We start from the raw sequence: 227083 nt of genomic DNA, 5'->3' as shown, positions 1-227083 counted from the left end.
ACCTGATCAGTCTTGTTTCTCGCCTTTCGGCTGTTGTGCCAGCCAATTTACGGACAGGTCCTACGATTGGCGACCTCAAACAGCCCGCAGCTGATCCGCCCCGACGGCCACGCGTGTCTGCGCACCCATGACCTCCATCAGGACCCAAACGCGCCGGTTGGGTGCAATATTTTCGACCTCGGCCACAAAATTGGCAAAGGGCCCCTTGGTCAGGGTCACCTGATCACCGGGTTTAAGAAGCTTCGGCGGCAGAAATTTGCCCTTCGCGTCACACCTCAGCATCAACTGTGAGACAAGATCCCGTGGAACCGCCGTAGGCTCCTTGCCAAGGCTCACCAGCCGCGTGATGCCATAGGTCGAATTTACGGCGCGCCAAAACCCGCAGGCAGCGTCAAAAGCCACGAAAATGTAGCCGGGAAACAGTGGCCGCATGGCAGTAACAAACTTGCCGTTCCGCTGGCGCGTTTCTTCCTCCAGCGGCATGAAGGTTTTGAAGCCCTGGCGCTTGAGGTTCTTATCTGCGATTTTAGCGCAGTTCGGCTTCAACTGCGCCAGAAACCAGCTTGTTCCACGTTCATGAAATGTCATATGGCAACCTCATTAAAACCATACCTCCCACATATCGCTCAAACTTGAACGGATGCAAGCAGGCTTTTGCAGCTACGAAGTGGAGTTTTGATGAAGGTGACACGCCGAAATCCCCTCAACGTTTTGTAACAGTTTTGAAAATCCTGATCTGTCAGCTAGGGGCTGTGGTCAAATCAGGCTCGCGCAAACCCTCGGCGTGAGTGGGTCTCTCTGCCTGAGACTCCACCAATGGTTATTGGCCGCTTCATTCGCCGATATGGCGAAAACTGGCGTAGTTTCGTATATATCCCTTGTTCGCGTGCGCAGCCTTTGCTATCGCTCGAAGTTGAACGATGTGGAAACCAACCTCATCATCAACTTTGCATCCAGCAAGGCACCCAGCGGGCAACCCTTGTGCGGTAGCCTGAGAAATTCCAGAACATGACGAGCAAGCGCACCAGGCTGCAGGAAGACACGCATTTTCGCGTGATTCGCCTTCTGCAAGAGAACCCTGAAATGTCACAGCGTGACCTGGCCGCAGCGGTTGGGGTTAGTGTTGGGGGTATCCTCCTCAACTACCCTCGCGCGGCAGAAGGTGAGGAAGCGGCGCTCGAACGCGTCGTCATGCTCGATGCAGCACGCCCCAAGGCCAGCAAAGGCAGCGTCGCCTTCCTCGGGGCGGGCAACTACGCCAGCCGTATGCTGATCCCGGCGTTCAGGGCGGCGGGTGCCGACCTCGACACCGTCATCAGTTCCGGTGGTATCAGCGCGGTGCATTCCGGCAAGAAGTTCGGCTTCCGCGAAGCCGCGACCGAGGCTACGGACGCGCTTACCAACACGGATATCGACACGATGGTCATTGCCACCCGCCACGACGCCCACGCAAAACAGGTGCTGGAGGCGCTGCGCGCGGGCAAGCACGTCTTCTGCGAGAAGCCGCTCTGCCTGACGCTGGATGAGTTGGCGGAGATCGAAGCAGAGAAGGCCACCCGCCCCGAGCAGCATTTGATGATCGGCTTCAACCGCCGTTTTGCCCCGCACATCATCCAGATGAAAGGCCTGCTGAACAAGATCGACCAGCCCAAGACATTTATTATGACGATCAACGCGGGCGACATCCCCGCCGATCACTGGGCGCAGAACCCGGCGGTGGGCGGCGGCCGCATCGTCGGCGAGTGCTGCCACTTCATCGATCTACTGCGCCACCTCGCTGGTGCGCCAATCGTAGCTCATCACGCGGTCTCACTGGGCGAACACACGGCCATCGCCATCCGCGAGGACAAGGCGGTGATCACGCTGCAATTCGCCGATGGCTCGGTCGGCGCAGTGAATTACCTTGCCAACGGCCATCCTAGCGTCGCCAAGGAGCGGCTGGAAGTCTTTGTCGCCGGGCGCGTGCTGCAGCTAGACAACTTTCGGCGCCTTACCGCGCGTGGCTGGTCCAAAGTAAGGCCAGTCAGACTGTGGAAGCAGGATAAGGGCCAGGTCGCCTGTGCCACCGCCTTCATCGAGGCGGTGCGTAGCGGCAAACCCGCACCGGTCTCCGCAGCCGAGCTGTTCGAGGTTAGCCGTGTCTCGATCGAAGTGGCCGAGAGTCTGCGCTGAAGGAGCCCAATATGCCGTCGCTGAAGGCGTTGCCGCGCTACTTTCACACGCTACGCCATCTGCGCCCGGTGCAGATTTATGGAAGAGCCATTTTCCGGCTGGCACGCCCCATCCCGGACCTTGCGCCCGCCCCAGCCATGCGCGCGGTGCCTGGGCGTTTCGTGGCCCCCGCCGCCCGCGCGGCCTCGGTTACCGGGCCGGAGGACTTCGTCTTCCTCGGCGAGGCGGGCAGTCTGGCCCGCAACGGCTGGGACGACCCGGCCAAGGCCAAGCTCTGGCGCTACAACCAGCATTATTTCGACGACCTGAACGCCGAAGACGCCAAGGCACGCCGCATCTGGCACGCCGGCCTGATCGCCCGCTGGATTGCCGAGAATCCGCCCGGAACAGGATCGGGCTGGGAGCCTTACCCGGTTTCGCTGCGGATCGTGAATTGGGTGAAATACGCCCTGACCGGGGGCGCGCTCGATGAGGCGGCGCGCCACAGCCTCGCCGTTCAGGCGCGCTGGTTGACAAAGCGTCTGGAATGGCACCTGCTGGGCAACCACCTCTTTGCCAATGCCAAGGCGTTGCTCTTTGCCGGGTTTTGCTTCGACGGGCCGGAGGCCGCGGGCTGGCGGGCGCGGGCGCTGTCGATCCTGGGTCGTGAAATGCCCGAGCAGATCCTGCCCGACGGTGGACAGTTCGAGCTGACGCCGATGTATCACGCCCTCGCCGTCGAGGATGTGGCAGATATGCTCAACCTGCTGACCGCCTGCGCTTCCGTCCTGAATGCAGCCGAACGCGCGCTGGCGCAAGATTGCGCAGTGCGGTTGCCGAGAATGCTGCGATGGCTTGATGCCATGTCGCATCCCGACGGAAGGATTTCCTTCTTCAATGACGCGGCGTTCGGCGTTGCACCGGAGAACGGCAATCTGCACGGCTACGCCGAAAGATTGGGGATCCTCACAGAGCCGCTATCGCCTGGGCTCACACATCTGGCTGACAGCGGTTTTACCCGCATGGCGCGCGCAGAAGCCGTGCTGCTGGTCGACATCGGCCGCGTTGGGCCGGACTATTTGCCCGGTCACGCCCATGCAGACACGCTTTCCTTCGAGCTGTCCCTAGGCGCTGAACGGGTCATCGTCAATTCCGGCACGTCGGAATACGGGACAACAGACGAACGTCTGCGCCAGCGCGGCACACCGGCGCATTCAACCGTCACCCTGGACGGCGCAGACAGTTCCGAGGTCTGGAGCGGCTTTCGCGTGGCGCGCCGCGCCCGGGTTGATAGGGTGGAAACTGGCGATACGGCTGCGGCGCTCACCGTTTCGGCCCGCCACGATGGCTACACCCGCCTGCCCGGCGGCCCGCGCCACAGCCGCCGCTGGACCCTCACGGACACGGGGCTCACCATTGCCGACCGGCTTGACCCGACAGCCCGGGGCACCGCCCGCTTCCACCTGCCCCCCGGCGTCATTGCCACATCCGAAGGCAATCACGGCACACTTGCCCTGCCCTCGGGCCGGGTGCTGCACTGGCGCGCCGAGGGGGCCGCCGCGCGCGTCGCGCCATCCACCTGGCACCCGCGCTTCGGCCAGAACCTGCCCTGCCAGTGCCTGTCGCTGGACTTCACCGGCGCCATGAGCTTCGCGGTGGACTTCAACTGATGCACATCCTGTTCATGACCGACAATTTCCCGCCCGAGACCAACGCCCCCGCCGCGCGCACCTTCGAACACGCGCGCGAATGGGTAAAGGCGGGGCACCGTGTCACCGTTATCACCTGCGCGCCGAACTTCCCGTCGGGAAAGGTCTTCGACGGTTACCGCAACAAGCTTTGGCAAAGCGAGGAGATGGAAGGTATCCGCGTCATCCGCGTCTGGACCTACATGACAGGCAACGAGGGCTTTGCCCTGCGCATCCTCGATTTCGTCAGCTTCATGGTCTCGGGCTTCCTCGCGGCGCTCTTCGTGCGCAAGCCCGACGTAATCATCGGCACCTCGCCACAGTTTTTCACTGCAGTCGCCGCCTGGGGCGCGGCTGCAATAAAACGCAAACCCTTCGTATTTGAACTGCGTGACATCTGGCCAGAGTCGATCCGCGCCGTTGGGGCGATGAAAGAGTCCCGTTTGCTCAATATGCTCGAAAAGTTAGAGCTATTCCTCTACCGCCGCGCCAAAGCTGTGATTTCCGTTACTCATTCCTTCAAGCGCAACCTGATTGGGCGCGGCATCGACGGAAACAAAATTCACGTAGTGACCAATGGTGTTGACGCAAACCGCTTTCACCCCATCGAGAAGAACGCTGCGCTGCAGGCGGAACTGCGCATCGAAGGCTGTTTTGTTGCGGGCTACATCGGCACACACGGTATGGCCCATGCGCTGGACACGCTTCTGGATGCAGCCGCTATTCTGCAAGATGACCCGCAGACGCAACATATCCGCATCCTTTTCTTGGGCCACGGCGCCGCGCGTGACGGGCTTGTAGCGCGGGCAAAGGCCTTGGGACTAAAGAACGTGATTTTCCGCGCCTCCGTGCCACGCGATGCGGTGCCGGCCTACTGGTCGGTTCTCGACGTTGCGCTGATCCACCTGCGCCGCACCAAACTCTTCACCACTGTGATCCCGTCGAAGATGTTCGAATGTATGGGAATGGGAATCCCAATTGTTTTAGGGGTCGAAGGCGAGGCCGCCGAGATCGTGCGCCAGTCCGCAGCCGGGGTCACGTTCGAACCAGAAAATTCCAGGCAACTCGCCGATAAACTAAAGACTTTGAGCAACGAACAGAACCTGTTGAGGCAAATGTCCCTGGCGGGCGTTGCCGCAGCGCAAAAATACGATCGAGCTACACTCGCCCACGCGATGTTGGCCATCCTCCAGAAAATTTCCAGATAGTCATTTGATTTCAGCGTGCTGGAACCCTGACGTAACTCCGATCTTCTGCCTCTTTCGCAAGGCAAATCACGTGAAGTCCAACCTTGATCGCCACCACCAATAATTCTTGCAGCCCGCAACCAGCGTTCAGCTTTCCCGCATAACCCTCGAAAACAACGGAAAAATCCGGCCGCAGCCGGATCGGGAGAACGCTTTCGCGGGGGCAAGTGGCGGAGGGGGTGGGCCTGAAAGACAACCTTCTTTTGTGGATGCCGCTCGGTTTGCAAGGATTTTCTGATCTTCTGGACATGTGATCGAGTGCGTACTTTTGTCAGGCCTGTTCGTGCGGCTGACATTGCGCCGCTGGCCGGGATGGTGATGCGCGGACCCGGTCCAAATCACCAACAGCGAGCTCGAGGCTCGGAGAAGGTTTCTGGTTTTCCCGACCCGGATCATGCCGATCATTTGCCCATTCGGATCTTGCCTTCCTCACAACTCGGTGGCCCGGGTGATTGCGCGACGCCGGATCAGGCGCCGATCACCACACGGCCGCGATAGTTCTCGTCTCGCGAAAGCATCGCCCAGATGCCGCGCGTCATCTTGTTCGCCAGCGCGACCGCCACAACCGGTATGGGCTTTCGCTCCAACATCCGGGCCATCCAGGACCCCTTCGGCGCCCCACGGCGTGAGGCCCAGCGGATTAAGGCGGTCGCCCCGATCACCAGCAATCGCCGAATATCGCGTTGCCCCATCTTCGAGGTCTTCCCCAGCTTCTGTTTGCCGCCGGTGGAATGCTGTCGTGGCACCAGGCCGAGCCAGGCGGCAAAATCGCGCCCACGGCGGAACAGCTCCATCGGCGGCGCGAAGGTCTCGACCGCAAGCGCTGTGATCGGGCCGACGCCCAGCATGGTCTGCAACCGCCGGGGCATCTCGGCCTCGTTTGATATGGTGGCAATCTTGGCTTTCAGCGCATTGATCCGGTCGGTCAGTTGCGCGATCTGCTCGAGGAGCATCCGGCAGATTTCGCAAGCCAGATCCGGAATGCCCGCATCCGGATCTTCGACGACCCGTTCCAAGCGTGGGACATAGCCGATTCCTACGGGCGCGACATAGCCGAACTCGTAGAGATGGGACCGGAGCGCATTAACGGCTTCCGTGCGTTGTTTCACGAACTGCTCGCGCGTCCGGAACGCGACGGCACGGGCCTGCTGTTCTGCGGTCTTGGGTTCCACGAACCACATCGTCGGTCGCAGCGCGGCTTCGACAATAGCCTCCGCATCGGCCGCGTCATTCTTCTGCCTTTTGAGGAACGGCTTGGCGTAATGTGGCGCGATCAGCCGGACCCGGTGCCCGTGCTCGGTGAATTCCCGCGCCCAGTGATGGGCGCTGGGGCACGCCTCCATCGCCACTTCGCACGACGGATTTTCGCCATGAACCGCGCAAATTGCGGTCGTGACAATTTCTTGCGGAACACGACCGATCCGTCCGCAGCCGCCGCGTGCAGCTGAACACGTTCTTTGCCAGATCGACGCCGATGATGCTAACTTCTTCCACGGATGCCCTCTCTTTCACTTGTGTTTTCAACACCGCAAGTGTGGCACATTGCGATGCCGCCTGGGGGAGAGCGGCATCCACCCCTTCTCCAACTCGGAAACAATTTAAGTGGCTGCGAATTTATTCACAATCAGGAAAACCTAAGGGAAAGAGCAAGATCGCTGAGTTCGACAAGCCGCGCTAACAACAAACCAATCGAGGCTCATAAGGCTTCAATAATTTACACATCGAACGCAAAAGGAGATCAACTAATTTCATGGAACTCTAGCAGTCAAATAAGTGGGTATGGGCAGCTGGCCAATTGATGCCGCTATTGCTAACTTTATCACAGCCTCATGATCTGGTCTCGGTGAATTGGTCCAAGCTTAGCCGCAAATCGTTCCACTGCGGCAATGCCGAATGCACTGGGCGCCATAGCTGGAGATCTGTCATGAATTTCAATGCCACTGCGCAATCCGTACAGTCGCTTCCCGTAGCAAATCAAATGCTCTATCGACTGCATGACAAACACGATTGTTGGCAAGACCTCTGCATAGGCGTTCCGCGCCGCGTCCAAATCACCTTTGCACCACAAATCGACAACGCGTTTTGATTTATCAATGACATCGGGCGCCAGAATGAACCCATTTGCGCCTGCAAAGAGGCAGTCAATCATCTCAAGCCCGCCTCGGCCATTCAATACGGACATAGTGCTATCGAGCGCCTCGACGAGTGACGCCAATCCAACAGCCGAGCTTTCGGATTTCACAACAGAGAAGCCCGGATTTCTGGCGCGCAATTGGCCTATTTGGCTATCGCTTAGTGATTGGCCAAGATATTGCGGCGCGTTCTGTATTGCGAATGTCGCATCAAAGCCGTCTGCAACGTCAGAAAAAAAGTCGATACAGGTTTCAGAGGAATAATCTCCAGCGGCGGGCGGCTGCAAAATCAGGCTTGATGCGCCATGCGCAAGTGCAAAGCGCACCATGTGGCGCTGTTGTGCGACTGAATTTCCGGTAACCGTAACGGCTAATGGCACCCTTGCCGCAATGTCCTCTGCGGCCCAGTTTACCAGCGCCTCCTGTTCGGATTGGTCAAGCTTATGCACTTCGGTTGCGAGCCCCAGCACGACAATACCATCTACATTCAGCGAAAGCATCTGCGCGACCTGGAAGCGCATCGCTTCGCGGTCCAATGCACCGCTTGGCGTAAATAGCGCATACAGCACGCAATGAATGCCCTGCATGGTGCTGCTCATTGGTTTGGCGATCCGATCTGCGGCATCATTCACAGCTCATTTCGAATGGCGCCACGATCTCGCATCCGGTGCCGGTCACCCTCAACATGAACTCACATCGCACGCCCCCAATGTCTGGCGCATAACTACCAGGTTCGACCATGATGAACATGTTTTCCTCAAACAAAGCGGTTTCATCTGGCACGAGTCTCGGAAATTCATGAACAGATGCGCCAATGCCATGACCGGAATGGTGCGGATACGCATAGCCCAGACCTTTCATATGGGTGCGTAGTGTTGCATCAAAATCACAAACTCGAAGGCCAGGGCGTAGTTCGGAAATGGCCAGATCCAGTGTTTCACGCGCGGCTGAATACATTGCCCGATAAGCATCAGATGGTGCGCCACCTGCAATGAATGCCGTGCAGCTATCGCCCCAATATCCATTCACCCTTGGTGCCAGATCACAAATGACCGGATCACCCGTTTCAATCCGCCGCGGGGCAATTGCCTCGCCCAACTGCGCCGAACGCCCAATGCCGGTTATATACTCGCCGGCAAATGCGATGCGTTGTCCGGCGGCCTGTTCCATTTTACTTCGCACAGCACCGAAAACCGCCATCTCGTCAGATCCGGGTTGCGATAATTTACGGGCCTCCATTTGCCCAATCGCGGCGACTTGCGCCGAAACGGTCATCCGCGCGCACTCGGCTGCTGATTTTACCGCTCGCAGCCGTGCCATCGACAAGTCTATCGGGGTTGGGACACCCGGCAACAAATCGCGTAAAATATAGGGGAAACTTGTTGCTTCGAAACCAAACTGACCCGTAAATCCGAGTTGACGGATCATCTGCTGCACTGCGGATCGATAGTTTGCGACTTGATCGGTTACAGCGTTGGCAAATCCTGCGTAACTGATCTCTTCGAATCCAACTCCCTGTGCGGCATCAGTATTTGGGCAAACCAAACCCGCGCAACCATCTCGACCAATGAATGCCACGCTTGGCCCGCCTGAAAAGGGGGACTGGCCAATCTCAATCGGGACAATGTGGCCAAGTGCGAAACAAATACTATCTGCCCCCGTCAACACCGCCCAATCCGCACCGGTTTCAACAAGTAAGTCAGCAATCCTGCCAATATTTGTCATAGCAAGCCCCTATCCGCCCGTTTGCCGAAACGCCGGTAGCTGGGCAGCAAGGGCAATGTCATGCAAGCCACGCTGGCAACACAGTTCCGCATCGTATTCGATAACACCAATATCCAGATGCTCCAGTGCCATGCGGTAGCGTTCACCGATTGCACCTGACGTTATGAGGCTTACTGATGCGGTTCCGTTGTCGGGTTTTATCGACAACAACTCGGCGCCGATCATAAGGCCAGAAAGTCGCGCGACCAGATCAGAGGCAGCGGGGTGCCCTGTCAGAACCCGCGCGCGCAGCGAGAAGAGCTGATGCAATAAGCCGGTGCTATCTCGCGCCATTTCAACGCCTTCGACAAAAGCGTTTTGCTGCGGACGGTCCCACACAATGGCATTTTCTTCCATTAGGGGCGACAAAATTGAACGATCACGCATGAGCGCAAAAACCTCGCCTGTCAGATAGGTGGAAAAACCAGCAATTCGCCCGGATACAAGATTGACCCATTTGGAATGCGTGCCGGGCAAGCAAATTAATCCATCACGCGGCGCGCCCAATGCAAGCGCTCCGACAAGAAGCGTTTCCTCGCCGCGCATCACATCCGGACCACCGGAAAAATCTTGCCCCGAGATGCCGGGAACAATGCGAATATTGGTATTTTCTATTTCTTTGAGTTGAGCAGCTAGCTCGCTCGCCCCTGTCAGACCAGAAAGATAGTCCGCTTCAATCCAACCGTTACGACTGCCGATCATGCCACACATGAGTGTTGGCACGTTCGGCCACTGGCCGCAATTTCTGTCCAGAATAGCGGCGAAATTGCGATCAGGGACATTCAGAATACCGGAAGGTGAACTGACTCGATCCAGTAACTCGCCATTATCATTCAATAAATAGGCGCGGAACGACGAGGTGCCCCAATCGACTCCGATAAGTCGTGCATCGGTCAGATTACCACTCTGCAATTGAACCATCCTTATGTCGCCAAACCGGTGCGCGCCAGCGATGACCGATTTTGGCCTGTTCGATTACAAATTCTTCATCGACCTCAATGCCCAGCCCCGCGCCTGTTGGAATTGGGAGATAGCCGCCGGCGCAGGCAAACCTGCTTTCAGGGCGCAGGTAGTCATTCAGGTCGCCGCCCTGATTATAGTGAATGCCCAGGCTTTGTTCCTGAATGAAGGCGTTGTGACACAACGCATCGACTTGTAAGCTCGCGGCAAGCGCGATTGGCCCCAGCGGGCAATGCGGTGCGAGCGCAATGTCATAAGCCTCAGCCCAATGGCCGATACGCAGCATTTCTGAAATGCCCCCAACATGGGCCGTATCCGGATTGATGACGCTGGCCGCAGCTTTCTCGAACACCTGTTTGAAATCGTAGCGGCTATGCAACCTCTCGCCAATACACAGTGGAATCGTTGTGCTGCGCGCCAGATCGGCCATTGCATCCACCTGCTGTGACGTGACTGCATCTTCAACGAAAATCGGGCGCAGTGGCTCTAGCTCCTTCAGCAATATCTTTGCCATTGGCACATGAACGCGTCCATGAAAGTCAAACGCCAGATCAAGTGACGGGCCGACAGCTGCGCGCAATTCAAACATCTGAGCAACAATCGCATCTACTGCGCTGTGTCGATCAATGATTTGGAGTTCATGGCAGACATTCATCTTGCAGGCGTCATATCCCTTGGCGACCAGCAGTTTTGCGTCTTCCACAAGGTTTTCGGGGCGATCACCCCCGATCCAGCAATATGTGCGCACTTTTTCGCGTACTGGCCCGCCTAGAAGGTCATAGATCGGGGCATTGAAAAACTTGCCCTTGATATCCCATAAAGCCATGTCGATGCCCGAAAGCGCGCTCATCAGCACGGGGCCGCCGCGATAGCAACCGTTGCGATAGATCATTTGCCAAATGTCTTCGATATGAAGCGGGTTTCGCCCGATCAGCAGATCAGCAAGCTCGTCAATCGCGCTGGCAAGTGTTCTGGCGTGGCCCTCAAGAACAGGCTCGCCCCAACCGACCAAGCCTTCGTCTGTTTCAATTTTCAAGAACAACCAACGGGGTGGCACAATAAAGGTCTTCAAGGCGGTAATTTTCACCGGACTACACTTTCGATTACCGCACCCGAAGCGACCAGCGCGTCGATCCGGGCGGCATCAAAGCCGTGGGCAGACAAGATCGTGCGGCTGTCAGCACCATATCGCGGAGCGGCAAACAGCTCGGGCTTTGGCGCGTCGGAAAAAGAAATTGCGGGTGCAACAGCCGAATACTCGCCACCTTGTGGATGCTTCATTTTGGTAAGATTGCCCTGTGATTGCGGGTGCTTCAGGAAGGACTCGTAGTCATTCACGACGATGCACCAGATGCCGAGTTCCGACAGCAGCGCATCCCAGTGCCGTGCAGTCTGGGTGAGCAGTTTTGCAGATAGAATTTCATAGATCCGGTCACGCCAGGCAGCAACGGCTTCACCATCGGCCTGAGGGGGACGTGCGGCCTTGATCTCGGCGAGTATCGGCAAATCCAGCGCCTTTGCCAGAACAGCCAGATCAGCCTGTGCAATAGAGAAAAATGTGTTCGCGGCACAAATATAGATGCCATATGGCGGCTCCTGGTAGGTCGAGACCTGTGGCGTTTCCCCGCGCCTTGGCGGCGAGTCGGCTTCCAGATATGATGTGATTTCCTGGCATTGCATTTCCATGATCGCGCCCATCATGGTGACATTCACCTGCTGCCCGCGCCCTGTGGAAATACGCGCAACTAGCGCTGCAAGAACCCCTTCACACATCATATGCGACGCGGTGACATCGACCATGTAAAGCGGCGATGCCTGCGGCAGGCCGCGCGCCGTGCCGCCATTCATCGTAAGGCCGGTAAAGGATTGCAGCAACAAATCCTGGCCCGGACGATCTTTCATCGGACCGTCATTTCCATAGCCACTGATTGAACCATAAACGAGTTTCGGATTGATCTTTGACAAGGTGTCATAGTCGATCGCAAGCTTATCGGCTACGCGTGGTCGGAAGTTCTGAATTAAGACATCGGCTTGGCGCACAAGGTCATACAGCACCGCGCGACCCTCAGCCGACTTCAGATCAAGCACAAGCGATTTCTTGTTGCGATTCAGCGTGACAAAACATGTGGAGTCACCAAATTTTGTGACTCCTGCCATTGGTGCGTGGCGTGCAAAATCGCCACCACCCGGCGCCTCGATCTTGATCACCTCTGCCCCCATCTCGCCCATGCGCTGTGTGCAGAGCGGACCGGCCATAGCGATGGTCAGATCAAGCACCTTGATGCCTTTAAGGGGGCTGCGATTTTGAGCCGATTGTTCGAATGCAGTTTGCATAGTCTAACTTTCTTGATTAACGACCGCGGAAAACCGGATCGCGTTTTTCAGCAAAGGCGCGCATACCTTCCTTGGCATCTTCGGTCATCATGCACAGCGTGTAGCCGTCATTCTCCCAGGACAGCCCCTGAGCAATTGACGAGCCCTGGCTTTGGCGGATGATATTTTTCGCGGACTGGACGGCGATTGGCGGGTTTTTTGCAAGTCGGCTTGCAATGCGAAGCACCGAAGCCTGCAGGTTTTCGGGCTCGGCAAGAACTTGCACAAACCCAACCCTATATGCTTCTTCGGCCGGAAAAATTTCACCGGTCAGAATCCAATGCGCGGCATTCCCGTAGCCTATGAGGCGCGGCAGAATAGATGTGTTACCCGAACCCGCGTGCCAGCCGCGCTGCACTTCTGGTGCGCCAAAGCGCGAACGCGGTGTTGCGACCCGAATGTCACAACACATTGCCACTTCCAGCCCGCCGCCAAGGCAATAGCCATCAATCATCGCAATAGCGGGTTTGCGCAGGCCCAAAAGCGGCGCAATATAGTCGCGATTGTATTGCGCACGATTGCGACCGTCCCAGGGCGTGCCCAGGTCATCGAGCGCATTCACATCCGAACCCGCAGAAAAGGCCCGCTCGCCCGCGCCTTCGATCACTAGGACCTTGATATCGTCATCTGTGTCTACGCGGCTCGCCAATTGAGTAATGGTGCCACCCATCGCCGCCGTAATTGCATTCATTTTCGTTGGGCGATTCAAGGTAAGAAAGGCAACGCCATCTCTAATGCTGAATTGAATGTGATCGTCTTCATTCATGAGGGAACCTTTGAGTTGTTGGTTTGCGAAAGTGTGATGGAAACCGACCAAAAATGCGTTTCACCTGGCAAAATTCGCGGGGCAAGACCACGTGACACTGCGGCTGCAAGGTCGTCGGCGGGGGCGTTGGTGGGCTCTATGGCAACCTGGTGAACAGGTTCATTGGCCGGCCATCCACCATAGTCGAGCCATAGTCCAAGGAACGGAATATCCTTGCGCAACCAGGAAAAGGTTATTGCACCGCCATCGGCACCCATTACGCTGGCATCAACTACCGAAGCGATTGGCGCATAGGTTTTTGCCGCCCAACAAGCTGTTTGTGGTTCAATATGGGTCAGGTCCGGGTGGTTGGAATCGAATTTTGGCCAATTGAAATTTCGAGCGCTGACTTCGGCAGTCTCAGAGTTATATGACACTTCCATCTCGCCGATTCCGACAAGGCTTAGCCGGTCGTCTTCATTGCAATTCAGCAGGCAATGCTGGCTCCATAGGTAGGGACGTGCCGATGAGCCGGTATTTTCGAGCCAATAGTCGGCAACCACGGTTTCGTCATGCAATGACAGTCGTCGCGTGAAACGATAACCCGAACCAAAGAAGGTTGACTGAATACCCGCTTCATTCTGCTCACATTCAACACGACGCCCCCAAATATCGCCATGATCGCGCAGCCGCCTGCCCCAATCGGGGCTTTGGCACGGCGCGACAGTGGGAAAACACTCATCCCAGCCGCGCGCGCTCTGGGCAGTGTAATCTGCGTTTTCGTCTGGCTGGTGTGCCGATCTACCGCCAACCAACCAATCACGCCCATTTCGCAGATCGATCAATTTGGTGACACGGGCACCGATATCCGGCGCCACCGTCAACTGGATTGCGGCATTTTCAAGCGTAAGCACCAATGTCAACCTTCCGCACTGGCTGCAGTTTGGCGTGCCTGGGCGCGCTCGGCATAGGCCATACGCCATTGACCGATGGCCACGGCCAGCACAAGAAGCAAACCCTTTGCAACAAGCTGATAAAATGTCGGAATACCCAACAAGTTCATGCCGTTAGAAAGTGTGGCAAGCAGCAAAACAGCCAGCATCGTGCCCACAATTGTGCCCTTCCCTCCGGCAAGTAGCGCCCCGCCCAAAAAAACCGCGGTTATAGCCTCAAGCTCAAGCCCCTGCGTGCCTGAGGCGGGCTGCCCAGAGCTTGTTCGTGCCGTAACAATCGCACCTGCAAGGCCCGAAAGCGCGCCCGAGATTGCATAGATCGCAAAGCGCATTTTTGTCAGATTGATCCCCGCCAATCGCGCCGCGACTGGATTTCCGCCCATGGAATAGATCGAACGGCCAAACACGGTGGTACGCATCACAAAATGCGCTCCGATAGCGACAATCAGCAAAATTCCGAAGGCGACAGGGATGCCGGGAAAGGGCCCGATTTCAAATATTTTGCCGGAGCCGAGTTCCGCAAAGGCAGGATCTAAAACGCCAACCGGGCGACCGCCCGGGGCGATAAGGAACGCCACGCCGCGAAATGCCGAGAACGTGGCCAATGTTGCTACAACAGGGTTAACACGTAAAATACTGATAATGCCCGCATTGACCAATCCCAATACAAGACCGACAGCAATACTGACCCCGACCCCGCCCAAAACCGAACCTGTCGAGACAACAACCAGAGCGCTCATCACCGAACCGCATCCCGCGATAGAACCAACAGAAATATCTAATCCTGCCGAAACGATCACGAGTGTCATGCCAACTGCGATCAATCCGACAACAGCCATATTTTGGGCGATGTTGAAAATATTGCGTGACGAAAAGAAGTATTCGGTCTGGGTCGAGATCAGTGCAATCATCAAGAATAGCGCGATGATCAGAGACAGGTTTTCAGCGCCAATTGCATTCATTGCGCGCTTTATTATGCCATCAGCTTTGTGGCCTTGCGCCTCTTGAGCGGATACACTCATTTAATCTTCCTCCTCAGGATAATTCAGGCTGCCTGTGTTCCCAGCGCCATATTCACGATCAATTCTTCAGTGGCGTCCCGCTTCTCGATCGGCTGTGAAATTCTACGGTTGTTCATAACGATGATCCTGTCTGACATAGACATCAGTTCGGGGAGCTCTGAAGAGATCATCATGATGGCCATGCCTTCACTGGCCAGCATGTCCATCAAACGGTAGATTTCAGCCTTGGCCCCAACGTCGACGGCGCGTGTTGGTTCATCTAGGATCAATAGGCGGGGATTTGCCGCCAGCCAACGCGCCAACACCACTTTTTGCTGGTTCCCGCCCGAAAGCTTTCCAACATCCTGGAGCAAAGACGGGGTTTTGATGTCCAGACGCTTGATGAATGGTTCGACTGCGGTAATCATCTGCCTGTTGCGCAATATACCGTATTTCGCGAGTCGCGAGTAGACAGCCATCGACGCATTCTCGATAACCGAGCGCACAAGGATCAGCCCTTCGGCTTTGCGGTTTTCAGGCGCAAATCCGATGCTTGCGGCGATTGCGTCGGCAGGGCTTTTGATGCGGACGTCCTGTCCGCATATCTTGACCGAGCCGCCTTGCTTCTCAAATTCACCGAACAAGACTTTGGCAAGCTCCGTGCGCCCTGCCCCGACGAGCCCTGCGAACCCGACGATCTCTCCCGCATGGATTTTGAAACTTATATTGTCGTGCCAACGGCTTGTCAGGTTGTTGACTTCCAATACCACATCGTCACGCGTTGTCTCGCTGCGCTTGTATCCATGCGCCAGCTCACGCCCGACCATCAGCCTGACAATTTCTTGTTCGGACGTTTGCGATGTCACCAGATCACCCGTTGGCACGCCATCTTTCAATACGGCCACGCGGTCAGAAATTTCCATCACCTCGTGCAAGCGATGCGAAACGTAAATAATCCCCAACCCGTCGGCCTTTAGTGTTCGGATGAGTTCATATAGCCGTTCGGTTTCATCCTGTGTAAGCGAGGACGTGGGCTCGTCAAAGGCGACGATTTTCACACCCGTTTTCAAGGCGCGAAGTATTTCCACGATATGCATTTGAGCGGGCGAAAGACTTCTGCCAAGCGCGTCTATATCTATCAGCCCGGCAAAACCGTATCGATGCAGCATATCCGTGACCGTCGCACGCATCGCGGCAAAATCTACGCGCCCGCCTGAGCGGCGCGGATACTCACCAATGAAAATATTCTCAGCGACGGAAATGTCGGGGACTATTTCTGGTTCTTGCCGAACCAAACGAAACCCTGCGCGCCGCGCTTCAAGCGGGCTGACATGCGAGGCTTCAATGCCGTCGATCAACACCGTGCCTTCATCAAGCCTATAGTCACCGCTAAGGATTTTGAGCAATGTTGACTTGCCCGCACCGTTTTCGCCGACAAAGGCAACAATTTCGCCTGAATGCACATCCATCGACAGGCCAGACAATGCTTTCACGCCCGGAAAGGACTTGCCCACATTTCTGATTTGAAGAATTGGTGTCGTCATCGTTGTCTTCCCCCCGATGGAATGTGGGGCGCACAGACCAGCGCCCCACATATTTCTGTCAGTTGCAGGGCATGATGTCTGCATATGTGGAGGGGTCCACAATTGTGGTGTTGGCAACCGTCATCGGGGGCAACGGCTCGCCGGTTTCGATTGCATTGATCAACGCACGCGCGGCAGCATCACCAACATCAACGCCGCTGATGTAAAGCGCGGCCTTGAAACCGGTATCGATACCAGCTGCCCAGGGACGACACGCCTCATAGGCGCCAAGGCCAACCGCGATGACGTTGGCAGCATCAAAGCCAGCGTTTCGCAGCGCGTTGGTTGCGCCAAGAACGCCTTCGTCATTACAACCAACGACAACCCAGTTATCAACGCCCGGATTTGCCGTAATGACAGGGCCAGCTGCCGACAGCGCCAGATCGGCTGTGCCATCATACGCAACCGGAACGACATTATCCGCCGAACCGCCGGCTGCAACGATTTGATCGATCGCAGCGTTGGTGCGATCGTTGCAAACTGAAAGCGTTTGAACCTCCACACTCATGATGGCGTAGCTCTCGCCCTCAAGCCAGCCCGATTCCGCCAGCAATGCACCCGCGCGCTCTCCGACACGCGTTCCCATAGCAACGCCGTCAAAACCGGCAAACGGCAGTGCATTGCCCGACGCATCTTCAAGCGGGTCGTCAGTTGCAATCATCAAGACACCAGCTTCAGCAGCCGCGGTTGATACTGCCGGCCCCAGTGCCTGGTCTGGGGCAGTGATCGCGATACCACGCGCGCCGGCCGCAATCGCATCGGAGACTGCGCTGATTGCGAGGTTGGAGTCTGTTTCAACGTTGATGACTCGCGCCTCATAGCCAAGCTCTTCAGCTGCGCTCATGAAACCTTCAGCCTGGTCGATGAAGTATTGTTGCGTTCCGCTTTTATAGATTGCGATGATCAGATTTTCCTGAGCACTCGCACCGCCAGCCAACATGCTAGCCGAAAGCCCTACTGCCAAAGCAAATTTAATTGGATTTGTATGCCGCATTCTTGTCTCCTCCACTGGACATAGATGTAGTGTTGGACGTATTAACAGTTAATATGATAAAGTCAACATCAAATGGGAGAACCGAAGATGATGCGGCTAGAGGGAAAGACGGCGATTGTAACAGGAGGCGGCCAAGGAATCGGTGCTGCCATAGCTGAACGATTTGCAGTCGAAGGGGCGAGTGTCGTTATTGCTGAGCTAAATCAAGACGTTGGAGCGCATACGGCGGCTGAGATTGCTTCTAAGACTGGCGCTGATGTTGCCTTCATCGAAACAGACGTAGCCAGTCAGGAAAGCATCGCTGCAATGCATATTGAGGCGAAGAAATTATTCGGCACTGTCGACGTTTTGGTGAATAATGCAGGAATTGCGGTCTTCCACGAGCCGCTCGAAAGCACGATGGCGCATTGGCATAGATGCATGTCGGTCGACCTGGAAGGTGTTTGGCATTGTTGCCGCCAGGTTCTGCCCGACATGCTGGCCCAAAATGATGGCGCGATAATCAACATCGTGTCAAATCATGCGTTCTCGATCATTAAATCGACCTTTCCCTACCCGGTTGCAAAACATGGCCTGCTAGGTCTGACGCGTGCTTTGGCTTTGGAGTATGCCGACCGCGGCGTGGCGATAAATGCCATTTCGCCGGGCTACACCGACACGCCTATCGTTGCCAATCACTTTGCAAAAGAAGCCGACCCGGCTGCCGCGCGCGCCGCCGTCGAGGCAAAGCAGCCTGTCGGGCGGCTGTGCAGACCTTCTGAGATCGCCGCCGTCGCCGCATTGCTCGCATCCAGCGAGGCGCGGTTCATTATCGGAGAAAACATTGTTGTCGACGGCGGCGTGTCGATTCGTATGTACGAGTAGCGCGGCGTGTTAGCCACGCGGCCATAGCGCGCAGTTAAGTCTGCGCACTGGCTTGTGCTGCTATTGCAGTCAGCACCGGTCCTTGGCCCCAGGGAACAATTCGATTCAGCGGAACATGCCAATAATGCTCTTCTACCAGAGCGGACATGACCGCTGCGGATACTCCGAGAAGATTGCCCTTCGAATCTAAATTGGCCACCATTGCCTCATAGGCGCGCGCAGCGGGTTCAACGAACTCAGCCTCCGGCAAAAGACCCATTTTGATTCCACGAAAAAACGCGGTAGCCATGAAAGCAGCGGTTGAACTTTCCGGACCAGAACGGGGTTCATGCACCATACAATGCCAATTTCCATCGTTTAGCTGATAATCAAGCATACGCCTTGCCAAAGCTAGCGCTTCCGCCTTCACTGCCTCGACACCCGCAAAAGTAGCGGGCACATAATGGGCAACATCAAGCAAACCAAGCAAGGCCCAACCCTGCCCACGTCCCCAACCATCAATGTAGGACTTGTTTACATCTTCGAGCCAATAATGCCGGTACAATCCCGTTTCGGCACTAAAAAGTAAGGGCTTGTAGCCAAGAATTTCATCAATCGCAGCCCTTGCCCAGCCACCTTCAGGGTCAATCCGCGATAGATGGGCAAAAAATGGTGCATCAAAATGCATACAGTCCAACCAGATACCCGCCCCGGGGTTTTCCATTTGCTTTTGTTCAAAGTCTGAAAGACCCGCGCCGCCGTAAGGCTGCCGGAGCGAGCGAAGTGTATCCTCGAATGTTATCGACACTTGCCCGTGCTTGCGGCGTGATCGCAGATGCCTGCCAAGTTCAAGAACGGCATCACGCAAGATCACATCACCCGTTTGTTCGACAATGTCGCACATGACATGGCCGGGCGCAGTGTTATCGTCAGGCTGGAATGGTGTCATCCGTGTCGCCCATGCACGAAAGAACCCATGTGAAAAGTTTACCCATTTCGGATCGTCCAGAATCTTCGCGGCTGCGATCAGCCCTTCAAAGCCAATAGAGTCTCCATAAAACCACCCCTTGAAAGGGTGCGCGCCTAGCCGTTCAGCCACGTCGGCGACAAGCCCGACGTCAATCTTCAACTTGCTCATATTATTTTCCAGTTAGTTTTTTAGCAGGACAAAGCCCGCATGCGCATCTTCAATTGCACGTTGGATGAGAATCCGCATTGCAGCCTGTGCCGCTTCGGCATCTCCTTTTGAAAACGCCACATATACGGCTTCATGCATCGCATGACTTTCATCCATGCCGATCATCTTCGTTGTATAACCCTTTGCTTTCATTTGCAGATCAAGCAGCAAACCAAGTGCCGCCTCGATAACCGAGAAGAGCTGGTCGAGCAGTTCGGAATTTGCGCAAGATAAAAGTGCGCGATGAAATTCCAGATCAGTCGAGATAAACTGTGCCCGGCGCTCTTCATGAGTGAGGCCCGGCTTGTCCAGAATGCTGACCTTGTTGGCCCAGGCAGCATCAACGGCTGCGCGCTGAATGGAAGTTGCAAATGATGTCGCATGGCCAGCAACGCCAGGTTCAAGGATCAATCGCACTTGCAGCAGGTCGCGCAACAGGCTTTCCGTATCGCCTGCCTTGATGCGCCAATCCATAACGTCCGGGTCCAACAGGCGCCATTCGGCGCGCGGCTGCACACGCGTTCCGTCCGATGTGCGGCTTCGGATCATGCCCTTTGCACCCAGAATTCGAAAGGCTTCGCGGATGACCGAGCGACTTACGGCGAGTTCGTCAACCAAATCGGCCTCTTTGGTTACAACCTCACCAACGCGCCAATCTCCACGGACAATGCGAATACCCAGGGTCTTTACTGCGGCGCCAAGAACGCCGCGCACCTCGATAACGCCTTCAAAAGACGTTGAACCATCATGTAAATTCATCTTACGCATGGCCACTCCGATCACCCTCTTTTATCTTATTAACAGATTTAATAAATATCGCAAGCAGCCGATACTTGCGTTTTTTCCAGTTCCTTCCCCAATCTACAGGCAACGCAGCATCCTTCGTTCGAAATTGGATCAACCTCGTTACGCGACAGAATCCAACTTTTTCAGCCATTTGCCTTGAGCCTGATTTGACACCGCTAAAGTTAGTAAGTGCATGGCTTTCATGGATAGCGTTATGGATTGTTGAGCCACACCCAACAAGAACATGATTAGGCAAAAACAAAGCGCCGGAGGGCGATATCAAGACTTTCTTGGTAGTTTCCTGAGTGTCAGCCACGTAACCTGATAGCATTTTAACTGGCGGCGACGAGTAGTAAAAAACTCAGAATGGAAGGCGATGGCCGATCAATATTGCTCATCCCAAGCGAAACCTTTCAAGTAAATTCCGCACATTGCTCACCCCCCAAACTCCACCACGCCGCGTGCGCATCTGGCGGGAATTGAGTTCCACCGCAATCGCCCGCAACGAAGTTGCCCCAGCGGCTCGGAAATCCGCGACAACCGTTGCCAGGTCCTGCGCATGTCGCTCTGCATTGGCGCTGACCGAGCTGCGCAAACTTGCCCCGTTATCCGTGCTGTCCGCAAACGCTGCCACCCCGTTGGGATTGCCCAGATTCGCCCCACGCGCCTTTGCCACCGCCAGCGCTTCCTTGGTGCGTCGCGAGATGGCATCACGCTCCTGTTGGGCGACGAGCGCCATGATGCCGACGGTCAGGTCATTGGCCTCGGGCATGTCCACGGCCAGAAACCACACGCCAGAGTCCCGCAGTGTCAACAGGAAGGCGGCATTGCGCGACAGACGGTCCAGTTTCGCAATGATGAGGGTTGCGCCTGTGACCTTGGCCAGATGTAGCGCCTTGGCCAGTTCCGGGCGGTCGGGGTTGCGCCCGCTCTCGACCTCGGCAAACCGTGCCAGCAGCTGTGCGCTACGGCTGAGGGCGAAGGTTTCGATGCTGCCGCGCTGCGCATCCAGCCCCAAGCCAGATGCCCCCTGCCGCGCCGTCGAGACGCGCTCGTAGGCGATAAAGCGGGGTTGGTGGGGTTGATGGCGTTCAGATGCCCTATCCTGCGTTGCCATGCCCATCTGCGCCTCCTGTTCACATCTGCCAAACCCTCGTATGGCAGGTGTGAACACTCACGCTCTGTGCGCTTGCGATAGCAAGTCAGATCTAAACGCTGGCGCTGTTTGCACTCAAAGCTGCATATCATCCTTATCGATGACGATGGTGTTCGGCACCTTGCGCCCTGTGCTTTTGGGCAGCGCTGTTCCCGCCCTCGGCATTGGCTCCTCAACCTTGTTGCCGTTGGCGTCCTCATAGACAATCATGAACTTCACCTCGGTGACCGGATCTTGCAGCGGTGCATCAAAGCTGCGGATGCGCGAGCGCGCGGCAGGTGTCAGCCCGAGCTCTGCCATGAACCGGCCCATCAGTTCCAACTGCTTGTTGGCCACCGAGAGCCAGGGCGATAGCTGCACATAGCCCGATGGCGCCTTGATCAGCGTCGGTGTTTCCGCTAGTCGTTCCTCGGCTTCAACCCAGCGTCCGTACGCTTGGCAATAGGCGGCCAGTGCCGCGCGATCGGTCAAGGCCAGCACATCCATGTCAAACAACACCTGTGCCAGTCGCGCCCATTCCACTTGCGCCGGTACTGACAGATGCGGCGGGCAATCGGGCATCTCGTTTGGCGGCTGGGGTTCGGCAGGATTATAACCGCGCTTACCAGGATTGCCGTTGCGCCGCCGCAAGGCCGTGGGCTGGGGTTTGGTGCCGCGCATCATCGGGCGATCCCCAGTGTTGGGGCTGGCAGGGTGATGCGATGGTGTGCGCTATGGGCTTGCCCCTCCATCACGCAAACCACTCGTCATGTTCCGGATAGGGATTGGCACCGCCATCGCCCATGCCAGACACACGGCTGCGCGCCGACGGGGTGAGGCCGAACTCGGTCGCATAGCGCACCATATCCGCCATGGCTTTGTTGGTCGCCCCCACCAGCGGGTTCTGGATGAGGTTGCCGCTCTTGTTCTTCACGATCAGCCCCTCGGTTACCGTGTCACGCTCGGCCATGCGCGCCAATGCCGTCTCTGCAGCACTCCAGCGCCCATAGGCCTGGCAATAGGCACCGAGCGCCCCGCGATCGAGATTGCTCATCAGCTGTAGCGCCATCAGTTCGACCACAATGCGATCCCACTCCGCGCGGGCCGCCTTGGTCAGATGCCCGGGTGCCTGCGGGCAGATGACTTCGGGCTGTGGCTCGCGCGGATTGAGCCGGTGGTCACGTGCCGTGCCGGTGAGCAGCTTGAGCTGCGTTGGCTTGGTCTTCGGGCCGCGTTGCACCATGCTGTGTCTCCTATGTCTCCTGTTTTATCCGTTCCGCCGTTTTGACCCCCGGTTGGAATTGTGGCTGTGTGGAAGTTTTGCCCCCCAAGCCGGTCCCGATGCGCATCCCCCAGAGTTTAACCCCCCCCTACCCCTCGGGATCACCCGGTGCTTCGGCACCGTCGAGTGGTGACGCCCGCCACGGCCACAGGGCCAGCGCAGCAAAGACCACACCGCTCAGCGTCAGGTTCTGCCAGAGCATGATCTGCACCCAGATCGCCGGATAACCCAGCACCAGCAGGATAAAGGCAAAGACACATCCCAGAAGCGTATGGATCGCGGCAAGGAGTATGGAGATGACGTAGCGCGTGCTCATGGCTGCCCCCGCTCTTGTGCAACATCTGCAAAGCTCTGATCCGTTCCGGCAAGACGTGCCGTCTCACCCGTAAAACTCTGCCAGCGCAGGATGGCGACATCGACGTAAGACGGGTCCAGCTCCACCGCATGGCAGATGCGCCCGCAGCTCTCGGCGGCAATGATGGTGGTGCCCGACCCGCTGAAGGGCTCGTATATTGCCTGTCCGGGGCTGGAGTTGTTCAACATGGGGCGGCGCATGCATTCCACCGGCTTTTGTGTGCCATGCACGGTAGTGGCGTCCTGATCGCGGCTGGGGATACTCCAGAGCGTGGTTTGCTTGCGATCCCCGCTCCATTGCCCCTTGGCTTTCGTGCGCACCGCATACCAGCAGGGCTCGTGTTGCCAGTGGTAATCCCCGCGGCTCAGCACAAGGCGTTCCTTCGCCCAGATGATTTGCGAGCGAATATCAAAACCAGCAGCATTGAGGCTCTCGGCGACGGTGCCCGCGTGCAGCGCCCCATGCCAGACATAGGCAATATCGCCTTCAAACAGTGCCCAGGCCCCGCGCCAATCCGCGCGATCATCATTCATCACCTTGCCGGTGCGTTTGGTCTGTGCCGCCCCAGCACGATTGCGCCATGCCGGATCGTAAGCCACGCCGTAAGGCGGATCGGTGACCATCAAATGCGGGCGCACGCCCCCCAGCACCTGCGCAACAGTATCCTTGTCCGTGGCATCCCCGCAGATTAGCCGATGATTGCCGAGGCACCACAGATCACTCAAACGCGCCACGGGTGTGACAGGTGGTTCTGGCACCTCGTCCTCGCGCGGGTCAGCGCCAGTGCCCAACAGCGCCGCCAGATCGCGGGCATCAAAGCCGATGCTGCCCAGATCAACCCCGAGATCGGCGAGATCGCCGAGTTCCAGTGCCAGCAGTTGATTGTCCCAGCCTGCCTGCTCTGCAAGTTTGTTATCGGCCAAAATTTAGGCGCGCTTTTGCACCTCATCCAGATGGGCAAGCTCGATGATGGGCACCGAAGTCAGACCCAGTTCTTGCGCGGCAAGCACCCGTCCATGTCCCGCGATGATGCCGTTGGCCCCATCCACAAGCACCGGGTTGTTGAACCCGAAGTCGCGGATCGAGGCGGCAATTAGCGCCACCTGCTGTGTTGAATGGGTGCGGGCGTTGGCGGCGTAGGGCAGCAAATCCACCACGCGCCGAAGGGCAATGCCGGGTGGGGTTTGGATACCCGCAGCGCCTGCACTGACCGATGCCATGCCAGCATCAACCGTCGCCGCATTGGTGCTTACTCTTGTCTTAGTTGAGCCTTTGGTCATCACCACCCCGTCCTGCAACTCGCGGCACTTTGCGCGTGGGAGTAGTATAGCATGCAAGCTAAGCCATTGTAATTATGGCATATTATGACATCTTGCGACAGGGGAGGACAAACCGCGCCACTATCGACGACTCATAGCTGCCAAACACAGTCAGCCCGCAAAGCATCGGTCTAAGGTGGGACAGATGAGACACTAATTATCAATTGTGCTCTCACGCGCGCACGTGAAGAAGAAACGGATTCTACTGTCCAATCTGTCCCAGTTCGACTTTGGCGACTGATTTCAATATTTGACAGGTCTACCATTTCAGGTTGTAGTCTCATGCAAGCGCGGTAGTTTTGCGGGCAGACATGGGTCACATTCATCTTGGGGTTTTGCCACAGAGTCGAAAGTGGCGCGAAGTCGTCGACCTGCTGGATGCAGGAGCGATCGCTGAGGATGTGATCGCGGCAAGTGCCAGAGCAGCTGAGAGGGAGATGCTTGACGCTGCAAGATCACCCGTGGTCGTTGAAGCCGTCAGACTTCTCCTAATGGTGCCCCACGCTGCACGGCAAGACGACTTCGGCCTCGCACTCCGCAATCTTAATCTCGCGGTTGGCTCAGCGCCTTCTCTGCTGGAGATTTTAAGTGCTTCTTCAGAAGTGCTTGACGCAACAGGACGAGACACACGTGATAATTCTGACCTGGGTGAATTGGCTGGACGCGCACTCGTGGCCACGTTCTCCGACCAGATCGGTGATGCGCTGCCAGGCTTGTTCGCGGCAACACCAGCAGATGTTCAGGCTGTCGCGCAGCGCCTCTCGTGGCGTAACGGGATCGCTGTTTTGTCACGCGCATTTTTCGCGCGGCTCATGGCGGATACGCTTTCATCTTGGCTAGATCGCACACTCTCGGCCCAAGTCGGCGAGGGGCGGCGGTTTGCCGATGCACAAAGCCGCAATAAGTTCGACCAGGCGCTCGCACAATACGCCCAAGAAGCAAGCGCTATTATCCAGGAGTTCTCACCCGGCTGGTACGGCAAACGCCTTTACGAGGACGGCAGAATATCCACAACACAAGCCGCAGCGTTCACCGCGGTCTCGTTCAAGAAAATCGTCGAGGAACTCAAGCGTAAGCGGGTTGTCCATGACTGATATCATCGTTGGTTTAGGCCCGAAAAGCCGCCCCTAGCAATAACCCTGAATGGTTCACATCCATCGTTCAAGATTGAGACGGATCGGATTGAAGCCAAAATGCTAGCCCCGCTGACCTGCGCCCCAAGTTCCCTCCAGCTTTGCGCGGAGTCCGTGGTGTTAAATTGATGGCGTTAAGCTGCCAGTTTGTCCATGCTCATTTTCTCAGCAAATTCCATTGGCGTCAGGTTGCCTAAGGCTGAATGGGGCCTCTGCCAGTTGTAATCCTCCTGCCATGTTGCCAGCGTTTCTCGGGCCTCGCGCAAGGTGCCAAACAGCGTTTCATTGAGGCATTCATCGCGCAACTTACCGTTGAAGCTTTCGATGAAACCGTTCTGCTGAGGCTTGCCGGGCGCGATGTAATGCCAGTCGATCCCGGTCTTCTGAACCCATTTGAGGATAGCCATGCTGGTGAACTCGGTCCCGTTATCTGACACGATTGTCGTAGGCATGCCGCGTTCGGCGATGATCTGATCCAACTCACGGGCAACGCGGTGACCTGACAGCGATGTATCAGCCACCAGCTCCAAGTTCTCACGACTGAAGTCATCAACGACCGCCAAGATGCGGAAGCGACGACCGTCTGTCAGCGCATCAGACACGAAATCCAGGCTCCAGCGTTGGTTTGGGCCATCCGGCAGCACCATTGGCTTTCTTGTGCCCAAGGCCCGTTTCCGACCACCCCTACGGCGCACTTGCAACTTCTCCTCGACATAAATGCGCCTCAACTTCTTATGATTCACGATGTGGCCCTCGCGCGCGATCATGACGTGGATGCGCCGATATCCAAACCGGCGCCGTTCACGAGAAACCCGTTTTATGACCTCACGCAGATCGCCATCATCGTCACGGATCGACTGATATCGAACCGTCGATCGATCAATCTGCAGCACATCACACGCCCGCCGCTGGCTCACGCCGTGCGCTTCGCACAGGTGAACCACCGCTTGTCGCTTCGCTTCGGGCGTCACCACTTTTTTGAATTGATGTCTCGCAGCATGGCATTGTCGAGCATCTGTTCCGCCAGCAACTTCTTCAGCTTCACGTTCTCATCTTCCAGCGCCCGCAGTCGCTTGGCATCCGAGGGTTCCATGCCGCCATACTTCGATTTGTATTTGTAGAACGTCGCCGAGCTGATCCCATGCCGCCGACATACATCGGCAGTCTTCTCACCAGCTTCCTGCTCCTTGATCATCGCAATGATCTGCTCGTCCGTGAACCGTGCTTTCATTTGTCCGTCCTTTGGTTGGGCGGACTCTACATCAAACCGGAGGAGTTTCAGGGGGTCAGGTCACGGGTCATGCGGCTGACGCTGCTGGCGCCGGACGTCGTCGAGGCCATCCTGGACTGCACGCGCGGGCCGGAGGTGACGTTGGTTCGCGTTCTGGAGCCGTTCCCTGTCGATTGGGCAGAACAGCGTGCACACATAGGCGCCAACCTCTTGGCGGGGTTTCAATAGCCGTGTCTCTTGGAACTAGGCCGTGACCCGACCACTCGATCCATGTGCTTGGCCCCCTCCCGAATCCTCTAACGCGTGCCTTTGGCTACCGCCCCGGTCAGATCTGCGGCACAGGTCGCCGTCATATCCAACATCAGCAGAATATTTTCAGAATGTTGCAACATATGCGCCATGTTGCTATATAAGCCAAATGAAGGACAAGCGAGAGAGCTTTGTGAGGTTGGCGGAGGCCCGGGTTAACCGGGCCCTCAAGGACATCCGACTGATCGGTAACCTGTCGAACAAATCGGCCTACAGCTATACCGAGGAGGACGTGAAGAAGATGTTTCGCGTCTTGCAGCGGGAGATCGAGTTTGCTCGGTCGCGGTTTGGCGACGGAGACAGCGGCGGGTCCGGGGATTTCAAGCTCTAGGCGCCGGTTGCACAGGGTAGCACAATGGAGATTTGGCGGCGATGGTTGAACCAGTTCTTAAATTCTTGATCAATGAGGCTGGCGAGAAGGAGGGGCTCGGCGATGCCGGGATCGAAACCTTTCGAGACGCGCCCTATGCCAGCTGCGCCAGGGAGGCCGGGCAAAACAGCCGTGATGCCGCAACCGGATTGCCTGAGCATCCCGTTAGAATTTCCTTCAATGTTTTCGGTCTCGACCACGCAAGTTTTCCATCCCATGACCTCCTGAGGAGCACTGTTGCTGCTTGCAGCGCCGAGGCTAAACAGGACCGGGAAAAGGAGTTTTTTGCGAACGCGACCAAAGTGATCGGCGCGGATAGCATCGCCGTGCTGGAGATCGCCGATCGCAGCACGACCGGCCTCGTTGGTCCACCTGACGACGAAGAAACGCCTTTTCACTCACTCGTGAAGGCCTCGGGCGTCACGGCCAAGGATACTGTCGACTCCGGCGGCTCCTTCGGCATCGGCAAGAATGCGTCCTTCGCCGTATCTGACCTCCAGACTGTGTTCTACGCTACGACTTACAAGAACGGAGAGAGCGAAGCCTTTGCTGCTCAAGGCAAAGTGAAGCTGGTTTCGCATACAGGCCCGGACGGCAAGAAGCAGAGGGCGACGGGCTACTGGGGTGATCCCGAGGGGTTCCGGGCTGTGACAGACCGTGCGCTAGTGCCGGAATGGATGGCGCGTACTGAAATCGGCACTTCGATATTCTGCATGGGCTTCCGGGCGGCTGACGACTGGGCCGAGCGCATGACCTATTCGCTCGTCTCGAACTTCTTCTGCGCCGTTCACCGCGAACAGATGGTATTCGAGGTAGACGACGGGAGGATCAACATCAATCGCAACACACTCGAGGGACTGTTCGCGAGGCAGGACATTATTGATGCCGCAGAGCGCACGGGGCATCAGGCCGATCTGACCTTTGCAGGACAGCTCTATCGTTGCCTCGTGTTGGACAATACGGAAGAGCAGGTCCTCACGATTCCAAAGCTTGGTAAGATGCGGGTCCGATTGCTGATCGAAGAGGGAATGCCCTGCCGCGTTGGCTTCATTCGAAACGGGATGCTGATCACGGACAATCTCCGGCACTTCGGACATCCTTTGGCACAGTTCCGCGGATCGCGCGACTTCGTGGTGGTCGTGGAACCGGATGACACTGAAGCTGGCGTTCTGCTGAAGAAGCTTGAGAACCCAGCACATGACGGCTTCTCCGCCGAAAGGCTGCCTGATGCCGGCAAGCGAGCAGACGCTTCATCGGCCATGAAGCGCCTCGGCAAAGAACTTAGGGACATCATCAAGATAACGACGGGCGTCAAGCACGAAGGCTCCGTCGTCCTCGACGAACTGGGTCGTTTCTTCGCCGAGACCGGCAAAACCGACACACCCGACGATCCGAACGCCGAGCATGATCCCGAACGGTACACCTACGAGTCAAAAAGGCGGAAATCGAAGTCGCGAAAGGCGCCGAGCCCTTCTGGAGGCGAGCGAGGCGGTCGCAGCCAGACCGGGACGGGGACTGGCGTTAATGGAGGTGGCAGCGGCTCCGGAACCGGTCGCGGAACGGGCGGCCGTGGCAAAGCTGGAGACCGGGAGCCGGTCGTTCTCCGCGAGGTGCGTAACCTTATCCGTTCAGACAGCTCCGGAGCTGCCAAATCCCGTGAGCTTCACTTCACGCCGGAAGCCTCAGGAACGATCGAATTGATGGTCCAAGCCACGGGTGTCAACGCACCCGAAGGCCTTAACGTGACGGCTGCAGACGCAGGCACTCCGGGTTCTGGCGTGCTTACTGTTGCGGTGAATGACGGCAAACGGTGCAAGGTGACCGTTTCGTTCGATGAACCTTACGATGGCCCGATCGAATTGATCGCCGTAAGTTGCTCGGAAGTCGAGGAAATGTCGGCATGAGATTTTCAGAAGAGACGCGCTATCCGCATCCGGTCCTCGCGCACGACACAGGGGATTTCACTGTTGGTGAATTCGACATAACCTTCTCCCTGAGCGAAGACATGGCAACGGGGGCGCTTTCCGTTCAGCACGAAGCCACCCTGACGGAAGACGGGATCCGGCAACTCGTCGAGACCGACAAGGCATCGGTAGGTTGCTTCGTCCGCTGCGCGGATACGTATCATACTGAACTGCGCGCTTTGGCGTGGCCCACCGGTCGTACCGACTTCGCCGCCGGAGTTCTGTTGAACAGGGTATCCTTGCGGCCGATCGTCTGGTTGAACGACAAGCTGGGTGGCTGGGATCCAGGGACCATTCACCCGGAGTTTTCACCGCCGGTTGATCTCGGCCGCGGGGATATCATCGCGATCGGGGAGGAGCACATCATCTCGGTCGGACAGGCCAAGCTTGCTCCCATTGAAAGCATCTTCGAACTGGACCGCTCGCCGGACATCCCTGAAGGTACGTTGCAGGTTGATCTCGAGCGGGACCGAATCACCATCCTCGCCGGAGAGAAGACGCATGAGACCATCATGCTCTTGCGCGAGCAAAAGGCCGGAAAACCTGTAGTCATGAACTCTGTCTACCTTCCGGCAGTGATGGAAGTCCTTGATGCGTTGCAAAGTGGAGCAGACCAATACGAGTCATATCGCTGGCATGCTCCGTTCACGGCCCGCTGCGACGCCCGAGGCGTTGATCCCAAGACGGATACATCAATCCTCGAGAGCGCCCAGAAACTTCTCGATGGCCCTGCAAGCGGACTTCAACAGCTGGTAGCGGAGGCAGATAGATGACGGTATCGGCGCTCAAGTATCTTTCCGAAAAGAAGCTTTCCGAGCTGAAGGAGAGCATCGTGGCCAACCGTGACCGTTATGAGGCCGGTGATTTCCTTGATCTCGAACATGACAACGGCTGGGCAGTTGAGACCAGCACGGTTCAGGTTGATCATGACCTGCTGGCGACTCTCGATGGTACAGCGAGGACGGCGGCCACCGACATCGAAAACTCCCTGATCCTGTTTCAGGCCCTTCACGGTATGACGCCTGCGCTCGCGCGGGAGGAGCGTGTCTGGGCCAGACTGACGCACATCGAGTGCCTTGGCTACGCGCGGGACAGGTGGCTGTCGGGAAACAGCGGTGAGCAGCTCGACTCCCAGGTCAGGATCCACATGTTCGCTCGAGGACTTACCGCAATCCGCGACGACAATGCACTGTCCCGCCTCTGGTGGAACATGCACATCGCGAGCATTGCAGACCCGGATGATCCCGAGGGCGCGTTGCGACTCATCCTGAAGACCGCGGACATCCGTAGCAACTTTGTCGAACGCACGAACACTGCCGCTCGAAAACCCCTTGCAAGAGCCGTTGTCCGCGCCATGCGAAAAAACACTTGGGTTACCTCCAGCGAGCGATCGTTCAGAGAGTTCATGATTGCTTTGAACCGAGACGGTGGCGGAATTCTGTTCGAGGCGTTGTCTGACGACGAGGCTGATGATCTCATTGACGTCTGTGCGACCCGGGCGAAGGCGCACTTGGCACAGAAGGCAGCTTGACGCGACTAACTTCCAAGAGCTCTGCCCCGCGCACGAGGAAACTTGGAGGCATGCGAGACCGCAGGGCTCCTTTAGCCTGGGCTTTCGCGTGCCAGAAGCTTATGGAGCAAGGCCGCGATCTGCCTTGCAAGGAACGGCGGAACTGCGTTTCCCACCTGGACATATTGCTGGGTCCTATTGCCCAGGAACAGGTAGTCGTCGGGGAAGGTCTGCAGCCGAGTAGCCTCGCGCACGGTCAGGCTCCGGCACTGCATCGGATCGGGATGGATGAAGTAATGTCCATCCTTGGAGATATGGCTCGTAACGGTAGTCGCGGCCGCGTCGGCCAGTTGGACTCGAAAACGGTCATTGAAGACACCGCTGTGCCAGTTCCGGTGATCCGGGCTGAGCGCGAGGGGAAAATCGGCAGCTTTCGGGCTGTAGCCGCGCACAGCCCCGAACACAGCGGCGAACAGATACCGTCCCAGATCCGAGGGCATGTGCCCGCGCGTTTCGTGCTGGGCAATGGCACGCAGGTCCGGCCGCTCGAGCCACCGCAGAAGTTCATCGTTCGAGGTGCCATAGCCATCCGGCAGGCATGACGCCGTTCGACGGCTCGGTGCGTCCAACTTAATTCGATTGGCAACAGATGAGAAAGCTTCCCGAAGTGGGCTGTGCTCCTTCCCCTTATGGATTTTGGCCATGAGTTTAGCCGCTTCAATGACCTCTTTTCGCCACGCCGATGAATCGTCCCGACCACGACTGATGCCGCTGCGCAGTTCGGGCATCGTCCCGATCACGTCACTGACCGTCCGCGTCAGACCCGAGACGGAAACCTCCGCGCGGGCAGCCGCGCCCGCAAGGTCGGACCGAATTCCGACGATGATCACCCTATGGCGTCGCTGCGGAACCCCGAATTCTTCTGCGCGCACGATGAAATCTGACGGTCGCGCGGCTTCTTGCAGGCTGGCTTTTCCATCTTCCACCCGAACAGCCAGTAGCTCGTAGTGATGACCGTGGCCCGTGCCGAGCGAGGACAGATCCTCCATCAGCAACTCGAAGACAAGTCGGCTTTCGACAGTCGAGGACAGCATGCCCTTGACGTTTTCCATCACGAAAGCGGCCGGACGAAGCCTATCGAGCACGCGGATATACTCTCGGAACAGGTAGTGCCGCTCATCTTCTTCAGGCACATAGCCGATCTTGCCCTTGGCCCGGGCGCGCCCCACCAGGGAATAAGCCTGACAGGGCGGTCCGCCGATTAGAACCGTATCGTCATGGTTTTTGCGTAGCTTCGCGATGGCACCGTCAATCGCCGTCGCAGCTGCCTCAGTGCCGAGTTCGAGTGCACGAGCCTCATCAATGGCAAGCTGCCACGCTTCGGCGTCGACTGCTGACCAATCCGGCTCGGGGACAAGCCCCGAATGGAAATCGATGAACTGGTCGGGCAAGGCGCCGTGCAGCGCTTGGTATTCACGCAGGAACGCGCGCAGCGTCAGGGTGCGATGGGCCGATGCCTCCTTCTCGACCGAGATGCCGATCCGGAACGGCGCATGTCCATCCTCGACGAGGGAGGCAAATCCCTCGCCAAGTCCGCCTGGACCGGCAAACAGATCGACAATGCCGAAAGTGGCTGACAAATCAGGCTCCTGACGAAATTCATTCAGTCGGTGTATACTAGGTTCCAGACCGAAGACTAGGGTGCACGTGACCGATATCGTAGACAAACAGACCCGTTCCCGGATGATGGCCGGGATCAAGGGGAAGAACACGAAGCCCGAACTGGTGCTTCGGCGGGCACTTCATGCGCGCGGCTTCCGTTACCGGCTCCATTCGAAAAATGTCCCCGGGCGACCGGACCTCGTGTTTCCGAAGCATCACGCAATCGTCTTCGTGCATGGCTGCTTCTGGCACCGCCATGAGGGCTGTCGTCACACAACCACTCCATCGACGCGGCCCGAGTTCTGGCAGGCGAAGTTCGACGCGAATGTCGCGCGGGATAGGTCGGTGCACGATCAGCTGCTTGATGCTGGGGGGTAATCCCCCCCGAAAGTAAGGGGCTGCATAAGTAGAATTTTCTCGGCAAGATGCATGAGGAGATTCTGAATGAAGACAAGTAGATACACAGAGGAACAGATCATCGCGATCCTGCGCCAGGGCGAAGGCGGAGTGCCGGTGGCAGAGCTTTGCCGTGAGCATGGCATGAGCAACGCGTCGTTCTACAAATGGCGGGCGAAGTATGGCGGGATGGATGCGTCCATGATCAGCCAGATGAAGGCCATGGAAGATGAGAACCGCAGGCTGAAGAAGATGTTCGCCGAACTCAGCATGCAGAACGAGTTGTTGAAGGAAGCCCTTGGAAAAAAGTGACGGGGCCATCTCAACGCCGTGAGATGGCCGAAACGGTGGTGGAACGGCGAAAAGTCAGCATTGCGCTGGCCTGCCGCACCTTCGGGGTCAGCGAGACCTGCTATCGCTACAGCCCGAAGCTGAAGGATGAGAACGAGCAGATAGCCGATCTGCTGACCGGGCTGACGGATGCCCGCAAGACCTGGGGGTTCGGGCTGTGTTTCCTGCATTTGCGCAACGTGAAGAGGCATCCTTGGAACCATAAGCGCGTCTATCGGATCTACTGCGAACTTGAGCTGAACTTGCGGATCAAACCCCGGAAACGGTTGAAACGGGACAAACCCGATGCGCTGGCGGTGCCAGAGGCACCGAACGTGACTTGGTCGATGGACTTCATGGCCGATCGTCTTGGGGACGGTCGTGCATTCCGGCTCTTGAACGTGCTGGACGACTTCAACCGCGAGGGATTGGGTATCGAGGTTGATTTTTCCTTGCCCGCCGAAAGGGTCATCCGGAGCCTCAACCGCATCATCGAATGGCGCGGCAAGCCCGGCACCATAAGAGTCGACAACGGCCCGGAATACATCAGCGGAAAGGTGATGGAATGGGCCGAGGAAAAAGGGGGTACCATCCAGCACATCCGACCTGGCCAGCCGCAACAGAACGCCTACATCGAGCGCTACAACCGCACGGTCCGGCACGAATGGCTCGACCAATACATCATCGAAAGCATAGAGGAGGCGCAAGATCACGCCACGCAATGGCTATGGACATACAACAATGACCGCCCGAACATGGGCATAGGCGGCATCACACCCGCCCAGAAACTGAAAATGGCCGCGTAAGTTCTACGGACGCACCCCGTTAAAAACGGGGAGATTACCGTTGTGGCGTGGCTTGTGTTCGGAGAGACCTTGACGCTTGCAGGCATCATCGGCCTGGTCATCGCCGCGGCAGCCGTTGCCCTGACCCTGACGGTGCATCGGCCTGAGGCCGTCGGGAACGGAGAGCGTGCGGAATGCGGGACGTGTCCGAACCGCAATCGTTGCTTAGATCCCGCTCCGGTGCACTGAACTGGTCGGGGTACGTACGCAAGCGTTCCCCGGCCCGTGTTGTTACGGCCGCATCAAGTTATGCCCCTGGGATCGGGCCTTCGTACAAGGTGCAGCGAAGGTCAGCTTCGTATCGCGACCCTGTCGTGGGTGCAGGAGCGGCGAACGACGGCAATGGCGAACGTTCGATCTCTGCACCATCTCGGCGAGTGCCACCAGCGTCGAAATATTCAAGTTGCCGATCCTGAAACTGAATAGATTTCTAAAGCTTACGAGTTCTGAACCAAATCGGCGCAGTCATGAGGTCCGGAGAATATCGGCCTTGAGAGACCGCTACCGGGCCTCCTGGCGACGGAGCCAATTCTCAGCCCCTCCCGTATAACCCCCGAAAACAACGGAAATATCCGGCCACAGCCGGATCGGGCGAACACTTTCGAAAGGGCAAGTGGCGGAGAGGAAGTCCGCCACACTATTCTATCAATCATTTGTAATATAGAGATATTGATAATTAGATGAACAATGATATCACTAAATTACCACGCATCAATTTGTGCTACTCGCATTCGGTGCTAAATAGGATAGTGGATATCCTTGATCTGGGGGGGCCAAGGTATTTTCATCTAACTAGTAGGCACAACTCGTTGCAAACGCATTGCCAATGATTATTGGTGCGCATATTGGTCAGGAAATTGCTCGCTTACCATCGGTAAAGGAGGCGACCTCAATTAGACAGATGTACACGGCGGCATCCGAGATTTCCGACTTTGCAATCGCCAATCTGTCAATAAAATTTGGTTAACTCTACGAATACTCATTTTTTATACTGACGCTGGAGGTGTGCTGTTAACGATATATTTTGGTATATTTTCGTCACGATGGGATTGTGAGTGATTACACCTATATATATTATACCAAACAGTAATTTAATTATTGCGTGGGGCGGCTAGCAATGCCATTCGATCGAGTAGTGGATCTTCCACAGTTTCTAGAAAGTATTTCTGAAGCGGCCCCATGAACTGGTTGAAGTTATGCAGCACAATATGTTGAATTTTTTTCGTCAGCAGGGCCCAGTCATCATCTGTAAGGGCGCAGAGTCTTCGGAATTCGGCAAGAACTAATGCTATACGCAACTTATCATCTTCAATTGAATCATACGTTTCATCTATAAATGGTGCAAAAGTTTGAAATCCATACTCCCTCATCAGTTTTAATGTTCTCGGAAGCCCGATGATCAGGAATGGATGTAAACCAAGGATCGCTTTGAATGGTTTCTCAGTAAAACGCTCGTGGCCTCGACCATTCACGCCGGACTCGGTGACTAGGCTAAACCAACTTTCGGCATAATACCACCACTCACCCACGTCGATGACCGGGCTTACGCGTACAAAGGGGTCAGTATCCAACTGCAAGGCTGGTTGAGCTTCTAGGGTAGGCAACAGTTGTTGCAATAACTCGATATCTGGGAATGGTTGGCGCTTAAGCAAATGTTCTGTGCGCCCAGCAACACTCATTTTCCGATTGGCCAAGCCCGGAAATGAAATATGACCCATAGATTCTAGCCCGTGTTGCATAATATGCAGCATTGTCGCGAGGCGATGACCACGAGGCGTAAAGTTTAGGCAAAGATACCGCTTGGGCCGTGATGCGCCCGAATCTATAGAGGCATTATAGTCAACCACTCGTCGCGAAAGCTCGCCTGCCGGGCCGAGATCTTTTTCCGCATAAGTTGCCAGTTGACGAAGAAAACAATGATATATCGCAACTTGAAATTGCTTCGGCGCACTGTCACCCTGTCGATGAATCCATTCATTGTATCCATCTTCAAACCGCATATTTTGCGTAAGAAGCAGAACTCTTTCTGTTGGAATGCCCAGTGCCGAGAACCTGTCATGCAACAGTTTTAACGTGTGGTTCTTTGGCTCCATGCCTTCATTGCTGTGATCTATCACAAACAGGCCGCGACCGTTTCTCAGCGCCTCAAGAACCGAGGGGGGGGCATCTCCAAAGTATTCGAATGTCCGGTCGTCACGATCCTTGCCTGCTAATGGGCTAAATGAGACAGGATAGATAAACGGAGTACCATCATCTTCTTTCACAACACGGAATCGTTTTGCTGATTGATCTGCAAGAATAGAATTTACGAAAAACCGAGAATCGTACCTACCGCCAGGGCGCAGTAGGGTTATGACATTTTGCTTGAGTTTAGTCACATCGATGCCCTTGAAATAATACCATTTGCGCCTTGTTTACAGCGAAGACCCCACGGGTCAACACCGATAATGTCAGCATTTGCCAGATACACGCCAACAATTCAGCGTAAACACATTGTTAGCACGAAGTCATACCATCGATCCGGCCATTCAACATCAAACGTCCATTTTTGAATAACACGAAAAAATATTCTGCGCCAAGCCGACAGACAGGCACAGAATTCCTGCAAAAAATGAGTGAGGTCGCAAACGCCAATGCGCCATTGATCTGTGCAAATTTGACGGAAACACCTCCAATGATGGCCGTAGGCCAGATGAAGATGTAGGCCAGCCCTTAATCAGACGACTAGCAAATTCACCGAATGGAGCACCTGCCGAATTGGCTGCTAGGATATCAATATTTCTATCTCAACACAAAAAGTGCTGACACAAACCAAAAAACGCCCCAAACAGATAGCCACATTTTTGACCACAATTTTTGAAACACTGCGCGCATTTTGGACTGGGCATCGGGCTGGTGAAAATGTGACAATATGTTCATTATCACCATTGAAGCGATCAAAGACTGGGTGTTATCAGAGACCATGACAAAACGCGCATTAATTACCGGTATTACCGGGCAAGACGGTTCTTATTTGGCCGAGTTTCTTCTAGAAAAGGGATACGAAGTGCATGGCATAAAGCGCCGTGCCTCGTTACTCAATACGCAGCGAATTGATCACATTTATCAAGACCCACACAGCAACCACCAGCGGTTGAAGTTGCATTATGGTGATTTGACCGATAGTTCGAATTTGACTCGAATCCTCTCAGAGGTGCAGCCGCACGAGGTTTATAATCTCGGGGCTCAGTCCCATGTGGCAGTCAGCTTTGAAGCCCCAGAATATACGGCCGATGTGGATGCGCTTGGCACATTGCGGCTACTTGAGGCAATTCGGTTTCTTGGACTCGAAAACAAAACGCGTTTCTATCAGGCATCTACTTCAGAGTTATTCGGTCTCGTGAAAGAAACACCACAAAGCGAAACCACGCCGTTCCACCCACGTAGCCCTTATGCCGTTGCCAAACTATATGCTTATTGGACGTGTGTAAATTACCGCGAAGCTTACGGAATGTTCGCGTGCAACGGCATTTTGTTTAACCATGAAAGCCCACGCCGGGGTGAAACCTTTGTCACACGCAAAATTACGCGCGGATTGGCGAATATCGCACAAGGGCTTGAGCCATGTTTATACATGGGCAACATAAATGCGCTACGCGATTGGGGGCACGCCAAAGACTATGTGCGAATGCAGTGGATGATGCTTCAACAAGACAAGCCGAAGGATTATGTTATTGCAACGGGTGTCCAATATTCTGTGCGCGAATTTGTAATTTGGTGTGCAGCCGAGCTTGGCATTTCGCTGCGATTTGAAAACGAGGGTTTGGACGAAGTCGCGATTGTGGATGAAGTCACCGGTGACGACGCACCTGCGGTTAAACAAGGAGATATTATTCTGCGTATTGATGTACGGTACTTTAGGCCTGCCGAGGTTGAAACGCTTTTGGGTGACCCGACAAGGGCACGCGAAGACTTGGGGTGGCAGCCGGAAATCACCGTACAAGAGATGGCCGCTGAGATGGTTGCTGAAGATCTTAAACTGGCGCGTCGTCACGCTGTGTTGCGCGCCCATGGCCTTGATCTACCGGTCGCCCTAGAGGGAGGTGGGCATTAATGTTCAAGGTATTTCTTGCTGGGCATCGAGGTATGGTTGGCGGTGCAATAATGCGTCGACTACAGGCTCGCCAAAGTGCCGGCCAGAGTCTGGAATTGGTAACGAGATCCCATGAGGAACTGGATCTAACAAGTCAAGCGGACGTGCGCGATTTCATGCAATCCATACGCCCTGATATTGTGGTTCTGGCGGCGGCAAAAGTTGGCGGGATTCATGCCAATAATACCTACCCAGCGGACTTTATTTATGAAAATTTGATGATACAGAGCAACGTGATTCATGAAGCTTTTGGCGCAGGCGTTAGGCGACTGCTGCAGCTTGGTTCAAGTTGCATCTATCCGCGTTCAGTGCCCCAGCCAATGGCCGAAAACGCGTTGTTGACTGGCATTTTAGAGCCAACGAACGAACCATATGCCATTGCAAAAATTGCAGGAATAAAGCTTTGCGAAAGTTACAATCGGCAACACGGCACAGATTACCGATCTGTAATGCCAACTAATCTTTATGGTCCTGGCGACAATTTTCACTCAGAAAACAGCCACGTGATGCCAGCTTTGATCCGCAGGTTCCACGAAGCGGCTACCGAGAATAAGACTGAGGTGTCGATTTGGGGTTCTGGCCGGCCACGTCGAGAGTTCCTGCATGTAGATGATATGGCTGAAGCCAGTCTATTTGTGCTGGATTTGCCTAAAAATGTGTATGACAGAAACGTTCAGCCAATGATGAGCCATATAAATGTTGGCTCTGGCGAAGACATTTCGATATTTCAGCTTGCCGAGCTAGTTGCAGATGTGACCGGTTATACAGGTAAGATTGTCACTGACCCCACTAAACCCGACGGTACTATGCGGAAGCTCATGGATGTCGGCCGAATCCAATCTATGGGTTGGAGTGCGCGAATTACGTTGCGGGAAGGTATTGCAGATGCGTATCGCTGGTTCCTCAAAAACCGAGAAACTGCGCGGCTCTGATGATCAAACGGAATGCGATGATTGGATAATTTATGACACAAGAGATTCATCCTGTTCTGCTTTGTGGTGGTGCAGGCACAAGGTTGTGGCCTCTTTCTCGCAAAAGTTACCCCAAACAGTTCACGCGGCTTTTAGGTGAACACAGCTTGTTCCAAGTTTCAGCCAACAGGTTGGCAGCCCAGGATTTCGCACCGCCGATCATTGTTACAGGTTCGGACTTCCGATTTATTGTTACAGAGCAATTGGCTGCTATGGAAATTGGCCCAAGTGAGATATTAATTGAGCCAGACCCAAAAAATACAGCGCCAGCTATATGTGCAGCGGCATTGGTTTTGGATGCAAAGCATCCTGGGGCACTAATGCTCGTCGCTCCATCTGATCATGTGATACCCGACGCAGAACGCTTCCGTGACGCTGTCAGAGCAGCGGTGCCTTCCGCGCAGTCTGGTAAGATTGTGACCTTTGGTATTCGTCCCCATAGCGCAGAAACAGGCTATGGTTGGCTAGAGTTATCTCAGCCTATTGATGCCGAATGCTCGCCCGCGCCCCAACCACTAAGGACTTTTGTCGAAAAGCCGAATGTCGCTCGAGCACAAGAAATGATGGCTCGAGGTCAACATCTTTGGAACGCCGGGATTTTTCTGTTTTCAACGCGATCCATTCTTGCAGAGTTTGAAGCTCATACCCCTGAACTGCTAGATGTGGCCCGGAAATCTGTGGAAGGCGGCGAACGAGATCTTGCATTTATGCGTCTTTCGCCGAAGCCGTGGACCAAGATGCCTGACGTGTCGATCGACTATGCCATTATGGAAAAGGCTGACAATTTAACCGTCGTACCCTATGGTGGAAATTGGTCCGATCTTGGGAGTTGGGCAGCCGTCTGGCGAGAATCTGTCTCGGGCCCAGACGGTATGTCATTGAAGGGCCCTGTGACTGCGATAGGTTGTACCAATAGTCTTCTGCGGTCGGAGTCACCAAATCAGCAGTTGGTAGGCATTGGGTTAGATAACATTGTCGCAATCGCGATGGATGACGCGGTATTGATTGCACATAAAGAGCGTACGCAAGAAGTTAAACTGGCAGTACAAGCACTCAAATCGGCTCATGTAGCTCAGGCGGAGACCTTGTCACGAGATTATCGTCCCTGGGGTTGGTATGAATCGCTTGCAGTAGGCGGCCGATTTCAGGTTAAGCGGATCGTTGTCAACGCCGGTGGGATATTGTCCCTTCAGGCTCATCATCATAGGTCTGAACATTGGATCGTTGTCGAAGGTACTGCCCGTGTGACGGTAGACTCAACAGTAAAACTGCTTACAGAAAACGAGTCGGTTTACATTCCGCTAGGGGCTGTGCATCGAATGGAGAACCCAGGGAAGCTGCCTTTGACTCTCATCGAGGTGCAAACTGGCGGCTATCTTGGTGAGGATGACATTATACGTTTCGAGGATGCATACGCACGTGGGCAAGGTGCGAAAGGGTAGCGAAAGTCTAGTTCCCTAAGTTAATATTACAAATAGTGAACAAGGTGCCAATGTAACATAGCACTAACGCTTTAGATGCAATATCATATGCAAAAATTTGGATATGAGCAATCGAGTGGATACATCAAAACTCTCTGCTGTCAAATACCGCTATTTGGAACCATATGCGCTGACGGCTGACAGCGCATGAATGAGTAATTTCCTGTGACCGAAATTGCAGCCAAATCTGTAGCGTTCAAAATAGACCAGCGAACCTAATCCTGACCCATATTCCGCAGAATCTCCATCTGCCGTTCGGTTGTCACGGGTAAGTAGGAATTGATCGTGGTCGCCACGTTTTCATGCCCCATATTCATCGACCATGCTTTGAACGCCTCGCGGTTTGGGCAAATCTTGTCGCTATAATGGGTGAGGGTTTTGCGGAAGGCATGTGGGGTGTATTGCGGCATCTGCACCGCTGCAAACGCACCGCGAATGATCGTGTTCAACTTTGACCCATTGGTATAGCCGGTGCGCGCCAAGCTCGTATTCGCAAAGCCCTTGCCCTTCACCACCGCCACCCGCGCCTTGGGAAATAGCGCATCCTCTGGCCCGAACAATTTGACCTCGCGCAAATAGGTAAAATAGGCGGTGAAGCAGTCGCGATAGGTGGGATCAATCGGCAAGAACTGGCTATGGATGGTTTTCGCACCTTTGGTTTTTACTGACCTGCGCCCCAAGTTCCCTCCAGCTTTGCGCGGAGTCCGTGGTGTTAAATTGATGGCGTTAAGCTGCCAGTTTGTCCATGCTCATTTTCTCAGCAAATTCCATTGGCGTCAGGTTGCCTAAGGCTGAATGGGGCCTCTGCCAGTTGTAATCCTCCTGCCATGTTGCCAGCGTTTCTCGGGCTTCGCGCAAGGTACCAAACAGCGTTTCGTTCAGGCATTCATCGCGCAACTTACCGTTGAAGCTTTCGATGAAACCGTTCTGCTGAGGCTTGCCGGGCGCGATGTAATGCCAATCAATACCAGTCTCCTGAACCCATTTGAGGATCGCCATGCTGGTGAACTCAGTGCCGTTGTCTGAAACTATGGTCCTAGGGGCGCCACGTTCACCGATAACCCGATCCAGCTCGCGTGTGACGCGCAATCCTGACAGCGAGGTGTCAGCCACCAAGGCCAGGTTCTCGCGCGTGAAATCGTCCACCACGGCCAGAATCCGAAACCGACGACCGTCAGTAAAAGCATCCGACACGAAATCCAGGCTCCAACGTTGGTTCGGGCCATCAGGCAGCACCATTGGCTTTCTTGTGCCCAAGGCCCGTTTCCGACCACCCCTACGGCGCACTTGCAACTTCTCCTCGACATAAATGCGCCTCAACTTCTTATGATTCACGATGTGGCCCTCGCGCGCGATCATGACGTGGATGCGCCGATATCCAAACCGGCGCCGTTCACGAGAAACCCGTTTTATGACCTCACGCAGATCGCCATCATCGTCACGGATCGACTGATATCGAACCGTCGATCGATCAATCTGCAGCACATCACACGCCCGCCGCTGGCTCACGCCGTGCGCTTCGCACAGGTGAACCACCGCTTGTCGCTTCGCTTCGGGCGTCACCACTTTTTTGAATTGATGTCTCGCAGCATGGCATTGTCGAGCATCTGTTCCGCCAGCAACTTCTTCAGCTTCACGTTCTCATCTTCCAGCGCCCGCAGTCGCTTGGCATCCGAGGGTTCCATGCCGCCATACTTCGATTTGTATTTGTAGAACGTCGCCGAGCTGATCCCATGCCGCCGACATACATCGGCGGTCTTCTCACCAGCTTCCTACTCCTTGATCATCGCAATGATCTGCTCGTCCGTGAACCGTGCTTTCATTTGTCCGTCCTTTGGTTGGGCGGACTCTACATCAAACCGGAGGAGTTTCAGGGGGTCAGGTCATTACCTCGCGCGCATCCTGGAACACATGCCCAAGCTCGATGTTCACATGCTTGAGCTTTAATGTTGCCACGGCACCATCGCGCGCACCTGTCAGCATGAAGAAGGCAAACAGCGCCTTGTCGCGTTTCTGGAACTCGGTTTCAAACGGCATCGCCTGAAACGCATGTGCGGCCTGCTCCATTGTCGAATAGGGAATATCGCGTTCAGTATGTGCCACCCGCGCCGCTTTGCGATTATTGTTGAAGTAGTCCAAATCAGGCATGTAAACATAAGGGCTTTGGCTGCCATCGCGTCACGGGCCTGCAAATCAGCATAGAAGGCTGGCACCGCCTGCCAGTGCATTGCTTTGTGGTGCTTAGGCTTGGCTTTCACCTTTGGCAAAACTTGTGCATCGTGAATGGCGGTCACAGGGTTTTCACCCGAACGAAAGCCCTTGGACTTTGCCACGTCCAAAACAATCTTTATGCGCTGGGCCAAGCGCCGCGCAGTTTCGTGCTTTTCTGTCCAGATAGGGGAAAGGCACATCAGCACTTCTGGCTGTTCAATGCTATCAACTGGCATGCGTCCAATCTTGTGAAAGGCATAATCGCGCAAGGTGTTGATCCATTGCTGCCCGTGCTTGGCGTTTTTCCAGGTAGGCATGCGGTCGATATGCACCTGCTGGGCAATTTCCGCGAAAGTTGGTATCTCGCGCGCTGCATTGAACCGTGGGTTCAAACCTTGCTTGGCCATGCGCCGATACTCAAGCGCGCGTTCGCGGGCTTGGTTCAAGGTCACCACATCGGCACCACCCAAGCCAAAATCGGTGCGTAATGGCGCGCCTAACCGATTCTTCTGGCCTTTGACCGTGACGCGCACAATCCAGCGCCGCGCGCCGGATGGATCGACAACCAGATACAGCCCGCCGCCATCGCCATGCCGCCCAGCACTTAAATTCTCGACCAGTTTCTTGGTTAGCTTACCTGTCAGTGCCACGTTTCATACCACCAAAGGATAGAATATGGGCGCAATCGAAAGAAATCCAGCACAATGGCAAAATCCATCTAGGGCAATATAAAACAAAGAAAAAGGCCGCTTAAAGCGACTTGATCAAATCAAACAAAATGGCAAGTGGCGGACGGGAAGGGTCTGGCCGCAAACCCTCTCTACCCCTTAAGCCATTGTAATCATTGATGCGGGAATAAGCTCGTCAGTCATTCGGTGCGATCGGGCCTTACAGCGAACCAGTCAAACAATGGGGTGTGCAGGTTGACCGCGCCTGCAGATCTCAAGCGCGAACCTTATCTCCTTGCCCTCGCCCCAAGAATGTCGCGAGAACGATCTTCAAGTCGAGCAGCAGTCCGCGTTGTGCAATATACTTCGCATCCATTCGAGCAAGCCGCTCCGGATCACTCATGTCTACTCCGTTGATTTGAGCGAGCCCAGTAATCCCTGGCAGGACGCTGAATACACCATGCGCTTGGCGCTCATCTGTCAATTTGGTCTGCACAGGCAAGCCTGGCCTCGGCCCAACAAGGCTTAGCTCTCCACGAAGTATGTTCCAAACTTGCGGCAACTCATCAATCTTGGTCTTTCGTAAAAAAGCCCCAATGCCTGTTATCGCGTCAGCGGTCATTTCATGAGTACCGGCTTGCTTGGTTCCAGTCTTCATGGTCCGAAATTTATAACAAGTGAAAGTCTTTCCGTTCTGCCCAACCCGCTCCTGCGCAAATATTCCAGGCCCTGACGATCCCAACCGGACCAGAACCCAAACAATAGCTAGAATCCATCCCGCAAGTGTGATGACCGCAACGCTAAACAACACATCAATCAGACGCTTACCAATTCTGTAGACTATGTTTTGATCTTGGGAGTATGCTAGCATGATTGACTGCGGCTTGGCGCCAATATCAGTAGCCAAGACTCGTGCAAGCTCATCCACATGCACTGTCGGTAAAAGCGCGGTCAAGAAAGTAAGGGCAGCAGGGCGCAGGAGCGCAGGCACCTTCTTCACGATCGAGAGTTTGCCAACAAATTCATCGCCATAAACAGCTGGTAGAAAGACATTTGTAATAGCAATGTTTTCTTCGGCTTTCAGGATATCGAGCGCTGCGCGTTTGCTACGGGCGTATTCTGAACCGTGTTCGTCCAGAGCATGAAAAGTCGTAATGTTTACAAATCTCGAAACGCCGGCTCGTTTGGCCGTAGCTAGTGTTTGCTCTAGAAGATTAACGTTCACCTTCTGGTACTCATCCGCGTTAGATAGAGCGTTGTTGTTCAGGACGGCGAGATGCAAAAGCAATTCAAAGCCTTGCCCAGCTTCAGCAAGCGAGGAGTAACTGCAGTTTTTGACGCCAGGAAAGAGCTCGCTCAACTTATCCGGATTTCGGCCAACTAGGAGAAGCTCGAACCCAGCCGAAACCAGCCGCGGAACAATCTGCATGCCAATAAAGCCGCTGGCTCCGGTAATGATTACTCTCTTAGGCACGTGCATTTCCTCTGTATTTGGACATCACTATCGCAAAAAGTATGCTGGTTGCAGGAGCACCGCCATACTCAAACAGCCCGCAGCTGATCCGCTCCGACGGCCACGCGGGTCAGACCGCCCATGAGTTCCATCAGGACCCAAACCCGGCGGTCCGGCGCAATCTTTTCCACCTCTGCCACAAAATTGGCAAATGGTCCCTTGGTCAGCGTGACCTGATCACCGGGTTTCAAGAGCCTGGGTGGCAGCAACTTGCCCTTCGCATCACAGCGCAGCATCAGTTGCGAGACCAGATCCAGCGGCACAGCCGTCGGCTCCTCGCCGAAGCTCACCAGCCGCGTGATGCCATAGGTCGAGTTGACCGTCCGCCAGAACCCGCGGGCCACATCGAAGGAGACGAAGATGTAGCCCGGAAACAGTGGCCGCATGGCAGTGGCGAACTTGCCGTTCCGCTGCCTTGTCTCCTCTTCCATCGGCAGAAAGGTCTGGAAGCCCTGGCGCTTGAGGTTCTTGTCCGCGATATAGGCGCAGTTTGGCTTCAACTGCGCCAGAAACCAGCTTGTGCCGCGATCGTGGAATGTCATCTTGCAACCTCATTAAAACTCTACCGCCCACATATCGCTCGAACTTGAACAGATGCAAGTCAGCATTTCCGGAAGGTGTGTGAAATTTTGATGAAGGTGATGGCCCGCATCGCCCACAAAGTGTTGATATAATGAGATAATCCAGCACTATCAGCTTGATACACTCTGTGACCCGAGCAAACGTCCGACCGACAGACACACGGATCGGAGGCTGAGTTGGACGGGAGTGGCGAGATTACCGAGTTTCGGGCGGCGCAATATGTGCGCATGTCGACGGAGCACCAGCAGTATTCAACCCACAACCAATCCGACAAGATTCGCGAATATGCCGAGAAGCGCGGCATCGAGATCATCAAGACCTATGCCGACGACGGCAAGAGCGGCCTTTCCATCGGCGGGCGCGCCGCCTTACAGCAGCTGATCGCAGATGTGGAATCCGGCGCAGCTGATTTTAACGTGATCCTGGTCTACGACGTCAGTCGCTGGGGTCGTTTCCAGGACGCAGATGAAAGTGCCTATTACGAATACATCTGCAAGCGCGCTGGCATCAATGTCGCCTATTGCGCCGAACAATTTGAAAACGATGGCTCCCCGGTCTCGACCATCGTCAAAGGCGTCAAACGCGCCATGGCCGGCGAATACAGCCGCGAGCTGTCGGTCAAAGTGTTTGCTGGCCAGTGCCGCCTGATTGAGCTGGGATTTCGCCAAGGCGGCGCGGCCGGGTTTGGCTTGCGCCGTGTGCTTGTGAACGAGCGCGGCGAGATCAAGGGCAAGCTGAAGCGCGGCGAGCACAAGTCGTTGCAGACCGACCGCGTCATCCTGATGCCCGGGCCTGACGAGGAAGTGGCCTGGGTCAACAAGATGTATCGCTGGCTGATCGAGGAGGATTTGTCCTTCCGCGAGATCTCCGACCGCCTGAACGAGGAAGGTGTCACAACCGATCTGGACCGGCCATGGAATTCCAGCACGGTGCGCACCGTTCTGACCAATGAGAAATACATCGGCAACAACGTCTACAACCGCTCCTCTTTCAAGCTGAAGAAGCTGCATGTGGACAACCCACCCGATATGTGGGTGCGCAAGGAAGGCGCCTTCGAGGGGATCGTGCCGCTCGAGTTTTTCCTGACCGCGCAGGAAATCATCACGGCGCGGTCTGCCCGTCTGTCGGACGAGGAGCTGCTAGATCATCTGAAACGGCTTTATGCGGACGCCGGCCAGCTTTCAGGGGTTCTGATCGACCAGACGCCGGACATGCCGTCGTCCTCGGACTATCGCAACAGGTTTGGGTCTCTCGCGCGCGCCTATGAGATGATTGGCTATCGCTCGGATCGGGATCAGGAGCGCATAGCGCTGAACAAGCGCCTGCGCGGGATGCACCCGGAGATCATCGCGCGCACGGAGGCGGCAATTGCCGAGGTGGGTGGCACGGTTGCTCGTGATCCCAAGACCGACCTGCTGACCATCAACGGCGAGATGGTTGTCAGCTTGGTTCTCGCACGCTGTCAGCCACAAGGCGACGGCCAGCTGCGGTGGCGGATCCGGTTTGACCCGATGCGCTATCAGGCCGATGTGACACTGGCCGTGCGGCTTGATCCCGACAATCGCGAGGAGCTCGATTACTACCTTCTGCCTTGGCTCGATCTTCCCCGACAGGAAATCCGGCTCTGCAATCGCACCAGCATCGCCTTCGAGGCCTTCCGCTTCGAGGACCTCGGCTTTTTCTACGGCATGGCCGAGCGGGTCGGCATTCGCCGGAAATGGGGATGAGGAGAGGGCTTATGAAAATCAACGCGAGTACAAAACATGAACAGTCACATCAAAGAAGGAAACCATACCCATGATGACTGACACACCCGAGAGCGTCACGCTCGTCCCCATCGACCGGATCGATGTCCTGAATTCGCGGGACCGCAACATGAAGGTCTTCGAGGAGATCGTCGAAAACATCCGCTCCATTGGTCTGAAAAAGCCGATCACGGTGACAGAGCGCGAGGGTGCTGATGGGGCGCCCGCCTATTTGCTCGTCTGCGGAGAGGGCCGATTGAACGCCTTCCGCCTGCTGGGCGAAAGCCACATCCCGGCGCTGGTGGTGAATGTGACCGACGAGGACGCCTTCATCATGTCGCTGGCCGAAAACATCGCCCGGCGGGGCCATCGGCCGCTGGAGATTTTGGCCGACATCGAGCTTTTGCTGGCCCGAGATTACACCATCGACGACATCATCACCCGCACGGGTTTGTCGGAAAAATATGTGCGCGACATCGTCTTCCTTTTGGAAAAAGGCGAGGAGCGCCTGATCGAGGCGGTGCAAAACGGCACCATCCCACTCACAACCGCCCTCGAGATCGCCCGCGCCAAGCATGACGATGAAAACTTGGGCGACATGCTGGAAGAGGCCTACAAGACCGGCCAGCTCAAGGGGCACCAGATCACGGATGCCAAGCGGCTGATCGAAAAGCGCCGCGAAAAGGGCCCGAAAACCGGCGGCGATCGCCCGAAGCTGCCGAGTTCGGCGCATTCACTGGTCAAGACCTATCAACGCGAGGTCGCCCGCCAGCACAAGCTGATGCTGAAAGCCGATCACGCGCACCAGCAACTGCTCTTGGTGGTCCAGGGTCTGAAACGCCTTTTTGCCGATGAGCACTTCGTGACGCTTTTGCGCGCCGAAGGCCTCGACAGCCTGCCGAAATACCTCGCCGACCGCATTGAAACCGCCTGACCCATCGAAAGGATGAACCCATGAATGACCTCAGCACTGTGAAGCCTCTTTACCCCGGAGCCTTTCCCCAGCCTGACGCCGATGACAGCGACGCGCCCTATCCCAAGGCCCCGTTGAATCTGACGCTCGGGTTTGATCTCGAGACCTTCCAGATCCCGCTCGAAGAGCTGATGCCCTCCAAAAAAGTGCCGGACGGTGTGATGACCACGCGCAAGTTCAAGCAGATCGTGTCCTCGATCCGGGAGATCGGATTGATCGAGCCGCTGTCGGTCATCAAACCAGATCCGGAGGCGGCGGGTTTTCTGCTGCTCGATGGTAATTTGCGGGTGCTGGCGCTGAAGGAACTGGGACAGGACACCGCACCCTGCCTGATCGCCAAAGATTTCGAGACCTACACCTACAATCACCGGATCAATCGGCTCTCGACGGTGCAGGAGCACTACATGCTGCGCCGTGCCATCGACAAAGGTGTCAGCAAGGAAAGGCTGGCGCGGGCCTTCAACGTCAACCTCTCAACCATCAACAGCCGCATCAACCTGCTGCACGGGATCTGTCCCAAGGCGGTGGAGTTGCTGCAGGACCACCAGTTCACGCCCGATGTGACCCGGCATCTGCGCAAAATGAAAGCTGCTCGGCAGATTGAGGCGGTAGAGTTGATGATCGCCGCAAACACGATCACAGCGGCGCATGCGGACGCCCTGCTGAAAGCAACGCCGCCGGAACAACGCACCGACTACAAGCCGCCGCAGCCAGAACAGCCCAAGGGTGATCCTCTGGAACAGATCGTGAAGCTCGAACGCGAAATGAGCCAAGTGCAGGAAAAGTACAAGCATGCTGAGGAAAACTACGGGTCCGAGTTGCTGAACCTGGTCGTTGCTAAGGGCTACTTGAAAAAGCTGATGGAGAACGAGGCCGTCCGGTCCTACGTGGCGCGACATGCGTCAGAGATCCTCGAGCAGTTCGAACTGGTGCTGAATACAGTCAGCATGGAAGAGGCTGTGGAACAGGCTGAGCGGGAGGATGGACCAACCGCCGCCGAAGTGACAGCACAAGCCCAACTGGCGAAAGACGACAGTAACGCGGCATCTCTCCCGGGACAGAATGGCCAACTCGGGTGATGGGCTCGGCTCAGGATCAGCTTGCAGTATATCTTTCAAATTGACTGTTTTCCAAGCGACATAGGGCCGAGTCTCGTGGGTCAGCTGCCACACCTCGCTCGGTGCCGACGAACAACGGCAGCCATGAATCAGCCTTGTGCTGACGAAGTCGTTCAGTTATGAACTGGTCACATATCCAGGCCATCTGTTGGTGGCGCTTTTGAAGGCCCGCCGATGTCCTCGGAGTAAGTGAGGTCCCCCTCTGGTTGGGCCAGCCCCTGAGGGTTGGTGGCTACTTCAGCGTCCGAAGTGACGAAAACCTCTGAAATTCTGAAATTCCCTCTTGTTTGCGCGCGCAGCATTTGCTAACGCTCGAAACTGAGCGATGTGGAATCTATTCTCATCATCACCTTTGCATCCAACAAGGCGCCCCGCGGGCAGGCCTTGTGCGGTAGCTTGAGAAAATCCTGAAATGACCAGCAAGCGCACCAAGCTGCAGGAGGACACGCATTTTCGCGTGCTTCGCCTTCTGCAAGATAATCCGGAAATGTCCCAACGTGAGCTGGCTGAGGCAGTTGGCGTCAGTGTAGGCGGGATCCACTACGTACTGAACGCCTTGATCGACAAAGGGCTTGTGAAGCTGGGGAATTTCACGGCGGCAGAAGACAAGCGACGATATGCCTACGTTTTAACGCCGAAGGGGATTGCGCGAAAGGCAGCGCTGACGCGAGCGTTTTGGGTTAGGAAGATGGAAGAGTATGAGGCGCTCAAAGAAGAGATTGAGGCGCTTCAAATCGATCTGGATGCCAACGCAAGCCAAAAGCCGCCTTGAGCGCATTCACAACCCGCTTGGTGAACCATTATTCACGAAAAACTGCGAAATGCCGCTTGGGTAGAGCTGCTTTAATGCCGGCGGCGTCCAAGAGATGTTAAAGGAAATTGCAATTGATTGTTCCAATTGGACACTTTTCGACCAGTTCTAAAGACTCTTTTGGTCAAAGGCGGACACTTGTCACCGATACCGCACGTTTTTTTTGTCGCCCGATCGACGCGACGGAGGAACATCAAGAACTGCTTGGAGCGGCGGTGTGGCATGCGTTCGCAATACTTGCGCGCAACATCCTTATGCATCGTTTTCCCTGCAGACATGCCGGTCCCAGTGAGGGGGCTGAGCCCGCATACTGGTCATGACAGACGGTCCAGTCATAGTTCTTTGTGTTGTCGATTATTTCCTGCCTGGTTTTCAAGGGGGCGGACCTATTCGCACGATCGCAAACATGCGCAAGCAGTTGACTGAATCCGCCGACATCGCAGTCTTTACACGCGACCGAGATCTCGGGTCCAATGTGCGATATGATGCTATTCAGGCAGATACTTGGACCGAAACAGAATACGGGCCCATATACTATGCCAGCCCTGAAGAGTTTGGCGTGAAAGGCTTGAAGAAGGCCATGGCCTCGCTCGATTGCGACCTGCTCTATTTGAACAGTTTCTTCGGCTTCCGGTCGACGATCCAGATATATCTTTGGTCCCGCTGGCAGAACCGGCACCTTCCAATCCTACTGGCGCCGCGGGGAGAATTCTCTTCCGGCGCTCTGGCCCTGAAACGAATCAAGAAAAAGATGTTCCTCTCTCTGGTTCGCACGCTTGGGCTCTATCGCGACATTCATTGGCACGCCTCAACTGAGGCGGAAAAAGACGACATCCTGCGCTGCTTTCCCGGCGCCAACGTCGGCGTGGCCGAGGACCCCGTCGAAGTGAACTTCGATCCTTCACCGGTCGGACGAGTGTCGCCCAGGCCGAGCGGGCAGCTCCGCGTATCATTCATTTCGCGCATTTCGCCCATGAAGAACCTCGATCAGTTGCTGCGGATCCTTGCCGGGACATCCGCACGAATCGACTTGGACATTTTTGGGCCGATTGAAGATACAGAATATTGGGATCGTTGCCAGGCCCTCGTTTCGGACATGCCTAAGAATGTCAGTGTAAGCTATAAGGGCGCGCTCCATCCGGAAAAGGTTTCCTCTGCTTTCGCCGACTACGATCTTTTTGCCTTTCCGACGCATGGAGAGAATTTCGGGCACGTCGTTTTCGAATCCCTTCGGGCGGGAACGCCCGTCATCATCAGCAATAGAACACCCTGGCAAACACAAGAATCCGGAGCAATTTTGGCGATTCCTCTAGATGAAACAGAAACCTGGCGACAAGAGCTGGATAAATTTGCGGCCATGACGGTCGAGCAGAAAAGTCAACGTCGCGACGGTGCCCGGGAGTTTTCTCACCATTATGCCCGGACCTCGGGAACGGCGGCCAGGACCGTAGATTTGTTTGTCAAAGCCGTCGGAAAACCTGGCAAGAGCTGAGATCGGGCCACATCGTTGACGACCGATACCATGCCTCACCAAGCTAATTGAAGAACGACGCTCGTGACCAGACACAAAAGTACCAGCTTTGTCCGAAACGCCATCTTTGTCTTTGGCTCACAAATGATCGTCCTGGCAACCGGGTTCGTCAAGGCATTTGCTATTCCTGCGACCCTTAGCATTTCGGATTACGGGTACTGGCAGATCTATCTCTTTTATACGCTTTATGTCGGCGTCACGACATTGGGCTACACCGACGGGCTTTATCTGAAATACGGCGGTTTCGACCTTCAGGATTTGCCGTTCGCGAAGCTCCGGATGGCAAATTTGTTCTATCTGCTCCTGATCACAGCCGGGTGCACCGGTTTTCTCGTATTTGCTGGGCTGAACGAAGATTTTCCGAGACAAGTCATTTTTGCAGCTATCGCACTCAATGTTATCGTTCTGGGCGTAATCGCAAACATCGGCCTTACCCTTCAGGCCGTCAACGAATTGCGTGCCTATTCCTATCTGGTCTCAGCGGATAAAATATTTTTCACTCTGTGTCTGTTTGGACTTGTTTTTGATGACCTGAGAAACTTTTACTATCTCATCATCATGGACCTCATTTCAAAATACCTTCTTCTTATTTTTCTATTGTACCAATACCGTCAACTTTTTTTCGGCGGGGTGGCCGCGGTGTCCGAGGGTTTCAGAGAATTCCGAAGCAGTTTGGGGGCCGGATCGCAGTTATTGATTGCGAATCTCAGCGGGATGCTCATCTTCGGTGCCGGGCGGATCATCGTCGAATATAGCGGAAGCATCGAAAGTTATGCGCACTACGCTTTTGCCGTCTCGATCGCGAGCATTGTTTTCGTAAGCGTTTCAGCCTTGAGCGTGGTCGTGTATCCCGCGCTCAAACGATTGCCGAGAGCCAATTATAGCAGCTATTTCGAAAAGACGAATAATGCATTCCTGGTGATGCTGTTTTTTATGCTCAGCGGTTTTTTTCCGGCGGTGTTGGCCATAGATCACGTATTCGTAAAATACCAGCAGGTTATCGAATTTTTGGCGCCGATGTTCGTCGTTATCGTGCTTCAGGGCAAGATGACTCTCGTGAACAACACATTTTTCAAGGCGCTGCGTCTGGAGACTCCGATGCTTTTCGCGAACCTGTCGGCTCTGGTCGTCGTTTGCGTGCTTTCGACAACCATGTTCTTGTCGACTGGTGCACTCGCCAGTATTGTCTTTGCAACCCTTTTCACCGTTTTCGTCTGTGTCTATGCCTGCGAGTTCTATCTTCGCCAGAAAATGGGTGGTCGGTTCTCGGCAAATACGTTTTGGGAGATAGGGGCTCTCGCGGTCTTCCTCGTGATCACGACAGTATTTTCCACATCCGTTTCGCTTCTGGTTTGGATACTGTTTTCGCTTTACGTCGCGATACTCAAGCGGGATCAAGTCGTCTGTTTTGTCGAAAAACTGCGGACGGGCGAGTTCGCAAAATAGCCATTCGTGAGCTATTTCGGCGCATAAACACTCCACAGACGGTTTCCGACCACATCCGTCGCCTGAACTATTCCGGGACCAAGCCATGACCAAACCGCCGATACTGTCAATCGTGATGCCAACACATAACCGCGCGCAATATGCCGGTCCGGCAATCGCGGGTATTCTGGATTATCCGTCAAGGGATTTCGAACTGGTGGTTTCGGACACGAGCTCCGACGGTCGCCTCACTGCATTTCTGGCCGAGCGGCCCGAATTGCGGAATGATCCGCGTTTGGTGCTAATCCGGCCTGAGGGTCCGTCGAACCTGACGGAAAACCACAATTCCGCAGTGGCCGCGGCCCGAGGCACTTATGTCTGCATCATCGGCGATGACGATGGCGTGTCGAAAAGCCTTTTTGACGCCGTTAATTGGGCCGCAAAAAAGGACGTTGGCGCGATTTCACACCGCATTCTCGCGAACTACGCGTGGCCGGATTTCCGCTCCAAGCTGGTCGGGGCCGGGCATGCGAGCAGACTCTACCTGCCCCGCCGCCTGGAGCCTCCCAAATGGCGGATTGCCGCCGCCGATCTCGAAGCGCTGCTCGATCGCGGTCTGCAGGGAACACATGAAACACCCCGCTGCTACCACGGGCTGATCAAGCGGCAGAAACTCGAACAGGTCAAGGAACGCACCGGCGCCTATTTTCATGGCAGCAGTCCGGACATGTCCGGTGCAGTCTCCTTGGCGTGTATTCTTGAAAGGTATATCGAGATCGATATCCCGCTGACGATTCCCGGTGCTTCGGCCAAGAGCAATTCCGGCCGCAGCGCGATGAACACCCACAAGGGAGCGCTGTTATCCGAGAGCCAGACCAGCAGCTTCGAACACTCAGGTTGGGCACGCGGTGTGCCCAAATTCTTCTCGGTGGAAACCGTCTGGGCGCATGCAGGGCTGACAAGCCTCATCGCGCTGGCTCCGGATCAATTGCAAAAGTTCAATTTCGTTCATTTTCTGGCGCTCTGTCGCGCGCGCCATCCTGAGTTTGACGCAGAAATCGAAAGCGCAACCTGGGAAGCCGCCGACCTTTTGTCCCAGGCCCTATTGACATTCCAGTCAGCGGTGGACCACGAAAAGCGTAAGGTTCGTCGGGACCGATATGTATACTTGGCAAAACGACTTCTCCGGCCCACCGCCGCAGGCGGGAGAAGATATGAGGGAGGCCTCGACGATATCTTCGCCGCGCAGCGGCGCCTCAATATCGAGATGGAAAAAATGAGTGGTAGCTTTGAAGACTACATGCGGAATTTTGATTTAGCCCGTACCCCTTGATGCTTTTCGAAGAAGCGTAGGAGTTTCCATGCAAAGGCGAGATGTGACAGTTTACCAAACCAATAGGCAATCTCCTGCGCTTGGTATTAAGATGAGGAGATTGCTCGTCGTCAGGAAAAGCAACTTTTTGTGGTATGCCCTGATCCTGTCGGTCTCGATCCTGGTATATATCTCGTCCCAATCCCTCCTAGCCCATTACATCAATGGCGACCAAATCTTCTATATAAACTTCTACCACTCCTTGAAGCAGGCTCCATTTTCTGCCGTGACGGAGTTGCAACTTATCAATACCGGAAGCGCAGAGCCCCTTTATGGCTACATTTCCTGGATATTTGTGAATTTAGGTTTCGAAAAGAATACGTATATCGCGCTATCCAACGTTCTCCTGACCATGGCAGTCGGTCTGGCCATGAAGAATTCCGGAGCAAACCCGATCATATTTTTATTTGTCGTGACCAACTTCTACTTTGTTGTATTGCTCACGTCGGCCGAACGCCTCAAGTTCGGGTACCTCTTCTTTGCTCTGCTGTTCGCGTTTCCTGGGAAAATCAGCATTGTCTCAGGACTTCTTACTCCGCTTTTTCACTTTCAGATGTTCATCAACTATGCGTCGTTGTTTCTCGGTAGATTTGCCGAAATGCGCGTCAAAGATTTCAAGAAGCTATCGACCCTCGTACCTTTCGTCGCTCTGACGATTGTTGCCGCTTTTGGCGTATACTACATCATGGAACACTACGGCGCGTCGATCACATTTAAAGTGGAACACTACTCGGCTGTAAATACCTTTAAAATTAGCGATTTCGTTCGACTTCTCGGCCTGATTGCATTGGCTCTTGTGCTCTCTATTCGCTTCGGAACTCTTCTGGCATATATGGCCCCGATCGCCATTTCCGTGGCCTTGCTGGGGCCGGAAAGGGTCAATATGATCGGATTCGTTACGCTTCTGTTTATTGCCGCCAAGAACAAACAGTTGATGAATCCATTTTTTATTCTTCTATTGTCCTATTTTTCATTCAAGACCATTGACTACATCAAAAACATATACGCCTACGGAAACGGTTTCGTCATATGAAATCGGATACGGGACGAAGGAAAGACAAAGCTCGAGTCGCTGCAATGCCCGCAGGGGCAGGCATATGTGTTGTCGGCACAATCGGAGTGCCTGCACCGCTGTGCGTGCCTGTCCTGGCGAGTTCCGGTATGCAAATGCGTATCGTCACCCAAAAGTTTCAAACCATCTAACACTCAAGAGGCTACTAGCGTGTTTACCGACAAATCCCTCCTCATCACTGGCGGCACCGGCTCGTTCGGCAACGCCGTTCTGCGCCGTTTCCTTGACTCCGATTTACGCGAAATCCGCATTTTCAGTCGAGACGAGAAGAAACAAGATGACATGCGCAAGAAGTACAAGAGCGACAAGCTCAAGTTCTACATCGGAGATGTGCGCGATTTCCAATCGGTATTGAACGCCGTGCGCGGCGTTGATTTCATTTACCACGCTGCGGCGCTCAAGCAGGTGCCATCCTGCGAGTTCTACCCGCTTGAAGCCGTCAAGACCAACGTGCTCGGCACAGAGAACGTGTTGGAGGCTGCAGTTCAGGCCGGTGTGGAGCGGGTCGTTTGCCTGAGCACCGACAAGGCGGTCTATCCAATCAATGCAATGGGCATCAGCAAGGCGATGATGGAAAAGGTGATCGTCGCTAAATCCCGGTCGAGCAACGATACGGTGATCTCCGCCACCCGCTACGGCAACGTGATGGCATCGCGCGGCTCGGTTATTCCGCTGTTTGTCAATCAGATCCGGGCGGGCAAGCCGATCACAATCACAGACCCGTCGATGACCCGTTTCATGATGACCCTCGACGACGCCGTCGATCTCGTGATTTTTGCCTTCGAGAACGGCCGCGCGGGTGAGATTTTCGTGCAGAAGGCTCCGGCCGCCACAATCAAGACCTTGGCGAAAGCCCTCACCGACCTCCTCGGCGCCCCCGAACACCGGATCGATATCATCGGCACCCGTCATGGCGAGAAACTGTTCGAGGCGCTGCTGAGCCGAGAAGAAATGGTCGCTGCGCAAGACCTGGGAGACTATTATCGGGTGCCCCCGGACCTGCGTGATCTCAACTATGGCAAATTTTTTGAACAGGGCGAAATCGAGATCTCTGAAGCAACCGAGTATACCTCTCACAACACTACGCGGCTTGATGTAAAAGAAATGCAAACCTTGCTCATGAAGCTCCGGTTTATGCAAGACACGGTGCGCGGGGAACATGTCGATCCAGAGGAATGATCTGGTCAATTTCTCGGGCAACGACAGTCTAATAGGAAACAAATAGATGACAGAACTACGAAAGGTGCGGATCCTCATAGTCGGCGCGACCGGAATGCTCGGCTCAACCTTATTCCGGGCCTTCAGCGCGGATCAGAGCTTCGAAACATTCGGGACCATTCGCGGCGCCGGCGGGGCAAAGCATTTTGCACCGGAACTTCGCGATGCCCTGATTCCCAATATCCATCTAGAGGGTGAGACCGGTCTGCTAACCGCATTTTCGACCGTCCGGCCGGATCTTGTCGTCAATTGTGTCGGGATCATAAAACAACTGCCGAACGCCAACGACCATCTCGAAAGCCTGGCGATCAACTCGGGCCTGCCGCATCGTTTGGCGAAATACAGCAGCATGGTCGGCGCCCGGCTCGTGCATTTCAGCACTGACTGTGTGTTCTCTGGCAAGGGTGGCCAATACAAGGAAGATGACTTCCCCGACGCCTATGACCTGTATGGTCGCACGAAATACCTTGGCGAGGTCGACTATGAAAACGCCGTCACACTGCGGACGTCGATCATTGGGCACGAGTTGACCAGTGCCAAGAGTCTTGTGGATTGGTTCCTGAGCCAGTCGGGCGAGGTCAAAGGGTTCAGGAATGCGATCTTTTCCGGCCTGCCGACGATCGAGGTTGCGCGTGTCGTCCGCGAATTCGTGATCCCCAACCCGGAGCTACGTGGCCTCTACCATCTGTCGGTCGACCCGATCAACAAGTATGACCTGTTGCGTCTCGTCGCCGAAACCTACGAGAAAAACATCTCAATCATCCCGGATGATCAGCTCATCATCGACCGCTCACTCAATTCGGACCGGTTCCAGACGGCAACGGGGTTCGCGCCGAAACCGTGGCCTGAGCTGGTCAAGGCCATGCACGACGAATACCACGCCAACGCGGTGATCGACGCCTGACCGGGCTGTCCGGTGTGTCAATCCAAGGCCATTCGCGGTCGTGGCTTGCCCACCGGGCCAGCTGCGTCGGGCATCAAAATTTTTCGAGGAAGCCATGAAAAAAATGCGCGTAATGACAATCGTGGGAACCCGACCCGAGATCATCCGGCTTTCCAGAGTGATAGAGCAGCTTGATCGCTACTGTGACCACCTGCTGGTCCACACCGGCCAAAGCTATGACTATGAATTGAACCAGGTGTTTTTCGATGATCTCGGAATCCGAAAACCCGACCATTTCCTGAACAGCGCCGAGGGCAGCACCAGCGCGGCCAATACAATCGGCAACGTCATTTCCAGCGTCGACCGGGTCTTGTCCGCCGAACAGCCTGAGGCAGTTCTGATCCTTGGCGACACCAACAGCAGCCTTGCTGCGATACCGGCGAAGCGCCGAAAGATCCCGGTCTTTCACATGGAAGCGGGCAATCGCAGCTTCGATCTTCGCGTGCCGGAAGAAATCAACCGCCGCATTGTCGACCACACCGCTGATATTAACCTTACCTACAGCACGATTGCGCGCGACTACCTGCTGCGCGAGGGGTTACATCCTGACCTGGTCATCAAGACCGGCAGCCCGATGTTCGAAGTCCTGCACCATTACCTGCCACAGATCGAGGCCTCGACAATTCTGGAACGGCTAGGGCTCGAACGGGAAAACTATTTCGTTGTCAGCGCCCACCGCGAGGAAAACATCGACAGCGACAAAAACTTCGCCAAGCTGGTCGCGGTTATGAACGCCATCGCGGAAGACCACAACATTCCAGTGATCGTATCTACTCATCCGAGAACGCAAAAGCGCATCGACGCCTTTGGGCTTCCATTCCACCCGCAGGTCCGACTGCTCAAACCGCTCGGATTCCATGACTACGTCCATTTGCAGAAAAACGCCAAAGCAACGCTTTCCGATAGCGGCACCATAACCGAAGAGAGTTCTATCTTGAACTTTCCGGCGCTCAATTTACGCGAAGCGCACGAACGTCCGGAAGGCGTCGAAGAAGCGAGTGTGATGATGGTGGGTGTTGAAGTTGACCGTGTTCGCCAAGCGCTTGCTGTGCTGGCTGATCAGGATCGTGGCCCTGCACGTAGTCTTCGCCTGGTAGAGGATTACTCTATGCCAAACGTCAGTGACAAGGTACTACGGATCATCCTCAGTTACACCGACTACGTGAACCGCGTCGTCTGGAAAAAATACTGAGCCCAGCTGTGAAACTCGTCCTGATCTCCGATTCATTTCCACCGGTGCGCAACTCCGGCGCAGTTCAATTGCGTGATCTGGCGCGTGAACTTGTTCGACAGGGGCATGACCTCACGGTGCTCGCTCCTAGCGTGGATCTCGAGCAACCTTGGGAGCTTGAGAACTACGAGGGTGGGCAGGTCCTGCGCCTGAGAGCACCGAGGATTAGGGGCATCAGCCAAATCAGGCGTGGCGTCAACGAATTTCTTATGCCCAGAAAAATGTATCGAAACCTTCGGCGCAGCCCGCTCGTGGGGCAGCGCTGGGAGGGGATCGTTTGGTATTCACCGTCGATTTTCCACGGTCATCTTGTGCGCAAATTGAAGAAACAGAGTGGCTGCAAGGGGTATTTGATCATCCGTGACATTTTCCCTGAGTGGGCCGTCGATGTCGGTATTTTGCGACGTGGGTTGGCTTATCGTTTCTTCAAATTGATCGCCCGTCAACAATACGCCGTGGCCGATGTCATCGGCGTGCAAAGCCCGGGGAATTTGGGGTATTTCGAACCATGGCATAAGGCTCGTGAGGGCCGTTCGCTTGAAGTATTGCAAAATTGGCTCGACAATCCATCCAGCGATCGGTGTCCGATAAAGATCAAGGAAACGCCCCTCGCCGGTCGAAAAATTCTAATATACGCTGGCAATATGGGGATCGCGCAAGGCATGGACATTTTGCTAGATCTCGCTGAAAGGATGAGGTTTCGCCGCGACATCGGTTTTCTGTTTGTTGGTCGAGGTGACCGCCGTAAAGAGCTAGAGGAGCTAGCCGTCATGCGGGATCTCGACAACGTACTTTTTTTTGATGAGATTGAACCAGACCAAATACAGGATCTATACAACCAGTGTGATGCTGGGATGGTCGCGTTGGATCCCCGTCACAAGTCGCACAACATTCCAGGTAAGTTGCTGTCCTATTTACAAAATGGCCTTCCAGTTCTCGCCAGTATTAACGCCGGGAACGACCTTGCAGATTTGATCAGGAGCGAAGACGTGGGCGAGGTTTGCGAGACCAACAAACTTTTCGACCTTGAACAACACTGCATCGCATTAATCGATCGGCTTGATGAAGACCAGTTGTTGCCAGATCGCTGTGTGCGCTTGTTTAAACGTCAGTTTTCAGTTGCACAAGCTGCTCAGCAGGTTGTTCTGGCCCTGCGCAAGAGATAGTAGAAGTCTTCGCAAGGTCGTGTTCGCTAGTGGAGAGGATTTTGGGCGAAGTCGAAAGAGGGTTCACAGAGGCTGATTTTGGCGTGTCTCAAGGCAAATTATAACATACGCGCGGTTGCATGCGTGATTGACGTGGAACCATCCCGCGTGGTGAAGTAGTTACAACCTTTGCGCGAGACTGGTGGCTTCGTATCTGCCAGAGCAGGCGGCCAGGTGAAGTTCCATGCTGATGTGATCCGAGACGCTGCAATACGGGACCAGTTGATAAATGCTGGATAGCGGACCGCAGTGGTTTGGGAGTGTCTACGGCGCAAGCCGACCTATTCGCGGCAACGGTTCAGCTTCTGGCAGCATGGCTTCCTTTGAACAGCAGGCAACTTGAAGTTGTCGAAAAGGAAAGAGTACACTCCGAGTGACCGGTGCACTGCAGATCGATCTGAAAACCGGAAAGCAGCTCTGCTTCTATTCGCAGCTGCGGACTTGCTCCCGCATTACTGCGTAGTCACCCATCATTTCGACGACTGCCGATCCGTCCGGCAGCATCGCCATCTCCTCGGCCGCCCGCGCCTGAAACTCCCTGCTGTACTCCACGACCGGCGGACATGCCGCCAAGCCGTTCGCTTCAAAACCCGCCGTTGCGCAGCCGGTCAACCAGTTCGTCGCGATCACGAGGACGACGAGCCGTGGCCTCCAGCATCCGGCGTTGGATTGCATTGGTCTTCTCCGAGATTTCGAGACGTTCAGCAATCCGCCCGACGTGCTCGCCGGAACGGCGGATCGAAAGCAGAAACAGGACGATGGCGACAGCCATAGCTCCATAGCGCAAAGCGGCCCGCGCCGATGGGCTGGCGGCGATCCCGCCGAAAATGGTCGCGATCATCTCTTCCCCCGCTTCCAATCATCAAGCCGGGCATAGATCGTGACCGCGATGCCAATGAGCGCGACGGCGATGAACACCCAACGCAGCGTGTCTAGATAAGGGACGAGCGGCAGAATGGCGTCCTGCGTGTCAGCCAGGACATTCTGCGCCACCTCAACTCCCGCCGCACCCAGCGTCGCCACTCCGGCCGCTCCGCCACCTTTCATGGTGCGGCTATCGGCCAAGACCTCGCGCGCTGGCTGAGTTTCCGCAGCAAAGGCTGTCGCGCGGACCGGGAAGCGCTCACCCCACTGCCGCGCCGGGCCAAGATCGACATGCATGAACCCCGAGCGCGGATAGAACCCGAACCCAAGAAAGCCGACTGCCCGCGCCGCCGCCTCGAACGCCACCGGGTCATGGTTCGACATGGCGATGTCGAAGGCCGCGCCGTCCATGTGCTTCGAGCGGGTTGCGCCGCCAACGGCGCGGTTATGCTCGGGGCTCCGATAGGCCGAACGGACGATCAGCGGCTTGCCGAGCCGGTCCCGCAGCGCCTGCAGCTTGTCGAGCGCGGGCTCGTTGATCAGCAGCTTGCCGGTACCCCGGCAGGCAATTTCGGCGGGCGAGAAGTTGGTCCAGCGCCAGGCACTTTTTGGCAGGTCGCGCCAATGGTCGTAAAAGGTCGTGGTCATGGTTTCCTCCAAAAACGAAAAAACCCGCCACATGGGCGGGTTCAGGGTGGTGCGTGAGTTGTCGCGATGGGCGGCTAAGGACCGCCGCCGAATATCTTGAGCTTGATCGCGATGCCCGCGAGCAGCGCCAGCATCACGCCGGTGGTGATCATGCGGACGGCGGTCTGCATGGCGGTGCGGCGCACCAGCCGGATGCAATCGAGCAGCGACCGCAGATCACGGATGTCCAGCGCGGCCTCTTCACCATCGAGGCCAACATCGGCAAGCGCGCGCTTGGCGCCTTTCTCAGCGGCGCGTGCCAGCATGGCCTCGAACTCGGCGTCTGGCATGCGTACGAAACCCTGGTCGGATCGGGGTGGTGTCATGGGTCAATCCTCCCGCCGCTCAGCCAACCTTGCAGCCCCAGAAGGACGTGTGATCGGCGGCGAAGTAGCCGTCCGCGACCCGAAAATACCCCTGAAGCTCGACGGTATTGCCTGCGCTCAGCGGCACCATGGTCTGAAGCCAGATGGATGTGGCCAACGAAACATGGGTGGCCGAACTCTCTCCGAAGGAGCCCCGGATTTCTGTCGCACCGTTCAGCACCAGCCGCCCGCGCATGCGGGCCGTGGCGCTGGCGTTGATCTTGTAGAGAAGTGTGGCGCCGAAGAGGTAGGTGCCGTCGACGGGTGCGGTGAAGAGGCTGGTCCCAGAATCGAATGCGCCTTGGTCGTTGTAGTCGGTGTTATTCAGGCCGATCTTTGTCCAGGCTCCAACGCCCACGTAGTTGTCATAGTTCGTGTAAGCCTTGAAGCGCGGCAGTTGCGGCTGCTCGACGATGCCGGTGGCGTTGTCCACGATCAGACCGTCGAAGAAGGTGCTGCCGTCGGCCGAAACCGCGAGGCGGAAACTGTCGGAGCCGAAGAGACCGACGAGCGCCTTTGTCACGAAACCGCTCTGCAGGGTCAGGCCGAGATCGTCGCCCGCCGCTTCCTTGTTCATGGTGTAGAACAGATCGCCGGTCCCGCCTTCGGCCACGGTCTTGGCGGTCCAGAGCGCCGCGTTCAACTTGGCGGAGAACGGGTTGGCGGCATCGGCTGTCGTGCCGAGTCCAAGCAGCCCAAGGTTCTGCAGATCTGCCGGCGTGGTGCCAATCCAACCCGCGCCATCGTAGACCAGCAGCAGCCCCTCGTTCTCAACCCATGCACGCCAGCCCGCCCGGGGCGGCAGGCGCAGCCAGGTCCCATCCGTGAACAGCGCCACGTTCAGGTCCCACCCCGTCCAGTCACCGGTCCCGCCGCTCGCCACGATATGGCGGTCGCCATCGGCAGGGCTGCCGGGCGGCGCGGTCAGGTCGCGGTCGAGGACGGAAAGCTGGACGAGCCCGTCGAGCAGCCGAAGCGCCTCGTTATGGGTGACATGCTTCTGGGCCTGCGCCGCGAGGATGTAGGGCAGTAGCAGATTGGTCGTGGTGTCGGACATGGGTTGGCCTTCAGAAGGTTAGCGTGACGGTTTTGGCCGCACCCCGCCCGATCAGGGCGGAGAGCTGGAAGATGCGGATGTCGAGCGTGTCGCCGGGTCCCAGCAGCGCACCCCAGTCGGCCGTTTGCTGGGCGGCTGTGTAGATTGCGCTTGTTGTGGTCACGCTCAGCACCCGCTTCACCGTGCTGCCATCGAGGATCTCGACGTCGTAGGCTTCGACCTCCTCGATCAGCGGCACCTCCACCGCGCCCCAGCTGTCGGCTGCGAGGGCCCGGGACCGCCGCGTCCAGCGGATCGTCAGATCGCCGGGCGTGCGCGGCCCCCGCCATGGCTGCTCCACATGGGCCACAGAGAATGGCCGCAGACCGGCACCAACTGGCGTAAAACTCTTGGCGACATAGGTCTCGTCGTTGACAGAGCGGCTTGCCGGGCCGATGCGCCAGTTCCACGGAAGCCCGAGATCGGCCTCGGCGATCGGCAATGACGCCAGAGCGTCGCCCAACACCGCGACCCGCGCGCCGATCGGAGCCGGATTGCCCATCGCGCCCTCGGTGCCGCGCTGGCAGCGCAGCAGGCGCGTCAGCCTATAACGGCCCGGCGCGATCAACTCAGCAGCGCTCGCCTGCACGATTTCCCAAGTGCCGGGCGCACTCTCGATGGCCAGCGCATTGGCCCCACCGAACAGCGTCAAGTCCGTGACACTTTCCAGCGTACCAGAGAGCAGATCAACAACGAGCGCATTGCCGAGATCGAACCGTGATGTGGGACCAGCATAAAAATCCGAGACCAGCGCGCCGATACGTGCCCGGCCGCCAAAAGTGGTCAGTAGCTCAAACCCGTCTGTCGACGGGCTGCGAAACACTGCCATCTCCCCCGGCCAGGGAACAGCATGGGCCGCGACAAACGGCCGATGCGCGGGCTGATCCTCAGTCAACTGAGGCAGGTCCAGCTGCACGACCTCGGGTGCGCCGAACACTACGGCCTTCGAGAGTGAGGACGGTCTTGGTGATCCGGGCGGCAGGTAATGGGCCTCCCGATCCTGACGGACCGCTTCGATCCCGCGTGCCTCGGCATCCGCGATGGAGACGAGCCGCAACGGGATGTGCCGCTCTTCATGGGCGAGCGTGACGACATCGGCCGGATCAAGCGCCAATCGCGACGGCGGCAAACGAAACGCTGCTGTTTCTCGCCCGGTCCAGGCTTCCATCAGAGCACGGCGGCAGCGGCGCTCGGCCTCTTCGGGCGGGACCGCCATGGGGAAGCTTTCCGAGGCGATGCGGGTCGTATCCACCGTGATCCGGCGCGCCTCGACGAGGGCGGCATCATAATCCTCATCTGCACGCGCCACCTGCCATTTGAGCGCCTGTGGCAGTTCCGTCTCCTGCGCGCGGGTGAGTTCCATAACGTCGCCCTCGCGGGCCGCGACCAGATCATCGTGTGTCACGCTGGCCACGGCGGCACGTCCGCGCATGACGAAGCGGATGACGCCTTCGGTCTCGACCGCGTCGAAGCCGAAATGCCGCGACAGCGTAGTGATTGAGGCGCGCGGGCTTTCGAGCGCACCGATGGCGTAGCCTTCGACTGCGCCCCAGAGACCGGTGATGTCGATCCGGGCTTCCGGCATTCCCGCACGCACACAGAGATGCCGGACCAGCGCGGCCAGCGACACCGCACCGAGCCGTCCGGTCAGCCAGTGACCGAGCCGCCAGTTCGCGCCGTCTGTCCAGACATCGGTCAGCGCCGGAAAGAACGGATAGGGCCGCGCGTCCCAGGTCCAGGCGGCGCATTCCGGAACGTGGACCATGCGCCCGCCATAGACGGACGACACCGGGTTGTTCGCGGCCTCACCCCACCAGAGATATGTCGCCTCGAGATAGGCCCGCTGGATCGCGTCATCGCGCCAGCCCCGCGAGAAATGCGGCGTGAAGCTCTCGGACGATTTCGGGTCGAAGAACACGTTCGGCTGGTTCGTACCCCGGTCGATGGCGGGACAGCCCAACTCGGTGAACCAGATCGGCTTGGACTCGGGCGCCCATGCCGTCGGCGTCCCGCTCTCTACCCCGCCCGGGCGGTCATAATGCGCATTTGACCACCAGGCGCGCAGATCCTTGTAGCGGAAGACCCATGGCTTGCTGGCAGTACCATCCGTGATCGGTGTGCGGACCTGCGTGGAGCGGTCGGCGGCGCTGGCATAGAACCAGTCGTAGCCTTCGCCGCCCGCGATGTTCCCCTGCAGGTAGGCGCGGTCGTAGATCGCGGGCCAGCTATCCTGTGCATCAAGATGTTCGAACCCGTCCCGCCAGTCCGAGAGCGGCATGTAGTTGTCGATGCCGATGAAATCGATTTCCGGATCTGCCCAGAGCGGATCGAGGTGGAAGAACACGTCGCCCGAGCCGTCGCCTGGCTGGTGCCCGAAGTATTCCGACCAGTCCGCCGCATAGCCGATCTTTGTGCCCGACCCGAGGATCGAGCGGACATCCGCGAGAAGGTCACGACAGGCCTGTACCGCCGGATAGGTGGACGCGCCGGAGCGGATCGTCGTCAGCCCCGGCATCTCGGTGCCGATCAGGAAGGCATCGACCCCGCCCGCCGCCGCGCAGAGATGGGCGTAATGCAGAACCATTCGCCGCAGGCCCCAATCGCTCGGTGATCCGGTCCAGCTGACGTTCTCACCCGAGACGCTGAAACTGCCCGGAGTCGCCGCGCCGAACAGCGCGGCGACCTGCGTGGCGGCGGTGGCGCTCTTGTCCACGGTCCCGGCATAGCCAGCAGCCGGGGAACAGGTGATCCGGCCGCGCCAGGGGAAGACGGGCTGCCCCGTCTCGGCGGCGTTGTCGGAATACGGGTTCGGCAGCGTATTGCCGAGCGGCACATCCATCAGGATGAACGGATAGAAGGTGACGCGCAGCCCACGCGCCTTCATCTCCTGGATCGCCTGCACCACCGCGAAATCGGCGGGCGTGCCGCCATAGACCGGGCGATCCTGATCGTCGCGGCTGACCAGAAAGGCGTTGGCGCGGCTAACGCCATTCACCGACCAGGCCGACGGCGTGGTCGATTTGGCTGTGACCTCGACCCCGGGCCGCACCTTGCAATTGTCTGCCCGCAGATCGTCGCCAAACCAGGCCACCACCAGTGATACGCTCTCGACGTTCGGTGCCATCGCCTGCAGCCGGTCCAGCGCCACCACCATGTCGGCGGTATCGGTCAGCGCGTTGAGGTTCTCGGGCTCGGAAGACCCGCCGCTGCCCTTCCGGATGCCCTGCGTGGCATAGGCGAACTCACCGGACGCCGGGATCATGGTGACGGCCCTCACGTTGCCCTCCGCCGTGTCGGGATCGGCAAGCGGGCGGAACACCTCGAAACTCAGCTGCGGGATACGGTTGCCGTAGTTGCCGAGCGGCAGGTCCTCGAAGACGACATAGGCGGTGCCGCGATAGGCTGGCGTGTTTGCCGCGCCCATCTCGGCTGTGATGAACGGATCGGCCGCCTGGCTCTCATCGCCAGGATACCAGCGCCATGTGATCCCGGCGGTGTCCAGCGGTTTTCCGTCGGCCCAGATGCGTCCGATGCCGGTGATCGGCCCCTCGCAAAGCGCGACGGCGAAGCTCGCGTAATAGAAATACTCGGTGGTCTTGACCTTGCCGCCACCGCCGCCGCCTTTGCCGCCACCCTGCGTGGTAGTCTTCGTCTCCTCGCGGAAATCCGTCGCCCAGACGATGTTGCCACCGATCCGCATGCGGCCGTAGAGGCGCGGAATCACCGCCCCTTCGGTGGCCGAGGTGATGCGCAGGTTGTCCATCCGCGCGCCTTCGATCCGCTGAGTTGGTGCCAGTGACGAAATGATCCAGCTGTCGACGACCGAGCCGATGGTGGAGCCGATGAAGCCACCGATGGTGGCGGCGCTGACGCCGAGGATCGCGCCGCCAATGCTACCGCCAATGGCAGCGCCAGCGGCACCGAGAACGAGGGTGGCCATGGGGGGATCTCAGCGTTGTGGAAAGAGGAAGGCAAAGGCGATGCGCCGCCGCCACGATGGGGCGAGCAGTTCTTCGATCACGCCAAGGCGCTCATAGGCGTGGAGGAAACTGTCGGGCCCGGTGAGGATCCCAACATGCTTGGCAACGGCGCGGGGCTGCATGCGAAAGAGGACCAGCGCGCCGGGACCAGCCTCAGAAGGTGCGATTTCCGGCATTATGCGCCGAGCACCATCCGCAAGAACCTCGCGGGGCCCGGTCTCGCCCCAATCCCGGCTGTAGGGCGGGATCGGGAACGGCTCGGGGCCGACGACCTCGCGCCAGACACCCCTCGCGAGCCCGAGGCAGTCGCAGCCAACGCCCCGAAGGCTGGCCTGGTCGTGATACGGTGTGCCCAGCCAGGACCGCGCTACCTTGATAACCCGCTGTGGTTTGACCGCATTCAAAGCACCGCCCCCTCGTGCCCACCATCCTTGGTGGCATAGCGGAGAACCGCGTCTTGGCCGGGGATGTGCGGGAAGCCACGAAAGTTGACGGTATTTGCGAACTTCGCGCCGCAGGTCTCCAGGCGCTTGTCGCAGCCTGCGCGGACAATGAAGACGTCGCCTCCGGCAATGGGCCGAACGGGCGCTTCGAGCAGTGTCAGCACCGCGATGCCGTCTGTCACGTCATGTGCGATGATCTCGGCGCGCCGACCGGCATTCGTGCCGTTTGTCCATTCGACGGTGCCGAAGGTAAACCAGCCGGAAGTGAACCCACCGAGCCCCGATGCGGTGAAAGCCCGATCCCGCAGCACATCGAGTACCGTGCCGTTGCCTTTGAAAGCAGGATCCTCCTGATCAACGCCACAGCGCGCATCTCCAAGGGCTGCGTCGCAGGTCGCCTGAAAGGTCCGACCGACCGTTTGGCCAAGCACATGAGCCAGCGAGCGCACCTCCGCGACGAATGCCAGCCGCCCGCGCCGGATCTGGCCGATGGCGCCGCGTCGCATCAACACGCATTGGTCCGTGTCGGACCAGTTCACCCGCCAGACCTCGACTTCGGCATTGTCCCAGCGACCGTCGAGGATGTCGGTCTCGGTGATCCGGTCGGAGGTGAGCACACCTTCGGCGTCCTGCGCATCGACGGAGAGGTCGGAGCCCGACCGGACCTCGGAGGCTGTCAGCCCGCTCTCGGGCTCGAAGTCCGTGCCGTCAAAGCTCAGCGTCCGGTCGTGATCGGTGAAGCCGAAACTCGCGCCGTCGGCGCGGAGGATGCGCCAGCACCAGGCCAGCGTTGTTGTCCCGTCGTCCAGATGCGCTTGCAGATCGGGGGTGATGCTTTTCATCGGCGGAGTTCCAGAAGTGGGATGGTTGTGATCGAGCCCAGCCGCTCGAGATCAAGCGTCACGTTGAGGGCGTCAGTGTCGAAGCGGACGGGCACGTCGAATTCGAAGCCCGCGGTGATCGATACGCCGGAGCCTGGCGCGGTACCGAAGGTGACGAGGCCGGTCGTGGTGACGACCGACCAGCCGGACGGCTGCTCAACGCCGTCGAGGGATATCCTGACACTGCCCGCCACTGGCTTGGCGATTGTCCGTGTCCAGGATTGCGTCCCGGATGCGTAGCGCTTCACCAGCTGGAAGGCGGTTGTCGTGCCGTCGCCGGTGCCGATGGCCTGATCGGTTGGCGATGGCGTTCCCGAGGGCAGACAGGACTTATGGTCGCCCCAGTCCTTGAAGCGGAAGCCATGAAGGCGACCGTTCCGCGCCTCGAAGAAGGCGACCACTGCCGACAGATCGTCCGCGCGGCGGATGCCGTAGGCCACATCGTAGCGACGGCGCGAATTGGCCCAGCTGGCGTTGCGTTCCTCGTCACCCGAAGCGAGCTCGACGATCTGCGTTCGCCGCTCCGGCCCGCCGCGGGCGCCCCGGCTGATGTTGTCGGGAAACCGCACCTCGTGAAACGCCATCACATGCCCCTCCGCCCGAGCGAGACCGCGCGGGCGATGTCGGCAGCGACCTGCGTCCGCGACTGCCGGAAGCTCTCGGCGTCACGGGCCATGATGGTGACGTTCACACCGCCGCCTCCGCCATACGATTGCGCCTCACGCCGCGACAGCACGCGTTCGCCACGCTGCAGGATCGCAGGAACCTCATCGTGGCGCAGCCCTGCAACGCCGCCGGAGTGCATCCGAGGCGCAGCCGCGAACGCCATCGCCGGGACCATCCGGCCTGGCGCGGAGGCACCTACCATGCCGCCTGCATGCAAGATGTTTGCGAAAATCCCGCCCGCACCGCCGAGCGCGCCAGATAGCGCGTTAGCGATCGGCCCCAAGATGAACCGGCGCGCCGCCAGTTTGGCGAGATCGGCCAGCAGTGAGGTGACCAGACCGCGAAAGTCCAGCTTGCCGGTCTTCACGAAGTCTCCAACCGCGTTCTCTGCCGACTGGAATGCGCCGACCAGCGCTTGGCCGATGTCCCCGCCAATCTCGCGTGCCTTGCTGGCATAGTCGCTGAGCGCTGCGGTGACTGCCTGCCAGCCGGTGACGGCGGCTTCGGTGTTTGGTTCGGCGGCAGCGGCAGCGGCCCCGGCCGCAGCACCGGCACCGGCAGCGGCGCGTCCGGCATCACCAAGGGCTGTCTCAAAGCGGTCAGCTGCGTTGGTCGCCTCGGTCAGCGCGTCCGCGCCACCTTCATCGCTGCCCCGCACCGCATCGCGCAACGCCTGCCAACTGGCGAGCGGCGCGCGTGCCCCCTCGGCCAGATCGCGCGCGGCACCGCGATAGGTATTTGCGGTGGCAAGCGCAGTATTGGCCGCTTGGGTGAGCCCGAGCTCGGGTGCGGCGAGCGGGTTGTCCTCGAAAGCCCGGTCAAAGGCAGTCTGAGCAGCGGTCGTCGCGGCCGTCGCGGCACCCTCGAAGCGGTTCTCGATCTGACCCAACTCAAGATCGGGGATGATCGAGATGCGCCGCTCGGACCCGAGCGCTTCCAGCCCCTGGTTGATCCCGCCAATGAACGTGTTGATGCGCGAGACCACGCCGTTCAGCATCGCCTCAACACCGTCGATCAGGCTGTTCGCCGCCTGAAACACCAGATCGCCAATGGCTGCGGGGAGCATTCCCCAGATCGCCTTGTTCGCCTCGTAGGCTCCCTCAAACGTGTTCGCGGCCGTATTGCCGAAGGCCACGACGCTTTCGATGGCGCTCTGCATCCCGGAGGCAGCATCGGCCTTGAGGTCGAAAAACATCACCGTGGCCGCAGCGCCCGCCGCAGCAGCCCCCATCTTGATCCGATCCCAGACTTCGACCGCGAGATCCTTCAGGAGCGACATCGCCTCACCAAATCCGCCAGCTCCCGACACAAGGCGGGTGAACTGGTAGACAAGCTCGCCCGCGCCAACGATCAGCGCCCCGATGCCGGTCCGGATCAGGGCGCCACGCAGCAGGACCAGCGCCGTGGCGAGCCCACGGACCGACAGCGCTGCGGCTGCCATACCGGCGACCCAACGCCCTGCAAGAAAAGCCACAAACGTGGCGGCATAGGTGGTCAGACGGCCGATGTTGTCGAAAAGGCCTCGGATCGCGATGCCGAGTGGCCCGGTGCGGCTGGCCACGGCCGCCATGGCATTCGCGACCGCTTCCAGCGCGGGTGCCGCAGCGACCGCCAGCTGGTTCGACAGCCCGCGCCAGACGAGGCCAAGACGCGAGATCGCGTCGTTGGTCCGCTCGATCTGGTCGGCATCCTGCTCCGACACGACGACGCCGAAGGCCAGAACATCCTCTGTCGCCTGGCGCAATGTTGCGGTGTCGATCCGCGACATCGCGATGGAGCCTTCCTCGCCGAACAGCTGGCCCGCCACGGCGGCGCGTTCTGCGGCGGGCACGAAGCTTTCGATGGCGGCGTTGATCGCCCCCACCCGTTGATCCAGCGGCAGCGCGATCAGGTCTGTTGCAGACAGCCCAAGCCGGTCCAGCGCGTCGGCAGCAGGTCCCGTCCCGGCGGCCGCCTGGCTGAGCCGTCGAGTCAGATCCTTTGTCGCCTGCTCGATGCCCGACATGGAAACACCGGCCAGCTCACCCGCGCGCTCAAGGGTCTGGATCGAGGCAACTGTCGTGCCAAGCGACTGCGCAAGCTTCGCCTGCGCATCGACGGTCTGCAGTCCCGAGCGGACCATGGCCACGCCTGCAGCAGCGGCTGCGGCGACCGCAGCTGCAGCGGCAATCCGGACCCGTCGGGAGAACGCCGCAAGCCGAGCGTTGGCCGCTTCCATCTCGCGGCTGAGCCGTCCGAACCCGCGCGCCCCAGCCTCGCCGACACCTTCCAGCTCGGCGCGCACCTGTCGGCCGCCCACCGCAGCAAGGCGGACAGAAACGCGCTTCTCAGCCATTGGAATGATCCACCTGTTCGTTAAATTTTGCGACCATCACCGCCTCAACGGCGGGCAGCAGTTCGGCCATGGCCAAGGGCGGAATGCCAAGTGCGTCACCGAGGGCGAGCACCGCCGACATGTCCCAGCCGATCACCGCGCCCGGCAGCACGCGCAACTGGCCGCCGAGGCGAGCCACCAGATCCCAGACCTGCCAGCCTTCAAAGGTTGAAGGTCGGTTCATCCGCGCCGGGCAGGTTTCGCACGTCGCTTCACAGGCTTTGCAGTAGCCTTCGCCCCCGCCGAAGGACCATTCGGCAAGGACGCGGAGACGTTTTTTTCCTGTTCCAGCAGCAGGCCCTTCGAGACGTAGGTCAGCTGGAAGGCCTCAAAGATTGGCCAGACGTCGAGCAGCGCGTCGATGGCCTCCGGGCTTGGGTCGATTGGACTGCCATCCGCATCGCCGATGCCCTCCCAAGTGAGAACTGCCCGGCGCGCCAGCGCCTTGGCAAAGGCAACGGCGCGTTCCTCGTCGGACGCCTCCTCGGGGACCGCCTCCACAGCGGTGTCGCTGCGCGTTGCAACCATCAGCGCCGTAGTCAGCGGGCGCAGCTGCAGCCGGACGCCCGGCGCGAGGTCGTGCCAGCGGGGTGCATTCGTCAGATCGAGCGTCAGCATCAGTAAATCTCCACATCATTCACGAGGGTGGCGGTGCACATCCGGCCGACCGTGCTGTCACGCGCGGCCTGCCAATCGAAGGTCGCCTGCACGCCCTGCGGCCCGGAAATCTCGATGCGGGGGCGCGGCAGGTAGACGGCGTGCACGGTGAAGGTGAAGCTTTCGCCGGAGGGCAGCACATAGGCGAACTCCAACTCGCAGGGATCGCCATTGATCGCCTGCGTCACCAGCGTCTGGTCGGCGAAACGCACCTCGATTGAGCCGGTCAGAGCGGCAATAGACGGGTCTGCCCCATCGATGCGACCGTCCGAGCGGATGGTTTCGATACGGTCGAGATTGTTCGCGTAGGTGATGTCGGCTGAAACGACATTACCGAGCGCGGTGCCATTGCGGCTGATCGCGCCGTTGAAATGGCCGAAGCGCTGCAAGTCGAGCGCGGCGGGTGTCCCGGCGCTGGTCGTCGTGCCCACGGTCTCGCCCTGCGCCACCAGTCGGGCCGTTGCGGTCAGCAGGCCAGATCGCTGCATCTGCCAGTTGATCTGGTCGAGTACGCAGCCGGAATACATCGCAAAACGCGGGATCTCGGGCATGCCCGTCTCGATCGACATGCTGGGCAGCGTCCAGGACCCGGACTGGAATTCATGCGTCCATGGGCCGGTACCGGTAGTGATCGGATCGCCAAAACTCGCCTTCAGCCAGAACCCGAAGGCCTCGGCGTCCAGCGGCACGACGACATCCCCGTCCGCCGTCACCGCATCCTTGATTGGCGCCAGCGGATCCCGGCCATAGCCGAGAAGTTCCGAGTTCAGCAGCGGCTGCTCTGCGCCGAGCGAAGTGCTGGCGAAGGGCATCTTCGTGAAACCGCCCACGGGGGGCGTTCCATAGGTCGTCTCGAACGCAAGCGCCATCTGCGCCCGCGCCCCTTGGGCTCGTGCCATTGTGTTCTCCTCGGGTTGTCGGGATCAGCCGAACGGATCGGCCGTTGAATAATGCAGCACCACCGGGATCACGGCCGCTTTCAGGCTGGCCGTGCCCTCAACGGGCAGATCGACCGGTCGCGGGGCTTCCGCCTCGCCCCAGTCGCAGAGGCCGCCCAACGTGCGGTCGCCAGCAATTGCCGCGCCGATGCTGGCAGTCAGTCTGTCGAAAGTGGCGTCACGGTCTGCGCCTTGCACGACCGCTTCGATCTCAGCGCGGTGCTGGTAGTGGTAGCGCAGGGGCGACAGCGTCACCTCGGGCTCGCCGGGTTCACCGTCGCGCAGGATCAGCAGCCCATCGGCCGGGACGCGCTCGGGCAGCACCTCGCCGCGCAGGGCCATGGCGGGCAGCGCCGAGAGTCTCGCGTGCAGCGCGGCTAGGATAGTTTCGCGGGAGGTAGGCACTCTGAATTCCTTCTCTGCGCCACCTTTGGCTTGCCGTTTGATGCAATTGAACGGAAAGTACCGTTCACTTCATACACTGGATTCCTGATGGCCAAAAACCTCCATATAGATGAACGGGTTTTTGTGCCCGTATCGAAGATAAAAGCGAATGTGCAGTCGCCATCGTCCTTCGTCGAGAAGCGAGTATTGGCAGTAGAAGGCAGGAGTGTTCGCGTCGATGTCGGCAATGCAGAAACCGAGTTGGTTGCAAGCAGCCTGTGTCATCGCAATATTGGCGTTTTGATGCTGAATATTGGAGACTTGGAGACAGAAACCACACTTCTCGATCCGCTGGGTAAATCGATACTCCAGTTTTGCAGACTGCTCGTCTCCGATGACTTCATTCATGCTTACAAGGTGAGGTCCTTGCAAGAAATTGAAGTCTTGTGGGGCCGATCCCATGCAGCCTATTCACATGTGATCCTGATTGGCCATGGTAGTGATGCAAGCATCAAATTCGCGAATGGTGATTGGATTGATACAGATGCCTTCATGAACGTATTTGATGTTGCAGGAGTTTCAGCAAAGACCTTTATCAGTCTGTGCTGCGAGACCGGTTACAAGGCATTTGGCGGAGCAGCATCCTCTCACAATTCATGCGAACGATTTATTGGCCCGTTCCACAGCGTGCACGGCGCGATTGCTTCTCAGTTCGTTCAGACGTTTCTCGTCTACCATCTGCTCGAAGGAGAAACCGCGACAGTCGCGTTCAAACATGCACGGGCAAGCGTTCCTGGCAGCACAAGCTTTCGTCTCTGGAAGGACAGAAAGCTGGTAGCTGGACCGAAGTCATAATCGCACCGCGACCCACTTCGCCACTATCAACCCCGGAACACTATCGAGCGCACGCTCTGCGTCCCGGTCGAGGTTCAGCCGCTTTGGCAGCTTCACCTGCGGCACCAACAAGAAGATCGGTGCGGTGACTTTGCCACGCCCGGTCTTCGAGCGGGACACCACAGCCTGACCCTTCGTGTTCAGTCTCCCTTCGGCGACAAGCAAGCTCGGACCCGTCCGGCGATAGACAAACCGCAATCGCAGACCACGCCGCCGCTCCCATTCTCCGGGGCTGATCCGGCCGCCGCGTGTGGATTTGCCTGCAGCGGGTAGCGGGATTGCCAACCAGAAGCCGTCCTTCGATCGGATCAGGGGGCCAGTGTCATGTGCCCCGACAATAACCGGGGCCTTCGACCAGACCAGCGCGGCCGCGTCGAGGCTCTCGCCCGACCTCGGGAAGTTCTGGTTGCGGATCGAATTTGCGAGCCTTCGCCCAAGCCCCGCGCCGGTGATCTGCAACCGCCACGCAGATTTCAGTCCGGTCCCGGCCTCGCGCATAGCGGCGGTTACCGCGCGTTCGCCCGCAGCCACTTCCGTTGCCATCATGGCGACGATGTCCGGATCGATGTCGAGTTTGAGCTTCATGCAGGGCGCAGATCCACGGTCCAGACCAGCCGCTCGCGATCGCGAACAGGCTCGCCCTGAATGAGGAAGGCGTCGCCGTCGATCTCGATGCGGTCTCCGGGGCGCGGAGCTGGAACCTCAGCGACACGCAGATCGATCCGGGTCGTTTCCGACCAAAGCCGTGCGTCGCCGAAGTCGGTGATCGCATCAGCCTGCCGCGAGACGATGCGCACCAGCATGGGCGTGCCGCCGTCGGCGATATATATCCCTTCCCTACCGATGTTTGGATCGGTAAACAGTATTTCCATTGCGGATGCAAATGCGCTGGTCATGACCTATACTGCCCCTATGAAACAGAATTTATCTTCAAACAGCCCAGTTCGAAGGCGGGCGCTTGTTGCCCTAAGGACAGCATTTGCGCGCCAGCGGCCCGACATCCTGATCGACGACAAAGGCTATGCCCCCGATTTTTGCGATACGCTTCTGCCGCTTGTCGCGACCGAGGATTTCGAGGTTGACCTGCAGGCCGGGGATGGCAACGAACTGCAAACCAAGTTCCGCGCCGCGCATTCATCCTCGGGGCTCGCGGTCAATTGTTTTGCACCGTTTCGGACCCGGATTGTCGATCTGGCTCTGCCGAGCTGCGGCCCCTTCGCGGCGCTGCAGTTCGAGCGCAAGTGCCCAACCGGCCTTCGTGGCGGTCGCGCCCCCAACCTCGATGTCGTTCTGTCGGGTCCGAAAGGTGTTGTCGGAGTCGAGTCCAAGTTGAGCGAGTATCTCGCAAGGCACCGAGCCTCATTCTCCCCCGCCTATGCCGAACAGATCCGCGATGATCGGCGAGAACAAGGATATTTCCATGAGATGCTGCGCCTGATCGATGCGCCTGACAGTTACGTCTGGCTGGACGCAGCGCAATTGATCAAGCATGCATTTGGGCTGGCGCGCACCTTTCGGGAACACCCTGTGACCCTGCTTTACCTCTATTGGGAACCCGCAAACCCGGATGCCAGTCCTGAGTTTAGGGCCCACAGGCAAGAGATAGCCGCCTTCGCAGAACGTGTGGCCGGATCGACGCCAGGGTTTCGGGCCATGAGTTATCCTGAACTGTGGCGTGCTTGGGATGATGCCGGGCCAGCAGAGTGGTTGGCGCGGCATCTCAAGGCATTGCGGGCCCGATACGAGGTTACCCTCTGATCCCTCACGTCCGCCGTGCCGAGCGCAAAACCTGAGGCCGGGTGCAGATCGGCAGTGGATTGCTCTCGATCTCGAGGCGTACCCATTCGTCACGGTCCCTATCGGGGATCGTGCGGGCGTAGAGCGGCAGGCCCAAGGTGTTGACCGTCTCGAAGGTGTCGGCGGGGGCGTGGTAGATCTCGAACAGCCCCTCGATCCCCTCGGGATAGAAGAAGGCCTTGTCGGTCGGCACACCGAAGCCCGCCCCACCCCGGTAACGGCGGAAGGTAATACCGCCAAAGCTGACCTCGTCGGCAACCCGGCCGCGAAGATCGGCAGCGGCGGCCGTGTTGAGATAGGTCTCGCGCACCTCCTTGTGGGCGATGAGATCAGCGAAAAAGGCCGAGCCGCATTCGGCGCGGACCTGCACGGCCCCGGCGGCGAGCCCGCCCATGCTGTCTTCGACGCTTTCGATCAGCGCCTGGCAGCGTTTGCGTAGCGCGCCAGAGCCCGGGGTCGCATTGTCGAGATCGAAATCGATCTCGGTGGCGGGCGTGATACCAAACTCGGTGAAGTAGTTGATCACCGTGGCGCTGTCCTTCGGGTCTTTCACGATCCCCTGAATGCCGTTCAGCAGGTGATATTCGAACGTCGCCTCCGCATCCTGGCGCAGACGGGCGAGCTTGCGGGCAACCTCGCTTTGCACCTGCTGGGTAGCGCTTTCCGATCCGAAGTCGCGAATGCCTTGGATTTCGGACGCCCAGAGTACGTCCTGTTTCTTGAACTGGCGGCACACAAAGGCGCGCATGTCGCGACGCTCGGGAACCTGTTGCTCGGCCGCCGAGCCGCGTTCAGAGAACGGGATCAGCGACAGCGTCCCGTCCCGGCTCTCGATCACGACCGTGCGCGAGCGCACGCCGCGCGGCAAGAACAGGCTGGCGCCCGACAGGATCGCGGGCTTGAAGGGGATGTTTTCCAGCGCGCGGGTGAGTTCGATGATGGTGAAGGCATCGCCTTCGAAGATATCCATGGTGGTCATGGGAATGCCTCCTTTGAGGGTTTGATCAGCGGACGAGGATGCCGACCGCCAGCAGCGCGGCATGGGCGGCGGTGATCTCGCCCTCGCTGGGGGTGCCGACAAAGACAAGATCGTTGCGATTGACGACGGCGGGGCCGCGAACCAGCGCAACGGCGGGCACATCGCCGCCTGTGGCGTCAGCCTTGCCCCAGAGCACCGCCACGGCGGTTTCGGTACCGTCGACGGCGGCGGGATCATGGGCGGTGTATTTGCCAGACGCGGTGATCTTGCCCAGCACGGTGCACGGATCGAGCGTGGCAAACGCTGTTCCTGTGGCGACGGTGATGGCTTCGCGGGTGTAGTCGCGGAAGGCTTCCCAGACGAGGAAGCCTCCGGGATGCGTGGTCTCCGTGAGCGTGGTCATTTGTTATCCTTTCAGTTTGAAGGTACGTGCGACGATCTCGCCCCATGGGCGGGCTGTCGTGCTGCGGCCCGGTTGTGCGTGATGGGCCGTGATTTCGGGTTCGGCCTCGGACCTCAAAGCCAGAAGGGCCATGCGAACGTCGTCGAGACTGGCGTCCCGTTCGAGGAAGCGCCCTGCCATCTGCGGCTGGCCTGCAAGGCGACAGAGATCGACGACAGCGCGAGCATGGGTGATCGCCTCGGCGCGGATCGCGGCGGGATCGGGCGGTGCGACACCCGGAGCCGGGGCCGGATCCGAAGGGCTGGGCATGTCGTCGGTGACACCATGCCCTTCCGGCTCGACAGGCGCTTCGTCGCTGCCCCTCTCGACGGTGCCGTCGGCAGGTTCGACATCGCCATCCACGGTATTGTCGATTTCTTGGTGCGTGTTGATGCCTGTCTCTGGATTGCCTTCGGCCGGAACGCCTTCCGGCTCTGCCACAGCCACTGCCTTGACAAGGTCGGGCGGCGCGTTGCGGAACCGGCCGATGTCGAAGCGCGCGGCGATCCTCACAGGGTCCGCCAGCCGGTCCGCGAAGCCCGCCGCCACCGCATCACCCGCATCGAACCAGGTCTCAGCCGCCATCAGCGCTGCGATCTCGTCATCTGGTTTGCCGGATTTGGCGGCATATCCCCGGACGAGGCTGCCCGCGATCTTGTCGAGCGCCTCGGCCATTGCGCGCATGTCGCCCGCCGTGCCCATTGCCAACCCCGACGGGTCGTGGATCATCAGGAACGCGTTTTCCGGCATGACGATCTCGTCACCTGCCATCGCGACATAGGACGCGGCAGAGGCGGCAATACCGTCGATCCAGACCGTGACCGTGCCCGCGTGCCGCTTCAGCGCATTGTAGATCGCCACCGCATCGAAGACTGACCCGCCCGGGCTGTTCAGCCGCAGATCGACCGGCGTCCCGTCGGGCAGTGAGCCGAGTTCGGCAAGGAACCCCTTCGCCGAAACCCCAAAGGCGCCAATTTCGTCATAGATCGCCACTTCCGCACCTGTTCCCCGGGCGCGGATCGCATACCAGCTTGTCATATTGTCACTCCTGTTCGGTGGCGGGATCGGTGGAGGCGGATCCGTCGCCCATGTCTTCGCCTGTGCCATCTCCAGGATCAGGCCGCGCGGCGGGTGTTGCCCGCGCCCCCTGTGTTTCGCCGGGGCTCGCACGATAGCTCAGCCCCAGATCAGCAACGCGTTTGGCATCCGCCGCATTCTCTCGGTCGACTTCCTCGACGTCATAGCCTGTGGCCTCGACCACCTTGCGGCGCGAGGTAATGCCCGCCTCCATCGCCAGCACTTGCGCCTGGATGTCCTTAAGAGGGTCGACCCAATCCCAGCGTGGCGGGATCCATTGCACCGGCCGCGCGACGGCAGGATTGCCGATATCCAGCGCCCCCGACAACACGGCCGTCTCAAGCCAGCGCCGCCAGATCGGCCGACACAGCTGGTGCGCCATCACCCCATGCTGCAGCTGGCCGATGCGTCGCCGGAACTCGACCAGCTCTGCCCGCAGGCTCGAATAATTGGCCTGGCGCACATCCCCGGTTACGAGGTGATACGGAAGCCCCAGTGAGGCTGATACCGACAAGAGCGTCCGATATTGAAACGCCTCATAGCCGCCCCCAACATCTGCAGGACTGGAGAACTTCACATCCTCGCCCGGCAGCAGCACCTGCATCGTGCCCGGCTCGAGGCTGGCCAGCGCCGCCCCATCGAGATCGGCTTCGGACTCGCCCATCATCGGGTCTTCCGGCGCGATCTTGGTGATGAACCCAGCGAACATCGCTGCAGTTTTCTTCCGGTCCAGCTCGGCGTCGTCGTACTGGTCCAGCAGAAACAGCCGCACCATGGCCGGAGCCACATGAGGCAAGCCCCGGATCTGGCCCGCATCAATGGGGCGGTAGATGTGCAGAACATCCTCGGCGGGCACGCGCACCGTTTCCGGGATCACCGCTCCCTGATCGGTGCTGTCGCCCGGATGGCGGCGGCGGAAGTGATAGGCCACGCGGCGGCCGATGCCGTCAAATTCAATCCCGCAGCGGATGCGATTACCATTTGCCGCCGTCTCGGTCTTCTCGAACGGCAGCATCTCAGACTGCAGCAGCTGCAGTTGCAGCGGTATGAGAAGGCTGTCCTCGGCGCGGCGGGGGCGCAGACGCACAAAGCATTCGCCCGCCACGAACATCTCGCGCGCCACCATGGCCTGCAGACCGTAGAAGTCCGTCAGACCGTCGACGTCAGCCTCGTCGGTCCATGCAAGCCACAGCTGCTGAACAACGTCACGCAACGCCGCATCTGCGATCAGCGACGACGGCTTGATCCCATCGCCGATCATGTTCGACGCAAATGCCTCGCAGGCATTGGCGGCATAGCCGTTGGTGACGACTAACTCGCGCGACCGCGCCAGCAGGCGGGGGCCGCCCGAGGCGACCAGCGAATTGATGTTCTCTAGCGGCGGGTTCCAGCCCCGCAAGCGCCGCCTTGCCAGAGCGCCTTCGAGGCGCGCTGACACGGCTGCCGGGCCGCCCGAGGATGGGCGGCGAAAACGATCAAACAGGCCCATGGATCAAAGACCCTTCGTCGTCGTGACACGCACCTGCCGAACGATCCGCCGTCCTTCAGCAGCCGCGATCTCGCGGTCGAGCGCCTCGATCGCCCGGTCGATTTCTGCAACGCTGCGATAATCCACCGTCTTTCCGTCGTAGCTGACGCGCGCCACGCCAGAGGAACGCTGAACAGCCAGGGTCTCGCGGCGGGCACGGAGTTCCGTCAATGTCGGCATCTGAATTGACCTGACTTGGGAATATGTTTCATTGAGCCAACCGAATCCCGAGTGAGGGCAAAACCATGACCCCGACCGAAATCATGCGCGATCTCGCGCGCGACGACATTTTTCCGAAAACCGCCATGGCCGAAGCAGGCACCCGGCGCGAAGAAATGGCGCCAGTCTTCATCGATCTCGTAACCCGCCTCGCACATCAGCGTATCCCGGCGATGAAAGACGCTGATCTGATGGCTTTTATTCCGATCTTCCACATGCTGGGCGAATGGCAGGATCCTCGTGCCTATCGCCCTTTGGTTCAGATGCTCCGTCGTCCAACCAAGGTCATCGACCATCTCCTCGGGGACGCTGTCACCGAAACGAGCTTTCGCGTCATCGCCGGAACATTCGACGGTGACCTGCAGCCCGTGTTCGACGCGATCGAGGACAGGAAGTCTGACGAATTCGCGCGGTCATCGCTGATGAGCGCCCTCGTCTTGATCGCGCAACTGCACCCCGCTCAAAGCCACGTGATTGAGGATTACTTCCGGACCTTTCGCCAGCGCTGCCCCAAAATACCCACGGACGTCCTGACTGGCTGGATGGACGCCATTGCCGCCCTCGGGCTCGAGGACATGTCCGAGCCCGTGCGCGAGGCTTTCGACCAGGGCCTGATTCCGAAAGAGTATTGCGACTTCGGGCATTTCCTTGAGGATCTGGAGGCCACCCTCAACGAAGGTGTTTCCCCCGCAAACCGTCGTTACCAGAAAGCCCTGATCACCAATGCCATCGATGAGTTGTCGAAATGGCACTGTTATACCGATGAGTTTCTCATCCAGCAGAAGACCCGCAAAGTTGACAACGCCTTGCGCGTGGCCCCCTGGACAGAGGCCCTCACAAAGACACCTGACAAACTTGGCCGCAACGATCCCTGTCCCTGCGGCAGCGGCAAGAAGTTCAAGAAATGCTGCCTGCATTGAACCGACCCGGCCAACAAGACCCTGCGTTTCCAGCCCCTTCACCTCATGTAACTTGAGCGCACGGTTCGCCGCTGTGGTCCCGCGCGCCGAGAAGCGGGCGTGGTGTTTCCCGCCCCGTCCTCAGCCATGTCCTCCGCCGTGATCCCGACCTGTGCTTCCAGATCAGTCCACCGCGCATCAGACCAGCGGTCAGCGCCCAATATCCAAGCGGCTGCTCGGGCATATACCCGACAATCCAGAGCCTCATTGCGTTCGCGCAGCTTCTGCCATTCGAGCCGGGCAAAGCCGCGTTTGGTGCGCACCGTAATCAGTTGTTCGGCCGTGAATTGCTTCAACCACTCGCCGTCCGCCCAGTTTGGCAGATGGATCGTTCCGGGCGGGCAAAGGTGCCCAGCCTCGATTTCCTCCCGCGTCGGGCGGTCCTGCCGCAAATAGCGATAGGTCTCGGTCTTGAAGGTCGACGTGGCGACCGTCCAGAGCCGCGCCCCGCGCCGCAGCCTTTTGCCTGCGATGGTCGCGTCTACATAAGTCGGGCCAGTGACCGGGCTCGAGCGGTTGAAGCCTTCAACGCCTTTGACCGGGGCAACCTGCGCGAATCCGACCTGTCGCGACCAGGCATAGACAGCACTGGTCTCGTAGCCGGTATCGATCGCCAGCCGTGCCAACGTCATCGGTTGACCTGAGGCATGTTCCCATGTCTGACCGAGCAAATTGGTCAGCTGCTGCCAGCACGCCTGGTCGCCGGGCCCGCCCTCGATCACGATGTGATCAATCAGCCAACTCTCCAGCCCACGGCCCCAAGCCCAGACATCGACTTCGATGCGATCCTTCTGAACATCCGCTCCCGCAGTCAGGAACAGACCGCCTGTTGGCACAGCGCCAGCATTCCAGGTCTCGCGCTGGTCTGCCAAGCGCTGCCAGTCGGGCGCTTCACCGGTTTCGACCCACGTCTCGCCGAGGATCGTGTTGCGAAACGCCTTGATCGCCTCGTCCGACCCTTGGGCCGCGTCCCATGCCCGCACGATCCGCTCCCAGCTCAGCCAACCGATCGGCGAATAGAGCGCCGAGAGGTGATAGCCGACGGTGCCAGGATCGGCGGCCGTCGCAGTCGCGCGCCATTCGCCTGCCTCCAGCATTGCTGTCTTGTGGTGCTCTGCGATGGGCTGGTCGCAGCCCTCGCAGTAATATTCAGCAGTCTCCGGCCGCCCCTTTTGCCAACGCAGCCGCTCGAACTTCAGCCATTGTTCGTGACCGCAATGCGGGCATGGCACGAAAAACTGCCGCTGGTCGCTGGCATCATATTCGCGCTCAATCCTGCTCAGTCCCCGGATTGTCGGGGTCGAGACCAGGAACACCTTGCGCCGATGGGCAAATGTCAGCGACCGCGCTTCGGCCAACGTGACCGGATCGCCTTCGTCGTCAGCGGAGGCCGGATAGGCGTCAACCTCGTCCAGAAAGATGTAGCGCGCCGGAGTCGAGCGCAGGCCCACGGCCGAGTTCGCCCCGGTCATGATCAGGATGCCGCCCGCGAATTCCTTCGACAGCATGGTATTGCCCGCGTCGCGGGAGCGGGCCGGTTTGACCCGCTCGCGCAATTCCGGGCTTTCATCAATCAGCGGGTCGATCCGCTGCCGTGAGTTTCGTTTCGCCAGTTCCACCGTCGGCTGGACAGCAAGCATCGGCCCCGGCGCCTGGTGGATGGCAAAGCCGATCCAGTTGTTCCCGGCCTCGGTCGCGCCGACCTGCGCCGCCTTCATGAACACGATCCGCTGTGTCGGATCGCCGGGTGAGAGCCGGTCCATAATTTCGCACATGTAGGGCGTGCGGGCGGTGCGATACCGACCCGGCTCGGCCGATGCGCGGCCCGAGAGCATCCGGTGCCTGTCCGCCCATTCCGACACGGTCAAGTCCGCATCTGGCGTGAGGCCCGCTCCCCAGGCGCGCAGGATCTCTGCTGCGCCGTCGAACTCGAGGGCTTCATCACCGGAGATCGGGTTTGATCTCGGCAAGCTCGTCGAGCTGGGCACGGACATGTTTCTCCAGAACCTTCTGCATAGCGGCGGTTTCCACCCCCAGATCGGCCGCCATCAACGCCGCAGCGCGCGACGGCCAGTTGACCCAGGTATCGCGCTCCTGCCGCGCCAGCCGGAAGACCAGCGACAATGCACGGGCCCGATCGATCAACTCGCCTTTCAGCTTTTGCAGCCGAAGGCGGCGTTCCTGCGCCTTCAGCACTTCGTTCGCCGTCTTGGCCTGCAGGAACGTGGTGCCGCTGCCGACGTGCGGGGCCGCCATTCCCTGTTCGCGCAGCGTTTCGCCTACGGCGGATACCGCCGCCTCCGGGACGGGTTTGAGCTTTGGCTGCGGTGCTTTCCGTGTCTTGGACGGATCGGTCGCCTCAGCGCGCAGGGCATCGCTGGCCACCGCGTCAATGCTGCCATCGCCGTGCAGCACCAGCCGTCCCGTCGCCTTGGCCTTCTGGATTGCGCCGCGTGAAAGGCCGACGCGGGCGGCGTATTGGCGCTCGCTCAGACCCTCCATTACGCGCTCCGATTATCATTCAAAATCATGTTCTTATGTAGTTGATAAGCCTCCGAAGCAGAGCGAACGTGATCCTACGAAAACGATGCAACTCACCACGGAGCCACCACGATGACCCGCCTGAATCCACGGACAACGCCCCGCCACCAGCTGCGCGCAGAAAAGGCTGCGCGGAACAAGGAGGCAGCGCTCAATGCATTCATCGGCAAGAAAGCCGAGATCGATGAGATGCTCACCCGCTTGGCAAGCCTCAGCGACGGGCATTTCAACGCCCACCCCGACGAGATCAACTGGGGCCACGTCGGCACCCTTGAGCATTACGCAAGCCTCCTGAAGCGCATTGCCGACAGTGCCTTCAGCGAAGGCGAGCACGCCGAGTGACAGGAGCCAACGCCATGGAAACCAGCACCATTCGCATCGCCATTCGCGGCCTCAACGAGCATTGGGACACGAGCCGCATACCGGCGATCCTCGACGAGATCGAAGCATCGCTCCGCGAGGAAGCCAACGTTCGGGCGCGCCTCACCGCCGACAGCATGACAATCGCAATCGACGTCGCCACCGACCGACTGCCCGACGCCGCAGCGCTGCTGCGAGACCTCGGCCTGATCTGACCTCGGGCCGACGCCCGAGCTCCAGCCGCGCCGATGCGCGGCTTGGGGTCGTAGGAGACCGCGACGGTCGCGGTCCGAACACGGAGCCGACCCCATGACCAAACTTTCCGATACCCAGACGATCATCCTGACCCGCGCAGCCCAGAACGCGGACCGCATTGCATTGCCGCTGCCCGACAGCCTGCGCGGCGGGGCTGCCGCCAAGGTGGTCAGCGCCATGCTCACCAAGGGCTTCCTCGAAGAGGTCGAAGCCGACATGCGCAAGGGCGAGTCCGTCTGGCGCGAGACCGGCGACGGCCACGGCGTCACGCTGGTCGCCACCGACGCAGGCCTCGCCGCTATCGGCATCGAGCCCGAAGACGCGAACACCGCGCCTGCGGGCGCGACGGACGCGCCGACCGAGACTGAAGCTGCGCCCAAGGCGCGCATGCCGCGCGAGGGCACCAAGCAGGCCGCGCTGATCGTCATGCTGCGCGCGCCGGACGGTGCGACCATTGAGGAGATCATGACCGCGACGAACTGGCAGTCGCACACGGTGCGCGGCGCGATGTCCGGTGCGCTGAACAAGAAGCTTGGCCTCGAGGTGACCTCAGAGAAGGTCGAGGGGCGCGGACGGGTCTATAAGCTACCGGCAGTCTGAAGGACCAACCTTATAAATGCCAAGCCGCCGTCCTTCGGGACGGCGGCCGTTAATCCCAAGGTGGATCGCGATGTGTAGGAATCTCGGTGCTAAGAGCGCTCAAGATCGTCAATACGTCGCATGACGGCCCTAAGGAATGCGTCACGGGGCTGCCCCCCATCTCCCTGACCGCGGCCCATCATGGAGGCAACATCGTCTACCAGATTTGACCCACTCGAAACGGGGAACTCAAGCGGAACTCCACCAGCGCGGATGTCGCCGGACGCTATCCTCTCGATTGACTCAATATCAAGAGGTTCGACTTCACGAGACAGAATACGGAATCTTTCGCCCGCCGGGATACCGCTCACTTCTGTATAGCCGATGGGAAGGCCAAGGGCTGCCTCGACGTCCTCCCAGCCAAAGCCAAGTGCCGTCATGCCCTCTTCTGAGAAAGCTCGGGCGGGGCAACTCTGATAAGGAAACGCCCGACTACAATCGAGAAGCAATTGACCCAGCTTGGCCAAGTGCGCAGCACAACTTGCGCTGATATCAACACCTGTCAGATCGGGTGGAACATCATGCGGATGTCCGACGAAGCGGTAGGTCCAGCCACCACCGGGCAGAGAGCCACCCACGAAGGAAACCGGTCCCTGCTTTTGCGAAACGTTCCGGAGCTCTAGAAAGTAGCGCATCGCTGCGTCTATCTTCATCGCTGCCTGCTTCTCCGCGTACCAGTCCGAGAATCCGGTAACGCTAGCCATCGCCTTCTGAAGCACGAAGGAAACGCTCCGACTAGCCGACAAGAAGGCGTTTAGTTCGAACTGGAACTCAAGTCCGTCCGACTTCGCCAACCGAGCCAAGAAGTGTTCGGCCTCCAAAAGCTTCTCTTGAGGATGACGAAGCGACGTGAAAATATGGGACATTGTCGATCCGACCTTTGTTGCAACTACGGCTTCGGCACCTTTAAATCCGTCCAAACGATGTCAAATGCCGTAAAAAGCACTATCTGCCAATTGCGTTGCGACATAAAGGTTTCCCAGAGCCTTGAATAAAGATTGTCACGAAACGACCAAGGTCGGTATTCGCACTGCATGGCGCGGAAATTCTGAGACCGCTTTCGTCATCCCGATTATACGACCTCGTCTGCTGGTTTCTTTCTCCGCATCCGGATCGCCTCGAACACCCGACGTAAGGCGAAGGAACGGGCGATGCTCACCACCGTGAAAATCGCTCCTATTTTCAGGTTCTCCGCCAACGTCGTGTGCAGCCCGAAGATCGGGAAGATCAGGATCTGCGAGGCGACCGCGACGCCGTAACCAACCACAACGTTGGCGACGGCCTCGGCCAGCGACATGGCGCGCGACTGTTTCATCCCGCCACCTCATCCATCGGCCAGCAATTCAGCCGCGAGAGTACGCAGCGCATGCGCTGCAACCAAGGGGACCACGCCGTTGCCACAGAGGCGCAGCCTGTCCACCCGGTGGGCCAGCCCATCAGCGCCTCGACGAACAGCGGGTTCAAGGTCCGGCGCGGCTCGGAGGTATCGCTCCCAGCCGTCGACGTCGCCAGGACCTGGCGGCCAAGCAGGCCGTTCACCGGTGTGTTCGCCAATGTGGTCGCACCGTCCTTGTGATCCCGCGCCGTCGGCGTCATCCACATGCGGCTGGCATGAGTCAGGTCCGCCGTCTTGCGGTTGCCAGCACTCGGTTTGCAGCCATCGTTCGCCATCGGCGTCGGCCAGTCCCGCGCCATCCCGTCCAGACCCTTCTCGTGCTTCCGGTCTCCGCCCCGGCTCCGAAAGCTGTCGGTTTGCGGCGTCGGCCACAGCGCGGCGCTCGTTGCCAGGTTCATCCCATGCTTGCCTGCTTCTTGCGAGGGCGTTGGTTTCGTCTGCCGGTTCTCGTTCGCACTTGCCCTCGGCGTCGGCCACATTCGCAGAATTTCCGTTCGGTTCCCGCCACTCGAGCGGATCCCAGAGCAAGCGCGCGGGGTCGGCCAGTTCGTCATCTTCGCGAATGGCGAGGATGAACAGGCGCTCCCGTTTGTGGGGCGCACCGACTTCCGCCGCCGTAAAGAGGCCTGCCGCAAGCTTGTAGCCCATGCCGACCAATCCGCGGGCGACTTCGGGGAAACCGAGGCGGAGATGATGGGCGACATTTTCGAGGAAGATGAAAGGCGGTTCGACCTCGCCGATGATTCGTGCGACATGCGGCCAGAGGTGGCGCGGATCCTCGGTGCCGCGCCGTTTGCCTGCGACGGAGAACGGCTGGCACGGATAGCCCGCAGTGACGATGTCCACAGCGTCGCGCCACGGGCGGCCATCGAAACTGGCAACATCGTCCCAGACAGGCGTGCAATCCAAGGTCGCGTCTTCCATCCGCGCCACGAGAGTGGCTGCAGCGTAGGTTTCCCGTTCGACATGGCCCACAGTTCGATATCCGGGGATGGCGATGGTAAGCCCAAGGTCAATGCCGCCTGCGCCAGAACAAAGGGAGAGGCCGAACAGGCATGCGTCTTCGGTTCCGGAAGTGCGCCCGGAGGAAAATAGAGCCAGGTCATGCATGCCTCAATCGTCTTTGATCTTGATTTCGTTGAACGTCTCATCGGAGCCAAAGAGAACGGCGTCCTTGCCCGTGAACTGCTGCCATCGCTCCACAGCGACATCGACATAAGCCGGATTGAGTTCGATCCCGTAGCAGACTCGGCCGGTCGTCTCCGCCGCAATCAGAGTCGTGCCCGACCCCATGAAGGGCTCGTAGACCGCTTGGCCGGGGCTCGAGTTATTCAGGATTGGCCGGCGCATGCATTCGACGGGCTTCTGGGTCCCGTGGACGGTTTCAGCATCCTGATCCTTGTTGGCGATCTGCCACAGCGTTGTCTGTTTGCGGTCGCCAGCCCAATGGCCCTTACCGGTTCTCTTCACGGCATAGAGGCACGGCTCATGCTGCCAGTGATAGTCGCCGCGGCTGAGCACCAGTCGATCCTTTGCCCAGATGATCTGGGATCGGATGTTGAAGCCTGAGGCCTCGAGGCTTTCCGCGACGGTCGTCGCATGCAACGCGCCGTGCCAGACATAGGCCACATCACCCGGAAACAGCGCCCAGGCCGCGCGCCAGTCAGCGCGGTCGTCATTCAGCACCTTGCCGGTGCGCTTGGTGGCTGCAGCCCCCGCCTTGTTGCGCCAGCCGGGATCGTATTCGACGCCATAGGGCGGATCGGTCACCATCAGAAGCGGCTGCACATCACCGAGCAGACGTTCCACGTCGGTTGCAACGGTCGCGTCGCCGCACAGCAACCGATGCTTGCCAAGCAGCCAGAGATCGCCAGGGCGGCTGATCGGGGTCTCGGGCGCCTCCGGAACATCATCCTCGCCCTCTCGGGACGCGGCCTCAGGATCGACATCTCCGGCCAACAGCGCCTCGAGTTCAGCGTCATCGAAACCGATAAGCGACAGATCGTAGTCCTCGGCCAGCAGGTCGTTCAGTTCGGCCGAAAGAAGCGCCTCATCCCAAGTACCGAGTTCCGTCAGCTTGTTGTCAGCGATGCGATAGGCCCGGCGTTGCGCGTCGGTCAGATGGCCCAGAGCGATTACAGGCGCCTCGGTCAGCCCAAGCTGCGTGGCAGCCAGCACACGGCCGTGACCCGCGATCAATTCGCCGTCGTCGGCAACCAGGCAGGGAACGGTCCAGCCGAACTCCGCCATGCTGGCGGCGATCTTGGCGACCTGATCCGCGCCATGCGTTTTCGCGTTGTTCGCGTAAGGCTGGAGCTTGGCCAGCGGCCATGTCTCGATCGCGTCCGGGGCAAAGCTTAGGGTCATGCTGGTCAGATCGCCTCAATGGGGTGGATCCCCTGGAATCCGGACACCGGCAGCCAGCTTGGACTCCGCAAGGGTCCAGCGGCCACCGGACGTGTCCGGTTCCAAGAGCTTGTTTTGTTTTGGTTTTCAGCAGGACGCGGGTGGATGCCCGCTGGGGTGGCTTCCCAAAAAACCGGCCCTGTCGCTGGCGATATTGCGCGCTTCGCCCGCCAGCATACGTTTTCGGCCGGAAAGGAACCGGAAAACAATGGGTTAGGGTTTTCTCTCAGTTCCGTTCGGTCATCGCTTGCTCCGAAAAACCGTCGCCACCCTCGTACCCCGTCAACCGCCTGCCTCTCGTCTTTCGAACCGCCTTGGCTCCGATCCGGATTCCGGTTCGGACTCTGGGGTCCACCTCGAAATCCATCTCGAAACCGTTTGTGCCGTCCCGCACGCGCCTCTCCCGAGCATATCCAATTTGTAGCCTCATTCTCGAAATGTGTAAGGCCCTGCGATGTACACCGGAAAAATTCCTCACAGGACGATTGTTCTTGACAGGCTGTTTGCGTTTTCGATCACGAACCGCTGCGAACGTCGGGCCGGAGGCAGGCGGCCATGAAGACGCCAGGTGATCACCGCGAGCCCGAACCGCCACCGTTTGTTGGCTGCCGTCCGGCTCAGTCCCATCTGCCAGCAGATCGGTTTCCACGACGTGCGTTCGGCACGCAGCCAGACGATCCGGGCATCATCCCGTTCCAGCCAGCGCAGCCAGAGCAATGCCTCCTCGGCTTCGGTGATCTGGCGCGGACCCGGCCGGGGTCGCCGCATGTGCGGCTCCTGTCCGACCTTGTCCGCGAAGCTGTGGAAATACTCGGGCCATGCGTTGAAGAAGCCCTGCGGCATAACGCCGGGCAAGGTGCGGAAGACGTCGGCCGCGCTCTCCAGCCGGTCCTCCACACGAGTGGTTGTCCAATCACCCATGGCGCGCCTCCCGTTCCAGTTTGCCATACAGGCGCTCGCCAAGCTGGCGCACCAATTCGCGCTCGGGCCAGGTCAACCGGTCATCGTCAATGGCGACGGCCAACAGCCCCTGTTCCTTCCAACCGTCCCGTTTGACCTCGTCGGGCTGGCGGCGATGGCCGCCATAGCCCTTGGGCGTGAAGCGCATGCCAGTCATTGCACACCTCCGTGGGTTTCAATGGCCCAAAGCAGGATCGCGATGGCATCAGCCTCATTGTCATCAACTGGGCTGAACCCGCGCGCCCGGGCGGCGGCGATCATGGCGTCCTTGTTAGCGTTGCCCTTGCCGGTTGCGTGGCGCTTGATGGTACCGACAGGAACGCCCTGGTAAGGCACGCTGCGCAACTCGGCCCATGCGGTCAGGGTTGCCATCAGGCCTCCATAGACGTGGGCTGCGTCAGTGCCCACGTGGCGACGGACCTCCTCGAACCAGATGGCAGCGATAGGCCCGGACAACCGCTCCAACTCTCCCAGCCAGTTCGTGAAGCGCAGGTATCGCATCCCACCACCATCGAACCGGCCATTGCGGAACGATGCTGTGCCGCTGGTAATCAGCCCGTCAGCGCCATGCAGCGCCCAGCCCGTGGTTGTGCCAAGATCGAGCGCCAGCAATGTGCGCTGGCCGGTAAACGCGGGCGGCACATTTCGGACGGCGTTCTGATTGGGGTTGGTCATGGTCTGGTCCGCCATGGGCTTTCTCCTTTTGTGATTGGCTGCTCGAGGGGTGGAACGGGTCAGACTGCGACCCGAGAAATTGCCCAGGGGTAGGTGGTGGCTCTCCCCGCCTGTAGCGGGGAGGACACCTACCCCTTTAGGGGGGACTTTTCTGAAATCTGAAATCTGGCGTAGGGCGCTGATTTTGTTGACCAAATCCAGATTGCGGAGCAGATTTCGGAAACACCCTTCCGAAATCTGGAAAGGACCTTCCAAACCTCTGAAACCAAATGGAAAAAGCCAGATTCCAGATTTCAGCAGGATTTCAGATTTTGCAAAATCTGGCCAGATTTCGGAATTTGGACACCAGATTTCGGGAGGCGAAACTGCGTGTTTCATCATGCTTCCTCCACCTCGCGATAGACCCAGACGGAGGGGTTTTCGACGGGCAGAACAGCGCCGGTCTGCGGGCATTTGTAATGGCTGGGCAAGACATCGATCAGCTCCGGTGTGACCTCTCCGGTGTCGGGATCGACATGCTCCCGGCTGGTCGCAAGGCGCATGGTCTCGACGCAGAGATAGCCGTATTTGCTCCGCTCGGTCGCCAGATCCAGCGCCGCCGCAGCGGCCCCGCGAACGAACTTCACGTACCCTTTGGTGGTCAGCACGTTCAGCCGTTCGCGGATGATCGATTGCCCACCGAGCCCCCCGGTGTTCTCGAAGGTCTCCGCGAAATGGGTCATCGTGTACATCCGACCCTGAAGGGCCTCTTCGTACAGCAGGCCGCAGATCACCTCGCCCTTGCGGTCACGTTCTGCGTCGTGCTTCGCCCCGACGTCCTGGCGCACCAACCGCTCGTTCATCGGGTTGATCTCGACCCATTGGCCGCCGACCTTGTCGATGAGCTTGGGCGGCAGCGCAGGACCGTTGCGCAGCTCGATTTCCAATTTTCGTTGCGAACAGTCTTCGTCGGGTCGGTGCAGGATCAGACCGGAGGTGTAGAACCCGCGCAGGGCACTGGCGCCGGAAAGTGCCAGGAAGGGATCGTCCTTCACCTGCTGCTTGCTGAGCTTTTTGGTGTGGTGGATCAGGATCACCCCGCAGTCGGGGTCGATATGGTCGCGCAAGACCTCGACCCTTTCCTTCAGGAAGAACATCATGGCGGTGTTGTCGTTTTCGCCGCCGCCATCGGGCCCGCCGTCAAAGAGGTTGCGGATCGGGTCGACACAGAGGATGTCGGGTGGTGCTTCCGGGAACGCTGTTTGCACGGCGCGCGCGACGCGCGCACTGCCCTCATTGTCGAGCAGCATCTTCAGCTTGGGCGTGGCGACGAACGTATCGCGCGCGGCGGTCAACACCTCTGGTGGCAGCGCGATCTGCTTCAGACGTTCGCGCAGATAGTGATACTGGATCTCGGCCTGCAGATAGAAGACCCGCAGCGGCCGCGGTGGGGTGAAGCCGAGGAACGGCACGCCTGCCGCCATGTGCACGAGCCAGGAGATCAGCAGGTCGCTTTTGCCAACCTTGGGCGCGCCACCCAGCACCAGCAGCCCGCCTGGCGTCAGCACGCGCGGCGCAATGATGTCCTGCGGCATGGGGCTCTGGTCGTCCAGCAGCGCGCCGAGCGTGAAGGCAGGCATGTCCTCCGGCCCCGGTGCACCATTGGTCAGCCGGATCAGGGGCGGTCCGTATTTCTCGACATGCCGGTTCCAGAGTCGCTCGGACTCGCGCTTAAGCCGCTCGACGGGCCACTGCGGCCGCAGCATGGCGGCGTTGTAGCCACAGATGCCTTCCCAGCCCTCGTCCTTTGTCATCCGGCCCTCGTGGACCATACGGATGAAATGCCCGATCGCGGCTGATGCCCCTTCGAAGCGGGACCAGTCGTCGGCTCCGCCCTCGCGCACCGGGGTTACCAGCACATCGTCCATCGCCGGTTTGTCAGGATGGGTGAACTCGGGCTGCAGGGACACGCCCGGGGCGGGAGGCATGTCGGCCACAGCCTCGATGAACTCCGCCAGATCGCGTTCGCGTTCTGCATTCAGTTCGACGATGCGTACCTGCGTCTTGAGGCTGTTCTTGTAATAAACGCTGCCTGCAACCCGGATCGGCTGGTGGGCTGAGCGGAAGTGCATGTCCCCACCGACCTTGGCGGCAATATCACCGCGCAGTCGGCAGACGCGTCGAATGTCATCTCCCTCGGCGGGCTCGGTCAGCGCCCACCAGACGTGGCACTTCCGCTGCCCTTCGGGTGTCACGCCACCGCTCTCCACAACCATGGTTGGCGCACCGAGGTGGCGCTCGAGATGGGCGCGCTTGGCCGCGATATCGCCGGTGTCCAGGTCGACCACGACGGTCTGCATCTGCAGGATTTCGGCGGCCTTGGCTTGCCCAGGCGCGGCCACGGTGCCGGGGATCACATAGACCGCTGCGCCCTCCCGCGACGCCCATGTGGCGAAGGTCGCCATCTTTTCGGGGGCGGCCTGATCCGCCTCCAGCCAGATGTTGTGTGGACGACCATCAATGCCCTGGCCCTTGTCGATGAAACTGCGGACCGGAATCAGGCCTTCGCAGTAGCCGAAGACGACCTGCATGAACTGGGCGATCTGCTCGGGATCAGGCTCGTCGCCGAACACATCAATCTGCGGGGCCGCGTCGTTGAAGTCGCGCCACGGATTGAAATGTACGACGTTTTTAGTCGGCATATCTGAAGTTGTGTCGTCGCGCATGGGTGTGTCCTGGTCGGGATCTGATGGATCGGTGGGCTCGTCGGTCATCTGGCCAGCCCCCAACACCGCTCGGAATGGGCGCAGAACCGGCATTCGAAGAAGTCACGATTGGCGGCGATGCGGGGCAGCAGCTCGCCCGCGTCGGTGGCCTGCAGGATCCGCACGGCACGATCGGACATGCGCTGCGCGAGATCGGCATCGAAGGGGACGAGCTCATGGTGCAGCTCGGCGGTGTCCTTGTTGATGGCGGTGAACAGCGCCGGTGCGGCCGAAATCCCGGGCACCGAGGGCTCCATGTAAGCCTGGTAGATCGCGATCTGGGCGGCATAGACGGGCTTGGAAACCGTGACGCCGTCCTTGACGCAGGCGCGCCAGTTCTTCGCGTTCATGGTCTTGCATTCCCAGAGCGCGGGTGTGCGTAGCCCAAGCGCCGCCGGGGCATCGGCGATGATCCCGTCGACATGGCCCCGGATACGACCGCCCGCGACAGAGAAGCCGAACTGGCCGCCATCGCGTTTTTGAGTGACCAGATCGATCCCGGCCGCGCGCAACCAGCGGATCGCAAGATCCTCGAGTTGATGACCAATCGCGAAGATCCGCAGCGTCTGCCCGCTGAAATCTGCGCCTTCATCCTTTGGCGCACAGGCAAACTCGAATTGCAGTGCGCGTTCGCAGGCATGTCCCAGGCGGGACGCGCCGAGATAGGTCCGGGGCGGCGTGGCCTCGCGTTCGGCGATGAGGGCGGCGTCGACCAGCGCGTTGATCCGCTCGGCCATGGAGGGGCGTGGGTTGAAGTCCAGCATCAGAACGGCACCTCCAGTGTCTGGGCCCGGGCGATGTCGGCCATGGCCTCGCGGAAGCTCTCGACGGCCTCCTCGATCAGGGCGCGCACCTGCGCCTCGGTCAGATCAGCGAAGGCTGTCTGCCAGCCGATCTCGTCCATCAGCAGTGCGATGCGTTTCATGGTGGCGGTGACGGCGGCGCGTTCTTCTTCTGTCAGGTCAACCATGGCAAAACGCTCCCGCGCCAAACGCGTCCACAAGCCTTGGCAGGGCATCGAGCAGAACCAGACCGATGGCCGGGGCCGCCCCGTGCGCGGATGCGCACATTTCGATGATCGTGGCGGCGAAGCCGCCGGGCGGACCGGATCGCGCCAGCCAAAACCACGCGTGGGTTGCTGGCAGACAGCACAGAGCGTTCCACGCGGATGCCAGAGACGCCGCCGTTCCTCGGCCGTGATGGGGGCTGAAGATTTCATGGGTCATGCCGCCCTCCGTTCGGGACCAGCCACCGCATTTACGGCTGCATGGATGGCGCGCTTGTTGAAGCCGAAGGTCATCAGCGCCGAGGCACGGTAGCGCGTCAGACCGAAGTCGTGGCGGCACTCGGGCGGCAGGTATTTCAGCTGCTTGTCCGTGGGTGGCTGGCGCAACCATCCTCGCGTCTTGAAGGCGCTTTCATCACTCTCATGGGTGTTCAGCCAGTCATCAGCCTGCGCGAGGCAGACGGTGCGTTCGCCGACGCCCAACAAGCGTGGCCGCTCGCCCTTAGCCCCGCCGATGGCGTACCAGACGCCCTCCATCCAGAAGATACCGCCCCAGGCCGTAAAGCCCGTGGCCATCAGCGCGTCGTCCGTGCCGAAGAGATCGACCCATGCGAAACTGGACCGTTTCAGCAGGTCGATCTCAGTCATGACAAAGCCCGAGAGCGGAGCGGCATCCGCACCGTTCTCGCCATCCTCTTGCAGCAACACCTCGCCGCAGAGCGGGCATTCGGTGGCGGCGAGCGGGATCTCTGCCGCGCAGGCCGGGCAGGATTTTGTAGGGGCTTCACCGGTGCCGATCTTGCCATCCAGATCGACATCCTGTTCCAGCGTGCCGTGGATCAGGCTCGATGTCCCGAAATCCAGCACCACGCAGTCGGTCTTGATGATGCCGGGGTGCTCCTCCGGATCGACCGTGCGCAGCCCGCGCCCGACCATCTGGATCATGGTGGATTTGTAGGAACTGGGCCGAAGCAGCACGACGCAAGCGGTCGGCGGATGATCCCAACCCTCAGTGAGTACGGCGACATTGACGACCACGCGGGTCTTGCCTGACGCGTAATCAGCCAGGATGGCCTTGCGGGTCTCAGAAGCCAGATCACCATGGATCAGTGCAGCCGAGATCCCTGCGGCGCGGAATGCTTCGGTGACGTGCTCGGCGTGTGCGACAGTGGAGCAGAACACCACGGTCTGCCGGTCGCCTGCTTTCTCACGCCAGTGGCGGATCACCTCGTCGGTGACCGGCGCGCGGTCCATGATATCCGCCACCTCGGTCATGTCGAAATCGGCACTGGTCTTGCGGACCGACTTCAATTCCTCCTGCACGCCCACATCGATAACGAAGGTCCGTGGTGGCACGAGGTGCCCCGAGGCGATCAGCTCGCCCAACCGCACCTGGTCGGCGACATTGTCGAAGACCTCGCGCAGACCCTTGCGATCGCCCCGGGTTGGCGTTGCCGTCACCCCGAACACCCTCGCGTCGGGATTTGCATCGCGCACCCGGTCGATGATCCGGCGGTAGCTGTCCGCCACCGCGTGATGCGCCTCATCAATCACCAGAAGATCGAGGCGCGGCATGTCGGTCAGGTTCGACGCCCGCGCCAGTGTGGGCACCATGGCGAAGGTGACGTCGCCGCCCCAGGATTTCTCTGTCGCGTCGATCACAGATGTCGACACCTCCGGCACCACGCGCTGAAACTTGGCGCGGTTCTGCGCCGTGAGCTCGTCGCGATGTGCCAGAACACAGGCTTTGGCACCGTCGCCGATCATCTCGCCGGTGACCGCCGAGAGCATGATGGTTTTTCCCGCGCCGGTGGGTGCCACGCCCAACGTGTTGCCGCGGGAGGCGAGCGCAGCAACACTGCGCTCGACAAAGATTTTCTGGCGGGGGCGCAGGCGCATGTCCGATCCCCCCTTACTGCGCCCAGCTCGGCCGCCCGGGGGCACCGGGGTTGGCTGCTGGCGGATTTGACGATGGCGCTGCGGGTGCATTCTGCTGCGGGGCGTTCCCTAGTCCGGCGTTACCGCTGAACTGCAGGGGGGCCGTTCCCATGATCTGCGCATAGTCGCGATGATCGGGAGTCACCGCGCTGCGGATCTCGTTCTTGTCGTCACCGCTGGCATCGGTGCCAATGTCGATGCGCGCGATGAACTCGATCCCGTCCAGATCGGCAAAGCCGCTGATGCGCCGCGCGGCCTGCGCCTCGGGCGACATGTCCTTGTCGGAAATCCCGCGCGCCGAGTTCAGCATGCCGCGCACCAGACTGCGGCCCATGTTGGTCCAATCCGGCCCCTTGGGGCTGTAGAGCCCAATCAGCGTGAAGATCTTGCGCCGGGCATATGGACCCTCCGTCACGGTGAACTCGCCATTGAGGTAGACCGCGCCGGTCGAGCCGCGCGTGGCATAGCCGCCGGTCCAGCCCTGCGAGGCATCGTCGAACCCACCCGGGCGGATGGTCAGGCGCACCTTGGCCAGCGTGCCCTTGGGGATGAGGTTGGTGTTGCTCTGCGCGTCGTTGAAATCGTTCCAGGAACCCATGGGGAACCTCCTTCTATTTTCAGGATTGCGGTTGGGATTGGTCGTCACCGGCCGGATCGGCAGGCGGCGGGGCGTAGGTCAGGCGATCCGTCGCCGGGGCTGCGGGCGTCCGGATCTTCGCCATCAGGCGGCCGAGATGGGGTTCTTCGACTTGTGCCAAACGACCGGAGCGATCCTTGGCCGGAAAGCCCCAGGGATTGATCGTCTTGCAGACAAAAGCGCGATACGGATCGCCGCCGTCGGACTTCAACTCCGCCATGGTGATCACCTCATCGACGATCCCCGGCAGCTCGAGGCCTGTCTTCGAGCCGTCGATTTGCGGCTGGAACACCTTGCGGTTGAAGTCGTCGAGCTTCTCGTCGAGGATCCCGACGAACCAGACGTTCTTCGCCCGCGTGTGCTGGAGATGGGTCAGCCAGCCGATCATCTCGCGGCCATGCAGACCGTAGGCACCGCGCACATCCGGCTTGCCGGTCTTTTCAGACATCGCTTCGGGCTGGCCCTTGCACCACCCGAAGCACAGCCGACCCGCGACCGTGATCGAGTCGACGAAGATGGTGTCGTAGCGATCGAGTGCTGCAGGATCGCCGAAGCGGTCGCAAACGGCGGCATAGTGCGCCGGGCTATAGGGCTGCTCATCGCGTAGCGCTGGGTTGGGCCCACCGATGAACACCGTGAAATCCCGGCATTCCGTCCAAGTGCGCGGCCGGATGCTATCACCCGCCCAGCCTTCGATGGCGAGATCGCCCGCTTCGAGATCCATGAACAGCGTGCGGTCGGGATCGAGCGTCCACAGGAGGGAAGTTTTGCCAATTCCACTGACCCCAAAGATACAGCCCTTGATGCCACGCGGCTCCACAAGTCGTTGATCAGCACTGATGATGGGGAGGCTCACTGGTCAGCCCCCTGCGCGAGGATCTCGACCTTCAGCGTACCGGGCCGGACGGTGCGTGCGGGCTCGAAACCCTGCCGGATGGCCTCGGGCCAGGCGGCGTATTTGCGCTCCGGCACCTTGTAGGCGAGATCGACATATTCAGCAGGATCGTCCCCGGCATCCTCGATCCGCGCGACCATGTCGGCCAGTCGGTCCTGATCCCAATCCACCCGCTTCGGCAGATCAGCGACCACGGTGAAATCGCCGTCATCGAACCGGACTGTGCCGGTGTCCTTGGCCTGAACCTGGCGTTCCTCAGCGGCGCGGGTGGCGTAGCGGACAGCCAGTCCGGCATCGAAGCGGATCTTGGCGGCCTTGTCGCGCTTCAGGCGCTCGTCAATCTCGCGCTGCAGGATCGCCAGCAACTCGACCGGCAGGGCCGCGATTTCCGCTGCGCTGAGAGATGGCAGATCGTCAGGCGTGGGGGTGTTCTCGGGGAATGGCATGAAATGGTCTCCGTGATCGGTGAAAAGGGATTGAAATGCGGGCATCACGCGCTCGCCCTGCGTCTCGAACCGGTGGCGTCGCAGGGCTCGCCCTGTTCGGCGAGCAGCAGCTCGGACAGCGAGACGGCAGCGGCTTTGGGCTTGGGCCGGGCGACGGCGATGTAGGCGAACTGATCCGGGCCCACGCGCTCCTGCACGAGATGCACGAGACCAAGTTCAGCGGCCCAGAAGGCCCGCGATCCAAGCCTGCTCAATTCGGCCCGCGCCGCATCCGGCAGCCCTGAAAACACAGGGAAGATGTCGAGCACCAGAAAGCCGCGATGGTATTCCAGCCGGTCGCCGGGAACGGCTTGCGCCACCCAGGCGCAGAACTCGATCTCGGAAAGCGGTCGGCTGGCGCGAACCGTAATAAAGGGTGTGGTTCCCATGAACATGATCTCCTCCTTTCGCCTCTACTCAGGCCGCCGCGACATCGTCCCAGCGGGGACCGAGACCGCTTCGGTGTCTTGGTTTGAGGCGTTGTGCTGGTCGTCCGGCTGACCCGTGTCGGCGTCGGCGTAGACCGCCACGAGAGGCGTCCCATCCTGGTGGGCACCGGCATTCTCGATGCGGTATGCACGCTGGTTCTTCAGGATTTCCGGCAGCTCCCAGCGGCGGTAGAGGCCGGGGATGCGCTTGAGGTCTGCGGACAAGAGGTCGGCTTTGCGGATCATGCGGGTCGACTTTCGGTTTGAGTGGGGCGCGCGGTGGCGTCTGAATGGGAAAAGCCACCGCACCGCAGGGATCGGGACACCCGATCAGCGAAATTCTTGCAGGACGTCGCGCAGACGCCGGGTCGCCCGCTGATAGCGTTTGCGCGTCGCCGCCTCAGACAGCCCCAGTTCGGTCGCGACCTCGGATTGAGAGAACCCGTCGATGGCCACACGGATCACCAGATCCGCATCCGTGCCGACGATGCGGACGAGATCGCGGTGGAGCAGTTCGGGAATGGCGTCACCCGACAGCACCTCACCGTCGGCCGGGATTTCGTTGGTATCGGCCTCACAGCGCAGGCTCTGGTGCCTGTCCTCGCGTTGACGCGTTCTGATCAGGTCCCGCTCGATGTTCCGCAGGATGGTTGCCGCGATCCAATTGACGCGCTGCAGATCCAGACCCCGAATGGCCTCGGAAGCTCGTGCAAGGATTTCGGATGCAATCTCGTCGCCGGTGCCGATCCTGCGCCAGATCGATCTGCGCCGAACGGCATCCAGCCCCGGCCAGAGCGCCAGCAGCATCAGCGTCAGGGCACAATCGGCGGTCTCGCCACCAGACTGCGCGACCCTGACCAGCGCGACCAGCAGCTGGTTTTTCTCGTCCGGCGCACGGCCACCGACGTGCAGCGTGTCCAGCAAAGCGGCGGGATCAGCGAAATGTGCGAGCAGTTCGCTGCTGCGCCGCAGAGCATCGAAGGTGTTTTGAAAACCGAGAGTTGATGAAGAAAACATGAGGTGATCACGGATCTCGTGCCACGCGATAGACATTGGACGCCTGCCTTGCGGCCAGGCGTCCAGCGCCTTTTCGTGGCCAGGTCAGGACGTCGTGCGTCTCTGCGATTTCAGGAAATTGGTGAGATGCGCGCCTTAGCGCGCAGGTGATTGCGCCTGGTTCAGCGTTCCGCAGCCCCGACAGGTGGCCACGACCGGAAAGCCAACGAAATACTCGTGGCCCCGCGCGAAACGCAGGTGCATGCGGCCGTCCCGGCAGACGCCGAGCAGCTTGTCACAGCGCGTGCAGCGCCATTCCGGGCTCAAAGGGTTGGGTTTTGATTTTGCGCCACCGGCCCAGCTCATCTGGGCGGGCTGGCGGGAAGTATCGGGAGTCGGCATGGAAGTGCTCCTCTGATGAGTGAGCCTTTCCAATAATCAACGATTTGTTAGACCGTCTCCCGGCGCATGTTAGACCGACGTTAGACGGGCCCTTCGACCAGCGCATCGGAGACACCTTCGGTCGGTTGCCCGGCGAGCATCAGACGCCAGTAGCCATTCTTTGCACCCTTGCCGATATAGACGTCCCGGATGCTGTCCCACGTATTCTTCCGGAACGTCTGTTGGGGGCTTCTGGATTCGAAGCCTTCCATCAGCGCTTTGACCTGAATATCGGGGCTGCCTTTCCCGGCGGCGACAACAAGGCGTTCGAAGATTGTAAGTTGATCGTTCCCGGTGAGGTGCAGCGGCTCCTTGCCTGGAATGAACAGGGTGCCAGACTGCGCACCTGTCCGGACAACCCGCGGTGACACGCCCCCGCGTGCGAGCGAAAGGTTGTTTCGATATGCGAGTTCGATGCCGTCGCGGGCGAACAGGATCTCCTCGTCCGCCGATGCGAGATGGGACAGAAGTGGCACAACCACGTTGGAGCCGAGATGCGATGGCATTTCCTCACTGGCCGCGAGGATGATGCCGACGCCAGCTGTGTTCCGCGCGCGCAAGGCCAGGTCAAGCCTTTGGGCAGTTTTCGGGTCATTCAGGCGCCTGGCGAAATAGACGGGCACCTCGGCACCATCCACCTGCATTGCGCCGAGCAGGGTCAGGTCCGGGTCTAGGATCTGGGCTGTTCGCTTGCTCAAGAGCGGCTTTATCAGCCGCATGAGGGTCTCGTGAAGCCATTGGCCGTTAATCGCGAACATCTCGACATCCGACACCGGTCGCTTGCCTGCGTCCTCGCCGAACGGGCCCACCGTGTTGACCATGCCCTCTGTCGCCGACGGCTTCACGGTGCCTTCCCCGTCGAGGCCGTCATCGTCGATCAGGACCACATCCTGACGGTCGCGGCGCTCAAGCAGCCCACCCTCGATCAGGCGACTGGCGTCGAGCCCGAGTTCCAGCAAGTATCCTCCGCTGACGTCATCTTCAACGCGGTCATGGAGTTGCACCAGTTGGGGGAAGATTGCCTGAAGGTCATCGGGCGCGATCTGCCGGAATGCGCTCAGGATCCCCCATTCTTTCAAGAGAGCGAATCCCAGGGCGCGCTCTTCGGGATCCGTCTTGCTTTGCAGGTTACAGCTCTTCGTGCCGGAGATCGTGAGATTGAGCGCCCGCTCCTTGTCATCGCCGACGCGGTTGTAGGCGACAGCAATGGCAATCCGACTGAAAGCTTCGGCACGGCGGAATATGTTTCTGGTCCCCAGATACTTGTCCGCCACCTCTTCAATGTCGTCATCGACGGCGACCTTCAGTTGCAGCTTGCGGCGCCAGATCCCGAGCCGGATCTCGGCTTCCACGACGCGGGCAAACGCGAATGCATAGCCATCGATTTCCGGCGGCTGCAGACGAAGCGAGGTACGAAACCGCGAGAGGTTATAGCGCTTCCAGGTCAGAGGTTTCTGGGAGATGTCGTGGCCGAGGGCAACTTCGGCGAACGAGTCGCTGACTGTCTGGCGAACCACCGGGCTGTCCGCACAGACCTCGATCTGACGAAGCGATGGCGTGTAGATCAGCGTCGCCTCGTTGGGTGGTCGATAATAGATGGTTCCCCTGCGTCCGTCGTGTCGATGGTCATAGACGCTGGACAGCGGCCCGCCATGCCGGACGATCAGCATGATGGACGCGGCGTGTGTTTCAGTGGCGGGCAGATCGAGCGCTTTCACCGTGCAGGAAATCTCGGGTTTCAGTTCGAGCACCCCCTTGATCTTGGCCGCCAGTGCCGTCTCGTCGATTGCGGTCGCATCGAGGGCTACATGATTTTCAAGCTCGACCTCGAAGGCGTCGTAAAGCTTTCCGTGCTCACGAAATTGTCGAGCAAAATGAAAGCTTTCCGCGTCCTCAAACGTTTCGCGCGCATTGAGATAGGTCCAAATGCTTCTGCAGATCTGGTCTGGTTGTCGGTCGAACTCCTGCGACTGCGTATCATCGAGTTGCTGCTTGATAATCGTCGTGAGGGAGGTCACGCCCTTTCCGTCTGCGAGCGCCCGAATTCTACGTGATCGCTGCTCTGCCGGTCGCAGTTCATCCTGATCAAATTCAGAGAGCGTTTGGATGAGGTCCAGCCGAAACGCCTCCACGGCATCGTCATCTGTCAGGTCAGATGGGTTATCTGGCAGGGCGAAATCTGGCTCGTTTTCGCCCTCTCGGACGGCAAGTGCTGCTCGGGCAAGATCGATACGCGCATCTTCGATCAACGCAAGAATATTGGGACCGACCGGAATTGCTTTGCGCGCCATGAAATCACCTCAACGAATGTTTGCTCTCTACCTGATTCAACCTCGGATAATCGTTGACGAAACTTTCTTTCGCAAGAGGTGATGTTCACTACTTGTTCGCGCTTATAGGTAGCCACAGGGTGCGGCATGTCCCACAAGGGGCTTCGGGGTGGCTTTTGATTGGTAACAACATCACCAATCACGGCTGCCAGAGACATGAAACGACCCAACCCACTCCCAGCGGACCAGATGACCCCGGCGGAACGCCGTGCCGATTTGTGTGGCCTGCTGGCTATCGGGCTGGTTCGCCTGCGGATGCGCGATCGGGCGGAGGTATCTGAGAATAGAAGAGAAAGTTGCCTACACTATCCGGCCGACGAATGGCGTCATGCAACTCCAACTCACCGGAGAAACACATGACCAAACAAGACCCCATTCCCGTCCGCCTGGCCGCGCTGAAGACAACGCCAACGCCAGACCTGAAGACGCAATGGCGTGAGCTGTTCGACATCGAGCCGCCGCCGTTCAATCGTCGCTACCTCGAGAGCCGCCTCGCGTACCGCATCCAGGAACTGGCCTATGGTGGCCTGAAGCCGGAAACTGTGAAGCGGCTGGAAGCTCTCGGCGAACAGCTGGACGGTGGCGACCGCAAGAAGAGCCGCATCCGCGCTGACCTGAAGCCCATCGTAGGTACACGGCTGATCCGTGAATGGCAGGGCATTGAGCATCTCGTCACCGTCACGTCTGACGGTTTCGACTGGCAGGGCCGACCTTACAAATCGCTGTCCGCCATTGCCCGCGCCATCACCGGCACGCGCTGGAACGGCTGGGTGTTCTTCGGCCTGAAAAATCACAGGAGGGGCGCATGACCAAACCCATCGTCAGAAAACTGCGCTGCGCCGTCTATACCCGGAAGTCATCGGAGGAAGGTCTTGAGCAAGAATTCAACAGCCTCCACGCCCAGCGAGAGGCCTGCGAGGCGTACATCGCCAGTCAGCGGTCAGAAGGCTGGGTGTTGGTCCGCGATCAATATGATGATGGCGGCATTTCCGGCGGCACGCTGGAACGACCCGGCCTGAAACGACTGCTGGCCGATGTCGAAGATGGCTTGGTTGACGTGGTCGTCGTGTACAAGATCGACCGCTTGTCGCGCTCACTGATGGATTTTTCCAAGCTGGTAGAGGTGTTTGACCGCAATGGCGTCACCTTCGTATCCGTCACTCAGTCCTTCAACACCACCACCTCCATGGGGCGGCTTACGCTGAACATCCTGCTGTCATTCGCCCAGTTCGAACGCGAGGTAACCGCCGAACGCATCCGCGACAAGGTCCGCGCCAGCCGTATGAAGGGCATGTGGATGGGTGGCGTGCCACCTCTGGGCTACGAGGTGAAGGACCGAAAGTTGGTCATCAAGGAGGCCGATGCCGCCAACATCCGCTGGATCTTCGCCCGGTTCATCGAGATCGGATCGGGCACGGAATTGGCGCGGGAACTGGCGGCGCGCGGTATCCAGACCAGCCGTGGCAACCGGATCGACAAGAAGTACCTGTATCGCCTGCTGAACAACCGCGCGTACATCGGTGAGGCCGTACACAAGGGCGACAGTTATCCCGGCGAGCACGATGGCATCATCGACAAGGATGTCTGGGACAAAGTCCACGCCATCCTGACCGAAAGCCCCCGCAAGCGCGCCGCGCGCACACGCGCCGACACTCCTGCGCTGCTGAAAGGTCTGCTCTACGGCCCCGACGGGGCGGCCTTCTCGCCGACACACACCCGCAAGGGCGGTCGGCTGTACCGGTACTACGTCAGTCAATCAGTGCTGAAGCACGGCGCGGGCTCTTGTCCGGTCGGCCGTGTTCCGGCAGGCGAAATCGAGGCCGCCGTCATATATCAACTCCGCGCCGTGTTCCGCCAGCCCGAAATCGTGGCCGGAACGTGGAAAGCAGCCCGCTCGGAGGATGGCGATATCACCGAGGCCAACGCCCGTGACGCGCTAACCCATCTTGATCCGCTGTGGGACGAACTGTTCCCCGCCGAGCAGGCACGCATCGCCGCACTGTTGATCGAACGGATCGATATCGGCACCGATGGCCTGAGTGTTAGCCTCCGGATGGACGGTCTGACCGGTCTGGCACGAGAAATGATGGCCGAAGTGGGGTACGCGGCATGAACCGCGCGACGCCAGTGACGGAAACAGTGACAGTGCACATCCCGTTCCGCCTCGTGAAGCGAGGCGGCCGCAAGGAGATGCAGCTGCCGGACGGGGCATCCAACCAACGCCAGATAGACAACACCTTGGTCAAGGCGCTGGCCCGCGCGTTCCGCTGGAAGCGGATGCTGGAAAGTGGGCAGTTCGCGACGACCGCCGAACTTGCCGAACATGAAGAGATCGCGGTTACTTACATGACGCGAGTGCTGCGCCTGAGCCTGTTGGCGCCCAACATCGTGGAGGCGATCATCAAGGGACGGCAGGCGTCGGATTTGAATCTAGCTGATCTGCTGGGACCATTTCCATCAGAATGGGCGGCGCAGCAGCATCTCAGTCCTGTTCAGTGACCCTCAGGTTATGAGCCGAATCTTCCGGGAAGGCGCCTGTCCTTTGATTTCAACTGGTTACGCGGTAACCCCTTGAACTGGCGTCGTTTTCTAACCGCACCTTGCCGCAGCCGACCGCAGCGGACGGGCCCAAACGGGGAACAAAGTAGTTAGGCAGGTTGACCTATTGTTGACCCGCTTCGAAACCTTCCCCGCCCGCGTCACCCTTGTGCTCCAATGTCGCACAACCATCGGTCAATACAGGAGTCAATTTTGCGCGCGCGCAAATCGGTAGGACTCTCCGCCGGGACCATGCCGAACTCGACCCATCAGAGATGTCCTGATCGATCAGCCTGAACCAACATGAGCGGCCAAAGCTGACAATCAGGCGCGGTAGGGATACCGCAGCGCAGCTTCTCTGAAGCGGTCGTTTGTGCTCTACGCAGCATCCCTACTCGGCCGGAGGTCGGCTATGCGGACTGAGCGGCCTGATGCTGCCGCAGCAGGATTTCACGCGAACATCCAAATCGTCTTCGCTGTAGCAGCATCGAATTCGCGGCGGCGCGGCGTAACTTCACGGAAGCCGTCATTCCCTACCTTGCAACAGCCCAAGATTCAGTCCGGGCATTCGCTGCGCCGTCAATGAACTGGGAGGATGCGGGACGGAACGAACCGGCTTTGCTGGACCAGCAGACCGTCGAATCGATCATTCTGCCGCCACGTCGCCCGTTCCAAACGCGCCTTCGGCCTGCCAACGCTGCGCGATTTCGCCCAAGGATTCCAGCACTTGGCGCAGATCGTTGCCTCGTTTTGTTAAACCATAGGTGACCGCGGGCGGGATCGTTTGCGTCTGATCGCGCCAGATCACACCGGCCGTCTGCAACATTCGCAACCGCTCCGTCAGCACCCGGGTTGAAATTCCCGGTACAGCCCGTTTCAGCGCCCCGAAACGTTGTGGCCCACCATCGCTGAGGACCCAGAGAATATAAGTTGTCCACGGCCCCATCAGCAAGCGCAGAATGGAGTCCATGGGACACGCGGGCGGTGTTGTTTGTTTCATTTTGAGGTTCTCCAAGGGCAGTTACTTTTCAGTGCCTACTTTTCTTTCAAAACTAAGACGCTTTATAATACTAGAGCGAATAGCAAAACCTAGCAAGGGTGAGCCATTCGGAAGAATGCCCAGGCAAATATTACAAAAAAAGGGGACGTCGAAATGAGCGAAAAATCTGTGAAAATTACATACTGGGCGGCAACCGGGTTGGTTGCGTTGGTCTATCTGGGCGGGGCGACATTTTACATCACCGCGCATGACATGGTTGCGGGAATGTATGAGGGCTTGTTGAAGTACCCAACCTACATAATATGGCCGTTGGCCATCCTAAAGATCGTGGCGGCCGTAGTCATCCTTTGGCGCCCGTCGACGTTCCTGTCCGATTTCGCCTATGCGGCGATGTTCTGGCACCTGTTGCTGGCCGCTTCAGCGCATATAGCTGCGGGCGATCCGGGCTGGCCGCCGGCGATCATCGCATGGGCGGCACTGATCATATCGTTCCTGACGCAAAACCGGGTTCGCGAAAAGAAATCGCCCTACGGTGATTTGCTGAATAGCGCGGCGTAACCGGAATCTTAGCAACCATAGGCGGGCTGGATCGTCAGGCTTCGCTCGCAATAAAGACGAAAGGATGCAGTACATGACCCGAATGCCAACGATGTTCATTCCACACGGTGGAGGCCCCTGTTTCTTCATGGACTGGGACCCGCCAGAAACCTGGAACCGGCAGCGCGAGTTCCTTGCCGATGTGTCCGCGTCATTGCCGGAAGCCCCCAAGGCGTTGCTGGTGATTTCAGGCCATTGGGAAGAGCCGCAATTTACGGTGCAGAAAAACCCGGCCCCGTCGCTGTTGTTCGATTATAACGGGTTTCCACCTCACACCTACGAACTGACTTGGCCCGCGCCCGGCGATGTCGCGCTGTCCGACAGGGTGCAGACGCTGGTCGAGGCGGCCGGGTTCCCCTGCCCCGTTGATGAGGCGCGCGGTTACGATCACGGCGTGTTCATCCCGCTCAAGGTGGCCTTTCCGCAGGCAGACATTCCCTGTGTGCAGCTTAGCTTGCGAAGTGATCTTGACCCAACTGCGCATATTGCGGTCGGGCGGGCACTGGCACCGTTGCGAGATGAAGGTGTTCTGATCATCGGTTCGGGCAACACCTATCACAACATGCAAAAAATGATGCATGCGATGCGGGGTGGTGCAACCGATTCCGTGAACGGGCAGGAATTTGACCGCTGGCTAAGCGATGCGGCCACCCGCACCGATCCAGCAGAGCGTGATCAAATGCTGGCTCGGTGGGACGCCGCCCCTGGTGCCCGCGATGCCAACCCGCGCGAAGAACATCTGATTCCGCTGCATGTTGTCGCGGGGGCCGCCCTTGCCGACAAAGGCGTGAAAACGCTGGAGGATCACGTGCTCGGAGCAGTCGAAAGCGCGTTTACCTTTGGCTGAATCCCATCAGACGCTTGAACATCCAAATCCAACCCGAAAAATCGAGGAATACCCAATGACAAACATTCAAAACGGCCCTTTCATCGTCACCGGTGCATCCGGCCAACTTGGCCGACAGGTCATCGACAATCTGATTGCGGCCGGTGCCGGTCCGATCATCGCCGTCTCCCGTTCGCCGGAAAAGCTGGCCGATCTGGCTGACAAGGGAGTTGAGGCCCGCAAGGGTGATTTCAACGACCCCGCATCGTTGAGCGCGGCTTTTGCGGGTGGCAAGCGTTTGCTGATCATTTCGACCGACGATCTGGAACCAGGCAAGCGACTGGCAGCGCATAAAAACGCCGTTGCAGCCGCGACGAAGGAAGGGATCACACATATCGTTTATACGTCATTGACAAACCCGGTTGAGGAAAGCCCGATCACGTTCGCCAAAGATCACAGCGACACCGAAGCGCTAATCAAGGACACCGGTGTCGACTATACCATCCTGCGCAACAACCTTTACACCGATCTGGTGCTGATGGGTGGTGGGCAAAGCATTGGAATGGGGCAACACTTCGCCGCTGCCGCTGAGGGGAAAACCGGCTATGTTACTCGCGCCGATTGCGCCCGCGCCGCTGCAGCGGCCCTGATGCAGGAAACCGGTTCAAGCGTTTTGGACATCACCGGCCCCGCGGCGCTTTCCCAAAGCGACATCGCGGCCTTCCTGTCGGAAATCTCGGGCAAGGATATCCCCTATATCCCGATCTCAACCGACGATCTGGTCCAGGCAATGATCGGCGCTGGCTTGCCAGAGTTCATGGCAAAGGTTTTTGCGTCCTTCGACGAGGCGATGGCCAAGGACTATCTGAGTGTTGCAACGGGTGATCTGGAAAAACTGACCGGACAGGCCGGCCAGTCGGCGCGTGATTTCTTGATTGCCAACAAGGCGGCCCTGCTCACCCCACCGGCGCAATAAGGAAACCATGATGAAGCTTTACAACGCCAATTTCTCGCCCAACGCCCTTCGGGTGCGGGCGGTTGCCCTGGAACTGGGGATCGATCTTGAGATCATCGAGGTCGACATACGCGGCGGCGACAACCGCAGCGTGGAATTCCTGTCGATGAATCCCAATGCCAAGGTGCCGGTGCTGGCAGACGGCGATTTCGTGATATGGGAATCCCGCGCCATCAATTCCTATCTGGCAAGCAAGAAACCCGAGCGCGGTCTTTATCCCGACGACCCAAAGGCCCGGGCAACGGTGGATCAGTGGCTTTACTGGCAGACAATTCACCTTGGTCCGGCAATGCAAAAGTTGTCGTTCGAGCGGTTCCTGAAAGCGAAGTTCGGCATGGGAGAGGCGGATCAAAGCGTCATAGACGCCGAGTTGAAGAACGTAGATCAGTTCCTAGCAGTGCTGGAATTCGGCCTTGCGGGCAAGGATTGGATCGCGGGCGATCTTAGCGTTGCGGATTTCGCGCTGGCCTCGACATTCATGTACCGTGTGCAGTCTGATATCTCGCTTGACGATCTCCCGAACGTCGCGGCCTGGATCGAACGGCTTGAGGCGCGCGCTTCGTGGAAGGAGGCGTTTGCACCTGTTCGGGCCCTATTTGGCGTTTAGAATCCACGGAAATATCTGCGGGGGCGAGGCATTCGCCCCCGCCCCAAAGAAGGCCATATCGTGCAAATAGGCATATACACATTCGCAGAGTCGGGCGCAGAGTCGGGCGCCGATCAAGCTGGCAGCGTCAGCCCTTCCCAAAGGCTGCGCAATCTGGTTGAGGAAATCGTGCTGGCCGATCAGGTCGGGCTGGATTGGTTCGGCGTTGGCGAACATCACCGCCCCGACTATGCAGTTTCAAATCCTGCTGTGGCGCTGGCAGCGGCGGCAACACAAACCAAAAACATCCGCCTTTCCAGCGCCGTTACCGTGCTGAGTTCCGATGATCCGATCCGCGTCTTTCAACAGTTTTCGACGCTGGACAACCTGACCCAGGGGCGCGCCGAAATCATGGTCGGGCGCGGTGCCTTTGTTGAATCCTTTCCGCTGTTTGGTCATGCGCTGGATGACTACGACGGCCTTTTTGCTGAAAAACTCCGGCTATTGATGATGGTGAACGAAGCCGAACACATAAGTTGGCCCGGCACAAAACATTTGCCTGCGGTCGATCATCAGGGCGTCTATCCACGTCCCTATCAGAGCAAGCTGCCGATCTGGCTGGGTATCGGGGGAACGCCTCAATCGGCGGTGCGCGGCGGAAAACTTGGCCTGCCGCTTGCGCTTGGTATAATTGGCGGGGAACCTGTGCGGTTTGCGCCTTTGTTCGATCTTTACCGCTCTGCCGCCACCAAGGCCGGGCACGACCCGGCCATCCTTGAAACCTCACTGAATGTGCATGGGTTTGTGGCCGAAACCAGTCAAGCCGCCCGCGACATTTACAGTGGCCCGCATAATGAGGTCATGACCCGACTTGGCGCAGAACGCGGATGGCCCCCGGCAACCCGTGAACAGTTTGATACCATGAGCGGCCCCAGCGGCGCGTTGTTCGTGGGCGGCCCCGCAGAACTGACCGACAAGATCCTCGCCCATCATGAAATTTTCGGCTTTACACGGATTACCATTCAGATGGCGATCGGGCGGCTCGATCAAAAATCCCTGATGAACGCGATCGAGATCCTGGGAACCCGCGTTGCACCGGACGTCCGCAAGGCTCTGGGGTCCTAACCATATAAACCAGAAAGGCTGGAAATGTTTGAACTGACGCCCCGCATCGGCCCGCGACCAGAGACTACCGATTGCGCGCCTCACGAGCAGGTAAGCCAAAACCCCGACGCCAGTACCTATCAAGAGCTCAAAAAGCGCGCATTTGATTTTCCCTTTGTCGAGCGTCGCCCCAGCATTATTTCTGTCCCCGGAGCCGAAGCTCTTTGGCTGGCACATGATCATGCCCACGGCTGTCGAGAATCTTTTATGGTGGGAAATGAGTTTGCCCATGTGCATCCGCATTATGACGGCTCCATGCATCTGATGCTGCCAATCGAATGTACGCTTGAACTGTTCGCCAAAGGATGGGGCGAGCCGCACCCGATGGTGGCCTCAGGCAAGATCCCCGCAACCGCCGTCATGGTGTTCGCCGCGCGGGACACAGCCGAGATCGAAACAGCATTGAAAATCCTCGCTACGTCTTATGATTTCGCGCGTGGAAAACTCTCAAACCCCGCGTCGATCCGGCTGTGAAGCTGGCTCCCCCATGTGTCTGACGTCAGCGCCTATGGGTCCAAATAGGGCGATTTGATAAGAGAGGGTTGTTGGCTCATCGTTACCACCGAGGAGTGGGACATGAGACAGACAACTGGAACCCGAAAGAGCCCTGGCGAACGTCGCAGCAAGGATATTTTCTGTATCGCAATCGGTGGAAATCAACGAACTGCGTTCAGCCCTATTGCGGCACGTTCGTGTGAGCTTTGTACCGCCCCCCGAGGCACTTGGTAAACTCCTCGAATTTTATGAGATCGCGGTGCTTCAAGATCGGATTGCTGTGGCAGAGGCTTCTTTAGAGAAAGCTGATCTTGGCGTTAACGATCAAGGCCTAGTCTATGCGTTCGAAGCGTTAGGCAGTCCTTTGACAAGGGAAGAATTAGAAGACTATTGTCTCGACGAATTGGGTATGAACGCGAATAGCTTCTATGTATATTTGAGCTATTCTCCATTGGTTGTAAAACTAGCAACTGGTGTTTTTTCTCTAGTTGGTCAGGATGTTGATCCCGGCACCATTGAGCAACTCAAGGAAAAAATTCGTGAAAGCAGGTTCGATGCAACTTCTGGTTGGTCAAAGGCTGGAACACTGTGGTGGCATTTTCAGGCAGACCGCCCAACGATCAACGCTGGTTCACATGCAGTCCCTACGTTCGTATTAAATCTGACTTCTGGAGAATGGCGCCTTCAAACTGTCGATGGCTTGCAGTTGGGGGGCGTGAGGATTGATAATGGCTTCGCCTCTGGTTTTGCAAAGGCTTTTTCAGCGCTGGGCGTTACCAACAAAGACTTTCTACAGTTTGATTTCGATATTTCTAAACGACGGGTCTTCATTCGGATTGTTGGTATTGAGCCGGAAGAGTTTTCTTCGTTCGTTGAGAGCGACGAATTTGATGAGGAAGCCACTATGGACGAGGACAACTGATTTTTTTGGCAATTCAATGGCAACAATCGTAGCCTTTTATTGCGAACTTTAAGATTCGGCCAAATTTTCGCGACGACCTCTATTCACGGCCAGCTCCAACCACCCTCAACCGGGGCTTCAACATCTCCCCCACCGCATTTACCCCGGCCCGCAGCGGCGAGTCGATCAGGTGGGCGTAGCGCTGGGTGGTGCCAATTTGGGTGTGGCCGAGCAGCCGCCCGATCATTTCCAGTGAGGCGCCGCCGGATACCAGCAGCGAAGCGAAGGTGTGGCGCAGGTCGTGGATGCGGACATCTGGGATCTCGGCCTGCACCCGCATCCGCTCCCAGAACCGTTTGAGATCAACGACCGGCTGGCCCGGGACATCGCCGGGGAATAGGAACGGGCAGCCCTTCGGCACCGCATCGCCACGCAACCGGATCAACGCGACGGCTTCATGCGAGATCGGCACGCGGTGCTGTTTGAAATAGGCGTCCTGTTTGGTCCAGATCGCCAGATCGAGATTGAATTAGTCGAAGGTGGTGGTGCGGGCCTCGCCGCAACGGGCACCCCCCCTCTGTCAGGGATGTTGTCCGCTGCTCTACTTTTCCTCTATTTCTCAGGTGGGCGGGATAGGACGATGACGTGGGATATTCACCGGAACGAAAGACAGCTGTGCTGAAGCGTATGCTGCCACCGAACAACATGGCCATTCGGCAGCTGTCGCAGGAGGAAGGAATCTCTGAGGCGACGTTGCACAACTGGCGGGCTGAGGCGCGGCGCAAGGGACAGCTTCTGCCCGATGCTGACGCGGGTCCCGAGGGCTGGTCTTCGCGCGACAAGTTCGCGGCGGTGTTGGAAACGGCGGCACTGAACGAAACTGATTTGGCCGAATTCTGCCGCAAGCGCGGACTCTATCCGGCGCAGATCGCGGCGTGGCGATCGGCTTGCGAGCAGGCAAATGACTGGGACCGTGCGAGCACTGCCCGTCTGGGTCAGGCGACCAAGGAAGAAAAAAAGCGGATCAAGGGTCTGGAGCGCGAGCTTGCCCGCAAAGACCGCGCATTGGCCGAAACCGCAGCGCTTCTGGTTCTCAGAAAAAAGGCGTCAGCGATCTGGGGGGACGGAGAGGACGCATGATCAGCACCCCACATCGCCAAACAGCAACGATGCTGATCGAAGATGCCGTTACCGCCGGCGTGCAGCGCGCCAAGGCCTGTGCCGAGCTGGAAATCAGCGATCGCACTCTGCGGCGCTGGACGAAAGACGGCCAGCTTCACGCCGATCAACGGCCCCTCGTGCCGCGCCCGGAACCCGCGAACAAGCTGAGCGCTGCCGAACGTGCGGCGGTGCTGTCGCTATGTAATTCAAAGGAATTTAGCAGTCTGCCCCCAAGCCAGATCGTGCCAAAACTGGCCGATCAGGGGCGGTATCTGGCATCCGAGTCCAGCTTCTACCGCATCCTGCGCGCGGATGGTCAGCAGCATCACCGTGGCCGAGCCAAGCCCCCAGTCCGGCGCAAACCACCCACCAGCTATCTGGCCAGTGCGCCATGTGAGGTCTGGACCTGGGACATCACGTGGATGCCCGGGCCGGTGGCAGGCATGTTCTTCTATCTCTATCTGATCGTGGATATCTTCAGCCGCAAGATCGTCGGCTGGGAAGTTCATGAGCGCGAAAGTGCAGACCTGGCGGCCGTCCTGATCCGGCAGGCAGTGCTGGCCGAGGGATGCTTTATGCAACCGCTCGTTCTGCACGCCGACAATGGTAGCCCCATGAAGGGTGCCACAATGAAAACGACCATGGAGAAACTTGGCATCACCGCGTCGTACAGCCGCCCGCGCGTCAGCAATGATAATCCCTTCTCGGAGGCTCTGTTCCGAACCTGCAAATACCGCCCGGACTGGCCGAGCAAGGGCTTTGCCACAAAAATAGATGCTCAGGCTTGGGTAAAATCCTTCGCCAGTTGGTATAACGGCGAGCATCTGCACAGCGCCATTCGCTTCGTCACCCCGGGCGCACGCCACGCTGGCCATGACCGCGCAACGCTGGCAAACCGCGCCATGCTCTATGCAAATGCGCGTGCGCAAAACCCAGAACGCTGGTCAGGCAAAACCCGCAACTGGCAACCCGCCGGACCCGTCTGGCTGAACCCCGAAAACGAAATCAGCGCCCCCGAAATCAGAGACGCCGCATGAAATCGGCGGACAACACCTTTGACAAACACCGCACCGGTCAGTAAGCGCAGGCGGATGATCCTGGCGGCGCTGGATTCAATGCAGGCACCAAATCGAGAATTCGATCTTTGTTCCCTCCGCAAAGCGAGTAGAATTTCGAAACGGTCAAAATCTCCGTTCGTGATAGTCGTGGTGAAACAATGGCTTAAGGCTGAACACCAAAACTCCGCAGTCATCAGCTTCAGAGAACATTGGCGCGGAGAGAGCCATTTTGAGCCCGACCCCAGTAGGCGCAGTGCACAGCCTGCCGCGCATAACCCTTGAATATAACGGAAATTTTCCGCCCTGCGGCGGGCCGGAGAACAGTTGTGCTTGGGCAAGTGGCGGAGAGGAAGGGATTCGAACCCTCGAGACGGTTTCCCGCCTGCGCCCTTAGCAGGGGCGTGCCTTCGTCCACTCGGCCACCTCTCCGCTGGCGGGTTTATCCGGCGCGGGTGAAGGGAACAAGTGGTTTTTTGGGTAAGCCGCAATTTTGCATCATGCGGGGGCACAATCCGGATACTGCCCCTGCAATTTTGCCTGACTGGCGGGGTGGCGCATTCAAACTTTGGCCCTATGTTGGGTGGATTACACCCTATGCACCGTAACCATCAATTGGATTAAGACCATGAAATTCACGACGATCGACATTTCCCCTGAACTTGAAAAGATCGTGGCTGGCGCCAGCAAGCTTTATGACAAGGCACCCGAGGCGCAAAAAGCGGCTGTTTCGGTGCAGATCCGTGAAAACATGCTTGTCGAAATCAAGCGGCAGGGCAAAATCTATATTCAGGAACAGACGGCCGTCAAAACGCTGGTTGAACGCGATGTCAAAACCTCGCTGATGGCGCTCAAGGACGCATCCGGCGCGTTTTCCGATTTGAAGAAGCTCAAGGGCAAACCCAAGAACGCGCGCGATATCCAGGCGCTGAAAAACCAGATCGAGGCCTGTGAACGCCTGATCGCCGCCAAGGTCGCAACCTGCCAAGAGGCGATAGACGGGCTGACCGCGCATTTGGGCTGGCGGTCATCTTCCAAGAAAGTGCCGGTCGATGCCGAGGCCTTGCGCATTGTCGGCAAGGCCAATCTGGACTCGCTGCAAAAGGATTATGAGAAAATTCAGGGTGCCGGTGTTGCGCTTTACGGCCCGGTTGCTTCGGTCTTTCTGAAGGCCAAGGAAGCCCATAAGGCCGTGACAACCATCAGGAATGCCGCCGACGCACTTGCCAGCGGCCTGATGACCGAAGAGAAAAGCAGCAGTTTCGCCGCGCCGGTTCTGGATGAGCTTGGCGGCACATCGCGCAACGGGCTTGCCGTGTTGCTGGATGCGGCGATGGGCGAGGACTCCGGTGCCGAAACCTCTTACAATGCCGTCAAGGGTGTGCTGAAGGACAAGAAGGTTTCCAAAAGCGACCTTGCCGCGCAATTGAAAATGCAAAACCGGGTGATCGATGCGCGGCGCAAGAAGTTTGATGGCATGGATGCGCAAGTCAACACCGCGAAAACCCAGCTCTATACGGTTGCAAAACTGGCCAGCAAGGCACCGCTGACCGCCGAGTTGAATGCACAATACAAAGCCTGCGCGGCAAAACTGAAGCAGATCGAAAAATCTCTGGCTGCGGGCAAGAAAAAATTTGCCAAGCAAATTCAAATTGTCGAGAAAGATATGACAAAGGCCGCCAAATAAGCACCGGGGGGTGGCGATACGCGGCGCGGGCCATGCTGCCAGCGCCAGAGCCGGCGCAAGATTCGCACCCCTCTCCATATTCGCAGAAATTCTGCGCATCCCCGCCTGGGTAAATTGGCGCGCCGGCACAAAGATAATGCCGTGTTTGCGCAAAATTTGGTCTGATTTGCCTGTTTGCCCCCCCGCTTTCGGTGAAATTGGGCTTTGAGGCGCGAAAAGGTTGCGTGGTGGGGCCCTGTGTTGTTACCCTTGCGCAACAATGGCGAAAAGCCAGATCATTCAGGGAGAGACGGGTTGGCCTTAGATCAATCATCGGATGCTTTTGTCGCATTCGATCATGTTCAGAAAAGTTACGATGGTGAAGTTCTCGTCGTAAAAGACCTCAACCTGCATATCGGAAAAGGCGAGTTTCTAACAATGCTCGGGCCGTCGGGTTCGGGCAAGACAACGTGCCTCATGATGCTTGCAGGGTTTGAAACCGCGACCTCCGGGCAGATCTTGCTCGATGGCAAATCCATCAACAATATCCCGCCGCACAAGCGGGGCATTGGCATGGTCTTTCAGAATTATGCGCTGTTTCCGCATATGACCGTGGCCGAAAACCTGTCCTTCCCGCTAGAAGTGCGCGGCATGTCCAGATCGGACCGCGAGGCCAAGGTAAAAAATGCGCTGGATATGGTGCAGATGGGTGAATTTGGCGGCCGCCGCCCGGCCCAGCTTTCCGGCGGGCAGCAACAGCGTATCGCGCTGGCCCGCGCATTGGTGTTCGATGCCGAGCTTGTGTTGATGGATGAGCCGCTTGGCGCGCTCGACAAACAGCTGCGCGAGCATATGCAATATGAGATCAAGCATATCCACGAGCGCCTTGGCGTGACGGTGGTTTATGTAACGCATGACCAGTCCGAGGCGCTGACCATGTCTGACCGCGTTGCCGTGTTCGATGATGGCCGCATCCAGCAGCTTGCCCCGCCCGATGATCTGTATGAACGTCCGACCAATGCTTTTGTGGCGCAGTTTATCGGCGAGAACAACAAATTGCTGGGCACTGTGCGTGGCATTGAAGGTGAGACCGCAACGGTAGAGCTTGACAACGGCCAGAAGGTCAACGCGCTGGCGGTGAATTGCGGCGGCGTTGGCAGCCGCACCATGCTGTCGATCCGCCCCGAACGGGTGGAGCTGGATGGCAAGGGCCAGAACGTGATGCAAGCCAAGGTGCTGGAACGTATTTATTTGGGCGACCATATCCGCTGCCGCATGGCCGTGGCGGGCGATGACCAGTTCATCGTGAAAGTGCCCAATTCCGCCGGGAAAGGTGCTTTGCAAGAAGGCACGGAATCGACCATTTCCTGGCTGACCGAGGATTGCCGCGCGCTTGACGCTTGAGATGAGCGCACGCAACGCAATGATCCGCCGCCGTGACCCGCGGCGCGGACACAAATGACGGGTAAATAAGGGAGAAGCTTTATGAAGCTAACGAATATCATCATAGGCGCGACCAGCGCCATTGCTATGGCGGGCGCCGCAAGTGCCGCTGGCCATATGGCAAATGAGTTGACAATCGTATCCTGGGGCGGTGCCTATTCGGCATCCCAGCAGGCTGCGTATCACGACCCCTATATCGCCAATACCGGCATTGCCATCATCAATGATGAAAGCTCGGGCGAGGCTGTGGCCAAGCTGCGCGCCATGAACGAAGCCGGCAATATCACCTGGGATGTTGTGGACGTGATCGCCGCCGATGCCATGCGCCTGTGCGATGAAGGTCTGGCAATGGAAATCGACTTTGACACCATGCTTGCGCCGGGTGCCGACGGCTCGACTCCAACCGAAGACTTTGGCGATACGCTGATTTCGGATTGCTACATTCCGCAGATCGTGTTCTCGACCACATTCGGGTATCGCACCGATATGGTGCCCGATGGCACGCCCGCACCGACAAATGCCTGCGATGTGTTCGACCAGCAAACCTATCCGGGCCGCCGCTCGCTTGAAAAGCGCCCGATTGGCAACATGGAATGGGCGCTGATCTGTGACGGCGTTGCGATGGAAGATGTCTATGACATGCTGGAAACCGATGAAGGTGTAGCGCGGGCATTTGCCAAGCTCGACACCATCAAGGCCGACACCGTCTGGTGGACCGCCGGTGCAGAAACACCGCAGTTGCTGGCCGATGGCGAAATCTTCATGGGCTCGACCTATAACGGCCGTCTGTTCTCGGTTATCGCCGAGCAGAACCAGCCTGTTGGCATGGCCTGGGGCTATCAGATGCTCGACCTTGACGGCTGGATCATTCCGACCGGCCTGCCGGATGACCGTCTGGCCCGCGCGCTGGACTATGTCTATTTCGCAACCGACACGCAGCGTCTGGCTGACCAGGCTGCCTATATCAGCTACGGTCCTGCACGTGCCTCCTCGGCGCCGCTTGTAGGCGACCATGCCACACTTGGCATTCCGATGGGTCCGCATATGCCGACCGATCCGGCCAACATGGACGGTGCCTTTGTCACCAACTACCTGTGGTGGGCTGATTATCGCGACGAAATCGACGCGAAATTCCAGGCATGGCTGGCGCAGTAAGCTGGTTTTGAAAAACTGAGACGGGGCCGTTTGGCCCCGTTTCGCCCTCAACACTAAAAACACAGCAGGGTAAGTTCCGGGATGAGTGACACAACCGCCAATGAACCGATGCGCGCCGCCGATGGCACGCCGCTGAAACGCAGCCTGGCACGGGCATTGCGCCGCCAGAAACTGCGCGCCCTTGGGCTGATCATGCCGCTTCTGGTTTTCGTCATCGTCGGCTTTGTGTTTCCGATCGGGCAGATGCTGATGCGCTCGGTCGAAAACTCGGTGGTGACCGACACGATCCCGCTGACGGTTGAAGCCCTGCGTGATTGGGACGATGACAGCGGCGTTGCGCCACCCGAAGAGGTGTTTGCCGCGCTCGCCGCCGATTTGCAGATCGCCGATGAGGCCCGCACCAGCATGACCCTGGCGCGCCGCCTCAACTTTGAATATTCCGGCATTACCACGCTAATCCGCAAAGCGGGCCGGCAGGTGGGCGATTGGGACATTCCCAATGACGGCCCCTACCGCGAAAAATTCATCGAAATTGATGACGAATGGGGCGACCCTGCGCTTTGGTCGGCCATTCAGGCCTATTCGGGCCGCTATACCAGCGGGTATTTTCTGGCGGCGATTGATAAAACCAAGGTCACAGGCGAGATTGAAAGCCGCCCCGCCAATGAAAGCCTGCACCTGATGCTGTTTGGCCGCACGGCCTGGGTTTCGGCGCTGATCTGCTTCATGACCCTGCTTTTGGGCTATCCGATCGCCTATCTGCTGTCCACACTCAAGGCGCGCCATGCCAACCTGCTGCTCATTCTGGTGCTGCTGCCCTTCTGGACATCGCTTTTGGTGCGCACTTCGGCCTGGAAAGTGCTGTTGCAGGAACAGGGCGTGATCAACGATATTCTGGTGGGCATTGGCCTTCTGGCCGATGACAACCGCTTCCAGATGATCAACAACAAGTTGGGTGTGATCATCGCAATGACGCATATCTTGCTGCCGTTCATGATCTTGCCGCTCTATTCGGTCATGAAAACCATTCCGCCAAGCTATGTGCGCGCCGCCAAAAGCCTTGGCGCGAATGACTGGACAGCCTTCTGGCGGGTCTATTTTCCGCAAAGCATTCCGGGCATCGGCGCGGGCGCGATCCTCGTCTTCATCCTGTCGGTGGGCTATTACATCACCCCCGAGCTTGTGGGCGGGCCGACAGGGTCGTTCATCTCCAACCGGATCGCCTATCAGTGGTCGGGTGCGGGAAACTGGGGCCTGGTCGGCGCGCTTGGTGCCATCCTGCTTGCGGCGGTTCTGATCCTTTACTGGGTTTATGACAAGATCGTCGGCATTGATAATGTGAAACTGGGGTAAAGCATGGCACTTCCGAACTACGCATCTGCAGGCCAGCGCATCTGGCATTACAGCTATCTGACGATCTGCGCGCTGATCTTCTTTTTCCTGATCTTCCCGATCCTGGTGATCATTCCGCTGGCCTTCAACGCACAGGATTTCTTTACCTTCACGCCAGAGATGCTGCGGTTCGAGGCGGCGGGCTATTCGCTGAAGCATTTCGATGACTTCTTCAACAATCCCGACTGGTATCGCCCGCTGCTCAACTCGCTCAAGATCGCGCCGATGGCGACGCTGGTTTCAGTATCGCTTGGCACTTTGGCGGCCATTGGCCTTAGCCAGACCCATGTGCCGTTTCGCCGGGCGATCATGGCTATCCTGATTTCGCCGATGATCGTGCCGCTGATCATCTCGGCGGCGGGGATGTATTTCTTCTACTCGACAATCGGGCTGCAGGGCACCTATTGGGGCGTTGTTCTGGCACATGCCGTGCTTGGCATTCCCTTCGTGATCATCACTGTCACCGCCACAATGGTCGGGTTTGACAAAAGTCTGACCCGCGCGGCCGCCAATATGGGCGCAGGCCCGGTGCGCACCTTCTTCAAGGTGCAAATGCCGCTGATTTTGCCGGGCGTCATTTCCGGCGGGCTGTTTGCCTTCATCACCTCGTTTGACGAGGTTGTGGTGGTGCTGTTTGTCGGCTCGGCGGGCCAGAAGACCCTGCCCTGGCAGATGTTCACCGGGTTGCGCGAGCAGATCAGCCCCACCATTCTGGCCGCGGCCACCGTGCTGATCACCATTTCGGTGCTGCTGTTGATTACCGTGGAAATGCTGCGCCGCCGGTCCGAACGCCTGCGCGGGATGAGCCAGGGTTAGGTTCAGAACAGCGCGCCCCGGGCCTGACCCGGGGCCTCTGCCCTGCTGCACGAGGTCCCGGGTCAGGCCCGGGACGGCGCAGCACTTCTGGCTAGCCGATCAGCCACAACCAGGCCGAGGCCGATAGGATCGAAACTCCGGTCGCCAGCAAAACACCGCTGGCGACCGTATCTTTTGCGCGGTCATACATGTTGGCAAAAATGAAGGCGTTGATCCCCGGCGCCATTGCTGCGGTCACAACCGCCGAGCGGATATAGCCAATGGGCAGATCAAATACCGGCCCCGCCAGCAGATAGGCCAGCGCCGGGTGCAGCACCAGTGACAGCGCGGTAATCATCCCCGCCTCGGCCAGATTGGCGCTCAGCTTGTAGCGGATCAGAATACCGCCAAGCGCAAACAGTGCCCCCGGCAGGGCTGCGCGCGCCAGCATATCCAGCGCTTCGGTGATTGGCGCCCAAAGCGGCAGGCCGGTCAGGTTCACGACAAGCCCAAGCGCCAGCGCCACGGTTATGGCGTTGCGGATAATGGCATTGCCGATGGCTGAAAGGGTTTGCACGGCTCCGCGCCCATCGGCGCGCGAAACCTCCATCACCGAAATGCCCAGAAGGTAGCAAAACGGCGCGTGGATGGCGATGATGGCAAAATTCGGCGCCAGCGCATCTGCACCGAATGCCCGCTCCATGATCGGCAGGCCCAGCAGCACCGAGTTGGAAAAGAGCGCCGCAAAGCCAATGGCCACGGCCTCGCCCGGGCGGCGGGCAAAAAACAGCCGCGCGCCGATTATGCCCAGCACAAAGCTTGTCGTGGCCGCAATATAGAACGAAGCCAGCAAGCGCCAATCGAACACCGCTGCAAGATCAAGCGTGGACACCGCGCGAAACAGCAGGCTAGGAATGGCAATCTGCTGCACGAAACGCATGACCGCATCAAAGCTTTCACGGCTGAGGATCGTGAACCGAGCCGCAAGAAACCCGCCACCGATGACCAGAAACACCGGCATGACAACCTGCAAAAGTGTAAAAATCACGGCTTGAGGTCCAGCATCATCCCGTCATGGGCAGGGGTGATATGCGCCGGGGTTTCGGCCTGCACGGTCGCGTAATCCAGATCGTTGTGCATATTGGTCAGCACCGCGCGCCCGGGCGCCAGTTCGGCAATCCATTCCAGGGTCTGGTCCAGATGCGCATGGGTCGGGTGGGGCTGGCGGCGCAGCGCGTCGATCACAAGAATATCGAGCCCCGCCAACGCCGCGCGCGTTTCAGGGTAAAGCGCCGAGACATCGGGCAAATAGGCCAGCCCGCCAATACGAAAGCCAAGCGCATCGATCCGGCCATGTTTGGCGCGAAAGGGCTGCAGGCTCAGCGCGCCCCCTGCCCCTTCAACCGTGACATCACCTTCGATGATATTGAGGTCGAGAATTGGCGGATAGGCCGAACCTTCGGGCTGCACGAACACATAGCCAAAGCGGCTGACCAGCGCATCGGCTGTGGCGCTATCGGCCCAAACCGGCAGGCGGCGGCCCATTGCCATGACCACCATGCGCAGATCATCCACGCCATGCACATGGTCGGCATGGGCATGGGTATAGACCACGGCATCGAGCGTGCTGACATCGGCTGCAAGAAGCTGCTCGCGCAAATCCGGGCCGGTATCGACCAGCACGCGCGTGGTGCCGGCCGCACCAACCCGCTCCAGCAGCATGGAGCAACGGCGGCGGCGGTTCTTCGGCTCGGCCGGGTCGCAATCACCCCAGCCGGCGCCGATGCGCGGCACACCGCCGGATGAGCCGCAGCCAAGGATGGTGGCGCGCAGGCTCATGACGCGGCCCTTGTGAACAGGCGGTTGAAGTTGTCTTCGGTTGCGGCGGCGAATGCCTCCGGGCTTGTTCCGAATATCTCGGCCCCTTTGGCGGCGGTATGCGCGGTATAGGCAGGCTCGTTCCGCTTGCCCCTATGCGGCATGGGGGCCAGATAGGGCGCATCGGTTTCGACCAATATGCGGTTCAGCGGCGCGGCGGCGAAAATATCGCGCAACGCCTGCGATTTGTTGAAGGTCACAATGCCCGACATGGAAAGATAAAACCCAAGCTCGAGCGCGGCGCGCGCAAGTTCAGGGCCGGATGAAAAACAGTGCATGACACAGGAAAACGCACCGTTCTTATGCTCGGAAGTCAGAATTTCGGCCATATCGTCATCGGCGGCGCGCGCATGGATGATCAGCGGCAGGCCGGTTTGCCGCGCGGCTTGAATATGCACGGCAAGGCTGGCTTTTTGCTGCGCGGCACTGTCGGCACTGTAATGGTAATCGAGCCCGGTTTCGCCAATCCCCACCATTTTTGGATGGCGGGCGATGGCGAGCAGATCGTCCACGCTGACAGGCGGTTCCTTGGCCGCACTCATCGGGTGGATGCCGGCCGCGAAAAACACATTCTCATGCGCTTCGGCAATGGCCTGCACATTGGGCAGCGCCGCCATTCTGGTGCAGATGGTCACCATGCGTGTTACCCCTGCCGCCTGTGCGCGGGCAATAATTTCGGCATGTTCCCCGTCAAAATCGGGGAAGTCCAGATGGCAATGGCTGTCAGTCAGCATATCAACTCGCGCAGCGGCGCGCCTCGGTATCTATTTGCAGAAAGGTATCAAGGATCATTTGCGCAGGGTCAAGGTTGACAGCGCGCGCATGGGCCAGCCGCGCGGTCTGCTCCTGGCTAAGCGCGGCCCAGTTGCGCGCCGCCACCTGGCTGGGGGAAAGACGGGCCAACATTCGCCCTTCCAATGCATCGACCACGTTCAGCGGCACCCCCGCCCCGGCCCGTGCCAGCCGTGACAGGGCCAGCAAGGTCAGGCGGATTGTGTTGTCATAGGTATCGGCATTGGCCGCCCCGCTACAGGCCATGCCAAGCTTGGCCACGGCCGCACGGTCCAACCCCGGCGCACCTGCCAGCATCGAGATGATGCCACGATAAAGCGCCACACCGCCGCTGGCCATAAGCCGTGCCGCCTCGCCCACCGAACCTTCGCAAAGCGCGGCAAGCGCGGGCAGGTCATCGCCCGCATCCAGCCCGGCGGCGACAAGCGCGCGCCCCAGATCGGCATCGCAAAGCGGTTGGCAGCGCAGGGCACGGCAGCGCGACCGAATGGTCGGCAGAAGCCGCGCGGGCTGGTGGCAAACCAGCAGGATAAGCGTGCGCGCGGGCGGCTCTTCCAGAATTTTCAGCAGCGCATTGGCGGCGGCGCTGTTCAGCTCATCTGCCGCATCGACAATTGCCACGCGCCAGCCACCCTCGGCCGCGCTGAGGTTGAAAAAGGATTTGAGCGCGCGAATATCGTCGACCGAGATCACGGTTTTCAGCTTCTTGGTTTTGTCATCATAGCTGCGCCGCGCCAGATGCAGACCCGGTTCACCCAGCGCCAGTATTCGGCGCGCAACAGGGTGGTCGGGGGCAATATCCAGGGTTTCGGGCGCGCCGAACAGCCCGTCATCGCCCCCTCCAGCCAGCACGAAACGCGCAATCCGCCAGGCCAATGTGGCCTTGCCAATGCCCCGTGGCCCGGTGATCATCCAGGCATGATGCATCCGCCCGCCACCCTGGGCTGCCAGAAATGCCTGCTCTGCCGCCGCCTGCCCGAACAGGGCCAGCGTGGCGCGCGGGTGCGGCGCGCCGTCTACCCTGTCGGGCTCGGGAATATCAAATTCATCCGCCATCACAACAGCGCCGCAACATGCGGCCAGATACGCGCGGCCACGTCTTCTGGGCGACCCGCCCCATCGACCAGCTTTACGCGTTCGGGAAATTCCTCGGCCAGGGCGCGAAACCCGGCGCGCAGCCGCGCCTGAAAACTGGCGCCAAGCTCCTCGAAACGGTCTTCACCCGATTGCCGCGCCAAGCCGCGTGACAGGCCGGTTGGCGAATCCAGATCCACAACCAGGGTCAGGTCAGGCTCTGTGCCGATCATCAGCGCGTGCAGCCTGTCGACCAGGTCGCGCAGTTCGGCCCGAGCAACCCCCTGATAGACGCGCGTTGAATCGGCAAATCGGTCGCTGATCACGATATGGCCCTTGGCCAGCGCCGGGGCGATCCTGCGCTCCAGATGGTCACGGCGCGCGGCGTTAAAGAGCAGAATTTCGGCTTCCGCCGACCAGCGCGCCGGGTCACCTTCGACCAGCAATTTGCGAATTTCCTCGGCACCGGGCGAGCCGCCAGGCTCACGCGTCAGCGTAACCGTGTGGCCCGCATCCCGCAGCCTTTCCGCCAAAAGCCGCGCCTGGGTGGATTTGCCCGCGCCATCGGCCCCTTCAAAACTGATGAACCGGCCGCGCACTGCGCTCACAATGCCGACAATATCTGTGTTTTGAGCTGGTTGAACGCCACGCCAAAACGCGCCACAAACCCGGCAGGCTGCACCGATTCCATTGCCACCAGTGGAAAGGAATAGTCCCCGAAATCTGGCACAGAAACCTCTAGCACCGCCAATTCGTCACCCATCGTGATCTGGCTGCGCGCCCCGTCTTGCACGGCAATCGGCCCGGTATAACGCACTTGCGCGCTGATATTGTTGAGCTGTTGGAACGGGAGCAGCAGCGATACATCTTCCTGCAGGGTCAGACCCACATTCGGCGCGGTGCCAAGCCAGACTTCCGCCTCGGCCAGCCGTGTGCCGGCGTTGAACAAGGTGCGCTGCGTAAATTCACGAAAGGCCCAGTTGATCAGCCGCTCGGCTTCGGACTCGCGCGCGGCTTCACTTTCCATGCCGGTGATCATCATCACAACACGGCGCCCGTCGCGGATGGCCGAGCCGACAAGCCCATAGCCCGCCTCGATTGTATGGCCGGTTTTCAACCCGTCCGCCCCGATATTCAGCGCCAGTAGCGGGTTGCGGTTAAAACGGTTTTGCGGCGCACGTTCGTCAAAGCCGAACTCGGTTTCGGCGAAATACGGGTAATATTGCGGAAATTCCTTGATCAGCCGCCGCGCCAGAAACACCAGATCGCGGGCCGACATGCGCTGGTTGTCATCGGGCCAGCCGTTGGAATTGGCAAAGGTAGAGTTCAACATGCCAAGCTCTTGCGCGCGTTCTGTCATGCGGCGGGCGAATTCTTCCTCGCTTCCGGCCAGCGCCTCGGCCAGCACAACGCAGGCATCATTGCCCGAAAGCACGATCACGCCGCGGATAAGGTCTTCAACACTCACCCGGTCGCGCGTGTTCAAAAACATGGTCGAGCCGCCGTAAGACATGGCGCGCTCTGAAACCGGCAGTTCCTCATCCAGCGTCAACCGCCCGTCTTCCAGCGCCTCGAACACCATGTTCAGCGTCATGAGCTTGGACATCGATGCCGGTGGCAGCGGCTCATCCTCGTTTTTGGCGAGCAGCACAATGCCGGTATCATAATCGATCACCATCGCTGCGCGCGCGGTGGTTTCAAGCGCAAAGACTGGCAGGGCGAAGAGGGTCAGAAGCAGGGTCAGGGCACGAAGCAGCATGTAAGGATCCGTCTATCGAATGGGGAAAGCATCGGAATATCCGAGTTCCTTGAGTTTGGCGATGAGTGTGGCAAGGCTGGCGGCACTTTCGGCTGGCCCGGCAATTACCCGGTAAAGCGTGCGGCCATCAACCTCGACCTGGCGCACGCCGGCGGTAACGCCATTGGTGCCCAGAATGGTTACCAGATCATTGGCGTTGGATTGCGACGCAAATGTGCCAACCTGAGCATAGGGCCGCGAAGGCGCGCCTTCCGGGGCTGCGGCGGGGGCTGCTGCCGGGCCTGTTGCAGGGGCTGCGGCAATCGGCGCTTCGCTGATGGTTGCCGGTGCTGCCGCAGTTGCCGCGGCGGGGCGCGATACCGGCCGTGCTTCAGCCGCAGTCTCATCATGTGCGGCGGGTGTGGACGCCGGCGTTTCGGCTGCGGCGGGCTCAGGTGCCGGGGCAACTTCGGGGGTGGCCTCGCGGCGCAAGGCTGTGACGGTCAGTTGCACCGAAGTGCCCGCCACCACATTCAGCGCCGAGGCCGCATCGGCTGAAAGTTGAATGGCCGGACCGGGTGTTTCGCGTTCACGCCGGAACAGCGCCCCGATAACGGTTTTGCCATTGTCACGGTTGGTAATGCGCACACGTTCCGGCTGGATATCGCCGGTATAGGCAACCCAAACGCCGCCAAATGTCGGGCGCCCGTCCCACATGGCGGCTTCGGTGACACTGAACAGATCGCTGCGCACGACATCGCGTTCGGGCGCGGCACCGGTTGCGGCCCCTGCACTGGCGCTTGGCGCTATCGGGGTTGGAAAACCTTCGCAGCCCGCAAGGGCGAGCGTCAGCACCAAACCGATCCCGGCTTTATGAAATATGAATTTCCGCGCCTGCATAGGTATCCCCTTATTGCCGGGTAAATCACCAGAAAACCCCGGCCCCGCGCATCGTCTGCTCTGATCTCGTCATCTGAAGATGAACTTTGAGCGCAACTCTATAGAATCACCCCGCGAAAATAAAGAGCGGAGCAACGCAATTCTTGTTCTGGACGCGGGCTTTCGCCGACGCTAGAAGGGCCGCGTCGGAGGAGTGGCAGAGTGGTTGAATGCACCGGTCTTGAAAACCGACGTAGGTGAAAGTCTACCGTGGGTTCGAATCCCACCTCCTCCGCCAAGCTGGCATATTATTCGAGTTGATCAGGTCGCTTTAGGCGGCCTTTTTCTTTGTTTTATATAGCCCTAAACGGGTTTCACCATTGCGCTGGATTTCTTTCGATTATGCCCGTATTCTATCCTTGTGTGGTATGAAGGGTGGTATGAATTGTGGCACTGACAGGTAAGCTAACCAAGAAACTTGTCGAGAATTTGGGCGCTGGGCGGCATGGCGATGGCGGCGGGCTGTATCTGGTTGTCGATCCATCCGGCGCGCGGCGCTGGATTGTGCGCGTCACGGTCAAAGGCCAGAAGAATCGGTTAGGCGCGCCATTACGCACCGATTTTGGCTTGGGTGGTGCCGATGTGGTGACCTTGAACCAAGCCCGCGAACGCGCGCTTGAGTATCGGCGCATGGCCAAGCAAGGTTTGAACCCACGGTTCAATGCAGCGCGCGAGATACCAACTTTCGCGGAAATTGCCCAGCAGGTGCATATCGACCGCATGCCGACCTGGAAAAACGCCAAGCACGGGCAGCAATGGATCAACACCTTGCGCGATTATGCCTTTCACAAGATTGGACGCATGCCAGTTGATAGCATTGAACAGCCAGAAGTGCTGATGTGCCTTTCCCCTATCTGGACAGAAAAGCACGAAACTGCGCGGCGCTTGGCCCAGCGCATAAAGATTGTTTTGGACGTGGCAAAGTCCAAGGGCTTTCGTTCGGGTGAAAACCCTGTGACCGCCATTCACGATGCACAAGTTTTGCCAAAGGTGAAAGCCAAGCCTAAGCACCACAAAGCAATGCACTGGCAGGCGGTGCCAGCCTTCTATGCTGATTTGCAGGCCCGTGACGCGATGGCAGCCAAAGCCCTTATGTTTACATGCCTCACAGGATCACGCACGGGCGAGGTTTTGGGGATGCAATGGGGCGAACTGGATTTTGAGGCGCGGCTATGGTCCTGCCCCGCCGACCGGATGAAGGGCGGTGTTGAACACAGGGTGCCATTAACGGATGAAATGCAGGCGATCTTGGAACCATTGCGCGCCATGCAATCGGACTATGTGTTTGAAGGCCAGAAGCGGCACAAGCCTTTGTCCAACATGGCTATGCTAATGCTATTGCGCCGGATGAAGGTTGAGGGCGTCACAGTGCATGGGTTCCGCTCCACCTTCCGCGACTGGGCGGCGGAGGTGGCAAACGCGCCGCGCGAGGTTGCCGAAATGAGTTTGGCGCATAAAGTTGGATCAGACGTTGAGCGGGCATACGCGCGTTCGGACCTGCTTGAGCGGCGGCGCGCATTGATCACGGCTTGGTCAAACTATGTGACGGGGCATAATTCGGACGTGATTGATCTTGCTCAAGCGCGGTTTCAGGCGGAAAATTAAATGACAAAAGGTGTTGGTTCTACCCCCCTTTTTTTCACGCCCAGTGATTGAAACAAATCAGGAACAATTCTTGCAATGTCAAAAGAGTGCCTCTAGCGTGCCCTTATGACAGAAGATTCCAAAGAAGATCAGGTCCGGCGCATTCTTGAGGAACAGCTAGGCTGGCAGCCAAAACGCGCTTGGCCCGGCGATAAGCCTCACTTCTTTAGCTTGGACAAGGCGAATATCCACGACAATAAAAGCGAGTTCATTGCTGAACGCGATACAGTCAAATTGGTTTCTGATAGCCTGCACACTTTGCTGACGAGACTTGTCAGCAACAAGCCAGGTCAACCCCCCGAGCAGGCGGAAATGTTTGAACGACTAAGCCAAGTCATAAACATAACCGCTGCGTCAAGGATTCAAAGCGAACCGCCTTATACTGCGATTGATCTAGCCTTGCGCAATGTTATGCAAACCGACTTTTTCAACTCAACTATTTATGTCGCATTCGAAATGTATCAAGCATATTCAAAGAGATACATTGAATTGATGGAGCAGGAAACTCAGTTCTGGAAAGTCAGCAACCGCCCACCAAACTATTATGCTCGAACTATCGCTTTAAGATTTGCACGGTTTTATGCGCGCACGCAGCGACGATTGCCGACTTATGGAACCTCAAGTGATGGGCCATATCCGTCAACGGAATATGGGCGGATTCTTGAACAAATTTACGAAGTCTTAGGTATCGATGCGAATATACGCCATGCAGCAAAATGGGCCATTTCTCAACTCACTGACGAAGACGTAAACCCACCGCCTAATGCGCTTGAGCAATATATTTGGGCTGAAAATAGAGTTGAGCCGCCTTCTCCCGGCATTTTATCTCAAATTGCAATGCAACTTGCGGTTGGAGGAAAAAAAGGGTCCGAAAACTAACCCCTTAATTGCCGAAAGAAACGGGCTTTCCAAGCGCGTTTCCCAATACATCGAACCATGCTGAAACGGTCCCATGCTAACAGCAAAGGACCAGCGGCATGACAAACTTATTCGAGCAAAACAGAAACTATGTGCTTGGCGATACTGAACTGGACCTGATCGGCGACCGCGAAAAACTGGCACAATGGCGGCATAAAGGCATGGGGCCAGCCTTCTATCGCCTTGGCCGCAAGATCATCTATCGCGGGGCCGATTTGAACACGTGGGCGGAAGCCAGCCGCGTTGAACCCGGCAAGGCAGGGCGCAACTGATGGCCAAGCGCGTTTCCGCGCGCAAGATCAAGATTCACAACCAATACACTTATGAGCAGGCAGCCGATGCGCTGGGCGTTTCAACTCAAACGGTGCGGTTGTGGCGGCAATCTGGTTTGCAGGTTCTGGACAGCCAGAAACCGCATTTGATCTTGGGCTTTGCGCTTAAGGAGTTCATCGCCAATCGGTCGAACAAACCGGAACGGCGCTTGGCGCTGGACCAGTTCTTGTGCATGGCCTGCAATGCCCCACGGCGCGCCTATGGCGGCATGGCTGACTACCTGCCCTATACCGATGGTCGCGGCAGGCTAGAGGCGCTTTGTGAGGCTTGCCAAGGGCTATGTGGCAAGTTTGCCAGCCCAAAGCTATGCGCTGAATTGGCCCCAATTCTTAGCATCGCCACACGCAACAGGGAATGAGCCTAAAGGAACCTCTCAAACCTAGCGTGAACTATAACTTCCAGCCCACCGCAGAGTCGGGCGGAAACACAAGGCAGATACAGGCTGAAAACGACTGGCAGAAAGGAAAAAGCAGATGACGCGATATCTAGAGGAAAACGAGCGTATCAAGCGCGATTACGCCACCTATTTGCGCCATGCCAAAGGGCAGGATGACAGCACGATTGACAAGGCGCAGGCGGCGATCCGGCGGTTTGAGGAAAGCACGAAATTCAAATCGTTCAAGAAGTTCCACCGCCAACAGGCGGCAGATTTTAAGGACTATCTGGCCAAACAAAAGAACACCAAAACGGGCAAACCTTTGGGGTTTTCAACGGTCGACGCCACCTTGCGGCTGGTCAAAAACTTCTTTCACTGGCTGGTGAGCAGGCCGGGCTATAAGCGTGTGCTAACCTATCCGGATGTGGACTACTTCAACAACAATCGCAAAGCGGCGCGGGTGGCGCATACCGAACGCGATATTCCCTATCCGTCAATGGAACAGGCCGCACATGCGTTTCAGGCGATGCCGTTTGAAACCGAGTTCCAGAAACGCGACAAGGCGCTGTTTGCCTTCTTCATGCTGACAGGTGCGCGCGATGGTGCCGTGGCAACATTAAAGCTCAAGCATGTGAACATCGAGCTTGGGCATGTGTTCCAGGATGCGCGCGAGGTGAAAACCAAAGGTGCGAAAACCATCCATAGCCAGTTCTTGCCGATTGATCCCACCTATCGCGACTGTTTCACTGCCTATTTCAACTATCTGCGCGAGGTCAAATTGTTCGGGCCAGAGGATGCGCTATTTCCCAAGGCGCGGGTGGCGGTGGTGAAGGGCAAGGGCTTTGCGAATACGGGCTTGGCGCGCACCGGCTATACCAATGGGTCAAAGTTGAACACGATCATTCGCGGCGCGTTTGCAGCGGTTCAGATGCCGCAATACACCCCTCATGCCTTCCGCAAAACCCTCACCCATTATGGCGACAAGATTTGCCCAAACCGCGAGGCGTTCAAAGCATGGTCGATGAATATGGGGCATGAAAACGTGGCGACCACGATCAATTCATACTTACCCGTTACAACCGAACGGCAAATGCAAATCTTGCGCGATATGGGGCGATAGGGGCTTTTGCCGCATGGCCCCATTGGCTAGGGTTTGGCCAAGTGCCCCGGCGCAAGATCGGGGCGCAAGGATGACAGGTTGAATTTATGCCCACATTGCGATGGTTGACGCGGGATCAGGATGTGCGGGCGGCGGAAAAGGTGCCGTATCGCTTACTGGAGGAAGTGCCAGCGCTGGGCTATGGCGACCGCGACACGGGCAATATGCTGATACAGGGCGATAACCTAGAGGCGCTGAAATCGCTTCTGCCGTTCTATGCGGGCCAGGTGAAATGCATCTATATCGACCCGCCCTACAACACCGGATCGGCCTTTGAGCATTACGATGACAATCTGGAGCATTCGCAATGGCTGGCGATGATGTGGCCACGGTTGGAGCTGTTGCGGGAATTGCTGGCAGAGGATGGGTCGATATGGGTAAGTATTGATGACCGTGAAGGGCATTATCTTAAAGTCATAATGGATGAGGTTTTTGGGAGGGAGAATTTCATTTCAAATTTGGTTTGGCAAAAGAAAACCGCGCCGCAAGCACATGCACTCTGGTTTTCTGATAATCATGACCATGTAATTGTTTATGCAAAGTCGAAGAACAAATGGAAGCCTAATCCGCTTGCAAGGACAGATGAACTAAACGCAAAATATAATCGTAAAGATGACCCGCGTGGATTGTATATGCCCGACAATTTTACGATTAGTTTAACAGGCGGCGCTAGAGGGGCGCAATATGCTCGAACGGGTGTAAGCGAAAACATATATGAAATCACCTTACCGTCTGGGCGAAAGGTTTTGCCCCCTAAGGGGCGGTGTTGGGGTGCGAAAGAATCACGTTATAAAGAATTGTTGAGTGACAATTTAATTGTTTTTGCACGAGGTGGTGACGGCGTCCCGATGATTAAGAGGTTCCTAAAAAACGTAAAACAAGGAACAGTGCCGCTGTCAGTAATGTTGCAAAATGATGTAGGTGGAAACAGCGAAGCAAAAAAAGAAGTTCGCGACTTTAATGCTGATGAAATTTTTTCAACTCCAAAGCCGGAACGTTTACTTGAACGTATTTTACACATAGCCTCACTACCCGGCGATCTTATCATCGACTCATTCCTAGGCTCTGGCACAACTGCCGCTGTCGCGCAGAAAATGGGGCGGCGGTATATTGGCATTGAAATGGGCGAACATGCCGTCACGCATTGCCAGCCGCGTTTGGCCAAGGTTGTCGATGGTGAACAGGGCGGCATTTCCAAGGCGCAAAACTGGCAAGGCGGCGGCGGGTTCCGGTTTTTCAAACTGGGCGCGGCGGTGTTCGATGAAACCGGCGGGCTACAACCCGATATCCGCTTTCCCACCTTGGCCGCGCATATCTGGTTTTCAGAAATGAACCAGCCGTGGGATGCGCCGGAAACTTCAACACCCTTCCTAGGGGCGCTGGGCGGCAAGGGCATTGCGCTGCTTTACAACGGCATTCTGGGCGATAAATCGGTGAATGGCGGCAATGTGCTGAACCGCCAAACCTTGCGGCTTATCCGCGAAGCGGCGGGCGATTTTGACGGGCCGCTGACCATTTACGGCGAACGCACGGTCTTGGCCGATACCACGCTTGAGGGCGAAAACATAACCTTCAAACAAACCCCCTATGATGTGAGGGCGCGGAAATGAAGCTCAAGCAGTATCAGCAACAGACCATCGACACACTATCGGCGTTTTTCAAGGAAGCGCGGGTGCGTGGGCCTCAGGCGGCTTTCACCGCGATCACGTCTGAACCAGAGCAGGCCAAGCGGTTGCGTGGCTATGGTGGCGCATACAAGCCCGTCAAGGGGCTGGAGGCTGTGCCATATGTCTGCCTTCGCCTGCCTACCGGCGGCGGCAAAACCCTGCTTGCAGCCCATGCCATAGCCCATGCGCGCGATCATTGGATGGAGCAGCAATATCCGGTTGTTGTTTGGCTGGTGCCTTCCGATGCAATCCGCCGGCAAACGGTTGAGGCGCTTAAAGACCCGCGCCACCCTTACCGCCAAAGCCTTGATGACGCTTTTGAAGGCCGGGTGCGCGTATTCGACATTGGCGATTTTACCCAAGCAACCCCGCAAGATTTACGCGCGAACCTATGCGTATTTGTCGGCACGATTCAAACGCTGAAGGTGAGCAACACCAATGGCCGCAAGGTTTATGCCCATAATGAAATGATGGAGCCGCATTTCAGCGCAGTATCGCCCAACACGGCGGGGCTGGAGCGCAATGATGACGGGCCAATGAAGGGCGATATCCGGTTTTCATTCGCCAATCTGCTGCACATGCACCGCCCCCTTGTGATTGTTGACGAGGCGCATACGGCGGTAACGGGCCTAGCGCATGAAATGCAGCAACGCCTGAATCCGTCTGCCATTATTGAAATGACCGCAACGCCAAGAGGCCGGTCGAACATTTTGCATTCCGTTACAGCGCAAGAGCTTAAAGACGAGCAGATGATCAAAATGCCGGTGGTGCTGGAGGAACACAAAAGCTGGCAATCGGCGGTGAATGGCGCGATTTTGAAGCGGGCCGAACTGGAGGAAATCGCCAAGCGCGACCGCGAGGCTTATATTCGGCCAATCATTCTGTTTCAGGCGCAAAACAAGGACCAGGAAGTCACGGTTGAAGTGTTGCGTGATCATCTGGTCGATGTGAAGGGCATTCCGCCCGAAAGTATTGCCGTGGTGACAGGCAACCAGCGCGAGTTGAACGGCATAACGCTAAGCGACCCCGATTGCCCGATTGATTATGTGATTACGGTTCAGGCGCTAAAAGAGGGCTGGGATTGTTCTTTTGCCTATGTGTTCTGTTCTGTGGCCAATATCAGTTCGGCAGGGGATGCGGAACAATTGCTAGGCCGGGTGCTGCGCATGCCCTATGCCACGCGGCGCAGCGACCCCGCGCTGAACAAATCCTATGCCTGTTTGAACTCGCCAAGTTTCCAAGAAGCTGTTCGCGGGCTGGTGGATCGTTTGGTGGATATGGGGTTTGAGGAAAGCGAAGTCCAAGACAATATCGAACATGCCCAGCCAGAATTGCTTGATGGCCTGTTCGACCGCCAAACCCGCGCCAAGCCCAGCTTTCAGGTTGTGGTCGATGCACCTGCCGCTGAATTGAAGGGTATTGAAACGGTTGCACCTCACAAGATTAAGGTAGGGCCAGACGAAAGCGGCAACGCAAAGATTTCTGTTACCGATTATCCAACGCCGGATGAAGAAACGCGGCTATTCGCTGCAATACCCGTAAAGCATCATGGGGTGTTTCGTGAAGAACTGGAAAAGTTCAAAGCCGCGAACAATGCGAATGCTTCACCTGCCCAGCGCGGCGAAACTTTTGTTGCACCGTGTCTTATGGCCGAAGTTCAAGGCGAATTGGTGTTTGCCGATAATGCCCACTTTTTAGAGTTTCACGATTGGTCGCTATCGGATCATTCCCACCAGCTTTCGGAAACCGAGTTTTCGATCCGGCAAGTTGCTGAAACTTTTGAAATTGATTTGGATGGTGACAGGTTGACGGTCACTCACTCAGATCAGACTGAACAACTGTCACTGGATATCGCGGTTGAGGGCTGGACCGAACAGGGCTTGGTGCAATGGCTCGACCGCAAGGTGCGAGATCGGTTTATTGGTCAAGGTGAATTGATCCGCTGGCTAGGCGCTGTCGTTTCTAATCTAACTGGGGCGCGAGGCATTCCGCTTTCCTCACTGATGCGATGCCAATTTGTGCTTGCGCGCTGTTTACAGAAAAAGTTGATAGCAATCTATGAGGCCGAAAGCACCAAGTCCTATCAAATGAACCTGTTCGGCCAAGATGCTGCACCCAGCATTAGTTATGATAATGGCTTCAAGTTCTTTGATGGTATGTTTGCAGGTGTTCGCCTATATCGCGGGCGGCAAAGGTTCAGGGCGCATTTCACCGGAAATGGTCAAGTGCCAGCGTTTGATGGCAAAGGCGAAAACGGCAGTGAGGGTGAAGAAATTCAATGCGCGGTGGCATTGGATAGCATTCCCGATGTAAAGCACTGGATCAGGAATGTTCCCAAGCATCCTAACGCTTTCTTCCTGCCAAGGGCGTCTGGGCGACACTATCCCGATTTTGTAGCGGAATTGAACGATGGCCGAACGCTAGTAGTTGAGTATAAGGGGCAGCGCGGCAAATCAGACCCAAAAGAAATTGAAGCTCTAAACATCGGCAAAAAGTGGCAAGCGGTTTCAGGTGGCAAAGCGATTTATTGCAGGGTTGAAAAGGAGCTAAATGGTTTGGATATGCGCGCGCAAATTATCAGGGCAATCCAGTGACAACATGCGCCAGAATTGAACCTTGTGTGGTATTTATTGTGGTATGATGTTTGTAGCTTTATAATTTATCCCTTAATATCAGACCATTAAACACATAGTTATAAGGACACCTCCTCCGCCAAGCTGGCACGCCCAATCCGGAACGCGCGTTAAAGCCCATTGCAAACCCAAAGTCGCGCCCCGTCCAGCCTGCAACCGCCAAACCATTTGCGCTCCTGTCAATTCGGGCAAGGCTTGCGCGGCGTGGGGCGGGTCCGGGCCATTTGCATGGCCCAATGCCACTGGTAATTTCCGGCCACGGCGCCCGGCGCCGTTAATCGCCTGGCAGGTTTTCCTTGAAGATGATCTGCAGGCGTGGCGGCACCATGCGGTAAGGGTGTTGGCGCGTTGCGTTGATCAATGTGTTCAACGCCTCGCGTATTTCAACACGGGCATTCTGGTCGATCACCGCATCCAGTGTGCCGTTCAATAGCAAGGCCTTGTTGCTGCCTGTCAGGTCATGCGCGATGAAGACGATCTCCTGATCATGCGACCGCGCGACCAGGCCCGCCGCAATGCCGGCCGTGCCGCCCCCGGCGCTATAGACCGCCGCAAGATCGGGGTGGCGCTCGACCAGGGCAATCAGCTCGGCTTTGGCCCTGTCGCGGTTTTCCTGCACCTCGCGGCATTCGACAATTTCAAGGCCGGGAAAATCCTGCGTAAGCACCTGCCGAAACCCGATTTCGCGCTCCTGATGGCCGCGATAGGCCAGCGAGCCGGCAAAAAACGCCACCTTGCCACGCGCCCCCCGCCCCAGCAAGCGGCCGACCATATAGCCCGCCAACCGCCCGGCCTGCGCATCATCTATGCCGATATACCCCAAATGCGGCACCTGCAGAATATCCGACCCGATGGTAACAACATGCGTGCCGGCGGCCACCAGACTGCGCAGCGCCTCGCGCACCAGCGGATGGTCGAGCGCCAGCACGCCAACCCCGTCAACCCTGCCTTCCAACGCCTTCAGCCGCGCGGCCATGACTGCAGGATCAAACCCGGCAATGGTTTCAATTTGCGCCTCCACTTCGGCGAATTGCGGGGCTTGCAGGCGAATCTGGTCCTGCAGGTCGCGCACAAAAGCATTGGTCCCAAGCGGGAACAGAAACATCAGCCGCACGGGCACAAGCGCTTGTTCTTGCCGTTCAACCTCGGGCAGATAGCCAAGCCGGGCGGCAACCGCCTGCACAATGGCTTGCGTGCGTTTGCTGGCGCCGCCGCGCGCATTCAGAACACGGTCGACCGTGGCCAGCGACACACCTGATTCTTCTGCAATATCTGAAAGGGTTACGCGGGGCATGGCGGCTCGTTGAGGTTTTTTGAGGTATAGCAGCGCATGTTTGCGCCGTCAATATATGCAATTTCGTGCCAGAACACTAAAAAATTGGCTGAATTTGCTCAATGCCCCCTCATATTTATCTCAATATACCTCAATTCAGGTCAGAATGCGCTTGACTCCGCCGCCCGGTTGCGGCGAGTTTGCGGCAAATGGCAGGTTTGCACCAAGCAGGCCGCGGGGGGAGATGCCGGTTCATGGCACGGCTTTACGACAGCGATCATTCGGCTGCGTCCTTGGCGCAGCGCACGGGCAACATGGCGGCCTTTGGCGGTGTCCGGCTGTCGGTGCTGGACAATGGCGCCGGGCGCGGGCTGCGTATGCTTGATTTTCACACAGGTAGCGGGCTGCATTTTTCGGTGCTGGTCGACCGTGCTATGGATATTTCCGAGGTTTCGCACAAAGGCCGGGCCATTGGCTGGCATTCGCCCACCGGCTTTCGCCACCCCGCCCTTGGCGATTACGAGGGCGAGGGCGGTTTGGGATGGACACGCAGCTTTTCGGGCTTTCTGGCCACATGCGGGCTTGACCATGTTGGCGGGCCAGAAGAGGTGGATGCGTCGAGCTACAACTATCCGCGCCGCAGCACGGTTCAGCACGGGTTGCACGGGCGCATCAGCGCCACCCCCGCCCGGCTGACCGGATATGGCGAAACATGGCAAAACGAACGCTATACCCTATGGGCCGAAGCGGTATGTGTGCAGGCCACAATGTTTGGCGAGGTCTTGCACCTGCACCGCCGGATCGAGGCCGATCTTGGCGGCAACACCATTCGGCTGCACGACCGTGTGGTGAATGCAGGCTTCGCCCCGACCCCGCATATGCTGATGTATCATGTCAATCTTGGCTACCCTGTCATTGACGAGGGCGCGCGGCTTGTCGCCCCCATCCGCGATGTCGTCTGGGCAAGTCATGCAGAATCCGGGCTAAGCAGGCAATCTGTTGGCTACCGCACCTGCCCTGCGCCGCAAACAGGCTTTGCCGAACAGGTTTGGGAGCATGACCTTGCCGCCGATGAGCGTGGGAATGTCGCGCTGGCGGTCGTGAATGACCGGCTTGCTTTCGGGCTGGAACTGGAAACCCGAAAAGAGCAGATGCCGTGCTTTTACCAGTGGCAGAACTTTCAGGCCGGGCATTATGTCATGGGGGTCGAACCGGCAACCCATCATGCCAAAGGCAACCAGTTTGCCCGTGACCGCGATGAGATGATCTGGCTTTCGGCAGGCGAGGCGCGCAATTATTCGGCGCAGTTCCGCGTGCTTGACGGGGGGAAGGAAATTGCCGAAAGCACGGCGCGCATCATGGCTGTGCAGGCCCAGCCGGACGAAGATTATCCGCAGCCTTCGGGCCATTTTGCCGCCCTCTACGGCGCAAAGGCAGGTGCGTGATGGCCGATATAGAAATGCCATTTCAGCCGCGCGACTACAGCCTGACCGGGCCTGAAAACGCGCGCGCTGTCGCCGCGGGGCTGGCCTCGGCTGAATGGTATCACTCTGATGTGCCGCGCAAGCTGATGAAAGAGCTGATGCGCCGCAGCGATGCCCCCGCCACGCGTGACACCGCAATCTGGCTGGGGCTGATGGCGCTTGCGGCCATTGGCGGCATCGCCTTTTGGGGCAGTTGGGCGGCGGTGCCGTTTCTGTTTGTCTATGGCGTGCTTTACGGGTCGGCCTGCGATAGCCGCTGGCACGAATGCGGGCATGGCACGGCCTTCAAGACATCGTGGAAGAATGATGTCGTTTACCACATCGCGTCCTTCATGGTCATGCGCAACCCGGTCAGCTGGCGCTGGAGCCATGCGCGCCACCATACCGATACCATCATCGTGGGCCGTGACCCGGAAATCGCGCTGATGCGCCCCGCATTCATGGCAAAAACCGCGCTGAAATTCATCGGCCTGCCCGATATTTTTTACGACCTGCGCACGCTTGGATTGCAGGCAGCAGGCCGCATCAGCGCCGCCGAGCAAGACTATATTCCGCGCAGCGAATGGCCAAAGGCGGTGTTCTGGGCGCGGGTGCATGTGGCGGTTTATGCCGCGGCTGTGCTTGGCGCGCTTGCCACCCGCTCGTTTCTGCCGCTCATGCTGATCGGCGGGCCGCGGATTTACGGCACATGGCATATGGTCATGACCGGGCTTTTGCAGCATGGCGGGCTGGCCGAAGATGTGCTTGACCACCGGCTCAACAGCCGCACGGTTTATATGAACCCTGTCAGCCGCTTCATCTACTGGAACATGAACTACCATGTCGAGCATCACATGTTTCCGATGGTCCCCTATCATGCCCTGCCCCGCCTTCATGCGCTGATCAAGGATGATTTGCCGCCGCCCAACCGCTCGATCATCCATGCCTATCGCGAGGTTTTTGGCTGGCTTTTGCGCCAGCGCCACGCGCCGAACTACACTTTGCGTCGCGCATTGCCCGCCAGCGCGCGGCCCTACCGCGAAGATTTGCACGCCATTGATGTGGCGCGCAGCCAGAGGAGTGAATGAATGGCCGAATGGGTTGATGTCTGCGATGCAGAGGAAATCGAGTTGGAAGACGTGATCCGCTTTGATCATGGCGCGCGCACATTCGCGGTGTATCGCACCGAAAGCGGTGCCGTTTTCGCCACCGATGGCCTTTGCACGCACGAGCAGGTGCATCTGGCCGACGGGCTGGTGATTGATGACACAATCGAATGCCCCAAGCATAATGGCCGCTTCAACTACCAGACCGGCGCGGCCTTGCGCGCGCCTGTATGCGTGGCGCTGGCCACCTACCCTGCCCGGCTGAACAATGGCCGGATCGAGATCGAGATATGAGCCGCCGGCCCCCCACGATTGCCGATCTGCGCGCCCTGAAGGGCAAGCGCCAGCTGACCATGCTGCGCTATGAAACCCTGGATGAGGCGCGCGCCGCCGAAGCGGCGGAAATCGACATCGCCTCGGTGCCGCCAGATCTGGTGGCGCATCCGGATTATCGCCACGCGGCACCGGGTGTCTTTTCGATGACCGGGCTGGACCATCGCGCCGCTGGCACGGCCGATGACTATCTGCGCTTTGCCGGCAAAATGCTCGAAGCCGGGGCCGATGCACTGTATTGTTCGGCCAGTTTGAAAACCGTCGCATATCTGGCGCGCGAGCATATTCCCGTGGTCGGCCATGTCGGGCTTGTGCCGTCGCGCGCTGGCTGGACAGGCGGGTTCAGGGCGGTCGGCAAAACCGCGCAATCGGCCATCGCCATATATCAGGAATGTCGCGCCTATCAGGATGCCGGGGCCATTGCCGTGGAAATAGAGGTTGTGCCAAGCGAGGTTGCCAGCGCCATTTCCAGCCGGCTGGACCTGCTGTTGTGGTCGATGGGTGCCGGTGCGGGCTGCGATGCGCAATATCTGTTTGCGGACGATATTCTGGGGCAAACCCGTGGCCATGTTCCACGCCACGCCAAGGTTTACCGCAATTTTGCCGCCGAATATGACCGGTTGCAGGCCGAGCGCGTCGCGGCATTCTCCGAATTTCGCGCCGATGTTGAAAGCGGCGCCTTCCCCGAAGACAGGCACATTCTGCGCATGGACCCCGACGAGCTTGATACCTTTATGGAAGGGATTGGCGCATGATTGTCGGGTTGCAAGATCGGGTTGTGCTAATCACGGGTGCCGCAAGCGGAATCGGGGCGGCAATAGCGCGCGAAGTGGCCAATGCCGGTGCCGCCGGGCTGATGCTGACCGACCGCGATACGACCGGGCTTGAAACCATTGCCCGCGAACTGCACGCCCGCCATTTTGTGGCCGATCTGGCCTCGCCCGATGCGCCGGGCAAAATCATGCAGGCCACGCTGCAAGCCTTTGGCCGGGTTGATGGGCTTGTCAATGCCGCCGGGCTGACCACGCGCGCCGCCCTGACAAAAGCCAGCGCGGCAGCGTGGGATATGCTGTTTGCCGTCAACAGCCGCGCGCCGTTCTTTCTTATGCAGGCCGCCGTGGCCGATATGCTGGCGCGCAAGGCGGCGGGGGCGATCGTTAACATCCTGTCGATCAACGCGCATTGCGGCTCACCCGATCTGGCGGTCTATTCCGCCAGCAAGGGCGCTTTGGCGGTGCTTACCAAAAACACGGCACAGGCACATATGGCCGACCGTATCCGCGCCAATGGCATTAATTTAGGCTGGGTCGCCACGCCAAGCGAGCAGCATATGCAGGCCGAGATTCTGGGGCGTGGCACAGGCTGGCTGGCCGAGGAGGAAGCCAAAGCGCCGCTTGGCCGCCTTGTGCAGGCCGAAGAGGCCGCGCGGCTTGCAGTATTCATGCTCAGCGATGCCTCGGCCCCGATGTCCGGCGTGCTGGCCGATCTGGAACAGCATGTAACGGGGGCACCACGATGAACGGGTTGATTTTAGCGGCCAGCATGTTCTGGTTATCGGGGCCAGCCGCCCAGGCATTTGTGCGGCCATTGCGCGTGCCTTCAAATCGGCAGGGGCAAAGGTTGCGATCACGGGTGAGGAAGTTGCACCCGCCCCTGGGGACCAGGGCCAATTCGCCTATCACAAACCGGATGTCACCGATCTGGCCGCCATGCGTGGCCTGGCCGGGGGCAAGGCGGGGTTCATTACCGGCGCCTGCATCCCCGTTGACGGGGGCTATTCAATTGCGTGACACTGACAAGAGGGAGGCCAGGGCAACATGACAGATTTCAGCAGAATGGGCGCTGCGGTCATCGGCACCGGGTTTATTGGGGCTGTGCATATCGGGGCGCTGCGGCGCCTTGGCGTGCGCGTTGAAGGCGTGCTTGGCTCGTCGCCCGAACGCGGTGCGGCGGGTGCTGCGGCGCTGTCGGTTGGCAAAGCCTATGCCACGCTCGAAGATCTGCTGGCCGATCCGAAGGTCGATCTGGTGCATGTCACCTCGCCCAACCATGCGCATTATCAGCAGGTGAAGGCCATTCTGGCGGCGGGCAAGCATGTGATCTGCGAAAAGCCGCTGGCCATGACCTCGGGTGAATCCGCCGAAATGGTGGAACTGGCGCGCGCCAGCGGCAAGATCGCTGCGGTCTGCTACAATATCCGCTTCTATCCGCTCAACCACCATGCGCATGGCATGGTGAAGGCGGGCGCGCTTGGCGATATCCGCCTTGTCACCGGCCATTACCACCAGGACTGGCTGGCAAAGCCAGGCGATTGGAACTGGCGGCTGGAATCTGACCAGGGCGGCGCGCTGCGCTCGGTGGGTGATATCGGCACACATTGGGTGGATCTGGTCAGCTTCGTGAGCGGGCAGAAGGTGGCCGCGGTGTTTGCCGACCTGACGACTTTCATAAAGGAACGCCAGAAACCCGTTGGCCCGGTTGCCACATTTTCGGCGGCCAGCGGCGAAACCCAGACCCGCCGCATAGAAACCGACGATGCCGCCATGATCATGCTGCGCTTTGAAGGTGGTGCAAAAGGCGTGATGACCACCAGCCAGATCAGCATTGGCCGCAAGAATTCGCTGCAATGGGACATGGCCGGTTCAGCCGCCTCGGCGGCCTGGGATAGCGAAACCCCCGACCATTTGTTCATTGGCCACCGCGATGCACCCAACCAGATTTTGCAACGCGACCCCGGTATGATGAACGCCACGGGCGCCGCTGCCGCTGCCCTGCCCGGCGGGCATGTCGAAGGTTTCGCCGACAGTTTTCGCGCGCTGTTCCAGCAGGTCTATGCCGATGCCGCAACCGGCGCGCGCGCCGCAACATCGACCTATGCCAGTTTTGAAGATGGCCACCACGAAATGCGGTTCTGCGATGCCGTGCTGCGTTCGGCCGCCGAGGCGCGCTGGGTCGAGGTGTAACATGATGGGAGACAAGGCATGAAGCTTGGCATTTTGACAGCCCCGTTTGAAGATACAGAGCTGATGGACGTGGCCGATTGGAGCGCGGCCAACGGGTTTTCCGCGCTTGAAATTGCCTGCTGGCCCGCCACAAGCGGCGATTTGCGGCGCTATGCGGGCACTTCGCATATCAACGTTGATGGGCTGAGCAAGGCGCAGGGCAATGAAATTGCCGGGGCGCTGGCCGATAAGGGAATCGAGATTTCGGGCCTTGGCTATTACCCCAACCCGCTTCATGCCGATGCCAGCCATCGTGACGCCGTGATCGGCCATTTGAAAAAGGTGATAACCGCCGCCGGGCTGATGGGCGTGAAGGTGGTGAACAGCTTCGTGGGTGGGGACCGCAAGCTGACACTTGATGAGAACTGGGCGCGCGCTGCACAGATTTTCCCCGATATCATTGCCCATGCGCGCGATAGCGGGGTCACGCTCGCCTTTGAAAACTGCCCGATGATCTTTTCCAATGACGAATGGCCGGGCGGGCATAACATTGCCTATAGCCCCTATATCTGGCGGCGGATTTTTGACGCATGGGACGGGGTTGGCATGAATTTCGACCCCTCGCACCTGGTGCTGCAAATGATCGACCAAAGCCGCTTCATGCGCGAGTTCGGCGCCCGTTTTGCCCATGTTCACGCCAAAGACCTGATGATCGACCGCGACGGGCTTTACGAGCGCGGCATCCTTTCGGCCGGCATGGGCTGGCAGGTGCCGCGCCTGTGCGGTTTGGGCGAGGTGGACTGGTCGGACTTCTTCGCGCAGCTTTACCGCGCGGGCTATGACGGCGCGGTGATCATCGAACATGAGGACCGCGATTTTGAAGGGACGGATGCAAAGCTCAAACGGGGTTTTTGCCTGGCCCGCGATATTCTGAGCCCCTTTATCAAATAGGGGCCGAATGCAGTGAGACCACTTAACCATAAGGGAGACGACAAGATGAAACGACTTTATACAAGCGCAGCTGTGGCCGCTCTGGCGTTCAGCTATGGAAGCTCGGCCCTTGCCGAAGCGCATGGTGGCTATACGATCGGCATTTCAAACACCGTGCAGGGCAATGGCTGGCGCGAAGAAATGGTCTGCGCGATGAAAGCGCAGGCAAGGGTTTCGGGCATGGTCGACAGCCTGAACATCGCGCATCGCAACACCGATGCGGCCGGCCAGCTTGAGGATATTCGCAACCTCATCCAGGCGGGCGTTGATGCCATTGTCATCAACCCATCCAACGCCGATGGTGTGAATTCGGCCATTGAAGAGGCGATTGCAGCAGGCATTGTCGTGGTGGCTGTGGACCAGGCCGTTACGGCACCAGGCGCCTATATCCTGTCCAACAACCAGGAAGAATATGCCTATCTTGGCGCGAAATGGCTGTTCGAGCAGCTCGGCGGCGAAGGCAGCGTGGTCTATATGCGCGGGGCCGCGGGTGCGGGCGCCGATAATGACCGCGACACCGGCTTCCAGCGCGCTTTGGCCGAATTCCCGAACATCTCCATTGTGCATGAGGTGTTTACCGGCTGGCAGCAGGACCAGGGCAAGCAACAGATCCTCGATTATCTGTCGACCGGCCTGCCGGTTGATGGCGTCTGGACCAGCGGCATCGACAATGTCATCGTCGATGCCTTCATCGAAAGCGACATGCCGCTTGTGCCCATCGTTGGGGCGGACAATGCCGGGTTTGTAGGCCAGCTGGCCAGTGTCGAAGGCTTTGTCGGCGCGGCAGTCACCAACCCCGGCTCGATCGGTGGTGCCGGGGTTACGCTGGCGCTGCAAATTCTTGAAGGCGACATGCCCGAAGGCAATACCGTGCTGGTCGACCCGTCGATCTGGGCCAATAATGACCCCGAAGGCATGGCGCTGATCGAAGCCGCGCAAAACCCCAACCTCGACCCTGAATGGCCGGTCAGCGTCTCCATCCCCGGCTGGACGACCTATTCAATGGACGAGATCATCGCCTGCAAAGGCCCGGGCGAATAAGCCCCGACTGGCCCCGGTTCACGCCGGGGCCAACCCAAAACAGCCAGAGGCAGTATGACAGACCAAGACGCCCAAACCCCTTTGCTGGACGCCACAGGCGTGTCCAAACGCTTTGGCGCGGTTGTCGCGCTCTCCAACGCATCGCTGCGCATCAACAAAGGCGAGATCGTTGCGCTGATGGGGGCGAACGGGGCGGGCAAATCGACATTTGTAAAAATTCTGACCGGCGCGTTGAGGCGCGATTCCGGCACGGTGTTGCTGGGCGGTGTGAACCGCAAGATCGGCGCACCGGCTGCGGCGCGGCGCGCGGGGCTGGTGCCGGTCTATCAGGAACCATCGCTCATCCCCGACCTTGACGTGGCCGACAATCTGCGCCTTGGAAACACGCCCGTGGAACCCTTTCGACATTGGGTAGATGCGCTTGGCATCAAGGGCTTGCGGCTTGATGACATGATCGGGCATTTGCCGCTGGCCACATTGCGCATTCTTGACCTTGCGCGCAGCCTGGCCATGAAACCCGATGTGCTGCTGCTGGATGAGATGACCGCCGCCCTGCCCACCAACCTTGTTGAAAACGTGCTGCGCGTGGTGCGCACACAGGCGGATGAGGGGCAATCGGTTGTCTATATCTCGCATCGTTTTGCCGAAATTGCCGAAATTTGCGACCGCGCCAGCGTGCTGCGTGACGGGGCCACCGTGGGCGATCTGGACATCGCCGAAGGGGTGGAAGAAAAGATCGTGGAACTGATGCTTGGCGCAGCACTTGGGGTTGGCCCAACGCGCAATGCTGAAGCCGCCACCCTGCCAGGCGGCACGCCGCGACTGGCCGTCAAGGGGCTGGCGCTGGGCAGCAAGCTGGAGGATGTCTCGCTCAACCTGCATCCGGGCGAGGTTCTGGGCGTTGTCGCACTTGAAGGCCAGGGGCAGGACGAGCTGTTCGAGGTGCTTGCCGGAATGCGCCGCGCCGATGAGGGAACGGTTGAGGTGGATGGCAAGACCATGAATTTTCACCACCCCGCCGATGCCATTGCTGCCGGGCTGACCTTTGTGCCGGGCGATCGTGCGCATGGTCTGCTGATGCAACGCTCGGTGCATGAAAACATTGCCGTGCCGCTGCTGGCCCGCCCGCGCAAATGGGGGCCAATCCCGATGCGAAGCGAAGCGGCCAAGGTCAAAAACGCCATCGAGCGGTTGCAGATAGATACCCGCGCCCAGGGCGAGGTGCAGCGGCTTTCCGGTGGCAACCAGCAAAAAGTGACCATTGGCCGCTGGATCGCCAAGGGCGTTGAAACCCTGTTGTTGTTCGACCCGACCCGCGGCATTGATGTGCGCACGAAACGGCAGATCTATCTGCTGGTGCGCGAATTGGCTGAACAGGGGGCCGCTGTGCTTTACTATACATCCGAACTGGCCGAAGTACCCGCCGCCTGTGACCGCGCCGTGGTGATTTTTGGCGGCAGGGTGGTCGATGTCATCGAGGCCGCCGAAGCCGACGAGCCGACACTCATGCGCGCAGCCTATGGCCTGCCCCGCCAGACGGCAGGTGCCGCATGAACAGGTTTGCTTCCAAACACGGCTGGACCTTGGGCTTGCTGGCGCTGCTGGTCGCGCTTTTGGCGTTCACCCGCGTCATCCAGCCCGATTTCGGCGCATCGGGGCTTGAAACACTCACCCGCGCCACCCTGCCCTTTGCCTTTGCCACGGCGGCAATGGCGGTGGTGGTCATTGCCGGCGGCATTGATCTTTCGGTCGCCTCGATGATGGCGGTGGCCGGCGTTACCGCCGCTGTGCTGATGGAGGGCGCAAGCGGTGGCGCATCGGTTGCGGTGGTCGGCTTTGTGCTGTTGCTCGGCGTGATCATGGGCGCAATAAACGGCGCGCTGATCGTGGCCACACGCGTGCCGGATATCGTGGTGACACTGGCCATGCTTTTCGTGTGGGAGGGCGTGGCGCTGCTGATCCTCAAGGCGCCCGGCGGCGCGGCATCCCCCTGGCTGCGCAATCTTATCGTTGGCAGCCTTGGCGCCGATTGGGTGCCAAAATCCTTTGTGCTGCTGGCCCTGTGTCTGGCGATCATCTGGTTGCCTTTGCGCCGCTCCAGGCTTGGCCTGTCGATCTATGCCATTGGCAGCGATGAGCTGGCCGCCTATCGTTCGGGTATTGCCATTGGCTGGACACGCATTGCCGCCTATGCCATTTGCGGGCTGTTCGCGGCAATGGGCGGGCTTGCCCTGACCATGAGTACCGGCAATGGCGAGCCTATCCCCGGCCCCTATCTGATGGCCAGCGTAGCCGCGGTTGTGCTGGGCGGCGTGGTGCTTGGCGGCGGGCGCGGCGCGCTGCTGGGGCCGATCATCGCGGTTTTCATTCTGCGGCTGGTGCGCATGGATCTGACGCTATTATCGGTAGACCCGAATGTAACCACCATTGTTGAAGGCTCGATCATGGTTGTGGTTGTCATGCTCGGCGCGGTTCTTGCATCTCGGAGGCGGCGGATATGAGCGTGGCAAACCAGACAAGCAGCCTGAAACGGCTGGGCCGGTTTCTGGCCGATAATCCGATCATCCCGCTGATCATTCTGCTGGTTCTGCTGGTTGGCGTGCTGGAATTCATGCGCCCCGGCATCGTGAATGAACGCTGGATCGGCAACACCATCAAATTTGCCATTCCGCTGGCCATGCTCGCCGCCTGCCAGACCATGACCATGCTCACCGGCGGCATCGACCTTTCGGCTGCCGTTGCGGCCACGATCAGCGCCTTTGTCATGGCCACGCAGGTGCCGGTGGTCGGTGTGCCTCTGGCCATTCTCATCGGGTTGCTTCCGGCGATCCTGATCGGGCTGGTCAACGGGTTCGGCGTGGCCATCTGCCGGGTGCATCCGCTGATCATGACACTTGGCACGGGCCTTATCGGCACGGGCTGTTTGCAGGTCTACCAACGCTTTGTCATCGCCACAGGCTCGGTTGTGCCCGACAGTCTTGCATGGCTTGGCACCGGGCGCACATGGGGTTTGCCCAACGCGCTGCTGCTGTTCGTGCCCTTCGCCGCACTCCTTATCTGGGGCCAGCGGCGCACCGGGTTTGGCCGCCTGCTTTATGCGCTTGGCTCGAATGAGACGGCCTCGAAAATTTCTGGCGTGCGATCATGGCAGGTCTATCTGGCGCTTTACGCGCTGTCCGGGCTGATCGCCGGTGTGACCGGCCTGCTATATGTCGGGCTGATCAAGGCGCCGTCGCTGTCGCTTGTCAACCCGTTGCTGCTGCCCTCGGTGGCGGCGGCGGTCATCGGCGGCACGTCTATCTTCGGCGGGCGCGGGGGCTATTCCGGCACGGTGGTGGGCGCGCTCATCCTGACCGTGCTGGGCACATTGCTGACCCTGCTGCAAATGCCCGAAGGCGCGCGGCGCATATTGTTCGGCCTGATCATTCTGGCCGTGACCACCATCTATATTCGGCTGACCAACCAGCGATAGGAGTTTGAACATGGCGAAATGGCGCATCGTGGGCATTAGCTTTGACCATATGCATATGGGCGATTTGCTGCGCATGGCCCACAACCACCCCGATGCCGAAATCGTCGGGTTGTTCGATGCGGACCTTGCCAAGATGAAGCGCGTCGCCGCGCCCTTCAACATTGCCGATGACCGGCTTTTTACCGATTTTGATGCCTGTATGAAGGCCAGCAAGGCCGATCTTGCAATCCTGTGCGCCGCCACGGGCGACCATGCCAGCTATACCGAACGGCTTGCGGCTTACGGTGTGCATGTCTTCGTTGAAAAACCCTTTGCCGCCAGCGTGGCCGATGCCCGCCGGATGATGGCCGCGATGGCACCAACCGGCAAGCGCATGGCAATCAACTGGCCGCTGGCCTGGGTTGAAAGCCATGTCACCGCCAAACGGCTGATCGATGAAGGGTTGATCGGAGATTTGCTGGAGGTGCGGTTTTACGGCGGCAACCGTGGCCCGCTTTACCATCTGGCCGATAAGGTCGAGGTGACGCCAGAGGAGGTAGAGCGCCAAAAGCCCGATAGCTGGTGGTATAAGAAAGCGGCTGGCGGGGGCAGCCTGCTTGACTATCTTGGCTACGGCGCAACCCTTGGCACATGGTATATGAATGGCGAGGCACCGCTGGAAGTGACCTGCGTCGTGGATGAAATTCCGGGCATCGAGGTTGATCAGCACTCCATAACCGTCTGCCGTTATGCGCGTGGCCTGTCGAAAATGGAAACCCGCTGGGGCACCTTCACCGACCCGTGGATGCAGCAGCCTCAACCCAAATGCGGGTTTGTGTTTGTCGGCGCGGATGGCACGATTGCCAGCGAGGATTATTCGGACCGGATAACGGTGCAAACACGCGCCACGCCGAATGTTACACCCATGCCGGTAGACCCGCTGCCCGTGGGGCGGCGCAACGGTATTGAATATATGCTTGCCTGCCTAAAAAGCGGCGCGCCCATAACCGGCCCGCTGGAACCCGAACTGTGCCTGACCGCGCAGCGCATTGTTGATACGGCCGCCAAATCGGCGGCCGAAAAGCGCACGCTGGCCCTTCTGCCATGAGCGAGCCTGACAGCGAAACCTATGCGCTGGCCACCGGGCCGCTGGTGGATATTGCCGCGCCCGCCCTGCCCTATCAGCCGCCCATGCCGCGCAGCTATCGCCCGAAAATCGGGGTTATCGGCGCGGGTGGAATTGTGCCCGCCCATCTGGATGCCTATCGCAGCGCCGGCTGGGAAGTGGCGGCGATCTGCAATCGCACAATTGCCAAAGCCGCCGCCAAAGCCGCCGCGTTTTTCCCGGATGCGCTGGTCACCGATGACATGCAGCGCATATTGGATGACCCGGGCATCGACGTGGTCGACATCACCCCGCATCCCAGCCAGCGGCTGGCGCTGATCGAGGCCGCGCTGAAGGCGGGCAAACATGTTCTGTCGCAAAAACCTTTCGTGCTGGACCTGGACGAAGGCGAAAGGCTGGTGCAACTGGCCGCCGCAAACGGTGTCAGGCTGGCGATCAACCAAAATGGCCGCTGGGCGCCGCATCTGGCCTGGATGCGAGAAGCCGTGCAGGCCGGGCTGGTGGGCGATGTGCAAAGCTGCCATGTCGCGATCCACTGGAACCACGGCTGGATTGCGGGCACAAGTTTCGAGACCATCGAAGACCTGATCCTGTATGACTTCGGCATTCACTGGTTTGACTTTATCAGCAGCGTGCTGGGCGACCGCCCCAAACGGGTATATGCCAGCGCAACAAACGCCCCCGGCCAGACAGCCAAAGTGCCGCTCATGGCGCAGGTGCAAATTCTGATGGATGAGGGCCAGGCCAGCCTGACACTGGATGGCGGCACCCCGTTTGGGCCGCGCGACACAACCTATATTGCCGGCACAAAGGGCAGCCTGTGCAGCGATGGCCCCGATCTTGGCCAGCAGCAGGTGCGGCTGACAACCGCACAGGGCCAGGCCCGGCCCGATTTGCAGGGCACATGGTTCAATGACGGGTTTCGTGGCGCTATGGGTGCATTGCTGGTGGCCATTGAAGACGGCACCGAGCCTGCCAATGGCGCGCAAGACAACCTCCGCTCGCTTGCGCTGGCATTCGCGGCAATCGGCTCACGCCAAACGGGCAGGGTTGTCGATGTCGGTGCCATGCGCCGGATTACAGTTTAGAAAGGGTCTGCCATGCTGCGTGTTCTGATTGTGGGTGTCGGCAATATGGGCCTGTCGCACGCATTTGCCCACCACGCCGACCCGCGCGCGCAGATTGTGGGCATCGTCAACCGTTCGGCGCGCGCCTTGCCCGATGCGCTGGCGGGCTATCCCATGTTTCGCAGTTTTGAAGATGGCATGACCAGCAGGCCCGATCTTGTGGTCATTGCCACCTATTCCGATGCCCATGCCCCCCAGGCCATTGCCGCAATGGAGGCGGGCGCGCATGTGTTTGTTGAAAAACCGCTGGCCCCAAATGTGGCCGATGCACAGGCTGTTGTGGACAAGGCGCATGAAACCGGGCGCAAGCTGATTGTCGGCTATATTCTGCGCCACCACCCGTCATGGATCCGGCTGATCGCGGAAAGCCGCGCGCTTGGCGGCCCGTTCGTGTTTCGCATGAACCTCAACCAGCAATCGCATGGCGCTGAATGGGCGGTGCATAAGCAGCTTATGCAATCCACCTCGCCGATTGTCGATTGCGGTGTGCATTATGTCGATGTGATGTGCCAGATCGCCCGCAGCCCTGCCGTAAGCGTGCAGGGTATCGGGCTGCGCCTGTCCGATGAAATTCCGGCCGATATGTATAATTATGGCCAGTTGCAACTGCGCTTTGAAGATGGCTCGGTCGGCTGGTATGAGGCGGGCTGGGGGCCGATGATGTCGGAAACCGCGTTCTTTGTGAAAGACGTGATCAGCCCGCGCGGCGCGGTCTCCATCACCGATGCCGACAAGGCGTCGTCCGCCGATGTGGGCGGGCATACCAGGGTTGGTGGCCTGCTGGTGCATCGCGCAGAAGGCGACCGGCTGATTACCCTGCCAGACGAGCCCGACCATCAGGCGCTGTGCGATGCCGAACAGGCCGCCGTGATCAACGCCATTCTGAGCGATGCCGACCTGAGCCAGCAAATGCAGGACGCCGTCGAGTCGCTCCGCATCTGCATCGCCGCCGATGAAAGCATCCGCACAGGCCAGCCGGTGCTGCTTTAGGGGTCAAACCCGCATTGCGAGCAGCTGGTCGAGAATATTCTTGTAGTTTTCAACCCCCTGCGCGCCGGTGACAAGATGCTTGCGCTCGAACACCACGGCGGGCACGCCCTGAATACCCTGCTGCTGCCAGAAAACCTGCTGCGCGCGCACTTCATCGGCAAAGCGTTGATCGGCCAGAACGGCGCTGGCTTCGGCGCGCTCAAGGCCGATTTCGGCGGCAATGTCCGCCAGAACCGAAACATCCGACAAATTGCGCGCTTGGGTGAAATGCGCCGCAAACAACGCCTGTTTCAGCGCGTGCTTGCGCCCCTGCATTTCGGCCCAATGCAAAAGCTGGTGGGCATTGAAGGTGTTATGCATTCGCGATGCTTCATCAAACGCAAATTCAAAGCCAAGCTCGGCGCCCAGCGCCGAGATGCGCGCGCGGTTTTCATCGGATTGTTCCGGACTCGTGCCGTATTTTTCGGCCAGATGCGCGCGCAAATCCTGCCCTTCGGCCCCCATATTCGGGTTCAGTTCGAACGGGTGCCAGCGGATTTCATGCGCGACAGCTTTCTCCTTCAGCGCCTGGGCAAGCTGGCGATAGCCGATCACGCACCAGGGGCACATGACATCCGAAACGATCTCTATTTGCAGCGGCGCGGTCTGTTCAGGCATGTCGCCTCCTTGGGCAGGGGTTTGGTGCCTTGATGCACCATCTGCACCAGGCATGTTTCCTGACCCCAGATAGGGATGATCGGGTGAATGTGCAAACCCCCGCCTGCCCCAAACCGCCTTTACGTGGCGGTATAGGCTTGCAGCGCGGCGGCACTGCCCTGCGCCCAGATCAGGCCCAGCCAGCGTGTAAACGCGGCGCTGAACTCGGCGTTGTCCGCCAGATCGCCATAGATATGCCGCTGTTTGAGCCAGGTTTCGGGGGTGGTGCGCGCGGCATGGGCGGCCGCAACCAGGCTGTCCCATTGCGGATCATTCGGTGCGATTTCCGTGCCATCCTCGCGCGTGGCTGCGCACATGCGCGCCCAGATCGCCTCGACCAGGCTCAGCCCTTCAATCCTTCCCCCGGCGGCAAGTGCGTCGCGCAAAATCGGCAGCACAAAGCCCGGATGCCGCGATGAGCCATCAAAGGCAACGCGGCGGCTTGTGTCGCGGATCTTCGGATTGGCAAAGCGCGCCTTGATCAGTTGAACATAGGCGAGCGGCTCCATCCCCGGCACCGGCTGCACATAGGGCGCTATCTCGTCGCGCTGCACCTTGTCAAAGAAGGCGGCAATCTGCGCATGGCCCATGCAATCGGCGATCGTTTCCAGCGCCAAAAGCTCGCCGGCATTGGCCAGAACCTGGTGGCCTGCATTCAGAATGCGGATTTTCATGGTTTCGTAGTCATGCACGGTGTCGGTAAAGATCGCGCCAACCTCGTCATAGTCGGGGCGGCCCGCACAGAACCTGTCTTCAATCACCCATTGGCGATAGTTTTCATGGGTGACGGGGGCATGATCGGCAATGCCGATCTGCCGGGCAAGCGCAATTTCCGGCGCGCGGGTTGCCGGCACAATGCAATCAACCATCGAATTCGGAAAGGCGCCATGCGTCTCTATCCAGTCGGCCAGGGCCGGGCTGGACAGGCGCGCGAGCGAAAGCACGGCCTGGCGCGTAATATCGCCATTGCCTTGCAAATTGTCGCAGCTTTGCACGGTGAACGGCCTAATCCCGGCCGCCCGCCGCAGTTTGAGCGCGGCAACAATGGCGCCAAAAACCGTGCGGGGGGCATCCGGGTTTGCGCCATCATGGCGAATTTCGGGGTGGGTTACGTCAAACCCGCCTTTGGCCGGGTCGACAAAATAGCCGCCCTCGGTCACGGTCAGCGAAACGATGCGGATTTTTGCATCGGCCATACATTGAATGAGCGGGGCATTGTCATCGGCTATCGGCAGATAGTCGATCATCGCGCCGGTAACTTCGGCCGCAACGCCATGCGGGCTAAGCTCGACCAGCGTGGTCAGGCAATCCTGCGCCAGAAGTTTTTCGCGCATTTCGGCATCATACTGGCGGATGCCGGCGCCGATAATCGCCCAATCCTGCGCCTTGCCTGCCTGCATGAGCCGGTGCAGATACCACGCCTGATGCGCGCGGTGAAAATTGCCAAGCCCGATATGCACGATACCGGCTTTCAGCTTTGTGCGGTCGTAATCTGGCCGCAAAATGCCATCGGGCACGGCGCCCAAACTGGCATTGCTCAACGAAATGGCTGTGCGCCCCGGTTTAATTTCAGCCATCAGCTCATCCATTGTCCGCCATCAACATTATAGGTTTGCGCAACAATGTAATCGGCCTCGTCGCTGGCCAAAAACACCGCCATGCCCGTCAGATCTTCGGCCCGGCCCATGCGGCCATAGGGCACCGCATGGCCGACTTCGGCCTTTTTCTGGCCCGGCGCCTTGTTTTCATATTTTGCAAAGAAGGCATCAACGCCATCCCAATGCGCGCCATCGACCACGCCGGGCGCGATGGCATTCACGTTGATCTTGTGGCCAATCAGGTTCAGCCCGGCCGATTGCGTGATGCTGATGATCGCCGCCTTGCTGGCGCAATAGGTGGCGACAAGCGGCTCGCCCCGCCGCCCGGCCTGGCTGGCCATATTGATGATCTTGCCACCCTGCCCGCGCGCCAGCATATGTTTGGCAACCGCCTGCAAGGTGAACAATGTGCCGGCCACGTTGATCTCAAAAACCCGCGCAAAATCGGCGCGGGTAATTTCGACAATCGGCGCGGCCGAAAAAATCGCGGCATTGTTGATGAGAATGTCGATCTGGCCAAGGCCGGCAATCGTTTCACCCACGGCCCGCTCTATGCTGGCCTGTTGTGATACATCCATTTCAACGGCGATGGCCGCATCGCCCAGCTCAGCCGCGGTTGCGCGGGCTTGGGCCAGGTTGATATCGGCAATTGCCACGCGCGCGCCCTCGGCCACATAGCGTGCGGCAAATGCCTTGCCTATGCCCTGGGCCGCGCCGGTGATCAGCGCGCATTTTGAATGCAGGCGGTTCACGCAATCCTCAGCCCGTTATCGTCAAACCGGTGCAGATGCTCCGGATCGGGGCTCAGAAAAACCTTCGCGCCGTATTTGAGGCCAATCTCACCACCGGCGCGCACGGTCAGCGGCTCGGGGAAAGCGTCGCATTTGACATGGAAGAAAGTGTCAGAGCCGAGATGTTCAGATACACCAACCGTTCCGGGCCAATCCCCTTCGGTTTCGGAAATGCGCAAATGTTCGGGGCGCGTGCCGATCGTGCGCGCATTGTGCTTTTCGGCCTCGGGGCCTTCCAGCAGGTTCATTTTGGGCGAACCGATGAACCCGGCCACAAACTTGTTGCGCGGGTTGCGGTAAAGCTCCAGCGGGCTGCCGACCTGTTCGACCACTCCGGCCTGCAGCACCACGATCTTGTCGGCCATCGTCATCGCTTCCACCTGGTCGTGGGTAACGTAGATCATTGTGGTTTGCAGGCGTTTGTGCAGTTCTGAAATTTCCAGACGCATTCCAACGCGCAGCGCCGCATCGAGGTTTGACAAAGGCTCGTCAAACAAGAACGCTGCCGGCTCGCGCACGATGGCGCGGCCAATGGCAACGCGCTGGCGCTGCCCGCCCGAAAGCTGGCCGGGGCGGCGGTCGAGATAGTCGGTCAGGTTCAGAACCGAGGCGGCGCCATCCACGCGGCGGTCAATTTCGGCCTGCTCCATTTTTGCCATGCGCAGCGGAAAGGCAATGTTCTTGCGCACCGACATATGCGGATACAGCGCATAGGACTGGAACACCATAGCCAGGCCGCGCTTGGCGGGCGGCACGGTGGTGGCGTCATTGCCATCAATGCGGATATGCCCGCCCGAGCTGTCTTCCAGCCCGGCGATCAGCCGCAGCAGGGTGGATTTGCCGCAGCCCGACGGGCCGACAAACACCGTGAACTCGCCATCTTCAATGGTCAGGTCCAGGGGTGGAATGACTTCGACATCGCCGAAGGATTTGCACACTTTGTCTAAAACGATACGTCCCATTGTGTCTTCCTTATTTCACTGCGCCGAAGGTCAGGCCGCTGACCAGTTGTTTCTGGCTGAACCAGCCCAGAACCAGGATCGGCCCGATGGCCATTGTCGAGGCCGCGCTGAGCTTGGCAAAGAACAGTCCTTCGGGGCTGGAATAGCTGGCGATGAAAGCGGTTAGCGGGGCGGCGTTGGCCGCGGTCAGGTTGAGCGTCCAGAAGGCTTCGTTCCAGGCCAGAATGAAGTTGAGCAGCAGGGTCGAAGCGATGCCCGGAATAGCCATTGGTGTCAGCACATGGATGATCTCCGATCTCAGGCTGGCCCCGTCCATGCGGGCTGCTTCCAGAATCTCGCCCGGAATTTCCCTGAAATAGGTGTAAAGCATCCAGACGATGATCGGCAGGTTCATCAGCATCAGCACAATCACAAGGCCAATGCGCGAATCCAGGATCCCAAGCTCGATGAAGATCAGGTAGATCGGGTAAAGCACGCCCACAGCGGGCAGCATCTTGGTCGAGAGCATCCACATCAGAATGTTCTTGGTCTGGCGCGAGGGCACGAAGGCCATTGACCAGGCCGCCGGCACGGCCACCAGAATGCCAAGCAGCGTCGAGCCGCCGGCGATGATCACCGAATTCCACAAGAAGCGCATATAGTCCGAGCGTTCCAGAACGGCGGCATAGTTTTCCAGCGTCCATTCAAAGCCCAGAAAGACCGGCGGGCTGGCAATGGCCGTCGCCTCGGTTTTGAAGCTGGTAAGAATGGTCCACAGGATCGGGAAGAAGATCAGCAAGCCAACCGCCCAGGCGAGCGTGGTGTTGAACAGCTTGCGTTGCGGGGTAACTGCACGTGCCATGTCGCTCTCCTTACGCGTCGAGGTTTTTGCCAACCGCGCGCATCAGGAAGACGGCAACGATATTGGCAAGGATGATGGCATAAACACCACCGGCGGAACCCAGCCCGATATTCTGGCTTTCCAACACACGCTGATAAATCAGGTATGTCAGGGTTTTGGTGCCAAAACTGCCCTGGGTCGTGACGAAGATTTCAGCAAAGATCGCCAGCAAAAAGATGGTCTGGATCAGCACGACCACGGTAATCGCGCGCCCCAGATGCGGCAGGGTGATGAAGGCAAAGCGTTTGATGGGCGGCGCACCGTCCATTTCGGCCGCTTCAAGCTGCTCGCTGTCAAGTGACTGGATCGCGGTGAGCAGAATGAGCGTGGCAAAGGGCAGCCATTGCCAGGATACAATCATGATGATGGATTGCAGCGATGCCTGGCTTAACCATTCAACCGGAGTGGCGCCAAACAGCCGCCATAAATGCGCGAACAATCCGTTGACCGGGTCCATGAACATGTTTTTCCAGACCAGCGCGGAAACCGTGGGCATAACGAAGAACGGGGCAATGACAAGGATGCGCACAATCCCCTGCCCCCAGATCGGCTGGCTCAGCAAGATCGCGAGCAGCACGCCGAAAACAACGGTAATGAACAAAACCCCGCCCACGATGATCAGCGTCGATTGAACGCTGGGCCAAAAGGCGGAGGAGGAAAAGAAGCGGGCGTAATTCTCAAACCCGACCCAACCCAGATCGCCACCGCGCAGGGGAAGGTATCTTTTGAACGAGAACCACAAGGTCATGGATAGCGGCACAAGCATCCAACCCAGAAGCAGAACGACTGCGGGGGCCATCATGAAACGTGCGGCAGATCTGGAATGCTGGGTCGCCATAACAAGAGTCCTTTGCAAAGTTGCACGGGGATGCACTGGGATGCACGGGGATACACGGGTTTCAGGGGGTAGAGAAATGGCTCAGAGGGCGGGAATGGCCCGCCCTCTGCTTGCTCGTGGCAGGTTTAGTAGCCGGCGGCTTCCATCGCGTCAGCGGTCAGCGCCTGGGCTTTTGCCAGGGCTTCTTCCACGGTCTGCTGGCCGGCAAGTGCCGCCGAGAATTCCTGGCCAACATCGGTTGCGATGCCCGCAAATTCGGGAATAGCGGCAAACTGCACGCCCACATAAGGCACAGGGTCGACCGTTGGGTTCACAGGGTCAGCCGAAAGGATGCTGTCCAGCGTCATCTGCGCAAAGGGAACGTCCATATAGTTGGGGTTCTCATAAAGCGAGATACGTGCGCCCGGGGGCACATTCGCCCAGCCTTCATTGGCAGCGACAAGCTCGATATAGTCGGTCGAGGTGGCCCATTCGATGAACTGCTTGGCCGCATCAACATTGTCGGTGCCAGCCGGAATGGCCAGCGCCCATGCCCAGAGCCAGTTGCCACGCGGGCCAAGGCCGGTATCGGGGGCAAGTGCGAAGCCAACACTGTCGGCAACGGTGGAATCTTCAGGGTTGGTCACGAAAGAGGCCGCAACCGTTGCGTCGATCCACATGCCGCATTTGCCCTGCTGGAACAGCGACAGGTTTTCGTTGAAGCCGTTGTTCGAAGCACCCGGAGGGCCAGCTTCATTCATCAGCTCAACATAGAAGTTCAGCGTTTCGGCCCATTGCGGGCTGTCAAACTGCGGGGTCCAGTTCTCATCGAACCAGCGTGCGCCGAACGAATTGGCGGTGGCTGTCAGAAAGGCCATATTCTCGCCCCAGCCAGCTTTGCCGCGCAGGCAGATGCCGTAGATTTCATTGTCGCGGTCGGTCATGGCGCGGGCCGCATCGGCCACGAATTCCCAGGTGGGGGCGGCAGGCATTTCAAGCCCTGCAGCTTCCATCAGGTCGGTGCGATACATGATCATCGAGCTTTCGCCATAAAACGGCGCGGCATACATTACGCCATCGGCCGACAGACCGTTGCGCATTGCGGGCAGAATATCATCGACATTGTATTCAGCCGACAGATCGTCGAGCGGAACCAGCCAGCCGTTGCGGCCCCAGATCGGGGTCTCATACATGCCGATGGTCATGATGTCGAACTGGCCACCATTGGTGGAAATATCGGTGGTGACACGCTGGCGAAGAACATTTTCCTCAAGCGTGACCCATTCAACCTCGATCCCGGTTTTTGCCGTGAAATCATCCGTCAAACCCTGCATACGGATCATGTCACCGTTGTTCACGGTCGCGATCGTAATGGTCTGAGCATAAGCGCCGCCGCTTGCCAGCAGCGTGAGTGCGGTTGCCGCACGAAGTGCATTCTTAATAGACATCCGAAGCCTCCCAAAATTGGATGTTGCAGCCAGAGCATAGCTGCTATGCATGGCGCGCGTCAATTAAATTTTGTCGCGCGTAAACTTTTTGAATATTGCTATATATTAACAATATGTTACGCCGAACGTCGCAGCACCAGCTTGCCATCGAACAATTCAGATTTTCGCATTCCGGGCCGTGCGCCCGAATCAATCATGTCAAAGAGAATCCGCGCACTTGTCTGGGCGATTGCCGCATAATCCTGCGCCACGGTGGTCAGCGTCGGGCAGGTATAGCGCGAGAACGGATGGTCATCATGCCCGGCCACGCGCAAATCGCAATCCGGCCCGATGCCCACTTTCAAACCTGCCTCGAAGGCGGCAGAAAGCACGCCAATGGCCAGCCGGTCATTGCTGCACAGGATTGTCTTGCTCGGCAGGTTGCCCGCTTTCAGCAGGCGACTGCCTTCGCGAAAGCCGATTTCCTCAAAATCCCAGCCGGTGCCCTTGGCCAGCATCAGCTGCGGCGCCAGTCCCAGCCGCTCCATCGCGGCAATATAGGCCTTGCGCCGCTTGTTCGCATTGGGGTTGGCGGGGGTTTCCATTTCAAAAAACGCGGGCGGCTCGCCGCTGCGGCACAGATAGTCCACGATCAGCCCCACGCTTTGCGCATTGTCCGAACCCACGAAAGCCGCGCCAATCCCCTCGATATTTGCATCAAAGGTAACGGTTGGCACCTCATCGCAGAAGGCGGCAATCCGCCCGGCATCGGATGCGCGGCCCAGCGGGGCCAGCAAAACCCCCGCCGGTTTGACCAGCCGCAAGTTGTTCAGATTCTCGATTTCCTGTTCAGGGCTGCCATGCGAGCCCAGCAAAACCGGCTGAAACCCCGCGCCAATCACCAGACTTTCGACATTGCGCGCAATCTCGGCAAAAAACGGGTCGGCCATATAGGGCACGACAATGCCGATATTCTTGGTCAGCCGCCGGTTCTGGTTCATCGCATAGATATTGGGCCGATAGTCATAACGCTCCAGCGCCGCCTCGATACGCGCGCGGGTCGACCGGCGCACGCTTTGCGGATCGTTGAAATATTTCGACAATGTCGGGCGTGAAATGCCGCTTACCGTGGCGAAATCATCCATTGTGCGGATTGTGCCGCCCGCCAAATCGTTGCTCATATCGTTCCTACGTCAATTTTGTAAGTTTCTACTTTTGTAAAAGACTATACAAACCCAGCGGCGGATGTAAAAAAATATTTTACGCGCGCAAACTATCTGCGCGGTGAAATTGCCGAACATGCGCATCAATCCTTGTGCGACGCCCGTTTTTTCGTATATTCTGCAAGAAATCGATTTATTTGGCGAAATTGCGCAACACGCAAAATCGGCAGCGGAGGCCGGACATGGATGAACACCGTTCCCTGACATCGCGGGCGCATCATCGTATCCGCGATATGGTGTTGTCCGGCGAGTTGCAGCCCGGCGCGCGGATCCAGATAGATGCGCTGCGCGAAAAGCTCGAAATGGGGGCAAGCCCCGTGCGCGAGGCGCTGAGCATCCTGTCATCGGAACAGCTCGTCGTGCGCAACGAGCAACGCGGCTTCTGGGCGCCGGCAATCAGTTCGGAAGACTTTGCCATTCTGCTTGATACACGCTGCAGGGTTGAAGGCATGGCGCTGGCCGAAGCCATTGCGCAAGGCGGGGCGCGCTGGGAAGAAAACATCGTGATGCTGGGCTACCGGCTGAACGCGCTTGACCGGCTAAGCAACCCCGGCCCTTGGGAGGCTGCGCATCGCGAGTTTCATGCAGCCCTTATTGCCGCCTGCCCTTCGGGGTATCTGCTGAATTTCTGCGCCCAGCTCTACGATCTGGCGGTGCGCTATCGCAATGTGGCGCGGCTTGTGGCCTATCCCGAGCGCCAGATCACCGACGAGCATTCAAAACTTGCCGAGGCGGCATTGGCGCGCGATGCCGACCATGCCGTTGCCCTGCTGAACGACCATTACCGCAAAACCGGCGAGTTCCTGTTCAAGACCCTGGCCGAGCAGGAAAGCAAGGGCCGCGCCAATGACGCGACCATGCGCGCGGCACAATAGCCGCTAGGCGGGCGGCAGCACAAAGTCAAAATCCACCAGGCTGAAATCATCATCCAGCCGGTCGCGCGCCGCTATGTCGGGCGCAAGCGATGCGCGCTCGCCGGGCTTGTATTCCATCACCAGATCGCTGCGCACGCCAAACACGGCATCCTCGTCCAGATAGGGGTCATCGCTGGGGAAGACCTCGGTCACCAGGCTGCGATAACCGGGCGCCTGCACAATGAAATGCAAATGCGACGGGCGCCAGGCATGGCGGCCCGTTGCGTTCAGAATGTCGCCTGCCGGCCCGTCGGTGGGCACCATATAGGGCGCGGGGCGAATGGTGGATACGGCATAGCGCCCATCGGCACCCGTGGTCATGGCAAGGCGCAGGTTATATTCGGGCTGTTCAGGGTCTTGCCCCGAATAAAGCCCGTTATCGGCGGTTTGCCACAGCTCGATCACCGCACCGGCAATCGGCGCGCCGTTCTGGTCGCGCACATGGCCCTGCACCACCACTTGCGGGCCTTCGTTATCGCCAATCATATCGCCCCCCACCGGCAGCGGTGGTGCGCCCAGAATATGGAACGGGCCAAGCACCGAAGAACTGGTGCAGCCTTTGGGAGAGTTGATCATATCGACGAGCGAGCTTAGCCCCAGCACATCGGAAAACAGCACAAACTCGTTGCGTTCGCCATCCGAAATTTCGCCAGCCCGCGTGAGCAATTCCAGCCCCTTGCGCCATTCGTCATGGGTAAGCCCCACCTCTTTGGCAAAGCTGTGCAAATGGCGCACCAGGGCCGACAGCACTTCCTGCACGCGCGGGTCTGTATCGGGGCCGGACAGCGACAGAAGCATGTCGGTCAGGGTTTCGGGGGCAACGGTGCGCATTGCGAACCTCCTTCTTCAATTGGATCAGGGCAACAGGGCCGTAGACAGGACCGGGAATTCGATCAGGATAAGCAGCACCGCCAGCATGACGCCCGCAAAGGGCAGCGCCCCCATGAACACGTCTTTCAGCGTGACATTCGGGTCATCGATTGTGCTTTTGATCACGAAACAGGAAATGCCAAGCGGTGGGGTGAGCAGGCCGATTTCAGCGCCGATCACCACGATGATGCCAAACCACACAAGGCTCACGCCCAGCGGCTCTACGATCGGCAGGAACAGCGGCACAACAATCAGAATGATCGAGGCTGTGTCAAGCAAAGTGCCCAGAAACAGCATCAGCACAACCAGCATGACCATAACGGCGGCAAAGCCCAGCTGATAGGTTTCAAGAAAGTCGCCCAGCGCATTGGGAATGCCCGCAATGCCAAGCATACGGCTGTAAATCGAGGCCGCCGTGATCAGAAACAGGATCGAGGCCGTGATATGCCCGGTTTCCAACAGCGCGTTCCAGAACCCTTTCAGGTTGATCTTGCGCCGCCCCACGGCCAGGAGCAGCCCCAAAGCCGCCCCGGCAGCACCTGCCTCAACAGGCGTAAGCCAGCCGGTATAAATGCCGCCCAGCACGGTCAGCACCAGCCCGACCAGCGGCAGGCACAAAAGCACAAGTTGCCCGGCGCTCAGCAATTCGCGGCTTTCCTGCGCAGCCATCTTGCCGCCATTCACCACAAAATTCGGCCAGAATTTCGCCATGATGAAAATCGCGGCAATATAGGCGGCTGAAAGCAGAATGCCGGGGATGATACCGGCCAGAAACATATGCCCGACCGATTGTTCGGCAACAATCGCATAGATGATCAGCATGGCCGAGGGCGGGATGATCATGCCCAGAACCGACGAGCCGGCAACAACCCCAACCGCAAAACGCTTGTTGTAGTTGAGCTTCATCATTTCGGGCACGGCAACCTTGGTAAACACCGAGGCCGAGGCGATGGAACTGCCGGTAACTGCCGCAAACAGCGCATTCGCGCCCACCGTGGCCATGCCAACCCCGCCCAACACACGATGAAACAGCGTGTTCATGACCTTGTAGACATCTTCACCCAGGCCCGCCCTGGACACGATCAGCCCCATGAAGGTGAACAGGGGAATGGTTGCAAAGGAATATTGTTTCACACTATCGCCAACCGCCACTTTCAGCAGCGCCATTGGCAGGGTGATATTGTCGCGGATGATCCAGATCGTCACGAAAGACACAACGCCCAGCGCGATGGGGATATAGACCCCAAGATAGATCATCAGCACCATAGCCACGACAGAGATCAGGCCAATTTCAAAGGGACTCATGCGCCCGATTCCTCCAAATGCAGGCGTTCCGGGCGCCGCTTTCCGGTAATGGCCTTGGCCAAGAAGATGAGCGCGGCAAGCACGCATGAACAGAATATGGCCAGGTGAATCGGCCAGTTCGGCGCGGTGAAGATACCCGGCGTGCCCATGAACGAACCGGAGTCCCACGAGCGCAGGAATTCCGGCCAAACCGCGATTGCGATCAGCGCCATGAATACAGACGATATGGCATCAATCAGCCGCGCGAAGAACCGGGCAATCTCGGGCCGCCTTTCGGCCAGAACCGCCAGCAAACCGTCGGACCGGGTCAGCCGGTTGATGCGGATCACGTCGGGCAATTGCAAAAAGACGATCATCACCATCAGAAACTGCACCAGTTCATAGGTGCCCTCGAAAGGGTCATTGAACAGGTTGCGCGCCACAACATCGCTGTTGATCAGCACGACAAGCGCCAGAACAACCAGCGTGCCGGTGGCATTGGCGATTTTGGCAACTAGGGACAAGCCCCGCGCCACCGCATTGACGGCGCGGGTAAAAGTTGCGGGCACCGGTTAAGCCTCGGTCGCCCAGTTGCGCGCCGGGGTCTCGCCCGCCGCGATCAGCTTGCCGATATAGGCCGACAGCATGGCCGAGCCGTTCTTGCCGGCCGCATCCAGCCCGGCGGCCCATTCCTGTGCGATATTCGGCATTGCCGCCGCCCAGGCCGCGCGGTCTTCATCGGACAGATCGGCAATCGTGCCACCCGCGGCGACATAGGCCGCCTCGGAGCTTGCGGCGGTTTCCATAGCGACTTCTGCAAGCCGGTCACGATACTCTACCGCCACTTCGCGCAAAATGGCCTGCACTTCGGGGCTTAGCGTTGCCCAGAAATCGGCATTCACCGTCAGCGATTTTGTGTTCACCGCACCCAGATTGGCGCGCAGCATATAGGGTGCAACCTCGGCAATGGCGAAGGTGTTTGCCGCCTCGGGCCAGAGCATGGCCGCTTCGGTCACGCCGGTCTGGACCATGTTGTAAAAGTCGGTCAGACCGCCGCGCACACCAACCGCACCCTCGATCCCTTCAAGATAGCGCAGGTTATACCCGGCCCCGGCAACCTTGAGGTCTTTCAGATCTTCCAATGAATTCAGCGGCCGGTTCGCAAAAATCTGATAGGTATCCAGCACCACGCCGGTTGCAAGATACACCTGGTTTTCCGCGGCAAATTCCGCCACCATATCCGGAAATTCTGCGGCGATTTCATCAATCGCGCGCGCCACGATCCGGGCATCGGATGAAATGAACGGCGTGACCGCCGCAATTGCCTGGCTTGGCAGTTCAGAGGCGTGGAAAATCGTGGTCACGATCCCCATATCGCCCAGCCCGAGGCGCAGACCTTCCATGACGCCGCGCGGGTTGACGATGGAGCCGCCATAGCTTTCCTGAAAGTTCATGGCCTCAAGCCCGGCGGCTTCCAGGCGGCGGTTCACTTCCGGCAAAAAGTAGTTTGAAAGCTCTTGCAGCCACATCGAGCGGTCTGGGTAGCCGTCAATCACCGTAACCGTGCGGCCCTGGGCCAGCATGGGTGTTGCGAGCATACTCAGCGCCGCCGCCGATGCCGTGCCCGCCAGGACTGTGCGTCGATTGAGTTTCAGTGTCATGGTCTGGTCCTCCCGATCCAGTTATGATGTCTGCGCCGCCCGATCCCGGGCCTTGCAGACCTATGAAAAGCTGCACGCCTCCTCAAACGGCAGCCTGGGCAATTTTGGAAACACGGCCGATTCATCAGCATAGCCGAGATTCAGCAGAAAGTTGGAACGCAAGCTCGTGCCCGCAAAAAACATCTCATCAACAACGGCGTTGCTAAAGCCCGACATCGGGCCGCAATCCAGCCCCATCGCGCGGGCGGCAATCATCATATAGCCGCCTTGCAATGTTGCATTTCGTGCCGCCGTCTCCGAAATATAGTCATCCTTGCCGCGAAACAGGTGCTTGCGGTCTTCATGCGGGAACAGATAGTCCAGCCGCTCCCAAAAATTCAGATCTTCGGCGATGATCACCGTAACAGGCGCGCCCATCAGCTTTGGCACATTCTTGGGCTTGAGGGCTTTTGCCAGCTTTTCCTTGCCCTCGGGGCTGCGCACAAACACAAAGCGCGCCGGGCTGCAATTCATGCTGGTCGCGCCCTGCCGGGTAATGTCGTAAAGGCGGCGAAGCTGCTCATCGCTTACGTCGCGGTCGCTCCAGGCATAATGCGAACGCGCCCGCGTAAGAATAAGGTCGAGCCCGGCCTGATCTAGCTGTGCGCATTCCGCGCGCAAGGCCCGGATATCGGCCTGCGCCAGCGCGCGTGCATCTTGTCGGGGCTGCAATGTCATTGTGCAGCCACCTGCTGGTCATTCTCGGCCACAATCGGGTTGCGGCAAATGCCGATGCCCTCGATCTCAACCTCGACCACATCGCCCGCCTTCATCCAGACCTGCGGATCGCGCGCATGGCCCACACCCGGCGGCGTGCCAAAAGCAATCATGTCGCCCGGCTCTAGCGTCATGATTTCCGACACGATCGCAATGGTGCGCGCAACGGGGAAAATCATGTCGGATGTATTGCTGTTTTGCAGCACACGGCCATTCAGCCTGGTGCTGATCTGCAAACCGGCAGCGCCCGCTGGCACCTCGTCCGGGGTTACAACATAGGGGCCAACCGCGCCTGTGCCGTCAAAATTCTTGCCCGCCGTCCATTGGTGGGTTTTGCGCTGGTATTCGCGCACCGACCCATCGTTGAAGGTGGAATAGCCAAACACATGCTCCAGCGCGTTTTCTGCCGCAATATGGCGGCCGCCCTTGCCGATAATCACCATCAACTCGGCCTCGTAGTCAAACGTAACCGAGGCATTGGGCAGGATCATCGGCGCTTCGGCGGCAATCATCGAGGTTGCGGCGCGCAAGAACATGGCAGGGTAATCCGGCACGGCATAGCCGCCTTCGCGCGCATGTTCGGCATAGTTCAACCCAAGGCAAACAATTTTGCCCGGTCGCCCCAGAACCAGCGAAGGTGTAATTTGCGCCACATCATAGCTGGGCGCGTCTGGCTTGGGGCTGGGCAGGCTGCCATTGGCGGCGTTGGTGGCAATGATTTCAGCCAGATCACCATCGCCCAACACCACAGCGCGCGCGTCGATCACCGCAAAAACCTGGGGTTTGCCCTGACCGGGTGCAATGCCAGTTAACAATTTCATGGATTCGTCCCTTTCGTGTTGCCAACAAGATTCCCCAAATAAAACGAGTTGTCAAATTAAAATCGATTTTTTATCATGGCATCGAAGCAAGCGGAGCGCGTCGATGCCAAAAGACAATTCATTTTCCTGGATTCTGCGCAATGTCCTTGGCCCCGCAACGCTGAACCGGCTTTGGGGCGACGGGCTGAGCCGCGCGCAGGATGACCCTGTCGCGCTCAGCCGCCTGCTGCTGACAACGCGCGGCGAGGTTTCGGGCCTTGCGATAGCCGACCGCGTGCTGACGCTGATCGAAGGGCTGGACGATGATGGCTTTGCTGCGCTGTGCATCGCGTTGCGTGACCAGTTCGAGGTTGATACCGACGCGATTATCGCCGCTGCAAGTGCGGTGAAAGCGAAAGCCCCCGCTGCGCTCAAAGCCTTGCAAGACGCCGCAGAGCCGCCCCGACAGGAACTGTTTCGCCGCCTGAACGCCGCCCCGCGCGGCACGGCGCGGCTGGTCGAATTCCGCCGCCGCCTGCTGCTGACCCTGCGCAAAGACCCCAGCCTTGCGCCGATCGATACCGATATGCGCCACCTGCTGCGAAGCTGGTTCAACCGCGGTTTTCTGGTGCCCGCACGGATCGACTGGCAGACCCCCGCCGCCGTTCTTGAAAAAATCATCGCCTATGAGGCCGTTCACGCCATCGACACCTGGGACGATCTGCGCCAGCGCGTTGCTTCGCCCGACAGGCGGTGTTTTGCCTTTTTTCACCCCGCATTGCCGGATGAGCCGCTGATTTTCGTCGAGGTGGCGCTGACCAAGGGCCTTGCCAGCGCCATTCATGACATTTTGGACGTGCCGCGCCCGGTCCTGCCCCCCGAAGAGGCTGATAGCGCAATTTTCTATTCAATTTCCAACTGTCAGGCCGGCCTGGCCGGGGTGTCCTTTGGCGCATTCCTGATCAAGCAGGTTGCCGGTGATCTGAAATCGGAACTGCCCGGCCTGCGGATGTTCGCAACATTGTCACCCGTGCCCGGCCTGCATCGCTGGACAGAGGCGCAAGGATTGAAGCCCGAAACACTGGCCAAAGATGCGAATGCCCTGCTGGGCGCGGCCGCCGATTACCTGCTTACCGCCAAGGATACTGCCGGCCGCCCGCTTGACCCGGTTGCGCGGTTCCACCTTGGCAATGGCGCCGAATTGCACCGGCTGAATGCGGGTGCCGATCTTTCACCAAAGGGGCTGGCACAAAGCCACGGGCTTATGGTCAATTATCTTTATGATCTGGACAAGGTTGAAACGCGGCACGAGGCCTTTGCCGCCTCGGGCGAAATTGCCTCCGCCCGCGCCGTGCGCAGCCGCCTCACCACCAAAGGAGCCACCACCGCATGACCATGAACCCCTTGCACCACGCGCTGCTCAGCGCGCAGCCCGATGAGGCGCCGTTTCTAAGCACGCTCGATGGCGAGACGATAAGCTATGGGGCGCTGCGGGCAAAAGTGGCGCGCACCGCCGCAGCACTTGCCGCACAGGGCGTCAAACCGGGCGACCGGGTTTTGTGCCAGATCGCCAAAGCCCCCGAAGGGCTGATCCTGTATCTGGCCACCGTCTTTGCGGGTGGCGTTTTCGTGCCGCTGAACACCGGCTACACCCCGGCCGAGATTGATTACTTTCTGGACGATGCCGCACCGGCCCTGCTTATCCTCGATGCCTCAACCCAGGCCGCGCGCGGCGTTGCACAAGCGCGCAATGTGCCGCTGGCCAGCCCGTCTGATCTGACCGAAACCAGCCTCGCGCCCCTGCCCCCCTGCCCGCGCAAGCCCGATGATCTGGCAGCAATCCTGTATACATCGGGCACGACGGGCCGCTCCAAAGGTGCCATGCTCACGCATGAAAACCTCATCTCGAATGCGCGTGCGCTGCAAGCGGAATGGCATTATCAACCTAGCGATACGCTCATTCATGCCCTGCCGATTTTCCATACTCACGGGCTGTTCGTGGCGACCAATATCACGCTGGCCGCTGGCGCAGATATGATCTTTCTGCCCGCCTTCGACCTTGGCGATATCGCAGCGGCCCTGCCGCGTGCCACCACAATGATGGGCGTGCCGACCTTCTACACCCGTATGCTTGGCGATGACCGTTTCGAGCGCGCCGCAATGGCGCATATGCGGCTTGTCATTTCCGGCTCGGCCCCGCTTCTGGCCGAAACCCATGCCGCGTTTCAAGCGCGCACCGGCCATGCCATTCTGGAACGTTATGGCATGACCGAAACCAATATGATCACCTCGAACCCCTATGCCGGCGCGCGCAAGGCGGGCACGGTTGGCAAGCCGCTTGCGGGGGTTTCGCTGCGTCTGGCCCGACCCGACGATCAGGGGATCGGCGCAATCGAAGTGACCGGCCCCAATGTCACCCCCGGCTATTGGCGCAACCCCGAAAAAACCGCCGAAACCTTTGCGCCCGATGGCTGGTTCATCACCGGCGATCTTGGCCAGATCGATGCCGATGGCTACCTCTCTATCGTGGGCCGCGAAAAAGATCTGGTCATATCCGGCGGGTTCAACATCTATCCCAAAGAGATTGAAACCCTGATCGATGCGCTGCCCGGGGTTCTGGAAAGCGCGGTGTTCGGCATTCCCCACCCCGATCTGGGCGAAGCCGTGGCCGCAGCGATTGTGCTTAGGCCCGGCGCAACCGCCGATGCCGAGGCGATTCTTGCCGCGCTTGCGCCCAATCTGGCGCGTTTCAAAACCCCGCGCAGCCTGCATTTCCTGCCCGAGCTGCCGCGCAACACAATGGGCAAGGTGCAAAAGAACGAGCTTAGGCGCAATTTTACAGGAGCAAGCTGATGGACTGGAACGCATATGGAGATATCTGCCGCAAGCGCGGCGCGCTGGCCAAACAGGTTTTCGCCTGCATGACCAGCCCCGCCAAAGACGGCCCGCCAGCGCCCGAACTGCTGGCCGCACATCTGGCCTATCAACAAAAGCTCGAAGCGCGCGGCGAGCTTTTTCTGGCAGGCCCGTTATCCAATGCCAGCGGCACAGAAATGTCGGGTGCAGGGCTTATCATCTATGCCGCCACCGACCTTGCAGCCGCCCGCGCCCTGGCCGAAGCCGACCCGATGCACCAGGCCGGCCAGCGCAGCTTTACCCTGCAAGCCTGGCGCCTGAACGAGGGCGCGCCGATTGCCGGGCTGCAACTTTCAAAACGCAGCTTCGATCTTTAGGCAGCAGATTTGCGGCCGCTCTGCGGGGCAATGCGCCTGAGGTCAGGCATTCAGCCCGCCTTGCACGATGATGAAATCCAGAATGGCGTCCAGCCCTTCATTGGTGCGGAACGAGTTGAATACAAAGGGTTTGTCGCCGCGCATTCGCAGACTGTCGCGGCGCATGACATCGAGTGAGGCGCCGACATGGGGCGCAAGGTCGGTCTTGTTGATGACCAGCAGGCCGGATTTGGTAATGGCCGGGCCGCCTTTGCGCGGAATCTCCTCGCCCGCGGCAACATCGATCACATAGATCGTCAGATCGGCGAGTTCCGGGCTGAACGTGGCCGACAGGTTGTCGCCGCCGCTTTCGATGATGACCAGGTCAAGCGGGCTATGGCGCTTGCGCAGTTCCGCAATCGCCGCCAGATTGATTGATGCATCTTCGCGGATCGCCGTATGCGGGCATCCGCCGGTTTCAACACCGATAACGCGGTCTTGTGGCAGGATCTGCATACGCATCAGCGCCTCGGCATCCTCTTGCGTATAAATGTCATTGGTAATGACACCCACCGAAATTTTTGGGTGCAGGGCGCGCGCAATGGCGGCTGTCAGCGTGGTTTTGCCAGCCCCGACCGGGCCGCCAATGCCCAGGCGCAACGGGCCATTCATTTGGGTCATGAGCGAAATATCCTGTGGTTGAGTGTTTCATGCCGCATGGCGGCAATGTCAGACATGAAGGCGCTGCTGCTCAGATCGTCAAGCCCGGTGCCATTGCTGGCTGCGGCCAGGGTCTGGCAAAGCGGGGCCAGCGCAGCCAGCACCCTTTGCCCCTCGGTCTGGCCAAGCGGCACAAGGCGCACCGCCACAGAAACCAGATTGCTGGCGAAAGCCTGCAAATACAGCGCAGCCGCAAGCGACGGGTCTATGCCGCACAGACGCGCGGCGCGCCCCAGCGCAACCGGATAGCTCAGCTCTGGCTGCGCCGCGGTCCAGATGGCTGCAACGGTTTCGCCAAAGGCTGCGCCTTGCAGTTGCGTTTCGCGCAACCGTTCGGCACCCGGTGCAAAAGCCCGTGCCGTCGCCTCGACATGCGCAAGCGTTTCCAGATCGTCACAGGCATGAGCGGCGCGCAGCAAAATGCAATCAGACCTGCCCGCGCCATGTTCCAGAATATCGGCAAGCCAGTCTTGCAGGCCGCTTGCGCTGTTCAGCCTGCCCGCCTGGATTTCCGTTTCCAGCCCGTGCGAATAGGCGAAAGCCCCCACCGGAAAGCTGGGTGACAACCATTGCGACAATGTCAGAATGTCAGTGATCATGGGCGGTATGCCCATGCGCATGGGCGTGGGTGCGACCATGCCCATAGGCACCACCCTCGGGGTTGAATGCCTGACGGGTTGGTGTCACGCTTGCACCCAGATGCGCCAGCATATGCCCGATAACCGGGTCGGGCTGAATGAGCAGCCGATCGGGCTCTATCTGGCAGGGCGTATGGCGATTGCCGATATGCCAGGCCAGTTGCACCAGGTTTTCGCCGCTGATCGCCAGCAAATCTTCGTCTGCCGCACAAATCTCGACCAGTTCGCCGCCTGCCAGTTCCAGCGCATCGCCATGCCCAAGCGACATGGTCTGTGCAAGGTCGACCAGCACCGACCTGCCCGCCACGCTGCGCAGCAGCTTTCGCCGCAAGAAGCGGTCGTCATAGCTAAGTTCGAGCCTGTCGATGGCACCACGCCACGTGCCGGCAAGGCGCAACTTTTGTGAAATGAACGCGGCCATCAGAACAGGAAATAGCGTTGTGCCATCGGCAAGACCTCGGCGGGTTGACAGGTGAGCAATTCGCCATCGGCGCGCACTTCGTAGGTTTCAGGGTGAACCTCTATCTGCGGCAGGGCGCAATTCAGCAGCATATCGGCCTTGCCAATATTGCGCGTATTCGTGACGGCAAGTGTTTGCTTGCGCAAACCAAGGCTTTGCCCGATACCGTTGGCAGCGGCGGCGGCTGACACGAAGGTCACGCTCGACTGTTCAAGCGAGCGCCCGAAAGCGCCGAACATCGGCCGCGTGTATACCGGCTGCGGCGTCGGGATAGAGGCGTTCGGATCACCCATCTGCGCCACCACGATCGTGCCCGCCATGAGAACCATTTCCGGCTTGACCCCGAAGAAAGCCGGGTTCCACAGCACAAGATCGGCGCGCTTGCCCACGGCAATACTGCCAAGCACATGCGAAACCCCCTGGGCGACGGCCGGGTTGATCGTGTATTTTGCAATATAGCGGCGCACCCGGAAATTGTCGTTCTCGCCACGCTCTTCGGGCAAACGGCCGCGCTGCTTTTTCATCTTGTCGGCTGTCTGCCACGTGCGGATCAGCACTTCGCCCACCCGGCCCATTGCCTGACTGTCGGAAGCGATAATCGAGAATGCGCCGATATCGTGCAGAATATCCTCGGCGGCAATGGTTTCGCGCCGGATACGGCTTTCGGCAAAGGCAATGTCTTCGGGAATGGATTTGTCGAGATGGTGGCAAACCATGAGCATATCCAGATGCTCTTCCAGCGTGTTGACCGTGAACGGCCGTGTCGGGTTTGTTGACGAGGGCAAGACATAGCTTTCGCCACAGAGCTTGATAATATCGGGGGCATGGCCACCACCGGCACCTTCGGTATGGAACGCATGGATCGTGCGCGCCTTCATGGCCGCGATCGTGTGTTCAACGAAGCCGCTTTCATTAAGCGTGTCGGTGTGGATCATCACCTGCACATCCATGTCATCGGCCACCGACAGGCAGCAATCTATCGCTGCCGGCGTGGTGCCCCAATCCTCGTGCAGTTTCAGCGCACATGCGCCTGCATTGACCATTTCAACCAATGCGGCGGGCTGGCTGGCATTGCCCTTGCCGGAAAGGCCGATATTCATCGGAATGCCGTCAAACGCCTGCAACATCCGCCCGATATGCCAGGGGCCGGGGGTGCAGGTTGTTGCCAAAGTCCCGTGTGCAGGGCCGGTGCCGCCGCCAAAACAGGTGGTAACGCCCGATTGCAGCGAATCTTCCATCTGCTGGGGGCAAATGAAATGGATATGGCTATCCATGCCGCCGGCGGTAAGAATGCGCCCTTCGCCTGCAATAATTTCGGTGCCCGGCCCGATGACGATATCCACACCGGGCTGCGTATCGGGGTTGCCGGCCTTGCCGATGGCGTGAATCAGCCCGTCTTTCAAAGCAATGTCGGCTTTATAAATTCCGGAATGATCGACGATCAGCGCATTGGTTATGACCGTATCGACAGCCCCGTCTGCGCGGGTCTGCTGGCTTTGGCCCATCCCGTCGCGAATGACCTTTCCGCCACCGAATTTGACCTCTTCGCCATAAAGCGTGAAATCCTGCTCCACCTCGATGACCAGGTCTGTATCGGCAAGCCGGACCTTGTCACCGGTCGTCGGGCCATACATGGCGGCATATTGTGCGCGTGGAATTGCATAAGGCACTATAAATCTCCCATGATCTGACCATTGAAGCCGAACACCCGCCGCGCGCCGCCAATATCCACAAGCGTAACCTCGCGCCGTTGCCCCGGCTCGAAGCGCACGGCGGTGCCTGCCGGAATATCCAGCCGCTTTCCGCGTGCAAGGCCACGGTCAAAGGCCAATGCGGGGTTGCTTTCGGCAAAATGGTAATGGCTGCCCACCTGCACCGGCCGATCACCCGTATTTGCAACAATCAGGGTTTGCGTGGCCGCGCCTGCATTCAGAAGGATCTGGCCATCGGCCACGATAATTTCACCGGGGATCATTGGGCCTGCTCCATTTGCGCGCTGCGCCATCTGATCGGGTTGTGAACGGTCACAAGTTTGGTGCCATCCGGAAAGGTCGCCTCGACCTGCACCTCCTGTATCATCTCGGCAATGCCATCCATACATTGCTCGCGGGTAATGACATGCCCGCCGGCCTGCATCATATCGGCCACCGAGCGCCCGTCGCGCGCGCCTTCCACAACCGCATCGGTAATCAGCGCAATCGCCTCGGGATAGTTCAGCTTTACGCCGCGCGACAGCCGCTTGCGCGCCACTTCGGCGGCCATTGCGATCAGCAGTTTGTCTTTTTCGCGGGGGGTAAGTTGCATGTGCTAAAGCCTCCATGACACTGGCAGGGAATTTTGGGTTAGATGATCGAGTATCGGCACAAGGTTGCAGCGCAGCTCAAAACTGTCGGCGGCAAGCATTCGCAGCACCAGAATATCGGCAGCGATCATGCTGGCGCCGGCCGTTGCGGGCAGCAGGCTGCGAATATGCGCAAGCTGGCCTGCGGCCTTCGTATCGACAAATACAAGGCTGGCCATTGCGCCCGCACCCGCCCCCGTTGCCGCGCGCGCCAGATGCGCCGAGGCATCGGCTGCAAGGTCAATGCCATCGACAAAGATCGGGCGGGCATTCCGCCGAACAACGATCCGGTCCTTGAAGTTGATATTGTTAAGACGTTCACGCATCGCGGCGCGCCCGAAAACCAGCGGTTCAACCAGCAGCAGGCTGCTGTCATCGGCCATGTCAACTTCAAGCCTGCGGTGCAGCGCCGCGTGATCGAAAATAATCATTTCCTGCGGCAGCCAGTTCAGCCGCGCCCCTGTGCATAGCCGGGCATGGGTTTCTAGCCTTCCAACCTCGTGTGGCTGGGCGCGATAGGCGCGTTCGGCAGCCTGGGTTGTCAGGCAAAGGCTGGCCCCGTGGCCGATTTCCGCGCGCAAGGAAAACCTGTCACCGCCCGTAATACCACCGGCGGTATTGACGATAATCGCCTCGGCGCCGCGCCTGTAGCTGCGGGGAAAAACCAGTTTCAGCGACCCGGATTGCCGCAGATCAGCCAAACCTGTTTGCCCGTCAAGCCCCGCGCTCACACGCAGAAATGCGGCACCACGCGCGCGCGGTTGCTGCTGCTGCGCGGCGCTGTCCGCCTTGCAATCGAATTTGGCCACCTGGTTGATGATTTGCCCCCGGCAGGTTTTTGCTTCAGCCATTCCAGACCACGCACAGGCGTAAACCTACAGAAAATTTCGCAGTTTTCCGGCCATATCTGAATCGTGTGCCCAATTTTTAGGCTACATGGGCGCTATGCACTATTTTTGAGCATAACCCACCAACCGATCGCAGAAATGCTGCAATTGCGTTGACATTATGCTGCATCGCAAAATGATGGGGCCACTTCGTAGGATACGGGGTGTGTGACGACCCGACGACGTGGAAATCAATTGGGCCGCCACACGGGTGCAACTTTTGAGTTGCAGAACAGATATACGACCGTTGCGCCTGTGCTTCAAGGCGCGGGTTCCATCTGTTCTGTATGGAGATATCTACATGAAACTATCAAGCATTGCGATGCTCACCACCGTCGCGTTCGGCGCATCGGCGATTGGCGCACAGGCGCAAGAGACGATTCCCGTTGGCGTGCTGCATTCATTGTCGGGCACGATGGCCATTTCCGAAACCACGCTGAAAGACACGGTGCTGATGCTGATTGACGAGCAGAACGCAAATGGCGGCGTTCTGGGCCGCCAGCTCGAAGCTGTGGTTGTCGATCCGGCATCAGACTGGCCGCTTTTCGCTGAAAAGGCCCGTGAACTGCTGACCACAGAACAGGTTGCGGTAATTTTCGGGGGCTGGACAAGCGTCAGCCGCAAATCGGTGCTGCCGGTCATTGAAGAACTGAACGGGCTGATGTTCTACCCGGTCCAGTATGAGGGCGAAGAAAGCTCGCGCAACGTGTTTTACACAGGCGCCGCCCCGAACCAGCAGGCCATTCCGGCAACCGACTATTTCCTTGAAGAATTGGGAATTGAAAAATTCGCGCTGATCGGCACCGACTATGTCTACCCGCGCACGACCAACAATATTCTCGAGGCCTATCTGCTGGATCGCGGAATCGCCGCTGAAGATATCTTTGTGAACTACACCCCGTTCGGGCATTCCGACTGGTCGAGCATTGTTGCAGATATTGTTGCGCTTGGCGCCGATGGCAAACGCGTTGGCGTGATTTCAACGGTCAATGGCGATGCCAATATCGGGTTCTACAAAGAGCTGGCCGCAGCCGGCATTTCGGCTGACGATATTCCCGTCATCGCCTTCTCGGTTGGCGAGGAAGAACTGTCGGGCCTTGATACATCGAACCTGGTTGGCCATCTGGCGGCCTGGAACTACTTCCAGTCGGCTGAAAGCGAAGCCAATACGGCCTTCATTGCCGCATGGAAGGCCCGCATGGGTGAAGACGCCGTTACCAATGACCCGATGGAAGCCACGGTGATCGGCTTCCGGATGTGGGTTGCTGCGGTTGAAGCCGCCGGCACCACCGATGTCGATGCCGTGCGCGCCGCCATGTATGGGCTGCAAGTGCCCAATCTGACAGGCGGAATTGCCGAAATGCTGCCCAACCACCACATTACCAAACCGGTGCTGATTGGTGAAATCCAGGCAGATGGCCAGTTTGACATCGTCAGCCAGACAGAAGAGGTGCCGGGCGACGCATGGACAGATTTCCTGCCGGAATCCGCTGTGTTGATATCGGATTGGCAGACGCTGAACTGCGGCATGTATAACACCGAAACCGAAACCTGCGTGCAGTTGAACTCCAATTACTGAAACAAGACAGGGAAAGGGGCTCGCCCCTTTCCCGCAGCATTGGAGCAAGGTTCATGCGTGCTTTCTTACTGATATTTTTTGCCTCATTATGCGTTCCGGCAGGCGCGCTTGCGCAGATCAGCGACATTCAGGCCATCCTTCAGGAAAACCGCGCCCTGATCGAGGAAAGCTCGCGGCGCAGCATCGAGCCGGCAATCGCGGCGATTGCGGAAAGCGGGCTGCCATCGGCGCAAACCGTCTTGCAGCGCTGGCAGGCCAAGGAACTCTATCAGACTCCCGATGACGGGCTGTTTTACTATGGTGCCGCGCTTGAAAACGGCATGATCCGCCTGTTCCGGTTTTCCGATGGCGCGCAGCTTGGTGACTTTGACAGCGCCAGTCTGGCCCGGATCAACCCGAATAGCGGCATTCGCGCCCTGATCGGCAGCGCCCTGGTGCGCTTTCAGCTGGACGACCCCGACCCGCAGCGCCGACGTGATGCGCTGGCCTCCTTGCAGCGCAATCCGGCGGCCGAGCATCTTGCGCCCTTGCGCGCCTCGCTGGCAGGCGAAACCGACCCGGAGATCCGCGCGCTGAAAACCCGCGTGGCCGCGCTGCTCACCTTGCGGTATGATCCGGACACACAGGCACGCATTACGGCGATTTCCTCGCTTGGCGCCGATATCTCACTCGATGTTCGCGCGGCACTGAACCCGCTTTTGGCCAGCGAACTTGTTGTTGTGGAAGGCGAAATTCCAGCCACCGCCAATGTGGCGCGCGAATTGGTGCCCGGGCGCGGCGCATTTACCGTGGAAAGCGCCTATCAAATTCTAGTCGATAATGGCCTTGCAGCCCCGCGGCTCACCCCCGAATTTCTGCGCGCTGCGCTAGAGCAAAACCTGAGTGACGGCATGGTTGCCGATGTGCCGAGCGCCGCGCTCGCCGATCCTGATGCGCGCCTGAAAGCCTATGACGGCCTGGCCGCTGCCGGCCTGGTGCCGGCACGCCTCACCGATGACATGATCGGCGCAACCATCGCGCAATACAGCTTCTTCGAAAACTATCTGGAGCCCTCTGGCGCGGTGACAGATGCCGTGACCGAGGCGTTGGGCGCAATCGAATTCAGGGTCGGGATGAACAAGGCGCTCGATCTCACGCTCGATGCGCTTTCGCTTGCATCCATTCTGTTCCTGGCGGCCATCGGACTTGCAATAACCTTTGGCGTTATGGGCGTCATCAACATGGCGCATGGCGAGTTTATCATGATGGGGGCCTATACGGGCTATGTTGTTCAGCTGTTCATTTCCAATTACACACTGTCAATCATCGTCGCACTTCCCGCCGCGTTCCTGGTGACATTTGCCGCGGGCGTTGCAATGGAACGGCTGGTGATCCGCTGGCTTTACAACCGTCCGCTTGAAACGCTGCTGGCCACGTTCGGCGTGTCGATTGCCCTGCAACAGCTTGCCAAGAATATTTTCGGCACACAGGCCCGCCCGCTGACCGCGCCGGGCTGGCTTGATGGTGCCTGGATTGTGAATGACGTTCTGTCCATCAGCTATATTCGCATCGCAATCTTTGGCCTGGCGCTTATGCTGCTGGCCGTATTCCTGTTCATCATGAAGCGCACCCGCCTTGGCCTGGAAACACGGGCGGTAACGCAGAACGCGCGTATGGCGGCCAGCATGGGCATCAATACCGACCGCGTCAACATGCTGACCTTCGGCCTTGGCTCGGGCATTGCGGGGCTTGCCGGGGTGGCGATCGGCCTGTTTGCCAAGGTCACATCCGAGCTTGGGAACGACTATATCGTGCAAAGTTTCATGACTGTGGTCGTTGGTGGGGTTGGCAATATCTGGGGTGCGCTGGCAGGTGCCACGATGATCGGCTTCTTCCAGAAATCGGTTGAATGGCTGAACCCGAGCAATACGCTCGCGGCGCAAACCTACATGATCATCTTCATCATCATTTTCATCCAGTTCCGGCCCCGTGGCATTGTCGCGCTGCGTGGCCGCGCGGCAGGAGACTAGGCCATGCAGCGCAGCTTCTTTCTAAAATACCCCTCGGTTCTGGTGTTTCTGGCGCTGCTTGCGCTGTTCACCGTGCTGACAACACTTCTGTCCGAGGCCTATGGCATTGGAACCATCTCGACCGGCATGACCAAAACGCTCGGGAAAATTCTGGCCCTGTGCCTGCTGGCCATCGCGATGGACCTTGTCTGGGGCTATTGCGGCATCCTGTCATTGGGACATGCGGCATTTTTCGGGCTTGGCGGCTATATGGTCGGCATGTGGATCATGTATGAGCGCACGCGGGAAATTGTTGTCGCATCGCTGTCAAATTCGCTCATCCCGCCAACAGATCAGGAAATAAACGATGCGATCGGGGCGCAGATTTTCGGCGTTGTCGGCAGCAGCGAATTTCCCTGGATCTGGGCTGTGTCCAACAGCCTGCCGGCACAACTTGCCTTGGTATTGCTGGTGCCGGGGCTGCTGGCGCTGGCCTTTGGCTGGCTGGCATTTCGAAGCCGGATCAATGGCGTTTACTTGTCGATCCTCACGCAGGCCATGACTTTGGCGCTGGCGCTTTATCTGTTCCAGAACAATAGCGGTTTGCGCGGCAATAACGGCCTTTCCGGCCTTCAGAACATCCCCGGTATCGGGGCGGTTTCGCAAGACAGTCTGGCCGTCTGGTTCCTTTGGGCATCGGCGCTTGCGCTGGCGCTTGGCTATGGTTTCGCCGCCTGGCTGGTTTCGGGCAAATTCGGCAGTGTCATCCGCGGCATACGTGATGACGAGGCCCGCGTGCGGTTCCTCGGCTATGCGGTTGAAAGCTACAAACTGTTTGTTTTCGTGATCGCCGCGCTGATCGCCGGAATTGCCGGCGCGCTGTATTTTCCGCAAGCCGGCATCATCAACCCGGCGGAAATTGCCCCGATCGCGTCGATCTACCTGGCCGTATGGGTGGCAATCGGCGGTCGCGGGCGGCTTTACGGCGCGGTCATCGGGGCGGCCTTTGTCAGCCTTGTGTCAAGCTGGTTCACGGGCGGGCGCGTGCCCGACCTGAATTTGGGCTTTGCAAAGGTGGTTTGGGTGGACTGGTGGCTCGTGCTGCTCGGCCTGTCATTCGTTGCCGTCACCCTGCTGGCGCCCAAGGGCATCAGCGGCATTTTCGATGCCTTTGCCCACAGGCGCCACCCCGACAGGCATGGCGCACCACTCGGCCCCGAAACCGGCGCCCTGCAAGAACGCGAGGCACAGGAATGAGTTCGCTGCTTGAAGTTTCGGGCGTCAGCGTATCCTTCAACGGGTTTGCCGCCATCAACAACCTGACATTTCGCATTGGCCCGGCCGAAATGCGCGCGATCATCGGGCCGAACGGGGCGGGAAAGACCACGTTCATGGATATTGTCACCGGCAAGACCCGCCCGGATTCGGGCAAAATCCTGTGGGGTTCACCCCCCGTTTCGCTCAAGGGGATGAGCGAGGCAAAAATCGCGCAAGCCGGTATCGGGCGTAAATTCCAGCGGCCGACCGTGTTTGAGGACCAAAGCGTTTTTGACAATCTGCTGCTGGCGCTCAAAAACCGGCGCGGCCCGCTTTCCGTTCTGTTCTACAAGCCCACGGCCGCCCATGCAGAGGCCGTAAGAACCCTTGCGGCACAAATCGGATTGGAGGCGCATCTAAGCCGCAAATCGGGCGAGCTGTCGCACGGGCAAAAGCAATGGCTGGAGCTAGGCATGTTGCTTGCACAAGACCCCAAGCTGCTGCTGGTTGACGAGCCTGCCGCCGGAATGACCCCGCAAGAACGCGCAAAAACCACCGAAATACTGACCGAGGCGGCCAAAACCCGTGCCGTTGTTGTGGTCGAACATGACATGGATTTCGTGCGCCGGCTCAACTGCAAGGTGACCGTGCTGCACGAAGGCGCGGTGCTGGCAGAAGGCAGCCTTGACCATGTCACGAAAAACAAAGACGTCATCGACGTCTATCTGGGGCGCTAACATGTTGAAAATTGACCATCTCGATCTGCATTATGGCAGCTCGCAAATCCTATACGATATCAGTCTGGCCGCCGAAGCGGGGCAGGTAAGCTGCATCATGGGCACCAATGGCGTTGGCAAAACCAGCCTGCTCAAGGCTATTTCTGGGGCGCATCACAGGTCGGGCGGCAAGATTTCGCTCAACGGCGCGCCTGTCGGGCGCGCGCCATCCCATGCACTTGCCAAGCTGGGTATCGGCTATGTGCCGCAGGGGCGCGATATTTTCCCGCTGCTCACGGTCAGAGAGAATCTTGAAACCGGATTTGCCTGCCTTCCGCGCGCAGAGCATGTCATTCCCGATCATATCTACGAATTGTTTCCGGTGCTGAGCGAAATGCACAATCGGCGCGGCGGAGACCTTTCGGGCGGCCAGCAGCAGCAACTGGCCATAGCGCGCGCCCTGATCACGAAACCAAAACTGCTGCTGCTCGATGAACCAACCGAGGGCATCCAGCCCAATATCATCCAGCAAATCGGGCGGGTCATCGCGCATTTGCGCGATAGCGGCACGATGGCAATCATACTTGTGGAGCAGTTCATAGATTTTGCCTATGAAATTGGCGACCAGTTCATCGTGCTGCGCCAGGGCCGGGTGACAGTCGCGCAACCGCGCGCGCAATTCTCAAAAGACCAGCTTGTCGCTGCGGTGTCGATCTAGGCCAAACCCCGGCACCCGGCCGTGCAGGCCTTGCCTGCCAGACGGGTAGCAAATTTCCGCCATTTGCGGCAGAGGTGCCAAAAATTTTGTCAACGCCCTTGAATCTCTAGTTACTCGAGGTCTTATGTAGCGCAGGTCGGGGGTGAAATGCCCCTGTTCCACTGCGATAAAGGAGGCAGACAAATGGTTGATAACATGCGTGAATCCGGGCGCGGCCCGGAACAAGGCGGCAAGGGCAGAATGCGGTGCCCGGTCTGTGATGTCTCTCTGAGCATGGCCGACAGGCAGGGAATCGAGATCGACTTTTGCCCCGAATGCCGTGGTGTCTGGTTGGACCGTGGCGAGTTGGACAAGATCGTCGAGCGGAGCGCGGCAGATCTGGCACCGCAACCCAGCCGCGACACAGGCGGCTATGACGATGGCCGTGGCTATGGCAAGCACGGCAGCAAACATGGCGGCGGCTACAGCAAGCATGGCGGCGGTGGCCACGGCTATGGTCGCAAATCCTGGCTGCGCGAAATCTTTGATTGAGGCTGGAAATGGGTGCAGGGCATAATCAAACGGGCATGGGTGGCGGAACATCTGCCAGCCGTCACAAGGGCAGCCTGACCTGGGCGCTGGCGATGACCGGCACCTTTCTCATTGTCGAGGTCATCGGCGGGCTCTGGACAGGCAGCCTGGCGCTTCTGGCCGATGCCGCCCATATGGCAACCGATGTCGGCGGGCTGTTCATGGCGCTGGTTGCCGTGCGCTTTGCCGAACGCCCTGCCACGCCGCAAATGACCTATGGCTATGTGCGCACCGAGGTGCTTTCGGCGCTGCTCAACGCGGTGGTGCTGCTGGTGGTCACGGTTTTCGTGCTGCGCGAGGCGTATTTCCGCCTGTCCGCCCCGCCCGAAATTCTGAGCGGACCAATGCTGGTTGTGGCGGTGGTCGGTCTGCTGGTCAACCTGATCTCGATGCGAATGCTTCATGCCGGATCGCAGGAAAGCCTGAACCTCAAGGGCGCCTATTTCGAGGTGCTGGCCGATATGCTCGGCTCGGTCGGGGTGATCCTTGCCGCGCTGGTTGTGATGCTGACCGGCTGGACCATTGCCGACCCGATCATCGGCGCGGCCATCGGCTTGTTCATTGTGCCACGCACATGGATTTTGCTGAAGGGGGCGCTGCGCATTCTTCTGGAGGCCACGCCGGCGCATATCGATGTCGAAAAACTGCGCAGCCGGCTTGCCGCACTTCCCGGCGTGAGCGATGTGCATGACCTGCATGTCTGGACGCTGACCTCGGGACAGGAGGCGATGAGCGCGCATCTGGTGGTAAACGATCTAGCCAATTCAGGTGCCGTGCTGGCCGCAGCCCGCGACAGTTTGCATTCCGAGTTCGACCTGACCCACACAACACTGCAAATCGAAGACGCCAAGGCCGCCAAAGCCGAAGGCGAAACCCATAGGTAAGGATGAACCGGCAATGGGAAACCATCGCTTTGATCTGAACAAGCACCAGCGGCGTGGCGACCGGCCCCGCGACCCGCGCCGATTTGGCCACAATGCTGCCAGCAATGACGACCGCGAACGGCCGGAACGCTTGCGCATCCCGTTTGCGGCCATGCTGGGCGGTCTGCTGCTTTGGTCGCTTCTGGCGCTCGGTCTTTGGGCGTTGGTCGACCCGCTTTTGGCCTGGGCGGCCAACCTGGTGGGCCCGGCAAGCGATTTGGGCACCGGCCTTGCTGGCTGGTTTGGCCTTGGCGCAGAGGCCACGGCACTGCGTGATGCCGCCAATGTCGAGGGGCTGGCGGGTTGGGCCAGCGGGCTGATCCATTTTCTGGCCAAGGCAGCGATTGTTCTTGTCTGGAGCGCGGGTGCCATTGGCCTTTTCGCCCTTCCGGCCATATTGCGACGCAGGCGCGCGCTATGGTAGAGCCTGCTGGCCGGGCCTGGGGTGTGGCGGCCCCAGAATCCTTGGCGCAGCCGCTGCGAAATTGCGGCTTGGGGCCAGCGCGCAGCGTAAAATGCAAACCGGCTGCAACCCTTTCTTTTTTTGAACAAACACACCCGACGCTTGTGCCCGGGCATCCTGCCGAATCCTTATGAATACGCCGGGCGGGCCGATGATTGGGCCAATCCTTTTCCTCGACGATATTGCCGATGGCAGGATCAGGCTTTCGGCGCTGTTCATTGCGCAGGGTGGCCAGACACCGGCGCCCATCAAAACAATTGGCGGTGCCTACAAGCCGGTCGTTCTGGCCCGGTTTGACCGGGCGGTGATATGGCGCGCGCGCTTTGATCTGCCCGCCGACAGGGGCTGCGAATACCGCTGGAATGGCGATAGCTTTTTCCTGGCCGGTAACTTGCAGGGCGATATGCGCATCGCCTATGTCTCGTGCAACGGTGAAGAGGTCGGTGACCAGCAGCGCGATGGTGCCGAGCGCAACGCGATGTGGGCGCGCTTGTGCGATGCCCATCGGGCGGCGCCGTTTTCGCTTTTGCTGCATGGCGGCGACCAGGTCTATGCCGACGAGATCACCAAGGGCCATCCGCTAAGCGAGGGCTGGCCGTTGCATATCCCCGATGACCCTACGCGCGCCGCGCTCGATGATTTGCGCCACCATCTGCAACAGCGGCTGCTGGAGCGCTATGCGGCGCTGTATGCTGCGCCCGAATTTGCCTGGATCGCCGCGCGCGTGCCTTCGCTGATGCAATGGGATGATCACGATATCTGCGATGGCTGGGGCTCGTTGCGGCGTCGGCAGGCACATTCCGCAATTGGTCAGGCGCTGTTTTCCGCCGCGCGCGAAAGCTTTCTGATCTTTCAGCAGGCGGCGGTGGATGGCGATTTGCCCGCGCGCTTTCACGACCCGTCCGGCACCCATCTGGGCTGGCATATCCATGCGCCCGGTTTGCAGATTCTGGCACCTGACCTTCGGTCTGAACGCGACCGGCGCAGTATCATGGGCCCCGGTGGCTGGGCGATGATGGGTGAAGCCGCAAGGCACATGCCACAGGCCGGGCGCATGATGCTGATGTCCAGTGTTCCCCTGCTTGGCCCGCGCCTGTCTATTCTGGAGGCTCTGATGGTTCTGGTGCCGGCAATGCAGAAATATGAGGATGATCTGCGCGACCAGTGGCAAAGCCGCGCGCATCGTGCGCAATGGCGGCGGATGCTGCGGCTTTTGCGCGACATGGCACATGCGCAGGGCGACAATATCACCGTGCTGTCTGGCGAGATCCATCTGGCCACACGCGCTGTAATGGACCTTGGCGCCGGGCTGCGGATAGATCAGCTTGTCGCCTCGGGCATCGCCCACCGCGCACCCCCGAGGGCCTGGGCCAGACTTCTTGGCAGCCTGGCGCGACTTGGCGCCGCGCCATTGGCGCAACATCCCATCCGCATCAGGCGCCTGCCAGGCCAGACCGGGCGCTATGTGGCCGAACGCAACTACCTTTTGCTTGAAAGGCGTGCCACACGCTGGCGGGCCAGCTGGGAGCTTGAAACAAGCGGGCGCACTGCTGAACTTGCGCTTTAGCGCGTCATCACTGGCCTATTCCGTGACCAGCCCCGCTGTGTCGGTGGCACGTATGGACACAGCCACAAGCACATCTTCGCCCTCTTCAAATTTCAGTCGCAGCGAAAGTGTCTCACCCTCGACCAGTGGGAGTTCAAGGTCAATCAACATGACATGCAGGCCATCGGGCTGAAGCTGCACCGTAGCGCCCGGCGCCACTTTCAATTCCGGCACCGCACTCATGCGCGGCACGCCCTTGGTGTCGATATCGGTCTTGTGCAGCGTTTCAATCGAGGCAAAATCGGCACGCGCACCGATCAGCTCTATTGTCTTTGCACCGACATTCGTCAGGCTGAAATAGACACCCGCCGCACCGCCAATCTCGGAATTGGCGTGGGTCCAGGCATTTTCAATTCGCACATCGCCGGTTGGTGGCGGGGTCTGGGCAGATGCGGCCAGCGCAAAAAGCACAGCCAGGGCCGCCACACCAATTTCACGGGCTTTGGGTCTCATCGCGCTTGTCCTTTCATGCCGCATCGGCTTTGGCCAAAGACTACAAAGCTTTTGGGCGCAAAGCCACCCCGCGCGATCTGGCGGCTGAAAACCAGTGCAGGCCAGCCATGTGGTCAACCAATGGACAGGATAAAGACGGCGGTTCCAATAATCAGGCTGAACATTGCCAGAACGCCCAGCCCCAACAGCAATGCCAGCCGCTTGCGCGCCGCTGCCGCCTGTGCCGGGCTGCCTGCTTTGCCCGACCCGGCCATGTCATGGCCACGGTCCAGACGCTTGCCTTCTGTGCGGTTCCAGTCAAAAACAACGATCATGATCGCGATGATCAGCATCATACTGCCCGGCACCCACAAGATGAACCCACCGGCGGTTTCATCGCTGAGCGGCGCAATGCCAAAGAGCCGCCCTTCAATGTCATATGCGGTATAAAGCACCGTGGTCTTGAACACCGTAATCGCGCCCAAAAGGATATTTGACACGATTCCCGCGAACAGCAACGCAATGCGCAAAGAATGCGGCGGGGTCGTCGGCAGATCGCGCCGCCCGAAGATCATCGCAAAAAACAGCAGCCCGCCCGCCAGCATGGTCAGATGCATGGCCCAATGGATGAGCGGGTCTAGCAAGGCGGCATTGTGGATCGGCGGAATCTGCCAGACATAAAGCGACAGCAAGAACAGCACAAAAGCGGTCAGCGGGCCGGTCATCCAGTTGTAAAGGCCCGAAACCGCGCCATTGGCCAGCATCGGGGCAAGTAGCCAGCGGCGCAGCACCTCGGGCGTTCCGGCAATCAGCAGCCCTTGCGGGCGGGCCAGCACAACCAGCATCGGCCCGACCATGCGCAGCAACAAATGCTGAATCTGATGCGCCAGAAACAGGCGTTCTCCCATCGGGTCGATCGGGGATTGCAGCGACAGGAAAAGCGCCAGAATACCGCCCGCAAAAAGCACATGCCGGCTGGCAGAGGCGGGGGCGGCGACCGAACGCCGCCGCAGCGCACCGCGAATATAAATCACCAGGATCAGCAGGAGCGCACCGCTGATTTCCGGCGTCACGCTCCAGGCGCGAAAGGCATCTGCCGCCAGAAGGCCCTCGCCGCCATGCGCGCGCGCCGCAGTCGGGGCGGCAAGCCCCGCGACAAGGCCGAAACCTTTGGCCAGGCGGTTGCGCTGGCGCGACAGGGCGCAAAACACGGTGTTGGGTTGCATCGCGGTCTCCTGCTGTCAATAGACGTAAATGATTGTTGTGCCCGTGATCAGCACGGTGACGAACATCGTGGCCGAAACAAGCGCCAGCGTCCGGCCAAGGCGGCGGTTGGGCACGGCCACTTTCATCCGCAACTCCTGTGCGGTTTCCGGAAAGTCGAGCGCCACGGCATTTGAGCCGCTCCAACTGTGGCGCATGTTCCAGCGCCGCACCTCTGCGCGGTTCCAGCCGTTGAACACCACCATGATCGCAACGATAATTACAAAGGACGAGGGCACCCAGATTGTGTAGCCGCCGGTGGATTCATCAATCATCGGCGAAAAACCCCACAGCCGACCGGCGATATCATAGGCGGTATAGAGCAGGCTTTCCTTCATCGTGGTAAGCGAGCCAAGCAGGATATTGGACAGAATGACCCCGACCAGCGCCAGAATGCGCGCCCGGTGATTGGCATGTTCTGGCCCGTCGCGCCTATCAAGCGTGGCCACAAAGAAATTGAGACCGGCAAGCACCATGCAGATATGGGCAAAAAGCGCCAATGGCGGCATTGTGACAGCGGCATTATGCAGCGCCGGAACCTGCCAGACATAAAGCGATGCGATCAAAAGCACGAAGCTGACATCCAGCCGCCGCAGAATCCGCGCGGCACCGCGAACCGGACGATACCCCGAAACACGGCCAAGCCAGTGGCGCAATCCGCGCGGCAATCCGGCGCGCAATACCGGCCAGGGATGCGCAAGCGCAATCAGAAACGGCCCAAGCAGCCGGATGGCCAGATGTTGCAACTGATGCGCAAAGAAAAGCCTTTGCCCGGCACTGGCCAGAGGCCCGTCAAAGGCGAGAGCCAGCAGAACCACCGCCAGGGCAAAAAACCCATGCCTTACGGGGCCAACACGCTCGCCCGTCAGCCGGGGGCGGTTTGCACCGCGCAAATAAAGCCATGCAAGCCCGCCAAGCACAACAAGCGCAAGCGGCGAGACGAGCGGCCCGAATGGATCAAAACGCATCACATCCAACCTGACACCCCCACCCTGTAAATGGCCGCCCAAAGCGCGCGCGGTTGCGGATTGTCAAAGCTCATTGCACCAACACAGGTGCAATTGTTTGAACCGGCGGTCGCGCCCCGCGCAAATCCACTTGCTGCGCCATCAGAAAACCATTCATGCCCATGCCGGTCTGGCCCCTTTCTTGCAAACTGCACACCGCTTCCACGCCCCTCTGTAAAACCTCGAGCAACCAGAGCTTCAAGCAAAGTTTCCCGCCTGCGCCGGATTGTCGCGACGAAGGCCAGGGCCAGGCGCTCCGACCCACCGCGTTGCCAAAATGAATGCCGGCGCAAAACCTGGAACAAGGGTGCGCAAGTCCGGCTTCAGTTTCTGCTCGTCGCTCACGTCTGGAAATCACACTTTGTCATTTAGCTCGAAAGCGCATGAAAAGCCGACCAAGCAAGCAGGCCAGTTGCATCGTCTGCAACGCGGATGGTCCCCCAACAGGATCCGAACCCGAACGGCCTGCCGGAAGGTGGTTATGCGCCATGCGCCCCCGTGCGGTTTATCACGCAGTGCCGCGCCGAAACGGCCGCCCAAAGGCTGATCGGAAGCTGCAAACCCCGCTTTGCCCGACCGCGACGACCCGCGCAATCAATCGCAATGCGCGCCATGTCACTTGCGTTCGCTCACCCTGTCGGATTGCGTCGGCTGTTGTGTCAGCCAGTTCCGCCCCGTGATGGCAGCGGGTTGAAGCAGGCATAGGCTCTTTTGCTTTTATCATGTGTCAGAACGGGTTTCTCGCTTCGGCAACGGTCGGTTGCAAATGCACAGCGTTCCTGAAACGCGCATCCCGGTGGCGGTGAAAGCGGGTCTGGCAATTCGGTTGCGGCATTCTCGGGGGCTGCAATCGGTCTGCCAACCTCTGGCGCGCTTTGCGCAAGCAGTGCGGTATAGGGATGGCGCGGGTTTGCAAATATCTCACGCGCCGCGCCGATTTCCACGATCGCCCCGAAATACAGCACGGCGACACGGTCACTCACAGCTTCGACCACCGCCAGATCGTGGCTGATGAACAGATATGTCAGGCCAAACTCTTTTTTGAGATCGCCCAGCAGGTTCAGAACCTGTGCCTGCACAGAGACATCGAGCGCCGAAACCGGTTCATCCAGGATAAGAATGCGCGCCTGTGCGGCCAGGGCGCGCGCAATGCCGATGCGCTGTGCCTGCCCGCCGGAAAATTCGTGCGGGTAGCGGTCCAGGAAGTCTTCGCGCAAATTCACGGCTGCAAATATCTCTGCGATACGCGCGGCGCGCGCGGGTTTGGACAGCCTGTGCAGTTTGCGCAGGGGCACATCCATGATCTGCCGGATCGTCTTGCGCGGATTGAGGCTGCTGATCGGGTCCTGAAACACATATTGAATGCGTTTGCCAAAAATCGCCGGGTTTGCGTTGTCAAGCACCGCGCCTTCAATCTCGATCTGGCCGGTGGTTGCCGGTAAAAGCCCGACAAGCATTTTGGCGAGTGTGGATTTGCCACAGCCGGATTCCCCCACAATCCCCAGGGTTTCGCCGGTTTTCACGCTCAGATCCAACGGTTCGACCGCGTGGACCATTGCCCTGGGCGGCCCGAAAAGCCGTTTGCCCACGGGAAATGATTTGGACAATCCGGTGAGTTTGAGTGCGTCGCTCATACGCCGCGCTCCGATGACAGTTCGGGATACAGGCAACGGGTTTTTCGCGCTGGCCCGGTGGCGACAAGACCAACCTCACCGACACGGCAATCGGCTTGCGCCTTGTCGCATCGTGCGGCGAAGGCGCATCCGGCCGGCAGATTGTCAACGACAGGGGGCAGACCGGGAATCGCCGCCAGTTTGCGCTGCCCGCCGCCCAATGTCGGAACGCATTCGATCAGGCGGCTCGTATAGGGGTGCTGCGGCCTGCGCAAAACATCCTCGGTTGGCCCTTGTTCAACAATCCGGCCCGCATACATCACGGCAACGCGGTCGCACAACTGCCCGACGACACCAAAGTCATGGGTGATGAAAATGATCGCCAGCCCCCGCGCGCGCCTCAGATCGCTCAAAACCGCAAGAATCTGCGCTTGCACGGTTACATCAAGTGCCGTTGTGGGTTCATCGGCGATGATGACATCGGGGTCATTGGCCAGCGCCATCGCAATGCCAACCCGCTGGCGCATCCCGCCGGACATCTCATAGGGGTAGCTGTCGATCCGGCTTTGCGCATTGGGAATGCGCACGGATTTGAGCAGGTCAATCGCGCGGCCACGGGCATCGGCCCTTGAAACAGCCTCATGGGACTGGATGGCTTCGACCAGTTGATCGCCCACCTTGTAAAGCGGATGGAGCGTCGCCAGCGGGTCCTGGAAAATATAGGCCACGCGCCGCCCCCGCAGCGAACGCAGCTCCGCATAGGGGGCGCCGATGATGTCCTTGCCGTCAAAGTGAACGGCACCGCCCGTAATAACCCCCGGAGGCGAGGCAACAAGCCCCATGATGCTGAGTGCTGTCACGGATTTGCCCGAGCCGCTTTCCCCGATGATCCCCAGGCATTCGCCCTTCTCGACATGCAGATCAACGCCGCCCACGGCCTTGTAAAGCCGGTCACGCACGCGGAACTCGGTCCGCAGCCCAGCAATATCGAGCAGGCTGTCGGTTTGGGCGGCGGGCGCGGCCCCTTGCCTGTCAACCGAGGTTGCGGGCATCGGGCGGCTGAGTGCGCCGGATTTCAGCCGCGGGTCAAGCGCGTCGCGCACACCATCGCCAAGCAGGTTGATCCCCATCACGATTATCAGAATCATCGCGCCGGGCACGATGGATGTATGCGGGTTGGTGATCAGCGCCGAGCGCGCTTCGCCCAGCATCGAGCCCAGATCCGCCTGCGGTGGCTGCGAGCCGAGGCCAAGGAACGACAGGCCAGCCGTTTCAAGGATCATCCAGCCAACGGTGGTCGACATTGCAATGACGATGACCGGCAGCACGTTGGGCAGAACTTCGCCAAGGATGATTTCGCGGTCGCGCATTCCGGCCAGCCGGGCCGCATCGACAAATTCCTTATGCGCGATCCCCACCGTTACCCCGCGAATATTGCGCGCAAAGAACGGCACGTTGACCGCAGCCACCGCGATCAGCGCGTTCATAAGACCGGGCCCAAGCGCGGCAACAATGGCCAATGCCAAAAGGATATAGGGAAAGGCCATCAGCATATCGACGCCGCGCATGATGATGTTGTCGGCCCGGCCACCGTAATAGCCCGCAATAATCCCGATGGCAGAGCCGAGTGTGGCGGCGATGATTGCGGCGGCCAACCCCATTGCCAGGCTCAAGCGTGTTCCCCATAGCAGGCGGCTCAGAAGGTCGCGGCCCAGATGATCTGTGCCCAGAATGGCCCCTTCGCTGAACGGTGGTTTGAACCGGTTCGGCGTATCCGTAACATCGGGGTCGGCCAAAGGCAGCAGCGGCGTGATGAGCGCAAGAATGACGACCAGCCCGATAACGATGAGCCCCGCCAATGCCAGACGGTTGCGCGCGAGCAGTTTGAGAAACGCCATCATGTCTTGATCCTCGGATCAAGCAGCGCCTGGGCCACATCCACCATGATGTTGAACATCACATAGCAGGCCGCGATGAACACAACCCCGCCCTGCACCAGCAGAATGTCGCGCTTCAAGATTGCATCGACCAGCATCCGCCCGACGCCGGGCCATTGGAAAACCATTTCGATATAGACCGCGCCCGACAGAACAAACCCCGCCTGAATGCCCAGAATCGGAATGATCGACACCATCGCCGCCCGCAAGGCATGGCGCCAGATCACGCGGCGCTCGTGAACGCCCTTGGCGCGCGCCGTGCGGATAAAGTCCTGTCGCAAAACTTCCAGCATCGCCGAACGTGCCAGTCGCGCAATCACGCCCGTTGCGACCACGGCAAGCGCAAAGGCAGGCATTGCCAGGTGGTCTAACAAAACCAGAAAATTCCGGTCTCCGTAAATTGGCCACATGCCCGAAACGGGAAACCAGCGCAGTTTCACCGCAAAGATCAGGATCATCATCATGCCAAGAAAGAAAGACGGGATCGAAATGCCCAGAAGAACCACGAAGGTGATCGCCTTGTCGGCAAAGCCGTATTGCCGCGCGGCCGAAACAACGCCGGCAGCAATGCCCAGTATCGAACACAGCAGGAAGGCGGTTCCCGCAAGGATGAGCGTTGCGCCAAACCGATCAAGCACCTCGTCTATAACCGGCCGGTTCAGCGCAAAACTGCGCCCGAAATCGCCCTGCAGCATATTGCCGAGCCAGATGAAATACCGCGGCACCAGCCCTTGGTCCAGACCAAGGTCACGGTTCAGCTTTTCCACGTTTTCAGGCGTGGCATAAGACCCAAGGATCGCCGTTGCCGGATCGCCGGGGATCATCGCCATGATCAGAAACACGATCACGCTGATCCCGAGCAATACCGGAATGGCCGAAAGCAGGCGTTTGAGGATGTATCCGGCCATTTACCCGCCCTGTTCAGACTGCGCGGCCCCTGTCGCGCGGGGCCGCGCCGATTTCATCAGTTCTTGGTGACATCTTGCAAGAGCAGGAAGAACGAAGGCTGCAATGCAAACCCTTCAACACGATCGGATGTCACCGCATTCTGCTTCCAGTTTGCAACAAATACCCAGGGCGCGTCTTGCTGCACGATGACCTGCATCTCGCGGTAAAGGCGCGCGCGCTCTTCCTGGTCGGTCTCGACGCGGGCAGCATCGAGCAGCGCATCCACCTCCGGGTTGGAATAGTAGCCAGAGTTGAAGCCACCATTTTCGGGCCATGCTTCGGTGCGCAGGGCCAGGAAGGGCAATGTATCGGGATCATTGGTCATCCACGCCATTTCCGCCATGTCAGCCTTACCCTCAAGGCCAGGGTTTACATTGCCAAGAAACGTGTTCCACTCGTAGGTCTCAATCGTCACATTCAGGCCCACCGCCTCAAGATCGGCCTGAATCGCTGTGCCCATCGCGACAGGGTCAAGCATTCCCGACCCGCCCTCGGTCACATAGAATGTCAGCTCCGCGCCTTCAGCGCCTGCCTCGGCCAGCAGTTCGCGGGCGCGGTCAGGATCATAGGGATAGGGTTCCAGATCGGGGTTGTAAGCCCATGCAAATGCGGGTGGGGTTGGGCCGGCGGCCACTTCGGCCGTGCCCTCCAGAACATCATTTACAATCGCTTCCTTGTTGATCGCATAATTGGCTGCCTGGCGCACGCGAACATCGGCAAACGGCCCCTCCTTGGCGTTCAGGATCAGGAACCAGACATGCGGGCCCGCCTGTTCATAAACCGAATAGGCGTCGCCCTGAAATTCGCTCAGCGCCACGGGCGGCACCTCGACCATCAGGTCAATTCCGCCGGCCAGCATTTCCGCCGTGCGGGTATTGGCATCGGTGATCGGGCGAAAGACGACCGTTTCAAGCGCGGGCGCGCCGTCCCAGTAATCCGGGTTCGCTTCGACGACAACAGCCTCATTGCTGCGCCATTCGACAAATTTGAAGGCACCGGTGCCCGAAGGGTTACGCCCGAAATCCGCGCCATATTCCATAACCGCAGCCGGCGAAACGATCAGCCCCGTTGGATATGCAAGGTTCGACAGGAACGGCGCATAAGGCGCGTTCAGCGTGAAAGACACGGTGAGCGGGTCAATCACATCAACGCTTTGCACCGACGAAAAGAAAAATGCCAGCGGGAACGGGCCGGTGTCGCTATAGGGGTGCGACTCGTCCAGCATCCGGTCGAAGTTGAACTTCACCGCTTCGGCATCAAACGCGCTGCCATCATGGAAGGTTACGCCGTCGCGCAGTGTAAAGGTGTAAACGGTGCCATCTTCGGAAATGGTCCAGTCTGTTGCCAGCGAGGGTTCAACCTCCAGCGTGCCGTCCTTGTAGCGGACCAGACCGTCATACATGTTCATCAGAATGCGAAAATCGTTGACCGCCGTGACCGCCGCAGGGTCAAGCGCCTGAGGTTCGGCGATCTGGCCGACAATAAGCACGTTTTCCGGCGTTTGCGCCGCAGCACTGCCCACCGTCAGCGCCAATGCGGTGGCGGCCGTTGCTGCCAGCAACGCGCGACGGGGAAGGGTTAGCAAGGTCATGGGATATCCTCTCTGTTGACTGTATTTATCATGATTAATTGCATTTAGCCAAATTCTCATGATAAATACAAGATAATTGTGCTAGGGGTCGTGCCATGACGTTTTCCATTCTGACATTTGACCAAAAAACAGGCGTTTACGCCGGGGCGGCCGCCACGGGCAGCCTGTGTGTCGGAGGCTGGGTTCTGCGCGGAGACATCGAATCGGGCCTCTGCGCCTCGCAAGGAACGGCGCCCAGCACATTCTGGCGTGACGATGCCATGCGCCAATTATACGCCGGCAAGCGGGCCGCAGATGTGGTTTCGGCCCTGACACGGCCTGACAATGGCCGCGCGCATCGCCAACTTGCCGTTCTCGACATGTCGGGCGGAACAGCGGGGTATACAGGTGCGGCCAGCGTGCCTTATGCCGACCATATCGCCACCCCCAACCTGATCGTGGCCGGAAATATGATCAAATCGCGCAATGTGCTGGAGGCATTGATTGCCGGATATGAAACGAGCGCGGCAAGCCCGCCTGCCCGCCTCGTCTCGGCGCTTCAGGCAGCACAAGCAGCCGGGTCTGACGTGCGCGGGCTGCAATCTGCAGCCCTGCTCGTTCTCAGCCCGGATGCGCCGCCCATAGACCTGCGCATCGATGACAGCGCCACGCCGCTAAAGGATCTTGCGGCGCTTGCAAGAAAGGTCGGCGAGCCGCCCTATGCAAACTGGCTGCACGAAACCCCCGTTCAAACGGATCGTGAGCGCGCGCCATGAACAAAACGCCGTGCCGGAAGCGGCTATTCGGCCATGAATTCCCGCGTGATCCGCATTTCCTGCGCATTCATCATCCGTTCGGCACCTTCCATATGTGACAACATGGTTGCCCGGGCGCGCGCGCAGTCGCCCTGCTCCAGCGCATCGACCAACTCTATCTGGTGCTGACGCCCCCGCTCCCAAAGCTCTCTGTTCGGTTCAGCATAGAGTCGGCGATAAATTGTCAGGTCGGACAGGATTCGCGCCATGAAGGAAATCACAAAGCCCATCAGTTCATTCTCGGCGGCATCGGCCAGACGTGCATGAAAGATCAGCGATGAGATATGCTGCTGCTTTTCTTCTTCCGGCGTGCGCGCGGGTTCCGGATGCCGATGCGCCATGTCGCGCAATTCGGCCAAGGTTTTCGCGTCCAGATTGCCGGCAAGTCTGGCCACCATCGCCGGCTCCAGCAGCTTGCGCATCTCATAGATATCGGACAGCGACAAATCCTTGAAGTAGAAGTAGTTTCCAAGCAGAGACATTGCTCGGTCCTTGCTCACCTCGCCCACCGAACTGCCACCGCCCGGGCCGGTTTTTGTAACGATCAACCCCTGCGCTTCAAGAATCCGCATCGCCTCGCGAACCGTGCCCTTCGAAACACCGAATTGCGCAATCATCTCGGCTTCATTGGGCAGCTTGTCGCCCTTGCGCAAGTCGCGCTCGACAACCCAGCGCTTGATCTGGTCAGCCACCTGAACCGGACGCGACCTTTTTTGCGCGCGCGGCGCGTCGGTAACTTTCGGATTGTCCAGTCGGGCCAAATTTTGCTTCATCACATTTTTCTAGACGAGGGTTGAACTCTTGTGTAGCTAATAATTTATCATAATAAATTTGGAATGCATATGAACTTCGGCGTTATTGCCCAAACCCGCCTGTCTGAAATCGCCAAATGCTCGCAAACCGGCGGCGGCGTAACGCGCCTGCCGTTCACGCCAGAGCATAAGGCAGCCCTGAACCACATACGTGACTGGATGACCGCAGCAGGGCTGCACCCGCGCATGGACGCGGCATCAACCCTGATCGGCCGCCATGACGGGCCCGAAGGCAGCAAGACCTTGCTGATAGGCTCGCATCAGGATTCCGTTCCAAATGGCGGGCGCTATGATGGCATCATGGGGGTCGTCCTGGCCTGTCTGGCGCTTGAGAAACTGAAACGCGAAGGCGCAAAACCCGGCTGTTCAGTTGAAGTCCTCGCATTTGCCGATGAAGAAGGCGTGCGTTTTCCAACCGCCCTGCTTGGCCCGCGCGCGCTTGCCGGAACATATGAAAAATCCGCGCTGAGCCTTGAAGACAGCGAAGGCGTGGCACTTGGCGCGGCACTTGCCGGTTTCGGTGGCGATCCGGCGCGGCTTGACAATCTTGCACGCGCGCCGTCCGAGGTTCTGGGATATCTCGAAGCGCATATCGAACAAGGGCCAGTATTGGAGGGGCAAGACGCCGCGCTCGGGGTTGTCACCGGAATCTGCGGGATCGAGCGCAACAGCCTTCGCTTCGTCGGCGAAACCGGTCACGCGGGCACGGTGCCGATGGCAGATCGCCGTGACGCGCTTGTTGCGGCATCGCGTTTTGTCAGTGCCACTTCGGATCTGGCCAGGGAAACGCACAGCATCCGCGCCACTGTCGGCTCTCTACTGGTCCATCCCAACGCCGTAAATGCCATTCCCGACACAACGGCGTTTTCGCTCGAAATTCGCTCGGTTTCCGATGGTGAAAGGCAAAGTTTCGCCAGGCAAATGCGCGCGTTCGGCACACAAATAGCGCAAGATTCTGGCCTGACTTTCGAGATGACAAAGACCTACGAGCAACCGGCTGTCGCCTGTGACCCGGCCCTGTCCGATGCCCTGGCCAAGGCGGTTGAGCAAAGCGGGCAACGCCTTGTCAAACTGCCATCCGGGGCAACCCACGATGCCTCGGCCATGTCCGATCTCTGCCCGATCGCAATGCTGTTTGTCCGCTGCAAGAATGGCCTCAGCCACCATCCCGATGAATATGCCAGCGCCGCCGACATGGGCGCGGCCGTAAACGCGATAGCCGGGTTTCTGACCTCATCGCCAATAAGGACGCCACCAGAAATTTAGCTTCAGGCCGCAACATACAAGCCGCTGCCAAAAGCACCCCGCGTTCAGGCGCGTCGTGGCACCGTTCAACAACCGGCCTCTTCTCGCCTTGCGAAATGTCGAATTTCTACCGCTGCAAAGCTCAGCGCCAGCCCCACCCGCATACCCCCCGAAAACAACGGAAAAATCCAGCCGCAGCCGGATGGGGAGAAACGTTTCACAAAGGCAAGTGGCGGACAGACAGGGATTCGAACCCTGGAGACGGTTCCCCGCCTACACACTTTCCAGGCGTGCGCCTTCGACCACTCGGCCACCTGTCCGTGGGGCGGTGTGTAGCGCGAGTTGCGCGCGCTTTGCAAGGGGTTGGCTGCGCTATTTCGCATCCCGGTGCGGGCAATGCGTTTGCGCAGGTCGGTGCGCCGGTCCGGTCGCGGGGATTTGTCGCCAGAACCTGAACGCCATACGGGGCCGGCGCGTGTTGCGGTCAGACATTCCGGGCAAGGCGCGCCGCGGCTCAGGGTTCCAGCTCGGTGCGCGGGCCGCTTTCGGGTTTGGGGGGGTGAATTGCATCACGCAGCGCGTTGCTGATGCCCTTGAGGTCGCGGAAATTGATATCGCGCTGCGCGAAGGGAATTTCGATCCCCTCTTCCTTGAAGCGGCGCACGATTTCGAAATTCATGTCCGACTGCGCGCTGAGCATCCAGTTCACATCGCGCAGAAACGCCCGCAGCTCGAAATCCATCGAATCGGCGCCAAACCCCATGAAAACCACGCTCGGGCCGGGGTTTTTCAGCGCCATCGGGTGGTTTTCGGCAATTTCCATCAACACACGCTCTACCAGGCGCGGGTCCGAGCCATAGGCCACGCCCACCGGCACCTTTACCCTTCCCACAAGGTTGGAATGCGTCCAGTTCAGCACGGTGCCGGCGATCAGGTCGGAATTGGGCAGGATGACCGCCCCCCGATCGAAGGTTTCAATCAGGGTCGAGCGCACGCGAATGCCGCGCACATAGCCCGCAAAGCCCGAAACCTCGATCCAGTCGCCTTCCTTGATGGGCCGCTCGATCAGCAGGATAATGCCCGAAACGAAATTCGACACGATATTCTGCAACCCAAAACCAATGCCGACCGAAAGCGCACCGGCCACGATTGCCAGGCTCGACAGGTTCAGCCCGGTGGCTGAAATCGCGGCCAGCGCGGCCAGCGTATAGCCGACATAGCCCACCCCCGACAGCATGGCATTGCGCCCGCCCGCATCCATGCGTGTGCGCGGCAACACCGCCGTGCGCAGCATTTTTTGCAGCAGGCGGGTAATGAAAAACCCGATCAGGAAGACGATGACCAGCACCGCAAGGTCGCGCAGGCTGAACCGTGCGCCACCGATGGACACGCCATCATTCGCCCAGACCCACAGCTCGGTCAGGTCGCTCACGCGCGCGCCCCAGATCAGCGCGAAGAACGGCATGGCGACAAGCGCGAAAAGCAGGCCGATCAGCACCGGTAAAATCCGCTGTTCCGAGGTCAGGTCAAGCTGTTCGGGGTCATCGCTTGCCAGCAGACTGCCCAGAATATCATTGACCAGCACAACCAGGACATAGACCATGCCAAACAGTGCAAGTGTCTGAATTGTCGGGTAAAACAGGAAGCGCGCAAAGGCAAAATAGCCGATTGCCGCCATCAGCGGGGCGACAAGCCCAACCACCAGAACCAGCCGGCGCAGAAAGGCCAGAAAACTGCGCCCAACGCTTTCGGTCTGCGCGTTTTCCGCATCCAGCACCAAATGCAGGCTGCGCGCCAGCCGCCATAGCAGAACCGCGCCAATGCCGATCAGCACAAGGCTAAGCACAGCGGCGGTTTCGCTGCTGAACTGGCCGCGCTGCACGGCGGCGTCGGTCACAATCCGCAAGGCCCAGATCAGCGCCAGGCCTTGCACGATCTGGCTGGCATGGCGGGCCTGATGGTCGCTGAGCGGCACGAGCCGCACTTGCGACAAGCGCGGCGAAAACAGGCTATGCGCCAGCCAGTTGCCGCCGATCATCACCGCGGCCATTGCCGGCAGCACGCGCAAAATCGCCTGCCCGTTCAGCCCCAGAATTGCGGCGGTTTTCAGCGCCCAGATCAGCGCCCAGGCGCCAAGCGCGGGCAGCGCCAGCCGCCCCAGATTCAGCGCCGCCACCCATAGCACACGTTCGCGCAGGGCCGTGCGCTGGGTCAGCCCGGCCTCGATCCGCCCAAGTGCTGCACGCCGGATGCTGACCAAAATCACCAGCCCGGCAAGCAGCGCCATGACCACGACCGGCAATTGGCGCACCATATAGCTGCGCCGCACGGGGTTTTTCAGCGCATTGCCGATTTCGGTGGTAATCCGCGCCACAAACCCTTGCGTTTCCATATAGGCTTTGGGCCAATGCTGCGGGTTTATGGCCGCCGGGCCAAGCGCGACAAGCTCACTGGCCAGGCGCGCGCGGATCAGCGCATCAATCTCGCCAATCAGCGTATCGGCGCGGCGATAGGCGTCTTGCGCGGCCAGCATCGGCACGGTGATTTGCGTCACCTGCCGGACCAGGTCACGCCGCCGGGCGGAAATTTCCTCGGCCTCGGCAATCCCGTCGGTTGGCGGTGGCCCAAGGGCCTCCAGCTGTGCGGACAGGGTTTTGCCGCGGTCGGTATTCGCTTCCTGAAAGGCCAGCGCCGCTGCGCGTTGTGCTGCCAGATCGGCGCGCAGCGTTTCCAGCGACGCGGTCGAAGCCGCGCCCTGCACCAGCACATCTTCGGCGCGGGTTGCGGTCTGGTTCCAGGCGGCAATCTGGTCTTGCGCGCTAACTTCGGCGGGCGCCGGTTGCTGGGCCGCCCCGGGCGCAGCCCCGGCCAGCGCCAGCAGTAGCGCCGCGGCAAGGCTGCGCCAGCGGCTATTCATCGGCAAATACATCCGGCAGGTCAGCGCCCGTCGCCGCAAGCCAGGCCGGCACCGGCAGGTTCTTTTCACGCAGAAACGCCGGGTTGAACAGTTTGGACTGATAGCGCGTGCCATAATCGCACAGCATGGTCACAATCACATGGCCCGGCCCCAAATCGCGCGCCATGCGCATGGCCCCCGCAATGTTGATGCCCGACGAGCCGCCAAGGCACAGGCCTTCCTCGGCCAACAGATCAAACACGACCGGCAAGGCTTCGCCATCAGGAATGCGATAGCCCATATCAACCTTCAGCCCTTCCAGATTGGCGGTAATGCGCCCCTGCCCGATGCCTTCGGTAATCGAGCCGCCCTCGGCCTTCAGCTCGCCTTCAATATAATGCCCATACATCGCACTGCCGCCCGGGTCGGCCAGCCCGATTTTCACCTGCGGTTTGATGGCGCGCAGCCCGGCAGCCACACCCGCCAAGGTGCCGCCCGAGCCGATGGAGCATATAAACCCGTCCACCCCGCCCTGAGTCTGCTCCAGAATTTCCGGCGCGGTCGTGTCGATATGCGCCTGACGGTTGGCGACATTGTCAAACTGGTTGGCCCAGATCGCGCCATTCGGGTCGGTCTTGGCCAGTTCCGCCGCCAAACGCCCCGAGTAACGCACATAGTTATTGGGGTTTTTGTATGGTTTTGCAGGCACTTGCACCAGTTGCGCACCGGCAAGGCGGATCATGTCCTTCTTTTCCTGACTTTGGGTTTCAGGAATGACGATGACGGTCTTGAACCCCATCGAGGCGCCCACCAGCGCCAGCCCGATGCCGGTATTGCCCGCCGTGCCTTCAACAATCGTGCCACCGGGGCGCAATTCGCCCGAGGCGATTGCAGCGCGGATGATGCTCAGCGCCGCGCGGTCCTTGACCGATTGGCCGGGATTCATGAATTCGGCCTTGCCCAGAATCGTGCAGCCGGTTTCCTCGGAAGCCCGGCGCAGCTTGATCAGCGGCGTATTTCCAATGGCCGCGGCCAGATCGCTGTAAACCTGCATGTCAGTCCCTTTCATCCGTGCTTTGCGCGGCGCGCTTGGCCCACCAATACGGTGTTGCTAGCCCAGCTTCAAGCAACACTACCTTGTTCACCGGCCCAGAGCCTGCGCAGCCGCGCGCGGTTCGCCGCCAGCCATTGCAGGCTTAACAGCAGCGGCGCGTTATTCGCCTCGCCGCTGGCAATGGTGGCATGGGCTGCCTCAAACGGCACCACAAGCGCGCGAATATCCTCCTGCTCGGCCTCCAACCCGAAATAGCCGCCCGCCTTGCCCAGATCGACCTGCGCCACGAAGCCGGTAATATATTCCGCCACCGCACCGGGCGATGTGTAATAGCCAAACATCCGCTCCATTTCACCAAGAACAAGCCCCGCCTCCTCAACCGCCTCGCGCCGGGCGGTTGCCTCGGGGCTTTCATCGGCATCCATACGCCCGGCAATCGCCTCAAGGCACCAGGGGTTCGGGTCTTGCCGCGCAAAGGGGCCGGGGCGGAATTGTTCGACCAGCAGCACAGAATCGCGCACCGCATCATAGGGCAGCACGGTAACGGCATCGCCGCTGGCAAACACCGCGCGGCGCAGCGGCCCGCTCATCTCGCCGTTGAATTTGCGCAATCGAAGCTCGAATTCCTCCATTGCGAAATACCCCAGATAGGGGCGCTGCATGGCGATGGTTTCCACCTCGTCCTTATGGGTTTTGCGCAAAACCGCTGGCGCATTCGTGGCCCGCCCGGCAATGCGCGCCAGCGCGCGCACGCGCATTCCCGCCCAGAACGGCTCCAGCCTGTCAGCCGGAATCCGCCCATATTGCGCCATGAACTCGGCCCCCGCCTCCAGAAACAGCGGCTTCTGGCGCTGGCCCCAATGGGCAAAATCCCATTCGCCATCGGTTGCAAACAGGCCGGGCGGGCAGAAATAAACCTGCGCCTGCACCACCCGCGCACCGGCGCGCACGGCAAGGCTGCGCAGCTCATAGCCAAAGCCAAGCTCGAAATAATTCAGCCGTTCAACAGCTTCATCACTCAGGTTTTCTGCCAATAAACCATGCGCTTGCGCGCCGATCTTCGCGTGAATTATCGGAAAGGTCTCGCCCGCGACCGCCATTGCCACATGGTCATCCAGCACGGCCGGCGTCAGCGTGGCGCGTTCCGGGCCCAAAACCATTGCCAGCACATCGGCATCGCGCAATGTGCCGTAAAAAAACAGGTTCCGCACGAAATGTTACCCTTCATGTCAGCGCAAGCCGCCCGGTTTGATCTGGCGGCGAATTGCATTATATATCGCCCATAGGCGCTGGCCGGATTGTGGCAGAGCGCAGAATAAATGGGTAGTGCAATGGTGTTTTCGCGGCGTGATTTTCTGAAAACCGGCGGGGCGGCTGGCGCGCTTGCCCTGAGCAGCCCGACCGCGATCTGGGCGGCCGCCAGCGCGCGGCGCGATTTCGTGATCAAGATCGGGCGTCGCGAAATTGGGGCCAGCACGGTCAGCCTGCGCCGGCAGGGCAGCAGCATCGTCGCCGATGTCAGCGCCAATCTCGATATTTCCATCCTTGGCCTGCTCAATTTCAGCTATGATTTGCAGGCGCGCGAAACCTGGCAGGGTGGCCGTTTGCAGAACCTCGAAGCCACCACCAATAACGATGGCAGTGCAGAATTCGCCAATGCCAGCGCCACAAATGGCGGTGTGCAGGTGAACGGCTCGCGCTATTCGGGGCTTGTGCCGGGCAACCCCGCGACCTCCAGCTTTTTTGCGGCCGATTTTCTCACCCGCCCGGTGTGGATTTCCACGCAAGATGGCCGGCCTTTGAACATCCGCGCCGGCAATGCCGGCCCGATGACGCTTGAAACCGCCGCCGGCCCCACCAATGTCACCCGTTACACCGTGCGCGGCGATATGGAGATAGACCTGTTTTATACCGAGCGCGGCGAATGGGTCGGCAGCCAGCGCAGCCTTGCCGGCCAGCGCGTCAGCTTTCTGGCGCGTCCGGGTGCAGGGTCGTTGATGTCGGTCTGGCTGGGCTAGGCCCGCTGATAGGTGTTCTGCACCACGCCAATCTGCCGCCCCGCAAAGCCCGCGGCACATGAGGCAAGGTAGAAATTCCACATCCGGCGGAACCGCTCGTCAAAGCCAAGCTGGCGGATGCCCTCCCATTTGGCGTTGAACTCGGCCATCCATAGCCGCAATGTGCGCGAATAGCTTGGTGCAAAGTCAAAGCTTTTCACCGCCTGCAACCCTGCCTGCGCGGTTTGCTGCGCCAGCGCGTGCGGCGAGGGGAGCATCCCGCCGGGGAAGATGTATTTCTGAATGAAATCAACATGTTTGCGGTAATGGTCAAACAGATCATCGCGGATGGTGATAATTTGCAGCGCCGCGCGCGCGCCGTGTTTGAGCCGCTCTTTCACGGTGTCGAAATAGGCGGGCCAATAGGGTTCGCCCACGGCCTCGAACATTTCGATCGAGGCAATGCCATCATATTGCCCGCGCGCATCGCGATAGTCGCGCAACACAATCTCCACCCGGTCATTCAGCCCCAGTCGCTGCATTCGCGCGGCGGCAAAATCATGCTGGGCGCGCGAAATCGTCAGCCCTGTCACCTTCGCGCCACGCTCGCGCGCCGCATATTCCGCAAAGCCGCCCCAGCCGCAGCCAATTTCCAGCAAGTTATCGCCCTGGCGCAGATTCAGCCCGTCGCAAATGGCGGCATATTTGGCGCGCTGCGCATCGGCAAGGCTGTCTTGCGGCGTGGCGAACAGCGCGCTGGAATAGGTCATGCTCTCATCCAGCCACTGGCTGTAAAATTCATTCCCCAAATCATAGTGATGCGCGATATTGCGCTGCGCCTGGCTGCGCGAATTGCCGCGCAGCCAGTGGCGCAACCGCTCATAGCTGCGCACCAGCCCCACGCCGCGCATCTGGCCGGCAAAAGCCTCGTTGCTGGGCATCAGCACATCGAGCAGGCGCAGCAGATCCGGGCTGTCCCAGTCGCCATCCATATAGCTTTCTGACACGCCCAATTGCCCGTCGCGCGCGATGCGCGCAAACATCGAACCACGGCGCACGATGATCTCGCCCATATCGCCCGCTGCCTGGCCTTCGGCACGAAACACGCGGCCATCGGGCAGGGTAAAGCGCACCGCGCCCTGTTTCAGCCCGCCCAGCATGGCGAACATGGTTGCAAAATAGCGCGGCAGGTTGCGCTGCCCCTGGGTTGTGGTGATCTCGTTCATATCCGCCCCCTGATTTGGGGCGAGTGTAAGCACTGAAACCGGTTTCTGCCAAGCCCCGCCGCACAGATCAGGCTCAGGCGTTCACATCAACCACCACGCGGCCCCGCACCTGCCCTTGCAGAATTTCGGCGCCAAGCCTGGGCAGGTCGCCCAGAGTTGCCGGCACGATCATCGCTTCGAGCTTGTCCATCGGCAGGTCCGTCGCTATGCGCCTCCAGGCCGCCAGGCGGTTGTCATAGGGTTGCATCACGCTATCTATGCCCAAAAGGTTCACGCCGCGCAGCAGGAAGGGAATGACCGTGGCGGGCAGGGCCGCCCCCCCGGCAAGGCCCACCGCCGCAACGCTCGCGCCATATTTCATCTGCCCCAGCACGCGCGCCAGCATCGCCCCGCCAACGGCGTCTACACAGCCGGCCCATGTTTCACCCTCCAGCGGGCGCTTGGTGGTTTCGTTCAGCTCCGCACGCGCCACAATCCGGGCCGCCCCGAGCCCGCGCAGATACTCAGCCGTTTCGGGCCGTCCGGTCACACCCGCCACCTCATAGCCCAGATTGGCCAGAATCGCCGTCGCGACCGAGCCGACACCGCCCGCAGCCCCGGTCACAAGCACCGGCCCGCGCCCCGGTTTCAGCCCATGCGCTTCCAGCGCCATCACCGCCAGCATGGCCGTAAACCCGGCCGTGCCCACCGCCATTGCCTGCTTGGCGCTCAGCCCGTCGGGCAGGGGCACCAGCCAGTCGGCCTTTACCCGCGCGCGCTGGCTGTAACCGCCCCAATGCGCCTCGCCCACGCGCCAGCCGGTCAGCACGACCTTGTCGCCGGGCTTATAGCGCGCATCGGAACTGGTCTCGACCGTGCCTGCAAAATCAATGCCCGGAATATGGGGGTAGTTGCGCACCAGCCCGCCGCCGGGGCCAATGCACAAACCGTCTTTGTAATTCACCGTGGAATATTCCACCGCCACCGTCACCTCGGCCTCGGGCAGGTCGCTCAACGCCATCTCCACAACCGCAGCCGATGTCTTGCCATCGTCGTTCTTGTCTACCCGCAGGGCCCTAAAGCTCATTGTCATCTCCTTGTCTCAGGCACTTAGCCGCGCCCGCAATTGAAATTTCTGGATCTTTCCGGTGCTGGTTTTCGGCAATTCCTCGAACCGCACGGCTTTGGGGCATTTGAACCCGGCAAGGCGCTCGCGGCAAAAGGCGATGATCTCGGCCTCGGTCGCGCTTGCCCCTTCGCGCAGCTCGACAAAGGCGCAGGGCACCTCGCCCCATTTGGCATCCTCCATCGCCACAACGGCGGCCAAAGCCACGGCGGGGTGGCGGAACAGCACGCCCTCCACCTCGACCGAGGATATATTCTCGCCGCCCGAAATGATCACATCCTTCAGCCGGTCGCGGATTTTCACCTGCCCGCCGGGGAATTTCACCGCCGCATCGCCCGACCAGAACCAGCCGTCCTTGAACGCCGCGCCCGTTGCCGCCGCATCCTTGTAATAGCCCGACATGACGACATTGCCGCGCATCACGATCTCGCCCTGTGTCTCGCCATCCTCGGGCACGGGCGCGCCGGTTTCGCGGTCCACCACATCCACGGCCTCCAGCATCGGAAAGCCCACACCCTGGCGCGCCGCCATTTCGGCCTGCTGCTCGGCGGGCAGATCGGCCCAGTCCTCGCGCGCAATGCACTGGGTGACATGGCCATAGGTTTCGGTCAGCCCGTAAACATGCATCACCGCAAAGCCCAGCGCGCGCATCTTTTCCAGCACGGCGGCGGGGGGTGGTGCGCCGGCGGTAAAGGCGTTGACCACATGGTCGAACCCGCCCTTCACATCCTTGGGCGCATCGGCCAGCATTTGCAGAATGATCGGCGCGGCACCGAAATGCGTAACCTTGTGGGCGCGGATCGCCTCATACATTTTCACCGCCGTGGTATCGCGCACAAACACCATGCGCGCGCCCATGATCGGCATGGCCCAGGGGTGGTTCCAGCCGTTGCAATGGAACATCGGCACGATCGACATATAGGTCGGGCGTTGCGGCAGGCTCCAGCCCGCCGCCGTGCCCAGCGCCATCAGGTAAGCGCCGCGATGGTGGTAAACCACGCCCTTCGGCCTTCCCGACGTGCCGGATGTATAATTCAGCGCAATCGCCTGCCATTCATCTTCCACCGGCACGCCCGCAAACCCCGCATCGCCCGCCGCCACAAGCGCCTCGTAATCATCGCCGCCAAAGCCCGGCCCCTGCCCGGCCTGGTCATCGATAATATCGACCACCGGAATATCGCGCCCCAGCAGCGCGAGCGCCGCGCGCAATAGCGGCGCAAAGGCGCTGTCGCACAAAACCAGCTTGCTATCGGCATGGCCCAGCATATAGGCGATGGTGTCGGCCTCCAGCCGTGTATTGATGCTGTGCAGCACCGCCCCCGCCAGCGGCACGGCATAATGGCATTCAAACATTTGCGGAATATTCGGGCAGATCACCGAAACCGTGTCGCCAAGCCCAATGCCACGGGCGCGCAGGCTATCGGCCAGCGCGGATATGCGCGCCTGCACCTGCCGCCACGTCGCGCGGTAGCTGCCATAAATCACCGCATCATCATCGGGGAATACCTGTGCCGCCCGCGCCAGAAACGACAGTGGCGTCAGCGGCACGTAATTCGCACGGCATGGCTTCAGGGCTTCATAATCGGCGCGCATTCGCTTTCCCCCTCTAGCTTGGCATCCAGGGCAGGTCGGTCGGGCCTTGCGCCTGGCCTGCCGCGGTCAGCATAGCAGAAATCTGCCCGCGATGATGCGTTTGATGGTTGAACAGATGCACGACCAGAACCGACATCGGCTTGCGCATTTCTGCCTTTGACAGGCCGGAATACCAGGTCAGATCGGCATCGATATCGCCCTGCTCCAGCCTGCCCGCCCAGGCTTCTATGCGCGCATCCATCGCCAGACGCGCCTGCTGCCAGCCCTCGAATTCGCCAAACATTTCGGGGCTTTGCGCAATGCTCACGGCAGGCGGCTCAACCCCCTGGAAGCGCGACATCCAGATCGTGTCGCCCCACAGCACATGGCTGGCCGTGCGCAGGATGCTCCCGAAAAACGCCCCGCGCGCGGCCCTGAGCGCCGCCTCATCCAGCTCTGCCATCGCCGCAGCCATCTGCCCGTTCTGCCAGCTGTTATAGCGCGCCATCATGCGTGCAAATTCCGGTGTGATCATCGCGGCCCCCATATCGCCATTTCCGCCTAGTTGAAGGGTTTTTCCTGCACCACGCAACCGCGTTTCCCGCCGGGCGTATGCACCACAAGCGTGGTGCCCGCATCCCAATGGGTCATGCGCACCATGCCAAGGGCAACATTCGTGCCAAAATCGGGCGCGTATGCCGCCGAACTCACCCGGCCCACCTGCTCGCCCGCAGGCGTGCAAAGCGGCCAGTAGCGGTCACACAGCCCCAGCCTGTCGCCCTCGATGGCCAACGAGCGGATCTGCTGCACCGGGCCTTCCTTGGCCACGCGCAACAGCGCATCGCGCCCGATACAGCCAATCGCGCTTTGCGTATCACAAAACCGCCCCAGCCCGCATTCATGCGGGGTGTTGTCATCGGTCATGTCATTGCCATAGCTCAGCAAGCCGCTCTCGATCCGCTCGATCAGGTTGGGGCAGCCGGCATGAACATCCAGATCGCGCCCCGCCTCCATCAGCGCGTTCCACAGCGGCATTCCCATATCGGAGCCGTTCACATAAATCTCGAACCCGCCCTGCTTGGAATAGCCCGAGCGCGCCACAACCATGTCGCGGCCCTGAAAATCGAAATGCGCGAAACGAAAGAAGCGGATATCCTTCACCGCATCCCCAAAGACCCGCGCCATCAGCGCCTCGGCCCTTGGCCCCTGCACGGCCAGCGGCGAGATGTCCGGCTCGTCCACCAGCACATCCAGCCGGTAGCCAAAGGCCAGCCCCTTCACCCAGTAAAGCAGGTCACTATCGGCAATGGAAATCCACCACCGGTCGTCGGCCAGCTTCACGGCAACCGGGTCATTCAGCATCCCGCCGGTTTCATCGACAATCGGCACATAATAGCACTGCCCGGCCACCATGCGGCGCAAATCGCGCGGGGTGAGCATCTGCATCAGCTTGCCGGCATCGGGGCCACGAATTTCCACCTGCCGCTCGCAGGCTACATCCCAAACCTGCACCGCCTGTTTCAGATGGTGGTAATCTTCCTCGACCGAGCGGAACACCGTGGGCAAAAGCATGTGGTTATAGACCGTATAGGCCTTGACCCCCGCCGCCTCGACCCCGCTTGAGAATGGCGTGCGCCGCAACCGGCGCGAGGGTGAAAGCAGCGGCGCGCTCACTTTGGCCCCTTCCAGTCTATCTGGCAGATCTCGGCCGAACGCCCGTCAAAATCCCACACGCGGCCATAGGCGCGCACGCGGCTTTTCAGGGCATGGGCCACGGTAATATCCGGCCCCATCCAGTATTCGGTGTTGGAAATCACAATATCATTGCCGCCAGCCCCGGCCACGGGTTCAATCGCGCCGACAATCTTTTTGCCCACGGTCAGATGCCGGGTTTTACCCTCGGTGCGATACTCCACCGCCGCGCGTTCAGCACCCAAGAACTCGCTCACCAGCATTTTGAACAGGCCGGTCGTGCCGCGTGCCGCGCCGCTGAAAATATGCACCAGACCGTCATAGGCCGCATCCGATGCCCGCTCGTCAATATAGGCCGCCGCCTTCCAGTTGCCGCGCCCCATATTGCCGGGAATATCCATCAGCAGGCCCACATTCAGCCCCGCGAGGCTGGCATCGCCATAGGCGCCCGCGTCAATGCGAATGCCCACCCAGGCCTGGCAATAGCCTTCGGTCGGCGGGTGCTTGCCAAGGCTTACAACGCAGGGGCAGAACACCGTGCAGTTGCAGTTCAAGATCAGCTCGCCCCTGATGCTCCACGGCACCGTGCCCAGTTGCGCTCCATCAGCCATTTCAATCCTCCCCGATTATCCAGAAATTGCGGTAAATGCGGCTGCGCCCAGCAGGGCCAGCCCCAGCGGTTTTGTTACATGGCGGCCGATTTGCGGCAGTTTTTCCAGAACCATCAGCAAAGTGGCCAGCCCCATCAGCGCAAGGCTCATCGCGCCGCCGATCAGCCCCAAAGCCATCAGCGCCCAGCAACAGCCAAGGCAGAGCGTGCCCAGTTTCAGCCCCATCCGCGCCGAGCCCCAGAAACCGTCGCGCCAGTTGCCCATGTAAAAGGTCAGCGGTGCGCGGCATTTTGCAAGGCAGCCCGCCTTGGCCGAACTGAACTGGTAAAGCCCCGCCAGCCCCAGCAAAAGCGGCATTGCCCAGCGCGCCGCGCCGCCACCAAGCCCGGCCAGCCCGACCTGTGCGCCAGCCGCGACAGCGGCAAAGCCCAGCCAAACGGCCAAAAACCCGCCAAGCAGCGCATAAAACCCGCCGCGCGGCACCGCCCCGGTATGGCGCAGATCGTCATAGGTTTTCAGCGCGGGCAGGAAGGTTGGCGCCATCATTGCCGCACCCATCAGCGCCCACATGGCCAGTGCTGCGCCATAGCCCGCTTGCGCGGCATTCAGGCTCTGGAGCATCTGCCCGAATTGCCCCCCGTGCTGCGCCCCGAATTGCCCCCCGTGTTGCCCCCCGCGCAACTGCACAAACAGCCCCAGCCAGGCCGCCAGAATCAGCCCGTAAAACAGCAGCCAGCGCAAGGCGGGCAGGTTTGGCAGGCGTTTGCGGGCAATGGTTTGCATGGGCGGGCCGGGCTGGTTTCTCAGCGCCCACATCAGCGCGCATCTCTGCAATTGTCAAATAAATAATTGTCTGACATATTGATCGCGACAGGAGAATGCGATGATCGACTATACAACCATCAACCGTGACGGGCTTTCAAAGCAGATCTCCGACACATTGCGCGAGGCGATTGTCAGCGGCACCCTGTCGCCCGATGCGCGCCTGCCCTCGGAAACCGAACTGGCCGAGCGGTTTTCAGTCTCCCGCCCCACGGTGCGCGAGGCGCTCAAACGGCTTGCGGCGCAGAATCTGATTCGCACGCAGCGCGGTGCCGCGGGCGGGGCGTTTGTGAATAAAATCGACTGGGCCGAGGCCTATGATCAGGCCATTACCACCGCCACGCTGCTCATTTCCATGCACGCCGTCAGCTTTGAAACCGTGGCCGAGGCGCGGTTTGCGCTGGAACGTGCCTGCCTGCCGCTGGCAGTAGAGCGTGCCAATGCCGGAACGCTGGCCACGCTGCGCCGCGAACTTGCGCGCCAGCAATCCGCCGCCCTGACGGATGAAAGCTTCTGCGCCTCCGATGTTGCCTTCCACCGCGCGCTGGTCGATGCCGCCGCCAACCCGGTGCTGTCGTTCCAGCTTGCCGGCGCGGTTGAAGCCATGCAGCCGCTGATGAACATGATCACCTATCGCGCCCGCGACCGCGTTGAAATCACCAATTTCCACGCCGCGCTGATCGACGCGCTTGCAAACCGCAACCTGCCACAGGCCGAAGCGGCGCTGGCATCGCTTGGCCGCTACACGATCGCGCTTGGGCGCAGCGCCGCCAATCGTGGTGCCAAAACCGGCTAGACGGGCATCCCCTCTTCCACCAGCCGCGCAAAATAGCTTGCACCCACCGGCAACAGCGCGTCATTGAAATCATATTTCGGGTGGTGGACCATCGCGCTGTCGCCATTGCCCGCCAGAATATACGCCCCCGGCCGTGCCTCCAGCATATAGGCGAAATCCTCGCCGCCCATGATCAGCGGTGCCGCGCGGTCAACGCCCGGCGTTATCCCTTCGGCCACCCGCGCGGCAAATTCGGTCTGCGCCGCGCTATTGGCCATAACAGGGTAAGAGCGGCGGTAATCGAGCAGTATGCGCCCGCCCATCGCCGCGCCGATTCCGGCACAAATCTCGCCCATCCGCGCCTCGGCCATGTCGCGCAGGTCCGGCTTCAATGTGCGCACCGTGCCCTTGAGATGCACGGTTTCGGGGATCACGTTATAAGCCTTGCTCCCCGTCTCGAAACTGGTGACAGACACTACCAGCGCCTCGACCGGGTCGGCATTGCGGCTGGCTATGGTTTGCAGCGCCAGCACCAGCTGGCTGGCCATCACGGTCGGGTCCACGCCATCGTTTGGCTTGGCGGCATGTGCGCCCTTGCCGGTGACATGAATGTCAAACACATCGGTGGCCGCAAAAAACGGCCCCGGACGAATGGCAAATTCCCCCAGCGGAATGCCCGGCCAGTTGTGCATCCCATAAACCTCCTGAATGCCGAACCGCTCCATCATCCCGTCATCCACCATCGCCTTGCCGCCCGCGCCGCCCTCTTCGGCGGGCTGGAATATCACCACGGCCGTGCCGTCGAACCGCCGCGTTTCGCACAGGTATTTTGCTGCCCCCAGCAGCATGGATGTATGCCCGTCATGCCCGCAGGCGTGCATTTTTCCCGGCACCCTGGAGGCATGGGCCAGCCCCGTCGCCTCGCTCATCGGCAGCGCATCCATATCGGCGCGCAGCCCCATCACCCGCCCCGCGCCGCGCTGCTTGCCGTGGATCACCCCCACAACACCCGTGCGCCCGACGCCCTCGACCACCGCGTCACAGCCAAAGGCGCGCAGCCGTTCGGCCACCAGCCCGGCCGTGCGCTGCACCTCGTAAAGCAATTCGGGGTTTTCGTGAAAATCATGCCGCCACGCGGTCATTTCGGCCTGCATGTCGGCAATGGAGTTGATGATGGGCATGGCTGTCCTGATGCTGGTTTTCGCCCCATATTCGGGGCCATTGCCCAAGTCTGGGCGCAGCGCGCGGCAAGGTCAAGCCGCCACCTGGCCCCGCACCACCTGGCCCCGCACCACCTGGCCCCGCACCGCCTAGTCCAGCACCGCCGCCGCAAGTATCGGCCCCGTGCCATCGGCCTGCACGATCACAACCCAGTTCTCGTTGCCAAGCGCATCAAGGCTCAGGGTCAGCGGGCCGCGTCCATCCCATTCGGCGGCAAGGTTCCAGTCGCGCACGATGTTCACATAGGTCACCTTGCGCCCGGCATTGTCGCCGCTTTCAATATCAACCGTAATTTCCGGCGTGTAGCGCACCAGAAACACCGCCGCCGGGCGCGCACCTTCAAGCGGCGTGATCAGCACCGAGGCGCGCGCGCCCTGGCGTGTGGCCTCGATCATGGCCATTGGCGCGCGCCGCTGCGCCTCGGAAATTTCGCGCATCACCCGGTCCGGCCGGTTGCCGGCCATGTAATTGCCGCCCTGAATTACAATTTGCGGCGTATACACCGTGCGCTGCCGCCAGGTTTGCGCATATTGGCTTTGGCGGTGCGAAAAGGCGGCGCGGGCAAATTCGTCGCGCCAACCCAGATAATCCCAATAATCGACATGCAGCGCCAGCGCGATCACCCCGCGCTGCTCGGCCAATTGCTGCAACAGCGCATCGGCGGGCGGGCAGGATGAGCAGCCCTGGCTGGTAAAAAGCTCTACCACCACCGGGTTTTCGGCTGCGGTCTGGGCATGGAGCTGCATGGCATTCAGGCTGGCCAATAGGGCCGAAAGGATCAGGGTAAGGCGCATCGTCACATCCGATTTGATTACCCGAGTCATAAGACAGTTTGTGGCGGCATACCAGTCAACCCTTTGCGAGCGGGCGTGAAGGGAGGGGCATTGCCGCGCGCCGGGGCGGCATTTGCACCATCCGCACCATTTCCGCTATGGCGGTTGGCGCAACTGTTGCGTTATGCTCGCAGGCGCAACACATACCATGCAGGCCCATGTTCCGCGACATCTCCTTTCCGGCAGTCTATATCGGGCTGCTCGCCGCTTTTGTCGGCTATTCCGCATCTTTCGCCATTGTCCTTGCCGGACTTACAGCTATGGGTGCCACCGAGTCTCAGGCGGCAACGGGGCTGTTTTTCGCAACCATCGGCATGGGGGTTTGCAGCATCTGGCTACCGGCCATCACGCGCATTCCGGCGGCGGTGGCATGGTCAACGCCGGGGGCTGCCTTTCTGGCCGCCACCGCCGTTTTGCCGGGCGGCTTTGCCGAGGCGGCCGGCGCGCTGATTTACAGCGCGGGCCTGATCGTGCTGACAGGGCTGATCCCGGCAATCGGCCGCAGCGTCGCCGCGATTCCAAAGCCGATCGCCAATGCCCTGCTTGCAGGTGTGCTGTTCAAACTCTGCCTTGCCCCGGCACTGGCCTTGGGTGAAATTCCGCTTCTGGTGCTGCCGGTGCTGGGCGCATGGCTGCTTGGCCTGACATGGCACCGGCTGGCGGCCATGCCGTTTGCTGTCATCGCCTTTTTGCTTGTGCTGGTTTTCATCGTCGAACTGCCTTCGGGCCTTGGCCCATCCGCCCCCACGCAATGGCTTCCGGCCCTTGCCCCCGTGGCGCCGATCTTCACGCTGCAATCCTTCTTTTCCATCGCCTTGCCGCTTTATCTGGTCACGATGGCGGGGCAGAACATTCCCGGCTTTTCGGTGCTGGAATTGAACGGCTACAGCGTGAACCGGCCACCAATGCTGCGTGTGACCGGCATTGTCAGCCTTGCGATTGCACCGTTTGGCGCCATCCCCGTGAACATGTCGGCAATCACAGCGGCAATGATGGCGGGCGAAGATGCGGGGCAGAATCGTGCAACCCGCTACTGGGCGGCAATGACATCCGGCATCGCCTATGTCCTGCTCGGCTTTGCCGCCGGTTTTGTTACAACCCTTGCCAGCATTGCCCCCATCGCGCTGATAACCGCCGTGGCGGGGCTTGCGCTTGTGCCTGCGCTTGTCGGCGCGATCTCGGCCGCCTTCAGGGACACGGCCCAGCTCGAAGCCCCCGCGCTGACCTTCCTGATCGCCGCAAGCGGCATGACCCTATTCGACATCAGCGGCGCCTTCTGGGGCGTGATTGTCGGTGCGGTCATCTGGCGCGCCAAATCCTGGGCCGCTGCGGCTCGGGCACCGGGCCAATAGCCAGCGCAATCCGGCCCCATCCGATGGCGCATCAAATTCCTTAACGCCCCAATTTAAGCAGGCTTGTTTGCCCCTGAAATGCACAAAACCGTGCATTTCTGCACGGTTTTGCGGTTATATTGTAACTTTAACGCGGGAGATTTACCCCCCGCGTTAACCTTTGCCTAGCTCTTGGCAAGGTCGCGCAGCACGTAATGCAGCACGCCGCCATGTTTCACATAGTCGATTTCGATCTCGGTATCGATCCGGCATTTGAGCGTGATATCCACCGTCGAGCCATCGGCGCGCCTGATGGTGCAGGGCACTTCGGCCAGCGGCTTCAGATCGCCGGAAAGGCCTGTAATATCAACGGTTTCATCGCCTTTCAGCCCCAGCGATTTGCGGCTGTCGCCATTCATGAATTCGAATGGAATGACCCCCATGCCCACAAGGTTGGAGCGGTGGATACGCTCGAAGCTTTCGGCAATCACCGCCTTGACGCCCAAAAGGCTGGTGCCCTTGGCCGCCCAGTCGCGCGACGAGCCCGCGCCATACTCGATTCCGCCGAACACAACCAGCGGAGTCCCCGCCTCGATATGCGCCATCGCCGCGTCGAAAATCGAGGCCTGTTCGCCATCGGGGCCCTTGGTATAGCCGCCCTCGACACCGTCTAACATCTCGTTTTTAATACGAATATTGGCGAAAGTGCCGCGCATCATCACCTCGTGGTTGCCACGGCGCGAGCCATAAGAGTTGAACTCGCGCACCGGCACCTGACGGTCGACAAGGTAGCGGCCTGCGGGCGAGCTATCCTTGAAGGAGCCCGCGGGCGAAATATGGTCGGTCGTGACCATATCGCCCAATATTGCCAAGGGCTTGGCGCCCAGGATGTCGGTGATCACGCCCGGCTCCTTGGACATGTTCTGGAAGTAGGGCGGGTTTTGCACATAGGTCGACGTTGCCGGCCAGTCATAGGTTAGACTGTCGGTTGTCTCAACGCTTTGCCACTTGTCATCGCCCTTGAAAACATTGGCATATTTTGACTGGAAGGCCGCGCGGGTCACGGTTTTTTCAACCAGTTCCGCAATCTCGGCATTCGACGGCCACAGGTCTTTCAAATAGACCGGGTTGCCATCCTGGTCATTGCCAAGGCTGGCGGTGGTGATGTCGACATTCATGTCACCCACCAGCGCATAGGCAACCACAAGCGGCGGCGAGGCCAGATAGTTGGCGCGCACATCCGGGCTGATCCGCCCTTCAAAGTTGCGGTTGCCCGACAGGACCGAGGCGGCGATCAGGTCATAATCATTGACCGCCTTGGAGATGGCCGGGTCGAGCGGGCCGGAATTGCCGATGCAGGTGGTGCAGCCATAGCCGACAAGGTTGAAGCCGATGGCATCCAGATCTTCCTGAAGGCCGGCGGCTTCCAGATATTCCGAAACCACCTGGCTGCCCGGCGCCAGCGAGGTTTTCACCCAGGGCTTGCGGTTCAGCCCTTTTTCGCGGGCCTTGCGCGCCACAAGTCCGGCCCCGATCATCACATAGGGGTTGGAGGTGTTGGTGCAGGAGGTGATGGAGGCAATGACGATAGAACCGTCGTGCAGCTGGTAATTGCCGTCTGCGGTTTGCACATAGCCGCGCTTGTGGTCGCCCTTGTCGCCGGGAATATCGCAAGGTTCGGGCTGGCCGCCCTCGCCTTCCCAACGCACTTTCTGCTTTTCATTGGCCGGCTTGGCGCTGCGCTGGCCGGTGACATAGTCACCAAAGGTGGCCGCAGCCGCATCGAGCGCCACAAAATCCTGCGGGCGTTTCGGGCCGGAAATGGCGGGCACAACCGTGCCCATATCCAGTTCCAGCGTCGAGGTGTAAATCGGGTTGTAATTGGCATCGCGCCACATGCCGTTGGCCTTGGCATAGGCTTCGACCAGCGCGATCCGGTCTTCATCACGGCCCGTGTTGCGCAGATAGCGCAGCGTCTCGGTATCAATCGGGAAAAAGCCGCATGTGGCGCCGTATTCGGGGGCCATATTGGCAATGGTCGCACGGTCGGCCAGCGGCAAACGGTCGAGCCCGTCGCCATAGAATTCGACAAATTTGCTGACCACGCCATGTTTGCGCAGCAGTTCAACCACCTTCAAGACGAGGTCGGTTGCCGTGGTGCCTTCGACCATTTCGCCGGTAAGCTTGAAGCCCACGACTTCGGGGATGAGCATGGACACCGGCTGGCCAAGCATGGCGGCCTCGGCCTCGATACCGCCCACGCCCCAACCCAGAACGGCAAGGCCGTTGACCATTGTTGTATGGCTGTCGGTGCCGACAAGCGTGTCGGGATAGGCGATTTCGGTGCCGTGCTGGTCCTTGTCGGTCCAGACGGTCTGCGCCAGATATTCAAGGTTGACCTGATGGCAAATGCCGGTGCCCGGCGGCACGACGCGGAAGTTGTTGAACGCGCTCTGGCCCCATTTCAGGAACTGGTAACGCTCCATATTCCGCTCGTATTCACGGTCGACGTTCATCTGGAAGGCGCGCGGATTGCCGAATTCATCGATCATCACCGAATGGTCGATCACAAGGTCAACCGGGTTGAGCGGGTTGATTTTTTCAGCATCGCCGCCAAGGCCGATAATGCCGTCGCGCATGGCGGCAAGGTCGACCACGGCGGGCACGCCGGTGAAATCCTGCATCAGCACACGGGCGGGGCGATAGGCGATTTCGCGCGGGTTCTTGCCGCCGTTTTGCGCCCATGCGGCAAAGGCGCGGATGTCATCCTGCGTGACAGTCTTGCCATCTTCAAAGCGCAGCATGTTTTCCAGCACCACTTTCAGCGCGGCGGGCAGGCGCGAAAAATCGCCAAGCCCGGCCTCTTGTGCGGCGGGAATGGAGTAATAGGCGATATTGGCGCTACCGGCGGCCAGGCTGCGGCGGGTCTTGGCGCTATCAGTTCCAACGGTGACGGTCATATTGGCCTCCTCGGCGGGTGGGGAATTGGCGGGTGCCTGCCTCTTGCCCTAGTTTTTGGTCTGGATCAAGGGTGGCGGCAGTTCTTTGTGTGCAATTGTATACATTGTATTGCGCGCGGCGTCAAGCGCGCACCCTTCCCCCGAATGCGCAAATCCGCTAAGCCGAGGCCATGATGCTGAATGTCAGAGATTTATCCTGCAACAGGGGGGGGCGCGCGGTTCTGGCGGGGCTTGGCTTTTCTCTTGGCTCCGGGCAGGCCTTGTTGCTGCGCGGGCCGAACGGGGTTGGAAAATCAACCCTGCTGCGCGCGCTGGCGGGGCTGGTGCCCTGCAAAGGCGATGTGCATTTGGGCACGATCGCACTTGGCGATAGTGTCTGGGCTGAGCAGGTTGTCTATGCCGGGCATCTGGATGCCATAAAGCCGCAATTGAGCGTTGCCGAGAACCTGCGCTTTTGGGCGGGGGTGTTTGGCGGCGATGCTGATGCCACGCTTGACGCCTTTGATCTGGCACCACTGGCAGGGCGGTTGGCTGGCGATTGTTCGGCCGGGCAAAAACGGCGGATCGGGCTTGCGCGGCTGGTCTTGGCCAAGCGCAAGCTGTGGCTGCTGGACGAGCCGAGCGTGGCGCTGGACAGCGGTGCCACGGCCCTGCTCTGCCGCCAGATCAACGCGCATTGTGCAAGCGGCGGCTTGGCGATCATTGCCACGCATATGCCGCTGGCGCTGAACACTGCCGAAACGCTGGTGCTGAGCGCGCCCACGGCCAGAATGGCCGACCCGTTCCTGGACGGGGCTTTCGCATGAGGGCGCTGTTGCTGCGCGATTTGCGGCTGGCCTTGCGCAGCGGCGGCGGCGCGGGGCTGGGGCTGGCGTTCTTCCTGATCGTGGTGATGCTCGTGCCCTTTGGCATTGGGCCGGATACGGCGCTGCTGGCGCGGGTTGCGCCGGGGGTTTTGTGGGTGGCGGCGCTGCTGGCCTGTTTGCTGAGCCTCGACCGGCTGTTTCAGGCCGATGCGGAAGATGGCAGCCTTGATATCATTGCGCTTTCGCCCCTGCCGCTGGAGGCGGCGGTGCTGGTCAAGGCGCTGGCGCATTGGCTGACGACGGGCCTGCCGCTGGTTGTGGCCGCACCCGTGCTGGCGGTTACGCTGAACCTGCCGAGCGGGGGCTATGGCTGGCTGGTGGCAAGCCTGCTGGCGGGCACACCGGCGCTTTCCGCCCTTGGGGCCTTTGCCGCCAGCCTGACCGTGGGGCTGCGGCGCGGCGGGCTGTTGCTGTCGCTTCTGGTGCTGCCGCTTTACATTCCAACGCTGATATTCGGGGCGCGCTGCGCGGCCAATGCCGCCAGCGGCCAGCCCGCCCTGCCCGCCTTTCTGATATTGGCGGGGATAAGCCTTGCCACGCTGGCGCTTGCCCCTTTTGCCGCCGCCGCCGCACTGCGCAGCCAGCTTCGCTAGCTGGCTGACCAACCTGTGACCTTATGGCAATTGCACCGCCCTGCCCGGCGCGTTACCTATGGCGCATGTCATTCTGGGAATTCGCAAATCCGGCCCGATTCATGCGCCTTTCGGCGCGGCTTTTGCCGTGGTTTGGCGGCCTCACGCTGGTTGCACTTGGCGGCGGGCTGCTCTGGGGCTTTTTCCTGACACCGGATGCCGATCTGTTCGGCTCGACCGTCAAGATCATCTATCTCCATGTGCCCAGCGCGTTTCTGGCGGTGAATATCTACTTCATGATGTTCGTCACCTCGCTGATCTGGCTGATCCGCCGGCACCATGTATCGGCGCTTGCCGCGAAATCTGCGGCACCGATTGGTGCGGCGATGACGCTGATTGCGCTGATCACCGGCGCGCTGTGGGGCCAGCCGATGTGGGGCACCTGGTGGGTATGGGACCCGCGGCTGACCTCGTTTCTGATCATGTTCGTCTTTTACCTTGGCTATATCGCGCTTTGGGCGGCGATTGACGAGCCGGACAAGGCGGCGGACCTGACCTCGATTCTGGCGCTTGTCGGCACGGTCTTTGCGGTTCTGAGCCGCTATGCGGTGAATTTCTGGTCGCAGGGGCTGCACCAGGGCGCGAGCCTGTCGATGGATCGCGCGCAAAATGTCGCAAACGTGTATTGGTTCCCGCTGGTGCTGACCATCGTGGGGTTTTTCGCGCTGTTCATCTGGCTGCTGCTGATCGGCACGCGCAGCGAAATTCGTGCCCGCCGGTTGCGCGCACTTGAAATGCAGGGGGCTCGCTGATGTTTCCAGATCTGGGAAAATACGCCGATACGGTGCTGTTCTCATATGCGGCCGCCCTGTTGATTCTGGCCGTGCTGGTGCTGGCCTATACACGCCGCAATGCGCGCATCCGCCGCGCGCTTGTGGCCGCTGAAACACGGCGGGAGGCTGCTTGAATGGCTAAGATTTCACCACTTGTCCTGATTCCGCCGCTGGCTTTCGCAGCCCTTGGCGCCCTGTTCTTTTTCGGGCTGAACCGCGACGACCCCAGCCAGTTGCCAAGCGCCTATATTGGCCAGGCGGTGCCGGAAATGACGCTGGAGCAGCTTGGCGCAAACACCATGCTGACCCGGCAAGCCCTTACAGCGCCGGGCGTCAAGCTGGTGAATTTCTGGGCAAGCTGGTGCGGGCCGTGCCGGGTGGAACATCCAAGGCTGGTGGAACTCGCCGCAGCGGGCATTCCCGTTTACGGGATCAACTACAAAGACCAGCCCGAACAGGGGCTTGCCTTTCTGGCAGAGCTTGGCAACCCCTATGAGGCTGTCGGGGCCGATTCATCGGGGCGCACGGGGATAGACTGGGGCATTTACGGCGTGCCGGAAACCTTTGTGATCGACAGCCAGGGCCGCGTTGTCGCCCGCCATGCCGGCCCGCTGACACGCGATATCGTGAACCGCATCATCATGCCGGCGATTGAAGCCGCCGAATAGCTATTCGGTCGGCTTGTCGCCCTCTTCCACGGCATATTTGGTGAACAGGCTCATCTGGGTCATGATGAACACAAAGCTGGCCAGCGGCAGGCCGAAGGTTTTGAAATTGACCCAGATATCGGTGTCAAAGCTGCGCCAGATCACCTCGTTCGCCACGGCCAGCGCCAGAAAGAACAGCGCGAAGCGTTTGGTGAAGATCATCCAGCCCTCGGGCTGAAGCGGCAGATTGTCGCCCATCAGATATTCCAGATAGCTTTGGCCGCGCAGCAGGCCAAAGCCAAGGATTCCACCAAAGGCCAGATAGAGGATGGTTGGCTTCATCTTGATGAAGGTCGCATCTTGCAGCCACAGCGTGAGCCCGCCGAAAATGACCACGATGACCGCCGTGATGACCGCCATTTTGGGCAGATGGCGCGCCACGACCCAGCTATAGACAAGGCTGGCCAGCGTGACCGGCACAAACACCGCCGTGGCAAAGATGATTTGCGCAAGCTGGCGGGCCTCGTCGCCAAGGCCCGCTTCGGTTGGGGCAAAGCGGTAGGCAAGGAAGAACACCAGCACCGGGCCGAGTTCGACCGCCATTTTGCGCCACCCGCCCAGTTGTTTCGGGTCTTGCGGTTTACGCTCCATCTTCAGCCTCCAAATTCCACAATGATCGCGCCCAGCGCGATGCCTGCCATGAGTAATCCGCGCGTCCAGCCCACGGTTTCTTTCAATACCAGCCAGCCGATCAGCGCGGCAATGACGGTGGATGTTTCGCGCAAGACTGCCGCCTCGCCCACCTTGTCAAGCCGTGTTGCCATCATGACCGAGCCGAATGAGATATAGGCGATCAGCCCGCCAATGAAACCCCGTTTGAGCAAAGCGCCGAGATTCGGCCGGTTGCTCATGGCACGAAAGCGGCGCAGGGCTAGCAGCGGAAAGATCAGCCCGTCGAGAAAAAAGAACCAGGCCAGAAAGGTGAACGGATTGGCCGTGGCGCGGATGCCGTAGGCATCGTAAGTGGTGTAGATGGCCACGAAAATGCCCGTGGCAAAGGCCAGCGCAATGGCGGCGCGCAGCCGGGCCGGGTCGATATTCACGCGCGTCAGGTTGAAGGCCGCCAGCCCGAAAATGCCGCCCGACAGCGCCAGCACGCCCAGCCATTGCAAGGCGCTGAAATGCTCGCCAAACACGATGCCTGCCGCAATAACGGTGATCAGCGGGCCGGTGCCGCGCACAACGGGGTAAACCACGGTATAGGCGCCGCGCTCGTAGGCCATTGCCTGCAAGAGCTTGTAGCCGATATGAATGACCATCATGCCGGCAAAGATCGGCCACATATGCGGCTCGGGCCAGGGCACGACGAACAGCGCGAAAGGTGCGGCCATAAGCGCGTAATTCGCATCTATCGCGCCACGGGTGAGCCACGGGTCGAACCGGCCCTTTTGCAGCGCGCCAAACACCGCATGTGAAAACGCCGCCAGCAAAGCAAGGCCCATCGCCAGAAGGCGGCCGGTTTCGGTGCCCTCGATGGAAAGAAGCCACTCTGTCATATGCGGGCGCTCATCACGGCGCTCATCACGGCGCTCATGAAGGCGACATCAGGACTCGGCCCCTGTCAATGCGCGCGCGAAATCGGCGGCATCAAACGGCGCAAGATCATCGATGCTTTCACCAACCCCGATGGCGTGAATGGGCAGGCCAACCTGATCGGCCAGCGCGACAAGAACGCCGCCCTTGGCGGTGCCGTCGAGCTTGGTCATGACAAGGCCGGAAACATCGGCGATGCGGGTGAATTCCTTTACCTGGCTCAGCGCGTTCTGCCCGGTGGTCGCATCCAGCACCAGCAGGGTGTTATGCGGCGCGTCGGGGTCTATCTTGCGCAGCACACGCAAGATCTTGGCCAGCTCTTCCATAAGATCGGCGCGGTTCTGCAACCGCCCTGCCGTGTCGATCATCAACAGATCGGCGCCGTCATTTCGGGCGCGCTGGAAGGCCTCATAGGCAAGGCTGGCCGGGTCGGAGCCTTCGGGGGCGGTCATGACCGGCACGCCGGCGCGATCACCCCAGACCTGCAATTGCTCAACGGCGGCGGCGCGGAAGGTATCGCCCGCCGCGATGACAACCGATTTTCCGGCGGCCTTGAACTGGCTGGCGAGCTTGCCGATGGTCGTGGTCTTGCCAGAGCCATTGACGCCGACCACCAGCACCACCTGCGGGCGTTTGGCATAGAGCGGCATGGGGCGCGCCACCGGCGCAAGGATTTTGGCAACCTCGGCGGCGAGCAGCGATTTGATTTCGGCCGCGCCAAGTTTTTTGCCAAAGCGCCCTTCGGCCAGGGCGGCGGCGACCTTCAGCGCGGTTTCAACGCCCATATCGGACTGGATGAGCAATTCCTCAAGGCTTTCGAGCATCGCATCATCCAGCACGCGCGCCGATGCATCGCGCCCCAGGGCACGGGCCAGAAAGCCGGGTTTTTGCGCCATAGGCGTGGGCAGGGGGGCTGCGGCTTCGGCCTCCTGGGGCAGGGTTTCGGCGGGGGCGTCGGCAATAATCGCCTCCAACCCCTCGTCAAGCCTGGAGGAGGATTTGAACAGGCGGGTTTTGAGCGTGTTGAAAAATGACATCGCAAAAGGCTCCTAGCGTTCAGTCCACCTAATACGCATTGCGCCGCAATGGAAGGGGGGCCGGGCTAAACGAGGTTGCCCAAACCCACCGCCAGCAACAATTGGGCCGAGTAATACAGCACCCAGACAATGCGCGGCATTCCCGCCGCGCGCGACGCTTCGGGGGTGAGCAGGAAGGTTTCCGCCGCCAGAACCGCATCGGAGATGATGAACAGGGCCGCGCCCAGCAGCACCACCATGCCCGCCAGGCTGACGGCGCCGCCAATCGCCACGGCGCCCATCGCGCCGATTATCAGCGCATAGGCGGCAACGGGAAGGCGCAGCGCGCCCGCGCGTGGCCAGAGTTGGCGCAACATGCTGATGAGCAGCAGGACGAGGGCGGCGAGCGCGCCATATTGCCAAAGCGCGCCAAAGCCCCACGCATAGCCGAGAATGGCAAGGATATAGGCCAGATGCGCCAGCGCAAAGGCCAACATGCCTGCCAGAAAGGCGCGCGGGCCGGGGCGCGACAGCGCGTAGTCGCCAAGGGCCGAGGCGGCGAGGCCAAGCACCAGCGGCCAGGGCGCCCCCGCCAGCGCCACGCCCAGCGACAGCAGCGCCACGCTGCCGGTTTTGGTCAGGCTGCGCGCCAAGCCCGGCGGCTGGCCCGCAAAAGCAAGCAGATAAACGGCCGCCAGCACCATGCCAAGGCTGGCGGGGGCGATCAGCAGCAGGGTTTCATCCATACGGGGCTAAATCTCGTCAGGGAAATGCTGCATGGTCAGGCGAATGGGGTTGGGCGCGGCCTGGCCAAGGCCGCAAATGCTGGCATCGGCCATTGCGGTGCAAAGCTCTTCCAGCAAGGGCTGGTCCCATGTATCGGCCTGCATCAGCTTCACGGCCTTTTCGCAACCCACGCGGCAGGGGGTGCATTGCCCGCAGCTCTCATCTTCAAAAAACCGCAGCATGTTCAGCGCGGCGGCCTTGGCAGAGTCCTGATCCGACAGCACAACCACCGCCGCCGAGCCGATGAAGCTGCCATGCGGTTGCAGCGTGTCAAAATCGAGCGGGATGTCGGCCATGCTTGCCGGCAAAAGGCCCGAAGATGGCCCGCCGGGCTGATAGGCCTTGAAGCGATGGCCCGCCAGCATTCCACCCGCGGCCGCAATGATATCGGTGATGGTCGAGCCCGCGGGCAGAAGATGCACACCGGGCTTTTGCACCCGGCCTGAAACCGAATAGCTGCGCAAACCCTTGCGGCCATTCTTTTCGGTGGCGTTCAGCACCTGCGCACCTTCACGGCAGATCCGCGCCACCCAGTGCAGGGTTTCGACGTTATGCACCAGTGTGGGCCGGTTGAAAATGCCGACCTGTGCCACATAGGGCGGGCGGTGGCGCGGCAGTCCGCGCTTGCCTTCAATGCTTTCGATCATCGCGGATTCTTCGCCGCAGATATAGGCGCCAGCCCCGCGCCGAAGGTCGATATAGCCGGGTTTGACAATGCCCGCCACTTCCAAAGCGGCAATCTCGCGGCGCAGAATTTCCAGCACGGCGGGGTATTCATCGCGCATATAGATGAAGACCTTCGCCGCGTCGACCGCCCAGGCGGCTATCAGCATTCCTTCAAGAAAAACATGCGGTTGGCGTTCGAGGTAAAAGCGATCCTTGAAGGTGCCCGGCTCGCCCTCATCGCCATTTACGGCCATATAGCGCGGGGCGGCGGCACCGCGCACAAAGCTCCATTTCCTGCCCGAAGGAAAGCCCGCACCGCCAAGGCCGCGTAAGCCGGCATCAAGCAGGGTTTGCTGGATTTCATCGACATTGCCGCTGGCGCGCAAATCGCGCAGCACGGCATAGCCGCCCTGATCGGCATAATCGGCAAAGGGCTGATAGGGCGGAATATGGGCGTGGGTATCATCCGCCGCAATCGCCGCAGCCACCTTTTCGGGCGTGGCATGGTCGATATGGTTATGGCCGATTTCCAGCACAGGCGCCGTATCGCAGCGCCCCATGCAGGGCGCACGCAGCACGCGCACGGCGCTGGCATCAAGCCCGGATTCCAGCGCGGCTTTTAGCGCCTGCGCGCCCGCAAGTTCGCATGACAGCGAATCGCATACGCGGATGGTCAGCGCGGGGGGCGGCGTTTGCCCCTCTTTCACCACATCGAAATGCGCATAAAACGTGGCCACTTCGTAAACCTCGGCCTGCGCAAGGCGCATTTCCTCGGCCAAGGCGCGCAGATGGGCGGCGGAAATATGCCCATATTCATCTTGAACGAGGTGCAGATACTCGATCAGCATATCGCGCTGGCGCGGGCGTTCGCCCAGCAGGGCGCGGATATTTTCATGCGCCGCATCATCGAGCTGGCGGCCCTTGGGGGTGTGCCGCCCCTTGCCTGGCGCCTTTTTCCACACGCCTTTACGTTCGTCCAATGCCATAATCCCTCTTGCGCCGCTGCTTTCCGGTTGCGCGGCCACCTTAACAGGCACAATCGCGGCGCAAAGGTAAAATGCGACGAATTGAAGCCTAAACCGCCCGCATTGTTTTTATCCTGTCAGGTATTAGATTCGACCGGGTGAGATGATTCTTTTTGAAAGCAGTTTGATGATAAAACCGATGATGGCCGCGCTGGCCCTGTTTGCGCCGCTTGGCCTGCAAGCCCAGAGCCAGGAGATTTGGGCCGATCGCTATGACAAGGGCATTCCCATCGGCCCCGAGGCGTTTGGCGCCATGACGGAAGGCCGCGCGATGACCTATTCCAACGGGTTTCAGGATGTCTATGTCGAATATTATCCGCCCGGCACGAATGCGGTGATCTTGCGCTATGTCGGCGCCCCCGAAAACGAATGCCAGACCGGCATCTGGCGCCCCGAAGGCGAGCTGATCTGCTTTGACTGGGATAATGGTGGCTCGGTCTGTTCAGGCTGGGTTGAACATGACGGGGTGATCATTTCGCAACTGTTCGAGGATGGGCTGCCGCTTGGCGGATTCGAGCCGATCTCGCAATTCAGCGAAACGCCCATAAGCTGCACATTGGGCATGGTCAGCTACGAGCCGGCGCAATGAGGCTGGTTTTGCCGCTGATACTTCTGGCCGGCAGTGCATGGGCCGAAGACTGGTCGGACCTGGCCGCGCTGCAAAGCCGCGTTACATCCGCCCCGATGCTGAGCGAAAGCGAATGGCGTGAAATGGTTGAAGGCCGCACTGTAACCTACACAATAGACAACGAATTTTTCGCGCGCGAGTTTTATGTGACCGGCACAAACCGCGTGGTGATTGCCGTGAATAACGGCATTTGCCTGAACGGCATTTGGTATATGGATGGCCCCGCCTTCTGCTTTGAATGGGAAGGGGCGGCGCCAAGCTGCTTTACCCATCATCGGTTGCAGGAGGGTGTCTATATCAACGGGCTGGATGAAAGCGACGGTATTGAAATTCAGTTCGTGGCCGATGTGCGGCGCACGGTTGTGCAATGCGGCGACGAGCTGTTGAGCAGCCTGCCGCAAAGCCCCACGCAGCCCCTGCTGCCGGTGGCCCGATGAGGTGGGCTGTTTTTATGGCCGCGCTGTTTTGTGCCGGGGCCGTGCAGGCGCAAACCGCGATCATGCCCGATGAATTTGGCGCCGCTGCCGAAGGACAAACCTATTGGTATTCGGAAAACGGGTATCATTACGGTGCGGAGCAATATTTCGAAGATCAGACGGTGATCTGGCAAGACCGCGATGGCAATTGTCTGCGCGGAAGCTGGTATGCGGCGGGGCCGCAAATGTGCTTTGTCTATGATAATGACCCCGAGCCGGATTGCTGGACAATGTCCAGAACCGACGATGGCCGCGTGATGATCGAAAGCACTCGGTTGCCCGATGACCCGGCCGTGCCGCCTTTGGTGCTGGAATTGATTCGCCGCACCCCCCTGCCCATTGCCTGCACCGGGCCGCTACTGGGTGTCTGAACAGGCGCGCATTGCGGCGCTCTTGGCCAGTGGCGCCCTGCCCGGCGGGCTTGTGCTGGAACGCGGGCTGACCGCGCGGCGCGGGCAATCGGTGTTTGCTGCACGGTTTGACGGCGCTGCGGCAATCATCAAATCCTATGCGGGTGAAAGTGCCAGCACACGCGCTGCAAATGCCGCCAAGGCATTGAGCGCGGCGGCTGAACGCATGACCGACCCCGCATTTTCCGTGCCAAGCCTGCTTTGGGCCGCGCCTGAACACGGGCTTGTGGTGATGGCACGGCAAAGCGGCACCCCGATGAGCGCGCTTTTCGCCGCGGAACCCGCCCTGCCCGAGCGCAACCGCCTGCTGGGTTTGGCCGCAGAATGGTTGCTGGCCTTTTGCGAAGGGCAGGATACGGCCCCGCATTTCTATCCGATGGGCTGGATCGACCGCGCGGTAAAAGGGCATGATCTTGCCGCCCTGCCCGCCGAGGCCGCGCGTTTGCACGGCGCGCTGCGCGCCCAGATGGCGCATGTGCGCGGCCTTGCCTTTCAGCGCGGCGGCTTGCATGGCGATTTTGTGCCAGACAATCTGCTTGTGCAGGGCGAAACGGTGTGCGGCATAGACATTCAGGGCAGTTTTACCCTGCCCTTGCTGCGCGAAGTGGCAACATTTCTTGTCTGGCTGACCTTCAAAACACCACAAGGCGCGCTTGTCTGCGGCATTGGCCAGCAGGATGAGGCAACCCTGTGCGCCGCGCTGGATGCAGGCCCCGAAGCGCGGCCGATTCTGCACTTCTTCATTGGCGAACAATTGCTGCGCCGCCGTCTGGATGTGGGGGCCAGCCCCTGCCCCACGGTGCTGGCCATCATGATCGACAACTATCTGGCCGCCTTTGCCACGCCCTAGCGTGCTGGTTTGCGCATGATCGCGAACATCGCCTTGCCGCGCCCCGGCTGCCAGTGGCTATGGTCTTCAAACCCGGCGCGCCGCATGTCATTCAGCAGGGATTCGGGCGAGAAATAGCGCACAAGCGGCGCTTTGCCGAACAGGCGCATCAGCGGAATCGCCGTGCGAATCGGCAGGTTCCATTTGCTGATACAGGCGGTGGATGACACGAAATAGCCGCCGGGCCTGAGCATGGTGAAAATGCGCGCCAGGGCCGCGTTATGATCGGGCAACAGGTGCAACAGGCTCATCGCCAGCACGATATCGGCGCTTTCCGGGGCCACATTGGCGGTTTCGATGGCCGCGCATTCCAGCGTGACGTTCTTCACCCCCGCCTGCGCAACCTTGTCGGCGGCAAGGTCAAGCATGGCCTGGGACAGGTCCACCGCCTGCACATGCGCCACATGCGGGGCATGGGCAATGGCCGTGCCGCCGGTGCCGCAGCCAAATTCAACCATATGCATGTCGGGGCGCAGAAGCGCCTGCGTTTCTGCCAGCTTGCGCGCATAGATCTCGGGGTCAGAGATTTTCATGGCGGCATAGCGCGGGGCGGCCCTGTTCCAGAACGTTGCGCTGCTCATTGGCAATCCTATGACTG

General features: G+C 59.5%; 220 protein-coding genes, 3 tRNA genes and 5 pseudogenes. 98 read left to right on the top strand and 130 right to left on the bottom strand.

Going from position 1 to position 227083, the window contains the following annotated elements:
- Nucleotides 1-75: 75 nt before the first annotated feature.
- On the bottom strand, nucleotides 76-588 hold the full coding sequence (gene nusG / locus LGT41_RS10770) for a transcription termination/antitermination protein NusG (protein WP_274126886.1): 513 nt from the start codon (nucleotides 586-588) through the stop codon (nucleotides 76-78).
- A 420-nt stretch (nucleotides 589-1008) separates the two neighbouring features.
- Here nusG (LGT41_RS10770) and LGT41_RS10765 point away from each other — a divergent pair, with 420 nt between their 5' ends.
- Genes LGT41_RS10765 through LGT41_RS10755 form a run of 3 tightly spaced genes read left to right on the top strand, consistent with a single transcriptional unit; the run spans nucleotide 1009 to nucleotide 5047 of the window.
- Entirely contained in the window at nucleotides 1009-2172 is a 1164-nt protein-coding gene (locus tag LGT41_RS10765; protein WP_274126885.1) for a Gfo/Idh/MocA family oxidoreductase, read from the top strand.
- An 11-nt stretch (nucleotides 2173-2183) separates the two neighbouring features.
- The gene (locus LGT41_RS10760) at nucleotides 2184-3821 is read left to right on the top strand and encodes a heparinase II/III family protein (protein ID WP_274126884.1); all 1638 of its coding nucleotides are present in this window, start codon (nucleotides 2184-2186) and stop codon (nucleotides 3819-3821) included.
- The gene (locus LGT41_RS10755; protein WP_274126883.1) at nucleotides 3821-5047 is read left to right on the top strand and encodes a glycosyltransferase family 4 protein; all 1227 of its coding nucleotides are present in this window, start codon (nucleotides 3821-3823) and stop codon (nucleotides 5045-5047) included. The genes LGT41_RS10760 and LGT41_RS10755 overlap by 1 nt, the downstream gene beginning before the upstream one ends.
- Nucleotides 5048-5553: 506 nt before the next feature.
- Here LGT41_RS10755 and LGT41_RS10750 read toward each other — a convergent pair.
- The 11 genes and pseudogenes from LGT41_RS10750 to LGT41_RS10700 form a co-directional block, all read right to left on the bottom strand.
- Nucleotides 5554-6580, bottom strand: a pseudogene (locus LGT41_RS10750) (IS110 family RNA-guided transposase).
- A 325-nt stretch (nucleotides 6581-6905) separates the two neighbouring features.
- Complete coding sequence (locus LGT41_RS10745; RefSeq protein ID WP_274126882.1) at nucleotides 6906-7817, bottom strand: dihydrodipicolinate synthase family protein; 912 nt, start codon at nucleotides 7815-7817, stop codon at nucleotides 6906-6908.
- Between the two features lie 25 nt (nucleotides 7818-7842).
- On the bottom strand, nucleotides 7843-8943 hold the full coding sequence (locus LGT41_RS10740; RefSeq protein WP_274126881.1) for a M24 family metallopeptidase: 1101 nt from the start codon (nucleotides 8941-8943) through the stop codon (nucleotides 7843-7845).
- Between the two features lie 9 nt (nucleotides 8944-8952).
- Nucleotides 8953-9903, bottom strand: coding sequence for a 2-dehydro-3-deoxygalactonokinase (locus tag LGT41_RS10735; protein ID WP_274126880.1), 951 nt, complete (start codon nucleotides 9901-9903; stop codon nucleotides 8953-8955).
- Nucleotides 9881-11029, bottom strand: a complete 1149-nt coding sequence (gene dgoD, locus LGT41_RS10730; RefSeq protein WP_274126878.1) for a galactonate dehydratase — start codon at nucleotides 11027-11029, stop codon at nucleotides 9881-9883. The genes LGT41_RS10735 and dgoD overlap by 23 nt, the downstream gene beginning before the upstream one ends.
- Nucleotides 11026-12276 (bottom strand): CaiB/BaiF CoA transferase family protein, encoded by a 1251-nt coding sequence (locus LGT41_RS10725; protein ID WP_274126876.1) that lies wholly within the window; start codon nucleotides 12274-12276, stop codon nucleotides 11026-11028. The genes dgoD and LGT41_RS10725 overlap by 4 nt, the downstream gene beginning before the upstream one ends.
- Before the next feature lie 16 nt (nucleotides 12277-12292).
- Nucleotides 12293-13081, bottom strand: coding sequence for an enoyl-CoA hydratase/isomerase family protein (locus tag LGT41_RS10720; RefSeq protein WP_274126874.1), 789 nt, complete (start codon nucleotides 13079-13081; stop codon nucleotides 12293-12295).
- Nucleotides 13078-13977, bottom strand: a complete 900-nt coding sequence (locus LGT41_RS10715) for an aldose epimerase family protein (protein ID WP_274126872.1) — start codon at nucleotides 13975-13977, stop codon at nucleotides 13078-13080. The genes LGT41_RS10720 and LGT41_RS10715 overlap by 4 nt, the downstream gene beginning before the upstream one ends.
- 2 nt (nucleotides 13978-13979) lie before the next feature.
- A complete protein-coding gene (locus LGT41_RS10710; RefSeq protein ID WP_274126870.1) occupies nucleotides 13980-15035 on the bottom strand; it encodes an ABC transporter permease in 1056 nt (351 codons plus the stop codon).
- Between the two features lie 23 nt (nucleotides 15036-15058).
- Complete coding sequence (locus LGT41_RS10705; RefSeq protein WP_274126868.1) at nucleotides 15059-16558, bottom strand: sugar ABC transporter ATP-binding protein; 1500 nt, start codon at nucleotides 16556-16558, stop codon at nucleotides 15059-15061.
- A gap of 58 nt (nucleotides 16559-16616) precedes the next feature.
- On the bottom strand, nucleotides 16617-17591 hold the full coding sequence (locus LGT41_RS10700) for a substrate-binding domain-containing protein (protein WP_274126866.1): 975 nt from the start codon (nucleotides 17589-17591) through the stop codon (nucleotides 16617-16619).
- An 87-nt stretch (nucleotides 17592-17678) separates the two neighbouring features.
- On the opposite strand from LGT41_RS10700, the gene LGT41_RS10695 reads away from it, so the two are divergent.
- The gene (locus tag LGT41_RS10695) at nucleotides 17679-18455 is read left to right on the top strand and encodes an SDR family oxidoreductase (protein WP_274126864.1); all 777 of its coding nucleotides are present in this window, start codon (nucleotides 17679-17681) and stop codon (nucleotides 18453-18455) included.
- A 34-nt stretch (nucleotides 18456-18489) separates the two neighbouring features.
- Here the strand turns inward: LGT41_RS10695 and LGT41_RS10690 are convergent, their stop codons facing one another.
- The 7 genes and pseudogenes from LGT41_RS10690 to LGT41_RS10660 form a co-directional block, all read right to left on the bottom strand.
- A complete protein-coding gene (locus tag LGT41_RS10690) occupies nucleotides 18490-19572 on the bottom strand; it encodes a glycoside hydrolase family 88 protein (RefSeq protein ID WP_274126862.1) in 1083 nt (360 codons plus the stop codon).
- Between the two features lie 12 nt (nucleotides 19573-19584).
- Nucleotides 19585-20379 carry a FadR/GntR family transcriptional regulator gene (locus LGT41_RS10685; protein ID WP_274126860.1) on the bottom strand — a complete coding sequence of 265 codons (795 nt, stop codon included), beginning with the start codon at nucleotides 20377-20379 and terminating at the stop codon, nucleotides 19585-19587.
- A gap of 412 nt (nucleotides 20380-20791) precedes the next feature.
- Entirely contained in the window at nucleotides 20792-21520 is a 729-nt protein-coding gene (locus LGT41_RS10680) for a recombinase family protein (RefSeq protein WP_274126858.1), read from the bottom strand.
- A gap of 108 nt (nucleotides 21521-21628) precedes the next feature.
- Nucleotides 21629-22216 carry a phage terminase small subunit P27 family gene (locus LGT41_RS10675; RefSeq protein ID WP_274126856.1) on the bottom strand — a complete coding sequence of 196 codons (588 nt, stop codon included), beginning with the start codon at nucleotides 22214-22216 and terminating at the stop codon, nucleotides 21629-21631.
- Nucleotides 22217-22283: 67 nt separating this feature from the next.
- A complete protein-coding gene (locus LGT41_RS10670) occupies nucleotides 22284-22775 on the bottom strand; it encodes a phage terminase small subunit P27 family (RefSeq protein WP_274126854.1) in 492 nt (163 codons plus the stop codon).
- Nucleotides 22776-22902: 127 nt separating this feature from the next.
- Nucleotides 22903-23130, bottom strand: coding sequence for a hypothetical protein (locus tag LGT41_RS10665; protein WP_274126852.1), 228 nt, complete (start codon nucleotides 23128-23130; stop codon nucleotides 22903-22905).
- Nucleotides 23127-24389, bottom strand: a pseudogene (locus LGT41_RS10660) (site-specific DNA-methyltransferase). Before LGT41_RS10660 ends, LGT41_RS10665 begins: the two are co-directional and overlap by 4 nt.
- 410 nt (nucleotides 24390-24799) lie before the next feature.
- Here LGT41_RS10660 and LGT41_RS10655 point away from each other — a divergent pair.
- Complete coding sequence (locus LGT41_RS10655) at nucleotides 24800-25582, top strand: hypothetical protein (RefSeq protein ID WP_274126850.1); 783 nt, start codon at nucleotides 24800-24802, stop codon at nucleotides 25580-25582.
- Between the two features lie 173 nt (nucleotides 25583-25755).
- On the opposite strand, the gene LGT41_RS10650 is transcribed toward LGT41_RS10655, so the two are convergent.
- A protein-coding gene (locus LGT41_RS10650) for an IS3 family transposase (RefSeq protein WP_274126848.1) occupies nucleotides 25756-26852 on the bottom strand; the annotation gives its coding sequence in 2 pieces (ribosomal slippage) (nucleotides 25756-26606 and nucleotides 26606-26852; 1098 coding nt in all).
- Between the two features lie 69 nt (nucleotides 26853-26921).
- Between LGT41_RS10650 and LGT41_RS10645 the strand changes: the two genes are divergently transcribed.
- The 5 genes from LGT41_RS10645 to LGT41_RS10625 all read left to right on the top strand — a co-directional run bounded on the left by LGT41_RS10645 (nucleotide 26922) and on the right by LGT41_RS10625 (nucleotide 31026).
- A complete protein-coding gene (locus LGT41_RS10645) occupies nucleotides 26922-27080 on the top strand; it encodes a hypothetical protein (RefSeq protein ID WP_274129753.1) in 159 nt (52 codons plus the stop codon).
- A 190-nt stretch (nucleotides 27081-27270) separates the two neighbouring features.
- Nucleotides 27271-27492, top strand: coding sequence for a hypothetical protein (locus tag LGT41_RS10640; protein WP_274126846.1), 222 nt, complete (start codon nucleotides 27271-27273; stop codon nucleotides 27490-27492).
- Nucleotides 27493-27533: 41 nt separating this feature from the next.
- A complete protein-coding gene (locus LGT41_RS10635; protein WP_274126844.1) occupies nucleotides 27534-29435 on the top strand; it encodes a hypothetical protein in 1902 nt (633 codons plus the stop codon).
- On the top strand, nucleotides 29432-30268 hold the full coding sequence (locus tag LGT41_RS10630) for a hypothetical protein (RefSeq protein ID WP_274126843.1): 837 nt from the start codon (nucleotides 29432-29434) through the stop codon (nucleotides 30266-30268). Before LGT41_RS10635 ends, LGT41_RS10630 begins: the two co-directional genes overlap by 4 nt.
- On the top strand, nucleotides 30265-31026 hold the full coding sequence (locus LGT41_RS10625) for a DUF6339 family protein (RefSeq protein WP_274126842.1): 762 nt from the start codon (nucleotides 30265-30267) through the stop codon (nucleotides 31024-31026). Before LGT41_RS10630 ends, LGT41_RS10625 begins: the two co-directional genes overlap by 4 nt.
- Nucleotides 31027-31097: 71 nt before the next feature.
- On the opposite strand, the gene LGT41_RS10620 is transcribed toward LGT41_RS10625, so the two are convergent.
- On the bottom strand, nucleotides 31098-32645 hold the full coding sequence (locus tag LGT41_RS10620; protein WP_274126841.1) for a DNA cytosine methyltransferase: 1548 nt from the start codon (nucleotides 32643-32645) through the stop codon (nucleotides 31098-31100).
- Nucleotides 32646-32712: 67 nt separating this feature from the next.
- On the opposite strand from LGT41_RS10620, the gene LGT41_RS10615 reads away from it, so the two are divergent.
- Together LGT41_RS10615 and LGT41_RS10610 are read left to right on the top strand one after the other, a co-directional pair.
- Entirely contained in the window at nucleotides 32713-33045 is a 333-nt protein-coding gene (locus LGT41_RS10615) for a very short patch repair endonuclease (RefSeq protein WP_420720181.1), read from the top strand.
- A 66-nt stretch (nucleotides 33046-33111) separates the two neighbouring features.
- A protein-coding gene (locus tag LGT41_RS10610) for an IS3 family transposase (RefSeq protein ID WP_274126839.1) occupies nucleotides 33112-34199 on the top strand; the annotation gives its coding sequence in 2 pieces (ribosomal slippage) (nucleotides 33112-33373 and nucleotides 33373-34199; 1089 coding nt in all).
- A 1130-nt stretch (nucleotides 34200-35329) separates the two neighbouring features.
- On the opposite strand, the gene LGT41_RS10605 is transcribed toward LGT41_RS10610, so the two are convergent.
- Nucleotides 35330-36616: a hypothetical protein gene (locus LGT41_RS10605; RefSeq protein ID WP_274126838.1), complete on the bottom strand. Its 1287-nt coding sequence runs from the start codon at nucleotides 36614-36616 to the stop codon at nucleotides 35330-35332.
- A 584-nt stretch (nucleotides 36617-37200) separates the two neighbouring features.
- On the opposite strand from LGT41_RS10605, the gene gmd reads away from it, so the two are divergent.
- The 3 genes from gmd to LGT41_RS10590 are packed head-to-tail and all read left to right on the top strand — an operon-like array spanning nucleotide 37201 to nucleotide 40783.
- Complete coding sequence (gene gmd / locus LGT41_RS10600) at nucleotides 37201-38331, top strand: GDP-mannose 4,6-dehydratase (RefSeq protein WP_274129711.1); 1131 nt, start codon at nucleotides 37201-37203, stop codon at nucleotides 38329-38331.
- Nucleotides 38331-39302, top strand: coding sequence for a GDP-L-fucose synthase (gene fcl / locus LGT41_RS10595; RefSeq protein WP_274126837.1), 972 nt, complete (start codon nucleotides 38331-38333; stop codon nucleotides 39300-39302). The genes gmd and fcl overlap by 1 nt, the downstream gene beginning before the upstream one ends.
- A gap of 32 nt (nucleotides 39303-39334) precedes the next feature.
- On the top strand, nucleotides 39335-40783 hold the full coding sequence (locus tag LGT41_RS10590) for a mannose-1-phosphate guanylyltransferase/mannose-6-phosphate isomerase (RefSeq protein WP_274126836.1): 1449 nt from the start codon (nucleotides 39335-39337) through the stop codon (nucleotides 40781-40783).
- Between the two features lie 254 nt (nucleotides 40784-41037).
- Here LGT41_RS10590 and LGT41_RS10585 read toward each other — a convergent pair whose 3' ends face one another.
- The 6 genes and pseudogenes from LGT41_RS10585 to nusG (LGT41_RS10555) all read right to left on the bottom strand — a co-directional run bounded on the left by LGT41_RS10585 (nucleotide 41038) and on the right by nusG (LGT41_RS10555) (nucleotide 45756).
- Nucleotides 41038-41502: a site-specific integrase gene (locus LGT41_RS10585; protein ID WP_274126834.1), complete on the bottom strand. Its 465-nt coding sequence runs from the start codon at nucleotides 41500-41502 to the stop codon at nucleotides 41038-41040.
- A gap of 46 nt (nucleotides 41503-41548) precedes the next feature.
- Nucleotides 41549-42645: pseudogene (locus tag LGT41_RS10580) on the bottom strand (IS3 family transposase).
- Nucleotides 42646-42700: 55 nt separating this feature from the next.
- Nucleotides 42701-42925 carry a hypothetical protein gene (locus LGT41_RS10575; RefSeq protein WP_274129752.1) on the bottom strand — a complete coding sequence of 75 codons (225 nt, stop codon included), beginning with the start codon at nucleotides 42923-42925 and terminating at the stop codon, nucleotides 42701-42703.
- A gap of 248 nt (nucleotides 42926-43173) precedes the next feature.
- A pseudogene (locus LGT41_RS15950) lies at nucleotides 43174-43683 on the bottom strand (tyrosine-type recombinase/integrase); the annotation flags it as partial.
- 292 nt (nucleotides 43684-43975) lie between these two features.
- Complete coding sequence (locus tag LGT41_RS10560) at nucleotides 43976-45175, bottom strand: sugar transferase (RefSeq protein WP_274126833.1); 1200 nt, start codon at nucleotides 45173-45175, stop codon at nucleotides 43976-43978.
- A 68-nt stretch (nucleotides 45176-45243) separates the two neighbouring features.
- Complete coding sequence (nusG, locus tag LGT41_RS10555) at nucleotides 45244-45756, bottom strand: transcription termination/antitermination protein NusG (protein ID WP_274126832.1); 513 nt, start codon at nucleotides 45754-45756, stop codon at nucleotides 45244-45246.
- Between the two features lie 216 nt (nucleotides 45757-45972).
- On the opposite strand from nusG (LGT41_RS10555), the gene LGT41_RS10550 reads away from it, so the two are divergent.
- The 12 genes from LGT41_RS10550 (at nucleotide 45973) to LGT41_RS10495 (ending at nucleotide 60401) form a co-directional block, all read left to right on the top strand.
- On the top strand, nucleotides 45973-47523 hold the full coding sequence (locus LGT41_RS10550; RefSeq protein ID WP_274126831.1) for a recombinase family protein: 1551 nt from the start codon (nucleotides 45973-45975) through the stop codon (nucleotides 47521-47523).
- A 70-nt stretch (nucleotides 47524-47593) separates the two neighbouring features.
- Complete coding sequence (locus LGT41_RS10545) at nucleotides 47594-48475, top strand: ParB N-terminal domain-containing protein (protein ID WP_274126830.1); 882 nt, start codon at nucleotides 47594-47596, stop codon at nucleotides 48473-48475.
- A gap of 20 nt (nucleotides 48476-48495) precedes the next feature.
- The gene (locus LGT41_RS10540; protein WP_274126829.1) at nucleotides 48496-49593 is read left to right on the top strand and encodes a plasmid partitioning protein RepB C-terminal domain-containing protein; all 1098 of its coding nucleotides are present in this window, start codon (nucleotides 48496-48498) and stop codon (nucleotides 49591-49593) included.
- Nucleotides 49594-50044: 451 nt separating this feature from the next.
- Entirely contained in the window at nucleotides 50045-50404 is a 360-nt protein-coding gene (locus LGT41_RS10535; RefSeq protein ID WP_274126828.1) for a MarR family EPS-associated transcriptional regulator, read from the top strand.
- A gap of 355 nt (nucleotides 50405-50759) precedes the next feature.
- Nucleotides 50760-51935, top strand: a complete 1176-nt coding sequence (locus tag LGT41_RS10530) for a glycosyltransferase (protein ID WP_274126827.1) — start codon at nucleotides 50760-50762, stop codon at nucleotides 51933-51935.
- 63 nt (nucleotides 51936-51998) lie between these two features.
- Complete coding sequence (locus tag LGT41_RS10525) at nucleotides 51999-53420, top strand: polysaccharide biosynthesis protein (protein ID WP_274126826.1); 1422 nt, start codon at nucleotides 51999-52001, stop codon at nucleotides 53418-53420.
- A gap of 85 nt (nucleotides 53421-53505) precedes the next feature.
- On the top strand, nucleotides 53506-54732 hold the full coding sequence (locus LGT41_RS10520; RefSeq protein ID WP_274126825.1) for a glycosyltransferase family 2 protein: 1227 nt from the start codon (nucleotides 53506-53508) through the stop codon (nucleotides 54730-54732).
- Between the two features lie 28 nt (nucleotides 54733-54760).
- Nucleotides 54761-55804 (top strand): hypothetical protein, encoded by a 1044-nt coding sequence (locus LGT41_RS10515; RefSeq protein WP_274126824.1) that lies wholly within the window; start codon nucleotides 54761-54763, stop codon nucleotides 55802-55804.
- A 189-nt stretch (nucleotides 55805-55993) separates the two neighbouring features.
- Nucleotides 55994-57022: a polysaccharide biosynthesis protein gene (locus LGT41_RS10510; RefSeq protein WP_274126823.1), complete on the top strand. Its 1029-nt coding sequence runs from the start codon at nucleotides 55994-55996 to the stop codon at nucleotides 57020-57022.
- Nucleotides 57023-57068: 46 nt separating this feature from the next.
- Nucleotides 57069-57965 (top strand): dTDP-4-dehydrorhamnose reductase family protein, encoded by an 897-nt coding sequence (locus tag LGT41_RS10505; RefSeq protein WP_274126822.1) that lies wholly within the window; start codon nucleotides 57069-57071, stop codon nucleotides 57963-57965.
- 94 nt (nucleotides 57966-58059) lie between these two features.
- Nucleotides 58060-59196 carry a non-hydrolyzing UDP-N-acetylglucosamine 2-epimerase gene (gene wecB, locus LGT41_RS10500; protein ID WP_274126821.1) on the top strand — a complete coding sequence of 379 codons (1137 nt, stop codon included), beginning with the start codon at nucleotides 58060-58062 and terminating at the stop codon, nucleotides 59194-59196.
- An 8-nt stretch (nucleotides 59197-59204) separates the two neighbouring features.
- A complete protein-coding gene (locus LGT41_RS10495) occupies nucleotides 59205-60401 on the top strand; it encodes a glycosyltransferase family 4 protein (RefSeq protein ID WP_274126820.1) in 1197 nt (398 codons plus the stop codon).
- A gap of 622 nt (nucleotides 60402-61023) precedes the next feature.
- On the opposite strand, the gene LGT41_RS10485 is transcribed toward LGT41_RS10495, so the two are convergent.
- The 13 genes from LGT41_RS10485 to LGT41_RS10425 form a co-directional block, all read right to left on the bottom strand.
- Nucleotides 61024-61281: a hypothetical protein gene (locus LGT41_RS10485; protein WP_274126818.1), complete on the bottom strand. Its 258-nt coding sequence runs from the start codon at nucleotides 61279-61281 to the stop codon at nucleotides 61024-61026.
- A complete protein-coding gene (locus tag LGT41_RS10480; RefSeq protein ID WP_274126816.1) occupies nucleotides 61278-61952 on the bottom strand; it encodes a YcbK family protein in 675 nt (224 codons plus the stop codon). Before LGT41_RS10480 ends, LGT41_RS10485 begins: the two co-directional genes overlap by 4 nt.
- A 74-nt stretch (nucleotides 61953-62026) precedes the next feature.
- Nucleotides 62027-62281: a DUF6127 family protein gene (locus LGT41_RS10475; protein ID WP_274126814.1), complete on the bottom strand. Its 255-nt coding sequence runs from the start codon at nucleotides 62279-62281 to the stop codon at nucleotides 62027-62029.
- A 55-nt stretch (nucleotides 62282-62336) separates the two neighbouring features.
- A complete protein-coding gene (locus LGT41_RS10470) occupies nucleotides 62337-63413 on the bottom strand; it encodes a DUF2793 domain-containing protein (protein WP_274126813.1) in 1077 nt (358 codons plus the stop codon).
- Between the two features lie 10 nt (nucleotides 63414-63423).
- Nucleotides 63424-67392 (bottom strand): baseplate multidomain protein megatron, encoded by a 3969-nt coding sequence (locus LGT41_RS10465; RefSeq protein WP_274126812.1) that lies wholly within the window; start codon nucleotides 67390-67392, stop codon nucleotides 63424-63426.
- Between the two features lie 9 nt (nucleotides 67393-67401).
- Nucleotides 67402-67836 carry an NlpC/P60 family protein gene (locus LGT41_RS10460; RefSeq protein WP_274126811.1) on the bottom strand — a complete coding sequence of 145 codons (435 nt, stop codon included), beginning with the start codon at nucleotides 67834-67836 and terminating at the stop codon, nucleotides 67402-67404.
- Complete coding sequence (locus LGT41_RS10455; protein ID WP_274126810.1) at nucleotides 67833-68717, bottom strand: DUF2163 domain-containing protein; 885 nt, start codon at nucleotides 68715-68717, stop codon at nucleotides 67833-67835. The genes LGT41_RS10460 and LGT41_RS10455 overlap by 4 nt, the downstream gene beginning before the upstream one ends.
- Entirely contained in the window at nucleotides 68714-69340 is a 627-nt protein-coding gene (locus tag LGT41_RS10450; protein WP_274126809.1) for a DUF2460 domain-containing protein, read from the bottom strand. The genes LGT41_RS10455 and LGT41_RS10450 overlap by 4 nt, the downstream gene beginning before the upstream one ends.
- Nucleotides 69340-71757: a phage tail tape measure C-terminal domain-containing protein gene (locus LGT41_RS10445; RefSeq protein WP_274126808.1), complete on the bottom strand. Its 2418-nt coding sequence runs from the start codon at nucleotides 71755-71757 to the stop codon at nucleotides 69340-69342. Before LGT41_RS10445 ends, LGT41_RS10450 begins: the two co-directional genes overlap by 1 nt.
- Nucleotides 71750-71980: a DUF7697 family protein gene (locus LGT41_RS10440; protein ID WP_274126807.1), complete on the bottom strand. Its 231-nt coding sequence runs from the start codon at nucleotides 71978-71980 to the stop codon at nucleotides 71750-71752. Before LGT41_RS10440 ends, LGT41_RS10445 begins: the two co-directional genes overlap by 8 nt.
- On the bottom strand, nucleotides 71977-72414 hold the full coding sequence (locus LGT41_RS10435) for a hypothetical protein (protein WP_274126806.1): 438 nt from the start codon (nucleotides 72412-72414) through the stop codon (nucleotides 71977-71979). Before LGT41_RS10435 ends, LGT41_RS10440 begins: the two co-directional genes overlap by 4 nt.
- A complete protein-coding gene (locus tag LGT41_RS10430) occupies nucleotides 72414-73352 on the bottom strand; it encodes a phage tail tube protein (RefSeq protein WP_274126805.1) in 939 nt (312 codons plus the stop codon). Before LGT41_RS10430 ends, LGT41_RS10435 begins: the two co-directional genes overlap by 1 nt.
- A 24-nt stretch (nucleotides 73353-73376) precedes the next feature.
- Nucleotides 73377-73796 carry an acyl-CoA transferase gene (locus LGT41_RS10425; RefSeq protein WP_274126804.1) on the bottom strand — a complete coding sequence of 140 codons (420 nt, stop codon included), beginning with the start codon at nucleotides 73794-73796 and terminating at the stop codon, nucleotides 73377-73379.
- 87 nt (nucleotides 73797-73883) lie between these two features.
- Here LGT41_RS10425 and LGT41_RS10420 point away from each other — a divergent pair, with 87 nt between their 5' ends.
- Nucleotides 73884-74630 (top strand): hypothetical protein, encoded by a 747-nt coding sequence (locus LGT41_RS10420; protein WP_274126803.1) that lies wholly within the window; start codon nucleotides 73884-73886, stop codon nucleotides 74628-74630.
- Here the strand turns inward: LGT41_RS10420 and LGT41_RS10415 are convergent.
- A complete protein-coding gene (locus LGT41_RS10415; protein ID WP_274126802.1) occupies nucleotides 74625-75254 on the bottom strand; it encodes a DUF6441 family protein in 630 nt (209 codons plus the stop codon). The genes LGT41_RS10420 and LGT41_RS10415 overlap by 6 nt on opposite strands.
- Nucleotides 75251-75565 carry a head-tail joining protein gene (locus tag LGT41_RS10410; RefSeq protein ID WP_274126801.1) on the bottom strand — a complete coding sequence of 105 codons (315 nt, stop codon included), beginning with the start codon at nucleotides 75563-75565 and terminating at the stop codon, nucleotides 75251-75253. Before LGT41_RS10410 ends, LGT41_RS10415 begins: the two co-directional genes overlap by 4 nt.
- Here LGT41_RS10410 and LGT41_RS10405 point away from each other — a divergent pair.
- On the top strand, nucleotides 75564-76427 hold the full coding sequence (locus LGT41_RS10405; RefSeq protein ID WP_274126800.1) for a PGN_0703 family putative restriction endonuclease: 864 nt from the start codon (nucleotides 75564-75566) through the stop codon (nucleotides 76425-76427). The genes LGT41_RS10410 and LGT41_RS10405 overlap by 2 nt on opposite strands.
- A 4-nt stretch (nucleotides 76428-76431) precedes the next feature.
- On the opposite strand, the gene LGT41_RS10400 is transcribed toward LGT41_RS10405, so the two are convergent.
- Genes LGT41_RS10400 through LGT41_RS10380 form a run of 5 tightly spaced genes read right to left on the bottom strand, consistent with a single transcriptional unit; the run spans nucleotide 76432 to nucleotide 80672 of the window.
- A complete protein-coding gene (locus LGT41_RS10400) occupies nucleotides 76432-77445 on the bottom strand; it encodes a major capsid protein (RefSeq protein WP_274126799.1) in 1014 nt (337 codons plus the stop codon).
- Between the two features lie 25 nt (nucleotides 77446-77470).
- Nucleotides 77471-77848 carry a head decoration protein gene (locus LGT41_RS10395; protein WP_274126798.1) on the bottom strand — a complete coding sequence of 126 codons (378 nt, stop codon included), beginning with the start codon at nucleotides 77846-77848 and terminating at the stop codon, nucleotides 77471-77473.
- 3 nt (nucleotides 77849-77851) lie between these two features.
- Nucleotides 77852-78925 carry a head maturation protease, ClpP-related gene (locus LGT41_RS10390; RefSeq protein WP_274126797.1) on the bottom strand — a complete coding sequence of 358 codons (1074 nt, stop codon included), beginning with the start codon at nucleotides 78923-78925 and terminating at the stop codon, nucleotides 77852-77854.
- A 4-nt stretch (nucleotides 78926-78929) separates the two neighbouring features.
- Nucleotides 78930-80453 carry a phage portal protein gene (locus LGT41_RS10385; RefSeq protein ID WP_274126796.1) on the bottom strand — a complete coding sequence of 508 codons (1524 nt, stop codon included), beginning with the start codon at nucleotides 80451-80453 and terminating at the stop codon, nucleotides 78930-78932.
- Between the two features lie 3 nt (nucleotides 80454-80456).
- The gene (locus LGT41_RS10380) at nucleotides 80457-80672 is read right to left on the bottom strand and encodes a phage head-tail joining protein (RefSeq protein WP_274126795.1); all 216 of its coding nucleotides are present in this window, start codon (nucleotides 80670-80672) and stop codon (nucleotides 80457-80459) included.
- Between the two features lie 65 nt (nucleotides 80673-80737).
- Here LGT41_RS10380 and LGT41_RS10375 point away from each other — a divergent pair, with 65 nt between their 5' ends.
- On the top strand, nucleotides 80738-81631 hold the full coding sequence (locus LGT41_RS10375) for a DUF1186 domain-containing protein (protein ID WP_337993010.1): 894 nt from the start codon (nucleotides 80738-80740) through the stop codon (nucleotides 81629-81631).
- Nucleotides 81632-81669: 38 nt separating this feature from the next.
- Here the strand turns inward: LGT41_RS10375 and LGT41_RS10365 are convergent, their stop codons facing one another.
- Both LGT41_RS10365 and LGT41_RS10360 read right to left on the bottom strand, forming a co-directional pair.
- Nucleotides 81670-83664, bottom strand: coding sequence for a phage terminase large subunit family protein (locus tag LGT41_RS10365; protein ID WP_274126794.1), 1995 nt, complete (start codon nucleotides 83662-83664; stop codon nucleotides 81670-81672).
- On the bottom strand, nucleotides 83612-84172 hold the full coding sequence (locus LGT41_RS10360) for a hypothetical protein (RefSeq protein WP_274126793.1): 561 nt from the start codon (nucleotides 84170-84172) through the stop codon (nucleotides 83612-83614). Before LGT41_RS10360 ends, LGT41_RS10365 begins: the two co-directional genes overlap by 53 nt.
- 111 nt (nucleotides 84173-84283) lie before the next feature.
- Here LGT41_RS10360 and LGT41_RS10355 point away from each other — a divergent pair, with 111 nt between their 5' ends.
- From LGT41_RS10355 to LGT41_RS10345, 3 genes are all read left to right on the top strand, one after another.
- Nucleotides 84284-84553, top strand: a complete 270-nt coding sequence (locus LGT41_RS10355; RefSeq protein WP_274126792.1) for a hypothetical protein — start codon at nucleotides 84284-84286, stop codon at nucleotides 84551-84553.
- Nucleotides 84554-84567: 14 nt separating this feature from the next.
- The gene (locus LGT41_RS10350; RefSeq protein ID WP_274126791.1) at nucleotides 84568-84786 is read left to right on the top strand and encodes a hypothetical protein; all 219 of its coding nucleotides are present in this window, start codon (nucleotides 84568-84570) and stop codon (nucleotides 84784-84786) included.
- Nucleotides 84787-84880: 94 nt separating this feature from the next.
- Nucleotides 84881-85426 carry a DUF3489 domain-containing protein gene (locus tag LGT41_RS10345; protein WP_274126790.1) on the top strand — a complete coding sequence of 182 codons (546 nt, stop codon included), beginning with the start codon at nucleotides 84881-84883 and terminating at the stop codon, nucleotides 85424-85426.
- Nucleotides 85427-85515: 89 nt separating this feature from the next.
- On the opposite strand, the gene LGT41_RS10340 is transcribed toward LGT41_RS10345, so the two are convergent.
- The 20 genes from LGT41_RS10340 to LGT41_RS10245 form a co-directional block, all read right to left on the bottom strand.
- Nucleotides 85516-86331 (bottom strand): hypothetical protein, encoded by an 816-nt coding sequence (locus LGT41_RS10340; RefSeq protein ID WP_274126789.1) that lies wholly within the window; start codon nucleotides 86329-86331, stop codon nucleotides 85516-85518.
- A 206-nt stretch (nucleotides 86332-86537) separates the two neighbouring features.
- A complete protein-coding gene (locus tag LGT41_RS10335) occupies nucleotides 86538-86780 on the bottom strand; it encodes a DUF7220 family protein (protein ID WP_274126788.1) in 243 nt (80 codons plus the stop codon).
- A gap of 9 nt (nucleotides 86781-86789) precedes the next feature.
- Nucleotides 86790-87971: a DNA cytosine methyltransferase gene (locus LGT41_RS10330; protein ID WP_274126787.1), complete on the bottom strand. Its 1182-nt coding sequence runs from the start codon at nucleotides 87969-87971 to the stop codon at nucleotides 86790-86792.
- A gap of 3 nt (nucleotides 87972-87974) precedes the next feature.
- Entirely contained in the window at nucleotides 87975-89228 is a 1254-nt protein-coding gene (locus LGT41_RS10325; protein WP_274126786.1) for a site-specific DNA-methyltransferase, read from the bottom strand.
- A 513-nt stretch (nucleotides 89229-89741) separates the two neighbouring features.
- Nucleotides 89742-90188 carry a DUF6362 family protein gene (locus LGT41_RS10320; protein WP_274126785.1) on the bottom strand — a complete coding sequence of 149 codons (447 nt, stop codon included), beginning with the start codon at nucleotides 90186-90188 and terminating at the stop codon, nucleotides 89742-89744.
- Nucleotides 90181-90384, bottom strand: coding sequence for a hypothetical protein (locus tag LGT41_RS10315; protein WP_456236979.1), 204 nt, complete (start codon nucleotides 90382-90384; stop codon nucleotides 90181-90183). Before LGT41_RS10315 ends, LGT41_RS10320 begins: the two co-directional genes overlap by 8 nt.
- A complete protein-coding gene (locus LGT41_RS15965; protein ID WP_337993009.1) occupies nucleotides 90381-91283 on the bottom strand; it encodes a hypothetical protein in 903 nt (300 codons plus the stop codon). Before LGT41_RS15965 ends, LGT41_RS10315 begins: the two co-directional genes overlap by 4 nt.
- The gene (locus LGT41_RS10305; protein WP_274126784.1) at nucleotides 91280-93655 is read right to left on the bottom strand and encodes an AAA family ATPase; all 2376 of its coding nucleotides are present in this window, start codon (nucleotides 93653-93655) and stop codon (nucleotides 91280-91282) included. The genes LGT41_RS15965 and LGT41_RS10305 overlap by 4 nt, the downstream gene beginning before the upstream one ends.
- A complete protein-coding gene (locus tag LGT41_RS10300) occupies nucleotides 93652-94410 on the bottom strand; it encodes a hypothetical protein (RefSeq protein ID WP_274126783.1) in 759 nt (252 codons plus the stop codon). The genes LGT41_RS10305 and LGT41_RS10300 overlap by 4 nt, the downstream gene beginning before the upstream one ends.
- Complete coding sequence (locus tag LGT41_RS10295; protein WP_274126782.1) at nucleotides 94410-94616, bottom strand: DUF6511 domain-containing protein; 207 nt, start codon at nucleotides 94614-94616, stop codon at nucleotides 94410-94412. The genes LGT41_RS10300 and LGT41_RS10295 overlap by 1 nt, the downstream gene beginning before the upstream one ends.
- Nucleotides 94609-94872: a hypothetical protein gene (locus LGT41_RS10290; RefSeq protein ID WP_274126781.1), complete on the bottom strand. Its 264-nt coding sequence runs from the start codon at nucleotides 94870-94872 to the stop codon at nucleotides 94609-94611. Before LGT41_RS10290 ends, LGT41_RS10295 begins: the two co-directional genes overlap by 8 nt.
- Entirely contained in the window at nucleotides 94869-96551 is a 1683-nt protein-coding gene (locus LGT41_RS10285) for a DEAD/DEAH box helicase (RefSeq protein ID WP_274126780.1), read from the bottom strand. Before LGT41_RS10285 ends, LGT41_RS10290 begins: the two co-directional genes overlap by 4 nt.
- Nucleotides 96552-96564: 13 nt before the next feature.
- Nucleotides 96565-97188, bottom strand: a complete 624-nt coding sequence (locus tag LGT41_RS10280; protein WP_274126779.1) for a hypothetical protein — start codon at nucleotides 97186-97188, stop codon at nucleotides 96565-96567.
- A gap of 19 nt (nucleotides 97189-97207) precedes the next feature.
- A complete protein-coding gene (locus tag LGT41_RS10275; RefSeq protein ID WP_274126778.1) occupies nucleotides 97208-98083 on the bottom strand; it encodes an ATP-binding protein in 876 nt (291 codons plus the stop codon).
- Nucleotides 98080-98568 carry a hypothetical protein gene (locus tag LGT41_RS10270; RefSeq protein WP_274126777.1) on the bottom strand — a complete coding sequence of 163 codons (489 nt, stop codon included), beginning with the start codon at nucleotides 98566-98568 and terminating at the stop codon, nucleotides 98080-98082. The genes LGT41_RS10275 and LGT41_RS10270 overlap by 4 nt, the downstream gene beginning before the upstream one ends.
- 44 nt (nucleotides 98569-98612) lie before the next feature.
- Entirely contained in the window at nucleotides 98613-99002 is a 390-nt protein-coding gene (locus tag LGT41_RS10265; RefSeq protein ID WP_274126776.1) for a hypothetical protein, read from the bottom strand.
- A gap of 18 nt (nucleotides 99003-99020) precedes the next feature.
- A complete protein-coding gene (locus tag LGT41_RS10260; RefSeq protein ID WP_214647555.1) occupies nucleotides 99021-99281 on the bottom strand; it encodes a hypothetical protein in 261 nt (86 codons plus the stop codon).
- An 84-nt stretch (nucleotides 99282-99365) separates the two neighbouring features.
- Nucleotides 99366-100088: an RNA polymerase sigma factor gene (locus tag LGT41_RS10255; RefSeq protein ID WP_274126775.1), complete on the bottom strand. Its 723-nt coding sequence runs from the start codon at nucleotides 100086-100088 to the stop codon at nucleotides 99366-99368.
- 99 nt (nucleotides 100089-100187) lie between these two features.
- Nucleotides 100188-100433: a hypothetical protein gene (locus tag LGT41_RS10250; RefSeq protein ID WP_274126774.1), complete on the bottom strand. Its 246-nt coding sequence runs from the start codon at nucleotides 100431-100433 to the stop codon at nucleotides 100188-100190.
- 80 nt (nucleotides 100434-100513) lie between these two features.
- Nucleotides 100514-102763, bottom strand: coding sequence for a hypothetical protein (locus LGT41_RS10245; protein ID WP_274126773.1), 2250 nt, complete (start codon nucleotides 102761-102763; stop codon nucleotides 100514-100516).
- Nucleotides 102764-103158: 395 nt separating this feature from the next.
- Between LGT41_RS10245 and LGT41_RS10240 the strand changes: the two genes are divergently transcribed.
- The 3 genes from LGT41_RS10240 to LGT41_RS10230 are packed head-to-tail and all read left to right on the top strand — an operon-like array spanning nucleotide 103159 to nucleotide 105301.
- Entirely contained in the window at nucleotides 103159-103611 is a 453-nt protein-coding gene (locus LGT41_RS10240; RefSeq protein ID WP_172321811.1) for a DUF2924 domain-containing protein, read from the top strand.
- Nucleotides 103608-104915: a recombinase family protein gene (locus LGT41_RS10235; RefSeq protein ID WP_172321812.1), complete on the top strand. Its 1308-nt coding sequence runs from the start codon at nucleotides 103608-103610 to the stop codon at nucleotides 104913-104915. Before LGT41_RS10240 ends, LGT41_RS10235 begins: the two co-directional genes overlap by 4 nt.
- A complete protein-coding gene (locus tag LGT41_RS10230; protein ID WP_172321813.1) occupies nucleotides 104912-105301 on the top strand; it encodes a hypothetical protein in 390 nt (129 codons plus the stop codon). Before LGT41_RS10235 ends, LGT41_RS10230 begins: the two co-directional genes overlap by 4 nt.
- Before the next feature lie 685 nt (nucleotides 105302-105986).
- Here LGT41_RS10230 and LGT41_RS10225 read toward each other — a convergent pair.
- Nucleotides 105987-106340: a winged helix-turn-helix transcriptional regulator gene (locus LGT41_RS10225; RefSeq protein ID WP_274126772.1), complete on the bottom strand. Its 354-nt coding sequence runs from the start codon at nucleotides 106338-106340 to the stop codon at nucleotides 105987-105989.
- A gap of 153 nt (nucleotides 106341-106493) precedes the next feature.
- Here LGT41_RS10225 and LGT41_RS10220 point away from each other — a divergent pair, with 153 nt between their 5' ends.
- From LGT41_RS10220 to LGT41_RS10190, 7 genes are all read left to right on the top strand, one after another.
- Nucleotides 106494-106898: a DoxX family protein gene (locus LGT41_RS10220; RefSeq protein ID WP_148057199.1), complete on the top strand. Its 405-nt coding sequence runs from the start codon at nucleotides 106494-106496 to the stop codon at nucleotides 106896-106898.
- Between the two features lie 73 nt (nucleotides 106899-106971).
- Nucleotides 106972-107784 (top strand): DODA-type extradiol aromatic ring-opening family dioxygenase, encoded by an 813-nt coding sequence (locus tag LGT41_RS10215; protein WP_148057198.1) that lies wholly within the window; start codon nucleotides 106972-106974, stop codon nucleotides 107782-107784.
- The gene (locus LGT41_RS10210; protein ID WP_274126771.1) at nucleotides 107777-108739 is read left to right on the top strand and encodes an NAD(P)H-binding protein; all 963 of its coding nucleotides are present in this window, start codon (nucleotides 107777-107779) and stop codon (nucleotides 108737-108739) included. The genes LGT41_RS10215 and LGT41_RS10210 overlap by 8 nt, the downstream gene beginning before the upstream one ends.
- 7 nt (nucleotides 108740-108746) lie before the next feature.
- A complete protein-coding gene (locus tag LGT41_RS10205; protein WP_148057196.1) occupies nucleotides 108747-109385 on the top strand; it encodes a glutathione S-transferase family protein in 639 nt (212 codons plus the stop codon).
- A 60-nt stretch (nucleotides 109386-109445) separates the two neighbouring features.
- Nucleotides 109446-110489 (top strand): LLM class flavin-dependent oxidoreductase, encoded by a 1044-nt coding sequence (locus tag LGT41_RS10200; protein ID WP_172321814.1) that lies wholly within the window; start codon nucleotides 109446-109448, stop codon nucleotides 110487-110489.
- Nucleotides 110490-110513: 24 nt separating this feature from the next.
- Nucleotides 110514-111002: a luciferase domain-containing protein gene (locus tag LGT41_RS10195; protein ID WP_172321815.1), complete on the top strand. Its 489-nt coding sequence runs from the start codon at nucleotides 110514-110516 to the stop codon at nucleotides 111000-111002.
- A gap of 220 nt (nucleotides 111003-111222) precedes the next feature.
- Nucleotides 111223-111945: a hypothetical protein gene (locus tag LGT41_RS10190; protein WP_274126770.1), complete on the top strand. Its 723-nt coding sequence runs from the start codon at nucleotides 111223-111225 to the stop codon at nucleotides 111943-111945.
- A 79-nt stretch (nucleotides 111946-112024) separates the two neighbouring features.
- Here the strand turns inward: LGT41_RS10190 and LGT41_RS10185 are convergent.
- Nucleotides 112025-112495: pseudogene (locus tag LGT41_RS10185) on the bottom strand (site-specific integrase); the annotation flags it as partial.
- Nucleotides 112496-112611: 116 nt separating this feature from the next.
- On the opposite strand from LGT41_RS10185, the gene LGT41_RS10180 reads away from it, so the two are divergent.
- A protein-coding gene (locus LGT41_RS10180) for an IS3 family transposase (protein ID WP_235952743.1) occupies nucleotides 112612-114122 on the top strand; the annotation gives its coding sequence in 2 pieces (ribosomal slippage) (nucleotides 112612-113038 and nucleotides 113038-114122; 1512 coding nt in all).
- Nucleotides 114123-114482: 360 nt separating this feature from the next.
- Here the strand turns inward: LGT41_RS10180 and LGT41_RS10175 are convergent.
- Nucleotides 114483-114572: transfer RNA gene (locus LGT41_RS10175), tRNA-Ser, on the bottom strand.
- 196 nt (nucleotides 114573-114768) lie between these two features.
- Here LGT41_RS10175 and LGT41_RS10170 point away from each other — a divergent pair.
- The 5 genes from LGT41_RS10170 (at nucleotide 114769) to LGT41_RS10150 (ending at nucleotide 120612) form a co-directional block, all read left to right on the top strand.
- Nucleotides 114769-115827 carry a hypothetical protein gene (locus LGT41_RS10170; protein WP_274126769.1) on the top strand — a complete coding sequence of 353 codons (1059 nt, stop codon included), beginning with the start codon at nucleotides 114769-114771 and terminating at the stop codon, nucleotides 115825-115827.
- A 294-nt stretch (nucleotides 115828-116121) separates the two neighbouring features.
- Complete coding sequence (locus LGT41_RS10165; protein WP_274126768.1) at nucleotides 116122-117210, top strand: ABC transporter ATP-binding protein; 1089 nt, start codon at nucleotides 116122-116124, stop codon at nucleotides 117208-117210.
- Between the two features lie 81 nt (nucleotides 117211-117291).
- The gene (locus tag LGT41_RS10160; RefSeq protein ID WP_274126767.1) at nucleotides 117292-118404 is read left to right on the top strand and encodes an extracellular solute-binding protein; all 1113 of its coding nucleotides are present in this window, start codon (nucleotides 117292-117294) and stop codon (nucleotides 118402-118404) included.
- Between the two features lie 81 nt (nucleotides 118405-118485).
- Entirely contained in the window at nucleotides 118486-119757 is a 1272-nt protein-coding gene (locus LGT41_RS10155) for an ABC transporter permease (RefSeq protein WP_274126766.1), read from the top strand.
- A gap of 3 nt (nucleotides 119758-119760) precedes the next feature.
- Nucleotides 119761-120612, top strand: coding sequence for an ABC transporter permease (locus LGT41_RS10150; RefSeq protein WP_274126765.1), 852 nt, complete (start codon nucleotides 119761-119763; stop codon nucleotides 120610-120612).
- A gap of 91 nt (nucleotides 120613-120703) precedes the next feature.
- Here the strand turns inward: LGT41_RS10150 and LGT41_RS10145 are convergent, their stop codons facing one another.
- The 7 genes from LGT41_RS10145 to LGT41_RS10115 are packed head-to-tail and all read right to left on the bottom strand — an operon-like array spanning nucleotide 120704 to nucleotide 126973.
- Nucleotides 120704-121639 (bottom strand): AEC family transporter, encoded by a 936-nt coding sequence (locus LGT41_RS10145; protein WP_274126764.1) that lies wholly within the window; start codon nucleotides 121637-121639, stop codon nucleotides 120704-120706.
- On the bottom strand, nucleotides 121636-122430 hold the full coding sequence (locus LGT41_RS10140) for an MBL fold metallo-hydrolase (RefSeq protein ID WP_274126763.1): 795 nt from the start codon (nucleotides 122428-122430) through the stop codon (nucleotides 121636-121638). Before LGT41_RS10140 ends, LGT41_RS10145 begins: the two co-directional genes overlap by 4 nt.
- Nucleotides 122427-123203, bottom strand: a complete 777-nt coding sequence (locus tag LGT41_RS10135) for a TatD family hydrolase (RefSeq protein ID WP_274126762.1) — start codon at nucleotides 123201-123203, stop codon at nucleotides 122427-122429. The genes LGT41_RS10140 and LGT41_RS10135 overlap by 4 nt, the downstream gene beginning before the upstream one ends.
- 1 nt (nucleotide 123204) lies before the next feature.
- Entirely contained in the window at nucleotides 123205-124317 is a 1113-nt protein-coding gene (locus LGT41_RS10130) for a DNA polymerase III subunit delta' (protein WP_274126761.1), read from the bottom strand.
- Nucleotides 124317-124943 carry a dTMP kinase gene (tmk, locus tag LGT41_RS10125; protein ID WP_274126760.1) on the bottom strand — a complete coding sequence of 209 codons (627 nt, stop codon included), beginning with the start codon at nucleotides 124941-124943 and terminating at the stop codon, nucleotides 124317-124319. The genes LGT41_RS10130 and tmk overlap by 1 nt, the downstream gene beginning before the upstream one ends.
- Nucleotides 124940-126094, bottom strand: a complete 1155-nt coding sequence (locus tag LGT41_RS10120; RefSeq protein WP_274126759.1) for a D-alanyl-D-alanine carboxypeptidase family protein — start codon at nucleotides 126092-126094, stop codon at nucleotides 124940-124942. Before LGT41_RS10120 ends, tmk begins: the two co-directional genes overlap by 4 nt.
- A gap of 12 nt (nucleotides 126095-126106) precedes the next feature.
- On the bottom strand, nucleotides 126107-126973 hold the full coding sequence (locus tag LGT41_RS10115; protein ID WP_274126758.1) for an SPOR domain-containing protein: 867 nt from the start codon (nucleotides 126971-126973) through the stop codon (nucleotides 126107-126109).
- Between the two features lie 187 nt (nucleotides 126974-127160).
- On the opposite strand from LGT41_RS10115, the gene LGT41_RS10110 reads away from it, so the two are divergent.
- From LGT41_RS10110 to LGT41_RS10075, 8 genes are all read left to right on the top strand, one after another.
- Nucleotides 127161-127250, top strand: a tRNA-Ser gene (locus LGT41_RS10110).
- Nucleotides 127251-127399: 149 nt separating this feature from the next.
- Nucleotides 127400-128617 (top strand): tyrosine-type recombinase/integrase, encoded by a 1218-nt coding sequence (locus LGT41_RS10105; protein WP_274126757.1) that lies wholly within the window; start codon nucleotides 127400-127402, stop codon nucleotides 128615-128617.
- 105 nt (nucleotides 128618-128722) lie between these two features.
- The gene (locus tag LGT41_RS10100) at nucleotides 128723-129535 is read left to right on the top strand and encodes a hypothetical protein (RefSeq protein WP_274126756.1); all 813 of its coding nucleotides are present in this window, start codon (nucleotides 128723-128725) and stop codon (nucleotides 129533-129535) included.
- Nucleotides 129536-129633: 98 nt separating this feature from the next.
- A complete protein-coding gene (locus LGT41_RS10095; RefSeq protein ID WP_274126755.1) occupies nucleotides 129634-129846 on the top strand; it encodes a MerR family transcriptional regulator in 213 nt (70 codons plus the stop codon).
- Nucleotides 129846-130265, top strand: a complete 420-nt coding sequence (locus LGT41_RS10090; RefSeq protein WP_274126754.1) for a helix-turn-helix domain-containing protein — start codon at nucleotides 129846-129848, stop codon at nucleotides 130263-130265. The genes LGT41_RS10095 and LGT41_RS10090 overlap by 1 nt, the downstream gene beginning before the upstream one ends.
- A 115-nt stretch (nucleotides 130266-130380) precedes the next feature.
- Nucleotides 130381-131403, top strand: coding sequence for a tyrosine-type recombinase/integrase (locus LGT41_RS10085; RefSeq protein ID WP_274126753.1), 1023 nt, complete (start codon nucleotides 130381-130383; stop codon nucleotides 131401-131403).
- 86 nt (nucleotides 131404-131489) lie between these two features.
- Nucleotides 131490-133052 (top strand): site-specific DNA-methyltransferase, encoded by a 1563-nt coding sequence (locus LGT41_RS10080; RefSeq protein ID WP_274126752.1) that lies wholly within the window; start codon nucleotides 131490-131492, stop codon nucleotides 133050-133052.
- On the top strand, nucleotides 133049-135703 hold the full coding sequence (locus tag LGT41_RS10075; protein ID WP_274126751.1) for a DEAD/DEAH box helicase: 2655 nt from the start codon (nucleotides 133049-133051) through the stop codon (nucleotides 135701-135703). The genes LGT41_RS10080 and LGT41_RS10075 overlap by 4 nt, the downstream gene beginning before the upstream one ends.
- A gap of 313 nt (nucleotides 135704-136016) precedes the next feature.
- Here LGT41_RS10075 and LGT41_RS10070 read toward each other — a convergent pair whose 3' ends face one another.
- Nucleotides 136017-137036 carry a LacI family DNA-binding transcriptional regulator gene (locus LGT41_RS10070; protein ID WP_274126750.1) on the bottom strand — a complete coding sequence of 340 codons (1020 nt, stop codon included), beginning with the start codon at nucleotides 137034-137036 and terminating at the stop codon, nucleotides 136017-136019.
- A gap of 233 nt (nucleotides 137037-137269) precedes the next feature.
- Between LGT41_RS10070 and LGT41_RS10065 the strand changes: the two genes are divergently transcribed.
- The 14 genes from LGT41_RS10065 (at nucleotide 137270) to LGT41_RS10000 (ending at nucleotide 151584) form a co-directional block, all read left to right on the top strand.
- Complete coding sequence (locus LGT41_RS10065; RefSeq protein WP_274126749.1) at nucleotides 137270-138460, top strand: aldose 1-epimerase family protein; 1191 nt, start codon at nucleotides 137270-137272, stop codon at nucleotides 138458-138460.
- The gene (locus LGT41_RS10060; RefSeq protein ID WP_274126748.1) at nucleotides 138460-139566 is read left to right on the top strand and encodes a fatty acid desaturase family protein; all 1107 of its coding nucleotides are present in this window, start codon (nucleotides 138460-138462) and stop codon (nucleotides 139564-139566) included. The genes LGT41_RS10065 and LGT41_RS10060 overlap by 1 nt, the downstream gene beginning before the upstream one ends.
- A complete protein-coding gene (locus tag LGT41_RS10055) occupies nucleotides 139567-139878 on the top strand; it encodes a MocE family 2Fe-2S type ferredoxin (RefSeq protein WP_274126747.1) in 312 nt (103 codons plus the stop codon).
- Nucleotides 139875-140672 carry a 3-methyl-2-oxobutanoate hydroxymethyltransferase gene (locus LGT41_RS10050; protein WP_274126746.1) on the top strand — a complete coding sequence of 266 codons (798 nt, stop codon included), beginning with the start codon at nucleotides 139875-139877 and terminating at the stop codon, nucleotides 140670-140672. Before LGT41_RS10055 ends, LGT41_RS10050 begins: the two co-directional genes overlap by 4 nt.
- Entirely contained in the window at nucleotides 140669-141436 is a 768-nt protein-coding gene (locus LGT41_RS10045) for an oxidoreductase (RefSeq protein WP_274126745.1), read from the top strand. Before LGT41_RS10050 ends, LGT41_RS10045 begins: the two co-directional genes overlap by 4 nt.
- A gap of 298 nt (nucleotides 141437-141734) precedes the next feature.
- Nucleotides 141735-142880, top strand: a complete 1146-nt coding sequence (locus tag LGT41_RS10040) for a Gfo/Idh/MocA family protein (RefSeq protein ID WP_274126744.1) — start codon at nucleotides 141735-141737, stop codon at nucleotides 142878-142880.
- Nucleotides 142881-142898: 18 nt separating this feature from the next.
- The gene (locus tag LGT41_RS10035; RefSeq protein WP_274126743.1) at nucleotides 142899-143810 is read left to right on the top strand and encodes a sugar phosphate isomerase/epimerase family protein; all 912 of its coding nucleotides are present in this window, start codon (nucleotides 142899-142901) and stop codon (nucleotides 143808-143810) included.
- Nucleotides 143811-143855: 45 nt separating this feature from the next.
- The gene (locus LGT41_RS10030) at nucleotides 143856-144890 is read left to right on the top strand and encodes an ABC transporter substrate-binding protein (RefSeq protein WP_274126742.1); all 1035 of its coding nucleotides are present in this window, start codon (nucleotides 143856-143858) and stop codon (nucleotides 144888-144890) included.
- A 54-nt stretch (nucleotides 144891-144944) separates the two neighbouring features.
- A complete protein-coding gene (locus LGT41_RS10025) occupies nucleotides 144945-146444 on the top strand; it encodes a sugar ABC transporter ATP-binding protein (RefSeq protein WP_274126741.1) in 1500 nt (499 codons plus the stop codon).
- Entirely contained in the window at nucleotides 146441-147391 is a 951-nt protein-coding gene (locus LGT41_RS10020; protein WP_274126740.1) for an ABC transporter permease, read from the top strand. Before LGT41_RS10025 ends, LGT41_RS10020 begins: the two co-directional genes overlap by 4 nt.
- Nucleotides 147388-148362, top strand: coding sequence for an ABC transporter permease (locus tag LGT41_RS10015; protein ID WP_274126739.1), 975 nt, complete (start codon nucleotides 147388-147390; stop codon nucleotides 148360-148362). Before LGT41_RS10020 ends, LGT41_RS10015 begins: the two co-directional genes overlap by 4 nt.
- Nucleotides 148363-148372: 10 nt before the next feature.
- Nucleotides 148373-149449 (top strand): Gfo/Idh/MocA family protein, encoded by a 1077-nt coding sequence (locus LGT41_RS10010; protein ID WP_274126738.1) that lies wholly within the window; start codon nucleotides 148373-148375, stop codon nucleotides 149447-149449.
- Nucleotides 149446-150555: a Gfo/Idh/MocA family protein gene (locus tag LGT41_RS10005; RefSeq protein ID WP_274126737.1), complete on the top strand. Its 1110-nt coding sequence runs from the start codon at nucleotides 149446-149448 to the stop codon at nucleotides 150553-150555. The genes LGT41_RS10010 and LGT41_RS10005 overlap by 4 nt, the downstream gene beginning before the upstream one ends.
- A gap of 12 nt (nucleotides 150556-150567) precedes the next feature.
- On the top strand, nucleotides 150568-151584 hold the full coding sequence (locus LGT41_RS10000) for a Gfo/Idh/MocA family protein (protein ID WP_274126736.1): 1017 nt from the start codon (nucleotides 150568-150570) through the stop codon (nucleotides 151582-151584).
- Nucleotides 151585-151587: 3 nt separating this feature from the next.
- Here LGT41_RS10000 and LGT41_RS09995 read toward each other — a convergent pair whose 3' ends face one another.
- The 8 genes from LGT41_RS09995 to LGT41_RS09960 form a co-directional block, all read right to left on the bottom strand.
- Nucleotides 151588-152241: a DsbA family oxidoreductase gene (locus tag LGT41_RS09995; RefSeq protein WP_274126735.1), complete on the bottom strand. Its 654-nt coding sequence runs from the start codon at nucleotides 152239-152241 to the stop codon at nucleotides 151588-151590.
- 119 nt (nucleotides 152242-152360) lie between these two features.
- Nucleotides 152361-153857, bottom strand: coding sequence for a mannitol dehydrogenase family protein (locus LGT41_RS09990; RefSeq protein ID WP_274126734.1), 1497 nt, complete (start codon nucleotides 153855-153857; stop codon nucleotides 152361-152363).
- Nucleotides 153857-154630: an L-iditol 2-dehydrogenase gene (locus LGT41_RS09985; RefSeq protein WP_274126733.1), complete on the bottom strand. Its 774-nt coding sequence runs from the start codon at nucleotides 154628-154630 to the stop codon at nucleotides 153857-153859. The genes LGT41_RS09990 and LGT41_RS09985 overlap by 1 nt, the downstream gene beginning before the upstream one ends.
- A complete protein-coding gene (locus tag LGT41_RS09980) occupies nucleotides 154627-155631 on the bottom strand; it encodes an ABC transporter ATP-binding protein (RefSeq protein WP_274126732.1) in 1005 nt (334 codons plus the stop codon). Before LGT41_RS09980 ends, LGT41_RS09985 begins: the two co-directional genes overlap by 4 nt.
- Before the next feature lie 10 nt (nucleotides 155632-155641).
- On the bottom strand, nucleotides 155642-156472 hold the full coding sequence (locus tag LGT41_RS09975) for a carbohydrate ABC transporter permease (protein ID WP_274126731.1): 831 nt from the start codon (nucleotides 156470-156472) through the stop codon (nucleotides 155642-155644).
- 10 nt (nucleotides 156473-156482) lie between these two features.
- A complete protein-coding gene (locus LGT41_RS09970; RefSeq protein WP_274126730.1) occupies nucleotides 156483-157349 on the bottom strand; it encodes a carbohydrate ABC transporter permease in 867 nt (288 codons plus the stop codon).
- A gap of 125 nt (nucleotides 157350-157474) precedes the next feature.
- Entirely contained in the window at nucleotides 157475-158776 is a 1302-nt protein-coding gene (locus LGT41_RS09965; RefSeq protein ID WP_274126729.1) for an ABC transporter substrate-binding protein, read from the bottom strand.
- Between the two features lie 116 nt (nucleotides 158777-158892).
- Entirely contained in the window at nucleotides 158893-159936 is a 1044-nt protein-coding gene (locus tag LGT41_RS09960) for a LacI family DNA-binding transcriptional regulator (protein ID WP_420720180.1), read from the bottom strand.
- A gap of 224 nt (nucleotides 159937-160160) precedes the next feature.
- On the opposite strand from LGT41_RS09960, the gene LGT41_RS09955 reads away from it, so the two are divergent.
- On the top strand, nucleotides 160161-160853 hold the full coding sequence (locus tag LGT41_RS09955; protein WP_274126728.1) for a GntR family transcriptional regulator: 693 nt from the start codon (nucleotides 160161-160163) through the stop codon (nucleotides 160851-160853).
- 3 nt (nucleotides 160854-160856) lie between these two features.
- Here the strand turns inward: LGT41_RS09955 and LGT41_RS09950 are convergent, their stop codons facing one another.
- Genes LGT41_RS09950 through LGT41_RS09925 form a run of 6 tightly spaced genes read right to left on the bottom strand, consistent with a single transcriptional unit; the run spans nucleotide 160857 to nucleotide 166284 of the window.
- Nucleotides 160857-161723, bottom strand: coding sequence for a dioxygenase family protein (locus LGT41_RS09950; protein ID WP_274126727.1), 867 nt, complete (start codon nucleotides 161721-161723; stop codon nucleotides 160857-160859).
- Between the two features lie 24 nt (nucleotides 161724-161747).
- Nucleotides 161748-163067: a TRAP transporter large permease gene (locus tag LGT41_RS09945; protein ID WP_274126726.1), complete on the bottom strand. Its 1320-nt coding sequence runs from the start codon at nucleotides 163065-163067 to the stop codon at nucleotides 161748-161750.
- Entirely contained in the window at nucleotides 163064-163570 is a 507-nt protein-coding gene (locus tag LGT41_RS09940) for a TRAP transporter small permease subunit (RefSeq protein WP_274126725.1), read from the bottom strand. The genes LGT41_RS09945 and LGT41_RS09940 overlap by 4 nt, the downstream gene beginning before the upstream one ends.
- A gap of 48 nt (nucleotides 163571-163618) precedes the next feature.
- Nucleotides 163619-164707 carry a C4-dicarboxylate TRAP transporter substrate-binding protein gene (locus LGT41_RS09935; protein ID WP_274126724.1) on the bottom strand — a complete coding sequence of 363 codons (1089 nt, stop codon included), beginning with the start codon at nucleotides 164705-164707 and terminating at the stop codon, nucleotides 163619-163621.
- 60 nt (nucleotides 164708-164767) lie between these two features.
- Entirely contained in the window at nucleotides 164768-165424 is a 657-nt protein-coding gene (locus LGT41_RS09930; RefSeq protein ID WP_274126723.1) for a malonic semialdehyde reductase, read from the bottom strand.
- Nucleotides 165421-166284: a fumarylacetoacetate hydrolase family protein gene (locus LGT41_RS09925; RefSeq protein WP_274126722.1), complete on the bottom strand. Its 864-nt coding sequence runs from the start codon at nucleotides 166282-166284 to the stop codon at nucleotides 165421-165423. Before LGT41_RS09925 ends, LGT41_RS09930 begins: the two co-directional genes overlap by 4 nt.
- 103 nt (nucleotides 166285-166387) lie before the next feature.
- Between LGT41_RS09925 and LGT41_RS09920 the strand changes: the two genes are divergently transcribed.
- From LGT41_RS09920 to LGT41_RS09910, 3 genes are read left to right on the top strand one after another with little or no spacing between them, the layout of a single operon-like run.
- Nucleotides 166388-167656, top strand: a complete 1269-nt coding sequence (locus tag LGT41_RS09920) for a malonyl-CoA decarboxylase domain-containing protein (RefSeq protein WP_274126721.1) — start codon at nucleotides 166388-166390, stop codon at nucleotides 167654-167656.
- Entirely contained in the window at nucleotides 167653-169116 is a 1464-nt protein-coding gene (locus LGT41_RS09915; protein WP_274126720.1) for an AMP-binding protein, read from the top strand. Before LGT41_RS09920 ends, LGT41_RS09915 begins: the two co-directional genes overlap by 4 nt.
- Entirely contained in the window at nucleotides 169116-169496 is a 381-nt protein-coding gene (locus LGT41_RS09910) for a YciI family protein (RefSeq protein ID WP_274126719.1), read from the top strand. Before LGT41_RS09915 ends, LGT41_RS09910 begins: the two co-directional genes overlap by 1 nt.
- Before the next feature lie 42 nt (nucleotides 169497-169538).
- Here the strand turns inward: LGT41_RS09910 and ureG are convergent, their stop codons facing one another.
- From ureG to LGT41_RS09875, 7 genes are read right to left on the bottom strand one after another with little or no spacing between them, the layout of a single operon-like run.
- Complete coding sequence (ureG, locus tag LGT41_RS09905) at nucleotides 169539-170156, bottom strand: urease accessory protein UreG (RefSeq protein ID WP_274126718.1); 618 nt, start codon at nucleotides 170154-170156, stop codon at nucleotides 169539-169541.
- Entirely contained in the window at nucleotides 170153-170794 is a 642-nt protein-coding gene (locus LGT41_RS09900; protein ID WP_274126717.1) for an urease accessory protein UreF, read from the bottom strand. The genes ureG and LGT41_RS09900 overlap by 4 nt, the downstream gene beginning before the upstream one ends.
- Complete coding sequence (locus tag LGT41_RS09895) at nucleotides 170784-171254, bottom strand: urease accessory protein UreE (protein ID WP_274126716.1); 471 nt, start codon at nucleotides 171252-171254, stop codon at nucleotides 170784-170786. Before LGT41_RS09895 ends, LGT41_RS09900 begins: the two co-directional genes overlap by 11 nt.
- Nucleotides 171254-172963: an urease subunit alpha gene (ureC, locus tag LGT41_RS09890; RefSeq protein ID WP_274126715.1), complete on the bottom strand. Its 1710-nt coding sequence runs from the start codon at nucleotides 172961-172963 to the stop codon at nucleotides 171254-171256. The genes LGT41_RS09895 and ureC overlap by 1 nt, the downstream gene beginning before the upstream one ends.
- Nucleotides 172963-173268, bottom strand: coding sequence for an urease subunit beta (locus LGT41_RS09885; protein ID WP_274126714.1), 306 nt, complete (start codon nucleotides 173266-173268; stop codon nucleotides 172963-172965). The genes ureC and LGT41_RS09885 overlap by 1 nt, the downstream gene beginning before the upstream one ends.
- Nucleotides 173265-173597, bottom strand: coding sequence for an urease subunit gamma (locus LGT41_RS09880; RefSeq protein WP_274126713.1), 333 nt, complete (start codon nucleotides 173595-173597; stop codon nucleotides 173265-173267). The genes LGT41_RS09885 and LGT41_RS09880 overlap by 4 nt, the downstream gene beginning before the upstream one ends.
- A 3-nt stretch (nucleotides 173598-173600) precedes the next feature.
- A complete protein-coding gene (locus tag LGT41_RS09875; protein ID WP_274126712.1) occupies nucleotides 173601-174485 on the bottom strand; it encodes an urease accessory protein UreD in 885 nt (294 codons plus the stop codon).
- A 358-nt stretch (nucleotides 174486-174843) separates the two neighbouring features.
- Between LGT41_RS09875 and urtA the strand changes: the two genes are divergently transcribed.
- The 9 genes from urtA to LGT41_RS09830 all read left to right on the top strand — a co-directional run bounded on the left by urtA (nucleotide 174844) and on the right by LGT41_RS09830 (nucleotide 184302).
- Nucleotides 174844-176100, top strand: a complete 1257-nt coding sequence (urtA, locus tag LGT41_RS09870; RefSeq protein WP_274129708.1) for an urea ABC transporter substrate-binding protein — start codon at nucleotides 174844-174846, stop codon at nucleotides 176098-176100.
- Nucleotides 176101-176153: 53 nt separating this feature from the next.
- On the top strand, nucleotides 176154-178109 hold the full coding sequence (urtB, locus tag LGT41_RS09865) for an urea ABC transporter permease subunit UrtB (protein WP_274126711.1): 1956 nt from the start codon (nucleotides 176154-176156) through the stop codon (nucleotides 178107-178109).
- Between the two features lie 3 nt (nucleotides 178110-178112).
- Nucleotides 178113-179345: an urea ABC transporter permease subunit UrtC gene (gene urtC / locus LGT41_RS09860; protein ID WP_274126710.1), complete on the top strand. Its 1233-nt coding sequence runs from the start codon at nucleotides 178113-178115 to the stop codon at nucleotides 179343-179345.
- The gene (gene urtD, locus LGT41_RS09855) at nucleotides 179342-180082 is read left to right on the top strand and encodes an urea ABC transporter ATP-binding protein UrtD (protein WP_274126709.1); all 741 of its coding nucleotides are present in this window, start codon (nucleotides 179342-179344) and stop codon (nucleotides 180080-180082) included. The genes urtC and urtD overlap by 4 nt, the downstream gene beginning before the upstream one ends.
- A gap of 1 nt (nucleotide 180083) precedes the next feature.
- Complete coding sequence (urtE, locus tag LGT41_RS09850; RefSeq protein ID WP_274126708.1) at nucleotides 180084-180779, top strand: urea ABC transporter ATP-binding subunit UrtE; 696 nt, start codon at nucleotides 180084-180086, stop codon at nucleotides 180777-180779.
- A 183-nt stretch (nucleotides 180780-180962) separates the two neighbouring features.
- Entirely contained in the window at nucleotides 180963-181310 is a 348-nt protein-coding gene (locus LGT41_RS09845) for a TFIIB-type zinc ribbon-containing protein (protein ID WP_420720179.1), read from the top strand.
- Nucleotides 181311-181345: 35 nt separating this feature from the next.
- A complete protein-coding gene (locus tag LGT41_RS09840; RefSeq protein WP_274126707.1) occupies nucleotides 181346-182233 on the top strand; it encodes a cation diffusion facilitator family transporter in 888 nt (295 codons plus the stop codon).
- 13 nt (nucleotides 182234-182246) lie between these two features.
- Nucleotides 182247-182696, top strand: coding sequence for a hypothetical protein (locus LGT41_RS09835; RefSeq protein WP_274126706.1), 450 nt, complete (start codon nucleotides 182247-182249; stop codon nucleotides 182694-182696).
- Between the two features lie 190 nt (nucleotides 182697-182886).
- Entirely contained in the window at nucleotides 182887-184302 is a 1416-nt protein-coding gene (locus LGT41_RS09830) for an alkaline phosphatase D family protein (RefSeq protein WP_337993008.1), read from the top strand.
- A gap of 15 nt (nucleotides 184303-184317) precedes the next feature.
- Here the strand turns inward: LGT41_RS09830 and LGT41_RS09825 are convergent, their stop codons facing one another.
- The 7 genes from LGT41_RS09825 to LGT41_RS09795 form a co-directional block, all read right to left on the bottom strand.
- A complete protein-coding gene (locus tag LGT41_RS09825; RefSeq protein WP_274126704.1) occupies nucleotides 184318-184794 on the bottom strand; it encodes a copper chaperone PCu(A)C in 477 nt (158 codons plus the stop codon).
- A gap of 113 nt (nucleotides 184795-184907) precedes the next feature.
- Nucleotides 184908-185999, bottom strand: a complete 1092-nt coding sequence (locus tag LGT41_RS09820) for a cytochrome c oxidase assembly protein (protein ID WP_274126703.1) — start codon at nucleotides 185997-185999, stop codon at nucleotides 184908-184910.
- 15 nt (nucleotides 186000-186014) lie between these two features.
- Nucleotides 186015-187004, bottom strand: a complete 990-nt coding sequence (locus tag LGT41_RS09815) for a cytochrome c oxidase assembly protein (protein ID WP_274126702.1) — start codon at nucleotides 187002-187004, stop codon at nucleotides 186015-186017.
- Nucleotides 187005-187702: 698 nt separating this feature from the next.
- Nucleotides 187703-188677 (bottom strand): ABC transporter ATP-binding protein, encoded by a 975-nt coding sequence (locus LGT41_RS09810; protein WP_274126701.1) that lies wholly within the window; start codon nucleotides 188675-188677, stop codon nucleotides 187703-187705.
- Nucleotides 188674-190554: a dipeptide/oligopeptide/nickel ABC transporter permease/ATP-binding protein gene (locus LGT41_RS09805; RefSeq protein ID WP_274129706.1), complete on the bottom strand. Its 1881-nt coding sequence runs from the start codon at nucleotides 190552-190554 to the stop codon at nucleotides 188674-188676. The genes LGT41_RS09810 and LGT41_RS09805 overlap by 4 nt, the downstream gene beginning before the upstream one ends.
- Nucleotides 190554-191501, bottom strand: coding sequence for an ABC transporter permease (locus LGT41_RS09800; RefSeq protein ID WP_274126700.1), 948 nt, complete (start codon nucleotides 191499-191501; stop codon nucleotides 190554-190556). Before LGT41_RS09800 ends, LGT41_RS09805 begins: the two co-directional genes overlap by 1 nt.
- A 56-nt stretch (nucleotides 191502-191557) precedes the next feature.
- Nucleotides 191558-193132, bottom strand: a complete 1575-nt coding sequence (locus LGT41_RS09795) for an ABC transporter substrate-binding protein (RefSeq protein ID WP_274126699.1) — start codon at nucleotides 193130-193132, stop codon at nucleotides 191558-191560.
- A gap of 95 nt (nucleotides 193133-193227) precedes the next feature.
- Here LGT41_RS09795 and LGT41_RS09790 point away from each other — a divergent pair, with 95 nt between their 5' ends.
- Nucleotides 193228-193887 carry a DUF1028 domain-containing protein gene (locus LGT41_RS09790; RefSeq protein WP_274126698.1) on the top strand — a complete coding sequence of 220 codons (660 nt, stop codon included), beginning with the start codon at nucleotides 193228-193230 and terminating at the stop codon, nucleotides 193885-193887.
- A gap of 23 nt (nucleotides 193888-193910) precedes the next feature.
- Here the strand turns inward: LGT41_RS09790 and LGT41_RS09785 are convergent, their stop codons facing one another.
- The gene (locus tag LGT41_RS09785; protein ID WP_274126697.1) at nucleotides 193911-194699 is read right to left on the bottom strand and encodes a FadR/GntR family transcriptional regulator; all 789 of its coding nucleotides are present in this window, start codon (nucleotides 194697-194699) and stop codon (nucleotides 193911-193913) included.
- Nucleotides 194700-194768: 69 nt separating this feature from the next.
- On the opposite strand from LGT41_RS09785, the gene LGT41_RS09780 reads away from it, so the two are divergent.
- Nucleotides 194769-196004 carry a M20 family metallo-hydrolase gene (locus LGT41_RS09780; RefSeq protein ID WP_274126696.1) on the top strand — a complete coding sequence of 412 codons (1236 nt, stop codon included), beginning with the start codon at nucleotides 194769-194771 and terminating at the stop codon, nucleotides 196002-196004.
- A gap of 209 nt (nucleotides 196005-196213) precedes the next feature.
- On the opposite strand, the gene LGT41_RS09775 is transcribed toward LGT41_RS09780, so the two are convergent.
- The 4 genes from LGT41_RS09775 to LGT41_RS09760 form a co-directional block, all read right to left on the bottom strand.
- Nucleotides 196214-196303 (bottom strand) — tRNA-Ser (locus LGT41_RS09775).
- 194 nt (nucleotides 196304-196497) lie between these two features.
- A complete protein-coding gene (locus tag LGT41_RS09770) occupies nucleotides 196498-198900 on the bottom strand; it encodes a DUF3772 domain-containing protein (protein WP_274126695.1) in 2403 nt (800 codons plus the stop codon).
- The gene (locus LGT41_RS09765; RefSeq protein ID WP_274126694.1) at nucleotides 198893-199933 is read right to left on the bottom strand and encodes a cysteine synthase A; all 1041 of its coding nucleotides are present in this window, start codon (nucleotides 199931-199933) and stop codon (nucleotides 198893-198895) included. Before LGT41_RS09765 ends, LGT41_RS09770 begins: the two co-directional genes overlap by 8 nt.
- Nucleotides 199934-200001: 68 nt before the next feature.
- Nucleotides 200002-201144: an NUDIX domain-containing protein gene (locus tag LGT41_RS09760; RefSeq protein ID WP_274126693.1), complete on the bottom strand. Its 1143-nt coding sequence runs from the start codon at nucleotides 201142-201144 to the stop codon at nucleotides 200002-200004.
- A 108-nt stretch (nucleotides 201145-201252) separates the two neighbouring features.
- On the opposite strand from LGT41_RS09760, the gene LGT41_RS09755 reads away from it, so the two are divergent.
- Complete coding sequence (locus LGT41_RS09755; RefSeq protein ID WP_274126692.1) at nucleotides 201253-201951, top strand: DUF6134 family protein; 699 nt, start codon at nucleotides 201253-201255, stop codon at nucleotides 201949-201951.
- Here the strand turns inward: LGT41_RS09755 and LGT41_RS09750 are convergent.
- The 7 genes from LGT41_RS09750 to LGT41_RS09720 form a co-directional block, all read right to left on the bottom strand.
- Nucleotides 201948-203156 (bottom strand): SAM-dependent methyltransferase, encoded by a 1209-nt coding sequence (locus LGT41_RS09750; protein WP_274126691.1) that lies wholly within the window; start codon nucleotides 203154-203156, stop codon nucleotides 201948-201950. The genes LGT41_RS09755 and LGT41_RS09750 overlap by 4 nt on opposite strands.
- 73 nt (nucleotides 203157-203229) lie before the next feature.
- Entirely contained in the window at nucleotides 203230-204222 is a 993-nt protein-coding gene (acuI, locus tag LGT41_RS09745) for an acryloyl-CoA reductase (RefSeq protein ID WP_274126690.1), read from the bottom strand.
- A 15-nt stretch (nucleotides 204223-204237) separates the two neighbouring features.
- Nucleotides 204238-205854, bottom strand: a complete 1617-nt coding sequence (locus LGT41_RS09740; protein WP_274126689.1) for an AMP-binding protein — start codon at nucleotides 205852-205854, stop codon at nucleotides 204238-204240.
- Between the two features lie 13 nt (nucleotides 205855-205867).
- Complete coding sequence (locus tag LGT41_RS09735; protein ID WP_274126688.1) at nucleotides 205868-206368, bottom strand: DinB family protein; 501 nt, start codon at nucleotides 206366-206368, stop codon at nucleotides 205868-205870.
- 26 nt (nucleotides 206369-206394) lie between these two features.
- The gene (locus LGT41_RS09730; protein WP_274126686.1) at nucleotides 206395-207507 is read right to left on the bottom strand and encodes a dimethylsulfoniopropionate demethylase; all 1113 of its coding nucleotides are present in this window, start codon (nucleotides 207505-207507) and stop codon (nucleotides 206395-206397) included.
- The gene (locus tag LGT41_RS09725; RefSeq protein WP_274126684.1) at nucleotides 207504-208136 is read right to left on the bottom strand and encodes a DUF1326 domain-containing protein; all 633 of its coding nucleotides are present in this window, start codon (nucleotides 208134-208136) and stop codon (nucleotides 207504-207506) included. The genes LGT41_RS09730 and LGT41_RS09725 overlap by 4 nt, the downstream gene beginning before the upstream one ends.
- A 15-nt stretch (nucleotides 208137-208151) precedes the next feature.
- A complete protein-coding gene (locus tag LGT41_RS09720; RefSeq protein ID WP_274126682.1) occupies nucleotides 208152-208952 on the bottom strand; it encodes a DUF2182 domain-containing protein in 801 nt (266 codons plus the stop codon).
- A 67-nt stretch (nucleotides 208953-209019) separates the two neighbouring features.
- Between LGT41_RS09720 and LGT41_RS09715 the strand changes: the two genes are divergently transcribed.
- On the top strand, nucleotides 209020-209754 hold the full coding sequence (locus LGT41_RS09715; RefSeq protein ID WP_274126680.1) for a FadR/GntR family transcriptional regulator: 735 nt from the start codon (nucleotides 209020-209022) through the stop codon (nucleotides 209752-209754).
- On the opposite strand, the gene LGT41_RS09710 is transcribed toward LGT41_RS09715, so the two are convergent.
- Together LGT41_RS09710 and LGT41_RS09705 are read right to left on the bottom strand one after the other, a co-directional pair.
- Nucleotides 209751-210914 (bottom strand): M20 aminoacylase family protein, encoded by a 1164-nt coding sequence (locus tag LGT41_RS09710; protein WP_274126679.1) that lies wholly within the window; start codon nucleotides 210912-210914, stop codon nucleotides 209751-209753. The two genes, LGT41_RS09715 and LGT41_RS09710, sit on opposite strands and share 4 nt — an antisense overlap.
- A gap of 129 nt (nucleotides 210915-211043) precedes the next feature.
- Entirely contained in the window at nucleotides 211044-211748 is a 705-nt protein-coding gene (locus LGT41_RS09705) for a DUF1223 domain-containing protein (protein ID WP_274126678.1), read from the bottom strand.
- Between the two features lie 197 nt (nucleotides 211749-211945).
- Here LGT41_RS09705 and LGT41_RS09700 point away from each other — a divergent pair, with 197 nt between their 5' ends.
- Nucleotides 211946-213139, top strand: coding sequence for a benzoate/H(+) symporter BenE family transporter (locus tag LGT41_RS09700; protein ID WP_274126677.1), 1194 nt, complete (start codon nucleotides 211946-211948; stop codon nucleotides 213137-213139).
- A 164-nt stretch (nucleotides 213140-213303) separates the two neighbouring features.
- Here the strand turns inward: LGT41_RS09700 and acnA are convergent, their stop codons facing one another.
- Nucleotides 213304-216078, bottom strand: a complete 2775-nt coding sequence (gene acnA / locus LGT41_RS09695; protein ID WP_274126676.1) for an aconitate hydratase AcnA — start codon at nucleotides 216076-216078, stop codon at nucleotides 213304-213306.
- A gap of 170 nt (nucleotides 216079-216248) precedes the next feature.
- Between acnA and ccmA the strand changes: the two genes are divergently transcribed.
- The 5 genes from ccmA to LGT41_RS09670 all read left to right on the top strand — a co-directional run bounded on the left by ccmA (nucleotide 216249) and on the right by LGT41_RS09670 (nucleotide 219017).
- The gene (gene ccmA / locus LGT41_RS09690; protein WP_274126675.1) at nucleotides 216249-216884 is read left to right on the top strand and encodes a heme ABC exporter ATP-binding protein CcmA; all 636 of its coding nucleotides are present in this window, start codon (nucleotides 216249-216251) and stop codon (nucleotides 216882-216884) included.
- Nucleotides 216881-217537 (top strand): heme exporter protein CcmB, encoded by a 657-nt coding sequence (ccmB, locus tag LGT41_RS09685; RefSeq protein ID WP_274126674.1) that lies wholly within the window; start codon nucleotides 216881-216883, stop codon nucleotides 217535-217537. Before ccmA ends, ccmB begins: the two co-directional genes overlap by 4 nt.
- A gap of 65 nt (nucleotides 217538-217602) precedes the next feature.
- On the top strand, nucleotides 217603-218328 hold the full coding sequence (locus LGT41_RS09680) for a heme ABC transporter permease (protein ID WP_274129705.1): 726 nt from the start codon (nucleotides 217603-217605) through the stop codon (nucleotides 218326-218328).
- A complete protein-coding gene (gene ccmD, locus LGT41_RS09675) occupies nucleotides 218328-218483 on the top strand; it encodes a heme exporter protein CcmD (RefSeq protein WP_274126673.1) in 156 nt (51 codons plus the stop codon). Before LGT41_RS09680 ends, ccmD begins: the two co-directional genes overlap by 1 nt.
- Complete coding sequence (locus LGT41_RS09670) at nucleotides 218484-219017, top strand: DsbE family thiol:disulfide interchange protein (protein WP_274126672.1); 534 nt, start codon at nucleotides 218484-218486, stop codon at nucleotides 219015-219017.
- Here the strand turns inward: LGT41_RS09670 and LGT41_RS09665 are convergent, their stop codons facing one another.
- The 5 genes from LGT41_RS09665 to LGT41_RS09645 all read right to left on the bottom strand — a co-directional run bounded on the left by LGT41_RS09665 (nucleotide 219018) and on the right by LGT41_RS09645 (nucleotide 224043).
- Complete coding sequence (locus tag LGT41_RS09665) at nucleotides 219018-219647, bottom strand: septation protein A (protein WP_274126671.1); 630 nt, start codon at nucleotides 219645-219647, stop codon at nucleotides 219018-219020. It abuts the gene before it with no gap.
- A 2-nt stretch (nucleotides 219648-219649) separates the two neighbouring features.
- Nucleotides 219650-220552, bottom strand: a complete 903-nt coding sequence (locus LGT41_RS09660; protein WP_274126670.1) for an EamA family transporter — start codon at nucleotides 220550-220552, stop codon at nucleotides 219650-219652.
- Between the two features lie 48 nt (nucleotides 220553-220600).
- The gene (gene ftsY / locus LGT41_RS09655) at nucleotides 220601-221626 is read right to left on the bottom strand and encodes a signal recognition particle-docking protein FtsY (RefSeq protein ID WP_274126669.1); all 1026 of its coding nucleotides are present in this window, start codon (nucleotides 221624-221626) and stop codon (nucleotides 220601-220603) included.
- A gap of 65 nt (nucleotides 221627-221691) precedes the next feature.
- On the bottom strand, nucleotides 221692-222351 hold the full coding sequence (locus LGT41_RS09650) for a lysoplasmalogenase (RefSeq protein ID WP_274126668.1): 660 nt from the start codon (nucleotides 222349-222351) through the stop codon (nucleotides 221692-221694).
- A gap of 6 nt (nucleotides 222352-222357) precedes the next feature.
- Nucleotides 222358-224043 carry an NAD(P)H-dependent oxidoreductase subunit E gene (locus LGT41_RS09645; RefSeq protein WP_274126667.1) on the bottom strand — a complete coding sequence of 562 codons (1686 nt, stop codon included), beginning with the start codon at nucleotides 224041-224043 and terminating at the stop codon, nucleotides 222358-222360.
- A 166-nt stretch (nucleotides 224044-224209) separates the two neighbouring features.
- On the opposite strand from LGT41_RS09645, the gene LGT41_RS09640 reads away from it, so the two are divergent.
- From LGT41_RS09640 to LGT41_RS09625, 4 genes are read left to right on the top strand one after another with little or no spacing between them, the layout of a single operon-like run.
- Nucleotides 224210-224671 carry a hypothetical protein gene (locus LGT41_RS09640; RefSeq protein ID WP_274126666.1) on the top strand — a complete coding sequence of 154 codons (462 nt, stop codon included), beginning with the start codon at nucleotides 224210-224212 and terminating at the stop codon, nucleotides 224669-224671.
- Nucleotides 224668-225147, top strand: coding sequence for a hypothetical protein (locus tag LGT41_RS09635; protein ID WP_274126665.1), 480 nt, complete (start codon nucleotides 224668-224670; stop codon nucleotides 225145-225147). Before LGT41_RS09640 ends, LGT41_RS09635 begins: the two co-directional genes overlap by 4 nt.
- A gap of 14 nt (nucleotides 225148-225161) precedes the next feature.
- A complete protein-coding gene (locus LGT41_RS09630; RefSeq protein ID WP_274126664.1) occupies nucleotides 225162-225557 on the top strand; it encodes a hypothetical protein in 396 nt (131 codons plus the stop codon).
- Nucleotides 225550-226446 (top strand): phosphotransferase, encoded by an 897-nt coding sequence (locus LGT41_RS09625; RefSeq protein ID WP_274126663.1) that lies wholly within the window; start codon nucleotides 225550-225552, stop codon nucleotides 226444-226446. The genes LGT41_RS09630 and LGT41_RS09625 overlap by 8 nt, the downstream gene beginning before the upstream one ends.
- Here LGT41_RS09625 and LGT41_RS09620 read toward each other — a convergent pair.
- Nucleotides 226443-227066: a class I SAM-dependent methyltransferase gene (locus tag LGT41_RS09620; RefSeq protein WP_274126662.1), complete on the bottom strand. Its 624-nt coding sequence runs from the start codon at nucleotides 227064-227066 to the stop codon at nucleotides 226443-226445. The genes LGT41_RS09625 and LGT41_RS09620 overlap by 4 nt on opposite strands.
- Nucleotides 227067-227083 lie beyond the last annotated feature (17 nt).

Source organism: Abyssibius alkaniclasticus (assembly GCF_020447305.1).
Taxonomy (GTDB): Bacteria; Pseudomonadota; Alphaproteobacteria; order Rhodobacterales; family Rhodobacteraceae; genus Abyssibius; species Abyssibius alkaniclasticus.
This window is presented reverse-complemented; position numbering and strand designations above follow the sequence as displayed.

What these genes read in the sequence shown, in the direction of transcription:
- urtD (WP_274126709.1), top strand. Translation starts at nt 179,342, where the DNA reads ATGAGTTCGCTGCTTGAAGTTTCGGGCGTCAGCGTATCCTTCAACGGG.
- LGT41_RS09750 (WP_274126691.1), bottom strand. Translation starts at nt 203,156, where the DNA reads ATGAACGAGATCACCACAACCCAGGGGCAGCGCAACCTGCCGCGCTAT.
- LGT41_RS10710 (WP_274126870.1), bottom strand. Translation starts at nt 15,035, where the DNA reads ATGAGTGTATCCGCTCAAGAGGCGCAAGGCCACAAAGCTGATGGCATA.
- ccmB (WP_274126674.1), top strand. Translation starts at nt 216,881, where the DNA reads ATGAGGGCGCTGTTGCTGCGCGATTTGCGGCTGGCCTTGCGCAGCGGC.
- LGT41_RS09795 (WP_274126699.1), bottom strand. Translation starts at nt 193,132, where the DNA reads ATGACCTTGCTAACCCTTCCCCGTCGCGCGTTGCTGGCAGCAACGGCC.
- LGT41_RS09770 (WP_274126695.1), bottom strand. Translation starts at nt 198,900, where the DNA reads ATGAATAGCCGCTGGCGCAGCCTTGCCGCGGCGCTACTGCTGGCGCTG.
- LGT41_RS09880 (WP_274126713.1), bottom strand. Translation starts at nt 173,597, where the DNA reads ATGCAACTTACCCCCCGCGAAAAAGACAAACTGCTGATCGCAATGGCC.
- LGT41_RS10445 (WP_274126808.1), bottom strand. Translation starts at nt 71,757, where the DNA reads ATGGCTGAGAAGCGCGTTTCTGTCCGCCTTGCTGCGGTGGGCGGCCGA.
- LGT41_RS10540 (WP_274126829.1), top strand. Translation starts at nt 48,496, where the DNA reads ATGAATGACCTCAGCACTGTGAAGCCTCTTTACCCCGGAGCCTTTCCC.
- LGT41_RS09660 (WP_274126670.1), bottom strand. Translation starts at nt 220,552, where the DNA reads ATGACAGAGTGGCTTCTTTCCATCGAGGGCACCGAAACCGGCCGCCTT.
- LGT41_RS09935 (WP_274126724.1), bottom strand. Translation starts at nt 164,707, where the DNA reads ATGACACTGAAACTCAATCGACGCACAGTCCTGGCGGGCACGGCATCG.
- LGT41_RS10475 (WP_274126814.1), bottom strand. Translation starts at nt 62,281, where the DNA reads ATGCCAGACGCCGAGTTCGAGGCCATGCTGGCACGCGCCGCTGAGAAA.
- LGT41_RS10235 (WP_172321812.1), top strand. Translation starts at nt 103,608, where the DNA reads ATGACCAAACCCATCGTCAGAAAACTGCGCTGCGCCGTCTATACCCGG.
- LGT41_RS10065 (WP_274126749.1), top strand. Translation starts at nt 137,270, where the DNA reads ATGGCACGGCTTTACGACAGCGATCATTCGGCTGCGTCCTTGGCGCAG.
- LGT41_RS10420 (WP_274126803.1), top strand. Translation starts at nt 73,884, where the DNA reads ATGGCCAAAAACCTCCATATAGATGAACGGGTTTTTGTGCCCGTATCG.
- LGT41_RS09930 (WP_274126723.1), bottom strand. Translation starts at nt 165,424, where the DNA reads ATGACATTGCAGCCCCGACAAGATGCACGCGCGCTGGCGCAGGCCGAT.
- LGT41_RS10150 (WP_274126765.1), top strand. Translation starts at nt 119,761, where the DNA reads ATGGCACTTCCGAACTACGCATCTGCAGGCCAGCGCATCTGGCATTAC.
- LGT41_RS10005 (WP_274126737.1), top strand. Translation starts at nt 149,446, where the DNA reads ATGAGCGAGCCTGACAGCGAAACCTATGCGCTGGCCACCGGGCCGCTG.
- LGT41_RS09875 (WP_274126712.1), bottom strand. Translation starts at nt 174,485, where the DNA reads ATGGCTGAAGCAAAAACCTGCCGGGGGCAAATCATCAACCAGGTGGCC.
- LGT41_RS10755 (WP_274126883.1), top strand. Translation starts at nt 3,821, where the DNA reads ATGCACATCCTGTTCATGACCGACAATTTCCCGCCCGAGACCAACGCC.
- gmd (WP_274129711.1), top strand. Translation starts at nt 37,201, where the DNA reads ATGACAAAACGCGCATTAATTACCGGTATTACCGGGCAAGACGGTTCT.
- LGT41_RS09915 (WP_274126720.1), top strand. Translation starts at nt 167,653, where the DNA reads ATGACCATGAACCCCTTGCACCACGCGCTGCTCAGCGCGCAGCCCGAT.
- LGT41_RS10010 (WP_274126738.1), top strand. Translation starts at nt 148,373, where the DNA reads ATGGCGAAATGGCGCATCGTGGGCATTAGCTTTGACCATATGCATATG.
- LGT41_RS10205 (WP_148057196.1), top strand. Translation starts at nt 108,747, where the DNA reads ATGATGAAGCTTTACAACGCCAATTTCTCGCCCAACGCCCTTCGGGTG.
- LGT41_RS09720 (WP_274126682.1), bottom strand. Translation starts at nt 208,952, where the DNA reads ATGTGGGCGCTGAGAAACCAGCCCGGCCCGCCCATGCAAACCATTGCC.
- LGT41_RS10260 (WP_214647555.1), bottom strand. Translation starts at nt 99,281, where the DNA reads ATGATCCGCAAAGCCGACCTCTTGTCCGCAGACCTCAAGCGCATCCCC.
- LGT41_RS09965 (WP_274126729.1), bottom strand. Translation starts at nt 158,776, where the DNA reads ATGTCTATTAAGAATGCACTTCGTGCGGCAACCGCACTCACGCTGCTG.
- LGT41_RS10095 (WP_274126755.1), top strand. Translation starts at nt 129,634, where the DNA reads ATGACAAACTTATTCGAGCAAAACAGAAACTATGTGCTTGGCGATACT.
- LGT41_RS10430 (WP_274126805.1), bottom strand. Translation starts at nt 73,352, where the DNA reads ATGGCACGAGCCCAAGGGGCGCGGGCGCAGATGGCGCTTGCGTTCGAG.
- LGT41_RS09945 (WP_274126726.1), bottom strand. Translation starts at nt 163,067, where the DNA reads ATGAGTCCCTTTGAAATTGGCCTGATCTCTGTCGTGGCTATGGTGCTG.
- LGT41_RS10760 (WP_274126884.1), top strand. Translation starts at nt 2,184, where the DNA reads ATGCCGTCGCTGAAGGCGTTGCCGCGCTACTTTCACACGCTACGCCAT.
- LGT41_RS10535 (WP_274126828.1), top strand. Translation starts at nt 50,045, where the DNA reads ATGACCAGCAAGCGCACCAAGCTGCAGGAGGACACGCATTTTCGCGTG.
- LGT41_RS10345 (WP_274126790.1), top strand. Translation starts at nt 84,881, where the DNA reads ATGACCAAACTTTCCGATACCCAGACGATCATCCTGACCCGCGCAGCC.
- LGT41_RS10350 (WP_274126791.1), top strand. Translation starts at nt 84,568, where the DNA reads ATGGAAACCAGCACCATTCGCATCGCCATTCGCGGCCTCAACGAGCAT.
- LGT41_RS10220 (WP_148057199.1), top strand. Translation starts at nt 106,494, where the DNA reads ATGAGCGAAAAATCTGTGAAAATTACATACTGGGCGGCAACCGGGTTG.
- LGT41_RS10465 (WP_274126812.1), bottom strand. Translation starts at nt 67,392, where the DNA reads ATGGCCACCCTCGTTCTCGGTGCCGCTGGCGCTGCCATTGGCGGTAGC.
- LGT41_RS10485 (WP_274126818.1), bottom strand. Translation starts at nt 61,281, where the DNA reads ATGATCGCGACCATTTTCGGCGGGATCGCCGCCAGCCCATCGGCGCGG.
- LGT41_RS10470 (WP_274126813.1), bottom strand. Translation starts at nt 63,413, where the DNA reads ATGTCCGACACCACGACCAATCTGCTACTGCCCTACATCCTCGCGGCG.
- LGT41_RS10680 (WP_274126858.1), bottom strand. Translation starts at nt 21,520, where the DNA reads ATGGGCATGGCAACGCAGGATAGGGCATCTGAACGCCATCAACCCCAC.
- LGT41_RS10745 (WP_274126882.1), bottom strand. Translation starts at nt 7,817, where the DNA reads ATGAGCAGCACCATGCAGGGCATTCATTGCGTGCTGTATGCGCTATTT.
- LGT41_RS10305 (WP_274126784.1), bottom strand. Translation starts at nt 93,655, where the DNA reads ATGACCGACGAGCCCACCGATCCATCAGATCCCGACCAGGACACACCC.
- LGT41_RS09980 (WP_274126732.1), bottom strand. Translation starts at nt 155,631, where the DNA reads ATGGGACGTATCGTTTTAGACAAAGTGTGCAAATCCTTCGGCGATGTC.
- LGT41_RS10530 (WP_274126827.1), top strand. Translation starts at nt 50,760, where the DNA reads ATGACAGACGGTCCAGTCATAGTTCTTTGTGTTGTCGATTATTTCCTG.
- LGT41_RS10365 (WP_274126794.1), bottom strand. Translation starts at nt 83,664, where the DNA reads ATGTCCGTGCCCAGCTCGACGAGCTTGCCGAGATCAAACCCGATCTCC.
- LGT41_RS10265 (WP_274126776.1), bottom strand. Translation starts at nt 99,002, where the DNA reads ATGTTCATGGGAACCACACCCTTTATTACGGTTCGCGCCAGCCGACCG.
- LGT41_RS10285 (WP_274126780.1), bottom strand. Translation starts at nt 96,551, where the DNA reads ATGCGCCTGCGCCCCCGCCAGAAAATCTTTGTCGAGCGCAGTGTTGCT.
- LGT41_RS09755 (WP_274126692.1), top strand. Translation starts at nt 201,253, where the DNA reads ATGGGTAGTGCAATGGTGTTTTCGCGGCGTGATTTTCTGAAAACCGGC.
- LGT41_RS09815 (WP_274126702.1), bottom strand. Translation starts at nt 187,004, where the DNA reads ATGCGTTTTGATCCATTCGGGCCGCTCGTCTCGCCGCTTGCGCTTGTT.
- LGT41_RS09645 (WP_274126667.1), bottom strand. Translation starts at nt 224,043, where the DNA reads ATGGCATTGGACGAACGTAAAGGCGTGTGGAAAAAGGCGCCAGGCAAG.
- LGT41_RS10230 (WP_172321813.1), top strand. Translation starts at nt 104,912, where the DNA reads ATGAACCGCGCGACGCCAGTGACGGAAACAGTGACAGTGCACATCCCG.
- LGT41_RS10645 (WP_274129753.1), top strand. Translation starts at nt 26,922, where the DNA reads ATGCGGCTGACGCTGCTGGCGCCGGACGTCGTCGAGGCCATCCTGGAC.
- LGT41_RS10140 (WP_274126763.1), bottom strand. Translation starts at nt 122,430, where the DNA reads ATGAGCCTGCGCGCCACCATCCTTGGCTGCGGCTCATCCGGCGGTGTG.
- LGT41_RS10325 (WP_274126786.1), bottom strand. Translation starts at nt 89,228, where the DNA reads ATGACCCTAAGCTTTGCCCCGGACGCGATCGAGACATGGCCGCTGGCC.
- LGT41_RS10690 (WP_274126862.1), bottom strand. Translation starts at nt 19,572, where the DNA reads ATGAGCAAGTTGAAGATTGACGTCGGGCTTGTCGCCGACGTGGCTGAA.
- LGT41_RS10055 (WP_274126747.1), top strand. Translation starts at nt 139,567, where the DNA reads ATGGCCGAATGGGTTGATGTCTGCGATGCAGAGGAAATCGAGTTGGAA.
- LGT41_RS10025 (WP_274126741.1), top strand. Translation starts at nt 144,945, where the DNA reads ATGACAGACCAAGACGCCCAAACCCCTTTGCTGGACGCCACAGGCGTG.
- LGT41_RS10120 (WP_274126759.1), bottom strand. Translation starts at nt 126,094, where the DNA reads ATGCTGCTTCGTGCCCTGACCCTGCTTCTGACCCTCTTCGCCCTGCCA.
- LGT41_RS10375 (WP_337993010.1), top strand. Translation starts at nt 80,738, where the DNA reads ATGACCCCGACCGAAATCATGCGCGATCTCGCGCGCGACGACATTTTT.
- LGT41_RS10640 (WP_274126846.1), top strand. Translation starts at nt 27,271, where the DNA reads ATGAAGGACAAGCGAGAGAGCTTTGTGAGGTTGGCGGAGGCCCGGGTT.
- LGT41_RS10050 (WP_274126746.1), top strand. Translation starts at nt 139,875, where the DNA reads ATGAGCCGCCGGCCCCCCACGATTGCCGATCTGCGCGCCCTGAAGGGC.
- nusG (WP_274126832.1), bottom strand. Translation starts at nt 45,756, where the DNA reads ATGACATTCCACGATCGCGGCACAAGCTGGTTTCTGGCGCAGTTGAAG.
- LGT41_RS10090 (WP_274126754.1), top strand. Translation starts at nt 129,846, where the DNA reads ATGGCCAAGCGCGTTTCCGCGCGCAAGATCAAGATTCACAACCAATAC.
- LGT41_RS10280 (WP_274126779.1), bottom strand. Translation starts at nt 97,188, where the DNA reads ATGGGTTCCTGGAACGATTTCAACGACGCGCAGAGCAACACCAACCTC.
- LGT41_RS10765 (WP_274126885.1), top strand. Translation starts at nt 1,009, where the DNA reads ATGACGAGCAAGCGCACCAGGCTGCAGGAAGACACGCATTTTCGCGTG.
- LGT41_RS10700 (WP_274126866.1), bottom strand. Translation starts at nt 17,591, where the DNA reads ATGCGGCATACAAATCCAATTAAATTTGCTTTGGCAGTAGGGCTTTCG.
- LGT41_RS10100 (WP_274126756.1), top strand. Translation starts at nt 128,723, where the DNA reads ATGACAGAAGATTCCAAAGAAGATCAGGTCCGGCGCATTCTTGAGGAA.
- LGT41_RS10115 (WP_274126758.1), bottom strand. Translation starts at nt 126,973, where the DNA reads ATGCAGGCGCGGAAATTCATATTTCATAAAGCCGGGATCGGTTTGGTG.
- LGT41_RS10035 (WP_274126743.1), top strand. Translation starts at nt 142,899, where the DNA reads ATGAAGCTTGGCATTTTGACAGCCCCGTTTGAAGATACAGAGCTGATG.
- LGT41_RS10085 (WP_274126753.1), top strand. Translation starts at nt 130,381, where the DNA reads ATGACGCGATATCTAGAGGAAAACGAGCGTATCAAGCGCGATTACGCC.
- fcl (WP_274126837.1), top strand. Translation starts at nt 38,331, where the DNA reads ATGTTCAAGGTATTTCTTGCTGGGCATCGAGGTATGGTTGGCGGTGCA.
- LGT41_RS09820 (WP_274126703.1), bottom strand. Translation starts at nt 185,999, where the DNA reads ATGCAACCCAACACCGTGTTTTGCGCCCTGTCGCGCCAGCGCAACCGC.
- LGT41_RS10675 (WP_274126856.1), bottom strand. Translation starts at nt 22,216, where the DNA reads ATGATGCGCGGCACCAAACCCCAGCCCACGGCCTTGCGGCGGCGCAAC.
- LGT41_RS10705 (WP_274126868.1), bottom strand. Translation starts at nt 16,558, where the DNA reads ATGACGACACCAATTCTTCAAATCAGAAATGTGGGCAAGTCCTTTCCG.
- LGT41_RS10075 (WP_274126751.1), top strand. Translation starts at nt 133,049, where the DNA reads ATGAAGCTCAAGCAGTATCAGCAACAGACCATCGACACACTATCGGCG.
- LGT41_RS10545 (WP_274126830.1), top strand. Translation starts at nt 47,594, where the DNA reads ATGATGACTGACACACCCGAGAGCGTCACGCTCGTCCCCATCGACCGG.
- LGT41_RS10245 (WP_274126773.1), bottom strand. Translation starts at nt 102,763, where the DNA reads ATGGCGCGCAAAGCAATTCCGGTCGGTCCCAATATTCTTGCGTTGATC.
- ftsY (WP_274126669.1), bottom strand. Translation starts at nt 221,626, where the DNA reads ATGTCATTTTTCAACACGCTCAAAACCCGCCTGTTCAAATCCTCCTCC.
- LGT41_RS09845 (WP_420720179.1), top strand. Translation starts at nt 180,963, where the DNA reads ATGGTTGATAACATGCGTGAATCCGGGCGCGGCCCGGAACAAGGCGGC.
- LGT41_RS10625 (WP_274126842.1), top strand. Translation starts at nt 30,265, where the DNA reads ATGACGGTATCGGCGCTCAAGTATCTTTCCGAAAAGAAGCTTTCCGAG.
- LGT41_RS09840 (WP_274126707.1), top strand. Translation starts at nt 181,346, where the DNA reads ATGGGTGGCGGAACATCTGCCAGCCGTCACAAGGGCAGCCTGACCTGG.
- LGT41_RS10030 (WP_274126742.1), top strand. Translation starts at nt 143,856, where the DNA reads ATGAAACGACTTTATACAAGCGCAGCTGTGGCCGCTCTGGCGTTCAGC.
- urtB (WP_274126711.1), top strand. Translation starts at nt 176,154, where the DNA reads ATGCGTGCTTTCTTACTGATATTTTTTGCCTCATTATGCGTTCCGGCA.
- LGT41_RS10315 (WP_456236979.1), bottom strand. Translation starts at nt 90,384, where the DNA reads ATGACTGGCATGCGCTTCACGCCCAAGGGCTATGGCGGCCATCGCCGC.
- LGT41_RS10385 (WP_274126796.1), bottom strand. Translation starts at nt 80,453, where the DNA reads ATGGGCCTGTTTGATCGTTTTCGCCGCCCATCCTCGGGCGGCCCGGCA.
- LGT41_RS10330 (WP_274126787.1), bottom strand. Translation starts at nt 87,971, where the DNA reads ATGCATGACCTGGCTCTATTTTCCTCCGGGCGCACTTCCGGAACCGAA.
- LGT41_RS10215 (WP_148057198.1), top strand. Translation starts at nt 106,972, where the DNA reads ATGACCCGAATGCCAACGATGTTCATTCCACACGGTGGAGGCCCCTGT.
- LGT41_RS10250 (WP_274126774.1), bottom strand. Translation starts at nt 100,433, where the DNA reads ATGCCGACTCCCGATACTTCCCGCCAGCCCGCCCAGATGAGCTGGGCC.
- LGT41_RS09805 (WP_274129706.1), bottom strand. Translation starts at nt 190,554, where the DNA reads ATGGCGTTTCTCAAACTGCTCGCGCGCAACCGTCTGGCATTGGCGGGG.
- LGT41_RS10635 (WP_274126844.1), top strand. Translation starts at nt 27,534, where the DNA reads ATGGTTGAACCAGTTCTTAAATTCTTGATCAATGAGGCTGGCGAGAAG.
- LGT41_RS09640 (WP_274126666.1), top strand. Translation starts at nt 224,210, where the DNA reads ATGATAAAACCGATGATGGCCGCGCTGGCCCTGTTTGCGCCGCTTGGC.
- LGT41_RS10740 (WP_274126881.1), bottom strand. Translation starts at nt 8,943, where the DNA reads ATGACAAATATTGGCAGGATTGCTGACTTACTTGTTGAAACCGGTGCG.
- LGT41_RS10170 (WP_274126769.1), top strand. Translation starts at nt 114,769, where the DNA reads ATGAAATTCACGACGATCGACATTTCCCCTGAACTTGAAAAGATCGTG.
- LGT41_RS09765 (WP_274126694.1), bottom strand. Translation starts at nt 199,933, where the DNA reads ATGCAGGTTTACAGCGATCTGGCCGCGGCCATTGGAAATACGCCGCTG.
- LGT41_RS10060 (WP_274126748.1), top strand. Translation starts at nt 138,460, where the DNA reads ATGGCCGATATAGAAATGCCATTTCAGCCGCGCGACTACAGCCTGACC.
- LGT41_RS09680 (WP_274129705.1), top strand. Translation starts at nt 217,603, where the DNA reads ATGTCATTCTGGGAATTCGCAAATCCGGCCCGATTCATGCGCCTTTCG.
- LGT41_RS10440 (WP_274126807.1), bottom strand. Translation starts at nt 71,980, where the DNA reads ATGAACCGACCTTCAACCTTTGAAGGCTGGCAGGTCTGGGATCTGGTG.
- LGT41_RS09725 (WP_274126684.1), bottom strand. Translation starts at nt 208,136, where the DNA reads ATGGCTGATGGAGCGCAACTGGGCACGGTGCCGTGGAGCATCAGGGGC.
- LGT41_RS10455 (WP_274126810.1), bottom strand. Translation starts at nt 68,717, where the DNA reads ATGAAAAGCATCACCCCCGATCTGCAAGCGCATCTGGACGACGGGACA.
- LGT41_RS10335 (WP_274126788.1), bottom strand. Translation starts at nt 86,780, where the DNA reads ATGAAACAGTCGCGCGCCATGTCGCTGGCCGAGGCCGTCGCCAACGTT.
- LGT41_RS10655 (WP_274126850.1), top strand. Translation starts at nt 24,800, where the DNA reads ATGGGTCACATTCATCTTGGGGTTTTGCCACAGAGTCGAAAGTGGCGC.
- LGT41_RS09710 (WP_274126679.1), bottom strand. Translation starts at nt 210,914, where the DNA reads ATGCCCATCATCAACTCCATTGCCGACATGCAGGCCGAAATGACCGCG.
- LGT41_RS09620 (WP_274126662.1), bottom strand. Translation starts at nt 227,066, where the DNA reads ATGAGCAGCGCAACGTTCTGGAACAGGGCCGCCCCGCGCTATGCCGCC.
- LGT41_RS10360 (WP_274126793.1), bottom strand. Translation starts at nt 84,172, where the DNA reads ATGGAGGGTCTGAGCGAGCGCCAATACGCCGCCCGCGTCGGCCTTTCA.
- LGT41_RS10340 (WP_274126789.1), bottom strand. Translation starts at nt 86,331, where the DNA reads ATGTCCCATATTTTCACGTCGCTTCGTCATCCTCAAGAGAAGCTTTTG.
- acuI (WP_274126690.1), bottom strand. Translation starts at nt 204,222, where the DNA reads ATGAGCTTTAGGGCCCTGCGGGTAGACAAGAACGACGATGGCAAGACA.
- LGT41_RS10695 (WP_274126864.1), top strand. Translation starts at nt 17,679, where the DNA reads ATGATGCGGCTAGAGGGAAAGACGGCGATTGTAACAGGAGGCGGCCAA.
- LGT41_RS10195 (WP_172321815.1), top strand. Translation starts at nt 110,514, where the DNA reads ATGTTTGAACTGACGCCCCGCATCGGCCCGCGACCAGAGACTACCGAT.
- LGT41_RS10155 (WP_274126766.1), top strand. Translation starts at nt 118,486, where the DNA reads ATGAGTGACACAACCGCCAATGAACCGATGCGCGCCGCCGATGGCACG.
- LGT41_RS10355 (WP_274126792.1), top strand. Translation starts at nt 84,284, where the DNA reads ATGACCCGCCTGAATCCACGGACAACGCCCCGCCACCAGCTGCGCGCA.
- LGT41_RS09960 (WP_420720180.1), bottom strand. Translation starts at nt 159,936, where the DNA reads ATGAGCAACGATTTGGCGGGCGGCACAATCCGCACAATGGATGATTTC.
- LGT41_RS09810 (WP_274126701.1), bottom strand. Translation starts at nt 188,677, where the DNA reads ATGAGCGACGCACTCAAACTCACCGGATTGTCCAAATCATTTCCCGTG.
- LGT41_RS10630 (WP_274126843.1), top strand. Translation starts at nt 29,432, where the DNA reads ATGAGATTTTCAGAAGAGACGCGCTATCCGCATCCGGTCCTCGCGCAC.
- LGT41_RS10735 (WP_274126880.1), bottom strand. Translation starts at nt 9,903, where the DNA reads ATGGTTCAATTGCAGAGTGGTAATCTGACCGATGCACGACTTATCGGA.
- LGT41_RS09955 (WP_274126728.1), top strand. Translation starts at nt 160,161, where the DNA reads ATGGATGAACACCGTTCCCTGACATCGCGGGCGCATCATCGTATCCGC.
- LGT41_RS09990 (WP_274126734.1), bottom strand. Translation starts at nt 153,857, where the DNA reads ATGGCTGAAATTAAACCGGGGCGCACAGCCATTTCGTTGAGCAATGCC.
- LGT41_RS10020 (WP_274126740.1), top strand. Translation starts at nt 146,441, where the DNA reads ATGAACAGGTTTGCTTCCAAACACGGCTGGACCTTGGGCTTGCTGGCG.
- LGT41_RS09995 (WP_274126735.1), bottom strand. Translation starts at nt 152,241, where the DNA reads ATGCCTGAACAGACCGCGCCGCTGCAAATAGAGATCGTTTCGGATGTC.
- LGT41_RS10435 (WP_274126806.1), bottom strand. Translation starts at nt 72,414, where the DNA reads ATGCTGACGCTCGATCTGACGAATGCACCCCGCTGGCACGACCTCGCG.
- LGT41_RS10725 (WP_274126876.1), bottom strand. Translation starts at nt 12,276, where the DNA reads ATGCAAACTGCATTCGAACAATCGGCTCAAAATCGCAGCCCCCTTAAA.
- LGT41_RS10270 (WP_274126777.1), bottom strand. Translation starts at nt 98,568, where the DNA reads ATGCCATTCCCCGAGAACACCCCCACGCCTGACGATCTGCCATCTCTC.
- LGT41_RS15965 (WP_337993009.1), bottom strand. Translation starts at nt 91,283, where the DNA reads ATGATGAAACACGCAGTTTCGCCTCCCGAAATCTGGTGTCCAAATTCC.
- LGT41_RS10080 (WP_274126752.1), top strand. Translation starts at nt 131,490, where the DNA reads ATGCCCACATTGCGATGGTTGACGCGGGATCAGGATGTGCGGGCGGCG.
- LGT41_RS09650 (WP_274126668.1), bottom strand. Translation starts at nt 222,351, where the DNA reads ATGGATGAAACCCTGCTGCTGATCGCCCCCGCCAGCCTTGGCATGGTG.
- LGT41_RS10320 (WP_274126785.1), bottom strand. Translation starts at nt 90,188, where the DNA reads ATGGGTGATTGGACAACCACTCGTGTGGAGGACCGGCTGGAGAGCGCG.
- LGT41_RS10015 (WP_274126739.1), top strand. Translation starts at nt 147,388, where the DNA reads ATGAGCGTGGCAAACCAGACAAGCAGCCTGAAACGGCTGGGCCGGTTT.
- LGT41_RS09830 (WP_337993008.1), top strand. Translation starts at nt 182,887, where the DNA reads ATGATTGGGCCAATCCTTTTCCTCGACGATATTGCCGATGGCAGGATC.
- LGT41_RS10670 (WP_274126854.1), bottom strand. Translation starts at nt 22,775, where the DNA reads ATGGTGCAACGCGGCCCGAAGACCAAGCCAACGCAGCTCAAGCTGCTC.
- LGT41_RS09825 (WP_274126704.1), bottom strand. Translation starts at nt 184,794, where the DNA reads ATGAGACCCAAAGCCCGTGAAATTGGTGTGGCGGCCCTGGCTGTGCTT.
- LGT41_RS09835 (WP_274126706.1), top strand. Translation starts at nt 182,247, where the DNA reads ATGGGAAACCATCGCTTTGATCTGAACAAGCACCAGCGGCGTGGCGAC.
- LGT41_RS09975 (WP_274126731.1), bottom strand. Translation starts at nt 156,472, where the DNA reads ATGGCACGTGCAGTTACCCCGCAACGCAAGCTGTTCAACACCACGCTC.
- LGT41_RS09950 (WP_274126727.1), bottom strand. Translation starts at nt 161,723, where the DNA reads ATGCGCACCGTTGCCCCCGAAACCCTGACCGACATGCTTCTGTCGCTG.
- LGT41_RS09705 (WP_274126678.1), bottom strand. Translation starts at nt 211,748, where the DNA reads ATGCGCCTTACCCTGATCCTTTCGGCCCTATTGGCCAGCCTGAATGCC.
- urtC (WP_274126710.1), top strand. Translation starts at nt 178,113, where the DNA reads ATGCAGCGCAGCTTCTTTCTAAAATACCCCTCGGTTCTGGTGTTTCTG.
- LGT41_RS10300 (WP_274126783.1), bottom strand. Translation starts at nt 94,410, where the DNA reads ATGCTGGACTTCAACCCACGCCCCTCCATGGCCGAGCGGATCAACGCG.
- LGT41_RS10520 (WP_274126825.1), top strand. Translation starts at nt 53,506, where the DNA reads ATGACCAAACCGCCGATACTGTCAATCGTGATGCCAACACATAACCGC.
- LGT41_RS10225 (WP_274126772.1), bottom strand. Translation starts at nt 106,340, where the DNA reads ATGAAACAAACAACACCGCCCGCGTGTCCCATGGACTCCATTCTGCGC.
- LGT41_RS10390 (WP_274126797.1), bottom strand. Translation starts at nt 78,925, where the DNA reads ATGACAAGCTGGTATGCGATCCGCGCCCGGGGAACAGGTGCGGAAGTG.
- urtE (WP_274126708.1), top strand. Translation starts at nt 180,084, where the DNA reads ATGTTGAAAATTGACCATCTCGATCTGCATTATGGCAGCTCGCAAATC.
- LGT41_RS10130 (WP_274126761.1), bottom strand. Translation starts at nt 124,317, where the DNA reads ATGGCGGATGAATTTGATATTCCCGAGCCCGACAGGGTAGACGGCGCG.
- LGT41_RS10045 (WP_274126745.1), top strand. Translation starts at nt 140,669, where the DNA reads ATGATTGTCGGGTTGCAAGATCGGGTTGTGCTAATCACGGGTGCCGCA.
- LGT41_RS10720 (WP_274126874.1), bottom strand. Translation starts at nt 13,081, where the DNA reads ATGAATGAAGACGATCACATTCAATTCAGCATTAGAGATGGCGTTGCC.
- acnA (WP_274126676.1), bottom strand. Translation starts at nt 216,078, where the DNA reads ATGACCGTCACCGTTGGAACTGATAGCGCCAAGACCCGCCGCAGCCTG.
- urtA (WP_274129708.1), top strand. Translation starts at nt 174,844, where the DNA reads ATGCTCACCACCGTCGCGTTCGGCGCATCGGCGATTGGCGCACAGGCG.
- LGT41_RS10290 (WP_274126781.1), bottom strand. Translation starts at nt 94,872, where the DNA reads ATGACCCATGAAATCTTCAGCCCCCATCACGGCCGAGGAACGGCGGCG.
- LGT41_RS09665 (WP_274126671.1), bottom strand. Translation starts at nt 219,647, where the DNA reads ATGGAGCGTAAACCGCAAGACCCGAAACAACTGGGCGGGTGGCGCAAA.
- LGT41_RS10255 (WP_274126775.1), bottom strand. Translation starts at nt 100,088, where the DNA reads ATGTCTATCGCGTGGCACGAGATCCGTGATCACCTCATGTTTTCTTCA.
- LGT41_RS10480 (WP_274126816.1), bottom strand. Translation starts at nt 61,952, where the DNA reads ATGACCACGACCTTTTACGACCATTGGCGCGACCTGCCAAAAAGTGCC.
- LGT41_RS09740 (WP_274126689.1), bottom strand. Translation starts at nt 205,854, where the DNA reads ATGCGCGCCGATTATGAAGCCCTGAAGCCATGCCGTGCGAATTACGTG.
- LGT41_RS10515 (WP_274126824.1), top strand. Translation starts at nt 54,761, where the DNA reads ATGCAAAGGCGAGATGTGACAGTTTACCAAACCAATAGGCAATCTCCT.
- LGT41_RS09790 (WP_274126698.1), top strand. Translation starts at nt 193,228, where the DNA reads ATGACGTTTTCCATTCTGACATTTGACCAAAAAACAGGCGTTTACGCC.
- LGT41_RS10070 (WP_274126750.1), bottom strand. Translation starts at nt 137,036, where the DNA reads ATGCCCCGCGTAACCCTTTCAGATATTGCAGAAGAATCAGGTGTGTCG.
- ccmD (WP_274126673.1), top strand. Translation starts at nt 218,328, where the DNA reads ATGTTTCCAGATCTGGGAAAATACGCCGATACGGTGCTGTTCTCATAT.
- LGT41_RS10135 (WP_274126762.1), bottom strand. Translation starts at nt 123,203, where the DNA reads ATGCTGACTGACAGCCATTGCCATCTGGACTTCCCCGATTTTGACGGG.
- LGT41_RS09735 (WP_274126688.1), bottom strand. Translation starts at nt 206,368, where the DNA reads ATGATCACACCGGAATTTGCACGCATGATGGCGCGCTATAACAGCTGG.
- LGT41_RS09780 (WP_274126696.1), top strand. Translation starts at nt 194,769, where the DNA reads ATGAACTTCGGCGTTATTGCCCAAACCCGCCTGTCTGAAATCGCCAAA.
- LGT41_RS10505 (WP_274126822.1), top strand. Translation starts at nt 57,069, where the DNA reads ATGACAGAACTACGAAAGGTGCGGATCCTCATAGTCGGCGCGACCGGA.
- LGT41_RS09700 (WP_274126677.1), top strand. Translation starts at nt 211,946, where the DNA reads ATGTTCCGCGACATCTCCTTTCCGGCAGTCTATATCGGGCTGCTCGCC.
- LGT41_RS10395 (WP_274126798.1), bottom strand. Translation starts at nt 77,848, where the DNA reads ATGACCACGCTCACGGAGACCACGCATCCCGGAGGCTTCCTCGTCTGG.
- LGT41_RS10240 (WP_172321811.1), top strand. Translation starts at nt 103,159, where the DNA reads ATGACCAAACAAGACCCCATTCCCGTCCGCCTGGCCGCGCTGAAGACA.
- LGT41_RS10405 (WP_274126800.1), top strand. Translation starts at nt 75,564, where the DNA reads ATGACCTATACTGCCCCTATGAAACAGAATTTATCTTCAAACAGCCCA.
- LGT41_RS09670 (WP_274126672.1), top strand. Translation starts at nt 218,484, where the DNA reads ATGGCTAAGATTTCACCACTTGTCCTGATTCCGCCGCTGGCTTTCGCA.
- nusG (WP_274126886.1), bottom strand. Translation starts at nt 588, where the DNA reads ATGACATTTCATGAACGTGGAACAAGCTGGTTTCTGGCGCAGTTGAAG.
- LGT41_RS10000 (WP_274126736.1), top strand. Translation starts at nt 150,568, where the DNA reads ATGCTGCGTGTTCTGATTGTGGGTGTCGGCAATATGGGCCTGTCGCAC.
- LGT41_RS10590 (WP_274126836.1), top strand. Translation starts at nt 39,335, where the DNA reads ATGACACAAGAGATTCATCCTGTTCTGCTTTGTGGTGGTGCAGGCACA.
- LGT41_RS09800 (WP_274126700.1), bottom strand. Translation starts at nt 191,501, where the DNA reads ATGGCCGGATACATCCTCAAACGCCTGCTTTCGGCCATTCCGGTATTG.
- LGT41_RS09895 (WP_274126716.1), bottom strand. Translation starts at nt 171,254, where the DNA reads ATGGCCGCGTTCATTTCACAAAAGTTGCGCCTTGCCGGCACGTGGCGT.
- LGT41_RS09920 (WP_274126721.1), top strand. Translation starts at nt 166,388, where the DNA reads ATGCCAAAAGACAATTCATTTTCCTGGATTCTGCGCAATGTCCTTGGC.
- LGT41_RS09910 (WP_274126719.1), top strand. Translation starts at nt 169,116, where the DNA reads ATGGACTGGAACGCATATGGAGATATCTGCCGCAAGCGCGGCGCGCTG.
- ccmA (WP_274126675.1), top strand. Translation starts at nt 216,249, where the DNA reads ATGATGCTGAATGTCAGAGATTTATCCTGCAACAGGGGGGGGCGCGCG.
- LGT41_RS10040 (WP_274126744.1), top strand. Translation starts at nt 141,735, where the DNA reads ATGACAGATTTCAGCAGAATGGGCGCTGCGGTCATCGGCACCGGGTTT.
- LGT41_RS10160 (WP_274126767.1), top strand. Translation starts at nt 117,292, where the DNA reads ATGAAGCTAACGAATATCATCATAGGCGCGACCAGCGCCATTGCTATG.
- ureG (WP_274126718.1), bottom strand. Translation starts at nt 170,156, where the DNA reads ATGACCCAAATGAATGGCCCGTTGCGCCTGGGCATTGGCGGCCCGGTC.
- LGT41_RS10665 (WP_274126852.1), bottom strand. Translation starts at nt 23,130, where the DNA reads ATGAGCACGCGCTACGTCATCTCCATACTCCTTGCCGCGATCCATACG.
- LGT41_RS09635 (WP_274126665.1), top strand. Translation starts at nt 224,668, where the DNA reads ATGAGGCTGGTTTTGCCGCTGATACTTCTGGCCGGCAGTGCATGGGCC.
- LGT41_RS10450 (WP_274126809.1), bottom strand. Translation starts at nt 69,340, where the DNA reads ATGGCGTTTCACGAGGTGCGGTTTCCCGACAACATCAGCCGGGGCGCC.
- LGT41_RS10295 (WP_274126782.1), bottom strand. Translation starts at nt 94,616, where the DNA reads ATGGTTGACCTGACAGAAGAAGAACGCGCCGCCGTCACCGCCACCATG.
- LGT41_RS09925 (WP_274126722.1), bottom strand. Translation starts at nt 166,284, where the DNA reads ATGAAATTGTTAACTGGCATTGCACCCGGTCAGGGCAAACCCCAGGTT.
- LGT41_RS10380 (WP_274126795.1), bottom strand. Translation starts at nt 80,672, where the DNA reads ATGCCGACATTGACGGAACTCCGTGCCCGCCGCGAGACCCTGGCTGTT.
- LGT41_RS10410 (WP_274126801.1), bottom strand. Translation starts at nt 75,565, where the DNA reads ATGACCAGCGCATTTGCATCCGCAATGGAAATACTGTTTACCGATCCA.
- LGT41_RS10685 (WP_274126860.1), bottom strand. Translation starts at nt 20,379, where the DNA reads ATGCGTAAGATGAATTTACATGATGGTTCAACGTCTTTTGAAGGCGTT.
- LGT41_RS09715 (WP_274126680.1), top strand. Translation starts at nt 209,020, where the DNA reads ATGATCGACTATACAACCATCAACCGTGACGGGCTTTCAAAGCAGATC.
- LGT41_RS09970 (WP_274126730.1), bottom strand. Translation starts at nt 157,349, where the DNA reads ATGGCGACCCAGCATTCCAGATCTGCCGCACGTTTCATGATGGCCCCC.
- LGT41_RS09630 (WP_274126664.1), top strand. Translation starts at nt 225,162, where the DNA reads ATGGCCGCGCTGTTTTGTGCCGGGGCCGTGCAGGCGCAAACCGCGATC.
- LGT41_RS09785 (WP_274126697.1), bottom strand. Translation starts at nt 194,699, where the DNA reads ATGAAGCAAAATTTGGCCCGACTGGACAATCCGAAAGTTACCGACGCG.
- LGT41_RS10400 (WP_274126799.1), bottom strand. Translation starts at nt 77,445, where the DNA reads ATGACCACCATGGATATCTTCGAAGGCGATGCCTTCACCATCATCGAA.
- LGT41_RS10415 (WP_274126802.1), bottom strand. Translation starts at nt 75,254, where the DNA reads ATGAAGCTCAAACTCGACATCGATCCGGACATCGTCGCCATGATGGCA.
- wecB (WP_274126821.1), top strand. Translation starts at nt 58,060, where the DNA reads ATGAAAAAAATGCGCGTAATGACAATCGTGGGAACCCGACCCGAGATC.
- LGT41_RS09900 (WP_274126717.1), bottom strand. Translation starts at nt 170,794, where the DNA reads ATGATCACTGACATTCTGACATTGTCGCAATGGTTGTCACCCAGCTTT.
- LGT41_RS09885 (WP_274126714.1), bottom strand. Translation starts at nt 173,268, where the DNA reads ATGATCCCCGGTGAAATTATCGTGGCCGATGGCCAGATCCTTCTGAAT.